Here is a 230,686-nt window from a genome sequence, read left to right as displayed (position 1 = left end):
ATATCCCCACCAACTGCAACAGCTCTTTTTACATAATGAATATCAGGATTATGTGGATATCTAAATACTACAATATCTCCTCTTTTTGGTCTTTCTCCTTCAATTAAATGCCCATTATTATTAAAATCAGGTAAAACTTTTACTTCAATCCATGGGATTGTTGGAGTTGGTATTCCATAAGAGAATTTTTTAACAAAAAGCATATCTCCAATTAAAAGTGTATTTTTCATACTTCCACTAGGAATTACAAAAGCTTGAGCTATGAAAAATATAATTCCTAAAACAATTACAATTGTCCCAGTCCATGATGATGACCAATTATAAATCTTTTTTAACATCTATTTTATTTCTCTTTTTTCTCTTAATTTTGCTGCTTTTATTGTATTTTTAAGTAACATTGCTATTGTCATTGGTCCAACTCCACCTGGAACAGGAGTTAAATATGAGCATCTATTTTTTAAACCTTCAAAATCTGCATCACCTACAAGTTTTCCAGTATCAAGTCTATTTATACCAACATCAATTACAATTGCACCATCTTTTACCATATCCTCTTTTAGTAAATATGGAACTCCAACAGCAATTACAACTATATCAGCTTTTAAAGTGTGAGATTTTAAATCTTTTGTTCTACTATTGCATACAGTAACTGTTGCTTTTTTATTGATAAGCAGTGAAGCCATAGGTTTTCCTACAATATCACTACTTCCAATAACTACAACATTTTTACCACTTACTTCAATATCGTGTTCTTCAAACATTCTCATAACACCAAAAGGAGTTGCTGGAATAAATGAATCAAGATTTGAAACTAATCTTCCTACATTATATGGATGAAAACCATCAACATCTTTTAGTGGATTTATTGCTTCTAAAACAGTTGTTGTATCTATATGTTTTGGTAGAGGAAGTTGTACTAAAATACCATCTAGTTTTGGATTGTTATTCATCAAATCAATAGTTTGCAATAACTCATCTTGAGTTATACTATCTGGCATTTCATGAACAACAGAGTAAATCCCAGCATCTTTACAAGCTTTTGCTTTACTTGCTACATAAGTTGCACTTGCTGCATCATTTCCTACAAGAATAACTGCAAGTCCAGGAGTTATATTTTTATCTTTTACGATTTGTTCAACTTCTACTTTTACCTCTTCTTTTATCTTAGCAGATAGTGCTTTTCCATCTAGTAATATCATGTTTTCGCCTTAATTTCATTTAAAATTTAGCTTAGATTTTATCTAAAATTGCATTAATTATCAAAAATATAAAATTATTTATGCTATTAACCTAATATTTAGTAAATTTTTCATATAATCCGCGTTCAATTTCAAATTAAAATAAAGGATTACAATGTTAGAGGGTATCGTAAGAGATAGTATAACTAAACCAGCTGTTAAAGCACTAAGAAAAGATGGATATTTAATTGCAAATATCTATGGAAAAGGGCTAGAGAATATCTCTGCTGCATTCAAAAGAAATGAGTTTATTAAATTTTTAAAAAATAAAACTACTGTTGCTTTTGATATTAGTGTTGCTGGAAAAACTTTAAAAGTAGTTGTTCAAGAGTACCAAAAATGTCCTATTACTTCAGATTTATTACATGTTGATTTAATGGTAGCACAAGCAGGTGTTAGAGCTTCTTATAAAATTCCAGTTGTTGCAACAGGAAGTGCAAAAGGTCTTAAAAATAAAGGTCTTTTAATGGTTCATACAAGAAGAATTCCAGTTAAATGTACAATTGAAAACTTACCAAATAATATTACAATTGATGTTACAGATTTAGATACTGGTGATAACGTTTTATTAAGAGATTTAACACTTCCAGAAGGTGTTGATTGTTATTTAGACCCAAGAGTACCAATTGTTGGTGTAATTAAAGCTAAATAATTAAAGCATATGTATTTAATTGTTGGTCTTGGAAATATTGGTGAAAAATATCAAAATACAAGACACAATATTGGATTTTTAGTTATAGATTATATAACTAAAAATCTAAACACTACAAATATAAATAATCCAAATTTCCAATCTACTCTTTTAAAATCAGGATATAATCTATTTTCTAAGCCAATTACATATATGAATAACTCTGGTATTGCAGTTTATAATGTTAAAGAGTATTACAAAATTGATTTAGAAAATATTATTATTATTCACGATGATTTAGATTTACCTTTTGGTGTTGTTAAGTTTAAAATTGGTGGAGGACATGGTGGACATAATGGTTTAAAATCATTAGACTCTCATATAACAAAGGAGTATATAAGAGTTCGTGTTGGGATTGGTAAGCCAAAGGATAAAGAAGATGTTGCAAATTATGTCTTGAGTAACTTTTCAAAAGAAGAACAAGATGAGTTATATGATAGAATTATTCCACATATTGCTAAATCAATTGAGGCTTTAAAAGAGTTGGATATTGATGAAGTGAAATCTAAATATACATTGAAGTAAATATGAGTACATTATCAAAATATCTATTGGAAAAATATCTTAAGAATTTTGTTATAGTTTTAATCTCTTTAGAGATTTTTTTTGTAGGAATAGATTATTTACAAAATTTTAAAAATATTCCAGAATCTGCAAATTTACAGCTTTTATATATTTTATACAATGCTTTTTTTACTCTAACTTTAGCTCTTCCACTATCTATTGTTTTTGCTTGGATTGTAACTTTAGTAGTTTTTATTAAAAATAATGAATTTGTAGCATTTAATGCTTTGGGTGCTTCAAGAAAAGATATCTTATCACCAATAGTTTTTAGTGCATTAACTTTAATTTTTACTTTAATTACACTTCAAACAACACCTTTAGCATACTCTTATGACCAAAAAAAGAAGATTTTGGATAATGAGTATTTCTCAAGTACAAAAAATGATATTTTCTTAAAATTTGATGACTATTTTGTATATTTTAAAAAACTTTTACCTCTTGAACAAAAAGCAGAAGATGTCCATGTTTTTAAGATAAAAGATAATGAGTTAGTTGAAACTATAATAGCAAAAACTGGAAAGTTCAAAGATGATAAGTGGGAAATAAATGATGTTAAAATCGTACAAAAACCTTCAATTATTGATATAAATAACTCGAAATTAGATATAGGTTATATTGATAGTTTAACTATTTTAGAAGGGTTTAAACCAAAGATTTTAAATAATGTTTATGAAAATAAATCTGAATACTCTTTATTTGATGCAATTTCTGCTTGGATGATATTAAGTAAGCAGGAGATAAATACGCAAAAGATAAGAAGTATAATTTATAATCAACTTTTTATTCCATTTTTTATTTTTCCTATACTTTTTTTAATTTATGCTTACTCTTCACTAAATAGTAGATTTTTTAATTTAGGAAAGTTTGTTTCATCTTCAGTTTTTGGAACTTTAGTAGTTTGGGGAGTCTTTTTTATGCTTTATAAACTTACAAATTCTGGAGCAATCATTCCTGAATTATCTATAATATTACCACTATTTATGTGGTTTTTATTTTCTACATACTTTTATTTTAAAAAATTAAGAGCATAAAATATGGTAAATGTTAAATCTTACGGAATTGTTTTATATAAGGTTTCTAAAAAAGATATTAAAATTCTACTTTGCTTAGGTGTTGCAAGTGGTGATAAATGGGGATGCCTAAAAGGTAGTAAAGATAAAGATGAGAGTGCATATATGTGTGCTAAAAGAGAGTTCTTTGAAGAATCTTCTATAAATGTTGATATTGCACTTTTTGAAGAGTATTTTGAACAAATAAATCTAGAAAAAAATGTAGGAATTTGGCTTGTAAATGCTTCAAATATAGATAATTTGGATAAATATTTTGAAAAAGATAGATTAAAACCAGAGTATTTATCTTGGGAAAATTGTGAAGTTAGATTTTTCTCTATAAATAAGCTTCCAAAAATAAAATCTAAACAAAAAGTTTTAATAAAAGATATTAAGGATTTTTTGAAAAGTAAGAGTCTCTATCATTGACAATTTTTGCTTAATTAAAAAGAAATAGGGCCGATATTTTTTTCTTATAGTTTAAGTAATGAACTTTTATCTTTATATTTTAAGAAAGCTTCAATATCTTTACAATCTTTTTTTAAAGTTTTATATTCTTCTTCCTATTGTTTTATTAAGGTATCAAGAGTATGTAATTGAGATAGTGTAGGATATTGATCTGTCAACCCTAAAACATACTCAGAAATAAATATTCCTAAGCAGCAATTTCTTTTTGTAACAATTTTTGTTTTTCTTCAAACTCTACTGGTGATAAATTATTATTTGCACTATGACTTCTCTCTCTATTATAAAATACTTCTATATATTCAAATATTGATCTTTTTGCTTGTTCTTTTGTATGATAAATTTCATGATGAATTAATTCAGTTTTTAATGTATGGAAAAAACTCTCTGCTACTGCATTATCATGACAATTTCCTTTTCGACTCATACTTTGAATTATTCCATGTCTTTTTAATAAATCTTTATGTTCATAAGAAGTATATTGACTCCCTCTATCTGTATGCCAAATTAATCCTTTATCAGGATTTCTTGAAATAAGAGCCATCTTTAAAGCATCATTTACAAGTGAAACTTTCATTGTTTCATCCATACTCCAACCAACAATTTTTCTTGAATATAAATCAATTACAGTTGCAAGATACAACCATCCTTCACTTGTTGGAATATAAGTTATATCACCTACATATTTTTCATCTACTTTTGAAGCATAAAAATCTCTATTTAAAATATTTGGAGCTATTGGTAAATTATGATTTGAATCTGTTGTCATTACTTTAAATCTTCGTTTCATTTTTACAAACAATCCCAATTGTTTTAAAATATCTCTAATTCGTCTTCTTGAAACTATTACACCATATCTTTCAAGAAGTTTATTTTTGATTCTTCTTGTGCCATATGTTTGCCTTGATTGAAGAAATATAATCTCTATTAGTTCATTGAGTTTCTCATCAACTTTTTGAATTAGACTGCCATTTTTGACCCAATTGTAATAGCTACTTTTATCAACTTTAAAAACTTTACACATAAGTTTTATATTGAAACTCTTTTTATGCTCCTTTATCCAAGCATACTTTATAGAGTTTCTTTTGCAAAGTATGCTGTTGCCTTTTTTAGAATATCTCTTTCTTGTTTGAGTAATTTATTCTCTGCTCGTAGTTGTTTGAGTTCTACAAGTAATTCTTGTTGTGAAGATTTAGATTGATTTTTAGTTTCATCAATAGGAGTTGTTATATTGTTCTCTTTTTTATAAACTTTAATCCAATTATAAATTGTTTTATCATTTATTCCAAGATCTTTCGCAATTTGCATTGCAGACTTTTCACTATTCAAAATTAATTGTACAGTTTCATCCCTAAACTCTTTAGTATATTTACTATTTCTCATTTTTTCTACTTCTTTCATACTTATTATTTTAACTTAGATGTTTTTAAATCTCTAAGTATGTCTTAGTGTAGCCGGATCAGTTTGTAGAGAAATCTTATTTTCAAAGATTAATACTTCATTTTAGCTTTCTCTTTCCAAAGTTCATCTGTCCAAGTAACATCTTTTTTCCACTTTACTTTTTGTATATACTCTTTTTGCTCTTGTGTTAAAGCTCCTGTATAATCATTTAAATGACAAACTAAAGAACCAATATTACAAACTTTTTCTAAATAATCAAATATATCTTTATTTATCTCTATACCATCTATTTGTATCCAATTTAATGGTTCTGAAACTCTAACATCTAGTAAAGCTTTATTTGGCTCTTCTTTTTTCCTATTTACTTCTGTATATAACTCTTCTCTTAGTGCATAATATATATTTTTATCTCCATTCGGCAAATCATAACAAGTATTATCTATTCCACCCCATTTATGGCATTTATGACTTCTTAGTTTATCAAGATTGTTTTTATATATTTCTGGTACAGATTTCAATTTTAAATCATTTACTCCACCAATATAAAAAGATAAATTCCACCTAAAATGTAGTTCACTTTTTTTTGGATAGTGTACTAGATGATTTTCTGGCATTTTTGCATAGTAATATTTATATGTTGTTTGTGAGTTGAATATTTCTGAAATATTATTTTCACAAGCTCTTTGTATTTTTCTTTTTTTATTATGTTCTTCACGCTCTATCTCTCGCAATCTTGCTTCCTCTTTTTTTACTTTTCTATACTCTGCATCTAATTTTTTATCATCTTTTATTCTATTATATGCCTCTATTTCCTCTTCTGTAACTGGATCAATTTTATATAATGGTATATATTCCCCACACTCACTATAATTAGGTTCCATACCTAAAGGATTCCTTCCTATTTTCCAGTAAGAAGTATATGGAAATTCAGGATAAGCTTCTTGTATCTCTTTATTTTTTTGATTATCTGTTGGTTCAAATTGAAAAACAGCATAATCTGTATGATTTTCACCTGCAATAACAACTAAATGTCCACCATTTTCTTTATTATATCTTAGTGGCTCAACATAAGTTGTATATGTATAATCATTACTCTTTGTTTTTAAATCAAAGCTTGAAGATGAACAAGCTGTAAATAAACCTAAAGTTAAAATTGCTAATATATATTTTTTCATTCTTTATCCTATATTTGAACTTTCGTTTTCTAAAACATCTGCATTTGAGTAAAATATCTCTGCATCTAGTTTATCTACAACATCTTTTTGAATTTCTGTTGTATAGTATATTCTATGATATCTCTTATTTTCAATTCTTGGACTCATTCCAAATGAACTATAGAAAGAACGATGTACATATTTATCTTGAAAATCATTACTTTGTTTTATAAACTCTTCTAATTCATATCTATCTTGAAATATCTCTAAAAGTTCATCCATCACTTCTTTATATATATCTTTATAATATAAATCACTATCTATTAAATTATAAAAATAGTACTTATCTTTTAAAAGCTGTTTTTTATTTTCAATATCTTTCTCTTTTTTTATTTTTTCAGAATAACTTAAATTATTAGAATTATCATTTATTGATAATAGAGATTTCTCTTGATTTAAATTACTTATTTGATAATCTATATATTTATGAGATAAATATGCTTGTATCTCTCTTAGTCTTTTATGGGCTACTTTTAGATTTGGATAGATTTTATATTGGTTATCAAAATAGTCTATGTATTCTGTAACTTCTTTATTCGCTTTTAAATTATCAGGTAAATCATTTAAAGGAACTTCTACTTTTTTGCACTTGCTATGCATTATCTCTAAATAATATTTAGAAAGTTCATTATTAGATACATTATGTTCAAATTTAGCTTCAGGATAACCACCTCCTATATCAGAGTGTGCTCCTAAAAATACAAGCTCTTCAAACTTATCTTTAATGAATTCTGTTGGGTAATCTTCTTTATTATTAGATATTAAATGTGCTGGAAAATTCTCTCTAAATTCATCATCTGCTAAAAAATGATTTACTTTATCTATTATGAAACTTGGTTTTATATGTAAATTAAATCCTATATTTATATCATTTCCTGGCTTTCCAAATGAAGCAACTGTATCAAAGATATTTAGAGTTTTTACTCTTATCTTTGCAGGATTATAATAAAACTCTTTATTATAATCTACACCATGCTCTTTTATAACATTTACAAAATGTCTTGTAAGTGCAGCTCCTCTTGAAAATCCAAATATATCAAACTCTAGGTTTATTGGATAGTATCCTATACCTTCTTTTTCTAAATATTTATTAAAGTAAACTTCTATTGCAATATTTATATAATAAAGCATCCCTTGTACTCTTTCAATTCCTCCACTTCCAAATGCTCCACCTGTAAACAAATCTTTAGACTCTGTACTTGATATTGAACCAACACCTCTTACATAAGCACACATTGTTTGTGGAAATTTTTCTTCATTTGTGATATTTACTTTTGGTCTATTAGCATTATCAATTCCATATCTTTTTCTATACTCTTCATCCTCTTTTTGTTGCTTTTTACTAGTTTCTATAAGCTGATTTGGGTATATTTCAAAAAGTTTTCTTACATTTGATAAAGAATTCTCTGTTAAGCTTTTATTACTTATATCATTTCCTGTTCCATCAAAAAATATTCCTATTCTTAGATTACCTTTTGCTAGGTTATGATTTATCTTCATTATTATTGCTTCATCATACTCTCTTATTCCATCTCCATCTAAATCTATCCAAGCTACAATATAGTTTACTTTTCTTATATTCTCTTGTTCTACTAATTCCTCTATCTTAAATTTATATTCCACTCTATCATTTTGTGCTTCTATATCTTCTTTTATAACCTTTTTATAACTACTATCTTCAGATATTGTTAGCTCTTTATTCTTATCTACATTCTTAGTAGCTTTTTTTAGTTCAATATCTTCAAAACTTTTATTTTCCAAATCTTCTATTTTAAGTTTAGTTCCGTGATATTCTTCAAGCATTATTAGTTCTAATTTTAGTTTTTCTCCATTTTTTATACCTAAAGTTTGTGCTTTTATAGTTAGATTTTCATTTACAAAATACTCTCTCATTATCACTCATCTCCTTGTGGTTCTAAACTAAATAAACTTTTTAATATTTCTGCATCATTAGCCACTACCCCACTATAAGGACTATTACTATTGTAGTTTGAAGTATGAAAATGTACTCCACTACTATTTATTGAAAGTGAATGGTTTCCACATCTTAATACCACTTCATTATAAGCATCTAGGTCTAGTTCTTCTTTTGCTTCGTATTTAACATGATTTGATGTTATATGAAGACTATTACTTATTTCCAATCCATAATCTTCTAATATCTCTAGGTATAGGTTTTGCAAAAACTTATCTTGTTTATTTTTTTCTACATAAGTATGTAGTATATTTTTTATTGTAGTTGTTATATTTTCTTCTACAAAGATATTTAGATTATCTTTTACTAAAATATTAAAATCTTTATTAGCATAGATATTATAATCTTTATTTACAGTTGTTATTTTCTCTTCTTCTACAGTTTGTATTAGGTTTTTATTTACATTTATTGTATAGTCTGATTTTACATTTAAGTTTGAGTTATTATTTACATCTTCTTTTTTATCATTCTCTATTAGATTACTTTGATTATGTTTAACTATTTTTGTCTCATCATTTAGTATTAGAGTATTCATATCTTTTTGAGCTTTTATATTTAACTCTTCATTTCCTTGTTTATCTTCAAAGAGTATTTCATTATATCCTTCCTCATTTTCATATTGAGGAGTTGTATATGTTCTTATATAGCTTTTTGTTTTATTAGCTGGGAGTGGGTAAGGTATTTTATTCTCACCATTATACAAAGTTCCTATTATTATTGGGCAATCTGGGTTACCATTTACAAAGCTTACTATTACTTCACTATTTACTCTTGGAATAAATTGTGAGCCATAATTATTTCCACTAGATAGATTTGATACTCTTAAGTAACAAGAGGTTGTTTTATTTCTTTCAAAATGAAACAGAACTCTTACTCTTCCTTCTTCATCTACATCTATACTATTTTGATTTTGGTTTATTGGTGAGTTATTTACATCTTGAGAGCTTACTATTGCTGTTTGTACTCCATATATCTTTGGTTTTTTTATTGTAACTTTGGGTTTATATATTATATCTTTTGGGATTGCTTTAAACTCTACACTATATTGCATATTTGAGTTTATATCTTTTATATCATTTAGTTTTGAATACTCTTCTAAGGCATTTGGAAAGTATGCTTTATAGTTTACTTCTATTATTATTACATCTTCTTCTTTATTCTCTTTTTCACTTACTATTAAGGCATTTAAACTATCTTTTACTATTAATTCATTTGAAACTGCTTCTATTATATTTGATTGACTATACTCTTTATTTGTATCTATATTTGTGTATCTATTTAAATCTTCATACAAGCTTTCATTTAACAAGTTTAGTTTATCTCTAAAGCTCTCTTTTTCTATATCATTTCTTAATTGTTTACTACTTGCATTATCTTTTATCTTACTACTAGTTACTACCTTTGTTTTCTCTATTTTATACTCTTGGCTTGGATTATTCTTATCATAGTAATCTTCTATATGTTTACTTGCTTTAAACTCTATTTTATGATTATATGTACACAATATCTTACTATCTATTTTCTCTACATAATCATTTAATTCACACAATACTATTTTAAAGCTACTATTATCATCTTCTTTAAATATTAAAGAGTATCCCTCTTCTTCACAAAGCATTAAGATAAACTCTAAATCACTTTGATTATATTGGGTTGTATAATCTTTTATTGGATATTTTATATTATCTACTCTTATCTCTAATGAAATATTTAATAAGGCTCTATATCTTGTTACTATTTTATTTATAATATCTGTTGCACTTAGACTATGATATATCTCATATTTATTATTTAATCCCAAATAGTATATTGGATGTACCACTTCTATTTTATACATATATTTATTTGATACTATACTATCTTCACTAGCTTTATAAATCTTTCCAAAGATTGTTTTACAAGATTTTAAATTTACTAAATCCTCTAAAACTATCTCTACATCTGTATCTACTATATCTTCTACTTCTATTCTTTCATTACTTATAAAGGTTATCTCATATTCATATACTTTATTTACTCCACTTTTCCCTTCTAAATTATAGATTGAATAATTCCCATCTGTATTCCCATATAAATCATTACTTTTATAGTTTAAAAGTTTTAACCTTCCTTTTATCTCTTGAATCTCTTTTTGATTATTCATTATCGTATCTTTGATATCTTTTATTTGATCTTTTAGAAAATTTAGATTTTGCATATGTTACTCTTAGTTTGGATTATGATTTAATGATTCAAATTAGAAAATTAAATAACTAAAAATATTAGTATAAGATAATTTATAAAGATATTAAAATTTGGGTTTTCTTTTATATTTTATTAAAAAATTAAGGATTTTTTGAAAAGTAAGAGTCTATACCATTAGCAATCCCATTTGCTAAAAGTTGTTGATACTCTTTTTCATATAGTCTACGGCTCTCTTCAGAATGGGATATAAATCCTAATTCTATTAATATTGATGGCATTTGAGCACCTACTAGAACCCAAAATGGACCCTCTTTTACTCCTGTATCTTTTACATCCTTATATTTTGTTCTAGCTGATTGTAAAAGTCCAGCTTGTACATCTATTGCAAATTTATGTGAGGCTGTTATTCTAGGACGATTAAGGCTTTCTAAAAATGCACTTTTGGAACTCTCATTCATCTCCCTAATATCATCTTTATTCTCTAAAGCAGCCACTTTTTTTGCTCTTTCACTTCTTGCTGGGCTTAGAAAAAATGTTTCAATACCACTTGTATTATTTGCTTTTTCTTTTGGCATAGAGTTTGTATGAATAGAGAGAAATAGGTCTGCATTTTTTTCATTTGCTAGAATTGTTCTATCCATAACTTTTATAAATACATCTGTTGATCTTGTAAGATATACAGTATATCCTCTTTGTTTTAGAATACCGTATAGATATTTTGCAACTTCAAGATTTATTACTTTTTCATATCTTTTATTTGGACCAACAGCTCCAACATCACTTCCTCCATGTCCAGCATCAATTACAATAGTTCTTTTTTTTGATATGGTAGTTGTATTTTTTAAAGCAGGCTCTTTTTCTACAACTTCTTTTATTTTTGTATCTGTTTTTTCTTTAACTTTCTCTACAGTTTTCTCTTTTTCTATAGGTTCTTTTTTTACTTCTTCTTTCTTTTGCTCTACATTATTTTGAGGAAGAGTTTCTTTTTTAGAAATAGAATCACTTTCAGCCATAATTATTAATTCATCAGTTTTTAACATAAATGATATTTTTGGTTTTGAACTATTTTCTATTTTTATTATTGTCTTATTATTTGTATCTAAAGTTGTAATTTTATCAATTCCATCAATATCTATTTTTGTTGGATTTGTATATTTATATTTTCCATTTATTTCAAAAGTATATTCATAGATATTCTCTTTTTTTACTCCTTTATGGTTTAAAAAGCTTTTATCTATATTTTGGTTGAACTTTACAATAATTTTATTATCATTTTTAGATATCTGTTTTATTAAATTTTCATTATCTATATTTGAGTTATTTTTTGTCTCTTCTATTTTTGAGGTTTGATTTGTAGCAATTTGTGGTTTTTTTGTTGGAGTATTTAATTTTTTTTCAGGCTCTTTTTTTGTTAAAACTTTTGAAGTAGTTACTTTTGTCTGTTTCTCTTCTAAAATTCTTAATTTTGCTTCATCAGGAGTTGTGTCTTTTTTGAGTTTTTTCCCTAAATCAATAACTTTTTTTAAATCAGAAATTTTTTGATTATCATCTTTTTTTAAAGATGATTTCAAAAACTCTATTTTTGCATCTCTATATTGCTCCTCTAAAGTTGCTGCAAAGCAGAGATTAAAAAAAAGGAAAACTCCTAAAAGAACTTTTAAAATAATTATTCTCCCTTAGTTAATTTTTCCATTAACTCTTTTACAGAGATTATTTTATCTATTTTATATCCATTTGAACCAGAGAAAAATAGTCCTGTTTCAACATCACCTTTGTATGCAGCACCCAATCTATCAGCTATACAATATCCTACAATTTTTGCTTCATGCCCACGATTACAAGGGGATACACAGTTTGAAATACATTGAACTTTTGGTGCAGTATGATTTTCTATCGCAAATTGAAGATTTGTTTTAACTCCTCTTGCAGGTAGTCCAACAGGAGATTTCATTAAAATAATATCTTCCTCTTTTGCATTTAATAAAACATCTTTGAAGTTTTTATCTGCATCACATTCAAATGTTCCAATAAATCTTGTAGCCATTTGAACTCCAGCACAACCAAGAGCTAAGAACTTATCTATATCTTTTTTATCCCAAATCCCACCAGCTGCAATAATTGGAATATCTCCCCAGTTTTTTGCCTCTTCAATTACAGGAGGAACGATATTTTCTAATTGAAACTCTTCTTTAAAACAGTCTTCATATTTGAAACCTTGATGACCACCACTTAATGGACCTTCAACAATTACTGCATCAGGAATTTTGTTATATCTTTGCCATTTTTTACAAATCAGTTTTAAAGCCCTTGCACTTGAAACAATAGGAACTAATGCAACATTGGGAAAATCTTTTGTAAACTCTGGCATATTTGTAGGGATTCCAGCTCCTGTAATAATTATATTTGCACCAGCTTCACAAGCATCTTTTACAACTCTTCCATAATCATTGATTGCATATAAAATATTACAAGCTAGAGGTAGTTTTCCACATATTTTTCTTGCATTTTCAAAAATTTCTTTTAAAGCACCTTTGCTATAAAAATTTAAAACTTCTTTAGGTTTGTCTTTTTTCATAATAATATTTGTTTTTGGGCTTAGTTTTTTATAATACCCTGTTCCAACAGCTGAAACTACTCCTAAACCACCTTCTAGACTAACATGCCCAGCTAATTGATCCCAGCTTATTCCAACACCCATACCACCTTGAATAATTGGGTGCTTTATCTCATATTTTCCTATTTTCACAACTAGCCCTTCTTATTTTATTACTATCTTAGCGAAACTTTTTTTACCTTTTTGTAAAATATATTCACCTTTTGTTAAATTTATCTTATCATCACTAATTTTTTCTTGATTTATTGATACTGCATTTGCTTTTATATCTCTTCTTGCTTGAGAAGTAGAATCAACAAGTTTTGAATCAACTAAAGCTTGACAAATCCAAATCTCATTTTCAAATATAAACTCTTCAATATCAGTTGGAATATCTTTTTTTGCGAAAACTCTTTCAAATTCAAGTTTTGCTTCACTTCCAGCTCCAATACCATGAAATCTATCAACTATTTCACTAGCTAATTCCTCTTTTATTTTTTTAGGGTGTAAACTACCATTATTTACACCAATTTTAATCTCTTCAATCTCTTTTAGTGATTTTGAAGATAGTAGTTCAAAATATCTCCACATAAGCTCATCACTAATTGAAAGAACTTTTCCAAACATATCAAAAGGCTCATCTGTAACTCCTATATAGTTACCTAAAGATTTTGACATTTTTTGAACTCCATCAAGACCTTCTAAAATTGGCATCATTAAAACTGCTTGTTGCTTCTTACAGTCATAAGCTTTTTGTAAAGTTCTTCCCATTAAAAGATTAAATTTCTGATCTGTTCCACCTAATTCAACATCACTTTTTAGAGCGATAGAATCATAACCTTGAAGTAGGGGATATAAAAATTCACTAACTGCAATTGGCGTATTTGAACTATATCTTTTTGAGAAATCATCACGCTCAAGCATTCTAGCAACTGTTAGGTTTGAAGCTAAGTTTATAAGTCCAGCTGTTCCTAACTCTTTTAACCATGTACTATTAAATACAACTTCTGTTTTACTAGGATCTAAAATTTTAAAAACTTGTTCTTTATAAGTTTCAGCATTTGCTAGAACTTGTTCTCTACTTAAAACTTTTCTTGTTTCACTTTTTCCTGTTGGATCTCCAATTGTTGCAGTAAAATCTCCAATTAAAAATTGAACAATTCCTCCAAATTTTTGGAAAGTTGCCAATTTTTGAATTAGAACAGTATGTCCCAAATGAATATCTGGAGCAGTTGGATCAAAACCAGCTTTTACATAGAAATTTTCACCTGTTTCAAAATATTTTTTTATTAATTTTTCTATTGCTTCAATATCAATAATTTCAGCTGTTCCTCTTTTTATCTCATTTATTGCTTCATTTATTTTATTTTCCATAATCTATTAAACCTTTATTTATTATATGCATCTTTTTTTGATAAAAATTCGATAACCTTTATCTCTTTTTCTACAATTTTTTTAACTTCATCTATATTTGATTTATTTGTTTCAAACTCTATATCACAATATTGATTATAAGTGTGTTTTTGTCTTCCAAAATTTACAACTAAAATATAGAAATCATTTTTTGATAAATAGTTAAATACTTTTGCTAATTCACCTTTTGTATTTGGAATGCTAATTAACATTTTATATCTAAATACACTACTATCTGTCCATGTACAAAATAGCATTTGGTGGTTTGCTCTAATCTTTGAATATGCTTTATCGCACATTTTATGGTGGATTATTGCATCATTTCCATTTCTAAAAGCAACAATATCATCACCAAATTTAGGATGGCAACAGTGGTCAAAAGAGATAGAATTTATATTGAAATTTGAGTAAATCATCATATTGTCAAACTTAAACTCTTTTATTTTACTAGTTAAAATTTTAAATCTAGCCATTAAACCTTTTTCTTTAGTAATGCGTTTTTCAAGAAGGAGTTTTGCATGTTTAAAATAGCTTAGAACCTGAGGAACTTTATAGATGTTATCAATATTATGAACTTCTAAAATATTTTCATAATATCTTGAAAAAACTGTATTTAATATATTTCTTCCTGATAATTTATCTATCTCTTTTTGTCTTTGAGTACATAAAATTTTTAGCTGTTTTTTTGCTCTAGGAGTTTTTAGCATATCTATCCAAGAACATCTAGCAATAGTCTCTTCTCCTACTTCAATAGATACAATATCTGTACTTTTTAAAACTGTTAAAAGAGGTTTTTTTATCTTATTTATATAACAAGAAACTGCTTTTTCTCCAACATTTGTATGAACTGCAAAGGCAAAATCATAAGCAGTTGAGCCAATTGGAAGGATAAAAACTTCACCTTTTGGTGAATAAACAATTATTTCATCATTAAATAGATTTTCTTTAGTTTCATTATAAAACTCTTCAATATTATCATTTGAAAACTCTAAAGATTTTAGCCAATTTAGATTAGCATTAGTGTTTGTAGTATTGTTTTTTTCCCCACTTTTATATGCCCAATGAGCAGCAATTCCATATTCTGCAATACTATGCATATCAAAAGAACGAATTTGAATTTCATAGATTTTTGAGTTATAAAAAACTGTTGTATGAATTGTCTGATAACCATTCTCTTTAGGAGTTGCTACATAATCTTTAAATCTAGAAACAAGAGGTTTAAATTCAAGATGAATATGACCTAAAGCTTTATAGCACTCAATATCTGTTGGAACTAAAATTCTAATTGCAAATAAATCAAGAACTTCTTCAATAGTTATCCCTTTTCTTTGCATTTTTAAATATATTGAGTAGTGGTGCTTTATTCTTGAATAGATTTTGATGTTTTTTTCTTCAAAACCATTTTTTTCTAAGAGATTTTTAGTAACAGATATAAAATTGTTGAAGCTTAATTGCATAGATTGTTCATTCTCTTTTAAGAACTCATCTATTTTTTTATACTCTTCTGGATAGATATAAAAAAATGCTAAGTCTTCTAGCTCATTTTTAAGTGTTGAAATACCCAATCTGTTTGCAATAGGAACATAAACAACTAAAGTCTCTTCAGCGATTCTTCTTTGTTTATGTGGTTGTAAAACACCAAGAGTAAGCATATTATGAAGTCTATCACAAAGTTTTACAATTAAAACTCGTGGGTCATCAACTGAAGCAATCAACATTTTTCTAAATGTTAAAGCTGCTTGAACAATTTTTGCATCAGTTGAATCTTTTGAAGTTATAAAGTTCTCTTCTCTAATATCTGAAACTTTTGTAAGCCCTTTAACCATATTTGCAACATTTTTACCCCATCTTTCTTGGATATATTCCAAAGTAAAAGGAGTGTCTTCAACAACATCATGTAGAAGAGCTGTAGCAATTACATCTTCATCTTGTGAAAATGTTGATGTTACTGTTGCAACTAAAATAGGGTGAACAGAGTATGGCTCACCACTTTTTCTAAATTGTCCTTCATGTGCTTCAATTATAAAATTGATAATTTCATAGAGTTTTTCTGAAATATCAATTCTAGTTTTAAGTTTGTTAATAGCACCATCAATAGTGTTAATAGTTTGTACTTCTTTAAAAAAATTATTCATATATTATAATTTAAAATAGGCAAAGGGCTATTTTTATTTATTTACCAGTCCCTCAATTTTTAATAGACCATTTGCAATCTCATCAATTGCAATATCTGTATATTTCATTTTTTGAGTATTTTGACTTAAAAGAGGTTTTGCCCCTTTACTTAATTCATCTGCTCTTTGACCAACTGCAACTGCAAGAATATATCTATCATTATCAACTTGTTTTAACGCTCTTGAAATTCTCTCTTCTAATCTTTCCATTGTTTTTCCTTTTTTAATCTATTTGTTTAATCTATTTTACTATTGAACACTTACTATAATCGCCTTGAACAATTCTTAAAAGGTTCCCTTTTTCATTCATATTTGTAACAGCTATTGGAAGTTTATTATCTTTTGCTAAAGCAATTGCTGTATCATCCATAACTTTTATTTGGTCTTCCAAAGCTCTATCATAACTTAAAAAATCAAGTTTTTGTGCATCAGCAAATTTCATTGGATCTTTATCATAAACTCCATTTACTTTAGTAGCTTTAATCAGCATACTAGCACCAATTTCAGTAGCTCTTAAAGTAGCTCCTGTATCAGTTGTAAAGTATGGATTTCCTGTACCTGCTCCAAAAATTACCACTCTTCCTTTTTCAAAGTGTCTCATTGCTTTTCTTACGATAAAAGGTTCAGCTATTTCTTCCATTTTTATTGCAGTTTGTAATCTTGCATTAAGACCTTTATGCTCTAATGCCTCTTGCATAGCAACACCATTTATTACAGTCCCTAGCATTCCCATATAATCAGCACTTGTTCTTTTTATAACACCATCAGCTGCAGCTGTAACACCACGAATAATATTTCCCCCACCAATAACAATAGCAACTTCTATACCATACTCAACTAAAGTTTTAATCTCTTCTGCAATATAATCTAAAATCTTAGTATCTATACCATAACCTTCAGCTCCAGCTAAAGCTTCTCCAGAAAATTTAACAAGTACTCTTTTGTTCATATGCTCTCTTTTTTTTTAATAATTTTTGCATTTTACCTAAAAAATCATTAACAAACTCTTAGCTTAAAGCCCATTCATAAAAAGATATAACATTAATTTGTATCTTGCTATTCGATAAATTTTCACTATTTGAAACTGTAATAATTTCTATTTTTTCTATTTTATTTTCTAAAGCAGTTTTTACTACTTTTTTAAGTAGGTTTGAATTTATTGTTTGATTAAAAAATGGGATACAAACTATTGCTAAATTTTCATCTTTTATATAAAAATCTATATTTTCAAGATAGAAAATTTTATTATTTTCCTTTTTTATTTCAAGAAAAACCATATTTGTAAACTCTTGCTTAAATTTTTTTGTAAAGCTTATAGCATTTAAAAAAGCATAATTATATGTATAAATCTTTTTTAAACTCATCTCTTGATTATATTTTTCTATAAAAAAGATATTATTTCTTTCTTCTAGTTCCTTACACTCTTCATAGAATCTATCTTTTGAGATTTTAATTCTAGCTTTTAGTTGATTGAATAGTTGAAAGATAGACTTCTTTTCATCTATATTTTCTATTAAAATTTTTAATATCTCATAGCTTGTTTCATCTTTAGAGTTTAATTTAAGTATCTCTTGAAGTCTTGGTATTTTTTTATGCTCTTCAATATTTATAGAAAGTGGTAGGTTTCCATATTTTAAAAAGCTATTAAAACTTTGAGTAATATTTTGATGTTTCGAGTCAAAAAGTAGATACTCTTCAAAATCTAAAGCATATAAATCTATTTTTTCAAAATTATTATAAGTTATATTTTTTTGAGAGCTTAAAATTATATTTTCACAATTTGGAATTTTGCAATCAAAATTAAAATTTTCTAAAACTAAAACTTTTATACTATTTTTAGAGATAAATTCTTCTAAAAAAGTTAACTCTTCTATAATATTTTTATTTCTTAAATCAGCTAAATCTATATATAAATACTCTTCACTTTTAAAGTTACTTAGAAAATCAAAAATTAAATAAGATTTTCCAACTTTTGAAGCTCCACAAATTAGAGTTTTTGAACTATTTATTTTTATTTTTCTCTCTAAAAAATTTATTTTAGAGAAGTTTATTTGATAGTTCTCTTCAAGTAGTTTCATTTTTTACTTAAATTTATAGCTTCTTTTATTGCATTTATATAACTTTTATTTGATGGTTTCTTATTTTTATAAGCTATATCAAAAGCAGTTCCATGATCAACACTTGTTCTTATAATTGGAAGATTTAGGCTTACATTTATACTCTCTTCAAAATAGAGAGCTTTTAGTGGAGTTAAACCTTGGTCATGATACATAGCTATATAATATTTGTAGTTTTTTCTTGAATTTGGGCTAAATGCTGTATCAGGAACTAAAGGCATAGAAAATATACTATTTCCTAAAGTTTTATTTACTTTTTTTATAGCTTTTTCTATTTTTTTCTCCTCTTTCCCTAAAACTCCACCATCTCCTGCATGAGGATTTAGAGCTAAAACAGCAACTTTTTTTGCATTTGTACAAGAGTAGAAATCTTGTAAAAAATTAATTATTTTTTTTGTCTTTATTTTTTTTGCTACATTCTTTAATGCAATATGTTCTGTAAAAAGTGCAACATACATCTCTTTGCAACCTAACATCATAATTGCATCTTTTTTAAAAATATCTCTTAAAACTTCTGTATGTCCTTTATAAGAGATTTTTGCTTTACTCCATGATTCTTTATTTATAGGAAGTGTACAAATAGCATCAACTTTTTTCTCTTTTGCTAAAACAATAGCATCTAAGAAAGAGTTAAAAGAGTATAGACCAGCATTTTTACAAACTTTAGAGGGCTTTAGTATAAACTTTCCTATAGTTTCAAATAGTTTAAAGTTTTCTGGTATTTTTATATCTAAAAATTTAGAAGCTTGATTTAAAAGCTCTTTATTTATACAGTAAATAGGAGTGCAAAATTCTGAAATCTCTTTATGAGAATTTAAAGCTATCTCTATACCAATTCCGTTTAAGTCTCCTATACTAATAGCAATTTTAGGTAAATTATTCATTTATTAGTTTTTTCATCTCTGTAATTGCACTAGCTAATCCTGTAAAAACAGACCTTGCAATAATACTTTGTCCAATATTTAACTCTACTATCTCTTTTATAGTGCAAATACTTTTAACATTTTGATAGTTTAAGCCATGTCCTGCAGCTACTTTTAACCCTAAATTTGAGGCAAAATTAGATGCAGTTTTAAGCTCTTCAAAACTTCTATTTAGTCTATTTTTAAGTTCAATTTGGTTTAATTCAAGCTCTTTTATTGAGTGTTGAGTATGTTTTAGATTTGTATAGAGCATAGCATAGATATTTGCATAACTTCCTGTATGAAGTTCAATCCAAGGAACTTCTAACATATTTGCTAACTCTATTGATTTATTATTAGGGTCAATAAAAAGTGAAACTTCAATATTATTCTCTTTTAATTTTTCAATAGCTGCATCTATTTTATTGAAATTCTTTTCTAAATCTAGTCCACCTTCAGTGGTAACTTCATCTCTATTTTCAGGAACTAATGTAGCACGATAAGGTTTTAATTTACAAACAATATCTATAATATCACTATTTATAGAACACTCCAAATTAATAGGAAGTGCTGATTGCTCAATTATAGCTTTTGCATCAAGGTCGTGAATATGTCGTCTATCTTCTCTTAGATGAATTGTTATTTGGTCTGCTCCACTAAATTTACAAATGCTAAGAGCATCTAGTGGATTTGGGTCATTTATTTTTCTGGCTTCTCTTAGAGTTGCTATATGATCAATATTTACACCTAAAAGCATATTTTCTCCTTATGATAAATCTTTTAATGTAGCAACATTTGCTGCAAGTTTATTATGAACTTCTAAATACTCATCTTCATTTTTAGAATCAGCAACAACTCCAGCACCAGCTTGAAAAATAATTTTATCTTGTGTAAGAAGACAAGTTCTAATAGTAATTGCACTATCCATATTACCATCAAAACCAAAATAAGCAATGCTTCCAGAGTAAAAATTTCGTTTAATCTTTTCAAATTGTGCTATTAATTCCATAGCTCTTATTTTTGGAGCTCCTGTCATAGTTCCAGCTGTAAAAGTTGCCATAAATAGGTCAAACATATCATATTTCTCATCTAGAATCGCTTCTACATCACTAACAATATGCATAACATGAGAGTATCTTTCAATTCTCATAAGTTCTGTTACTTTTACACTTCCAGCACGAGCTACGCGACCAACATCATTTCTTCCCAAGTCTACAAGCATTAAATGTTCAGCTCTCTCTTTTTTATCATTAATTAGTTCTTTTTCCATCTCTAAATCTTTTTCGAGAGTTGTACCTCTTTTTCTTGTTCCTGCTATTGGACGAAGAAGTAGATGACCATCTATAAGTCTAATCATAACTTCAGGGCTACTTCCAGCAATTGAAAAATCTTCAAATTCAAGTAGATATAAATAAGGGCTTGGATTTTTACTTCTTAAAGCTCTATAAAAACTAAGATGATCTACAATTGCACTTTGAATAAATCTATTTGACATCAAAATTTGAAAAATATCTCCACTTTTTATCATCTCTTTTGATTTTTCAACCATTTCAAAAAATTCATCTTTTGTATAGTTAAATTTCCCTTCATCTAAAATTTCTGCTTTTTTTAGAGGAGTATAAATATAAGGTTTTAAAAGCTCTTTTTCTATAATATCAAGTTCATTTTTAAGACTTTCAATAGAAGTAAGGATTGTTAATTTTGAAGTTTTATGTGAATATGCTAGAATTATTTTTGGACGAATTAAATCTAAATCAGGAATATTTAATTGATCCTCTAAATTATTCATAGAAGTTTTCAATTTTGGTTCGAACTCTTTTCCTATATCATAACCAACATTTCCAATAAACCCATCAATTAAACCAATTCCCAACTCTTTTGCTTTTTGTTTATAGATGTTTTTATCAAAATTTTTATAATATTTTTTTAAAAATATAAGAGGATTATTATCTACTTTTTCTATACTTCCTAATTCATTTTTAAAAAAACATTCACTATTTTTATACCAAATTCTCTCTCTTGCTCCAATAATTATATATGAGAAGTTCCCATCATTGTTTGAACTAATAGTACTTTCAAATAAAAAGCTAAGCTCATTTTTATAAAGAGCCTTTGCTTTTTCATAAATTGATACAGGTGTAAATTGGTCTAAAAATAGAGTTTTGTTATAAAAATTCATAAATTATCTTTCTTAAAATTTAACTACATGAGCATTTGCAATATCTAAAGTTGTTTTAATATTTCCTATATTCTGGCTAGCTGCTTCTTTTGAAGAGTATGGACCAATTAAAACTTTATTATATAAAACACCATTTACTTCATGTTGATAAATTTTGTATTTTAAATTACCACTTCTAATTTTATTTATAAAACTATCAGCAGGTTTTTTGCTAAATGCACCAACTTGAACAAAATAACCACTAGTAGGTGCAGATTCATTACTTATACTTTTATTAGTAGTAGTTTCATTTACCATTAAATCTTTTACAGATTTTTTAGGTTCTGTTTTTTGAATAGCTGGCTCTTTTTTTACTACTTCTGTTTTTGTTGTTTGTTGAACATTTTGTGTTTGTTTTGCTTTTTTCTCTTCAACTTTTCTCATCGCATCATCTATAGTTTCATTAGATATAGATTGGTTGTTTGTATTATCAGCTGTCTCTTCATGCTCTGTTTGTTGGCTATTGTCTTGAGTTGTTTGAATATTATTTAATCTCTCTTCTGCAGATAATCTACTAGGGTCAATCATCTGTTCATTATCTTTTTTTGCTCTTTCATTTATGATTTTTTGGAAATTTTCTTCAATGTTATTATTTGATAAACTTTTTGATTCAGAAGTTTTAGCACCATTTGAAGTAAATGAGTCCTCTTTTGTTGAATCACTTGTTAGTAATCTTATTATAATAATTGTTAGTAAAAATAAAACTACTAAAACAACTCCTAGCATAATATACTTTTTCTTATTGTCTTCATTGCTAAATGTTGATGCTCCAAGCATTATATTATCGAGCTCATGTTGTGAATTTAAGTTAGCATTATTTTGTATATTTTGTTCAAAACTAGTTTGATAAGGATTGATACTCTCTTGTTGTGTAAAAGAGGGTTGTTGTCTAATTGTTTGAGCTTCATCTTCAATATAACTATTGTCATTTGAAGATTTAAGCTCTTGTAATCTTTTTTCTAACTCTTCTCTCTCTTGCTTTTTTTGAACATTTTTTAAGAATTCATTACCTTTTATTTGCATAAATTATCCTTGATATCTTAATAAGTCGAACTACTATAAATAACAAAATTGCTAGCAAGTTCTTCTAATTCTTTATTAATTTTAGCATGAAGCTGTGTATCTTCAATATTATCTAATACATCACAAATTTTATTTGCAATAAACTCAAACTCTTTCTCTTTCATTCCTCTAGCAGTTAATGCAGGACTTCCTATTCTAATTCCTGATGTTACAAATGGACTTCTTGTCTCTCCTGGAACTGTATTTTTATTTACAGTTATCCCTGCATTTCCAAGTGCTGCATCTGCATCTTTTCCACTAAATGGTTTATTTAAAAAGCTTACTAATACTAAGTGATTATCTGTTCCACCACTTACTATATCATATCCTCGTTTGATTAATACTTCACCTAATACTCTAGCATTTGCTTTTACTTGTACAGCATAATTTTTCCATTTAGGATCTAAGATTTCTTTAAAAGCAACAGCTTTTGCAGCAATTACATGAACAAGTGGTCCACCTTGAAGACCAGGGAAAATAGCACTATTTACTTTTTTAGCAATCTCTTCATCATTAGTCATAATCATACCACCTCTAGGACCTCTTAAAGTCTTATGAGTAGTAGTAGTTACAACATGAGCATGAGGGAATGGACTAGGATGTTCATTAGCAGCAACAAGACCAGCAATATGAGCGATATCAGCAAATAAAATAGCACCAACACTATCAGCTATTTCTCTAAATCTTTTAAAATCAATCTCTCTAGCATAAGCGCTAGCTCCACAAACAATGATTTTTGGTTGAACAGTTTTTGCAATTTGCTCAACTTTATCATAATTAATTCTTCCATCAAGTTCAACACCATAATAAAAAGCAGAGTAGTTTTGACCAGAGAAACTTGGTTTACTTCCATGAGTTAAGTGTCCACCATGAGATAAATCCATACCTAAGATTTTATCACCAGCTTTAAGTAATGCTGCATAAACTGCACCATTAGCTTGACTACCACTATGTGGTTGAACATTTGCAAATTTGCAATTAAAAATTTGACAAGCTCTATCAATAGCTAATTGCTCAACTTTGTCAGCTTGCTCACAACCACCATAATATCTTTTATAAGGATAACCTTCAGCATATTTGTTTGTAAATACACTACCCATAGCTTGCATAACTGCAGGACTTGTAAAGTTTTCACTAGCAATCATTTCAAGATGATTTGTTTGTCTAGCTAATTCCACTTCTACAATATCAAATACCTCTTTGTCTGCTACTTCTAATCTTTCGTTTGTTATATAGTTCATTTACTTTTCCTTTGCTTTTTTATTTTGTCTCTTCTAAATCTTCGTATAAATCTATCTCTTGTTTTATTGGTTTCATTGCTGGAAATAGTAAAACATCTCTAATTGAGTGTTGATTTGTAAGCATCATTACAAGTCTATCTATTCCTATTCCTTGTCCTGCTGTTGGAGCCATACCATAAGATAGTGCATTAACAAAATCTTCATCCATTTCATGTGCTTCATCATCTCCACTATCTTTTGCTTCCATTTGACCTTCAAATCTTTTTAATTGGTCAAGAGGGTCATTTAACTCACTAAAAGCATTAGCAATTTCACGTCCTGCAATAAATAGTTCAAATCTATCTGTTAAATGAGGTTTATTATCACTTCTTCGTGCAAGTGGAGATATCTCAACAGGATATTCAGTTATAAATGTTGGATTTATTAGTTTACTTTCAACAAATTCATCAAAAAGTTCTCCTTGAAGTTGTCCTAAATTTAATTTAGAATTTGATTCAAGATTATTTGCTTTTAAAAACTCTAAAATTTTCTCTTTATCTTCAACAATATCTTTTGGAACTCCACCAATTTCATATAAAGATTGAATTAGTGGAATTTGTGTAAAATTAGTAAAATCTACTTCTAAATCTCCATAAGGTAAAGTTGTAGGGATATTTAAATTTTTAAATAGATATTCAAAATACTCTTTTGTAAGTTCTATTAAATCTTCATAAGTTTTATATGCCCAGTAAAATTCAATAGATGTAAATTCTGGATTATGAGTTGCATCCATTCCTTCATTTCTAAAGTTTCTATTTATCTCAAAAACTGCTTCAAATCCACCTACAATTAATCTTTTTAAATATAGTTCAGGAGCAATTCTTAAAAATCTATCAATTCCTAAAGCATTGTGATGTGTAACAAAAGGTTTTGCATTTGCTCCACCAGCTATTGGATGCATCATAGGAGTTTCAACTTCTAAAAAACCTTTATCTTCAAAAAATCTTCTAGTTAAGCTTATAACTTTACTTCTTGTATGAAAAGTATCTCTAACATCACTATTCATAATTAAATCTAAATATCTTTGTCTATATCTTAGCTCTTTATCTTGAATTCCATGATATTTTTCAGGAAGTGGAGAGATAGCTTTTGTAAGTATTTTTAAACTATCTACATGAAGAGAAAGCTCTCCTTGACCTGTTACAAATGGATAACCACTAACTTCAATAATATCTCCAACTTCTACATATTTTTTAAAAATATCATTATAAAAATTTTCTTCTAAATTATCTCTTGCTACATAAATTTGAAGCATTCCACTTTCATCTTCAAGTTTTAGAAAACTTGCTTTTCCCATAAGTCTAAAAAATTTAATTCTTCCAGCTATTGTAAAATTTCTATTTTCATCTCTTTTTGTTTCAAGATTAAAAATATCTTCATTTTTATTTAAGTAATCTTGAATACTCAACTCTCTTTTACTATCATTTGCATAAGGGTTAATTCCTATGTTTCTTAAACTTTCTGCTTTTTCAATTCTTTGTTGTATATATCTGTTTTCAAACAATTTTAAATCCTTTTATTCGTTCTCTTTTTTATCTTCTTCTTGTTTATTTGAAAGCTCTTGAGTTACATCTTTAAATTTTTCTTCTAAATTTTGTTTAACTTCTTCTTTTACACTCTCTTCTATCTCTTTTTTAGTATTTTCTATATTCTCTTCAATACTTTTTTTACTGTTTCCAATAACTTCACTACTTTTTACTGAATCAACAGCTTTATCCAAACTTTGAGTTAAAGTTGTAGTATCGAGTTTTATAATATATGAACCAACACTTAATAAATGTGGCATAACTATAGAATTTGCAAACTTTTCATCAATAACTTTTTTAAACGATTGTACTTGGTAAAGAGCATAGGCTATAACTGAAAAAATTAAAAATATTTTTAAAGCACCAAAGATAAATCCAAAAATTCTATCTACAGTTCCTAAACCACTAGCACTAAATATTTTACTAACAACCATTCCTGCACTATAGATAATTAACCAAACAACGACTAAAGCTACTATAAATCCAATTAATTTAATAGTTGCTTCATTTTCTAAAACTAAAATAGGAGCTATTAAATCTCCCAACTCTTTAGATATTCTTGAAGCTACAAATATAGCACCAACAATACCTAAAAGACCAAAAACTTCTTTAATAAATCCTCTAAAAAGACCTTTTAGTCCAAGTAATAATGTAATTGCAATAATTATTAAATCAAAAATTGAAAAGTCTTGCATTAAATTCCTTTTATTCTAAATCTGGGCAATTTTATCTAAAATTATCAAAATAAAAGTTTAATCAAAGTAAATTGTAAATTTTAAGCCTTTTAAGTTTTTATTCTCATAGATAAAATCTTCATTTTTTAACTCTATTTTAGTATTTAATGTTTTTGCAAAAAACTCTTCAACTAGATAAAGTCCAAGCCCAATTCCAAAAGCTTGATGTTTTGTTGTAAAGTATGGTTCACAAACCTTTGTAATAATCTCTTCATTTATCCCGTTTCCACTATCAATAATTGTTAAAATTTTATCTTCTAACTCTACTAAAATATATCTCTCATTAATATTTTTATTTTCAATTAAAGCTGAAATTGAGTTATCAAAAATATTTAAAATAGCTTCTGAAAAACTACTACTATCACACTCTAAAAGAATATCATTTGAGTGTTTAAAATGGCAAATAATTTGATTTCTTTCAAAAATAGAGTCTAAAAACTCTATTATTTGATTTATAGATTCAACAACAGAAAGTTTATTCTCTTTTTCATTTGTGAAGAAATTTGTAAAATTTTCAATAGTATTTGATAGTTTAGTAGTATTAAAAATTATTGTGTCACAAGATTTGTTAAACTCTTTATCACTTAATAGGTTTAACTCTTTTTTTAATTTCATTCCACTTGTAAGGGTGCTTATTACACTTAAAGGTTGTCTCCATTGATGAGCTATATTATTTAAGGTATTTGTTATAGCATTTAATTTTGCTTGTTGGAATATAATTCTTTGTTCATTTTTCTCTTTTTCTGCTTCAACAATATCTTGAGAAATATCTGTAAATGTTACAATTATTAAATTATCATTTTTTAATTTACTAACTTTTAGAGAAAAATGTTTTAAATTTTTTTCAATATCATAAATTGCAACTTTAAAATCAATATTTTGATTATCTAATGCATATTCAGCCCAGTTCTTACCATTATAATCAATATCTAAAAGATAGTTTTCACTATTTATATCTACAAAACTACTGCAAATACATTTATATTTCTTTTTAAAGTCGTTTAAATTTTTGCAATCTTTGAAAAATTCAATTAATTTTTTATTTGAATCAATTATCTCATTTCCATTTGTAATTATTACAATACTTGATTGGGAATCAAGTATTAATCTATTTTTTTGTTTCTGAGATTTTATTTTATTTGTGTATCTTGTGTAAAGATATAAAATAAATATAAAAAATAGAGTTATTAAAATTATTAAAATTGTTAATATAGTTTGTTTTTTTATAGAGCTTATGTAGTTAGAATCGATATTTTTTAAATCATAGAAATTTAAAATTTGACCAATTTTCTCTTTTTTTTCATTAAATAGATTATAATTTGCTATTAAATAATCATTTTCAATAATATAAGTTTCTATATTAATATATTTTTCAATGCCATTTTCTTCTATATAATTGCATAATTTTGTATTGGCATTTTCATTCGCAATATAATAATCATCTATAAAAATATTTGACAATAGAGGATATTTAAGGTTTTTTCTAAATTTTTTATCAGCAATTATGATAGAAGATATTCCATTTTTTTGTAAATCTTCTGTAATTGAATCGAAATGAGTAATAACTTCTAAGGCACCATAAAAATTATTTTCTTCATCAAGAATAGGTGTTCTTGCTTTTATTCCAATATTAAATAAACCTATACTAATTGAAGTTGAAATATTTTTTAGAGCAGCTTGATTTTCTAAATCTTCTCTAAATTGTACTCCATCTCTAATATTTGTCCAAGAGCGATATAAACTATTTTTATTTTTATCCAAAATTTGAATCCAGATATTTTTATATTTTGAATAGTTCTCTATTAATTTGGCAATTTTTTCATAATTAAGTTTGTCAAACTCTTTATTCTTAAGGTGATTATAAAGATTTTCATCTTTTGATAGAGAAATAGCAATAGCTAATGATGTATTTTGTTTATCACTTATTAAATTTTCTGTTTTTTCATAGATATTTTTATATGTAGTTTGATATATAGATTTTAAAAGATTATCTTGTTTTTTTGAAATAAAGTTATAAGTAATAAATAATATTAGTGAAAGTAGTGTTGTAAAAATAAAAATAACAAATAAAAAACTTTTTCTACTATCCAATATATACCTTTATGTATAAAAAAATTATTAGTTTAAATGTTAAAGATAATATCTTTTATAAAATTAATCTTCACTTTAATTTAAACAATTTTGGATAAAATCCCACTTATGATAAAAAGATATCCAACAAAACAGATAAAAGTAGGTAATGTCCTAATTGGTGGTGATGCACCAATAAGTGTTCAATCAATGACATATACAAAAACATCAGATGTAGAAGCTACAGTTGAGCAGATAAGAAAACTTCATTTTGCAGGAGCTGATATTGTAAGAGTTGCTGTTCCTCATATTGAAGATGCAAATGCTTTAAAAGAGATAAAAAAACAAGTTGATTTACCAATAGTTGCAGATATTCATTTTCACTATAAATTAGCACTTATTGCTGCTGAAGTAGTAGATTGTATAAGAATAAATCCTGGAAATATTGGAGATAAAAAAAGAGTTCAAGAAGTGGTAAAGGCTTGTCAAAATAGAAATATTCCAATAAGAGTTGGGGTAAATTGTGGAAGTTTGGAAAAAGAGTTTGAAAATAGATATGGACAAACTCCAAAAGGAATGGTTGCAAGTGCTGATTATAATATTAAATATTTAGAAGATTTAGGGTTTACAGATATTAAAATTTCACTAAAAGCAAGTGATGTTCAAAGAACAGTTGAAGCGTATAGAACTTTAAGACCTATAAATAATTATCCATTTCATCTAGGAGTTACTGAAGCTGGAACACAATTCCACTCTACAATCAAATCATCTATTGCTTTAGGGGCTCTTCTTCTTGATGGAATAGGAGATACTTTGAGAGTCTCTATGACTGGAGAGCTTGAAGAAGAGATAAAAGTTGGACGAGCTATCTTAAAAGATTTAGGTATCTCAAAAGAGGGTTTAAATATTATCTCTTGTCCAACTTGTGGAAGAATTGAAGCTGATTTAGTAAGTGCAGTTTCAGAGATTGAAAAAAGAACAGCACATATTAAAACTCCATTAGATGTTTCTGTTATGGGGTGTGTTGTAAATGCTATTGGTGAAGCAAAAGCTGCTGATGTTGCTATTGCATTTGGAAAAGGAAGTGGGCTTGTTATGAAAAAGGGTGAAATAATTGCAAAATTAAGTGGAGATGCTTTGATTAATAAATTTGTGGAAGAAGTAGAATTTGAAGCAAAAAGAAAAATATAATGGATAGTATTTATAGTATAAACATTGAAAGAGCAGTTTTAAGCTCAATATTTTTTAATCCTGAAGAACTTGAAGATATTTTAGGAGTTTTAAAACCTAAAGATTTTTATCTTCCAGCTCATAAATCTATTTTTGAAGCTATGATAAAACTTCATGAAGATGATATGCCAATAGATGAAGATTTTATTAGAAATAAAATAAATTCAAAAGATATTGATGACTCTGTTTTACTTGAAATTTTAAGTGCAAATCCAATTACAAATACAGTTGCTTATGTAAAAGAGATAAAAGATGCTTCAGTAAAAAGAGAGTTAGCAACTTTGGCAACAACTATAAAAAAAGTTGCAATAGAAGAGCAAATAAGTGCAAATGAAGCTCTTGATACTATCCAAGGGGAACTTTATAAAATCTCAACAAATAGTGCAACTAGTGAACTTAAAGATATGCAAACCGTTACAAGTGATACATTAGCATATATTGAGAAGATGAAAAAGCTTGGGAATAAGTATTTAATAGGGCAAACAACAGGTTTTGACTCTTTAGATAAAAGAACAACAGGTTTTAATGAAGGGGATTTAGTAATAATAGCTGCAAGACCAGCAATGGGTAAAACAGCAATAGTTTTAAATATGGCACTAAAAAATATAGAAAGAGATAAAGGTGTTATATTTTTCTCTTTAGAGATGCCAGCAGAACAACTAATGCTAAGAATGTTAGCAGCAAAAACTTCAATTCCATTACAAAATCTTAGAAAAGGTGATATGGATGATAATCAATGGTCAAAATTAACTGATGCTTTTAATCAATTAAATACAAAAAAACTTTTTGTTGATGATGGTGGAAGTATAAATATTAACCAACTTCGAGCAAGAGTAAGAAAATTGGCACAAAATGAGGATAATAAAGTAAGCTTAGTAATTATAGATTATCTTCAGTTAATGCAAGGAATAGGAAATAAAGATAGACATCAAGAGGTTTCAGATATTAGTAGGGGATTGAAGATGTTAGCAAGAGAGCTAAAAATACCAATAGTTGCACTATCTCAGCTTAATCGTGGGCTTGAAAATAGACCAGATAAAAGACCTATGTTAAGTGATTTAAGAGAGTCTGGTGCTATTGAACAAGATGCTGATATTATAATGTTTGTTTATAGAGATGATGTTTATAAACAAAGAGATGAAGCAAGAAAAGAGAAAGAGGCAAAGGATAAAGGTGAGGATTATAAATCAAAATTCCAAGATAAGCCTATAGAAGAAGCAGAGATAATTATTGGGAAGCAAAGAAATGGACCAATAGGTACAGTTAAACTTGATTTTCATAAAAATCTTACGAAGTTTGTTGATAAAGATAGTGATTTTAGTGGTTCAGCTCCAATTGAAGTTGTTTTCGAAACAGTTGTAGATGTGGAAAAAGAGACAAATATAGAGATACCAAATATTTTATAATAAATAATATTATTTTAAGAAACAAATATTTATAATCTTTTAAATTATTTAAAGGATTATTATGAAAAGTGCCTTTTCTCTTTTAGAGTTGATTTTTGCTATTGTTATTTTAGGGATAATTGTTGCCTTTGCAGTGCCAAGATTTATGGATACAAAGGATAGTGCTTTAGTCTCAACTATAAAAAGGGATATAAATACTGCTATTAATTCAATTCAAAGTTACTATTTATTAAATCAGAAAATAGATAAGATAAGTGATTCTATGAATATATCTGATGCAAATTGGAATATTGAAGATTTAAAAATAAGTGATAAAAATGGTTGTTTATCTTTGGAAGTAAATAAAACAAAAACACCAATTACTTTGGATTTAAAAGTTGATACAGCAAAAACTTCATCAATTTGTACAAAAATAAAAGATAGTGGATTAGTAACAAAAAGTTATGAGGTTTACTAAGTTATTCATTTTTCCTTTCTCTTAAAAATGAAGCAAATTTTGGTTTACCATTTTTTGTAAAACCATAATATTTAAATGTGACAATAGAGCCAATTTTAGGTGGATTTTCTCTATATTTAAACGAAAATCCACTACCTAATTTAAATATTGTTCCACTTTCGAGTTTTAAATTTAAACTTCTAAATGTTTTATCACTATTGTAATTATAAGAAATAACTTCTCCTTCATCATCAAAAAATGTTTTAACTTTTAAAATATTTAGACTTCTTCCATCTTCATATTCCAAAAAAGGGTTTCTTATTATTACACCTTCGCCATTTTTTCTTAATACTTCATCTAAAAAAATATTTAAATCTTCTTTTTTTATTATCTTTATTTGAGGAATAATTTTTATATATTTATTTGGATTTTTTTCTAAAAACTCTTCCAAAAATTTTAATCTATTATAAAAATCTCCTTTTTGATTTGGAATTTCAAATATATTATAAGTTATATTTTTCCAAAGAGAGTTACTATTTTGATTTAAAACTACGCTTTGAATATTTTCAAAATCAGCTCTTTTAGTCCACAACTCACCATCAAGGTAAAAAGGTGGAAAATCTTTTATAAAGAAATTTGGAGCAAATAGTTTATTTCCATTTTTACTTAAAAGTTCTTTCCCTGTCCAAATAGCTCTTATTCCATCTAGTTTTTCACTCATTAACCAATTTTGAATATTATGCTTTTTCTCATCATAAATTGATGGTTTTACAATTTCAATTGAAAAGCAAAAACAGATACTTAAAAAAAGTATAATAATTTTCATATAGTGTCTTTTAATAATTTTTTATATTATATATAAAATTTGGTTTTTTTCATAAAATCATAAAGAAATAATAATTATTTGGCTAAAATGTACAACTTTTCTTAATATAGTAGAGGTTATTTTGAATAATATTAAAAATTTGAATGATAAAGATAAAGAGTTTTTATTAAACTCAATAAGAGTAGTCGAAGATTTTCCAAAACCAGGAATTAGCTTTAAAGATATTACAACACTTTTAAATAATAAAGATGCTTTTGAACTTCTAATGAATCATTTAGAAGATAGATATAAATCATATAATTTAGATTTTATAGCAGGAATTGAATCAAGAGGATTTATTTTTGCTGCTGCTTTGGCAACTAGACTTAAAGTTGGTTTTGTTCCTGTACGAAAAAAAGGAAAATTACCAAGTACAACAGTTTGTGAAAAGTATGAACTAGAGTATGGCTTTGATGAAGTTGAGATACACTTAGATGCTTTCTTAAATCAAAAAGATAAAAGAGTTTTATTAATTGATGATTTAATTGTAAGTGGAGGAACAGCTTATGCTGCAGCTAATTTAATAAAAAAATTAAATGCTAATTTAGTAGAGAGCTGTTTTTTATTGAATTTTACAATATTAAATGGTAAAGATAGGCTAAGTGAACTTTCAGAAGTTTATTCTGTATTAGAGATTTAGAGGGAAATAGAAAATGAGTGATTATATTCCAAAAAAAAGTATTTTTGATCCAAATGAAAAGGGTCAATTTGGTGGAGTTTTTGGTGGTCAATATGTACCTGAAACATTAATGCCTGTTTTAAAAGAGTTAGAACTAGCTTATAGTAAGTATAGATTTGATAAAGAGTTTTGGAATGAGGTAAACTATTTCTTAAAAGATTATGTAGGAAGAGAAAATCCTCTTTATTTTGCAAAAAATATAAGTGATGAAATTGGTGCAAAAGTTTATTTGAAAAGAGAAGATTTAAATCATACAGGGGCTCATAAGGTAAACAATGTAATTGCTCAAGGCTTATTAGCTAAAAAAATGGGGAAAACAAAAGTAATAGCTGAGACAGGAGCAGGGCAACATGGAGTTGCAACTGCTACAATAGCAGCACTTATGGGACTTGAATGTACAGTTTTTATGGGTGCAAAAGATGTTGAAAGACAAGAGCTAAATGTATTTAGAATGAAACTTTTAGGTGCAAAAGTGGTTGCTGTTGAAAGTGGAAGCAAAACTTTAAAAGATGCTATGAATGAGGCAATTAGATATTGGGTTACAAATGCAAGAGATACTTTTTATATAATTGGAACAGTAGCAGGTCCTCATCCATATCCTATGATGGTAAGAGATTTTCAAGCAATTATTGGTTATGAATCAAGAAAACAGATTTTAGAAAAAGAGGGTAAATTACCAGATTATGTAGTTGCTTGTATAGGTGGTGGTTCAAATGCTATTGGAATGTTTTCACATTTTTTAGAAGATGATAGTGTTACTTGTGTTGGAATTGAAGCTGGTGGTTTAGGTCTTGATACACTAAAACATGGCTCTTGTCTAGCTCTTGGAAGCCCTGGAATTTTACATGGACAATGTTCATATTTACTTCAAGATGAAGATGGACAAGTTTTAGAAGCTCACTCAATTAGTGCTGGGCTTGATTACCCTGGTGTTGGACCTGAACACTCTTTTCATAAAGATAATAAAAGTATAATTTATGACAATATTACGGATAAAGAAGCTCTTGAAGCATTTGTATGGCTTAGTCAAAAAGAGGGAATAATACCAGCCTTTGAATCATCTCATGCAGTAGCATACTTAAAAAAAGCAGAAGAAAAATTAAAAGGAAAAATGGTGATTATATGTTTATCTGGTCGTGGAGATAAAGATATGATACAAGCAAAAAGTTTATTAAATTTTGAATAAGGATTAAAATTGAGAGAACTATTTAGAAAAATTCAGCCATATACAGGAAAGATTTTTGCTATATTTCTGGTGCTTTTTATATCATTTTTAGCTTACAGCTTATATCAAGCTCCAGTTATAGGAATTGATGAAAAGTTTGCATATTTATTAAGACAGTATGGATATATTATTCTTTTTGTTTGGGGAATGCTTGAAGGTGAAGCTGGTCTTATTATGGCAGGATTATTGGCTCATACAGGAGATATGAATTTATATTTAGCAATTTTTGTAGCTGGTCTTGGTGGATTTGCAGGGGATCAGGTATATTTTTATATAGGAAGATTTAATAAAGATAGTGTTTTGAAAAGATTAAGAGGGCAAAGAAGAAAGTTTGCTTTTGCACATTTATTATTGAAAAAACATGGTTGGCCAATTATTTTTACACAAAGATATATGTATGGAATGAGAACAATAATTCCAATTTCAATAGGAATTACGAGATATGATGCTAGAAAATTTGCAGTAATAAATCTAATTTCAGCGTGGTGTTGGGCCGCAATTACAATAGTTCCTGTTTGGTATTTTGGAGAGCAAATTATGATAGTTCTTCATTGGGCAAAAGCACATTGGTATTTAGCTATTCCTTTAGTAATAATTTTTGGTGGAGGAATAATTTATTATTTTAATAAAGCAACTAAAAAAATTGAAAAAAGGATGATGAATGAAAATTAAAATTTTAGAATTAACTAAATCAAAAGAGAGTGATTTAGAGATAATATTGGTAAATAATATTGAAGATTTAGGTAAAAATAGAGAACTTTTAGAGAGTTTAGAGTTTAAAATAAAAGATGAAGCAACAATTTTTTTACCAGAATCAAAAAAAATTTATTCAGCTTTTGAAGAGTTTACTTATGACTCAATAGCTATTGCTATTTCAAATGCAGTTAAGAAGGCAACTACAACTAAATTTAAAAGTGCAAAAGTGCAAATAAATAGTAAGTTAGAAGAGAATTTTAAAGCTTTAGTTGAAGGTGCAATTTTAGGAAGTTATAAGTTTGAAACTTATAAAAGTGAAAAGAGTAAAAGTGAGTTAGAATTAAATTTTATTGTTGAGCAGAAGAGTTCAAAACTAAAAGATATTTTAGATGAGTCAATAATTATCGCAAACTCTGTAAATAGTGCTAGAGATATGGTAAATACAACTCCTCAAGATTTTACTCCAAAAAGCTTTGCAAAAGAGGCTGAAAGTTTGGCAAAAGAGTTTGATTTAGAGTGTGAAGTTTTTGGAGAGAAATATCTTGAAAAACAAAAAATGATGTCAATGCATAGTGTTGGTCGTGCTTCAGTTCATGAATCACAATTAATTCACCTAAAATATAAACCAAAAAAAGCTAAAGCAAAAATTGTTCTTGTAGGAAAAGGGCTTACTTACGATAGTGGTGGATTATCGTTAAAACCAGCTGATTTTATGATAACTATGAAAGCAGATAAATCAGGAGGAGTTGCTGTTTTAAACACTATTAAAACTATTGCATCTCTTAAGCTTCCTGTTGAAGTTCATGCTATTATTGGAGCTGTTGAAAATATGATAGGTGGAAATGCTTATAAACCAGATGATGTTTTAAGAGCAAAAAATGGAAAAACTATTGAAGTACGAAATACTGATGCTGAAGGACGATTGGTACTAGCTGATTGTTTATGTTATGCTCAAGATGAGATAAAAGATTTTGATTATATCTTTGATTTTGCAACACTGACTGGTGCTTGTGTAGTTGGGCTTGGAGAGTACACAACTGGAATTATGGGAAATAGTGAAGAGTTAAAACAAAGGGCTTTGGAAGCTTGTCAAAATTCTGGAGAGTATGCAACAAAACTAGATTTTAATAGATATTTAAAAAAATGTATAAAATCTGAAATAGCAGATGTTTGTAATATCTCAAATACAAGATATGGAGGAGCAATAACTGCTGGAATGTTTTTAGATAATTTTATTTATGATGAGAATAAAAATAAATGGATACATTTTGATATAGCTGGTCCTGCATTTGTTGAAAAAGCTTGGGGATATAATCCTTATGGAGCTAGTGGAACTGGTGTGAGAATGGCAGTTGAATTTATAAAAACTCTTGCTTAAATGTTTAATATAGAATCTAATACACTTTATAAAGTGTATTAGAAATTTATTCTTAATTTATATCGTAAATAACTGGTATATTTATACTCAAAACATCTTTTTTTAGTTCATCAGGAATTTCATCAAAAGCACTTATTTTTAGTAAAAGTTCTAAAGTTGCTTCATCTAATCTTTCAAAAGCAGATTTTTTTGAAATTTTAAGATTCTCTATTTTTCCATTTTTTCTTATATCAAAGCTTACTTCAACTTTTCCTGTTTGGTTTAGTCTCTTTGCTGCTTTTGGGTACACTTTATTTTTTTCAACTTTTGCTTTAACTTTAGCTAAATATTTTGCTCTTAAATCATCTATTTCAGCTTGGTTATGATTTGTAGTTTGTACATCTTCTGTTGGTTTAGTATTAGGAGGTGTTATAGGAGCTGGTTGTACAACTTCAGCTACTTCTGTAACTTCTTGTTTTTGTTCTATAATTTTTTCAACAGGTTTTTTTTGAGGTTTTTTATGCTCTTTATGAACCTTTTTTATAGGAGTTGGTTTCTCAATTATTGGTTCAGGAATTGGCTCTGGTTCAGGTTCAGGAGGAGTAGGTTCTGGTTCTACTGGTTGAACTTGAGTAACTGCTACACTGTTTAATGATATTTTTGTAATAACTTCTTCCTTTTTAGGTTGAACAATAAATTCTTTAAAAGTAAAAAACATAATTGTTCCTGATACTGCATATAATAAGGAAGTTAAAAAAAATGAGTTTAAATATCTGTTCATAAATCTACTTCTTAGTTACGATAGAGACATTAGCAAATTGATTTTTCTTTAACATATCTAAAACATTTACAAAAGATTCAAATTTTGTATTTTTATCTGTATGGATATGAATTGGTGTCTCTTTTGTTTTTGTTAAAATTTGTACTTCAATATTTTCTAATAAAATAGGAGCATCTTCTAAAAAGAGTTCTCCATTTTCATTTATCACAATAACCATCTCTTTATCAGGTTTTAGATTATCAGAGCTACTAGAATTTGGTAGAGCAACTGGAATAATCCCTTTAGTAATAAATGTTGAAGTTAATAAAACTATTGCTAAAAGAACTAATAAAACATCAATAAATGGAATAACATTTATTGAATCATACTTCTGTAGCTTCATATTCGCTCTCCAAAACTTCAGCAGATCTACTTAAAATATTATATAAAACCATAGCAACAATAGCAACAACTAAACCAACAGCAGTTGCTTTAAGTGCTAATGCTAAACTTTCCATAATTTTAGCTGCATCAATATCTCCACTTCCCATTGTCATAAATGTAAGCATAATTGCCAAAACAGTTCCTAAAAGACCAATATATGGAGCATTTGAAGCAATTGTTCCAATTATTGTAAGATGTTTAGTAAGTGCTACATCTAAAGCCTTTTTTGTTTTATAAGAGTTTACAACTATTTTTCTATAGAAAATAACCCTCTCAATAAAGAAATATACTGCAACAAAGCTCATAACTATTAGTAGTGTGATTACTCCGTAATCAACTAAATGTTTTAAAGTCTCTATATCTTGCATAAAAAGCGTCCTTTTTTTAATTTGTTCGCAATTATATTTCAATAGTAATAACAATTATCTTAAATTTTACAAAAAATTTATATTTTGTTAAAATATCGTTAAAAAACTGAACATATAATTCCCACATTAAAAAATTAAGGACAAAAGTTGCGTAAAATATTTTTATTCTCAATAGTTTGTAGTTTTACATTAGCAAATACAAATAGTTTAGAGATTTTACAAAAAGATAAAAAAGAGACTAGAGAGCTTCAAAAACAATCTATAGAGTCAAGTTATGAGAGTTTGAAAAATGATTGGATAGGAACTATAGATTTTAGTTCAGGACTAACAAGAAATCACTCTTTTTCAGATGAACAAGATAGAAATAATAATAGATATGGAAAATCTGCACGAATAGGTTTTACCCAATCTATCTTTGAATCAGGTGGTATTGAACTTACAATTGCATATGCAAAAGATAAATTAAAATATGATTTATTATCTTGGGAAAATCAGAATCAACAGCTTTTACAAGCTATTTATAGCACTTTATTGGAAATTAAAAAGCTAAAATTGCAAATAGAGCAAGGTAAATATAGATTAGAGAATAAAGAGATAGAGTTAATTATCAAAAAAATACAATATGATGCTGGTAAAGGTGATATTATTGAGCTAAATAATGCTGTTATGTCAAAAAATAATCAATTCAAAGAAAATATTAGTTTAGAGAACTCTTTAAAAGAGAAAGAGTATGAACTTTCAAAATATACAGATTTAAAATATGACCAGATAGATATTATAGATTTTAAGATAGTTTCAAAAGATGATTTTGTAAAAAATAATTTAGATATTTTACAAGAGGATTCTAAAGTTGAGATGTTAAATACAAGTTATAAAAAAACAAAAACAAACTATTTACCAAAAGTTTCACTATCAACAAATGCTTCATATAGTTATTCTGATAGTGAATTTGATAGAATGATAAAAGATACAAATAAAGATGATGCTTCAGGAAGTGCAAGTTTAACTCTATCTATGCCTTTATATGATTATAATAAATCAAATAAACTTCAAGAGTCAAAATTGGAGTATCTAAAACAAAAAAGTCAAGTTAATGATTTAAGAAATGAAGTAGCTTATGATTATGAACAGATTTTAAGTCAAATTGATACTTATGAAAAACATATTAAAACTATAAAAGAGAATATTATATTGTATGATGATTTAATCTCTACAAATAAAATATCAAATGAAGCTGGAATGACATCAGAGTATGATTTAGACATTCTAAAGAATACGAAATTGATAAATGAGTATGATATTGTAATAAATGATATAAATATCAAACTTCAATATACAAAACTATATTTTAAAATAAAAGGTTAATAGAAGATGAGCAATGATAATTTAGTAAGTGAATTAAATAGTTATAAAACAAAGAGTTCAAAAAAAATATATGCTTGGATAAGTGTAGTAATAGTTGTAGCTGTTGTAGGAGTATATTTTTTTATGTTCAATTCAGCAAATAAAGTAACAAAAGTTGAATATATAACAAAAAAAGTTGAAAAAGGTGATTTAGAAGTTATTGTTAGTGCAACGGGGAATTTGAATCCAACAAATAGTGTAGAAATAGGAATAGAGGTTTCTGGAACAATAAAAGAGATTTATGTAGATTATAATGATGAGGTGAAAGTTGGGCAAGTTTTAGCAAAACTCGATACTGTAAAACTGCAATCTCAAGTTGATAGTTCAAGTGCAGCTTTAGCAATAGCAAGAGCAAATCAAAAAGAGAGTGAAGTAAATGTAAAAAATAAGAAAATTTTATATGATAGAACTTTAAAAATGTTTAATGAGTCAAATGGAAAATATCCATCAAAAAATGAACTTGATGATACAAGATTTTCATATGAAGCAGCTTTATCTTCACTTGAAGCAACAAAAGCAAAAGTTTTACAGTCTGAATCAAATGTAAAAACAGATAAACAAAATCTTGAAAAGGCTTCAGTTAAATCTTCTATTGATGGGATAGTTCTAAATAGAGAAGTTGAAGTTGGACAAACTTTAGCTGCAACTATGTCTGCTCCAAAGCTTTTTACTTTAGCAAAAGATTTAACAAATATGGATTTAATAGTGAGTATTGATGAGGCTGATGTTGCAGATATTAAAAAAGGTTTACCCGTAACATTTAGTGTTGATGCTTATCCTAATAGAACATTTCATGGAAAAATAAAACAAGTAAGGTTAAATCCAATTGATTCAAATGGAGTTGTAACTTATGAAACAGTTGTTGAAGTAAATAATGAAGATTTAGTTTTAAAACCAGGAATGACAGCAACAGCAAAAATTGTTACAAAAGATAGTAAGGATAAAGTTTTAATTCCAAATAGTGCTTTAAGATTTAAACCAAAAATTCAAGAACAATCTCAAAAAAGTGGTTCTGTTAATTTTGTTGGACCAAATAATAGACCACAAGGTGGAGTTACAAAAGATTTAGGGAAAAGAGAGTTCTCTTCTATCTATATTTTAGAAAATGGTGAACCAAAAAGAGTTATGGTAAAAGTTTTAGATACAGATGGAAAATCTTCAGCTATTGAATCAAAAGATTTAAAATTAGATGATGAGGTAATAATTTCACAAAAGAGTGATAATGCAAAATAAAAAAGCAATAATTGAGTTCAAAAATATTGTAAAAAGCTATGGAAGTGGACAAAATATAACTCATGCACTAAATGGAGTTGATTTAAAGATATATGAGGGCGAATTTGTTGCTATTATGGGAGCTAGTGGAAGTGGAAAATCTACATCTATGAATATGATAGGTTGTTTAGATAAACCTACAAGTGGAGAGTATCTTTTTAATGGTATAAATGTAGAAAAATTAAATAGAAATCAGATGGCACTTTTACGAAGAAACTATTTAGGTTTTGTTTTTCAAGGCTTCAATCTTTTAGGACGAACTTCAGCTTTAGAAAATGTTGAATTACCTTTGATTTATAGAAAAATTCCATCAAAACAAAGAGAAGAGATGGCTACAGAAGCTTTAAAAAAAGTTGGTTTAGGAAGTGTTATAAAGCATACTCCAGCAGAACTAAGTGGTGGACAACAACAAAGAGTTGCAATAGCAAGAGCAATAGTTACAAATCCTTTAGTTCTTCTTGCTGATGAGCCAACAGGAAATCTTGATAGTATAAAAAGTATAGAGATTATGAATTTATTAAAACAGCTAAATAAAGAGTCTAAGATTACAGTTATTATGGTAACTCATGAAGAAGATATGGCTGCTTATGCAGATAGAATAATCTATTTTAGAGATGGACATATTGAAGATAGTTTGAAAAAAGGATTTAAATAATGTTAGTAAATGCTTTTTTAATAGCTATAAAAGAGATAAAAAGAAATATCTTAAGGTCAGTTCTTACAATTTTAGGAATAGTTATTGGTGTTGCTTCTGTTATTGCTATGGTTATGATTGGAGATGGAACAACTCAAAATGTAAAAGATAGTATTACAAAACTTGGAAGTAATATGCTAACTCTTAGAGTAGGGCAAGAAAGAAGAGGAATACCAAGAGAGGATAATAGTTCAAAGCCATTTACAAATGAAGATATAGTTGCAATAAAAAGAGAAGTTACAAATATTAAAGCAGCTACTTCTGAAAGCTCTTCAAGAATGAATATTGTTTATGGAAACAAAAGTCATTCAGCTAGTGTAATTGGAACAGATAATGACTATTTTATTATTAAAGAGTGGGGTTTACAAGATGGAAGAATTTTTGATGATAGTGAATTAGCTAGTGGAAAATCATCTTGTATTATAGGAACAACTATTGTAACTCAACTTTTTGGTGATGAAAGTCCAATAGGTGCAAATATAAGGCTAAAAAATATAACTTGTAATGTAATAGGAGTTTTAACTTCTAAAGGAGCTGCTGCTTTTGGAAATGATCAAGATGAGATAGTAATAGTTCCTACAAATATGTTTCAGCGAAAAATTTTAGGGAAAAAAGATGTATCCTCTATAATAATTTCAATAACACAAGAGCAGTATATTGAAGATGCAAAAACAGATATTACATCTTTAATGCAAGAGCGACGAGCTATAAAAATTGGAGAGCCCGATAATTTTCATATTCGTGATATGAAAGATATTTTAGAGACTATGACATCAACAACAACTATGCTTACATATTTGTTGGGTTCTATTGCTGCTATTTCTTTACTTGTTGGTGGAATTGGTATTATGAATATTATGCTAGTTTCTGTAACTGAAAGAACAAGAGAAATAGGTACTAGACTTGCTATTGGAGCTATGGAAAATGAAGTTTTAATGCAGTTCTTAGTTGAAGCTATAGTTTTATCAACTTGGGGTGGAATTATTGGAATTTTCTTAGGTCTAGGAATTGGTTATGGAGTTGTAAATTTTTTACAGTTACCATTTATTATAAATGAACAAATTATCTTAATATCATTTATTTTTTCTACTTTAATAGGTATTGTTTTTGGATATTTCCCTGCACGAAAAGCTGCAAGATTAAATCCTATTGAAGCTTTAAGGTATGAGTAGGATTTTCTACTTCATATCGTCTTCATAAACTACAACACTCTTTTTTCATTTAAATTTAAGAGTTTTTATATCTATATTGAGTTTTTTTAGTAATTTCTTTTTATATTATTGAAGTTAAATTATAAAATAGCAGAGATTAAATCTCTGCTTTAAGTGGAGTTTTTGTTAAATTGTTTTTAGATTTAGTCTCTTTTGTAGTATTTTGTTTTTTTGGTTGATATAACATATGATGCCATAGAGCAAATCCACAAAATGCAACTCCAGCAACTATATGAGTATTTTTAGCAATCTTATTTTTCATAAACATAGAAGTAACAACAGTCGCACCTAAAGTTGCAGTCATTCCTATTTTTGCTACTTCTCTTTGAACTTCTAAATCAAATAATTTCTCTTCTTTCATTTCTTTTTTTTCTTCTTTCATAAGTTTTTATTGTCTTGTTTACTGTTTTAACTGTTAAAACTCCAGTAATTAGAGTTGCTAATGGTAATAAAAATGGCATAAAATAAATCCTTCTGATAATAATTATCGAAATAATAGTATTTAATTCCTTAAATAGAACTAATAACTATTATTATAATCTATTTTTTTGCTAAATTTACTCCTCTTATTGAGTTAAGTAATAATCCTATTGTTGTACCATTATGTAAAACTGCAGTTACAATTGGAGAAAAGAGTCCAAAAGTTGCCCCTGCAAGTATTCCAGAGTTTATTCCAACTGTTGCATTAAAGTTTGTATTTATTAAACTCATAGTTTTATTTGCATACTCTTTTGCTTCAACAACGGCAGCTATATCATCTTTTAAAAGGCTTATATCCGCTGTTGCTTTTGCTATATCAGCACCTTTACTCATAGATATTCCAACATGAGCTGAAATTAAAGCTGGAGCATCATTTATTCCATCTCCAACAAATGCAACTTTTTTACCTTGACTCATTAGCTCTTTTACAATATCTGCTTTTTCATGTGGTAAAAGTTCAGCTCTTACTTCATTAATACCTAAATCATCTGCTATTTTTAGTGCTTTTGACTTAATATCTCCTGTTAGCATAACTATATTCTTTACACCAAGAGCTTTTAATTTTTTTATTGACTCTTTAGAGTTTTTTCTTATCTCATCGGCTAAACCAATAGTTCCTAAAAGTTTTCCATTGTATCCTATATAAAGTAGGGTATCACTCTTTTTTAAAGAGTTTTCAATATCATTTTTGTGCATTGAGAAATCTATTTTTTCATCATCTTCTAAAAAGTGACGACTTCCAATAATTACAGATTTCCCATCTACTTCTGTTTTTACACCATGAGCTACAATAAATTGAACCTCTTCGTGGTGCATATGTACAAAACCTCTCTCTTTTGCTGCTTTTACAACAGCTTCAGCAACAGGGTGAAAATAGTGTTCTTCTGTTGAAGCAGTAAGGTTTAAAAGCTCATCTGCACTCCAATTTTTATCATAAGAATCAACACTAACAACTTCTAACTCTCCAGCTGTTAAAGTTCCAGTTTTATCAAATACAAAAGTATCTGCACTAGCTAGTGCTTCAATAGATTTTGCCCCTTTTATCATAATACCACTATGTCCAGCTTTTGAAATAGTAGATTTAAAAGCAACTGGAGTTGCTAATTTTAAAGCACATGAGTAATCTGCTTGTAAAACTGAAGCAACTCTTTCAAAATCTCTTGTAAAAATATACGCAGCTGTTGCAAGACCTAAAGTAACAGGTACAAGTTTATCTGCAAGTTTATTTGCTTTTAGTTGAGCAGATGATTTTTCATTTAAAGAGTTTTCTATATAGTGTTTTATCCTTTGAGTTGCTGTATTTGCGCCAACTTGTTCAGCCCAAATTCTAAATCTTCCCTCTTCAACAATAGTTCCAGAAAGAACTCTATCTCCTCTATATTTTGCAATAGGAGTAGCTTCTCCTGTCATTGAAACTTGATTTATAGTTCCTGCTCCATCAATAATATGCCCATCAATAGCAATAGTACTTCCAGCTCCAACAACTACAATATCACCAATATTTAAATCTTCAGTTTTTACTAGAATTTCAGTTACTTTTCCATCTATAATTTTTTCAACCCAAGCTTCTTCGATATTTGGTTTTGCTAACTCTTTTAATAAATCATCACTTTTATGAACAGTTGTTTCTTCTATATACTCTCCTAGTTCTAGCATAGCATTTGTAGAGTTTGCAGCTAAATAATCTTTTCGTAAAATAGAAATAGCAACAGCACCAGCTTCAAGCACATGAGAAGTTAGACCTTCACTAAAAAGCTCTTTTGTTCCATCTATTAAAAGTGGAGTACAAGCAAGAGTTGTAATTGCAGCTTTTGAAGTGTTATTTGTAATTAATCTTTCAGCTACTAATGCAGAACTAGCTAATAGTGTACCTTGCATAGAAGGTTCTTCACTACTTACACAAGTTACACAAACACTATTAGAGTTTTTTGAAGCAGTTTGTAAAAGATTTTCTAATGAGATATTTGTCAGTTTTTCTTCAATTTTTGAGAAAATATCACTATTTAATTCAAAAATGATAGAGTAAGCTTTTTTATTTACTCTTATATTTTTTATCTCATTTAAGTCATTGAAATAGCTTTTTAAAATATCTTCATCTATAAATTTATCTCTTAAAAGTTCTAATTTATATCTAGCTCTAAGTCCTGATTGATGAACTTTTATAAAATTTTTATCCATTTTTTATAACTCTTAATTTCTTGCTTGTGCTGCTGCTTTTGCATCTTCAATTCGCTCTTTCATTTCCTCAACACCAGCTGTTACAAGATTTTTTGCTTTATCAATAACAGAAAAAATATTTTCTTGAGCATTTTTATTTGTCAAAATATATGTTGCAACTGCTCCAATTAAAGCACCTTTGATAAAATCACTATTAAATAGTGAGTTTGTTTGGTTTTGTGTTTGGTTTTGAACTTGATTTACATTTTGATTTATATATGGATTTTGATTTATATTTAATCCTGTTTGATTTGTATTTCTAGTGCTATTTATATCGCTATTATAAGGGTTTCGATTTATACTATTTTGCCCTACAAACTCTTGTTTTTTGTTATTATTAGTCATCTGAATTTTCCTCTAATTTTAAATTTTGGTTTGTTAAATATTTTTGTTCTAATTTCTCTTCAATTACCTCTAAACCATAAATTCCAGCAGCTCCAATAGACATAGCTGTAAATGCTCTTAAATAATTTCCTTCACCAATATAGTTTGCTGTTGCAATAGCACTTCCTGTTGCAATAGCACTTTGTGAAGCTCTTTTTGTAGTATCTTTTATAGCTTCACATTTTTTAAGTTCACCATTTTGATATTTTTTATAGTTTATTGCACCACTTACAACTGCACCTGCAATTGCTCCACTTATTACATGTCCTAAAACATTTCTAGGAGTTCCTGTATCTATTGTTTTCATTCATTTACCTCTGTTTGCGTAGTTTTCTCTTTTCTTGTATATTTTCTTTTTGGTTTTAGAACTTCTGCTTTTTCTTTTGTAGTTCTTGGTTTTCTAGTTTTCTTGATCTCTTTATCTTCTACAATAGAATCTTTTTTTTCAAATTTCTCTTTTGTAGAAACAATTTTTTCTTCAATATCTTTTTTTAAAGTTTCACCTTTTTGTTTTGCTTGATTAAAAATATCTTGACCTCTTTGTTTTAAAGAGTCTCTATTTTTATAAGCGACAACACCCAAAGCTCCCAAAGCCAAACCTGCTATAAATGGTAGTGCCATTTTTTACTCCTTAGATGAATTTTGATTTTCTAAATACCAATTTAATAAAGCAATAAGTCCTGCTCCACTTGCTGCTCCACCTAAAAACTCAAATCCAATGTTTGGAAAAAACTTATTAGCTATAGTTGAAACTGTATTTTCATCTATATTTCCACTCATTAAACTATTTATTATCTCTTGATACTCTTGCATTTTTGCCATCATATCAACATTTTCTTGAGGAAGTCCATTATTATAGTGGTTTATTACACAAGACCTAAAAGCTGGTAAATGGTTGTTAAAAGATGCAGCTTGAAGTCTAAAAAGAACATCAATAATATCATTTTGTGTTGCAAAACTCAAAAGATTATTATACATCTCAATATTTTGAATTTCAGCAGCAACACCCAACTCACAACACTCAATAACACTATTTGGAATTTTTATTTTATCTGCCCAATCATTGATTGGAACTTCTACATTATATTTTTGTGCTAGATTTATAAGCACACTATAATGAACAGCTTCAGCCTCTTTTATATTTGAAAATGGATTTATATTTCCAAATTTTTCTATTACTTTGCTATAAGTTTCATAAGCTTTAAACTCATCATAAATAGCAATTTGTAAAATCTGTTCATCAACACCTATTTTTGAATCTATATCAACTCTTTTACTTTTTAAAATATTGTAGTCAATCGCCATTAAATCACCTCCTTTGCAAGATTATTTATTAAAACTGAGATTTCATCTATATTTTCATTTTTTACCAAATCTTCCCATAAATGTGGTTTGAAAATTTCTGGTTCATAAATGATTGTTACAGATGCTATTATTTTATTTATTTTTATCTCTTTTATTCCAGAGATTTTTTCACTTAGATTTTCAATATCTTTTAAAGAGATATTTCCCCCTTCTTTTACTATTTTTGGATTAACTCTTACTCGTAATCTTCCCGGAGAATGAGCTATAATAGAAAAGTAACTGGCTATTTTTATAATATCTTCAGTCTTTATCAAAATTTCTCTCTTTTTTATAAAATTTTTACATCAAAACTATATAAGAAAAAAGATTTAATTTAGCTAAAAGCCAATATATAGCGATATTTATTATCAATCCATAAGGTTTTAATAATTATTATTAATTTTATTTGATTTTAAGTTTATTTTATTAACATTCTATTAATTATTATCACTAATAGATAATGATTATTAAATATATTATCTCCTAAAAATATATTTAGAAATTTTAATCGAAATTAAAAATTAAAAAAGGATAGAGATGAAAATAAGACTCGCTATGTCTGTTGCCGCAATTTTAGTTGCGGGAGGGGGTACATTACTTAGTGCCAATGAAACAATAAAACTTGATGAAGTTCAAGTTGTAACTTCTGCTACTGGGTATGAGCAAAATGTTGCTGATGCTCCAGCAACAATTTCAGTTATAACAGCTGAAGAATTGGAAAAAAAATCTTATTCAAATATTACAGATGCACTTAAGAATGTCCCAGGTGTTTATGTAAATGGTGGTGGAACTAATCAAACAATTTCTATTAGAGGTATGAGTGCGGCATATACACTTTATTTAATTGATGGGAAACCAATGAATGATGGTCAATTACTTACAACTAATGGTGGAATTTCTGGGGCAAATATTAGCTTTTTGCCACCACTTGAAGCAATTGAAAGAATTGAGGTAATTAGAGGTCCTGCTTCTGCACTATATGGAAGTGATGCTATGGGTGGGGTTATAAATATAATTACAAAAAAACACTCTGATAAAGCAACTGCAAGTATTAAAACAGAATATATTAAAGCTGATTCATCAAATAAAGTAAACAATGATTCAACAAATACTAGTATTTATGCAAATGTTCCTTTAGTAGATAAATTATTATCTTTACAGATTACTGGAGGTTATCAGACAACAGATGAGAGTAGTTTTCAAAAAAATACTTCTGAATCAGGAGAAAGCGAACCAGATTATTCTGTAAAAAATATAGGAGGTAAATTAGTATTTACACCAGATGATAATAATACTATAACAACTGGATATGGTTATACTATACAAGAAAGAACACACAATCCAGGGAAAAGTTATACTCAATATACATCAGCAACAGGAAATCGTGTAGTAATAGCAGGGAAAGATTATATCAAAAGTGGAGATAACTACTATCCTGCATATGATAATGGAACATTAAATGCAATGGGACAACCAGTATATCAATCAGATATTATTCCTAATACTAGGTCTTATTCAAAGTTAGAAAAGACTAATCTTAACTTAAATCATGAAGCAAAATATGATAAACTTTTAGTTAATTCTTACATACAATATGATAAAGATAAAAATAGTTCAATTACTGGAAGAAAAGTGGGTAATATAACAAATCCAGGAGGTATAGAGTTTGAAACTACAACTTTAAATTCACAAGGGACTTACTTTTTTGATACTAACTCTTTAACTTTTGGAGCAAACTATAAAAAAGAGAATCTTGAAGATGGTTCAACTAATCAAAATGCTAGTATGGCTGGAAAAGTTACAAAAATGGAGAGATATCAATGGGCACTATTTGCTGAAGATACTTGGAGTGTAACTGATGATTTAGCTTTAACTTTAAGTGGAAGATTTGATAAAAATGAACAATATGGAAGTGAATTTTCTCCAAAAGCTTATGCAGTTTATAGTTTAACAGATAACTTAAATTTAAAAGGTGGAGTTATCAAAGGTTATAAAGCACCTAGTTTAAGAAACTCTGCACCAGAATATATGCTAAATTCGATGGGTGGAGCACTTATTCCAAATCCTGATTTAGAGCCCGAAAAAAGCTGGACTTATGAAGCTGGAGTTACTTATGATAATCCAGATATTGGACTTGGTGGAAGTTTGATGTTATTTCAAACTGATTTCAAAGATAAAATTACAAGAACATCTAACATTAATGGAAGTAAAGTGCAAAACAGTCAGTTTTATATAGACAATCCAAATCTTCCTTATAATAGTTATGGATATACTAGGCAATTTAATGTTGATAAAGCAGAAATTAAAGGTATTGAACTTACAACAGATTACTATATTTTAGAGAATTTAAAATATAGACACTCTTATACATTTACAGATAGTGAACAAAAATCTGGACAGTATGAAGGAAACCCTTTAAATGATATTTCTAAACATATGTTTAATGCGGGACTTGATTGGGATGTAACTTCTAAATGGTTGTTATGGACTCAAGCAAATTATAGAGGTAAAACAAGTGGAACATCTACAAATGAAGATGATAAAACTCCTTCATATACATTTGTTGATTTAGGTGGTGTTTATAAATATGATAAAAAACTACAGTTTTCAGCAGGTGTTTACAATATAGCAAATAAAAATGTTCTTGATGATGGAAACTCAAATGTTTTGGATGGAAGAAGATATAGCGTTGCTATGAATATGAAATTTTAGAAAAAGCTGAGACTTTAGTCTCAGTTTTTTTTAATTATAAGTTTAAATATAGATTTTATAAATTCTTTTATTTTCATATTTCAATTAAAATTAAATAGTTTTTTTAATATGAAATTTATATTTAAGTTTATATTTAAAAAAAGGTAATAGATGAAAAAAAAAGATGGTTATATTTTAGATGTTTCTTATCCAATATTTTTTTATAAAGAGATGCAAGCACTTTGGCTAAATAGTGTAACAAGTTTTTTAGGTTTTAAAACACCTGATATTACAAAATCTTTCTCCTATTTAGAATTAGCTTGTGCAACAGGAGTAAATCTAATAGTTTGTGCTATAAATAATCCAAATGCCAATTTTGTAGGAGTTGATTTTAATAAAGAGCATATTCAAAAAGCTAGAAAAGATGCTGAGTTTATAGGGCTAAAAAATATAGAGTTTAAACATTGTGATTTTGAAACTTTTTTAAAAGAAAATAAGCAAAATTTTGATTTTATAGTAAATCATGGTACTTTTTCGTGGATTTCTCCAGTTCAGCAAAAAACAATTTTACAAATAGTTTCAAAATTTTTAAATGATTTAGGGATATTTTATCTTCACTATATGTGCCATCCTGGTTCGGTTTCATTATTGCCTATTCAAAAACTATTAAGTGTGGTTGATTCTCATGTACAAGATTCATCAATTAAAAGTATTGAAGTAGGGAAAAAACTATTTAATGATTTAAATAGTGCAGGGGCTTTTGTGGATAATCCAAAAATTGATTCTATTATAAAAACTTTGGAAAATAATAGTAATTCCTATTTATCTCATGAGTTTTTAACAGATTATTGGAATCCTTTATATTCAATAGATGTTCACAAAATGGTTTTTGAAAATACAAAAGCTACATTTTTAGGTAGTGCAAACCCTTGTGATAATATTGATAATATTAGTATTCCTTCTAAGATGCAAGATATTTTAAGAAATATAAAATCACCAGTTTTAAAAGAGTATATAAAAGATTTAGCTAGGGATTCTAAACAAAGAGTTGATATTTTTCAAAAAAATCCACAAATATTTGAAAATGAAGAGCATATAAAAACAATAAATAAAATGAGTTTTAAGCTTCTTCCAAATGCTCCAAAAAGTGGAAGTATGAATTTTAAAACTCCTATAGGAGATATAGAAGCTCCAAAAGAGGTTATTTCACCACTATTAGAAAAATTAGCAAAAAAAGAGATTAGATTTGAAGAGTTAATAACTCTTACTAATTTTAAAAATAATCCTATTTTTTTGATAGAGACAATTTTTCTTTTGATGAATGCAAACTGTTTACATCCAATATCTAGTAGTGCAAAATTGGTAGATAAAATTTTTGTTAAAAAGTTTAATGAAAAAATGAAAGAGGATAATGTTAAATTGAAACTTTTGGCTGATTGTGGAACGGCTATATAATTGTAAGATATAATAGTAATTATCAGTTTTGTTAATATAGTGTTAAAATTGATTTAGTAACATTTTGCAAATAAAAAATAAGAGGAGCATATTTTGAAAAAATTAGTTTATGGTTTTGTAGCATCAACACTATTATTGGTAAGTGCAAATGCACATGAGATTTGGCTTAAATTAGATGATAAAAAGAGTGAGGCTAAACTTTTTTTTGGTCATTTTGAAGATGATGAAAAAGAGGGTGGAGAAGCATTTTCAAGAATCAAAGAGGGTGTTGTTTATCCAAATGATTTAGTAAAAGAGGTAAAAAGAAATAGTGATAATATCACATATACTCTTACTAAAAAAAGTGATATTGTAGTAGTTCAAGAGGGTGAGCCAAGAAAAGGTAAAGATTCAGAAATAGTTACGAAAAGAGTAAATTATGTAAAATCAGGAAGTACAATTAAAGAGCCTATAACTACTTTTGACATAGTACCTGTTGAAACATCTAAGAATCTTTTTAAGTTGGTTTATAATAATCAACCTTTAGTAAAACAAGAGGTAAATGTTATATCTCCAACAGGATGGGAAAAATCTTTTTCAACTAATGATAAAGGAGAGTTTACTATTCATACACCTTGGATAGGGACTTATTTATTACAAGCAAAATTTGAAGATAACACAAAAGGTGAAGTTGATGGTAAAGCTTTTGATAAAACAGTACATGCGATATCTTATACTATTGAAAATAGTCAAGGTTTGACTTGGAAAAAAAATAAGTAAAAAGGTATTAGATGCATAAAACATTATGGTTTAAAATTCATTGGATTTTAGGATTCTTTTTTGGTTTGACTTTAATTATTATTGGAGTAACTGGTTCTACTTTATCTTATCAAAAAGAGTTAACAAAATTTTTTAATAAAGATAGTTATATAGTAGAAGTTCCACAAGATCAAGCAAAACTTTCTGCAAAAGAGTTGTTAGAGAAATATCAAGAGTCTAATCCAAAAGCTAAGATAAATAGTATCTCTTTTTCAAGTAATTTAGAATCTTCTGTTGTATTAAATATAGCTTCAGAAGAGCCAAACGAAAGAAAGGGTAAAAATGTATATTTAAATCCATATACAGCTGAAGTTTTACCAGAGATTAAAGGAAATGATTTTTTCTCTTTGATGCTTAGATTACATAGATGGTTGGCTTTTGAAGGTGATTATAGAACGGTTGGAAAACAAGTTGTAGCTATTTCAACTATTGCTTGTATTATACTTACTATTAGTGGTTTGATTATTTATTGGCCAAGAGTTAAACATGCATTTTTCAAAAGTTTTACTTTTAGTTTCAAACATAAAAATAGAGCATTTTTATCAACTATGCATAGTGCTGTTGGTATGTGGGTAATACCGCTTTTTTTACTTATGACACTTACTGGGCTTTATTGGTCTTATGATTGGTATAGAGCTATGTTATATAATATAGCAGGAGTTGAACAACCTGTAAGAGCTCAACAACCTCAAGCAAAAGAGGGACAAGAAGCAGAAGGGCAAAAAGGACAAGCAGAACAAGGACAAAAGGATAAAAGACCTCAAGATGGGCAAAATGCTAGAATGCAGGGTGAAAAACCAGAAGGTGATATGCCAAGAAAAGAGGGTATGAAACCTGAAGGACAAAAACCACAACAGCAAAAAGCTAAATCAAACTTTAATGAACATCAAAAAGCAATTAATATGTTTGAGATTTTTGTTCAAAAGGATTATGAGAATGCAACTTTGAGATTTCCACAAAAAGGTACTATTTATTCAATTAGTTATTTAGATGTAGATGCAGCCCATTATAGAGCTAGAAATACTATTGAAGTAGATATTAATTCATGGCAACTTTTAAAACATGATAAATATGAAGATAAACCTTTAAATGAGAAGTTAATAGGTAGTATGTTACCTTTACATACAGGAGAATATTTTGGAGTTATAGGGCAAACTTTAGCATTTATAGCTTCTGGATTGATGGCACTATTTGTAATAACTGGTTATATGTTATATTATGATAGATGGAAGAAGAAAAAAGCAAAAGCTTTAAAAGAAAAAGCTAAAAGCTAAGGTTTAAAACCTTAGCTTTTTTTTTGTGAATCTTATTTATTCTTATTGAGTTAGTTTAGTATATTAAACTATAAATACAAAAAATTCTTATTTATCCAAAAAGATATTTTTTATTTAAACTTTTTTTATTATATATAATAAATTGTGATTCTACTGTTAAAATTGTGAAAATAAATAATAGTTTTGAAACTAAATTTTTTGAAAGAAAGTGTTGAGGTAAAAAAGATTAAAAATAGAACTTTTTAGTCCTATTTTTATTTGTTTGTGTTTAGTAGATACTCTACTCTAATAGTGTTTAACAACACTTTTTAAATCCACCACTATTATATTTTTTCTCTATACAGTCATTAAAAAATTCACCTCGTGTTAAAACCTTTTTATCAGGATGAGTTCTTTTCATGTGTTCAAGATATTTTTCATAGCTAGAAAGTCCCACAAGGGGATGAAAAAACTTTTCAGATTTTTCATATAAAGCTTTGATTTGTTTTATCATATCAAGCCTTTTGTAAACTATCAAGCCTTACGTAAGGAGTCTCTTTTAAAGGAATTTTTATTTTCCCAAAACAAATTCCTAAAGTTGCAATAATTACAAGAATTGTTGCAAACATAAAGAATATACATAAAATAGCATTTATTATATTTGAAAACTTAACTTGTTTTGCAATTCCTATATCTTTATTGATTTTAGCAATCTCTGCTTCATCTGTGATTGTAGGTAATTTTGCTTCTAAATCAGCAATCTTTTTAATCTGAATTTGAGCAGTTGCAACATGACTTACAGCATTGTGAACTCTATCTCCCTCTTTAAAAGGTAATACTTTTTGAATTCCACCATACATAGTTGCAGTTAATACAAAAATTGCAGGTATTACTGTAACCCAAGTATATTTTGCTTTACCCATTTTAAACAATATTGCAGTTGCAAGTAATAAAGCCATACCAGCTAACATTTGATTACTTACTCCAAATAGTGGCCATAATGAGTAAATTCCACCTCTAGGATCGATTGTTCCTTGATATAAGAAATATCCCCATCCAGCAACACTTAAGAAAGTTGCAATAATCCCAGATATGTAGTTACTTGTATTTCCTAAAGGCTTATAAACATTTCCTAAAATATCTTGAACCATAAATCTACAAGCACGAGTTCCTGCATCAACAGCAGTTAAAATAAATAGAGCTTCAAATAAAATTGCAAAGTGGTACCAAAATCCCATCATATCAATTCCACCAAATAGCTCATGAAGTACAAGAGCAACTCCAATAGCAAATGTTGGTGCTCCACCAGTTCTTGAAAGAATTGTTTGCTCTCCAATATTTGTTGTAAGTGTTTTTATCTCTTCAGCAGTTACAGTAAATCCCCAACCTGAAATAGTTTGAGCAACATTTACTATATCTGTTCCAATAAATGCAGCAGGTGAGTTAATTGCAAAATATAATCCAGGATGTAAAATAGTAGCACATATTAAAGCCATTATAGCAACAGCACTTTCCATTAACATTGAACCATATCCAACAGGTAAAGCATGAGTCTCATTTTCAAGCATTTTAGGGCTTGTTCCACTTGAAATTAGAGCATGGAATCCACTAATAGCTCCACAAGCAATCGTAATAAATAAAAATGGGAAAATAGCTCCTGCAAAAACTGGACCAGTTCCATCAAAATATTGAGAGTTAGTTTTTGGCATTTGAATATCTGGAGCAACAATAATTATTGCAATAGCCATAAGTAGAATTACACCAATTTTCAAAAAAGTTGATAGATAATCTCTAGGTGCTAATAAAAACCAAACAGGTAAAATAGCAGCTATAAAACCATAAGCCATCATAATAATTGCTAATGTTGGAGCATCAAAAGTAAATCTTGCAGCCCAAACTGGATCAGCAGCAATAACACTTCCATAATGAATTGCTAAAATTAGAAGAATAAATCCTATAACTGAAGCTTCTCCAACTTTTCCAGGTCTTAAGTATCTCATATAAATACCCATAAAAATAGCAATTGGAATTGTCATAGCAATAGTAAATAATCCCCAAGGAGATTCAGCAAGTGCTTTTACAACAACCATTGATAAAATAGCAATAATAATTAGCATAATACCAAATATTGCAATCATAGTAACAGCACCTGTAAATGTTCCTAACTCATCTTTTATAATTTCACCTAAAGATCTTCCATCTCTTCTTGAAGATATAAATAAAACCACAAAATCATGAACAGCACCAGCAAATACTCCACCTACAAGTATCCAAAGCATTGAAGGTAAATATCCCATTTGAGCAGCTAAAATTGGACCAACAAGTGGACCAGCACCAGCAATTGCAGCAAAGTGATGACCAAATAAAACAGATTTATTTGTAGGAACATAATCTCTTCCATCATCATGAATCATTGCTGGAGTTGCTCTATTCTTATCTAGTTCTAAAACTTTATAAGCAATAAATCTTCCATAAAATCTGTATGCAATCATATAAATACACACAGCAGCTACAACTAAGTACATAGCTGAAACTGTTTCACCATTTTGTAAAGCTAAATAGCCAAAACAAATAGCCCCGACAATGGCTATTAGAAGCCAAATAAGTTTGTTCATCGTAAACCTCTCTAAAAAAAATATAAATTCAATTCTATTATAACACAAAAGATTATAAGTAAAAGTTTAAAATATTCTTTATCTTGTTTTTTAGTAAATTTTGAATATAATAGAAAATAAAATAATTTTAAAGGTATGATATGGGATTAGGTGTAGGTATAGTAGGACTTCCAAATGTAGGGAAAAGCACAACTTTTAATGCTTTAACAAAGGCACAAAATGCAGAAGCTCAAAATTATCCCTTCTGTACAATTGAGCCAAATAAGGCGATAGTTCCAGTTCCTGATAAAAGATTAGATGAATTAGCAAAGATAGTAAATCCAGATAAAATTCAGCATTCAACTATCGATTTTGTTGATATTGCAGGGCTTGTAAGAGGTGCTAGTAAAGGTGAAGGATTAGGAAATCAGTTTTTATCAAATATTAGGGAAGTTGAAGTTATTTTACACATGGTAAGATGTTTTGAAGATGGAAATATTACTCATGTTGAAGGGGATGTTAATCCTTTAAGAGATATAGAAATAATTGAAACAGAGTTAATATATGCAGATATTACTCAGCTTGAAAAGAAAATTGATAGATTAAAAAAACAAGCAAAAGGTAGTAAAGAAGCAGCAACTCAATTAGTAATTGCTGAAGAGTTATATGCTCATATTGGTGAATTACAACCTGTTAAAACTTTTGAAAATAGAGATAACGAAGCATTTATAAGTTTGGATAAAGAGCTTAGATTTTTATCAAATAAAGATGTAATTTATGGAGTAAATGTAGATGAAGATACTCTATCTACTGGAACAAATAAATATGTAGAGATGGTAAAAGAGTATGCTTCTGGTGTGAATTCTGATGTTATAGTTCTTTGTGCAAAAATAGAAGAGGAACTTGTAGGTCTTGAAGATGATGAAGCAAAAGCATTTTTAGATGATTTAGGAGTTGCTGAGTCTGGATTAGAGCAAATTATTCAAAAAGCATTTGATAAATTGGGGCTTCAAAGTTACTTTACAGCTGGAAAAGTTGAAGTGAGAGCTTGGACTATAAGAAAAAATACAAAAGCACCACAAGCAGCAGCTGTTATTCATAATGATTTTGAAAAAGGTTTTATAAAAGCAGAAGTAATATCATATGAAGATTTTATAAAGTTTGGCGGCGAAACAAAATGTAAAGATGCTGGAAAACTAAGACTTGAAGGTAAAGATTATATCGTTCAAGATGGTGATGTAATGCACTTTAGGTTTAATGTATAAAATATAATATATTTGGGGAAAAATTATGAATGATAAAATAGTTCAAAAAATAGAATCTTTACCACCATTACCGAAAACTATTATTGAAATTGAAGAGTTTAGAAAAAAACCAGATAAAGAGTTAGGTGAGCTTTTAAGAATTATTGAAAAAGATGCTTTAATTGTTTCAACTTTACTTAAAATTGCTAATTCTGCAATGTTTGGATTTAGAACAAAAGTTGAAGCACCTAGTAGGGCTTTAAATCTTTTAGGAATTAATTTTACAGTTTCTATAGCAATTGGCGGAAGTATTCAAAATTTATTAAAAGCTAGTTTAAAACCTTATGGTATTACAAGTGATGATTTTATGAAAGGTTCAAATATTGCTTCTTCTTTAGCAAATATTTGGCTTTCAAGTTTTGAAATTGAACATCAAGATGATATTATTTTAGCTTCACTTTTGCAAGAAGTAGGAAAATTTGTTTTGGCTTCTATTATTGTTAGTGATGGAAAACAAGATGAATTTTTTGCCAAAGTTGAAGCTAGTTCAGTTAAAGATGCAGAGTATCAGTTTTTACAAACATCGACATCAAAAGTAACTGCTCAAATTTTTAGACATTGGAAGTTAAGTGATAATTTAATAAATCTAATAGAGTTTGTAGATGATATAGCAAATGTAGAAGAAGGGTTCAAACAAGGAGTTCAAATTTTAGATGTTATTAGAACAGCAGCAAGTGTAATTGAGCCTTTAAGTGATGAAAATGTTAATAAAGCTTTAAAAAAAGCACAAATTTATGGATTTGATATGGAGATTTTAAAAACTTCTATTGAGGATTTAAAAAATAAATTAGTAGAGAATGAAGAGATATAAAATTTATTAAAGCCCTAGAAGTAGAATTTCAAAAAGATTTTCTACTTCACTATCATTTAAATTTATAGTTTTTTTTGACAAAAAAAGCTCTTTTATTTTTTTATAATCAAAAACTTTTCCTTTTATACACTCTTTATGAACTGGTAAGAAACCTCTTAGAATTGATAAATTACTACTTATTTCTATTTCACAAATTAAACATTCAAAATCTATATGAAGTCTTCCTTCATGTTCTAAAAGTAATAAATATGACTCTAAAATAGCTCTATAAACATTTTGCTTCTCTATTTTTAAAACTAAATTATCTAGTAGAAAAAAATAAAAAGGCTCTAACTCTTCGAGCTCTTTTAAATGAGAATAGAAGAGTTTTAAATATCTTTGCCAAGCATACATTTTTTGGCTATTTAGAATCCAAGGAAAACCTAACTGAATTACATCTTTTAATCTTGCAATTGATGATTTTGTTTTTTCTAGTTCAAAATCTATTTTATAACCAATATTGATATTCGAGTGTCTTGCTCCATAAAATCTATATGAAGATATAAGCTCGTTTTCACATAAAAGAGTAACAATTAAATCATCATCTTTTACAGCTTTTATATCAATAATGTAACCTTGCATTTTTAATTTTCGTCTAAACCTTCAAGCATATCTTCTATCTCGTCAAAAATCTCTTGAGCTTCTTCATCATCAATTTCACCAGATTCTAAATCTTTTAAAATCTCTTCAAAATCTTTTTTCATATCTTGCATATTTTTTAGTTCTTCTTTTAATTCAGGAGTCTCTTTTTTTGCTGCAATTATTTCGAAAATTTCATCTATATACTCTTCTATTTCTATTAAAACTTCCTCTTTTATTAACTCTTCAAGCTCTTTTTGGATACTCATTTTTACACCTTTTTTTTAATTTCTGGATTATAACAAAAGATTTCTAGCCTTTTGCTTCAATAATATCGTATAATTTATTCGATATAATATTAGCGATAAATTTTAAGGAGACTATAATGTCATATTTTAACGGTGTTTCTATTGCAAAAGCTGCAAATATTTTATATGATGGAAATATTACAAGTAGAGCAATTACATTTGAAGATGGTTCTAAAAAGACTTTAGGAATTATGCTTGCTGGTGAGTATGAATTAAATACTGTAAATAAAGAAATTATCGATATTCAAAGAGGAAAAATCGATTTATTACTTCCTGCTTCTGATTGGCAAGAGTTTGAAGGTCCTGCTTCTTTTGAAATTCCTGCAAATACAAAATTTAAACTAAGAGTACACTCTTTAGTTGATTATTGTTGCTCTTTTATTAAAGAATAACTTCAATTAATTTTATTAAACAATGCGAAAAAAATCGCATTGTATTAATGATGCTTTTTAGGAATCATATCCAAAGTTATTTCATCAAATTTGAAAATATTTTTACCTTGATGATCTTTTAAAAACTCTTTAGCACTATTTTCATCTTTAAAAGGTATAAATTCATTTCCCATAGGTCCCATGACATTTGAACCTACTACAAAAAAAGCACTTTTTGCATTAATTTGCTCTAAAGTATAATAATCTGTTACATTAATTGAGATATCATTTAACGCTACATCTTTTGCATATTTTGCTGGTTCAAAGTAAAATTTAAACATATCTTTTGGTCCATCGAAATAGAAAGTCTCTTTGGGAGTTTTAATTGTACTTACCCAATTTGTATATTTAGATACAAACATACCACAAACTTGACATTTTGCATCTTTTGGAATATTTGAGTTTATATTTGTATCACTAGACATTTCATGATTGTGATGATTCATTTCTTGCATATTATGGTTTTTGTGTTCCATTGCAAATAAAGAAGTACTTAAAAGTAATATTGAAACTAAAATTGATTTTTTCATAATTTTCCCTTTTTTTGATATGAAAAAGTATATAAAATAAAGGTTAAGTTTTTGTTAAACTTTTTATTTTTAAATTTAAAAAATTAAAGATATTTTGCAAAACTTTGATACACTTCGCTTATGAATAAAGAAGATTTTTTTATAAAACAGATATCAAATAGTAAGTATAACGGTGATGATGGTGCATTTATAGATGGATATGTTTACTCTATGGATGCTTTTTTTGAAAATGTTCACTTTAAAAAAGAGTGGATGAGCTTAAAACAAATAGCTTATAAATCAATGTTAGTAAATATTTCAGATGCTATTGCTATGAATGCTAAACCAAAATATGCACTTATTTCAGTAGCAATTCCAAAAACCTATACAAATGAAGATTTAATACAACTTGCAAGTGGCTTTAAAAAAGCTGCAAAAGATTTTGGTTTTGAGATTATTGGTGGAGATACTATTGAAAATCATAAACTTGATATTAGTATTACAATTATTTCAAAAACAAAAGAGCCAATATTTAGAAATAGTGTTCAAGTAGGTGATTATATTTGTTATACAGGGAAATTAGGAAATTGTAAGAGAGATTTAGAATCTTTATTAGATGGGAAAAAAATCAAAAAAGATTCAAAATTCATAAAACCTCTTTTAAAAGCAGATTTTTTTTATGAAGCAGCAAAATATATAAATGCTTCAATGGATATAAGCGATGGACTTTTTTTAGATTTAGAGAAACTTTCAAAAGCTTCAAATGTTGGTTTTGAGTTTTTTAAAACTATAAAAGAGGAGATTGGAACATCAGGAGAGGAGTATGAGATACTTTTTTCATGTAATCAAAAGAGCTTAAAAAAGATAGAAGATATTGCAAGAAAATATACAGTAAAGATAAATATTTTTGCCAAAGCTGTAAAGGGAAGCTATAAAAGTAGTTTTCCAAACCACCATTTTAAAAATTAAGGAAATTAAAGTTGAAACTACAAAGATATTTAAACCACTCAAGCATTGATGTGGTTTTTAAACAAAGTAAAGATGATTTTGTGGTAAATGAAGTACCACTTTATGAGTTTAGTGGAGAGGGTGAACATCTTATTTTAAAACTTAGAAAAAAAGATTTGGCAACTTGGGATGCTATTGAAATTTTGGCAAATTATCTAAAATGTAGCACTAGAGAGTTTGGATATGCAGGATTAAAAGATAAAAATGCTATGACTGTTCAGCATATTTCAGTTCACAGAAAATATGAAGAGATTTTAAAAGAGTTTTCACATGAGAATATTAAGATTTTAGAGACAACTTATCATAATAATAAGATAAAAATAGGGCATTTAAAAGGGAATAACTTTTTTATAAGACTTAAAAGAGTTGGGCTTGTTGAAAAACGAAAAATTGAAGAAGCATTTTCTAAAATTGCTACTTTTGGAATGCCAAACTATTTTGGATTTCAACGATTTGGAATTGATGGAGAAAACTATAAAAAAGGAAAAGCTATAGTTGAAGGAACTTTAAAAGAGCGAAATCGAAATCTTAAACAGATGTTTATAAATGCTTATCAAAGCTATTTGTTTAACTCTTGGCTTTCAAAAAGAATAGAGATTTCAAAATTAATAGAGGCTTTTGAACCAAAAGAGATTTATACTAAATTAAATCTTCCACTTGAGGAGGTAAAAAGAGCAAAAAAACAACCCCATCCTTTTAAAATATTAACTGGAGATTTATTTAGTCATTATCCATTTGGAAAGATATTTATAATTGATGATTTAGAGGCTGAAAGCCAAAAATTCTTTGATAAGGATAGAGTTCCAACAGGGCTTTTATCTGGAAAAAGAGTAAAAAAATCTGAAAATTTTGCACAAGAGATAGAAAAAGAGTTTGAAGTAGATATGAATGAAGATGGTGCTAGAAGGTTTGCTTTTATTTTTCCTGAAAATTTAGAGAGTAATTATAAAGAGGATAAAAATCATATGGAACTTAGTTTTTATCTTCCAAAAGGCTCTTATGCAACAGAACTTATAGCTGAAATTTTACATAAAGAGTTAAGTTAAAAAAAGATAGACTAAAAAATAACATAATTAAAAAAGCAAAAAGGGGATAAAATGGCTTATGAAGATACTATTTTACAGCTTTGTGAAGTTATAAAAGAGTCTGAAAATAATGCACAAGATATTTTTAATAATACTGAGGCAATAGATAATTTTTTAGAAGAGTTATCTTTGCCACTTCATCAAAAAAATAAACTTTCAAATTTTATTTCTAATATTTATGGACTTTTACAAAATCAAGATTTACATAGACAAAAAATAGAAAAAGTTGTAAATTTTGTTTGTGATAATAATGGAATAGATAAAACAAAGTACAATTTAGCCCCTAGTGCCAAAAATATTGATGCAAGTGAAGATACATTAAGCCAAGAAGATTTAGAAGCTCTGATTAAGAGTATGTAATTTTAGTTTATTTTTTTAAGGGGATTAAAAATCCCCTTTTTTTATCTTTTTTATTTACAAGCAACTTTTTTTATCTCATTTAAATCTTCAAAAAGTTTTAAAGAGTTTTGTTCTATATCTTTTGCTTTTGCATTTAAAATATCATTAGTCGCTTTTTTAGAGTTTAATTTTACTAAATTTTGTAAATCACTAAAGAAAACTTTATTTTGCTGATTAATCTTTTCTATTAAATTTAAATCAACATTTTTACCTGAATTTTGTAGATTTTCTAACCATTCATTTATATTGCTACTTTGTGAAATTGCAAACTCTTCAAAGTTTGATAGTTTAGAATAAACATCATCTTTATCTTTTAAAAGTTTCACTTTTAATAAAGCTGTATCATAAACTAAATCAACATCACAAACTTTGTTTAAGCTATCTTCTAGAAATGAGGCTCTAGCTGCAGCTGTTACTAAAGAGCTTGACATAGAAGCTATCTCATTTGCCATAGCTGAAATCTCTTCAGCAACTTGTGCATTCTTTTGTGTTGATTGATCAAGTAAATTAACTGCATCATTTATCTGCATAATTCCTTTTTCTTGCTCTTTTGAAGCTTTTGCAACATGGTCTATTGTCATAATTGTATTTGAAATATTTTGATTTAATTCATTAAATCCTTCTATCATATTGTTAGAGATATCTTTTCCTGTTTTTGCTTTTTGTCCAGCTTTTTCAACTATTGCTTTTATCTCTTTTGCTGCTTCTGCACTTCTATTTGCTAAATTTCGTACTTCACCTGCAACAACGGCAAACCCTTTTCCAGCTTCTCCAGCAGTTGCTGCTTCAACAGCTGCATTAAGTGATAGAATATTTGTTTGGAAAGCAATTTGATCTATTACTTCAATTGCTTCATTTATAGAACTTACCTCTTTAAAAATATCATCCATAGATTTTGCAGTTTCATTTGCAAGATCTTCTCCATTTTTAGCTGAAACATTTAGTTTTTGTGCTAATGAAGCCATTTGAGTAGTTGCTTGTGTATTTGCTTGTATTGTACCTGTTATCTCTTCCAATGCTGCTGCTGTCTCTTCTAGTGAAGCTGCTTGAGAATTTGAAGAAGTAGAAAGATTATTAGATGCACTAGATAGTGTTTGAGTACTATTTTTTAAAGAGTTCCCTGTATTCATAATCATAGCTAAGATTTCAGAAGTATTATTCCCTACAAGTTTAATTCCAGCAACAAGTGAACCTAAATTTCCATGAATTCCTTTGTCATCCATAACATAATCATATTTTGATTCAGAATAGTTTCTAAGGGTTACATTTATTTTATCTAAAGTCTCTTTTGTTTTTTCTATCATTAGATTTAGTTTATTTTTTAAATCTTCAACATGAACATTTGAAGCTTTACTATTTACTTTATAAACAAAGAAACCATTTGAAGTTTTTTCTATAATATCATTTGCTTCTTCTATTACAATTGCATCTTGTTTTAAACCATCACGAACTTTATTCATATAAGAGTTAAATAGATTTGCAACTTCTCCTATTTCATCTTTTGATGTTACTTCTAACTTTATATTTGTATCATTTGAATGAAGTAGATTTTCAAATCCTTTTTTCAAATTTTCTATAGGATTTGTAGCTTTTCTTACAGCAATAAAGATTAAAGTAATAGTAATAAGTCCTAAAACAAGAGAGATAAAAGAGATTTCTTTTAATAAAGAAGAGATTCTTGCATCAGTTTCAGCTAAAGAGAAAGTTAGATCCATAACTCCTATTACATCACCTTCATTTTGATTTGCATGACATGCCATACATTCGGCTGTTGCAATCATTGGTTTTATCATTCTAATAGTATGCTCACCTTTTTCTTGTGTTTGAATAATTTGATTCTCTTTTGATTCAAAACTTTTTAAAACTTCTTTATCTGTTGTATAAGGAGTTTTAGATTCATAAAGCTCCATTAAAGGTTTCCCTTTTGCAACAGTTAGATTTTTTACACCTTTTATATTTCTTGCTTCTGCTTCAGCCTTTGCTATTAAATCTGGATCTCCAGTATTCATAGTATTTCTTAGAGTTTGAAAAATAGAAGCATTTAACATCTCCAAATTATCTTTTGCATTTGCAATAGAATCTTTTGTAACTTTTGTTGTTGTAGAATAAACTATAGTTATACTACTTATAAACATTAAAATAAATAGAGCAAAAATGATTTTGTTACTTATTTTTTTCGTTATTATTTCTAACATATCTCTCCTTTATAATGTTTAAGCGTAATTATTATATAATAAAGATTATTTATTAAATATTAACTTGTCCTAAAAAATTATTAAATTTATAAAAAAAATTAATTAAAGAGATTTAAAATATGATTATTGGCTTAATAGGAAAAATTTTAAAGAAAGAACCAACGATAATTCAGTTAAATGTGAATGGAGTTATTTATGAGGTTTTTGTTTCATTAAATTGTAGTTCAAAAATTATTTCTGATGATGTGAAATTAGAAATCACTGAAATTATAAGAGAAGATGCTCATAGTTTATATGGGTTTTTAGATAGCAATGAGAAAAAATTATTTGATACTGTTATTAAAATAAATGGAGTTGGTCCAAAAGTAGCACTTGCTATTTGTTCAACTTTTACACCTACTTCATTTTCACAAATTATTACAAATCATGATATAAATATGTTAAAAAGAGTTCCTGGTATTGGACCAAAAGGAGCTAGTAGAATTCTAGTAGAGCTTAGTGGATTTATTGTAGATGGTTCAAATCAAGATGAAGCAACAAATATAAATCTTGAAGCATCTATGGCTTTAGAGTCTTTAGGATTTAAAAAAGATTTAGTTACAACAGTTTTGAAAAGTTGTACAAGTGCAACTACAAGTGAGCTTGTGCGAGAAGCACTTAGAAAATTACAAAAATAAATTTTAAAAGGGAAAATTATAATGAAAATAGCAATACTTTTTGGTGGATTAAGTTTTGAACATGAAATTTCAATAGTAAGTTCAATTGCGATGAAAGACGTTTTGAAAAATGAGTTAATATATTTTTATATAGATTCTAAAAGAGAGATTTATGAAATTCCAACTTTTAAAATAAACTCAAAACTATTTAGTAGTGGAGAGTATAAAAAATGTCCAAAAGTTTATTTTAAAATGAATGGTTTTTATAAAGAGACAGGATTTTTAAAAACTAAACAAAATATAGATTTTAATGTAGTTTTAAATTTATCTCACGGTGGAGATGGTGAAGATGGAATTTTATCATCAGTTTTAGATTTTTATAATATCCCTTTTATTGCACCAAGAACTGAAGCTTGTGTAGTTAGTTCAAATAAATTTATCACAAAAGGTTATGCTCAAAGTGTAGGTGTAAATACATTAGATTATAGATATTTTACAAAAAATGATAGTGTAAAAGTTGATATGTTTCCAGTTATTTTAAAGCCAGTAAAATTAGGGAGCTCTATAGGAGTTGCTATTGTGAAAAATCAAGAAGAGTTAGATTATGCACTTGATGTTGCTTTTGAATTTGATGATGCAATTATTATTGAACCATTTATTAGTGGTGTAAAAGAGTATAACTTAGCAGGAACTAAAGTAAATGGAGAGTTTATTTTTTCTATTATTGAAGAGCCACAAAAAACTGAGTTTTTAGATTTTGATAAAAAATATTTGGATTTTTCGAGAACTTCAAAAGCAAAAGAGGTTGATTTAGGTGAGAAATTAAATAGTGAGATAAAAGAGTCATTTAAAAGATTGTATAACACACTTTTTGAAGGCTCAATCATTAGATGTGATTTTTTTGTTATAGAAGATAAAGTTTATTTAAATGAGATAAACTCTATTCCTGGATCAATGGCAAACTATTTATTTACTGATTTTCAAGATGTATTTAATAAAGTTGTTTTAAATCTTCCAAAGAAAAAACAAATTCCAGTTACATTTGAGTATGTAAATAAAATTCAAGTTGCAAAAGGAAAATAGATTTGGCAATAAAGCATCTTGTAATTGAGGGTAAAAGTTTTGAATTATCTTATGAATTAGTAAATCCTACAAAAACAAAGGATATTTTGTTTTTACATGGTTGGGGTTCAAATAAAGATATTATGAAAATGGCTTTTTCAAACTATTTTAAAGATTTTAGACATATTTATTTAGATATGCCAGGGTTTGGAAAAACTCAAAATTTATATGTTTTAAATACAAATGATTATTCAAAAATAGTAAAAGAGTTTTTGAAAAGTTTAAATTCAAATTGTGTAGCAATAGCGGGGCACTCTTTTGGTGGGAAAGTTGCAACACTATTAAATCCAGAAAATTTAATATTACTTAGTAGTGCAGGGATTTTGGAAGAGAAATCACTAAAGGTAAAAATAAAAATATTTTTTGCTAAACTTTTAAATAATTTAGGTTTAAAAAATTTTACAAAAGTTTTTAGAAGTAAAGATGTTGATAAAATGAGTGAAAATATGTATGCTACTTTTAAAAATGTGGTAGATGAAGATTTTAGCTCAAATTTCGAAGCTTTTTCAAATAAAGCTTTCATATTTTGGGGAGAAGAGGATAGTGCAACATCTTTGGAATCTGGAGAAAAGATAGCTAGTTTGATAAAAAATTCTAGTTTTACATCATATATAGGTGATCACTATTTTTTCCTAAAAAATGCAGAAAATATAAGTAAAAGAGTGGAAGATGGAATATCTTAGTATTATTACACATATTATTTTAATAATGAGTTTAGGTTGGTATTTAATTACAAACCTTCAATGGTATAACTATAAACTTGATAGAGTTATTTTTAAGCACCATAAATGGCAGTGGCATATAACATATTTCCTATCTCCTATAATTCTTTTTTACCTAATACCAGAACCATATTTTGCAGCATATTTTTTTATTGTATATTTTACAAGTTTTATTTTATGGAATAGAAAACTTACAAATCCACTTGTAATGACTGCTAGAGTAAAAAGATTTTTAGCGATACTTCTAATTTTAGCATTTATTGTAATTGCTTTGTGTTTGACTTTTGAAGATTGTGTTAAAAAAATTATTTTTATTCCTTTAATTTTAACTTATATTCTAAGTTCTATTTTAGAAAGATTATTTTTTATCTCATTTAAAAATAGAGCAAAACAAAGATATAAGAGTATAGTAGGGTTAAGAACTGTTGCAATTACAGCATCTTTTGGAAAAACTTCAATTAAAAACTTTTTATACCATGTTTTAAAATCAAGATTTAAAGTTTATAAGACTCCAAGAAGTGTAAATACAATTGCTGGATTAGTTCTTGATGTTAATAGAGATTTACCTCTTGATACACAAATTTATATAGCTGAAGCAGGGGCTAGAATAAAAGGTGATATTGAAGAGATAGCACTATTTTTAGAACCACAAATTTGTGTTATTGGGAGTGTTGGAGAACAACATATTGAGTATTTTAAAACTTTGAATAATATTATTCTTACAAAAATGGAACTTTTAAAATCTCCTAGAATGGAGATGGGTTTTGTTCATGAAAGTGTTCCTATAAAAGATTATCCCAAAATTACAAAATTTCCAAATAATTTAAATATTTTAAAAAGCACACTAGATGGTATTTGGTTTGAGGTTGAAGTTGGTGGAAGAGTTGAAGAGTTTTATGCACCAATTTTAGGAAGTTTTAATGCTATTAACCTAACGGCAGTTATTTTGGTAGCTTATAATTTAGGAATGAGTATTTTAGAGATAAAAGCAGCTCTTACAACTATTCCACAGGTTGAACATAGGCTTCAGAAAATAGAAGCAGGTGGAAAAATAATTTTAGATGACTCTTTTAATGGAAATCTTGAAGGTATGCTTGAAGCTATAAAAATATCTTCAACTTATGATGGAAGAAGAGTTATTATTACTCCTGGTCTTGTTGAAGCAACGGATACGGCAAATATTATGCTTGCAAAAGTTATAAATGAGACTTTTGATTTAGTAATAGTAACTGGAAGTTTAAATACTCATATTTTTACATCAAATATAGAAAGAGATAAAATAATGATTTTAAAAGATAAATCTCAAATGCAAACCGTTTTGGCAAGTAGTACAAGAGTTGGAGATTTGATTTTATTTGCAAATGATGCACCAAATTTTATATAAGGCTAAATAATGGAACATATTTATGCACCTTGGCGATACTCTTATGTAAGTGAGAAAAAATTAGATGAGTGTGTTTTTTGTCATATCTCAAAAAATAGAGATAATGAAAAATATCAAGTTTTGTTTAGTGATGAGTTTTGTTATGTAGTTATGAATAAATATCCATATAGCCCAGGTCATTTTATGGTGGTTCCACACTTTCATACTTCTAATATAGAAGATTTAGAAGAAGAGATTTGGCAAAGAGTATCAAAAAGAGTAAGACAAGCAGTTAAACTTTTAAAAGAGACTATGCCGTGTGAAGGTGTAAATATTGGAATGAATTTAGGAAAAGCTGCTGGTGCTGGAATAGAACAACATGTTCACTATCATTTAGTTCCAAGATGGATTGGAGATACAAATTTTATTACTACAATAGGAGAAACAAGAGTTTATCCTACTTCTTTTGAAGAGATCTTTTTAAAACTTAAAAATAATATAGAAAAATATTTCTTATAGTTTTTATGTTAATATTCTCCTAAATTAAATAATAAAGGGAGAAAATGAAAAGATTTATTCAAAAATTTTACAAAAATAACTTTGTCTATGGGACAAAAGAAAAACTTTCAAAGATTACAATATTAGCTATTTTAGTACTAAATATTATTGTCTATTATATACTTAGTGAAGGTTTGAGTTTTCAAACAAAATTTGTAAATAGTCCAAATCAAACTTTTTCTAGATCTTGTTCAACTGTTGTGCAAGGTAATTTAAAAGATTTTAATTCATATATATATGGAAAAAATTATAGTGTACAAGATGACTATTACTATGGAAAATATGATAAGTATGAGAGAAATTTTGAATTACTGGATAACAGATGTAAAAATATAGCAACTTTGCTACAAAATATAAAAGATGAGATTGATGTTCAAGATATCATAAAAAAAGATAGAGTTTTATTATCAAATGAGTATAAAATTGAAGATCAAATAAACTATCTAAGAAATAACTATAATACAGTTTTATTCGAGAAAATGGCTACTCAAGATAGTGATAAATCTATTATTGAAAACAATATAAATAGTGAAAATATAAAAGAGAATTATGATAAGAATATAAAAGAGTTAGATGAGATAAAAAAACAAAGAGCTGATTTATCAGACTCTTTCGAAAACTCAAAAAGTGTTCAATCACTAATTTCTTATGTGGATAGTATAAAAGATTCATATTTAGAAGATGAAAAATCTGCTTATAAAATTTATTATTATAAAGTTGATATTATAAGTTTACTATTCTTATTGCCAATGCTTTTAATATTTTTCTATTTAATGAAAAAATATATAAAAGATGAAAAATATATTTTATATGTAATATTTAAAAATCTTTTAGTTGTTACATTAATACCAATTTTATATACAATTTTTATAATAATTTATAAATTTTTACCAAAAGTTTTTATATCAAAATTAATAGAGTTTTTCTATAATCTTGAGATTCCTTTTGTAGTTTATTATCTTCTTATAATTATTTTTGTTATAATTTTTGCATTTATTATTATCAAAATACAAAAGAGATTTAAAGAAAATAATGAAAAATTAAAAAATAATAGAATCTCAAAAATTCAATCATTTAATCAAAATCTTTGTAATAGCTGTGGAAATAGAGTCTCATATATAACAATGAACTATTGCCCTTGTTGTAAAGATATTTTACAAATTGAGTGTAAATCTTGTGGAAAATTTACTATAAATGGTCTACATTTTTGCCAAAATTGTGGACATGAGTTAAAAGAGTAGGATAAATCCTATTCTTAAATTCCACTTACTAAGTATATAAAAACTATATTTTATTCCTTTTATTAAGGAAATAAAATTATATATTTTTCTTGCAAACACCCATAAATCTTGACATTTAACATATTTTAAGTTATAATCCGCGTCCACTTAATGTGGTTAGAGCCAATTTATTGGTGTCTAACGAGTTCTTTAAAGGAAAAAATATATGGAAAAAATCAGATTAAAGCTAAAAGCTTATGATCATAGAGTTTTAGACAGAAGTGTTGCTTCAATTGTTGAAGCTGTTAAAAGAACTGGTGCTGATTTAAGAGGTCCAATCCCTCTTCCTACGAAAATCAGAAGATATACAGTTATCAAAGGTCCTCACGTAAACAAAGATTCAAGAGAGCAATTTGAAATTAGAGTTCATTCAAGAATTATTGATATCATAGCAGCTACTGCTGATACAGTTGATTCATTAATGAAACTTGACCTTGCTCCTGAAGTTGATGTTGAAGTAAGATCAATGGGTCAAGAATAATAAGAAAGGGTAATACAAGATGGAATTCATAGTTCAAAAAATCGGTATGAGTAGAACAGTATCTGTTCCAAGTACAGCGGTTACACTTTTAAAAGTTCTTGATACAAAGGTATGTCAAGTTACTGATGGTGTAGCATTAGTTTCTTATAGCAATGGTAAAAAAATTAACAAAGCTATAGAAGGTCAACAAAAAAAATATAACCTATCTAAAGAGTTTAACAAATTTGCAACAATTACTGTAGCAAATAGTGAAGCTGGAGACTTAGATGTTTCAGGATTAGGTGAAGCAAAAGTAGTTAAAACAACTTTTAAAACAAAAGGTAGAGGTTTCTCTGGTGTTGTAAAAAGATGGAATTTTGCCGGTGGAAGAGGTTCACACGGACATAGAATGGGTAAAAGAACAGGTTCAATTGGTAACTGTGAATTTCCAGGAAGAGTTCAACCAGGTAAAAAGATGCCAGGGCAATACGGAAATACAAATGTAACTGTAAAAAATGAAATTCTATCATTTGATGCAGAAACTGGAATTTTAGTTCTTAAAGGTTCAGTATCTGGAGCTAATGGAAGACTAGGTAAAGTAAAGGTTGCTAAATGAGTAAAGCAATAGTATTAAATGCAAATTTTGAAAATAGTGGTGAAGTAGTTTTACCAGCAAGTTATGAAGAGATAAATAAACATAACTTATATTTATATGTTAAATCATATTTATCTTCTTTAAGAGCAAACACTGCAGCTGCTAAAACAAGAGCACAAGTAAGTGGTGGTGGTAAAAAACCTAAAGCTCAAAAAGGTAGTGGTGCTGCTAGATGGGGTTCTAAAAGATCTCCTTTATTCGTTGGTGGGGGAGTTGTTTTTGGTCCTACTAAAAGAAACTATGAGCAAAAAGTAAATAAAAAACAAAAAGCTTTAGCACTTAAATATGCTTTAAATGCACAAGCAAACAATGGTTCACTTTTTGTTGTTGATTCTATCAAATTAGAGTCAGGTAAAACAAAAGATGCGGTTGCAGTTTTAAGTAAAATAAATAAAAGAGATACATTAATTGTTGTTGATACAATTGATGAAAAAACTTATTTAGCATTTAGAAATATTAAAAACTGCTATGTGGTAGAAAAACAAGAAGTAAATGCTTATTTAATTGCAGTTTACCACTCTGTGCTAATTGAAAAATCAGTACTTGATTTATTAACAAAAGAGGCTTAAGATGGCAGATATTACAGATATTAAATCAATTTTATATACAGAAAAAACAATTGAGCTTCAAGAAAATGGTGTAATCGTTGTTCAGACTAGTCCTAGAATGACTAAAACAGGTTTAAAAGAGGTTTTTAAAGAGTATTTTGGAGTAACTCCAACAAAAATTAACTCTTTAAGACAAGATGGAAAAGTTAAAAGATTTAGAGGGAAACTTGGAAAAAGAGTTGATTTCAAAAAATTCTATGTAACATTACCAGAAGGCGCAGCAATTGCGAACCTTTCAGCATAAGGAGTAAAAAATGTCAATTAAAAAATTTAGACCAATAACTCCTGCTAGAAGATTTATGTCAGTTATCGATAGCTCTGATATTACTTCAAAACCAACAGTTAGATCTTTACTTGTAAGAGTAAAAGCTGCAGCTGGTAGAAATAATAACGGAAGAATTACTTCAAGACACAAAGAAGCAGGTGCTAAAAAATTATATAGAATTATCGATTTTAAAAGAGATAAATTTGGTATTGAAGGTACTATCGCAACTGTTGAATACGATCCATATAGAAATTGTAGAATCTCTTTAGTATCATATGTTGATGGAGATAAAAGATATATTATTCAACCTGCTGGTTTAAAAGTTGGTGATAAAGTACAATCTGCTATTTCAGGACTTGATATTTTACCAGGAAATGCAATGCAATTAGCAAATATTCCAGTTGGTACAATGGTTCATAATATTGAATTAAAACCAGGAAAAGGTGCACAATTTGCTAGATCTGCTGGTGGTTATGCTCAAATTATGGGTAGAGAAGATAAATATGTTATCTTAAGATTACCATCAGGTGAGATGAGAAAAATTCTTGGTGTTTGTATGGCTACTATTGGTGTAGTTGGAAACGGAGATTATATAAATATGGTAGTTGGAAAAGCTGGTAGAAGTAGACACCTAGGTATTAGACCTCAAACAAGAGGATCTGCTATGAACCCTATTGATCACCCACACGGTGGAGGGGAAGGTAAAACTAACTCTGGAAGACATCCTGTTACTCCATGGGGTATGCCAACTAAAGGTTATAAAACTAGAAAGAAAAAAGCTAGTGATAAACTAATCATTTCAAGAAGAAAGAAATAAGGGTATAAAATGGCAAGATCAATAAAAAAAGGTCCATTTATAGATGCACACTTATTAAAAAAAGTAGTAAGTGCAAATGCTGCAAAAGATAAAAAACCAATTAAAACTTGGTCAAGAAGATCTACAGTATTACCAGATATGATTGGATTAACATTTAATGTACATAATGGAAGAAACTTTGTTCCTGTATTAATTACAGAGAACCATGTTGGATATAAATTAGGTGAGTTTGCACCAACTAGAACATTTAAGGGCCACAAAGGTTCTGTTCAAAGAAAGGCGTAATGATGGCAAGAGCAATATTAAAATTTATTAGAGTTTCTCCAATTAAAGCAAGACTTATTGCTAGAGAAGTTCAAGGAATGAATGCAGAGTATGCAATTGCATCTTTACAATTTACTCCAAACAAAGCTGCTGGAATTATCTCAAAAGTTATAGCTTCAGCTGTTGCAAATTCTGGTTTAGATCCTGTTGATGCGGTTATTACATCAGCTAGAGTTGATAAAGGACCAGTTTTAAAAAGATTTACTCCAAGAGCAAGAGGTTCAGCGTCACCAAAGCATAAACCAACTGCACATATTATGATTGAAGTAGCTGCTTCTACAAAAGGAGACAAATAATGGGTCAAAAAGTTAATCCAATAGGTTTAAGATTAGGAATTAATAGAAACTGGGATTCAAGATGGTTCCCTAAATTTGAAACAATGCCTGCAAATGTAGCTGAAGATGACAAAATTAGAAAATTTGTTAAAAAAGAGTTATATTATGCTGGAATTGCTCAAACAGTTATCGAAAGAACTGCTAAAAAAGTAAGAGTTACAGTTGTTGCTGCAAGACCTGGAATTATCATTGGTAAAAAAGGTGCAGATGTTGAAAAACTAAAAGATTCTTTATCTAAACTTGTAGGTAAAGAGATAGCAGTTAATATTAAAGAAGAGAGAAAACCTCAAACTTCTGCTCAATTATCTGCTGAAAATGTTGCTCAACAATTAGAAAGAAGAGTTGCATTTAGAAGAGCAATGAAAAGAGTTATGCAAAATGCATTAAAAGGTGGAGCAAAAGGTATTAAAGTATCTGTTTCTGGAAGACTTGGTGGAGCTGAAATGGCTAGAACTGAGTGGTATTTAGAAGGAAGAGTTCCATTACATACATTAAGAGCAAGAATTGATTATGGTTTTGCTGAAGCTCACACAACTTATGGTTGTATTGGTATTAAAGTATGGATTTTCAAAGGCGAAGTATTAGCTAAAGGAATTCCAACTGAAAAAGCTGAAACAAGTGAAGCTAGACCAAAAAGAAGACCTGCTAAGAAAAGAGGTAAATAATCATGTTAATTCCTAAAAGAACAAAATTTAGAAAAATGATGAAAGGCCGAAATAGAGGTCAAGCTCATAGAGGTAACTCTTTAGCTTACGGAGATTTCGGAATTAAAGCTCTAGAGCATGGTAGAATTGATTCAAGACAAATTGAAGCATCAAGAATTGCAATGACTAGAAAAGTTAAAAGACAAGCGAAAGTTTGGATTATGGTATTCCCTGATAAACCACTTACTGCAAAACCATTAGAAACAAGAATGGGTAAAGGTAAAGGTTCAGTTGATAAATGGGTAATGAACATTAAGCCAGGAAGAATTTGTTTTGAAATGGCAGGTGTTGGTGAAGAGTTAGCAAGAGAAGCTTTAGCTTTAGCTATGCACAAATTACCTTTTAAAACTAAAATTGTAACAAGAGATAGCGAAAATGAACTATACTGATTTAAAAGATAAAAACTTGAATGAATTACAAGTACTATTAAAAGAGAAAAAGGTGCTTCTTTTTGAATTAAAAGCTAAGCTAAAAACTATGCAGTTGACTAATACTTCTGAACTAAGAACAGCAAAAAAAGATATTGCTAGAATTCAGACAGCTATTACAGCTTCAAAAGCTAACTAAGGATCTAGTATGACACATAAAAGAGAGATTCAAGGTGTAGTAGTAAAAAGATCAGGTGATAAAACAGCTTCTGTTTTAGTTACAAGATCAGTTTTACACCCAAAGTATCACAAAACTGTAAAAAGATTTAAAAAATATTTAATTCATGATGAAAAAAATGAATTAAATGTTGGAGACACTGTAGTTGCAGTTGAATGTAGACCATTGTCAAAAACTAAATCTTTTAGATTAAAGACAATCCTTGCTACAGGAGTTAAATAATGATTCAAAGTTTTACAAGATTAAATGTAGCAGATAACACAGGTGCTAAAGAGATTATGTGTATCAAAGTTTTAGGTGGTTCTAAAAGAAGATATGCAACTGTTGGTGATGTTATTGTTGCTTCTGTTAAAAAAGCTCTTCCAACTGGAAAAATTAAAAAAGGTCAAGTTGTTAAAGCTGTAATTGTAAGAACTCATAAAGAAGTTCAAAGAGAAAATGGTTCATTAATTAGATTTGATGACAATGCAGCTGTTATTTTAGATGCTAAAAGAGAGCCTGTTGGAACAAGAATTTTTGGACCAGTTGCCAGAGAAGTTAGATATTCAGGATTTATGAAAATCGTTTCACTTGCACCGGAGGTACTATAATGGCTATTAAATTAAAAATTAAAAAAGGTGATACAGTTAAAATTATCACTGGTGATGACAAAGGTAAAACTGGAGAAGTTCTAAAAGTATTACCAAAAGAGAACAAAGTAATCGTTAAAGATTGTAAAGTTGCTAAAAAAACTGTTAAGCCTGATCAAGAAAAAAATCCAGATGGTGGATTTATAAATAAAGAGATGCCAATTGATATTTCAAATGTGGCAAAAGTAGAAGGGTAAGAAATGGCATCAAGATTATTAGAAAAATATAAAGCTGAGATTAAACCTGTACTTGAGGCAGAGTTTGCAAAAAATAAAACTTTAACAGCTAAAATTGATAAAGTTGTTATCTCTGTTGGTGCTGGTGAAGCGATGAAAGACGCTAAATTAATCCAAAATATGCAAGATACAATCTCTTTAATAGCTGGTCAAAGAGCAGTTAAAGTTATTGCAAAAAAATCTGTTGCTGGATTTAAAGTAAGAGAAGGAATGCCTGTTGGTATTAAAGTTACATTAAGAGGTGAAAATATGTATCACTTCTTAGACAAATTATGTAATGTTGCATTACCAAGAGTAAAAGACTTTAGAGGTTTAAATAGAAATGGATTTGATGGTAGAGGAAACTTTAACTTTGGTCTTGATGAGCAATTAATGTTCCCAGAAGTAGTTTATGATAACATCATTAAAACACATGGAATGAATATTTCAATAGCAACTTCTGCAACAAGTGATGCAGAATCATATAGATTGTTAGAATTAATTGGAATTCCATTTACAAAAGGAAGAGCGTAATGGCAAAGAAATCTATGATCGCTAAACAACAAAGAACACCTAAATTTGCTGTAAGAGCATATACAAGATGTTCTGTTTGTGGAAGACCTCACTCTGTTTATAGAGATTTTGGTTTATGTAGAGTTTGTTTAAGAAAAATGGCTAACGAAGGTTTATTACCTGGTGTTAGAAAAGCTAGTTGGTAGGAGAAAAAAGCTATGATGAATGATTTAATCGCAGATGCTTTAACTAGAATTAGAAATGCTGCAATGAGAAGATTAGAAGTTGCAACATTATTACACTCAAATACTGTGGTAGGTGTTTTAAATGTTTTACTACAAAAAGAGTATATTGCTGGATTCAAAGTTATAGATGGACAAAATAATAAAAAAACAATTCAAGTTGAATTAAAATATGATGATAAAGAAAAATCAGCAATTAACGAAATTGTAAGAGTTTCTAAACCAGGAAGAAGAGTTTATAAACCAGCTTCTGAAATTAAAAACTTTAAAAATGGGTACGGTACTATTATTCTTTCAACTAACAAAGGTATTATCGCAAATGATGAAGCATTTGCTGCCAATGTTGGTGGAGAAGTACTTTGTACTGTATGGTAGGAGAGTGTAATGTCAAGAATTGGTAAAAAACCTATCACAATTCCTACTGGAATTGAAGTAACAGTAAATGGAACACTAATTAGTGTTAAAAAAGGAAACAATGTTTCTACTGTTGAAACTCATGGAAGAGTTGGTGTTGAAGTTGCAAATGGTCAAGTTGTTTTAACTAAAATTGGTGAAACAAAAGAATCAGCAGCCTTTTGGGGAACTTATAGAGCCTTAACAGCAAACGCTATTAATGGTTTACATGAAGGTTTTACAAAAACATTAGAAATCAATGGAGTTGGATATAAAGCAGCTGTAAAAGGTGATGTTTTAGAGTTAATCTTAGGTTACTCTCATCCAATTAACTTTGAAATTCAAAAAGGTTTAGAAATTTCAGTTGAGAAAAATATCATAACTGTTAAAGGTGCAGATAAACAACAAGTTGGGCAAGCTGCTGCAATTATTAGAGGCTTTAGAAAACCAGAACCATACAAAGGTAAAGGTGTTAAGTATACTGATGAGAAAATCATTAGAAAAGCCGGAAAAACTGCTAAGAAGTAAGGTGTAACTATGAGTAGAGTAAAAGATTTAGCAAAAAAAGTTGCTTTAAGAATTAAAAGAAAAAAAAGAGTTAGAGCTAGTATTTTTGGTACAAATGAAAAACCAAGAGTATCAATTTTTAAATCAAACAAATACATTAGTGCACAAGCTATCAATGATGTTGAAGGTAGAACTTTAGCAGCTGTTAGCTCTCAAGCTATGGGTTTAAGTGGTAATAAAGAGAACGCTGTAAAAGTTGCAGCTGAGTTTGCTAGTAAATTAAAAGCAGCTGGAATTGAGTCTGTTGTTTATGATAGAAACGGGTATCTTTATCATGGTGTTGTTGCAGCATTTGCTGACGCATTAAGAGAAAATGGTATTAAATTATAAGGATTAATGATGGCAGTAAATAGAGAAGATTTTCAAGAAGCAATCGTTAAAATCGGAAGAGTAACAAAAGTTGTAAAAGGTGGAAGAAGATTCAGATTTACAGCTTTGGTTGTTGTTGGAGATAAAAACGGAACAGTAGGATTTGGAACTGGTAAAGCAAAAGAGGTTCCTGATGCAATTAAAAAAGCATTAGATGATGCATTCAAAAGCTTAGTTACTATTTCTATTAAAGGTACTACTATAGCACATGATATTGAACATAAATATAATGCAAGTAAAATATTATTAAAACCAGCTTCGGAAGGAACTGGACTAATTGCAGGAGGAGCTGCAAGACCTGTTCTTGAGCTTTCAGGAGTTAAAGATATTATTGCAAAATCTTTAGGTTCAAATAATCCAAATAACCTTGTACAAGCTACAGTTGAAGCTCTTGCAAGAATAAAAGGATAATAAGATGATATTAGAAAATTTACAACCAGCTTGTGGTAGCACAAAAAATGCTAAAAGAAAAGGTAGAGGACAAGGAAGCGGTAACGGTAAAACTGCTGGAAAAGGTAATAAAGGTCAAAAAGCTAGATCTGGATATAATGTAAAAAGAGGTTTTGAAGGTGGTCAACAACCATTAGCTAGAAGACTTCCTAAAGTTGGATTTGTATCAAGAGTAGTTAAACCATATTCGATTAATGTTGAAAAAGTAACTGCAATTGCTGAATTACCAGAAATTACAGTTGAGACAATTAAATCTGTATATAAATTATCAAAATCTGTTGTAAAAGTAAAACTTATTGGTGCAACAGCTAAAAATTTAAACGCTAAGATTAAAGACGAAAACGTTACAACTACTGGAAATTAATTATGAGTAAAGATCTAGTAAATAAGATTCTTATTACATTAGGTTTTATTCTGCTTTACAGGTTATTGGCTTATGTGCCAGTGCCTGGAGTTAATATAAATGTAGTTAAGGAATTTTTTGATTCAAATGCAAATAATGCATTAGGTCTTGTAAATATGTTTAGTGGTAATGCAGTTGAAAGACTAAGTATTATCTCACTAGGAATTATGCCTTACATTACTGCTTCTATTATTATGGAACTTCTAGCAGCAACTTTCCCTGCACTTGGTAAAATGAAAAAAGAGAGAGATGGAATGCAAAAATATATGCAAATCATCAGATACTCAACAATTGTAATTACTCTTATTCAATCTATTGGTGTTTCAATTGGTTTAAACTCTTTAACAGGTCAAAATGGACAAAGTGCAATTTCTATTGATATGAATACATTCATTGCAGTTTCAGCTATTTCAATGCTTACTGGAACAATGCTTTTAATGTGGATAGGTGAACAAATAACTCAAAGAGGAATAGGAAATGGTATTTCTTTAATTATCTTTGCAGGAATCGTTTCAGCAATTCCAAGTGCTATTGGTGGAACTATTGATTTAGTAAATAATGGACAAATGCATTTCTTAACAGTAATAGGTATTTTAGTTGTTATTTTAGCAACAGTTGGAGCTATTATTTATGTTGAGTTAGGTGAAAGAAGAGTTCCTGTTTCATACTCAAGAAAAGTTATTATGCAAAATCAAAGTAAAAGAGTAATGAATTATATTCCTATTAAAGTAAATTTAAGTGGAGTTATTCCTGCTATTTTTGCTAGTGCAATTTTAATGTTTCCTTCAACAATTTTGCAAGGAAGTCAGAATAAATATTTAATGGTAATTGCAGATTATTTAAATCCTAGTTCATATACATTTAATATTTTTATGTTTTTATTTGTAGTGTTTTTTGCATTTTTTTATGCTTCAATTACATTTAATGCAAAAGATATTAGTGAAAACTTAAAAAAACAAGGTGGTTTTATTCCAGGTGTTAGACCAGGAGCAAGTACTGCTGAATTTTTAAATGGTGTAGCAGGAAGATTAACTTTCTGGGGAGCTATTTATATGGGATTAATTTCGACACTTCCTTGGTTAATTGTAAAAACTATGGGTGTACCATTTTATTTTGGTGGAGTATCTGTTTTAATTGTTGTTCAAGTTGCTATTGATACAATGAAAAAAATTGAGGCTCAACAGTATATGAATAAATATCAAACTCTAAGTGCGGTTGGACTATAAAATGTCTATTGCAATTAGAAAACCGCAAGAGATTGAAAAACTCAGAATTGCAAATGTTGCAGTTGCAAAAACTCTTAAATATCTAGAAGAGAATGTAAAAGCAGGAATGAGCTTAAAAGAAGTTGATGCTATGGGTGAAAAATATATTAGAAATTTAGGAGCAAGACCTGCTTTTAAAGGTTTATATGGATTCCCAAATGCTATTTGTACATCTTTAAATGAAGTAATAATTCATGGTATTCCTACGGACATTGTTTTAAAAGATGGAGATATTTTGGGACTTGATATTGGAACTGAAGTTGATGGTTGGTATGGTGATAGTGCTATTACTATGCCAATTGGACAAATCTCTAAAAAAGATGAAGATTTAATTGCTTGTGCTAAAGATTCATTATATTATGCAATTGATATAATTGAAGATGGTATGAGATTTAAAGAGTTATCAAAGGCTATTGAAGATTTTATTGTTGCTAGAGGATACCAGCCACTAGTTAGATTTTGTGGGCATGGTATAGGAAGAAAACCACATGAAGATCCTGAAATTCCAAATTACTTGGAACATGGAAATACAAAATCTGGACCAAAAATAAAAAATGGAATGGTTTTTTGTATAGAACCTATGATTTGTCAAAAAGATAGAAACCCTGTTATTCTTAAAAATGGTTGGGATGTTGTTTCAGCTGATGGATTAAGAGGGAGTCATTATGAGCATACAGTTGCTGTTGTTGATGGACGAGCAGTTATTTTAAGTAAAACGGAAAATTAAGGAACTAATGTGGCAAAAGATGATGTAATTGTTGTTGATGGAAAAGTTGTTGAAGCTTTGCCAAATGCAATGTTTAGAGTTCAATTGGATAATGGACATATAGTTTTATGTCATATCTCTGGAAAAATGAGAATGCACTATATTAAAATTTTACCAAACGATACTGTAAAAGTAGAAATTACACCTTATTCATTAGATAAGGGTAGAATTACTCACAGATACAAATAGTATCTTATTTAAATAAGGAATTCTCCTTATTTAATAATTTTTTTTTAAATCAATAATACTAAAGTATATTTTTTGTAAAATCTCGTATGACAATCAAAGTTAAGAATCAAATTTTAAAATATTTACATAATCTTAAAGTATTTGGATATAGCTATCATGAAGATTTTGATATTGGAAGTTTTGATATGAAAAATCAGAATTTACCAAATAGTTTACTTGAGCTAAATAATATAAGTGCAAACTGTTATTTATGTGAATTATCAAAATCGAGAAAAAATGTTTTATTTGGTTTTGGAAATTTAAAAAGCCAAATTATGTTTATTCAAGATGAACCAACTTCAAGTGAAGATGAATTAAAATCTTTTTATGTTGGAAATAGTGGTGAAATCTTATCTAAAATGATAGAAAATGTTTTAAATATAAAAAAAGAGGAAGTTTACATTACATCTTTAGTAAAATGTAAATCTTTAAATGGTGCAACAAATTCAAATTTTGACTCTTGCAATGACTATTTATTAAAACAAATTGAGTTAGTAAAACCTAAGCTAATTGTTGCTTTAGGGGAAAAAACTTACTCGTATTTATTAAAAAATAGTGATTTTATACAAAATAGAGGAAAAATTTTAAAGTTTAATGATATAGCTTTTATGGCTATTTATTCACCAACTTTTTTATTAAGAAACCCTTCATTTAAAAAAGAGACTTATTTTGATATGTTAAATATAAAAAGATTTTTAGAGGAGTTAAATTGAGACAGTTATTAGTTTTACTTTTTGTAGCATTTGCTTTTTTAGGTTGTAACCAAAAACAAGTTGTTCAGTTAAAAATGCCAGGACAAAAAGCCCCAGTTGTTCAGCAATCTACTCCAAAACAAGTGGATGAAGATAAAATTACAGTTGTAGAAGAGTTTACTCCTGTTGAAATTATGGAAACTGATATTAAAGAGCAAATTATTAATAATAGTGGAAGTAAAAATGAGGTTTTTGAATCAGATGAAAAATTTGCTGATATTGATATAACAAAGGCTAATGTAAATTTAGCTTTTGTTTATCCTACAAATTTATCTAAATATGCAAAAAGCTCTTTAAATACGGTTGCGGGATATTTGTCTTTTAAAAATGCTCAGTATAATTTAGTTGTAGTTGAAATAAGTGATGAAAATACAAATAATATAGAGAAAACTTTTTCAAAATTAAAAGATAGTGGAGTAACAAATGTAATAGCACTTTTTTCACCAAGAGCAATAAATAGTTTAAATAAATTTGTAAATTCTGATTTTAAAGTTTATCTTCCTTTAATAGAGAAAAAAGATAGCTTGGAAAATAATGATAATTTAATTTTTGGTTCAATCTCTTATGAAGAACAACTTAAAAAATTAAGTTATTACTCAAATGGAAATAATGTTCTTTTCTATCAAGATACCTTTTTAAGTAGAAATATAAAAAAAGCTTATGATAATGTAGTTTCTAGTGGTATTGAAAGAGAAGTTAAAAATAGTGAAAAGAATTTTAAAGGTCTTATTGGTGGGCTTAGTGGTTCAAGTCTGTATTTAAATTTAGATGTTGTAAAAAGTTCTTTAGTTTTATCTCAATTAAGAGCTAGTGATATTTATCCAGATTTTATTTTTGGTACACAAGCAAATTATGATTTAAATTTATTAACTTTAACTCAAGATGAGGATAGAAAAAAATTGATTATTGCAAACTCAATAGCAAATATAGATAAAAGATTAAAAGATGAGATTAATTCAATGGGAGCAGATTTAAATTTTTCATGGGTTGATTATTCAACTTTAGTTGGAGTAAACTATTTATTGAATGGAAATAACAGTTTAATTCCTACAAAAATAGAGAATAATGAAGCCATTTATACACCAAGACTTTTTAAAGCAACATCTTATGGATTTGTTGAGATTAAGTAAATTTTAGATAAAATCGCTAATTATTTAGGAAAAAGGATTAATTTTGAGAACACATTATTGTAGTAGTGTAAGAGAAAATTTAATAGGACAAAAAGTAACAGTAGCTGGTTGGGTTAATAGCAGACGAGACCACGGTGGGATTATTTTTATAGATTTAAGAGATAAAAGTGGTTTAGTTCAACTTGTTGCTGATCCACAAGATTGTAAAGATGCTTTGGTTATTGCTGAAACTGTAAGAGATGAATATGTTTTAATAGCAACTGGAACTGTAAGAGCAAGAGGAGAAGGATTAGAAAATCCAAATTTAGAAACTGGAAAAATAGAGATTATTTTAGAAAATCTTGTTATAGAAAATAGAAGTAAAGCTATACCTTTTGATATAAATGATGAGAAAGTAAATGATGAGATAAAATTAAGAAATAGATTTTTAGAGCTAAGAAGTAGAAAATCATTTGATATTTTTCAACTAAGAAGTAAAGCAACTATTCAAGCTAGAAACACTTTAGATGAGTTAGGATTTTTAGATGTTGAAACTCCAATTTTAACAAAATCAACTCCAGAAGGGGCAAGAGATTATTTAGTTCCAAGTAGAGTTCATGCTGGAGAGTTTTATGCACTTCCACAATCTCCACAACTATTTAAACAACTTTTAATGGTTGCAGGATTTGATAGATATTTTCAAATTGCAAAATGTTTTAGAGATGAAGATTTAAGAGCAGATAGACAACCAGAATTTACTCAAATAGATGTTGAGATGAGTTTTTGTACACAAGAAGATGTTATAGCTGTTGCTGAAAAATTAATTTATGATATATTTACAAAATGTGGAAAAGATATTCCAAAAACTTTTAGAAGAATGAGATATTCTGAGGCTATGGAAAGTTATGGTTCAGACAAACCAGATTTAAGATTTGATATGCCTTTAATTGATGTTATTGATATTTTTGCAAAATCTTCAAATGAGATTTTTGCTGATATTGCAAAAGATAAAAAAGCAAATAGAATTAAAGCTTTAAGATGTCCAAATGGAGATAATATCTTCTCAAAAAGACAGATGAAAGGTTTTGAAGATTATGTAAGAAAATTTGGAGCAAAAGGGCTTGGATATTTTCAAATGAAAGAAGATGGATTAAAAGGTCCATTAACTAAATTCTTTAGTGAAGAGGATTTAGAAGAGATAGTAAAAGTTACAAATCTTGAAGTTGGTGATGTAGTATTCTTTGGAGCAGGGGATAAAAAAACAGTTTGGGATTATATGGGAAGATTTAGACTATTTTTAGCTGCTGAGATGAATATAATACCAGTTGATGCTTATGAGTTCTTATGGGTTGTTGATTTCCCTATGTTTGAAGTTGAAGATGGAAGAACAAAAGCACTTCACCATCCATTTACAATGCCAAAAGATTTAAACAAAGATGATTTAGAAGATATTGAATCAATTGCTTACGATATTGTTTTAAATGGAACAGAATTAGGTGGTGGAAGCATAAGAATTCATAAAGAAGAAATTCAATCTAAAGTATTTAAACTTATGGGAATAGGGCAAGATGAAGCTAAAGAAAAATTTGGTTTCTTACTTGATGCTTTACAATATGGAGCACCAAGTCATGGTGGATTTGCTTTAGGACTTGATAGAATGATAATGCTTTTAGCTGGAACTGATTCTATAAGAGATGTTATAGCATTCCCTAAAACTCAAAAAGCTCAATGTCTATTAACTCAAGCTCCATCAAGTGTTGATGAAGCTCAACTAAAAGAGTTACATATAAGAGTAAGAAAAACAGAAATTTAAAATTAATAATAGTTACGAAATATTTTGAAGCATTTAATATTTATACTAATTTTTCCTGTTTTTCTATTTGCAAAAATTCAAGTAACTACATACTTTCCTCTTGAAACACAATTTGTTAAGAAAATTGCTAAACAAGAGGTTGAAGTAAGAGAGATAACTCATAGCTTTTCTCCTAATTATGTAGAAATCCCATCTTCTGAATTAAAAAGATTATCAACTTCAAAACTATTTTTTCATCTTGGTTTAGATATAGAAAATAGATATGCAAAAGTTTTAAAGCAAAAAAATAATAGTTTAGAAGTTGTTGATTTATCACTAAATATTGATAAAATAAGCTCAAATCCATATATTTGGACAGACCCATTTGCAATAAAAGATATAGCAAAAACTATTTTTGACTCTCTTGTACAAGTTGATAAAAGAAATATGAAATTTTATAAAAAAAATTATGAGGATTTTTTAAATGAAATTGATGAAGTTTTTTTGACAATTTTACAAAACTTAAATAAAAGTAAAATCAATAGTTTTTATGCCCTAGAAGATTATTGGGACTATTTTGCAAATAGATTTAGATTGGAAGTTATAAAACAAGATAAAAAAATGTTTACTACAAGTGAACTTAAAGATTTAAGTAAGTTTTGTGAGGCTAATGATACAGATAAACTTTTATATTGTTACTCTAAAGATGAAAAACTTGCAAATCTTTTAGCTACAAATTTAAAAGCTAAGGCAATAGAAAATAATATTTTTAGTGAAGATTGGCAAATGAATTTGATGAATCTTACAAATAGTATAATCAGATAATATAGATAATAAAAGATCTTTAAATAATAAAACGCGTAAAAATGAGCTTTGTAAAACAAAACTCTACTCTTGAAATATAGGTATAAAAACTATATAAAAGTTTTTTTTCGATAGAATTGCCAGATTTTTTAAATCATACACAAAATAGGAGAATAAAAGATTATTTTTTAATGAACTTTTTTGAACATAAAAGTTCAACACAACTCAAAATAGCCCTAATAGGAGATTGTTATGAAAGAGGAAACAATAAATTATAAGGGTATAAATATAAAAAATGAGTTATACCCAATTATAAAATATATTGAAGATGTTGATAGATATAAAGATGAATTAGGAACTTTAAATTCTTCTTGGGATATTTTATCACTTCTAGGACAACTTGGCGATATTAATATAGATATAGGAAAAACAAAAGATAATTTTCTAAATCTTACTTCAACACTACTAAATCATTTATCTATCCAACAAATTAAAAAAGTCACTCAAGAGATGAATTTTAAATCACAAGTATCTATTGATGTACTTATTAGAAACCTTTTTGAAAGAAGAGCTGATATTGGATTTTTAGCAACGGATGATGATATTAGATCTTTTTTAGAGAGTTTTGTTTCAAAATATGATGAAAACAGTTTAATTTTAAAACAAAATATTCAAAAAAGATTTAAAGAGTATATCTCTAAATACTCTGTATATTTTGATATTGTTCTATTTGATACAAAAGGAAGAGTTGTTGTAAGGTTAAATGAAGATACTGATATAGAAAAAGTTGATTTGTCTTTTATTCAAAAAGTTTTAAATACAAATGAAGATTATATTGAGAGCTATCAATACCACGATTTTATCCCAAAATATAAACAATCTTTAGTATATTCATATAAAGTTACAAAAGAAAATAGTATTGAGAATTTAGGAGTTTTAGCTCTTTGTTTTAGATTTAAAGATGAGATGAAAGTTATTTTTAATAACTTAGTAAATCCTAAAAATAAAGAGTGTCTAACTATACTTGATGAAAATGGTTATGTAATAGCAAGTAGTGATAAAGCACATATAAATTTAGATGTAAAATTACCAATTATTTTAAATGAGAAGTATAAAATTGTATCATTTGCTGGAAGAGACTATATTGCAAAGAGTTCACAAACAACTGGTTATCAAGGCTTTTATGGACCAAAATGGTATGCTCATATTATGATACCACTTGAGTATGCTTTTTTAAGTGATAAATATGATGGTTTTGGTATTGATGATAAAATTGTTAACTCTATGATTAAGAATGAACAACACTTTTCAAAAGAGTTAAAAGATGTTTTTGAAAATAGTAAAAAGATTCAAGATAATTTAATAAGGGTTATTTGGAATGGAAATATTATTCAAAGTAAATTTAACTCAACAAATAGGGCCTTTTCAAGAGCTTTATTAAATGAGATAGGAGTTACAGGAAATAAAGCAAGTTCATCTTTAGATAATTTAAATTTAACAATAATAGCTTCAATATTAAAAGATTGTGAGTTCTTATCTTCACTTGCTATTGATATTATGGATAGAAATCTTTATGAAAGAGCAAATGATTGTAGATGGTGGGCTTTAAACCCATATTTTAAAGAGGTTTTGGAAAATAAGCTTAATGACGGAAAAGTAACTGAAAGTTTAAATTATATAAATAGTTTATATACAGTTTATACAAATTTGATAATATTTGACAAAAATGGAATTGTTATTGCTGTTTCAAATGAGAAATATAACTCTTTTATAGGAAAGATTTTAACTCAAGATTGGGTAGAAAAAACTCTATTTTTAGATAATACTTCAAAATATTGCGTATCAAAGTTTGAGAAAACTAATCTTTATAACAACAACTCAACATATATTTATAGTAGTGCAATTTTTTCTTTAAAAAATAATAAGAGTGCTATTGGTGGAATTGCTACGGTTTTTGATGCTTCATCACAGTTTTATACAATGCTTGATGAAATTTTGCCAAAAGATAACAATGGAGTAAGGCAAAAAGGAGTTTATGCCTTTTTTACTGATAAAAATAAACAAATTATCTCTACAACAAGTACAAATTTTGAAGTAAACTCTTATTTAGAACTAGATGATGATTTTTTTAAATTAAATATTGGAGAAAAATTAAGCCGTATTGTTGAGTTTAGAGGGAGTTATTATGCTGTTGGAGTTAAATGTTCTAGTGGATATAGAGAGTATAAAAATGATGTTTTAGCTTTTGTTTTTATATTAATTGGAAAAGTTGAAGAGGAAACTATTTTAGTTCCACCTAAAACAAAATTTATAACTTCTCAAAAAAAGGATTTTATAGGAAACACTACAGAGTTAGCAACTTTTTATTTAGGTAAAAAACTTCTTGCAGTAAATTCAAAAAATGTAGTAGAGTCTATTGGAATTGAGGAGTTGGAAAAATCAATAGATATTGATAAGAAAAATCATTTTAAAGGTATGGTTTTATATAAAGAGAGGCTAATATCAGTCTTAGATATAAGAGATTTTATACATGAAGAGATAACAGATGAAGCTTTATCAAATATCATATTAGTTGAGTATGATAAGGATAATGTAGAACATTGTGTAGGTCTTTTAGTAACTTCTCTTGAAACTATTTGTACAGTAGAAGAAAAATCAATTCAGCATATACAAAATCACTTTTTAGGGAGTGGAACTTTGATAGAGAGTTTAGTTGAGATAAAAGATTCAGATGATATTAAAGAGTCAAAAGTTGCTATGCTTTTAGATATTAAGAAATTAGATGATAATTTTACAAAAAAAGTTTAAAATATAAAAAGTAGCCATAAAATGGTTACTTTTTAAAAATTTATAAAAGAGCTTTTATCATATCTTTTGTAACTTCATTTACCTCTTTTGTTCCATCAAGCTCTATAAATAGATTCATCTTAGTATAAAAGTTAATTAGTGGAGAAGTTTGTGTATGGTATGCTTCAAGCCTACTTTTTACTGTTTGCTCATTGTCATCTTTTCTTATAATTAATTCTGCTTCACAATAATCACATACATTTTCTTTTTTTGATGGATTAAACTCTACATGAAAAGAAGCTCCACATTTTGAACAAACTCTTCTTCCTGTTATTCTTCCAACTATTAATTCATCTGGAACATTTAAAGAGATTACTTTATCAAGTTTGATTTTCATATTTTCCATAAGTTCATTTAAAGCTTCTGCTTGTGCTAAAGTTCTTGGAAAACCATCAAGAATAAAACCATTTCTACAGTCAGATTCTGCAAGTCTATCTTTTATAATACCAATAATAGTAGAATCAGGAACTAGTTGCCCAGCATCCATAAATTTTTTTGCTTCCATTCCCATAGCTGTTTTATCTACAATAGCAGCTCTTAAAATATCTCCAGTTGAGATTTGTGGAATATTGTATTTTTCGATTAAGAACTTTGCTTGAGTTCCTTTTCCAGCTCCTGGTGCTCCAAATAGCATTAAATTCATATTTTATCCTTAATTTTTTTGGTTTATTGTATAAAAAAAGCTTTTAATAGTAGATAAGTTTTAAATTGTAGATTAAGAATTTAAAAGATTTTTGATACAATAAAACCTTAAATTTTAAAGCTTCATTCTTGAAGCCCTTTAGAGTTTTCGCAAAGAGAGTTCTAAAGAACAAGCTACTTTTAGGAATTTTGTACAAATTCCATTAAAAAGTAGTAATAAAAGAAACGGTTCCTTTTAAATAGGAACTATTTAAAAGGAAATTATATATGAAGAAACTATTTTTAATCATTGGTGCTCCTGGAAGTGGAAAAACAACAGATGCAGAGCTTATAGCAAAAAAACATGAAAATATTACACACTATTCAACTGGAGATATGTTTAGAGCTGAAGTTGCAAGTGGAAGCCAAAGAGGACAAATAATTGATACTTTTATAAAAGCTGGAAACATTGTTCCTATTGATATTGCTATTGAGACGATTTTAATTGCTATTAAAAATGCACCAACAAATACGATAATAATTGATGGTTATCCAAGAAGTATTGAACAAATGAGTGAACTTGATAAGTATTTAAAAAATGAGAAAGAAGTAGAACTTGTAAGTTGTATTGAAGTAGTTGTAAGTGAAGAAGTTGCAAGAGATAGAGTAATAGGACGTTCAAGAGGTGCAGATGATAATGTTGAAGTATTTAATAATAGAATGAAGGTTTATACTGAACCATTAAAGAATATCCAAGAGTTTTATGAAGAAAAAAATCTTCTTAAAAAAATAAATGGTGAAAGAGCTATCCAAGAGATTGTAGATGATATGGATAGTTTTATACAATCAAAAATTTAATATAGTAAATTAAAATATGAATAAAAAGATAAATTTTTATAGTGTTATTATTGGAACAGAGATTCTTAATGGGCGTAGAAAAGATGCTCACTTCTCTTTTTTAAATAAAGAACTTTTAAATCGTGGTTGGGAGCATAAAGCCTCTTTTATAATTGAAGATGATCCTGAACTTATATTAAATATTTTTAATCTTATAAAATCTGATGAAAACTCTGTAATGTTCTGTTTTGGTGGAATTGGTGCAACACCTGATGATTTTACAAGAGTTGTAGCAGCAAAAGCTTTTACAAATGGTAATATGGAGTTTCATGAAGATGCTAAACAAAGAATAATAGAAGAGTTTAAGAAAGAAGCTTATCCTCATAGAGTAAATATGGCATATTTACCTTTAGATGCAAAACTTCTTAAAAATATTGTAAATAATGTAGCAGGATTTTATTTAGAAGATAGATTTTTCTTTACTCCAGGATTTCCCTCTATGAGTCAAAGTATGGTAATAGAAGCTTTAGATAAACTCTATCCTAAAAATATCTCAAAATATAGAAAAACAATCACTATAAATAGTAGTGAAAATGATTTGATAGATAGTATGAAAAGAATTCCACATCATCTTGATTTTTCATCTTTACCAAAAATTATTGGAAATGAGAGAAAGGTTGTAATTTCACTTGCTGGGTATGATAAAGATGAAGTAGATTTTTATTTCCAAATCTTTATAGATTTTTGCTTAGAATTTAAAAAAGAGTATGAATTAAAAGATATTTTTGAAAAAAGTAGTTAGCTGATAAAAGATTTAGTAGTTTTTATACATTGAAAATTAATATTTCCTTAATAAAATAGGAGTAAGATTTTCTCAATACTAAAAAAAAGGTTATGCAATGGGTTACTTTAATAGTAAAAAAAGTTTGAATTTAAGAGTTTGGCATTGGTTTAATTTTATTGCAATTTTTGGACTTATGTTTACATATATTTTTAGGGAAACTTGGTTTGATAAGACAAATAATGCTCTTTTAATAAAAAATAAACTTTTAGAGTTTGGATTAGAAATAAGTAATGAAAAATCAGTTGTTTTAGCAAAAATGTTAAGAGAAACTATGTGGAATTGGCACTATATTTTTGGTTTCATGTTAGTTTTTTTATTGATTCTTAGATTTTATGCTTTTTTTATAAATATGGAAAATAATCCACTTTCTAAATTGAAAGAGAAAACTAATACTCATATAAAAATTGTTAATTTTACCCATTTTATTTTTTACATTATCACTTTTTATGTATGTATTAGTGGTGTTATTATGTTTTTTAAAGATGATTTGAATCTTACAAAAGAGAGTTTAAAACTGGTAAAAGAGCTTCATGCTTACTCTTTTTGGTTTTTTCTATTTTTTGTTTTTACTCATATTTTTGGAGTTATAAAAGCTGAAATAAGTAGTGATAAAGGTCTTATTAGTGAAATGTTTAGTGGAGGGCAAGATTCAAAATAATCTTTTTACTTATAGATTAGTTTTAGACAATTAATAAATTAATTGTCTAAAACTATCATTCTTTTATCTTATTAACTCCATCTTTCAATCTATTTAAACCATCTTTTAAAGTTTCAAAAGGACAAGCAATATTTATTCTTATAAAATTATCTGCATTTTCTCCAAAAGTAGCTCCTGCTATAACTCTTAATTTTCCTAACTCTTCTAATCTTTTTGTAAACTTTATAGAGTCAATATTTAGCTCTTTTATATCAATCCACAAAAGATAAGTGGCTTCAGCTTTTATAACTTTTAACTCAGGAATATTTTTTTCTATAAAGTCTGTTAAAAAATCTCTATTTCTTTCAAGATAGACTAAAAGTTCATCTAACCAATCTTCACAATTTTCATAAGCAGTAATAGTAGTGTCTATACCAAAAATGTTTAGGCTTTTTATCTCATTTTTAGTTAAAAAACTATTTAGTTTTACTCTTAAATCTTGATTTGCAACTATAATATTTGAAGCTTTTAAACCAGCAATATTAAAAGTTTTTGTAGCAGAAGTACAAGTAATAGAGTTTTGCAAAAACTCTTCAGAAATTGAAGCAAATGGAGTGTGGGAAAAACCTTTAAAAACTAAATCTCTATGTATCTCATCACTTACTATAAGTACTCCATTTTTTATACAAATCTCTCCCATTTTTTGTAGTTCATTTTTACCCCAAACTCTTCCTACTGGATTGTGAGGGTTACATAATATAAAAAGCTTTACTTTTTCATCTTTTACTTTTTTCTCAAAATCTTCAAAGTCTATTTTATAGGAGTTATTTTCATAGATTAAATTATTTGTTACAATTTCAATATCATTTCTTTCTATAGTGATATTAAAATAGTGATAAACAGGAGATTGTATTAAAACTTTATCATCTTTTTTACAAAAGGTTTGAATTATTGAACTTAAAGATGGTATTACCCCTATAGTTGGCTCAATCCACTCTTTTTTAATGATAAAGTCATACCTTTTTTTCCACCAGTTTATTTCGGCTTCATAATACTCTTTTGGAATTATGCTATATCCAAAAACTGAATGTTGGGCTTTTTTTATAATATTTTCAACTATTACTGGAGCTACTTCAAAATCCATATCTGCTACCCACATAGGTAAAACACCATCTTTTGTTGTATCCCATTTTGAGCTATTTGTATTTTTTCTATTTATAATTTTGTCAAAATTGTATTTCATAATATATTCCTTTTAAATAGTTTCTATTATACAAAATTATGATTTATATAAGGATTTCTAAATATATAAATATTTAGAATTTGGAGTATTTCACACTTTTTTTGTAGAATATTGCTTTTTAAAAAGATTAATTTATTGTAGAATCAAGCTATTTTTAAATAAAGGTTTAAAAGGCAAATTTATGAGTATGGAAAAACAAAGATTACAGATTTTAGAATTTGTATATAAAAAATATGGGCAAAAAAATGGCGAAATAAAGACACAAATTCCTAGTTTGACTTTTTATTTAGAAAAGAAAAAAACTCAAAATTCAAATATCCAGTATGAACCATCTTTTTGTTCAATTTTGCAAGGTAAAAAAGCAGTTGGATTTGGAAACAATCTTTATACTTATGAGCAAAATGAATACTTGCTTTCATCTACTCATCTTCCTGCAAAAGTGCAAATAATCGAAGCTAGTGAAGAAAAACCTTATCTTTCATACAAAATTGATTTTAAACTTGAAGATATTTATGAAGTTTTGAAAAACACAAATCCCACAAACTTTAAGCAAAATAAAAAAGTAGAAAAAGGGCTATTTTTTGATGAATTAAACGAAAGATTATTTGATGCAATTTATCGACTTATTATGCTTTTGGATAAACCAAAAGAAGAAATAGACTATCTTTCATCTTTGATTATAAAAGAGCTTTTATTTATTTTGATAAACGATAAAGCTGGAAATTTTTTAAGTAAATTTTCTATGCAAAGCACTATTTCAAACAAAATAGTGCAAGTAATTTCTAAAATAAAAGAGAATTTTACAGATAAATTAAATATAAAAGAACTAGCAGATGAAGTTGGAATAAGTGAGTCATCTTTGTACAATAATTTTAAAATTGTTACACAAATGACACCAATACAGTTTCAAAAAAACTTAAGACTTCAAGAAGCAAAAATGCTTTTGTCTTTGCAAAATATCGATGTTTTGACAACTTCTATTATGGTTGGATATGAAAGTGTTAGCCAATTTAGTAAGGATTATTCAAAAATGTATAAAATGAGTCCCAAAAAACATGCAAACTATCTAAAAACTCAAAATTTGTAGAATTTCACACTTTTTTTGCAGGATTGAATTGTCGTAAGATTTCTTTTTGGTCTATAATAAGTAAAAATTTAAAAAGGAAAAAAAATGCAAAAAAATATATTCAAATATTTACCAAAACTTTTTTTCATAGGTATAGCTTTTATATTTACAGCTTGTAGTTATCATCAAAAAAATGAAGATATTTTTGAAAAGGGGGAGTTGTTATCACAAGATATTATAACTGGAAAATCTTATCACAATAAGATAGTAGAAGAAGATGATATTTACACAACAGCAGTTGGAGTTGAAAAGTTTGAAGCAGGAGCAAGAAATGTTTGGCACTCTCATCCAAGTGGGCAGATTATTATCGTTTTAGACGGAGTTGGTTATCATCAAATAGAGGGTAAAAAAATCGAAATAATGAAAAAAGGTGATGTTGTAAAATGTCCACCAAATGTACTGCATTGGCATGGTGCTTCAAAACATAGCAGTGTAACACAGATGTATATCTTGCCAAATACTCAAAATGGTTTAGCAAATTTTACTACAAAAAAAGTAAGTGATGATGAGTACAATGGTGCAAAAGAATAAAATTTTAAAAGGAAAACTTTATGAAAAGAGCAATATTTATAGCAATTATTTTAGCTTTTTCAAATTTATATGGGAGTAATGATATGAAAATATATGTAAAAGCAAATAACAATACAGTAGTTTTTAAACTAAACAACTCAACAGCCTCAAAAGAGCTATATTCACAACTTCCACTAAAAATAAAAGTTGAAAATTATAGTACAAATGAGAAGATATTTTATCCACCAAATAAACTTTCAACATCAAATACACCTATGTCAAATGCTAAAAATGGAACTTTAGCATATTATGCTCCTTGGGGAAATGTTGTTATGTTTTATAAAGATTTTGGAACAGGAAGTGGACTTTTTGAGTTAGGAAGTGTAGAGAGTGGAAAAGAGGATATTCCAAATCTATTTGGAACTATTGAAATAACAAAAGATTAAATAAAGGATTAAAAATGAAACAAAATAATGAAAGAAGAGAATTTTTGAAAAAAAGTGCAGTAGCAACAACAATATTAGTAGGAGCAAGTACTATGGCTTTTTCAAATGATAGTAAAGCTGATAAAAAAATAAGTGATATTTGGGATAAAACTTTTCCTAAAAGCAACAATGTAGAGCATAAAAAAGTAAGTTTTACAAATAGATATGGTATCAAAATAGTAGCTGATTTATATGTACCTAAAAATATTGAAAATAAAAAGCTATCAGCTTTGGCTATTGGTGGTCCATTTGGTGCAGTAAAAGAGCAATCATCTGGTCTTTATGCACAAACTATGGCAGAAAGAGGATTTATAACTTTAGCTTTTGACCCATCTTATACAGGAGAAAGTTCTGGTGAATCTCGTAATCTTGCTTCACCTGAGATTAGCACAGAAGATTTTAGTGCAGCAGTTGATTTTCTTGGTTTACAAAAAAATGTAAATCGTGAAAAAATCGGAATTATTGGTATTTGTGGTTGGGGTGGATTTGCACTTAATGCAGCTTCTGTTGATAAAAGAATAAAAGCAGTTGCAACAACTGTAATGTATGATATGACAAGAGTGATGACAAAAGGTTATAATGACTCTACAACTTTTGAACAAAAAGAAGCATTTTTAAACCAATTAGCTGAACAAAGATGGAAAGATGTTGAAAATGGTAAACCAGCATATCAACTACCATATAATAAACTAGCAGGTGGAGAAGCACAGTTTTTAGTTGAATATGCCGATTATTATATGACACCAAGAGGTTATCATAAGCGTTCTGTAAATTCAGGTAATGCTTGGACGATGACAACTCCACTACCATTTTTAAATTCTAAAATCCTAACTTATATTGATGAAATTTCGCCAAGACCTATACTTATCATCGCAGGAGAAAAAGCACATTCAAGATATTTTAGCCAAACAGCTTTTGAAAATGCAAAAGAACCAAAAGAGCTTATCATCGTTGCAGATGCAGTTCATACAGATTTATATGACAAAATGGACAAAATTCCATTTGATAAAATAGTAGAGTTTTTTTCAAAAAATTTAAAGTAAAAGAGTAAAATGCAAACAAATATAAATAGTACAGATAAAAAATCTCTTTGGAGTGCAGTTTGGGGTATGGCTTTATGTGCTTTTGTTTTAATTGCTAGTGAGTTTATGCCAGTAGCTTTTTTAACTTTGATGAGTAATGATTTAAGTATCACAACAGGACAAGCAGGGCAAAGTATCTCAATATCAGGGATTTTTGCCTTTTTTACAAGTCTATTTTTAGGTTCAATAATAGGAAATATGAATAGGAAAAAAGCTATTTTACTTTTTGTATTTTTTATGCTTATTTCTGGGCTTATTGTAACTTTTGCTCCAAACCAAACTATTTTACTACTTGGAAGAGCTATTTTAGGTATAAGTGTTGGTGGATTTTGGAGTATGCAAACAGCAGTTATACTAAAAATTGTAAATGAAAAAGAAGTTCCAAAAGCTTTGGCTTTGATGAATGGTGGAAATGCACTAGCAACGATGTTAGCAGCTCCATTGGGAAGTTATTTAGGTGGAGTTATTGGCTGGAGAGGTGCATTTTTTATCATTGTTCCTTTTGCAATAATTACTTTTATTTGGCAATATAAAGCTCTACCAAATTTGCCAATACAAGAGAAAACAAGCCGTAAATCAAATGTTTTTAGTGCCTTTAAAGTTTTGAAAAAAAAGATAGTTTCTATGGGGATTTTAGCGATAATCTTTCTTTTTATGGGGCAATTTGCACTATTTTCATATATTCGTCCATATTTAGAAACAGTTATAAATGTAAACTACCAACAGCTTACAATACTACTTTTTACGATGGGAATAGCTGGGCTTATAGGTAATATGATAGTGGGAAATCTACTAAAAAGAACTCTATATTTGTTGCTGATACTTTTTCCATTTTTGATGATGGTTGTTGCACTTTTATTTATTTTTATTAATCACTCATTTTTAAATATGTTAGTTTTGATGTTTTTATGGGGATTTTTAGGAACTTCTTTGCCAACTGTTTGGTGGACTTGGTTGAGTAAGACTTTAATTGGTGATGAGGTTGAAGCTGGTGGTGGTTTGATGGTTGCAGTTATTCAACTTGCTATTACTATTGGAGCATTCTTTGGTGGGATTTTATATGATATTCTTGGATTTGTTGCGACATTTTTATTTAGTGCTTTGATACTTTTTTTATGTTCGCTTATGGCATATATTACAAGAGCAGAGTATAGAAGAAGTAGGCTTATTGAAGATTTGACTTTATAAAAAACTTCTAAATATGCTAAAACAAAACATTGTGAGTGTAGTATATTTTAAAGTTGTGTAAAGTTTAGGTAAAATTTAGAAATTTGAAGTATTAGGCAAACAAAATAAAGTATTTTGCAACTAAAAATAAAAATATTTGTTTATAATATTAGAGATAAAAAAAGGAGTATTTATGGAAAATTTTAGTTTTTATAATCCAACAAGAGTTGAGTTTGGAAAAGATAAAGAGAAAAATATAGGAAAATATATAAGTGAGTTTGGTGTAAAAAAAGTTTTGCTAGTTTATGGAAGTGAACGAATAAAAAAAGATGGGCTTTTTGATACAGTTGAGAAGAGTTTAAAAGAGAATAGTATAGAGTTTGTAAGCTTTGGTGGAGTTATAAGTAACCCAATTATAAAAACTGTAAGAGAAGCTATAAAAATGGCAAAAGAGCAAAAAGTTGAAGCTATTTTAAGTGTTGGTGGTGGTTCAGTGCTTGATAGTTCAAAGACAATCGCTGTTGGAAGTTTAAGTGAGTGTGAAATTTGGGATTTCTTTTTAGGTAAAGAGCAAATTACAAAGGCATTACCTATTTTTGATATTATAACTCTAGCAGCAACAGGAAGTGAGATGAATGGTTATGCTGTTATAACAAATGAGAAAACAAAACAAAAGTTTAATATTTGGTCACCACTTATTTATCCAAAAATATCAGTTATAAATCCAGAACTTCAAAAGAGTGTTTCAAAGGATTATTTAGTTTATTCAGCTTCAGATATTATAGCTCACTGTATTGAAGGATATTTTACTGCAAAAATTCAATCACAATATAATAGTGGTTATGTAGAAAATATTATAAAAACAGTTATAAGAACAACAGAGATTTTAATAGAAAATCCAGATGATTATAGTGCAAGAGGAGAGTTTGCTTGGGCTGCAACAAATGCACTAAATGGAACAACAACGGTTGGAACAGCTGGTTTTTCTTTTCCAAATCATATGATAGAACATTCACTTTCAGCACTTTATAATGTACCTCATGGTGCAGGATTATCTGTTGTAATGCCAGCTTGGATGAAGTGGTATTATAAAAATAATGAGGTACAATTTATAAGATTTGCAAAAGAGGTTTTTGGAAAAAATAGTGCAATTGAAGGCATAGTTGCTTTAGAAAATTGGTTTAATAAAATAGGAACTCCTACAAGATTAAAACAGTTTGATTTAGATGAAAAGAATATATCTGAAATTATTAAAAATTTATCATTTCAAGAAGAGATTTCAAAAGATGATTTAGAGAAGATTTTAAATAATGCTCTTTAAAATTAGGGGAAACCCTAATTTTAGCTTATCTATTATCAGCCTCTTTGGCATATTTATAACCTAAATCATAAGCTTTATTATTCATATCGTGAAGTTTTGCAGGGATTTTTGAAAGCATTGTACTTCTTAAAACCTCTTTTGGAATTGTTTCTCCTGTAAAATAGTTTGCTATTGCTAAAGCTAAAATAGATTGAGTAATTACATTTCCTACTTCCTCTTTTGCTATTGTAATAATAGGGATTTCAATAATATTCCATCTATTTTTATCTTCATTGCTTGGTCTTACTAAGTTTGGTTCAACTACTATTGTTGCACCATTTTTTACTCCATTTTTAAATAGATCAAAAGAGATTTGAGCAACAGAAAGCATAAAATCTATCTCACCATCATTTGCATAAGGGTAGATTATCTCTTCATCTTGTAAAGTTATATCAACAACAGTTGGACCACCACGAACTTGTGAAGTATAAGTTGCTGTTTTTAGACCAAATCCACCATTGTTAATCTTTGCAGCAGCAAAAATTTCACCAGCTAGAAGTACACCTTGACCACCAACCCCTGTAAATCTCATTAAAGTTCGATTTTGTGACATATTTGCTCCTTATAACTCAACCATAGTTTTATTTTTGTGAGCCTCTTTTACTTTTTCATAAGCTTCACAATATTCAAGTGCTTCTAAATCTTGTTTTAAAACTCCAGTTGGGAATTTTCCATCTTTCTCACTATCTTCAAGCATATCAAACTTAGTTTTTGCTAGAGAAATTGAGTCTATCCACTCTAAATTTGCTGTTGCACTTGCCATTTTGTTTTTTCTTCCTAAATTTACATGGCAATTAGAAAATACCTCTAAATATGAAAAACCTTTATGCTCAAGAGCTTTTACTAAAGTTTTTTCAAGCTTTTTTGGATCAATCATAGTCTCTCTTGCAACAAAAGAAGCACCAGCAGCTTCAACTAATTTACAAGAGTCAAATGTTGGGTCAATATTTCCTCTCTCCATTGTTGCTGTCCACATTCCCTTTGGAGTTGTTGGACTTGTTTGAGAGTTTGTAAGACCATAAATAAAGTTATTAATTAAAATATATGTTAAATCAATATTTCTTCTACTTGCATGAATTGTATGATTTCCACCAATAGCTAATCCATCTCCATCTCCACCAACAACTATTACTTTTTTGTTTGGATTTGCAAGTTTTATACCAGTTGCATAAGCCAAAGTTCTTCCATGTGTTGTGTGAACAGTATTACAATTTATATATGAACTAAATCTTCCAGAACACCCAATCCCAGAAACAACACAAACATCATCCATATTCCAACCAAGTTTATCAATAGCTCTAATTAATGCTTTTAATATAACTCCATCACCACATCCCCAACACCATAAAGTTGGCATTTTATCTGTTCTTAAATATTCATCATAGTTAAAAGCCATATTACATTCCTTTTACTTTTTCTATTATTTCAAGTGGTGAAAGTGGTCTTCCATTTGCTTTTAAAAGTGTATCAAAGTTTAATCTTCCACTAACTCTTTGTATCTCTTGAGTATATTGTCCCATATTAAGTTCAGCAACTAAAACTTTATCAAATCTGTTTACAAGCTCTTTTATTCTTTTTTCAGGGCTTGGCCAAATAGTTTTTGGTCTAAACATTCCAGCTTTTATTCCCTCTTTTCGAAGACGGTTTATAGCCTCTTTAGCACCTAGTGATACTGAACCATAAGCAATTATTAAAATATCTGCATCATCTAACATATACTCTTCATTTAATTCTAGTTCATCTGTATGAGCTTCAACTTTTTTAAATAATCTTTTCATTAAAGCATCACAAACAACTCCATCTTCTGTTGGATGACCAGTTGGTCCGTGATGAAGCCCTGTAAAGTGATATCTAAATCCCTCAAACATAGGATTTAAAACCGCTGGTTCATCATCTTTTACACCATAAGGGAGATAATCTTTTTTATCACCATTAAATCTTTTTCGCAAGATTATGTTTTCTTCTATCTCTTTTAAATCTGGAAGAGTAACTTTTCCAGCCATATGACCAATAGTTTCATCAAGTAAAACAAAAACTGGTTGCATAAATCTATCTGCTAGATTAAAAGCTCGTACAACTTCACTATAACACTCTGTTAAATTTCCAGGCATTAAAGTAATAGATTTTACATCTCCATGAGTTGGATTTTTTGCTTGTAAAATATCACCTTGTGCCACTCTTGTAGGAAGTCCAGTTGAAGGTCCTCCTCTCATTACATTTATAACAACTAAAGGGACTTCAGCAATATATCCAAGTCCTAAATTTTCAGATTTTAGTGAAATTCCAGGACCAGAAGATGCTGTCATTGATCTTTTACCACTCATAGCAGCTCCTAAAGCAGAACAAATTCCTGCTATTTCATCTTCCATTTGAATACAAACTCCACCAATTGCAGGTAGTTTTGATGATAATGAGTGCATTATTTCACTTGAAGGAGTAATAGGATATCCTCCAAAAAATTCACATTTTGAATCAACTGCTGCTAAAGCTGCTAATTCATTTCCTGTTGATATTAATTCTCTTGACATAATCAAACCTTCTTATCTTCATCTAATATTTTATAACTATTTTTTATAATTTTTTCTTGTCTTTGTTTTGCATCTTCACTTAATTTTGCGAACTTAAACTCTTTTTTATCTGCTACAAAAATTGCAAAATCAGGGCAAGATAGTTCACAGTCATTACACCCAATACAAGCATCAGGATGAACAACTGTAGCCATAGAACCTAAAGTTGAGTGAATATCTTGTCTCATCCCTAGTACTCCAGCAGGACAAACAGATACACATCTATCACATGCTTTACATCTACTTTCATCAACCCATACAGGTGTTTTTAAAGGAGCCTCAATATTTGACATAATTTACCTTCATTAAATATAATTAAAATTTATAAATTTTATAATTTATGCTAGTAATAGTACAATATCTTTGCTTATATTATTAAAAGAAAAATATAAATAATTTGGATATAATCAAGGGATTTTAAAAAAGGAAGCTTTTTGGTACTATATCAACCACAAAATGGTTATTGTTACAACAGTGATACACATTTTTTGTTTAATTTTATTTGTAAAAATTTAGAAAAGTATAAAAATATAAATGGCGAACTTTTGGATATTGGAAGTGGAAGTGGTATTTTAGGGCTATTATTAGCAAAAAAGTATCATAAAATAGTTTTAAATCAAGTAGAAATTCAAGAAATTTTTCAATTCCTTTCAATTAAGAATTCAGCTATAAATAATATTGTTTCAATAATGCACAAAGGTTCATTTTTGGATTTTAATTTTGATAAAAAGTTTGATTTTTGTGTTTCAAATCCTCCTTTTTATCACTGTAATGTTATAAAAAGTGAAAATGAGAATATAAAAATTGCAAGATATAATGACTCTCTGCCTTTAAGAGATTTTATAAAAAAAGCTTCAGATGTTTTGAAAAATGGTGGAAAGTTTTTTTTCTGTTATGATAGTAAACAGTTAAATGAAATTATTTTATATTTAAATGAGTTTAAATTAAACCTTGAATCTTTACAATTTGTTTATCCAAATATCTCAAAAGAGGCTAGTTTAGTTATGGTTTATACAAAAAAAGATTCAAAATCACTTGTTAGAATATTTGAGCCTTTAGTTGTTTTTGACGAAGTTAAAGAGTTTACACAAAATGTTCAAAATATTTACAAAGAAGCAGGAACACATAGTGTAAAGGTTGAATGTGAGTAGTTTAATAAAAAAAGATGGATATAATTTTGCATTTAATCCTAAAGCTTGTGAAAGTTGTGCAGGAAATTGTTGTATAGGTGATAGTGGTTATATTTGGATAAGTAAAAATGAGATAGATACTTTGGCAAAATATTTAAAAATCTCTATTGAAGACTTAATTGAAAAATGTCTTTATAAAGTAGGGTATAAATATAGTATAAAAGAGATAAAATTAGATAAAAATAATTTTGCTTGTTGTTTTTTTAATTTAGAAAAAAAACAGTGTATGATATATGAGGCAAGACCTATTCAATGTAGGACTTTTCCTTTTTGGGATTATTTTAAAAGAAATGAAAATGAGGTGTATAAAGAATGCCCTGGAATAATAAAAATTTAGCTATTGTTTTTTTAATAGCACTATTTTTTACAGCTTGTGTTACAAAAAAAATATCTTATGATACTAAAGTTAATAATAGAGTATTTGAAAAAGTGGAACCAAAACCATTTGAATTAGAAGATTTTTATATAATGTATGCTTTAGAGATGGAAAATGAAAGAGTATATTATGAAGCAAGAGATGTATATTTTAAGCTTTTTGAGCATACAAATAAATATGAATATTTAGTAAATTCTGTCTCTTTAGCAACTCAACTAAAAGATTTTGTTTTTGTTGAAGCTGCAATTGCAAAGTATTTAAGAGCTAATATAAAAGAAGAAGAGATTTTATTAAGACTTTATAGCTTTGCACAGTTAAAGCTTGATAAAGTAGAAGAAGCTTCTAAAAATGCAGAAAAATTGGTTGCTTTATATCCAAATGAATTAAATTATGATGTTTTAGCAACAATTTATTTAACACAAAAAGAGTATCAAAAAGCTCATGATATATTCTCTAAAGCTTTTGCCATATCTTCAAATGCTATTACTTTAAGTACTATTGCAAATTTAGAGTTTTTTCAACTAAATAGACAACAAGAAGCAGTCTCAAAACTTGAGGATAATTTGAAAAAATATGATTATGATTTTAATCTATCTTTACAACTAATAGCTTTTTATGAGATATTAAAAGATGAGAAAAAAATAGAATATATCTTAAAAGAGATGTTTTTTTATTATAGAAATAATGATTCACAGCTTCAATTAAATAATACAAAAACTCTGTTTTGGAAATATATAAAAAAAGATCATATTATAGATTTTTGGGAAGAAAATAGAGAGAAAGATGATATTTTAGTAGCTGCTTATAGAACTACAAATCAACCACAAAAGGCTAAAGATTTATTAAAAGAGCTTTATGAAGAGAGTCAAGATAAAGAGATTTTAGCAGAGCTTGCTATTGTTGAATTTGATATGGCACCAAATAAAAAAGATATTGTTCCTAGTGTTATAGAAAAACTAGAAATAGTTTTACAAAGTTCAAATAATCATATCTATCAAAACTTTTTAGCATATTTATTAATAGATTATGAGTTAGATATAAAAAAAGGTGTAGATTTAGTAAAAAAAGCACTTGAACAAGATGCTGAAAATATAGCATATTTAGATACTTTAGCGTGGGGTGAATATAAGCTTAAGAATTGTAAAACAGCTTATAGTATTATGAAAAAGATAATTGATGAAGTAGGGCTTGAAGATGAAGAATTAAAACAACATTGGGAAAAAATAAAGGAGTGTAAATGATACTTGATGAGATAAATAGAAGAACTTTAGAAGATTTAGAAAAAAGAAAAAAAGAGCTTCCTTTTGATATGTTGGGGAGAAGTTTATCTTCAAATCCATATATGCCAAGAGATGTAAAGAGCTATTTAAAAAGTACAAAAGATGAGCCTATAAGAATAATTGCTGAGGTTAAAAAAGCAAGTCCAAGTAAAGGTGTAATAAAAGCAGATTTTGATCCACTTTTTATTGCAAGTGAATATAGTAAAAATGGAGCAAATGCAATTTCTGTATTAACTGAACCTCACTATTTTCAAGGAAATTTAGAGTACTTAACACAAATAAGAAGATATGTTCCAACTCCACTTTTAAGAAAAGATTTTATACTTGATAAATATCAAATTTTAGAAGCTTTAGTTTATGGAGCGGATTTTATACTCTTAATTGCAAAATCTTTAAGTACTAAGGATTTAAAGGAGCTTTATACTTATGCTAGAACTTTAGGATTAGAAGTTTTAGTAGAAATTCATGATAAAGAAGATTTAGAAAAAGCAATTAAAAGTGGAGCAGATATTATAGGAATAAATCATAGAAATCTTGAAACTTTTGAGATGGATATGACTCTTTGTGAAAAACTAATTCCAATTATTCCAAATAATAAAATTATTGTTGCAGAATCTGGTGTTAGTGATGTTGAAGTTATCAAAAATTTACACTCTATTGGAGCAGATGCTTTTTTAATAGGAGAGCATTTTATGAGAGTTCCAAGTATTGAGAATGAGCTTAAAAAGTTTAAAAATGCTTTAAATTTTTAAACTTATCTTCTTAATCTTTTTTATAAAATGGTAGCTTTAGTAATTATTAAATCACTATTATTGCAAAGTTTTTTTATCTTAAAACTATTTATTGCAACTCCATCTTTGATATCTACAATCATCATTTGTAAAATAGAAAAACATGAATTTGGAACTTCAAAATGTGTTCCAAGACCTGTAGTTGCCCTTTGTATTGGAGCATAAGAGTCCATTCCAATAACATTATCATAGCAACCAGTTAAGCCAATGTCACTTAAATATGCCGTATTTTCATATATTTGTAAATCATCAGTTCCTACATGGGTATGAGTCCCACAAATTGCACTAACTTTTCCTTTAAACATCATAAGCATTACTCTTTTCTCACTTGTTGCTTCACCATGAAAATCTATAAAAATATTTTTTATATTTTTCTCTTTTAATTCTTGAATGACTTTTTTTGCTAGATTAAATGGATTATCAACGATTGGCATTGAATATTGTCCCATTAGATTTAAAACTGCTAATTTTTCTACCTTTTCACTATCTGAATCAACTTTTACATCACAAATTTTAAGCCCAGTTCCAATTACTCCATCAGGATAGTTATGCGGTCTTAAAACAGCTCCATTTTCAAGTAAAACACTCATATCTTTTTTCTTATCGAAACTATGATTTCCACCAGTTATTAAATCAATTCCACTTGAAAATAACTCTTTAGAACTTTCAATTGTAAGACCAAAACCATGACTTGCATTTTCACCATTTGCTATTACAAAATCAATATTAAACTCTTTTCTTATAGATTTTAAATTCTCTTTAATTATTTTTCTTCCAGGGCGACCTACAATATCACCTATAAATGCTATTCTCATCTATCTTCTTTATAAAAAATTTTCTTATTATATTAGATTAAACTAAATCTTCTTCATATTTTTTTAATCGTATTTCAAAAACAGCTCCATTATCTTCATTAAAAGCTATAATTTCTCCATTTTGTTCATCTACTATTTTTTTTGCAATATTCAATCCAACACCCATTCCACCTTGTTCTTTTGAAGATACAAAAGGATCAAATATATCATCTATAATATCTTCATCTATTCCACCTGCATTATCTTTAAATCTAATTACAATATTTTTATTTTCTTCAAAAATAGAGATATTTATAAATCTTTTTTCATAATCTTCAATTTTTATTAACTCATCTAAAGCATTATTTAAAATAATAACCCAAACTTGTTCAAGCCTTTGTTTTTGAACTTTACTATTAAATACATACTCATTTTTATCAATATTATCTATATTGAAAAGTTTATCATTTATATATATTTTAGAGATTTGTTTTGATTTATTATAAGCCATAGTAAGAACTGTAAGTAAAGTTGAGTAAAGATTTACCACCTCTTTTATCTCTTTAGTGCTTTCTGACATCTCTCTCATAGATTCAATAATATTTGCTAATCTAATAATTCCTTCTTTTATTTTATTGCTATCATAAAGCATTCTATCTTTTATCTCATCATTTGGCAAATTATTTATATCATACTGCATAAGTTCAAGATTTCCCTTTATATATGTAAGTGGAGTATTAATCTCATGCACAATTCCAGCTGCCATAGCTCCAATATAGCTTAGTTTTGCATTTTTTATCTGTTCTTGAAGATGTATTTTATCTTTTGCATTACTTTTTTCAAGCTCTTGTTTTATTCTTTGTTCTAATGAAATATTTAACTCTTGAAGTTTTATCTTATCTTCAAGTTGATTTAAAACAAAAACTATCTTATTTGTATATGAGATAAGAGTTAAAGATAGTTCTAAATGAATTGGTGTCTTATCTTTTTTTATAAATATTCTCTCTATTTTACTTATACTTCCTAAATCATCAAGAGTTGATAAAATTTTTAGAAAAACATTTTTAGACTCTTCACTTATAAGGTCAACACTATTTAAATTTAAAAGTTCTCTACTTTCATATCCCAAAATTTCACAAAGTTTTTTATTTAATTTTAAAAACTTTCCATCTTTATTTAAAAGAGCAACTCCACTATCAACATTTTGAAATATTGCATCATATTCATCTACTTGAATATTTAAATCTAAATAGAGATTTTCAACCCTTTTTTTATCACTTATATCTTCACATATCAAACTATAATAATCTAAATTTAAATCTTTGAAAATACCTTCAACATAAACTTTAAAGAAAAAATTCTCTCCACTTTTTTTTATCCCTTCAAACTCTTCAACTATATAAGTTTTACTATTTAATTCTATTTTTGATTTTACAAAATTTACAATTTGTCCCATATCTTTTTTAAATAATAGACTATAATCATGACCAACTAACTCATTTTTTGAAAAGCCCAAAAAATATGCTAAAGAGCTACTTAAATCTTTTATCTCTTTATTTGGATAGATATCCATAGACATTATATATCTATCTATAATCTTATCTCTTTCATTTAATTCTAAGATATTATTTTCATTTTTTATAAACTCTGCTTTATTAAAATTTAATCTTTTATTTAATAAATATGAAATGGTTAATGAAAAAAAGAATATTAAAAGAGATAAAAGTATAAAAGTTGAACTACTTATAATTTTAATATAATTATTTACAAAATCATTTCTGAACTCTTTATTTAATTCAACTAAAAATGTAAAATTACTATCTTTTTCTATATCTATTTTTTTTATAATATATTCATTTTTAGTGAAATCTTTTGGAATAATTGAATTTATATAATCATTATATGTATTTGCAATAAATATTTTTTTAGGATATTTATTTAAGATATTTTCAAAAATCTGATCTAAACTAATCTTTATTGAGTAAAAATTATCTTTTGACCTAATTATAAAATTCATACTATTTTTACCATCATTTAAACAATAGTGATAAAGCTCTTTATAATTTAAAGCCCTCATATATTTAAAATAGTTTGTTGCAAAGAGATTTCTGAGTTTACTATACTCTAAAACTTCACTTTGATGATATGAATTATTTAATATTTTTAAACTCTCTTTAGCATTTAAATCAACTATTTTAAAACTTAGAATAGTTTTATCTTCAAAAATTACATCTTTAATAAATCTTACAATTTCATCTTCACTTTTAAAATTTGAGATAATATTTTCTATTAAAACTATCTTTTCATCATATTTTTTTATAAAAGTTCTAAATAGTTTTTCTTGTTCATTAATTATAAATTCACTATTTTTTTTATCCTCATTTATATTATATGAATAGTAAAAATTGTAAAAAATGAAAAATAGAATAGATAATAAACCAAAAGTGAAAAGAGTAAAAACTAGAAATATTTTTGAAAAAACAGATATTTTCATATTAAATCTTTTCTTAACTTTATATAGTAAATAGTATTTGATATACTATTCTTATACCAAAATAGACCACTATTTTTCTCTATTAAAAGTTTTGCTAAGTGAATAGATGTATCAAAAAATTTATCATCTTTTGAATTTAAAAGTTCTTCAAAAGAACTATTTACTTTATCTTTTTTGATATTATCCTCTATCTTTATAATTATCTCATTATCTGAAGACTCACTCAAAACTGAGATAAAAATATTAACATCAAAAAATGATGATAATTTTAAACACTCTAATTGGGTTTTTAAAATATTTATTAATATATTTTTTAACTCATTTTTTGGAATATTTAAATTTATATCTAAATTTTTATCAATCTTTATATTTAGAATTTTTCCATCTATTTCATCAGTAAAACTCTTTTTAACACTATCTAAAACTGTTAAAAGATTCGTTTTTTCTGCTGTGTGCTTAAATATAGATTTAAAATCATTTAACATATTTGAAAGAGAAAAAAGCTCTTTTGAAACAAAATCTTTTATCTCTTGATTATCTATTTTTTGAAGTTCTAAAGATATTTTTGATATTGGTTCTTTCCATAAATGAGACATAGAATCAACAATTTTTGACATCAAATCAATTTTTATCACATCAATATCTGTCTTTTCTTTAAGTTTTAGTTCATTTAACTTATTTGATAAATCCTCTTTTAAAAGCCTATTTATCTTCTCTAGTTGCTTAATAGATGTTATATCAAATCGTATTGATCTAAATCCAATTAGCTCATTTTTTAAATTATATTTTGGAAAAATTACACTTTTTATCCAATATGTATTTCCAAATTTATCTTTATTTTTTACTTCACCTTGCCAAAAATTTGTCTCTCTAAGTTCACTCCAAAGATTTCTATAAAAAGTATTTGACATATCAGGATGTCTTAAAATAGAGACATTTTTCCCAATAATCTCCTCTTCTGTATATCCTGAGATTTTACAAAAAGCTTTTGAAATATAAACTATATTACCATTTATATCAGTATCTAGTCTTAAAATATGTTTATCTATATGAGTAAAAAACTCTTCATTATCTTTTTTTTCAATATACATTTTTGTTTTATAATCAAATATTTTAAATATTGCAAAAATTAAAATAGATAAAAAAAGTATTGCTAAACAAAAAATTTCTAAAAATAGTTTATTTATTGCCTCTATTCCTGAATTATTATTTTGTACTAATAAAAATAGATTTGATTTATCTTTTAGAGTGAAAATATTTATATAAATTTTATCTTTTTTTACTTTTTCCTCTAAGATTTTAGAAATCTCATAAGAGATAGTAAGATTTAACTCTTTTTGAAGTTTTTGTATAAAATCATCAAATAAAAATTCTAAACTTAAAATTCCTAAAAAATTTAGTTTTTCATCAAATATTGGTTTTAAAAATGCTAAATAAAGCTTTTCATCATTTTTTACAAAACAGAAATCATCATTTTTTGATAAATTCTCTTTTTTTATACTACTTTTTTCATTGAAACTTAGAATTAAATCTTTATTAGAATTATAAAAACTGAAATTTGATAGACCCAAATTTGAGTAAAAAGCAAAGCTATCTACACTACTTTCATATATATATTTCTTTTGATTTAAAGAGCTATTTTTTAAAATATTTAAAATTTTTTTATCTTTTATAAATTCATTAAAATATATGAGTTCACCAAACTCAAAATAGTTTCTAAAAATTTCACTATATTTATGTAGAATCTCTTTTTTATTATTTTCTAATGATAATTTTATCTCTTTTTCTTTATAAAAATCAAAGATAAAAAAAAGCCCAAAAGATAATATTATAAATATAAATAAAAAAATAAATTTTGGGCTTTTATAGCTCATTACTGTTCTAAAACTTCAATAACTTTTTTTTCTAAAGCTTCAAGAGAAGAAAATGGTTTCATAACATAGTTTGTAGCACCCTCTTTGTGTGATTTTAAAACTTTATCTAAAGTTGAATATGCTGTCATCATAACAACTTTTTGATCCTCTTTTTTTGCTTTTAATTTTTCTAAAACTTCTAAACCATTCATTTGAGGCATCATAATATCAAGAAGAACTAAATCATAATTAGTTCTTTCAAAATCTGAAATTGCACTAACAGGATTTGCATATGTTGTTATAGAAAAGTTTGGATTTCTACTTAAGAATCTACTTAAAAGATTTAAAATTTCTGATTCATCATCTATTATTAAAATTGATTTTTTACTCATTTTACTACCTCTTTATCTGTTTGATTAAATAGTTTATTTGCAGCATCTTTCATAACTTGGTCATTCTTCTCGTCTAAAATCTTATCCAAATAGATAAATACTTGCTGACTAGCTTCTTCAACTAAAGAGATTTTATCTTCAATTAATTGTTTAGAACAAGAAACACTATTTCCTGAACACTCTTTTGCTAAAATATTTGCTTCATGGTGAACTGTATGATGATATTTATCTAAACCTTTATATGAAGGAACAAAACTAAACTCTTGTTTTCCTAGCCCAACATTGTACCATTGACCAAGCCTACAATTTGTATGATCAACTGGTTTAAAGTTATGATTTCCACCAAAAATTAGTTGATATAGATTGTTTTTATAAATAACATGGTCTAATTTTGCAAGGTTTATAAAAATTTTATTTGAGATACTTTCAACTTCATAAACTGCTCTATTCTTAGTTTTGTCTCATTTACAACTGTAGTAACAGAGTCTGAACTCTCTTTTATCTTTTCAGTCTCTTTTTGAATTGTTGTAACTACATCTTTTATCTGTTTTGCTGCATCAGCACTTCTACTTGCCAAATTTCTAACCTCTTGAGCAACAACGGCAAAACCTTTTCCTGCTTCTCCTGCTGTTGCTGCTTCTACTGCCGCATTTAATGAAAGAATATTTGTTTGAAAAGCTATCTCTTGAATAATATTAATAACTTGTGCAATATCTTTACTTTTTGATACTAAAGATTCAACAATAATATTTTCAATTGCTATTTCTTTATGTAAATTATCTGTATCAACAACTATCTCATTTATTAGATTTAATCCTTTTGTAGAACCAAGTGCTGTCTCTTTTGACTCTGTTTGCATCTCTTGAAGTTCATCTAAAAGACTTAAATAAGTGCTTTGTGTATCACTTAGAGATTTCGTCATATTATTATTATGTCTTGAAAGAAGTCCACCATCTTTATTATCATGAATAGAAGTTCTTTTTAAACTTACAATTTTATAGTTCTCAAAATTCTTAACTTCTAAATTCGCTTCACACTCATCTAAAATAATTCTATTTTGTCCATTTAAAACACTATTTAAAACTGGAGTAAAATCTTTTATATTTGATTTGGACAAAGAGTTTGCAAAAAAGAGTTTGTTGTTTTCATCAAAAACAACTAAGCCTTCTTCTTGTGAAAAACTTGCAATTTGTTTATAAATTTCACAAGATTTTTCACTATTTTTCGAGATATTTTCCAACTCATTTGAATATTTTTTTGAAAGATTCTCTAAATCTTTATTTTTTTGTTCAATTTCGTATCTTAACTTTTTTATCTCATCTTCGAGTAATACAACTTTGTTTTCAAGTTCTTTTTTTCCAAAAAACATAAATAACTCCAATTTATACTAAATATTAAAATATCCTATCTAAAAATAACTTGTTATTTATTTAAAGCTAAACTACATAAAAAAGCTTGAGCAAAGATAATTTGAAAATTGAATCCGCCAAGTTCACCTGTCAAATCCAAGCATTCACCAATAAAATATAAATCTTTTTGCTTTAAACTTTCAAATGAACTATGATTTATCTCGTTTGTATCTATACCACCTTTTGTAACTTCTGCTTTTGTAAAACCAAAATTTCCAGCTGGAGCAAAACTGTAATTTTTTAAAATTTTTAGTTTTTCTATCTCTTGTAGAGTTAGTTTTGAACAAGCTTTATCCTCTAATTCAATAGATTTCAAAAACTCTTGCGTAAATCTTTTTGGTAGAAGTAAAGCTGTTGAGATATTTTTGTTGCCACTTAAAAGTTTTTCTAAATTATTGTTTGTAAGAAAATCTATTTTTATTTTACCTTTTGTCCAATATAGTGAAGCCGTTAAAACAGCTGGTCCACTAAAACCTTTATGTGCAAAAAGTAGATTTCCCACAATTTTTTTATCTTCCACAAAGATATTTACTGGCATTGAAAGACCTGAAAGCTCTTTAAACCAAAATTGTTCTTTTTGAACTGTAAATCCTACAAGAGCTGGTTCAACTCTTGAAACTGTATGATTAAACTTTTTTGCAATATCAAAAGCAATACTTGAAGCTCCTAAAGTTGAAAAAGATAATCCACCACTTGCAACTACAACTTTTTTTGCTTTTATTTGCTCTTTATTTGTAAATATTGTAAAAAAATCACTATATGAAATATCTAAAACTTTTGTATCTAAAAACTTTTTTATGTGTGTTGTAAGAAGTAAAAACATATCTATAACATCTTGGCTAGAGTCACAAAAATAAGCTCCTTTTACCAAATTTTCTTTTAGCTTTGGATAGATTTTTTGTTTATTTAAAAACTTTAATAAATCATCTTTTGAAAAATTATCTAAAATAAATTTAGCAAAATCTTTATCTCCTAAATAGTTTTTAAAAGTCACAAATTCATTTGTAATATTGCATTTTGCTCCACCTGAAACTTTTATTTTTTGACCTATTTTACTATTTGTCTCTATTAAACAGATATTTTTATACTTTCTTTTATCTAAATTTGAAGCTAGCATAAGACCACTAGCCCCAGCTCCAATTATTGCTATATCAAAGATTTTTTATCCTTTTTTGATAACAAAAATGTTTTTGTCATCTTCATATTTATATTGCAGATTATATCCATTTGCTTTTAAAATATTAAATACAATATAAAGTCCTAAACCAAAAGATTCATTTGAATTTTTACCATAAAAAGGTTCTAAATACTTTTCAAAATCACCTTCAAGCTTTTTTCCACGATTTATAAATAAAATATCTTCATTTACAGTTTTAATCTCTACTTTTTTATCATCTGAGTATTTTATTGCATTATCTATTAGGTTTTTTATAGCTATTGAAAATAGTTTAAAGTTTACTTTTAATTTAATATTAGAGTAATAATTTTCTACAAAAGCATCATCTAGCATCAAAATATCTTTTGCTTCATCAAGTAAATCTTCTAAAAAATAGCTTTTCTTATCTAAAATTTTACTTTGAGAAATAAGCTCTTCAATAGTTGCAAACTCATTTATTAAACTTTCTAAACGATTAAAAACCATCTTTAACTTTTCGATATTTTCAGGACTATTTTCTAATTGTAAAAGAAATTTTCCTTTTGTAATTGGAGTTTTTAATTCATGCATAATATTTCGTATAAAAATATTTCTTGACTCTTTTGTATTTTTAAGTTTTTGAGCACTTTTTCTAAACTCATCAGTTAATATGGCAATTTCATCTTTTTTTCCACTATTTTTTATCTCAAAATCAAACTTTTCATCTCCTAAATTTATAACTTTATCTTTTAAAACTTTCAAAGGGAGTAATTTTCTTAAAGTTCTTATATATAAAAATGTAACTACAAAAAATAGAAAAACAAATACTAATCCTAGATAAAGATTATTTGAAAAATCTAAACTTTCATTATCTTTTATCAAAATTCTATCTCTATTATTTTCAAATAAAATATAGTTTTTTCTATCTAATTCAAAAATCTCAAAAATATCTTTTCCTTTATTTCTTGAAAAAAATATTTTTCTATCTCTATTTTTGAGAATTTTATCAATATCATCTCTTAAAAATATCTCATAATTCATCTCTTGTAAAATATTTTTAAAATCTACATTTAATTCACCTCTTTGTTTATGAACTATTTTTGTAAGATGTTTATACCTATCAAAAAGTTGTTCTTCTTGTGTAAATTTCTCATTTGTAAACAAAAAAGCAAATGAAAATATAAGTAAAACTATTGTGATTATATAGTTTAAAGTTATTGAAAATATTATAGAATCTTTATTCATTGTATAAATTTATATCCCATTCCTCTTATAGTTTGAAGATATTTGGGCTCTCTTGGATTATCTTCAATTTTATGCCGTATTCTATTTATAATAACAGCTAAAGAACCACTACTATCATAATCGCTATTTAAAATATCAGAATTTTCAAAAATATCTTCTCTACTTACTACAAACCCCTCTCTTTTTATAAAAAGGCTTAATATCTCAAATTCAGCAGCAGTCAATTTTAAAAAATTTCCATCTTTTTTAATCTCTTTTTTCTCTTCATCTAAAATAAATATTTTTTTATCATTTGTCTCATCATTTTTTATTGATTTATTAAATCTTCGCAAAATAGTTGTAATTCTTACTTCAAGCTCTCTTGGGTCGTAAGGCTTTGGCAAATAATCATCAGCTCCTAGCTTTAAAGCACTTACTTTATCTGTAATATCACTTCTAGCACTAGAGATTATAATTGGAATACTAAACTCTTTTACTAACTCTTTGCAAACATCTAATCCATCCATTCCAGGTAGTGTTAAATCTAAAATTATTAAATCATATTTTTGTAATCTTAAAGCAGAAAGAGCCAAAAATGGCTCTTCAAAATTTGTAACTTCAATATTAAATTGTTTTAAATACAAAGATAAAACCTCTGCTAACTCCAAATCATCCTCTATCATTGCAATTTTTATCAAAGTTACTCCTTTTATAATTCTTTAGTTTTTATTTTTCAAATCTTTGTTTCATTTTCTCTTTTTGTAAATCAAGTAAAACTCTTAATTGCTCTTTTTGTTTTACATCTAAAACTTTATAAACTTTATCTAAAACTTCTGCTTGTTGCTCAAATTTTTTATCTTGTTTATCCTTCATGATTTTTGCAAATTTTGCCTTGTCAAAACTATCTTTTGAAAAAGCATCAGTAGGAAATTCTTGATTTTTTCTACTATCTTTTAAAATCTCATCAATTTTTGTTTTTTGATCAGCATTTAAATTTAATTCATTAAATACACCTAAAATCCCACCTCTAAATTCTGGATGTTTTTTTGAATGTTTTTTATCCATAGATGATCTTTCACCATCTTTTTTAATATCACAATGTTGTGCATATAATCCACTTACTAAAACTGATGCTAATGCTAAACTTGAAACAATTTTTTTCATTTTTTATCCTTTGTTTTGATATATGAAATTATTGCATTTACATTTTAATCAAATTTTAATTTAATATTAATATAAACTTAACGAATATATCAAATCATAATATCTATTTTGATAAACTAAAATAATAAAACAAGTTAAGGAAAAAAAGATTGGAATTATCAAAGTCTATCAAAAAATTTATATTTATAACTGCTTTTTCCTCTATTTTATTAGCATTTTTTACCTCTATCTTATTCCAATATAATAGTTTTAATAGTGATTTAAATCATCTAAAGAAGGAGTTTACTGAACAGAAAAAAAGAGAAGCAAAAAATGAAGTGATGATGATAACAAGTCTAATTGAATATAAAGAGAAATTATTAGTAAAAAATTTAAATGATAAACTAAAAGCTAGAGTAAATCAAGCATATACTATTGCTATGAATATTTATAATGAGAATATAAGTATAAAAAGTGAAGATGAAATAAAATTTTTAATTGCAAAAGCTCTAAAAGATTTAAGATTTAAAGATGATAATAACTACTTTTTTATAAATAGTAATAAGGGACAAGCTATATTATTTAATAAAGAGCTTTTTTTTGATAGCTATTTTGATATTTGGAATTTAAAAGATATAAAAAATCGTCCTGTAATTCAAGATCAATCAAAAATTGCATTAGAACAGAATGAAGGTTTTACAATACATAGTTTTATAAAGCCTGATGTAAAAGATAAAACACAATATTCAAAACTATCATATATAAAACTTTTTGAGCCTTTTGATTGGCATATTGGAATGGGAGAATATCTTGATGAATTAAGAAAAAAAAATAAAGAGGAGTTACTAAACTGGATAAGCACTTTAAAATATGAAAATAGTGGCTACACTTTTGTAAATTCTATAGATGGAAATAGTTTAATTTTTGAAGGTAAAAAATTAGACAAGCCTAAAACACATCCTTATCCTATAATTCTTCAACAACAATTAGAGACTTCAAAAAATTTAGATGGAGATTTTTTTGAATATAAATTTAAAAAACCAAATAGTATAGAAGAGTTTGAAAAAATATCTTTTGTAAAACGATATGGCGAATATGGTTGGATTATTGGTTGTGGAGTATATTTAGATGAAATTAATGCTGAGATAAAGAAAAAAGAGCTAATTTTTAAACAAAATATACAAAAACAATTAACTTCAATATTTGGAATATTTTTACTCATATTAATAGCTATATATTTTATATCAAAAAAGATGTCTAATTTTATAAATACGAATATAGAAAATCTAATTCAAGCTTTTACAAAGGCATCTTTAGAAAATAAGAATATAGATACAGAAAAATTAACTTATAAAGAGTTTGTTACTCTTGGAAATAGCTTAAATAAAACACTTGAAGTTAAAAACTGTCTTGAAAAAGAGCTTAAAAAGTTATCAATTACTGATGAACTAACTCAACTTTTTAATAGAAGATTTTTTAATTTGAAAATTGAAGAAGAGATAAATAGAGCAAAAAGAGAGAATAAATATCTTTGTTTAATAATTTTGGATATAGATTACTTTAAACAATATAATGATACTTATGGTCATCAAAAAGGTGATATTGTACTACAAGAGGTTACAAAAGTCTTAAAAAGTAGAACAAATAGAGCTAGTGATTTTGCTTTTAGAATTGGAGGAGAAGAGTTTGCAATTATTACAAATTTAGAAAAAGAGAAAATAGAGCAATTTATATATTCAATAAAAAATGATATTGAAAATCTAAAAATAGAACACAAATCTAGCAAAGTTTCAAGCTATATAACTTCTTCCTTTGGGGCTTTATGTAAACTAGGTGAAAATATAAAGAATAGTGATGAATTTTATAAAGAAGCTGATGACAATCTTTATGAAGCAAAAAAACTTGGAAGGAATACAATATGTATAAAATAAACTTAAAAATAGCAACTTTTAATCTTTTTCAATTTTGCTCTTCAGAGTTCTCTTTTTATACAAAAAAAGAGAGATTCTCAGCACAAGATTGGCAAGAGAAAAAAGCTTGGATAAAAGAGCAATTATTAAAAATGGATTGTCAAATTGTAGGGTTTCAAGAGGTCTTTTCACAAGATGAGTTAAAAGAGCTCTGTTTTGAGTGTGGATTTAAAGATTTTATAGTTGTAGATAAACCAATATTAGAAGAAAAGACAAAAACTTACAAAAGTACAACTGTTGCACTTGCAAGTAAATTTCCTATAAAATCTATTGAAAAAGTATCAAGAAAAGATGATTTCACTTTTGCAAGAGAGCCTATAAAAGCTACTATTTGCTTAAAAGAGAGTTTGGAAATAGTAGTTTATATAGCTCATTTAAAATCAAATAGATTAAATGAGTTTGAGTATAAATTCACTACAAACTCCACTTTAGAAGAGAAAAAAGAGAAATTAGAAACAGCATTGAAAAACAACTACTCTCTTTCATTAAAGCAGAGAATAAATGAGGCAAAAACTCTACATTTTGATATAAAAAAGCAGAAAAATCCTACTATTTTACTTTGTGATTTGAATGATAGAGAGTTCTCAGTAACTATTGAAGCTTTGACAAACAGAAGATTTTATATAAAAGAGTTAAAAAAAGATGATTTTATTTTATATGATAGCTATGATTTAGCTCCTAAAAAAGTCTATAATCCTCATCCAGAGTTTAAAGGTATACAAAGAATACCTACAAGCTATTTTGTAGGCAAAGGAAATACTCTTGATTTTATCTTTGTATCAAATGAGCTAAAAAATAGTGTGAAAAGTCATAAAGTTTTTGATGAGCATTTACAAAAAAATCAAAATGGAAGCTTAAAACAAAGTGACCATGCACAAGTTGTTTGTGAATTAGAGGTTTAATTTTATTTAAATTATTTTATTTATTATCGAAAATATAATACTTATTAATATAATTGTAAAACCTATTTTGTTGAAAATTTTTATTCCTTTTCCATCTTCTACCCATAATGCTACTCTCTGATTAAATGTTAATTTTTCATTTAATGCTTTTTTTCACTAATTTTTCTACTGGTTTCCTCAACTAAAGGACTAGCTCTATTAAAATTATATACCTTTGCTTTACTCCAATATCCAAAAATTATTATTCCTATTCCAATTAAAATAAATATAATAATACTTTCAGGTATATTTAAAAAATTTCCAATAGGTTCCATTAGATACTTATTTAAATAGATACCTATTAAATCTGGTAATTGCATTTCTTTCCTTTTAAATTAATCTATTTTGTCTTTTATTTCTAATTTCTCAAAACTAAATTAAACTATTTTTTATTATATAAATAGATTGTTTTAAGTAAATATTTACTTAGAATTTAAAGTTTTCTAAATAATCTTTAATTCTAGGAATATAATCTTTTCTGCAAACTAAAAAAGTTGGTATATCTACAATTTTTTTGGATATTTTTGTAATTTTTAAATCTTTTTTATAATTTAATTTTTCTACTATACTAAGTGGTAAAATACTTTTTCCCATACCAGCTTTTATACAGCCTAAAATTGTCTCATAATTTCCAAATTCAAGATGTTTAAAATCCTCATTTAAAATCTCTTTTAAGTAGTTTTGTCCAAATTCATTGTAAGAGCAACCATTTTTAAAAGATAAAAAGGTATTAACAGATACTTTATTTTTTGGTTCAACTAAAACTATATTTTCATCTATTTTATTTAAAACAATCAAATTATCATTTTTTGGTTCTCCACTTATAAATGCAATATCAACTGTATAATCTAATAAATTTTTAATAGTATCTTTTGTTGTATTTGTAATTAATTCTAAACTCATATTTGGGAAATCACTGTTTAATTGAAGTAAAAAAGGGATTAATCTTGTACTTGCATTTGATTCAGTTGAACCAATTATTAAATGAGTTTGTTGGTTTATATTTTGCATTTCATAATTTGCTAGTTCAAGTTTTTTTACAATTTCTATAGCATAAGAGTAGAGTTTTTCTCCTTCTTTTGTTAATATTACACCTTTGGGAACTCTATGAAAGAGTGAAACTCCAATAGAGTTTTCTAATTGCTTTACTCTTGAAGTTACATTTGATTGGGCAAAATCTAGATTTACAGCTGCTTTTGAGATACTTTTTTCATTTGCAACTTCAACAAAAATTTTTAATAAATTTGAATCCATATCACTTTTCCTTATATCATCAATACTAATTTTATATTTGACAGATTATCACTTTTAATGATAATATAAAAAAATTAAAAAGGAGTATAAATGCCAGTTATAAATATAAAAATGACAAAAGAAGATGGTGGAGCAACAGTTGAACAAAAAGAGGAGTTAGCAAAAGGGATAACAGAACTTTTTAGTAAGATTTTTAATAGATCATCGTCAAATGCAGTTGTTTTGGTGGAAGAATTTAGTACAGATAATTACTATATAGGTGGAAAATCAGTTACAAAAATACGAAAAGAGCAAAAATAGATATTTGCTCTTAGTTTTTAAATAGTGTTGAACCAACTCTTATTAAGTTTGAACCACAGGCAATTGCTAATTCAAAATCTCCACTCATTCCCATTGAGCAATATCTTGCTCCAAAAGGAATAAGAGTATTAAAAATCTCTTTTGTAATAGTGAAGCTTTTTTTGATTAATTCTTCATCTTCACTATTTGCTCCAATAGTCATAACACCTTTTAGAGTAATATTTGAGCAAAGTTCTAAGATTTTTTTATAAATATCTATTGCTTCTTTAGGATCAACTCCAGATTTTGTATTTTCATAACTTGAGTTAATTTGAAGAAGACAAGATAATTTTTTATCTCTTTCAACTAATTTTTTGTTTAATTCAAGTGCTAAAGGCAAAGAGTCTAAAGAGTGAACTAAAGTAGGATTTAAATCAATAAGGTTATTTATCTTATTCTTTTGTAAAGTTCCGACAAAATGCCATTCAATAGGCAGATTCTCTAAAGTTTGACTTTTCTCTTTTAAATCTTGAACTTTATTTTCTCCAAAAGCTCTTTGTCCTACTTCATAAAGAGTTTTTATATCTTCACTTGAAGCATATTTTGAGATACCAATAATCTTTACTATATGATGCTCACTAACTCTTAATCTTGCAGCTTCAACTTTTGTTATTAAGTTATCTAAATTTTTTGTTGCTATAATTTTATCCATAAAAAACCTTTAATTATTTAGAAATATATATTATAAACAAACCCTACTAAATTGAATATTTTAAATAAAAAGTAGGGATAATAATTATACGTTCTGAAATATTATCTAACATCGAATTAAATGTACATAATTATATAAAAATGACTAAAAAAGAGAAACTTTTAATAATATAGTAAGTAAGCTCAATAAAAATTTTAATAAAATATAAAAGAAAACCCAAATTTTAATATCTTTATAAATTATCTTATACTAATATTTTTAGTTATTTAATTTTCTAATTTGAATCATTAAATCATAATCCAAACTAAGAGTAACATATGCAAAATCTAAATTTTCTAAAAGATCAAATAAAAGATATCAAAGATACGATAATGAATAATCAAAAAGAAGTTCAAGAGATAAAAGCAAGGTTAAAACTTTTAAACTATAAAAGTAATGATTTATATGGGAATACAGATGGGAATTATTCAATCTATAATTTAGAAGGGAAAAGTGGAGTAAATAAAGTATATGAATATGAGATAACCTTTATAAGTAATGAAAGAATAGAAGTAGAAGATATAGTAGATACAGATGTAGAGATAGTTTTAGAGGATTTAGTAAATTTAAAATCTTGTAAAACAATCTTTGGAAAGATTTATAAAGCTAGTGAAGATAGTATAGTATCAAATAAATATATGTATAAAATAGAAGTGGTACATCCAATATACTATTTGGGATTAAATAATAAATATGAGATATATCATAGTCTAAGTGCAACAGATATTATAAATAAAATAGTAACAAGATATAGAGCCTTATTAAATATTTCATTAGAGATAAGAGTAGATAATATAAAATATCCAATAAAAGATTATACAACCCAATATAATCAAAGTGATTTAGAGTTTATCTTAATGCTTTGTGAAGAAGAGGGATACTCTTTAATATTTAAAGAAGATGATAATAGTAGCTTTAAAATAGTATTGTGTGAATTAAATGATTATGTAGAGAAAATAGATAGTAAGATATTGTGTACATATAATCATAAAATAGAGTTTAAAGCAAGTAAACATATAGAAGATTACTATGATAAGAATAATCCAAGCCAAGAGTATAAAATAGAGAAAACAAAGGTAGTAACTAGTAGTAAGATAAAAGATAATGCAAGTAGTAAACAATTAAGAAATGATATAGAAAAAGAGAGCTTTAGAGATAAACTAAACTTGTTAAATGAAAGCTTGTATGAAGATTTAAATAGATACACAAATATAGATACAAATAAAGAGTATAGTCAATCAAATATAATAGAAGCAGTTTCAAATGAATTAATAGTAAAAGATAGTTTAAATGCCTTAATAGTAAGTGAAAAAGAGAATAAAGAAGAAGATGTAATAATAATAGAAGTAAACTATAAAGCATACTTTCCAAATGCCTTAGAAGAGTATTCAAAACTAAATGATATAAAAGATATAAACTCAAATATGCAATATAGTGTAGAGTTTAAAGCAATCCCAAAAGATATAATATATAAACCCAAAGTTACAATAAAAAAACCAAAGATATATGGAGTACAAACAGCAATAGTAAGCTCTCAAGATGTAAATAACTCACCAATAAACCAAAATCAAAATAGTATAGATGTAGATGAAGAAGGAAGAGTAAGAGTTCTGTTTCATTTTGAAAGAAATAAAACAACCTCTTGTTACTTAAGAGTATCAAATCTATCTAGTGGAAATAATTATGGCTCACAATTTATTCCAAGAGTAAATAGTGAAGTAATAGTAAGCTTTGTAAATGGTAACCCAGATTGCCCAATAATAATAGGAACTTTGTATAATGGTGAGAATAAAATACCTTACCCACTCCCAGCTAATAAAACAAAAAGCTATATAAGAACATATACAACTCCTCAATATGAAAATGAGGAAGGATATAATGAAATACTCTTTGAAGATAAACAAGGAAATGAAGAGTTAAATATAAAAGCTCAAAAAGATATGAATACTCTAATACTAAATGATGAGACAAAAATAGTTAAACATAATCAAAGTAATCTAATAGAGAATGATAAAAAAGAAGATGTAAATAATAACTCAAACTTAAATGTAAAATCAGACTATACAATAAATGTAAAAAAGAACCTAACACAAACTGTAGATGAAGAGAAAATAACAACTGTAAATAAAGATTATAATATCTATGCTAATGAAAATTTAAATATAAGAGTAAAAAATACAATAAAACAACTAATAGAAAAGGATTTTATACAAAAAGTAAAAGGTAATAAGATTACTTATGTAGAAAAAGATGTAAAACTAAAATACCTTCAAAATCTCTTTAAACAAATAGATAAAGATTTTAGAATTGATGTAAAAGAGAATTTTCATATAAACTCAAAGTCAATAAAACAAGAAGCAAAGATAATAGAATTAGTTGGAACACAAGGAGTGTCAATAAGAAGTAAAGGGAATGTAATAACAGTAAATCAAAGTGGTATTTACCTAAACTCAAAATCAGTAAACCCAAATATATCTTATGGTGGATTAAAAGCAAATAGTGTAACTATACCAATAATAGAAAAACCACTATATGAAAAAATAAAAGTAAAATCATTGAGTGCTAATATAGTAAAACAATCTTCTATAACTGATACTGTAATTGTAGAAGCAAATACTCTTATATATAAAAATGATACTTGGATAGAAGATATTAACTTAAATCAATCTCAATTAAATCAACTTCAATTTGTAGTAGTAAAGAATAATGATAAAAATGATAATAATATAGTAATAGATGAGATAGATAATGGTGATGATATAGTTATAAATAAAACCCAATTATCCCTAAATATTTCAAAAACAAATAGATATAAATATGCACATATATTTGCCTTTGCAAATAACTCAAAAGAAGAAGGTTATGTATTAGTAGAATTAAAAAGAGATGTAAGAGTTGTAGATATAGCCTTAAAATATATTACAAATGAAGAAGTAGAACTAAAAGCAATATTAAATGTAGAAGAAGCAACAGAAGATGAATTAAAACAAATAAGATGGAAGATAGAAAATAAAATAAATTCAAAATATAATGGACAAGAGAGAATAAGACATAATATAAAAGAAGAGAAGGTATATGAGATAAATTTTAACTCATATATTGAAAATAATCAAAGTGTAGAAAATAGTGCTAATGCTATGGCTGTGTTTGATGAAGATTTACAAATAATTACAAATCTTAGAATAGAAAAAGATAATCCAAATAGTGAAGATGATTTATATACTTTAAAAGCTGATACTATTAATTTGGAAGATAGTCGAGAATTAAAAATAAAATTAACTCTACTCGATAAAACTCAAAAAGAACTAGCAATAAAAGAAGATAATTCAAAAGTTAATAATAATCAAATAGAGTATAAATTTAAAATAGAAGATTTACAAAAAGAATTTAATCTTGAAGATAATCAAATAAACGATATAAAAGGTTGGATTTATGAAAAATAATGAAATTTTAAATTGTTGTAGAGAAGTTACTATTAAAGTTGGGAATTGTTCTTTAAATGTAAAAACATTTATTGAATTGATATATTTTTTAAGGGATAAACAAAATCTTAAGACCTATAAAGAAAGTTTTTTTGATTTAAAGAGAGAAGAACAAATTACAGATATTATTATAAATAAAAATGATATTTTAAAAGATAATGAAAAAAAGATTGAATTATTTGTTAATGAAATGAATAAGATGTTTAAAAAATATCAAATAACTACTTGTTATAGAAGAATACATTTTTTAGCACAAATGTATTTAGAAACTATGAGTTTCAGGGCTTTACAAGAAGCATCTGGAAAATGTAATGGTTATGATGGAGGTTGTGATTTTAGAGGAAGAGGAATGAAACAACTAACTCACGATTATAACTATCTAGGGTATTATGATTATATCTATAATACAAATTATTATGATATTTTTAATAAATTAAGAAAAGGTAAATATACTTCAGTAAAAGCTGTACTTAATAATAACACTATCCTTAATGAAGAATTTTATATTAATAAACTTATTCCTTTTACAAAAAAACTATCAACAGATTTATTTTATGCTTTTGACTCAGCAGGTTGGTTTTCAACAATAGGATTAAAAGGAGAAACAAATAAAATAAAATTAATGGAATATATGGATAAGGGATTATCAAATAATGATATTATGGAAGTTACAAAAATTATTAATGGGGGAATAAATAATTTAAAAGAGAGGCAGGAATATACAAAATGGATAAAAGAATTTTTTGGAGTAAATTAAAATGAAATTAAAACTAATCTTAATATTATTATTTATATTTAATTTATATGGAGAAGATGTAAAGATAAATACTATATATAATAATGAAAAAGTTTTTAATAATAAAGAAGAGATAGAAAAAACTTGTATTGAATATGGTACTTGTTATATTTATGAGAATTTAGAAATATTTAATAAAGAACTTAAAATAAAATTACCACTTCGTAGTTTTATATTTACAGATGATTATTATTCAGTATTCCCATATCATTCAATAAATGAAATAAAACAAATAGATGATGATACTATAATGCTTAAATTTATTAATACTTCTATGGGGTCTTATACTGATTTGGAAATAAAAGAATGTAAAGAAAATATAAAAGTCATATCAATGAAACAGGTTGGAAGGAGTTTTCAAGAAGATTATGCTGTTGAGATATATTATAAAGAGTTTAAAGATAAATATATATATATAATCTTAGACTTTATCGAATTACAAAATTTACTTTATGAAAATACTCCATTAACTTGTATATATAGTGAAGATGATAATACAGAAGATATAAAAATTAAAATACAAAAATGCCTAAATAAGAAAAAAGATTAAGAATGTTAGAAAAACTATTTATTCTATTATTAATATTTATAAAAATATTAAGTGCAGATGAAGTAGATTTAAAAATGCAAAAAGAGTGTAATCAAGACTCTATAGAAAGTTATTTGGGTATTTATATTGTAGATTTTTTTGGGAAAAGTTCTTCTTTTTATGATAAAAATCTTGAAGAGATGATAGTTTCAAAAAACATTGGAAGTGAGTATATAATCACAAAAGAGGAATATAAAGAGCCTTCTTGGCAAGATAAGGAAGCTATAAAAAATCCTATATATAAAATAGAGTGTATAAAACGATATAAAGAAGAAGGTAATGTTCCAGATAGAAACTATAGTGATTTTTCAGGTTTTGGTATGAATAGAGATTTTATAAAATTATTAAAAGTTTATGAAAATAAAGATGATTTAGAACAATCTTACCATTCAGGTATTTTTGAAATAGATAATAATGATTTATGGTATTTCTATAGACAAACTGATGTAATTTTAGTTTTAAAAAAAGTTGGAAATTAGATTTATAATGAAAAAATAGATATTAATATTCTCGTTGCTAATGAAGATTTAAATATAAGAGTAAAAAACACAATAAAAGAACTAATAGAAAAGGATTTTATACAAAGAGTAAAAGGTAATAAGATTACTTATGTAGAAAAAGATGTAAAACTAAAATACCTTCAAAATCTCTTTAAACAAATAGATAAAGATTTTAGAATTGATGTAAAAGAGAATTTTCATATAAACTCAAAGTCAATAAAACAAGAAGCAAAGATAATAGAATTAGTTGGAACACAAGGAGTGTCAATAAGAAGTAAAGGGAATGTAATAACAGTAAATCAAAGTGGTATATACCTAAACTCAAAATCAGTAAACCCAAATATATCTTATGGTGGATTAAAAACAAATAGTGTAACTATTCCAATAATAGAAAAACCACTCTATGAAAAAGTAAAAGTAAAATCATTGAGTGCTAATATAGTAAAACAATCTTCTATAAATGATATGGATTATGTAGAAAAAGATAGTAATCTAACTATATTATAAAAACAGATAAAAAACTCAATTATGCAAAAGGCTTAATATTAAAAGTTTCTATAGTTAAAGAGATATAAAGAAGAGCTTATTTTCTACTATACTAAAGATTTGTTTCTAAAATACACAAAAAATAATTATAATAAAATACCTTAGTACTGTAATGGAAAGATTAGAGATAATTATTTCTATTATATAGGATTTAATATGTAGGAGTATTACAATGAATATAAATTCATTAAAAGTTAAGATTTTTGGAATAACAATGATACCTTTTATAATTGGTATTTTTATACTTTCTAGTGTCAATTTTTCCAGAACTCAAAATACTTTAAATGAGACTTTAAAGAAATTTGAAGTTGCAATTACTAAAGAGAAAGAGGCTTTAATAAAACATGAATTTGAAGTCGCTAAAAGTATGATTGACACTATAATTGCAAAAGAGCAAGATATAGAGGTTGCAAAATTAAAAGTTATAGAACTTTTAAATGGAATAAGATATTTAGATGATAAAAGTGGGTATTTTTTTGCTTATGAAAAAAGAGAAGATGGGTACTATTTTGGATTTCATCCAAATCAAAAGTTAAATAATCAAAAAACAGATATAAAAGCACCTGATGCAAAGGGTTATCCTTTTAGAGAAGATTTAATTAAATATGCAAAAGAACAAAAATATATAACATATTATTATGAAAATCCAACTACAAAAGAAATTACATTAAAAATGGCATCATCTATTTATATTGCTGAGTTTAATTGGGTTTTAGTTACTGGAATTTATGCAGATGATATTAAAAAAGGGATAGATGTATTAAGAGAAGATGTAAATAATGATATTAATAAGTTATTATTTATAGCAGTTGTAATAACAATTATTATATCAATTGGGTTAATTTTAATAATTGTTCCATCTTTAAATAAAATTATTATTAAACCTTTAAATATATTCCAAAATACTTTAGATGAATTTTTTAGATATTTAAATGCAGAAACACAAGAAATTCATAAAATAGAGAATTACTCAAAAGATGAATTTGGTCAAATGGCAAAAGTCTTAAATACAAATATAGATAAAGCAAAAATGGGAATAGAAGAAGATAGAAGATTAATAGATGAGACAATAGCAGTATTAAGCGAGTTCGAACAAGGAGATTTATGTCAAAGATTAAACTTAAATGTTAATAATCCAGCATTAATGGAGTTAAAATCAGTTTTAAATAAGATGGCAAATAATTTAGAAAATAATATAGATAATGTATTAAAAATATTAGAGCAATATGCAAGTTATAATTATTTAAATAAAATAGATCAGAAAGGCTTAAAAGAGCATCTATTAAAATTAGCAAATGGTGTAAATAGTCTAGGTGATTCAATAACAACTATGCTAAAAGAGAATAAAGCTAATGGATTGACTTTAGAAAATAGTTCAAATATCTTACTTTCAAATGTAGATAAATTGAACCTAAGTTCAAATGAAGCAGCAGCAAGTTTGGAAGAGACAGCAGCAGCATTAGAAGAGATAACAAGTAATATAAGAAATAATACAGAAAATATTGCAAAAATGGCTCAATATTCAGATGAAATAACAAAAGCATCAAGTCAAGGTGAAAAGTTAGCAAGTCAAACAACAATAGCAATGGATGAAATAAATAAACAAGTAAATCTAATTAATGAATCAATAAGTGTAATAGATCAAATAGCATTCCAAACAAATATTTTATCTTTAAATGCAGCGGTAGAAGCAGCAACAGCAGGGGAAGCTGGAAAAGGGTTTGCAGTTGTTGCTGGAGAAGTAAGGAATTTGGCAAGTAGAAGTGCAGAAGCAGCAAGAGAGATAAAAAATATTGTTGAAAATGCAACTTTGAAAGCAAATGAAGGTAAAGATATAGCTAATAATATGATAAAAGGTTATGAAGGATTAAATAACTCTATTGACCAAACTATAAATTTGATTAAAGATGTTGAAATGGCAAGTAAAGAGCAACTTATGGGGATTGAACAAATTAATGATGCAGTAAATCAATTAGATCAGCAAACACAACAAAATGCTATGATAGCAAGTCAAACACAAGATGTAGCAGTAGTAACAGATGATATAGCAAAATTGGTTGTAAGTAATGCTAATTCTAAAGAGTTTATAGGAAAAGATGAAGTAAAGGCTAAAGAGATAAATATAGTTGGTAGTAGAAGTATTAAAAAATCTGTAAGTAGTAATAATGCTAATGATAAACTCGTAAAATCTATTCAAAAAGATACAAAAGTTACTTCAATAAAATCTAATACTTCAAATGATGAATGGGAAAGTTTTTAATTGAAAATGAATTGTAAAAATATAGTAACCCCTAAATTATTAAAAGATATAGGTTGTATGAAATTAATAAATAAGAAGATCTAATAAGAGTAATTTATACAATAAATATTATTGAATTAGTGCATACAATTTAGAAAATCAACTAAGAATAAAAGGGGGATAAAAGTCTTTTAAAATTGCTATTTATAGGTATAGAAAATGCCGAACAAAAATGGATTATACTAATTAAAAATTTGAGTTTAACTATTTCTCAATTAGGTATCTAATTTGAAGGAGGGCTTGATAAATTATCTGAGGCTGACACAGATACTATCCTAGAAAATGTAAAAATCTCTTTAAAAGAGACCGTTAAATATTTCGTGTCAAAGTAATTCTGATAGGAGAAATCCTATCACACCCAAACTTAAATTTTAAGTTCACTATCCAATCTACCTTCCTTGTGCTTGCACTCTCTGTGAGAAAAAATATTGCTAATTGTGAAAGTGTTAAGTTCCAGTTCCACATTGGCATATTCCACTTTTTTGTAGCATTTTTCATTCCCATATAAAGCAATTTTAATAAGCTGTTCTCATTTGGAAATGCACCTTTAGTCTTAGTAAGTTTCCTAAATTGTCTATGTACTGATTCAATAATATTTGTTGTATAAATTACTTTTCTAATCTCTGGTGGGTATTTGAAATAAACAGATAAATTCTCCCATTTATTATTCCAAGATTGAAGCACTATTGGATAAAGTTTTCCCCACTTTTCATCTAAGGCTAAAAGTGCTTCTTCTGCTACTTCTTTTGAAACTGCTTGATAAACTGGTTTTCTCAAAGAAAGTGCAAGCACAAGAAATCTTTCATGAACTCTTTATGATTCTTGGCAGCAACATAACGAATAGAATTTCTTATTTGATGAATAATACAAAGTTGCACTTCTGTTTTAGGAAAAATAGTTTTTATTGCTTCTGGAAATCCTTTTAATCCATCAACAGATGCAATTAAAATATCTTGTAAGCCTCTATTGTTTAAATCTGTAAGAACTGAAAGCCAGAAGTTAGCTCCTTCAGACTCTGAAAGGTAAAGTCCTAATATATCTTTTTTGCCTTCCATATTTACACCTAAAACTGTGTAAACAGCTTTTGAAACATATTTCCCACCATCTTTGATTTTCTCGAAGAGAGTGCAAGCACAAGATAATGTATTGCATCTAACCAAACAAATGGATATATAGAATCTAATGGTCTACTTTGCCAAGCTTTTACTCTATCTATAATTTTATCAGTAATAGTACTTATTGTTGCAGTTGAAATAGATACTTGATATATCTATTCAATATGTGAAGATATATCTGTATAACTCATTCCAAGTCCATACATTGAAAGTATTTTTTCTTCTATTTCATTTGAGATTGTAGTCTGATGTTTTTTTACTATTTGAGGTTCGAATGTTCCATTCCTATCTCTTGGTGTTTCAAGTTCAAAAGAACCATCAGATAGACCTTTAATAGTTTTTTTATTTACACCATTTTTTCTATTTCTTGTTCCAGAAAGGATATCATTAGCAATATGTGATTCTACTTCTGCTTCTAAAGTAGCTTCTGTTAGTTGTTTGATAAGTGGAGCTAAAAGTCCATCTTTACCTGTAAAATTTTTACCATTTTTAAATTGTTCTAAAACTTCATTAAAGTCAAAGTTTATTCTCTCTTCCATTGTCGTGTAACCCCGCAGGAACGAGGACCATCCTTGATATTATTTTATCAGATTGACACGGAATTTCTAACAGCGATATTTTATAAGCTCTACATCATCTATCCTTTTGCCATTACTTATTTTATGAAGTCTTTTTTATACTATTTTTTCCTATAAACTCTTTATTATTTGTATCTTCAACAATTATTTTTGCTATTTTATCTGTACTTTGTGCTATTTCTTTAGTTAAAGATGCAACATTTGCATTATCTTGAGTTTGTTTATCTAGAGAGTTGATAGCATTATTTATCTGTTCAATTCCTAAAAGTTGTTCTTTACTTGCACCTTGAACACTACTTATTAAGTCAATAGTTAAATTTATATCACTGTTTAATTTTGAGTAACCATCTATCATATTATTTGCAATATCTCTTCCATTACTTGTAATCTCTTTTGCTTTCTCAACCAAATTTTTTATCTCTTTTGCAGCTTCAGCACTTCTTGTTGCTAGATTTCTTACTTCTTGTGCAACCACAGCAAAACCTTTTCCAGCTTCTCCTGCTGTTGCTGCTTCTACTGCTGCATTTAAAGATAAAATATTTGTTTGGAATGCAATATTATCAATAACTGTAATAGCTTCATTTATCATTTCAACTTGATTATTTATATTTTGCATAGCATTTGTAGTTTTATGTGCTAGTTGCTCTCCATCTTTTGAAGACTTATTTAAGTTATTTGCTAAAGATGTCATAGAAGAGATATTTTGATTTGATTGTCTTATATTTCCTGTTATCTCTTCTATTGCAGCAGCTGTTTCTTCAAGAGCAACAGCTGCTTTATTTGAAGCGCTATTTAAAATATTTACATTATTTAATAGTTGAGTTGAACTATTCTGTAAAATAACTCCATTTTTCATATTTTCAACTAATAAATTTGTTATTTCACTTCCTAGATTATTTACATCTAAAACCAATTTTCCCAGTTCTCCTTGTAAATCTTTATTCTCAATTTTTTTAGTAAAATCATATAGTGAGTATTTTTCTAAAACTTCTAAAATCAGTTTTACATTAGAATTTAGCATTAAAACCATACTATTAAATACATTTTTTAGCTCAAGAAGTTGTGGATTTGATGGGTTTAGTTCAATTTTTCCATTTAAATTACCAACTTGAATCTGATTTGAGATATTTACAAATTCGTTAACTGTTTGATTATCTGCAATAACACCTTTTTGTATAATATCTATATTTTCATTTATAGTTTTTGCCATAATTCCAAACTCATCTAATTCTTTTACTTCAAGATGACTTACACTAGATTTTTTTCTTGATAAAAAATCGAAGAAGTCTAAAATTCCAGTTTGTGTAGATTTGATTTTCTTACCAATAGAAGAGCTTATGAGATATGCAAAAACTATTGCTAGTACTTGAATTAAAAGAGTTATTAAAATTGTCTTAATTAAAATATTATTTAAAGAGCTATGTACTTCTGCTATATCAATATCAGCACCAATTAAATATAATTTCTTTTCTGGAGATTCAAATGCTTTAATTAAAGAATAGAAATGCCCATATTTATCAATAGTGTTTTCAAAAAATTCATTATTTTTAAAAAATCCATTTTGTACTAATTGACTTGCTTCATACTCAACTAAGAACTCATCATATTCACCTTTTTCTAACTCTTCTTTTGTTGCACTTGATAGTGATGTACGAACGATATCTTTATCTTTTATCATTACATAGATATATTCAAGATTAGTTTCTTGTGCAAATTTACTCAATTTCTCTACAAAAGAGAAGTGTAAATCTCTATCAATAGGATTTTCTTGAGTATATTTATCTACAAAATCCTCACCTAAATATAAGATAGTGGCATTTATAGCTGCTCTTAACTGCTTTTCTAGTGATTCATAAAAAGTATTTTTTTGGCTAATATATATAAAAAAACCAAATGAAATACTAGCGAATAGTGAAATTGAAATCAAAGATATAAATATCTTTTGTTTTACCCCTATAACCATAAATTATTTTTCCTTTTATTTTAAGATAAGATATTTATTTTAAAAGATTTATATCTTTTATTTTTATATAATTTAATTTATATATATTTACAATTAGTGATTTGTTTTTTTATATTTTAATTTAATAAGTTTAAAATGTTTTTTGTATATTCTATTTGATAATCTTCTCTAGAATGGTTATTTTTGCAATTTTCTAAATTATATTCACTAATTTCATCTAAAAGTATTTTTAAGTTTATATATTAATACTTTTTAGATTTAACAATTTTTTTATCCACTCTACTTTAAATATTGCTGATTATAACTAAAAAAAAATATTATTTTTATAAATCTACATATATAGTTTCTATAGAATTTAGATTATTTACTTTTTTTTGTTTTCTGAATTTTCAGCAAGTATCGTAAAAGTATTATCTTTGTAGCTAATATGTTTGTGCTTTAGTTGTAGAATTTCATTAACTCTTCTTTTTGTGAGCAGAAATACAAATATTCCTCTAATTATTGGATGTTTATATGTTAATAAAAATTAGATAAATAGTTTTTATAATGTACTTCATAAAATTTTATATATAGTGTTGACTCTTTTATCAATTTTTTTAGTATTTATCCAAGCCTTTGGAGTTTAATCCCTACTTTTTTATAAAAAATTATAAAAAAGTAGGGATAATTGTAAGAAATTGTATTAGTTATTCAAAAATATTCTATTAATATCGTTATAAATTCCAAGAAGCATTAAACTAGCTAGTATAATCCACCCCATAATTGTCAAAAACATAAAAACCCGTTCACTAGGTTTTCTTTTTACAATCATCTCATATAAATTAAACATAATATGACCACCATCGAGTGCTGGAATAGGAAGAAGATTTAAAACTCCAAGATTAACTGAAATTAAAGCTGTAATTGTTAAAAGTGCTATGAATGAGCTTTCACTAGCATCAGAGATAACTTTTCCTATACTTATAACTCCACCAATTTCACTAGATGGAATTATTCCTTGAATTAGTTTTTGAACACCTTGAAAAATCATAGTTGAAGCAAGAATAGTTTTTTCATAAGCAAAAATTAAAGAGTCATAAAAACCTAACTCTAAAGTTATAACTTCACCTTTTGGAGCTATTCCTATCATTCTTTTTTTAATTCTTTCATTAAACATATTTTGACTATCAGAGACTTGAGGGTTTATCATTTTTACTAATAATTTATTATCTCTTTGAATATAAAATTGTAATGTACCTTGTGTAGTTGTGATAACTTTTCCTATTTCATCCCAAGATTTTATGTTGATATCATTTATTTTTATTATTTTGTCATCTGTTTGTAAACCAGCTTCAAAAGCTACAGAGTTTGGGCTTACATTTCCAATAACTGGAGCTAAAGTATTTGCACCCATAAGTGCTATTGAAAAATAGATAATTGCTGCAAGTAAAAAGTTTGCAAAAGGACCAGCAAATAGTATAATAATTCTTTGCCATGGTTTTTTTGTATTATATGAGTCATTTCCATCTTCAATCAAAGCTGGATTTGAATCATCTTGACCTTTCATTTTTACATATCCACCAAGTGGTATCATAGCTATTTGCCAAGTTGTTCCAGCCCAATATTTTGAGTATATCTGTTTTCCAAAACCAATAGAGAAAACATGAACTTTAACTCCAAAATAACGAGCAGCTAAAAAGTGTCCAAGCTCATGAAAAAATACTAAAAATGATAAAACAAGTAAGAAAGTAATAGTACCCAAAAAAAATCCTTAAGCTTTGAAATAGTCTCTTGTATATTCAAATCCAGAGTATAAAGTTAAAGCTACAGCAAACCAAAGTATAGTTGTAGCATATGGCCAATTCATAATTAAAAATCCAATAGCAAACATTTGAGCTACTGTTTTTACTTTTCCAGCCATTGTACTAGCTACATCTTTTCCTTCACTTACAGCTACTACTCGTAGTCCTGTTATAAAAAACTCTCTTGAAAGTATTAAAAAAACAGCCCATACACTAGCTCTATCTATTGCCATAAGTCCTAAAAAACCTGCAAGAACTAACATCTTGTCTGCAAGTGGGTCAAGTATTCCACCAAGTTTTGTCATTTGATCCCAAGCTCTTGCAATAAACCCATCAAAAAAATCTGTAACTGAAGCAATTACAAAAATAAGTCCAGCAAAATAGTCAAACCATGAGATATGCCAAGATGAAAATATAGGGTTTGCTCTATCTATAAAAAACCATAGCATTAAAGGAGCTAAGGCTATTCTAAATAGAGCTAAAATATTTGGTAGATTTAAGTTCTTTGACATTATCTAAAAGTTGTCCCACCATCAACTATTAATGTATGCCCTGTAATCCAAGATGCATCATTTGTACATAAAAAATAACAAGATTGTGCTAAATCTTCAGGTTGTCCAATTCTATTTAGAGGAGAGTACTCAGCAGTTTTTGCTTTAACTTCCTCATAATTTGTAAATGCTTTTAGTGCATCAGTATCAATTGGACCACCAGAAACTGCATTTACTCTAATGCCAAACTCACCTAACTCATTTGCAGCATATCTTACCATTGCTTCAACAGCAGCTTTATTTGTTCCATGTCCTGCATAATTTTCAATATATACTAAATTTCCAGTTGAACTTAAGCTAACTATTGCACCACCACCAATTTTTTGCATTCTTTTTGCTGCTTGTTGTGCTCCACATACAAAAGCATTAACTGTTGCAGTATAAATATTGTTTAATCCCCTAGGTTTAAGTTTCATAAATTTTCCATATCCACCAACAACTGCTCTTCCATAAATCATAGCATTTGAGATAAAGAAATCAACTCTATCAAAATCTTTATCTATCTCTTCAAAAAGCTCTACATATTTTTCTGGCTCTAGTACATTAAAAGGGTATGCTTTACATTTTACACCAAATTTAGTTTCAACATCATTACAAATCTCTTGAGCAATTTCTCCATTTGAATTATATGTAAATGCTACATTTACACCATTACTCGCAAATTTATAAACACACTCTTTTCCAATACCTTTTGTACCACCAGAAATTACTAAAGTTTTTTCCTTCATAGAACTATTCATTATTTAACTACCTCATATTTTTTTAATATATTTTCTAATTTATTTATTGTTTCAGAACTTGGTTGTGTTAATGGTAACCTAAATTCAAGAGTATCTAATAATCCTGCTAGATACATAGCTGCTTTTATTGGAATAGGGTTGCTTTCACAAAACAGTACTTTATTTAATTCAAATAAATCATTGTGAATTTTTAAAGCTGTTGTAAAATCTCCATTCATTGCAGATTTTACAAGTTTTGATTTTAGATTTGGAACTAAATTCCCTGTAACTGAGATGATACCTTTTGCACCACTTGCTAACATTGGAAAATCAACACTATCATCTCCAGAAACCACTATAAAATCTTCTCTTTGTGACATTATTGCAGTTGCACGCTCAAGTGAACCAGTTGCCTCTTTTATACCATAAATATTTTTTACATCATCAAAAAGTCTAATAGCAGTCTCTGGTAGTAAATCAACTCCAGTTCTTCCAGGAACATTATAAAGCATAAAAGGAATTTCAACACTTTGAGCTATTGTTTTATAGTGTTCATAAAGCCCTTCTTGAGTTGGTCTATTATAGTATGGAGCTATAGATAAAATTCCATTTGCTCCTACTTCTTGAGCAAATTTAGCGATATCACAGGCTTCATGAGTTGCATTTGAACCAGCTCCAGCAAGGACTTTTACATCTGTATTTTTACAAGTTGCAACAGCTACTTCAATACACTCTTTATGCTCTTTATGTGATAATGTAGCACTTTCTCCTGTTGTTCCAACTGGAGAAACAGCATCTACACCATTTGCTATTTGTCTTTTGATAAGCATTTCATATTTTTGTAAATCAACTTTTCCATTTTTAAATGGTGTGATTAAAGCGGTCATAGAGCCAATAATGGTATCCATCTTTTTCCTTTTTTTAATTTTTTTCTTTTAAAATAAGAGTTGTTGAGTTCTCTTTTATTAAATATTTTTTTGCAACATTTACAATATCTTCAACTTTTAGCTTATCTAAATTTGCTTCATATTCTAAAAGAGGTTTAATATTGTCTCGTACTAAATATGTTCCAAAGAGTGAAGCAACATCACTTGAACTTTCTAAAGAGTAGATAAAATCTGCTTTTGTATTTATTTTAAGCCGAGATATATCTTTTTCTTTAACTTCACCTTTTTGAATTTTTGATATTATATCTAAAATCTCTTTTTCTATTTTTAAAGCATCAATATTTTCATTTGCAACAGCCATAAACATAAAAACTCCAGGGTCTTTTAGTTCCATATTATAGGCATATATTGAGTTTGCTAATCTTTTTTCATCTACTAAAACTTTTTGTAGAACAGAACTTTTCCCACTACTTAAAAGTTGTCCTAAAGCACTAAGAGCTACTTGGTCTTCGTGTTCAAAATTTGGAATATGATAAGTCATAGCAAGCATTTGTACATTTGACTCTTTATTTATAATTGCTCTTCTTTCTCCATCTTGAATAGGTTCTTTTGTATGAATAGAAGTTGGAATATCTTTTGTATTTTTTATATCTTTAAAGTGTTTTTCAGCTAAAGAGAAAACTTCTTCTTTTGTAATATCTCCAGCAACTAAAACTATTGCATTTTTTGGTTGATAATATGTAGAGTGAAAATCTTTAATATCTTCAATTGTCCAGTTTTTTATATCATCCATAAAACCAATTGGAGTCCAGTGATAAGGATGATATACATAAGCATTATTAAACATTCTAAATTGTAGATAACCCATTGGATTATTGTCTGTTCTCCAACGTCTCTCTTCTGCTACAACATCTCGTTCTGGTTGAAACTCTTCATCTTTTAGAGTTAAATTCTGCATTAGATCAGAAAATAACTCTAGTGATTTATCCGTATTCTTTGAAGCAGTTTTTATAAAGTAGTGTGTGTAATCAAAGCTAGTTCCAGCATTGTTTATTCCACCAAAACCTTTTACAATTTCATCAAACTCTCCAGCTTTTAGATTTTTTGTTGATTTAAAGTTTAAATGCTCTAACATATGAGCAATTCCACTTTTCCCCATAACTTCATTTCTACTTCCAACTTTATAAAAAACATCAACAGATACTACATTTGTGTTGTTATCCATAGGAATTGCAACAATTTGTAAACCATTTTCTAGGTTTTTTGTATAATAATTTGGCAAACTATTTGCACTCATAAACTCTCCCATAAAAATAAAAAATATAAAAATTTTTAAGAATTTTTCCATTATCTTAAATTTGCTCCAATAGCTTCAGTTATATTATCATAGCCATCAACTTTTAATAACTCTAATAACTCTTCATTTATTTTTCGCACCATAGATGGACCTTCAAAAACTAAACTTGAATATACTTGTACCAAAGAAGCTCCATTTTTAATTCTCTCATAAGCTTGTTTCCCTGTAAAAATTCCACCAACACTTATCAAAATAGCTTTTCCATATAGCTCTTTTGCAATCTCTTTAAATAAAAGAGCCGATTTTTCACTCAGACAAGCTCCACTTAGTCCACCAAAATCTTTACAATTTGGAACTAAACTATAATCAATAGTTGTATTTGTTGCAATTATTCCAATAGCTCCTGCATTTACTGCTGATTTACAAAGCTCTATAGCTTGATTTGCTTCCATATCAGGTGCAATTTTCAAAAAAATTGGTTTAGAAGTAAGTGTTTTTGCCATAGTAAAAAGTTCATTTATAAACTTCTCATTTTGTAAATCTCTTAAGTTTGGAGTATTTGGACTTGAGATATTTATAACTAGATAATCTGCTAAGTTTTCAAATTTTTTAATTAAAGTTTTGTAATCACTTAGAGCAAATCTTTCTGGAGTATTTTTATTTTTCCCAATATTCACTCCTAAGGGAAGTGGAAATGGCTGAGCTTTTTTTAGATTTTTTAAAACAGTATGAGCTCCTAGATTATTAAATCCCATAGCATTTTGAACACTTTTTTGTTCAGGATATCTAAACATTCTAGGTTTTGGATTTCCATCTTGTGGCATTGGTGTCATTGTTCCAATTTCTGTAAAACCAAATCCCATACTCTTCATAGCATTTATCATAGTTGCATTTTTATCAAATCCAGCAGCAAGTCCTACAGGATTTTCAAACTTTATACCAAAAAGTTCTTGATTTAGTTTTTGGTCACTTATATAGTTTCTTTTCTCATAATAGTTTTTTAAAAGTTTACATTTTCCAACTATCTTTAAACCACATTCAGCAATATGATGTGCTTTTTCTGGATTAAATAAAAATAGTACTTTTTTAATAGTTTCATAACTAAACAAGATTTTTCCTTTTTTTAGAATTAAAATATATTATCAAAAACAAATCAAAAATTTGCTGAATTATATAATCTTTGATACTCAGAACTTGAAGATAAAAGCTCTTCTTGTGTTCCAATATCAACAATCTCTCCACTTTTAAACACTGCAATTTTAGAGGCATTTTTAATAGTACTTAATCTGTGTGCTATTACAAAAGTTATTCTATTACGGCTAACTTCTTCTATAACTTCACTAATAATTCCTTCACTTTTATTATCTAATGCTGATGTAGCTTCATCTAGGATTAAAATTTTTGGATTTTTATATAGAGCCCTTGCTATTGCTATTCTTTGTCTTTGACCTCCACTTAAGTTTGTACCAAATTCATCAAGAGTAGTGTTTATTCCTAGTTTCATTTTTGATACAAATTCATAAGCATGAGCTTGTTTTAAAGCTTCTATAACTCTTAGTTCATCTAACTCTTCACCATAAGATACATTTGCTGCTACTGTATCATTGAAAATATATACTCTTTGAGTAACTATTGAGATTTGTTCTCTAAGTTCATCTAGTGAGATATCTTTTATATTTGTATTATCAAATTTTATCTCTCCACTATTTACATCATAAAATCTTACAAGTAAGTTTATCAAAGATGATTTCCCACCACCACTATCTCCCACAAGTGCTACAATTTCACCTTTTTTTGCTTCTAAATTTATATTTCTTAAAGCTTCAAGTTCATCATATTTTAATCCTACATTAATAAAAGAGATAGTTTTTATATCATCGAGTTTATCTATATTTCCTGATTTTATTTGAGGAGTTTTTGCAAAAATATCATTTATTCTCTCATTTGCAGCAACAGCATCTTGCATTTTATTATATAGTGAAGATATTCTTTTTATTGGTGTATAAAGCATAAAAAGTGCAGCTATAAATGAACTAAACTCCCCAGTTGTAAGCTCACCACTTACAACTTTACTTCCTCCAACTAATATAACAGCTCCAAAAGCAATTGCACCTAAAGTCTCCATTATAGGAGAAGTTAATTCATTTGTTTTAACTGCTTTCATATTATATTTGAAGAAAATCATATTTAAAGTACTAAATTTTTTTGTCTCAATATTTTCTGTACCATTTGCCTTAATTATCTCAATATTATTAAATGATTCACTTAAACTTGAAGTAATATCAGAGTTACTCTCTTGAGATTTAAAAGATAGTTTTTTCATTCTTTTTGCTAATCTTGTAAGAGGATAAATTGCAAGTGGAAGTACAACTAAACCATAAAAAGCTAATTCAGGAGAACGATAAATAACTAAAGATACTAAAGCTATGATAGTTAAACTCTCTCTTATTAATTCAGCTAAAGAGTTTGAAACAGCAGTTTGAATTCTATTTATATCATTTATTATTCTACTAACCAATTCTCCACTATGAATCTTTTGAAAAAAAGCAAGATCTAATTTTAGGACATGAGCAAAAAGCTTATCTCTTACTATTCTTGTAATATCTTGACCTATATATGAGATAAAATAGGCTTGAATATATCCACCAAAACCTTTTGCAGCATATAAAATAATTACAATAATTGGCATAATATAAAGCATATTTACATTTTTATTTATAAAAATATCATCTAAAAGAGGTTGAATTGCATAAGCTGTTCCAGCTGTTGCTAAAGCTACAAGTGATATTCCAATAAGAGCATAGAAAATCTCTAATTTGTAGTTTTTATAATATGCTTTATATTGTCCAAAAAATTTTCTCATTAAAGTCCTAGGTTTTAAAAAAGTCTTAGATTTTATCGAAATTTAACTAAAACTAAGAGTTTTTGAACATTTCAATAAATTTTTTAAGTCCAAAGGCTCTAATAGTTAAGAAAAATAGTACAAATCCACTAAGTGTACTTGAAAATGCTAAACCAGCAGCTTCAAATGGTTTGATTAAGATAAGTGAAAAAATGATATTTGCTAATAGACTTTGTGCTGATATTTTGGCAGTTAATATTTGTTGCTCTTTTGCATATAACCAAAGTGAAAATATTTTTGCTAATCCAAAAGGTAAAAGACCAATTAGATACATACTTAAAATAAGTGCAGTATTTTTTGTATCATCACTTGTAAATGCACCTCTTTCAAATAGAAGTTCTATAATAAAATTATCAAAAAGTATTCCTATAATCATCGAAATAGTTAAAACTCCAAATAAAATAATAGAAGATTTTTTCATAAGTTTTAGTGCTTGTTGTTCATCTTGATTTTTTATAGATTTTGCTACCATAGGAAATAGGGCAATTGATGTTGCTATTGCAAAAATTGCTAGTGGAAGTTGAAAAACTCTATTTGCATAATATAGATATGAAATTGAACCACTTATTAAAAAAGATGCCAACCAAGTATCAATAAATGCTGAAATATGCATTGTTGAAGAGCCCAATGTTGCTGCAAAGAAGTTTTTATAAAATCTATTTTCCTCTTTTTGTTTATGTTTTCTAAAAGTAAAGATTTTGCCTAAATTAGCTCTTTTTATTGCAATTATATGCACAATTACTTGTAAAATCCCACCAAATATAACTCCAAATGATAGATAAAAAGTGATTGTATATTGTTCAAGCCCTCTTGCAATAATTAAACTGGCAATCATAGATAGATTTAATAGTGCTGTTGAGTAAGCAGTTGTTGCAAAATGGTGTTTATATTGAAGTAAAGCTCCCATAAAGGTAACTATGAATATAAGTGGTAAATAGTAGAAATTTATTGCAAAAAGAGGACTAGCTAAGTCAATAGTCTCTTTTGAGAAACCAATAGCAAAAGCTTTTGCAAAAAGGTGTGAAAATAGAGTTACTATTAAAGATAAAACAAGTAAAAAGGCTAAAATTTGTAAAAAAACAATAGAAGAGAATCTTATTTTATGTTTAGATTTTGCATATGATGGGATAAAGGCTTGTGTAAAAGCACCATCAGCAAAGATACTACGAAATAGATTTGGAAATTTAAATGCTATAAAAAATATATCAGAATATATATTTGCTCCAAGAATTGAAGCTGTCATTAAATCTCTTACAAAACCTGTTAGTCTAGAGACTAAAATTCCACTGCTATTTGTAAATATTGATTTTACTAATCTGTTTTTATAGTTCATTTTATCTCTTTATAATCATTTTGTAAATGGAAAATTATCTGCATATTTCCTTTGTAAGAACCAAGTTGTGCATTTAGTATCTCTATAGTTGTTCCATCTTTTGGTAAAATATTTTTATCTTTTGCAAATAGTTTTATAGTTTTCCCACCATTTATTTGTAAATTTCCTTTTGAAATAAAACCTTTTAGGTTTGTAATAACTTCATTTTCATATTTAAAATCAAAAATATCAATTTTTGAAGCATCTAAAAATAGCTCTTTATAATTCTTAAACTCTTCATTCTCTTTTAAAATATTGAACTCTTTTACCTCTTTTAATCCATAAAAATCATATATTTCTTTTATTTGAAGATTATAAGAATATCCCAGTTTTAACTTATTTGCACCTTTAAATATATAAATTGCTTTATCGTCTTTTTGTTTTATAATTGCCTTATCTTCACTTTTGTATAAAACAATAACATCTTCTAAAATCTCATCTTTTAAAAGTTTCTCTTTTTTATATAAAGATGATATTAAAGTTTTTTGATTTTCATTCTCTTTTATATTTTTAAGTGGATTTGTATCATCTTTTTTTATTGAAAAAATTGCAAATATTGGAAGATGGTCAGAAAAACCTTCTCCTTTATGAATCTTATTTTTAACTTCATTTGAAATCTCCCATCTATTTATATCTTTTCCATTAAATAAATAGTTTGGCTTAAAAACTTCAAAAGAGTTTACAATATATGATAACTTTTTACCATCAAATAGTGCTGAATTAATAATCATATTATCAGGTGTATTATTTTGATTTTTATATTTTGTAGAAAATCTCTCATTAGTTGGAAGCTCTAGCCAAAGATTATAGTGAACTTTTTTCTCTTGTTTCAAAATATCATCAATTGTTACAAATTTATCATTTATTGTTGTATTTAAAATATTATTTATTCCTGTAATTCCATTTGTAAGATTTAATTTAGGATTGTTTTTGAAAGTTTCAAACTCATTATAATCAGAGTTAAAATCACCAACTAAAATATAATCATAATCTTTTTCTAGTTCTTTTAATCTATTATTTAAAGTTTGTGCATATTTTACTCTAAGAACTTCACTAGCTTTTTTTGATGGCCAATGGTTATTAAATATTTTAAAATCAATATTTTCAAAATTAAAAGTTGCTTCTAAAATTGGTCTATAACTATTTGAACTTAATTTTACATCTAAATTTTTATAGTTTTTTATAGGAATTTTTGATAAAAATCCTAATCCAACAGCAGAGTTTGGGTATTTTGAAAAAGCATAATAGCTATATTGAGGAAGTTTTTGTTTTAATAATTTTATCAAATTCTCATTTTCTATCTCTTGTAAAGCTATAATATCTGCATCTAAGTCATTTAATACTTTTAAGGTATTTTTTAATTTTATATCAAAATTTCTTTGGTTCCATAAAGAGTTACTATTTGGAACATACTCTTCATATTCTGTTTTATTATTTATCAAATCAAAAAAGTTTTCTACATTATAAGAGGCGATTTTTAGGTTTTGTGCAAAGAGATTTAGGGTAAAAATAAGAATTATAAGAAATTTTGGCATATATATTTTTCCATAGACAAAGTTTTTGAAATGGTAGCTAATTTATAATTAAAAGGAAAAAAGGTGAAAATCTGAAATAAAATTTATTAATTTATAAAAATTATGATATGATACGGAAAATAATAAACAGATAATTTTATATTTATAGTAATTTAAAGGAAAATTTATGACAAATTATGCAAATTTATTAAAAGAATATGATTTAAAAGTTACTCCACAAAGAGTTGCTATTGTTGATGAACTTTATATGAATGGACATATGAATATTGATGAGTTATATAAAAAACTTTTAGATAGATTCCCTTCTGTATCGTTAGCAACAATTTATAAGAATGTAAACTCTATGTTAGAGAAAACTTTTTTATCAGAAGTAAAAATTCCAAATGCAAAATCAGTTTATGAGTTAGTAAAAACTGAGCATGCACATTTGGTTTGTAAAGAGTGCGGTTTCATTGAAGATATTATGCTTGATTCAAGTGATATTATAGAACAAGTTTCAAAAATAAACAATTTTAAGATAGATAGTACTGATATTGTTTTAAGTGGAACTTGTAAAAAGTGTTGTAAATAATTGGCTTTTTGCCAACTATTTTAAGAGTTTCTCACAATTAAACTTGAAGGAAGATTGAATTTTTTTATAAGTTCTTCTTCCTTTTTTCTATGCTCACCCATATCAACTTCATGATCAAATCCAAGTAGATGTAAAATTCCATGAATAAAAAGTAGTTTTAACTCATCGGCATTGCTATGATTATACTCTTTTGCTTTCTCTTGTATAAAATCTTTTGAAATGATTACTGTTCCTAAAGGAAGATGAGAAAATTCTTGTTCAAAAGGGAAACTTAAAACATCTGTTGCTTCATCTTTTTGTCGATACTCTTTATTTAACTTTTTTATTGTTGGATTATCTACAATAATTAATTCAATATCTTTTGTTGTAATACTACTTAGTATGCTTTCAAGTTCATTTATATCTACATTTAAGTCTGTTTGGTTTTCAAAATCAATCATTTTTAGCCTATATTAATAATTTTTGAATAGTATATTATTTTTAAAATAAATCTAAGGAGAAGAGATGAATTTAATTGTAGGAAAAAAAGCATCTATTGATTATAAAGTTGAAAAAAAAGATTTAGCTTCAAATTTAAATATTTCAGTTGATGATAATTTCCCAGATGTTTTTGCAACAGCTAGAATGATAGCTTTAATGGAGTGTAGTGCAGCAAAACTTATGATGCCACTATTAAAAGATGATGAACAAAGTGTTGGAGTAAATGTAAATATTACACATATGGCAGCAACATTAGAAGATGATGTAGCTATTTCAACTGCAACTTTTGTTGGTATGGAAGGGAAACTTTATAAATTTGAAATAGAAGTTGTTGATAGTGGAGGAGTTTGTGGAAGAGGAACTCACACTAGAGCTATTATTTCGACTTCAAGACTTCTTGAAGGGGCAAAAAAAAGAGCTGAGAAAGGTTCTTTATAAGTAATAGAGCTTAAAAAAGCTCTATTACTTTTGATACTTCATCTACTGCAAAAGTTTTAATATCTAGTTTTAAATTTGTTTTTTGTGCAATTATTGCTTTTTTTATTCCTTGAGCTTGGGCTTCTTTTAATCTTAAATCTATTGAGTAAACATCTTTTATTTCACCAGTTAAACTAACTTCACCAATAAATACAGACTCTTTAGAAATGGGTCTATTTCTAAATGAGCTAATAATTGCAGCAATTACAGCTAAATCAGCACTACTCTCTTTTATCTTTATTCCTCCACTAATATTTACAAAAACATCATAATGATTAAAAGGTAAATCTAATTTTTTCTCTAATAGTGCTAAAAGCATTGTAAGTCTATTTGTATCAAAGCCTGTAGCACTTCTTTTTGGGTTTGGAAAAGTTGTTTCACAAACTAGTGCTTGAACTTCTAAAATTATTGCTCGGCTTCCTTCCATAGATACAGTTAAACTAGAACCACTTTGTGCTTTATTTTTATCAAAAAATTTTGAAGCTATATCTTTTGCACTTATAAGTCCTTCTTGAGTCATTTCAAAAATTCCAATTTCAGAAGTTGAACCAAAACGATTTTTAAAACCTCTTAGCATTCGTAATTCTCTACTAGCTTCTCCTTCAAAATATAAAACTGTATCAACCATATGTTCTAAAACTCTTGGACCTGCGATACTTCCATCTTTTGTGATATGTCCAATTATAAACATAGCAATATTTGACTCTTTTGCTTTTCTCATAAGCTCAAATGTTATCTCTCTCACTTGAGATACACTTCCAGGTGCAGAGTTTAAATGGCTAGAATAAATAGTTTGAATAGAGTCAATAATACAAACTTCATAATCAATTCTAAGAAGCTCATCTAAAATCTCTTCTAGTTTTATTTCACTTAGTAAAAAAAGTTCATTATGGTTTGCATCAAGACGGTTTGCTCTTAATTTTATTTGACCAGCACTCTCTTCTCCTGATACATATAAAACTTTTTTCCCACTCTTTGCAATACTTCCAGCAACTTTTAATAAAAGTGTAGATTTTCCAACTCCAGGGCTTCCCCCAATAAGTGTAAGGCTTCCAGGGACTATTCCACCACCTAAAACCAAATCAAATTCATCATTGAAAGATGAAAATCTTACAACATCATCTTGTAAAATTTCTGTAATTGGTCTTGCTTTTGAAGATGAACTTGAAGCTAAAACACTCTGTTTTAAAACCTCTTGTTGTTCAATACTTAGTTCTAAAAAACTATCCCAAGAGTCACAATTTGGACATTTTCCTAGCCATTTACTTGATTGTTCTCCACAATGTTGGCACTCAAAAAGAGTATTTTTTTTCTTTGCCATTTTTTGCCTTTTGTAAATTATGATAAGATTTTAGCAAAATAAAATTTATATATATAAAAATATTGCAATTTGCAATATTTTAAAAGGATTTTTAAATGATTATTTATATTCATGGTTTTGCTAGTAGTGGTTTTGGTCATAAACCACAAGAGTTTAAAAAATATTTTAAAGATGAAATTATAACTCCAAGCCTTCCAAATATTCCCATCTTAGCTATTCATACTTTGGAAGGTTTGATAGAAGTTTTATTAAAAAAAGGAGAAAAAGTATCTTTGATTGGTTCATCTTTGGGTGGTTTTTATAGTCTATATTTAGCAAATAAATATAATTTAAAAGCAGTTTTGATAAATCCTGCACTAAATCCTAAAAAAACTCTAAATAGATTTTACAGTTTTGGTTTAATAAAAAACTATTTTGATGGTTCAAAATTTGAGATTACAAAAGAGCAATTACAAAGTTTAGAAAATTTTGAAGTAATGCTTATACAAAATCCAAAAAATATTATTGCCTTAATTCAAAAAGGAGATGAAATAATAGATTATAAAGAGAGCATTGAAATTTTGAAAGATTGTGAAATTTTATTAGAAGAGAGTGGAAATCATACATTTATTGATATAAATAAACATTTCTTAAAAATAGATGATTTTTTTTCAAATTAATAGCTTTATTTATATAACATTTTGTTTAATTATGGTAAAATATATAAGATTTTAAGCTTATTTTTATAATTGGAGAAAAGAGTATGAGTAGATTTAGAGTAGAAAATGCTAGATTTCGTATCTTAAAGGGTGGAAAAATTGGACTTAGCCTTAGTATTGCTCTACTTGGAATGGTTGTTTTTTCTCCTATAAATTTATATTCACAAACTTTTTTTGATACAGCTCCAATAAGTTCAACTTTAACTGCACCAAATAGTTCTAATCCAAGTAAAGATATATCAGTAGAAAAATTAGAAGATCAAAATTTAAGTAGTACAGCAACATATACAGAAAATGTAAATCCTGAAGATATAATTTTTAAACCAAATAAAGTAGAATCATCTTTTATTGGAGTTAGAAATAAAGAATTTAGTGGTACGAGTTCAGTAACTATTTCAACAGATGGAACAGTTATTGGAAATTCATTTGATGTATTAGATGGTACAATAACTGATTCAGATGGACATATAATAAAGAATAATGATAGTTATTACTATGAAAATTACTCACCAAGTAAAAATTTTACAGTTATTTTAGCTACAGATGCAGTGGTAAATGATATTAAAAAAGAATCGTCAATATATCATAAAGTAAGTTCACCAAATTCTTATACAACTTCAAGTGAAAACTATACAGCAAATATTATTATGAGTGGAAACAATACAATTGCTGGAATAACTAATCTTGGAAGTGATGGAAATATAAATATTCAAGGTGATGTAGAGTTTCAAGATAGTGTAACAGCTGGAAGTATAGATATGGATACTACACAAACAGCTACTTTTAAAAAAGATGTTAATTTAAGTGATAAATTAACTTTTAAACAAGATGGGATAGTAAATTTAAAAGATAATTTTACAGGAAATATTACAACTGATAGTGGAAATAAAGGTACAATAAATATAAATGGCTCTCAAAACCAAACAATAACTGGAGATATCTCAAATTTAAAAAATTTAAATGTTACAAATGCAAATAATACAACAGTAAGCGGAAATATAAGTGCAACAAATACAGATATTTTAAATAATTCTACATTAAATATTTCAAATGGAAAAACAATAACTTCAATAATAACAAGTAGTGATAAAAGTGGGAATTTAACACTTTTAGGAAGTGGAACAGTAAATGGAACAGTTGGAGATAGTACAAATAGTTTAAATAGTGTAAATGCAGGTACAAATGGTTCAAGTTCAACTTTTAATAATAATATTTTTGCAACAAATACAAATATAACAGGGACTGGAACAGTAAATTTAAATGGAAATTTAAGTGGAACAAATCTTAATTTTCAAGCAAATGGAGTTGTAAATTCAAAAGGTAATATCACAGCAGATGTTACTGGAACTACTGGAACATTAACTATGAATGGAGTAACTCAAACAGTTACTGGAAATATTGGGAATATTACAAACTTGAATATATCTAATGGAAGTAATACAACAATAAATGGAAATATAAATGCTATAAATACAAATATAAATAATAATTCAACTTTAGTTTTATCAGATAACTCAAATATAAACTCAACAATTACAACAAATGCTAATAATACAGGAACTATAACTTTTAGTGGAGATTCTTTTATAAATGGCATAATAGGAACAAATTCAAATAAATTAGCAAATATAAATGCAGGAGAAACTGGTTCAATTGTAGATTTTAATAATGATATTTTTGTGACAAACACAAATGTAACAGGAACTGGAACAGTAAATTTAAATGGAAATTTAAGTGGAACAAATCTTGATTTCCAAACAAATGGAACTGTAAACTCAAAAGGAAATATTACGGCAAATATAATAGGGGCTACTGGAACATTAAAGATGAATGGAGCAACAGACCAAACAATAACAGGAAATATTGGAAATATTGCGAACTTTAATATAGATAATGCAGGAAATAAAGTAACAGTAACACAAAATATAAATGCAACAAATACAAATATTTCGAGTAGTTCAACTTTAAATTCAAAAGGAAATATAACTTCAAATATTAATGGAGCAACAGCAAATAGCGGAACATTAACAATGAGTGGAACAAATCAAACAATAACAGGAAATATAGGAAATACAAACTCATTAAATAGCTTTAATATAAATAGTGGAACAACAATAGTAAGTGGAAATGTAAATGCAACAAATACAGCAATTTCAAGTGGAGCTACTTTAAACTCAAAAGGAAATATAACTTCAAATATTAATGGAGCAACAGCAAATAGTGGAATATTAACAATGAGTGGAACAAATCAAACAATAACAGGAAATATAGGAAATACAAACTCATTAAATCAATTTAATATAAATAGTGGAACAACAACAGTAAGTGGAAATGTAAATGCAACAAATACAAATATTTCAACTAGTTCAACTTTAAATTCAAAAGGAAATATTGTAGGGAATGTTAATGGAGCAGCAACAAATAGCGGAACATTAACAATGAGTGGAACAAATCAAACAATAACAGGAAATATAGGAAATACAAACTCATTAAATCAATTTAATATAAATAGTGGAACAACAACAGTAAGTGGAAATGTAAATGCAACAAATACAAATATTTTAAATAATTCTACATTAAATATTTCAAATGGAAAAACAATAACTTCAACAATAACAAGTAGTGATAAAACAGGGAATTTAAGAATTTTAGGAAGTGGAATAGTAGATGGAACAGTTGGAGATAGCACAAATAGTTTAAATAGTATAAATGCAGGAGTGAATGGTTCAACTGTAGATTTCAATAATAATATTTTTGCGACAAACACAAATGTAACAGGGACTGGAACAATAAATTTAAATGGGAATTTAAGTGGAACAAATCTTAATTTTCAAGCAAATGGAGTTGTAAATTCAATAGCAGATATTAGAGTAAATGTTGTGGGAAATAGTGGAACATTAAATATGAATGGAGCTAATAACCAAAATATTATAGGAAATGTAGGAAATATAGATAATTTAAATTTAAATGGTGGGAAAACAGTAGTAGTAAATGGAGATATAAATTCTAAAAATACAAATATTAACTCTAATTCAACTTTAGATTTAGTAGATGGTAAAAATATAAATTCAACAATAAATGGAAATAGTGGAACTTTAAATCTTCTAGGAAGCTCAACTATAAATAAAGAGATACAAAGTTTAAAAAATTTAAATGTAAATGCAGATAGTTCAAACTCTACATTTAAAGATTTAGTAAACTCTACAAATATAAGTTCAAGCGGAACTGGAAGTTCAACTTTTGAGAAAGATACAACAACTACAAACTTAAATGTAAATAATGGAACTATGACTTTTAATGAAAATTTAAATGCTACAAATACAACAATAGGAGCTGGAAAATTAAATTTAGATGCAAATTTAACTGGAACAAATATCAATTTTACAGCAACTAATGGAGAGTTAAATTTAAGTGATGATTCAAATGTAACAGCAACTATTACGGCAAATTCTAATAACAAAGGTAATATAAAGATTGCAGGAGATTCTATAATTAGTGGAAATATCGGAACTTCTGCAAATAAAATAAAAGATATAAATATAGATGGGGCAAATAATAAAACTGTAAATTTGAAAGATGATGTAAATGCTATAAAAACGACAGTAAAAGATTCAACTGTAAATTTTAATCAAAATAGTGGAAATACAAATACAAATTTGGTTTTTTCTGGAAGTGGAACAGCAAATTTATATGAAGGTATTACAGGAGATATTAATTTTGCAGGAAATAATGCGATAGTAAATGTAAAAGATAGCAAAAATATAGCTGGAAATATAGAAACTTCTACAACAAATAATAGTGGAATTGTAAATTTTGAAGGAGATGGAGAAGTTACTGGAACTATTGGAAATATAGCATTTGGAATAAAAGAGTTAAATGTAAATACAAAAAATGAGCAAGATAAAGATTCAAATGGAAATATCTTGCCTAATCATGGACTATTTTTGCATAGAGATATTTATGCCGATAGGATAAATTTACAAAATAATGCAACTTTGATAATGGATGATGGTGCAAATATTACAAATACAAATTTACCTGATTTAATAGTTTTAACAACAGATAAAAATAATACAGGAAATATTATTTTTAAAGGAACTTCAACTATTAGTGGAGAAATAGGAGAAGATAGTAAAAAATTAGAGAGTATTACTGCTGGGGCAAATAATTCAACTGTTACATTTAATGATAAAGTTTATGTAAAAGATTTAAATTATAGTGGAAATGGAGAAGTTATTCTTGGTGGAAAAGATGCTTCTAATGAAGCTATAAAAGGAAATATAGATTTTAATAATAATGTTTCAACTCTTACTTTAAATGATGGTGTAAATTTAGATACAGCAAATACAACTTTTAAAAATGCTTCTAATGCAACACTAAAATTTGATGGAGATTCAACTATCTCTGGAGTTTTAGGTGGAAATAGTTCTGGAAAATCTACTTTTGATACTATTGAAGCTGGAAAAACAGGAAAAACTGTAACTTTCCAAAAAGATTTATATGCAAATAATTTAGAGATAAGTGAAGATGGGATAGTTAATTTAGGAGGAAATTTTACAGGAACAAATCTTAATTACAAAGATGATGGAGTTGTAACTTTAGCCGATAAAAAAGCTATAAATTCAAATATAACAACAAATGATGCTAAAGGAACTTTAAATCTTCTAGGGGATTCTAGTGTAAATGGAACAGTAGGGACAAAAGATGATAAATTAAAAGAGGTAAATAGTTCAACTACAAATAAAACTTCAACTTTGAATGGTGATACTTTTGCATATGATTTAAATGTAGGAGCTGGAACTTTAAATCTAAATGCAAATTTTACAGGAGATAATTTAAATTTTAAAGATAATGGAGTTGTAAATTTAGCAGATAATAAAAAAGTTGATTCAAAAATAGTAAATGCAACAGCAAATGATAATCAAGGAACTCTAAATATAATAAAAAATGCAGAGTTTACTCAAGAAATAGGGCAAATAGGACATAGCTTAAAAGAGATAAATGGTGCTAATGGAAACTCTATAACTACATTTAAAGCGGATGTTTTTGCTCAAAATCTAAATTTAAATGAGACTGGAACTATAAATTTAGGTGGAAATTTTACAGGTGAAACAATAGATTTTAAAGATGATGCTATTTTAAATATAGCAAATAATAAAAATATAACTTCAAGTATAGTTGCTCAAGATGAAGATATTGGAGAGATAAATCTAGCAGGAAGTACAATAATAAGTGGAGATATAGCTGATAGCTTAAATAAAATAAGAGCTGTAAAGTTAAATGGTAAAAACTCTAACTCTACATTTGAAGGTAATGCTTATGTAAAAGATTTAGACCTTAATGAAAAACTAGCTTTAAATTTAAATGGAAATTTGCAAGGTCAAAATTTAAATTATAATGCAAATGCAACAGTTAATTTAGCAGATGATAAAAATATTGATTCAAAAATAAATACAAAAAATAATGGTGAAGGAACTTTAAATCTTCTTGGAAGTTCAACTATAAATAAAGAAGTTGGTAGTGATACAAATAGATTAAAAGAGATAAGTGCTGGGCAAAATGGTTCAAATTCAACATTTAAAGATAATGTCTATGCCGAAAAAACAACTATAAAAGATAATGGAGTTGTAAATTTTGAAGAGGATTTATACTCAACTGTTTATTTTGCAGGTGATGGAGTTGTAAATATTGATGATGAGAAAGCAATTATTTCTAAAACTCAACCTTTTGTAACAACAATTGCTGATGGAGTTGGAAGCTTAAACTATAAAGGTGCTACAACTTTAACAAATGATATTGGTTCAAAAGATAAAAGATTAAATAGTGTAAATTTTGCAAGTGATACTAATAAAGAGCTAACTCAAGAACTAGGATATAATGTCTATGCTAAAAATACAATTATAGGAAATGGAAATAACAAAGTTACTTTAGATTTTATAGATGATATAACTTTTGCAGGGAATTTAACTATCACAAAAGATGCAACTTTAAATATTAAAGATAAAAAAGTAGATGTAAAAGATAATATAAAATTATCAGAGAACTCTATTTTAAACTTTGATGTGCAAACTACTGATTTAAGTTCTGGAAGTGCAGTTGTTGGTGGAAAATCTGGACAAATAAGAGCTGATAGTTTAACTATGGAAGATGATGCTAGATTTAATATAGCTTATGATGGAACTTGGGAAGGAGCAGGGCAATATAATTTAGTAGTTACACAAAATGATATAACAACACCATATAGAGCAACTGAAAAAGATGGAAGGGTAAAAGATAATAGTATTATTGACTCTACTGTTGAGGTTGTAGGAAAGAATTTAGTATTAAAAGCAGATAGAACAACAGATGGAGAACATAAAGTTGAAGATTTATATATTGTAAAATCACAAATTGGAGAAGATTATTCAAATGGAGCTTCACAATCTTTAGCTAAATTGGCAAATGAAAAACCAAGAGAGGGGGCTTTAGCTCAGATTATTAGAGATATGGAGTATTTAGAAGATGGGCAAACAATAACTCCTGCTAAAAAACAAGAGATGATAGAAATGCAAAGAAAATTAGCCCCAAATCCAAGTGGTGTTGTAACACAAAATATTAAAACAGCAACAGATGTGAATAAAGCTTCTATAAAAGGAAGATTAAATGAACTTAGAACTTCAAATATTGAAGACTCTATTCAAGCTTATGAAAATAGAGGTATCTCTTCAGGAGACTCATATAGTGTAGGGGATTCAACTTTATGGTTAAAAACAACAGCTTCAAAAACAAAACAAGATACTATTGGTCTATATGAAGGTTTTGATACAAAATCTTATGGTTTTGTTGCAGGGCTTGATAAAAATATAGCAGATAGCTCAATTATAGGACTTAGTGCATCTTATATAGATACAAATGCTTCACAAAATCTACATGATACAGATACTACAACAGTTGGTTTAACTCTTTATGGTTCAAAAGAGTTTGAATTAGGATATATAGAAGCTCAAACAAGTTATATGCAACACTCAAGTGATACAAGTAGAACAGCAAACTCTGGAAATTTAACTTCAAAAGTAAAAGCAGACGAATTAAATGCAAGAGTTGAATCAGGGGTTCATATTCCTGTTGATAATGGAGCTTATATTACACCTTTTGCAGCAGTTGAGTATAGTAATTTAAAACAAAAAGGGTATACTGAAAAAGGGACTCCTTACCAAAACGATGCTTTAAAAGTTGATAAATTTAAACAAGATAGAACAACAGCAGAAGTTGGGATAAAAGCAACAAGTAGAATAGAACTTGATAATGCTTTAATTCTTCCTCAAGTTAGCTTCTCAGTTGCAAAAGATTTTGGTTCAAGTAATAGGGATATTAAAGCACAATTTGTTGGTGGTGGAGATAAATTTGTAACTCCAGCAAGAGAGTTAGATGATATGATGTACAAAGTTGGAGCTGGAGTGGAAACTAGAATTTCAAACAATACAAAATTAAGATTAGATTTGAATTATGATAGAAGTAAAGATGGTAAGTTTGAAGGTTATAGTGGAAATGTTACACTTGGTGTTAGTTTTTAATAAAGGATAAGAATGTTTAAAAAATTAATATTTAGTTTTTCTATTTTAATAAGTCAATTAGTAGCAGATGAAATAGGTTCATTTACAGCTATGAAATATAAAGCAGATTTTAAAAAGCAAGAACATCAAACTCAACAATCAATAGTAAATGAGTATTCAAGATTGAAAAAACTTGCAAAAACAGTTGAAGCTACAAGTTTAAAAGATGATCCAGATTTTGAAGTTTCAAAAAATATGCTTTTAATAGATATTTGGTCAAAAAAATTTTTACAAAGTTATAATCCTACAGAAGAAGAGTTAAAGAAACTTTATATAGAACAAAAACCAACTGTTGTAGCAAAATATGAGCTTAGAAATATTTTAGTAAATTATGAAAAAAATGCAGATATGATAGTTGAAAAACTAAATCAAATAGAAAATCCTAAAGAGAGAAAAGAGAGTTTTATAAAATATGTAAAATCTGTTTCTAATGATAATGTATCAAAAAACAATCAAGGACTTTCTCCTCTTACTGATGAAAATAGATTAAATCCCCAAATAAAAGAGGCATTAATTGATAAAAAAGAGGGGGATATAATAAAGGTTAATATAAAAGATTTAGGAACACAAATAATTTTTATAGAAAAATATATCCCACAAAAAGAGGCTAGTTTTGAAGAGTCAAAAGATGCTTTAATAGAATTAGCAAAAAAGATTGCTTTAAATAAACAAATAGAGCTTTTATCAAAATGATAAGAGCTTTTTTTATACTCTTTTGTAGTTTAATATTTAGTTCTTGCTCTTCAAAAGTTCCTACTTTAGAATCTAGGATAGAAACAGTTTTTTCATATGCAAAAAAAGAAAATTTAATAGATGAAATTGTAAATACTACTAATTTTGATCTTTTTTCTCTACAGAATAAAAATAGTTCTTGTAAAAATTTAAATATTTATCTTGAAGGTGATGGTTTATCTTTTTTAAATAAAAATAGTATCTCTTCAAATCCAACACCTGTAAACTCTACTATTTTAAAATTAATGAGTATTGATAAAAGCTCTTGTAAAGTCTATATTGCAAGACCTTGCCAATATTATATGAGTTCTTCTTGTAATAGTTCTTTTTGGACAAATAGAAGATTTTCAAATGAAGTTATAGATAGTTTTAATGAAGCTTTAGAGCATTTAAAACTAAAATATAAAAATAGTACTTTTAATTTGATTGGTCATTCAGGTGGTGGGGCAGTTGCTACGATTTTAGCTTCAAAAAGAGATGATATTAATTATTTAGTAACAGTTGCAGGAAATTTGGATATAAAAAAATGGGTAGAGTTAAAAAATTTAAGTCCACTTTTGGGTTCATTAAATCCAAAAGATTTTACTAGTAAATTAGAAAATCAAAAACAGTATCACTTAATAGGAACTAATGATGAAGTTTTACCAAAAGAGCTTTTTTTTTCATATCTAAATAGTTTTAAAAATAAAGAGTTTATAGAATATAAAATTATTGAAGCAAATCATAATTGTTGTTATGAAAGTGAATTTAAGAAAATAAATAATTTAGAGAAATAATGATAGTATAAAATAAATTAATTAAATAAAATATAATATTTGAAAGGGGAAAATATATTTTATGAAAAGAATAATATTTTTGTTTTCATTTATTTTGGGTTTTTTAAATGCTATAGAAGTAATCACACCCATACCTTTAAATGTAAATATTGATGTAAAAAAAGCAGATTTAGGGAAAGAGTTATTCTTTGATGTAAGACTTTCTAAAGATGATACAATCTCTTGCCACTCTTGCCATTTATTAAATCAAGGTGGAGTTGATAATAAAAAATTATCAGTTGGAGTTGAAGGGAAATTAAGTATTATAAATACTCCAACTGTTTTTAATTCTAGTTTTAGTTTTACACAATTTTGGAATGGTAGATCAAAAACCTTGCATGAACAAGTTTTTGGACCAATTAGTGATCCAAATGAGATGGCAATGAGTTTTGAAGAGTTAGAAATTAAACTTAGAAAAACAGATTATTTAAAGAAATTTTTCTCTATTTATAAAGATGGGATTACAATTAATAATATTGCTGATGCAATAGTAGAGTATGAGAAAACTCTTATAACTCCAAACTCACCTTTTGATAAATATTTAAGAGGTGATGAAACTGCTATTTCAGATAAAGCAAAGAGAGGTTATCAAATATTTAAGGAGCAAGGTTGCATTGCATGTCATCATGGAAGAAATGTAGGTGGAAATTTGTATGCAAAATTTGGAGTTGTAAGTGAAGTTGAAACAAAATCTAAAGGAAGATTTGAAGTTACAAAAAATGAAGAAGATTTGTACTATTTTAAAGTTCCAAGTCTTAGAAATATAGAATTAACATATCCATATTTGCATGATGGAAGATTTGAGACTTTGGAAGATACTGTTAAATTTATGGCTAATTATCAGTTAGGAAAATCATTAAATAAAGAACAAATAAGTGATATTATAAGTTTTCTAGTGAGTTTAACAGGAGAGTTATATAATTATGAACAAAAAAAACAGTAACTATTTTCTAAAATATTTTGATCCTATAAATATAATTTTACTTTTATTCATAATAGTAACTGCTCTTTTTATGTACAATATAAATCAAATAAATAAAAAGATAAAGAATTTTAATCTTTACTACAACAATATAATAAAGTTAAAAATCCTAAATAATGAATTTAATAGCTTTATAACTACAAAAGCAACTCTTACAAATTATGATTCTCTTATTTCTAAAATGGAAGCTACTCAAGAGCTAATAGAGATTATAAATAAAGAGGAGTTCTATAGAAACTTTGGAGAAAGTTTAAAAATATCTATTGAAACTTTAAATGGACAATGGGAAAAGAAGGTTGAAAATATAGAGAGATTTAAATCTGTAAATGCATCTATTGTTGGTTCTATTAATTATATTTTATCATTAAGTTCAAATGTAAAAAAAGATTATATGCTTTATAATGTAGATGATATCTTAACTATTGATGATGCTATTAATTCTATATTTAAACTTTTTGTAAATGATAAAAATATTGATGAAAAATCTATAAAAGATGAAATTACAGAATTAGAGAATTTATCTTTAAAATATGGTGTAAAAGATATAGATTTTTTAACAAAAAGAGTAAACTCTTTATTAAGAGATTTGAAAAAAATAAATAAAATTGAAGAGGATTATCTTAGTTTTGACCTTAAGATTGTTTTAGATTCACTTGAGAAAGAATTAGATGAAACAAATCAAAAAAATATCAAAAATCAGCAGAGTTTAACATTTTTATTATTCTCATCTTCAACAATTTTACTTTTAATATTTATATATGTGTATGTGAAATCTTTAAGAACAAAAGATGAGCTAATAGCATTTAGATATGCGGTTGAAAATAGTTATAATGCAATAGTTTTAACAGATAAAAATAGATTAATAAAGTATGTAAATGAAGCTTTTGAAAAATCTACAGGATACACAAAAAAAGAGGCAATTGGACAAAATCCAAGAATCTTAAAATCTGGAAAACTTCCAAGAGAGTTTTATGATAATATGAATGAAATTTTAAATAGAAAAGAGAAGTGGACGGGAGATTTTATAAATAAAAATAAAGATGGTGAGATATATTATGAAAATGCCTCAATAACACCGATTATTATTGATAATGATTTGAAGGGCTACTTAGCAATAAAACTTAATATTTCTGATTATGTAAAAGAGAAGCAAAAAGTTGAATTTCTTGCATACCATGATAGTTTAACTCTCTTACTAAATAGAAGAGCTCTTCAAAGAGATATAGTGGAAATTTTAAAAGAGAGTAACAAATATAATAAAAAATTTGCAATATTATTTATAGATTTAGATGGATTCAAATTTATAAATGATGGATTAGGGCATGATATAGGAGATATTATATTAAAAGAGATTGCATATAGATTTTCAAATACTTTATCGCAAGAGGATAAAGCCTATAGATTAGGTGGTGATGAGTTTGCAATTATTATTAAATATAATGATGAAAAAAAGATAGAAGAGAGCGCAAAAAATCTAATTGATAAAGTAAATGAAAAAATAGTTATAAATAAACACTCTTTACATTTGGGATGTAGTATTGGAATTTCAAAATATCCTGCTGATGGAGAAGATTACTCAACTTTAATGAAACATTCTGATACAGCTATGTATAAAGCAAAACAAAATGGTAAAAATAGGTATGAATTTTATACAAAAGATTTGTCAAATATTGTTAGTAAAAGATTTGAGATAGAACAAGCTTTAAGTATTGGTTTAAATAATGATGAATTTTATGTAGTTTATTAACCAAAATACTCTTTAAAAACTAAAGAGGTATATAGTGTAGAAGCTCTTTTAAGATGGGAAAGTTCAATTTTAGGAAGTATAAGCCCTGATAAATTTATTCCAATAGCTGAAGAGATAGGATTTATCTATGAATTAGGCTTTTTTGTATTTAAAAAATCTTGCGAGGATTTTTTAATTTTAAAAGAGAAAATAGGTATAAAAATGATAAGTATAAATGTATCTGTTGTTCAGTTAATGCAAGAAGATTTTTTAGAGAAAATTGAAGATATTTTAAATCAAACAAATGTAAATCCAAATGAGATAGGAATAGAAATAACAGAGACATATTTAATCAAAAATATACAAGATATATCAGAGATTTTGATAGCTATGAGAAAACTAGGATTTAAAATTTTAATAGATGATTTTGGAACAGGTTATTCATCTTTAAAATATCTTCAACAACTTCCTATTGATATTTTAAAAATTGATAAATCTTTTATTGATAAGTTAAGTGAAAATAATTGTGATATTATCAAAGCAATAGTTGCTATTTCAAAAAGTTTTGGTTTTTCAACTATTGCTGAAGGTGTTGAAACAAAAGCACAAGAAGAGCTTTTGACTAAACTTGATGTAGATGTAGCTCAAGGTTTTCTATTTTCTAAACCAAAGAGATTAATAGAGTTTAATTAAACTCTATTTTTAATCTATAATATCTAGGGAAAATATTTTTTAAATTAGGATTTATCTCTATAGGAAAAGAGTTAGCAATAGAGCTTTTAATTGCATTAAAAAACTCCATATTTCCATTTGATAAAATCAATTGTTCATATCTTCCATCTTTTAAAATAGTTACTCTAATCTCAGCAAAAACAGGTTCATTAAAAATTGATTCATTAAGATTTGAATCTATATTTGTATAGATTTTGTCTTTCAAATTTTTATAAAACTTCTCTTTTTCTATTTGTTCTTCTTGTGAAGCAGATTTTTCTAATTTAGAGTTCTCTATAAGATTTAATTTTTTAGAAAAGATATCTTGTTTTGTAGCTATTTTCTCAATCTCTTTTCTCTCGATTATATGTTCTTCTTTTAATTGTTTATCTATTTTGTTTGAATTTTCATCTATGCTATTTTGAATAAATTCAGGTGGAACTCTATGCTCTTTTTCATTATCAGGATTTTCATCTGTAATAACATCTTTAATAGCTTCATCTTGTGTAAGCTCTTTTATCTCTTGTTTTGGCTCTTCCGAAGTTTGAACTATAATTGAATTAGATTCAAAATTATCTATTGAATCATCAAAAATATAGCTATAACTTCCATAAATAATGGAAATTAAAACTACAACAATAATAAAATCTTCAAAAAACTTTTTAATCTTTCTTTTCAAAACTCTATCCTTTTAAGAAAATTATTCAGAGATAAAAATCTCATCTAGTAAACTATCAACAAAACTATCAGGGCTAAATTCTATTAAATCATCTTGTTTTTCACCAATTCCTACATAAAAAATTGGTAATTCAAGCTGATTTGAGATAGAAAATAGAGCTCCCCCTTTTGCAGTTCCATCAAGTTTTGTAACAATTATACCATCAACTCCAACAATTTCATTAAATGCTTTTGCTTGAGCAATAGCACTATTTCCTTGAGTTCCATCTAAAATCATAAGTTTTTGGTGAGGTGCATCACTCATAGCTTTATTACAAACTTTTACTATTTTTTTAAGTTCATTATTTAAGTTTGTTTGAGTTTGTAATCTTCCTGCTGTATCAATAATAACATTATCTATATTTCTAGCAATTGCAGAGCTAATAGTATCAAAAGCAACAGCACTTGCATCATGCCCTTGTTTTGTTTTTATTATTGGAATATCAAGTTTTGTTGCCCAACTACTTAGTTGTTCAATTGCAGCTGCTCTAAATGTATCACCAGCTCCTAAAATTACACTTTTCCCCTCTTTTTTTAACTTATTAGCTAATTTTGCAATAGTTGTAGTTTTTCCAGCTCCATTTACTCCAATAATTAGCCTTACATAAGGCTTAGGAAGATTAGAAAAATCAACTTTTGGTGCATGTTCAAAAAGCATTACAAGTCTATGTCTTAACTGTTTTCTTGTAATCATCTCTGGTAATCCATTCATAGCTTTTTCTATGATTTCATACTCAACATCAGCTTCAATTAAAAGTTCTTCAATCTCATCAAAAGATATTTTCTCTTTTTTTTGAGGAACTACACTTTTTATACTTGCAAAAGTTTTTTCTAAAGCTCTTGAAAAAAAGTTTTTTTTCTCTTCGTCTTGATTTACTTCATCTTTTTTTTCAATTTTCTCTTCTTGAATCTCTTCAAGTCTTCCTTGATTTATCTCTTTTTGCTCTTCTTTTGAAGATTCTTCTAAAAGAGCTTCTTCTAATTGAGGCTCTTTTTTCTTTTTAAAAAAACTAAACATATTTCCCCTATTATTTTTCTAAAACTTTTTTAATATCAATTTCCATCATCTCAAAAGGTGCTAATCCTTGAATTTTTTGATAAACTTTTCCTTGTTTATCGATAATAAATGTTGTTGGAATTGATTTTATACCACCAAGACTTTTTGCTAAATCAAAATTTTCACTTCCTATTGTAATTTTATAATTAATTCCAAACTCTTTAGCAAAATTTTTGATCTCTTGATCACTTTTAAACTCTTCAAGAAGCATAGAAATCACAACTAAATCATTTTTGTACTCATTTTGTAATCTTATAAGTGCTGGAATTTCAACTTTACAGGCTGGACACCAAGTTGTAAAAAAGTTTAAAACCACTATTTTGTCTTCATAATTTTTTATATGTATCTTATTTTCTTCTGATTTTATCTCTAAAATATCTCCGTCAAGAGAGTTTAAAATAAAATCATTTTTTGTGATATTTTGTTCAACTTTAGCTTGTTCATTGCTTTGTTTATTCTCTTTTGAATCACATCCAGCAAAAAATAAAATTGAAAAAATAGAAAAAATTGCTAAAGTTTTAATCTTCATTTTAATTCCTTTAGATAAAATTGTTCATTAGGTAGTGATTTTACCTAAGTGAGGCTTAAATATGAACACAAATCACAAAAGTGATTTCAGAATATCAAGTTTAAAAAGATTGAAATTTTATTCATCTTTCAAGAAGTATTCAAAAAGTAAAAAAATTGTAGAAAAATTAAAATATATTATAAAAAAAGAGGGTGCAAAAAATATATTATTATTTGTACCTTTAGATCTAGAAGTTAATATTAAGCCATTAATTTTAGAATTAAGAAGAGCAAAAAAAGGAGTCTTTGTACCTTTTATGCAAGATGATAGCTTTAAAATGGTGAGATATAGATTACCTTTAAATAAGAAGAGATTTGGAATTTATGAACCCCAAAACTCTTTTTTTAAACCAAAAAAGATAGATTTGGCAATAGTTCCTATTGTTGGAGTTGATAGTTTGAATAAGCGAATTGGTTTTGGAAAAGGTATGTATGATAGATTTTTTTATAGATTAGGATATAAACCTACAATAGTTTTTACTCAATTGGTACTTTGCAAAAGTAAAGAGATTTTAAGTGATAATTACGATATAAAAGCAGATTACATAATTACGGGATAGGTTTTAAATGGAAAATATGATAGTAGCTGTAATTGCAGGATTTTTTAGTTCGGCAGTTACAATTTTTGTTCTAAAAAAGATAAATAAAGCAAAGTTTGAAGTTTTTATCGAACAAGCAAAAGCAAAAGCAAAAATAATAGAACATGAAGCTGAAGTTGCACTTAAAGATGCTCAATTAAAGGCGAAATTTGAGTGTGATAGAGAGTTTAAAAGTGCTAGAAAAGAGTATGAAAATATGCTTTTCAAAATAGAAAAAAAAGAGAAAGAGTTAAATGAACATCTTGAAAGTGAGTTAAGACTTATAAAAAGACAAAAAGATGAAATATCTGAAAATAATAGAAAAATTGCTATTTTAAGAGAGGGAATAGAAGAGCAAAAAAGAACTTATGAGCAAAAAACTTTTGAAGCTATAAAAATACTTGAAAATGCTAGTGGACTTACAAAGAGTGAAGCTACAGAACTTATGCTTGAAAAGGTAAAAGAGGATTCAAGAGCCACAATTGCATCAATTTTTAGAAAAAAATATAAACTTGCTGAACAAAACTCAAAACAAGAGGTAAATAATATTTTATCTCAAGCAGTTACAAGATATGCAGGAGAGTTTGCAGCTGAAAGACTTATAAATAATATTCCTTTAAATGATGAAGAGACAAAAGGAAAAATTATAGGAAAAGAGGGAAGAAATATAAAAGCCCTTGAGATGTTACTAGGAGTTGATATTATTATTGATGATACTCCAAATACTATTACTGTTTCATCTTTTAATCTTTATAGAAGAGCAATTGCTACAAAAACTATTCAAGAACTTCTTGAAGATGGAAGAATCCAACCAGCAAGAATAGAAGAAATATATAAAAAAGTAAAAGCAGAGTTTGATAAAAATATTCAAAAAGAGGGTGAAGATGTTGTTCTGGAACTTGGAATAAAATCTATGCATCCTGAACTTATAAAACTTGTCGGAAGACTTAGATATAGAGCTTCTTATGGACAAAATGCATTAGCTCACACTCTTGAAGTTGCTCATTTGGCTGGATTAATTGCTGTTCAAATGGGTGGAGATGCCATATTAGCTAGACGAGCTGGAATTATGCATGATATTGGAAAGGCTTTAACACATGAAGCTCCTGGAAGCCATGTGGATTTAGGAGCAGAAATCTGTAAAAGATATGGGGAGTGTGAAACTGTTATAAATGCGATTTATGCTCACCATGGACATGAAGAACCAATAAATGTGGAAAGTGCTGCTGTTTGTGCTGCTGATGCTTTAAGTGCTGCAAGACCAGGAGCTAGAAGAGAAGTTCTTGAAAGCTTTCTAAAAAGAGTTGAAGAGATTGAAAATATTACTACAAGTAAAGTTGGAGTTACAAATGCTTATGCTATAAATGCAGGAAGAGAAGTAAGAGTAATAGTAAATGCAGAACTTGTAAATGATGATGAAGCTATACTTTTAGCAACTGAAATAGCAAAAGAGATTGAACAAAAGGTTCAATATCCTGGTGAAATTAAAATAAATGTAATAAGAGAATTACGAGCTGAAAGCTATGCAAGATAATCATAAAAAAAGGCAAAAAGATGAAAGAGAGTAAACCAACGACAAAAATTATAGCTGGAGCTTATAAAGGTAAGGTTTTAGAACTTCCTAGTTTAGATGTTACAAGAAGTTCAAAAGCTATGCTAAAAGAGTCTGTTTTTAATGTTTTACAGTTTGATATAATTGATAAAATTTTTATTGAATCATTTGCAGGAAGTGGTTCTATTGGACTTGAAGCAATTAGTAGAGGAGCAAAAAGAGCTTATTTTATTGAACTTGATAAAAGCTCTTATTCTATTTTGTTAAAAAATTGTAAAACTGTAAATATAGAAAAATGCCAAACAATTCAAGGAAATGCTTTTGTTCAAACTCCTCTTATTTTAGATTTTTTAAGAAATTCTAAAGATGAGATTGTTTTATATATTGACCCACCTTTTGATTATAGAGATGGAATGGAAGATATCTATGATAAATCTTTTAGAATGATTGCAAATCTTGAGTCAAATAATATTTTTAAAATTATTATAGAACATGAATCAAAACTTGAAGTTCCACAAATTTTAGGTAAGTTTAGCTTAGAAAAAACTAGAAAATTTGGAAAAAGTTCCCTATCTTATTATAGTTACACAGTTTAATGTTTAGATTTGCTTTAGGTTTATTAGTAGTTATTAGTTTGGCAATGTTTATTTTGCCAATTTTTTATACTGTTTCTCCATATTTTTTAGATCCAAATAAAATTTTATTAGCTCCCTCATTTGAACATATTATGGGTACAGATAGATTGGGACGAGATATTTTTGCAAGAGTTTTACAAGGTGGACAAACTTCACTTATAATTGGATTTTTAGCAGCCTCTTTTTCATCTTTTTTAGGATTAATTATTGGAATTACAGCAGGTTTTTTTAAGGGTTATGTTGATAAAACTATTACAATAATTATTGATCTATTTTTGACTTTTCCTACATTTTTTTTACTTTTAGCTTTAGTTTCTTATATTGAAGCAAATGCTCTTATTTTAATAGTAGTTATTTCAATAACTGGTTGGATGGGAATGTCAAGAATGATAAGAAGTGAGAGCTTTGCACTAGGAAATAAGCCTTTTATAAAGATTTTAAAACTGGCAAATGTAAGTAAAATAAAAATTATTTTAAAGTATTTTGCTCCACTTTTAGCTCCAATTTTTCTAATCTCTTTCTCTTTTGGTGTTGCTGGAGCAATTTTAGCTGAATCAGGATTATCTTTTTTAGGATTAGGAGTAAATCCCCCAAATATGAGTTGGGGGAGTTTACTAAGTGATGGGAAAGCCGTTATTGATATTGCTTGGTGGCTTAGTTTTTTCCCAGGTCTTATGATATTTATAATAACTTTTTGTCTAATTCAAATAAGTGACTATTTACAAAATATAGCAAATAAAAAAGAGTTGATAAAATAAGTACTCTATTTTTAGTAATTTATTTAATTAAAACTTTATTTACTAAAGTATATAATGAAAAAAAATTATTTTAAGGAATTGTTTTGACAAAAGAGAAAATAATGCTAGAACTTTTTGAGTTTTCAGCCCCAACATATTATAAGTGGAAAAAACAAGATAAAAGAAAAATTTTAGATTTACTAGAGTACGCTTTTAGTGATGATGATTTAATAGAATTCCTAAAAACAAAAAAAATAACAAAAATTGAAGAGTCAGTAAATGGTCAATATTTACTTGATTTATCACTAAAGTTTTACAAATTTTTAAGACATATAACAAACTATAAAGTTGCAAAAATAGTTTTATCTCTTCTTGAAAATAGTTATTTAGAAAATAATGAAAAAGTTATAATTGAGAAGATTGCAGAAAATATCTATGTTGAAGAGGAGTTTTATACTTCTATGAAATTGGCTATTTTAAATCTAGTTCAAAAGCAAGAACCATTAGTTTTAGAGTATCTTTGTAAAAATAGAATAAAAATTGAGAATGAATTTAATAAAAAAAGTTCAACTCTTAAAAAAATAGATTTTTTATCTTCAAATATTGCCTAAATTATGATACATTTTAGTGATAATGAGCTAATAGAGCTTTTAAATGATGATTTACCATATTTAGATTTGACTACCTTTTTACAAGAAAAAGCCAAAATAAAAGTAAAATTAGAGATTTTTACAAGAGATGATATTGTTATATCTGGTGTGGAAGAATCTAGTAGGATTGCAAAACTTTTAGATTGTGATATTTTAGAGATGAAAATCTCAAAAACAAAAGTAAAAAAAGGTGAAACTATTTTAGCTTTTAGCGGAGCTTATGAAAATATTCATAAAGTTTGGAGAACAACTCAACTAATTTTAGAATATAGTTCTCAAATCGCGACAACTACAGCCTTAATGCTTGAAAAAATAAAAGAGGTAAATGATAATTGCCAACTTTTGACAACTAGAAAAACATACCCTTTTTCAAAAAAGTTTTGTATAAAATCTGTTTTAAATGGAGGAGGATTAATCCATAGATTAAACCTTAGTGAAACTATACTATTTTTCCCACACCATAGAAAAGTTTACAAAGATAATTTAGAATTTTATGAACAAATTTTAAAATTTAAAGCAAAAATGCCAGAAAAAAAAGTAGTTGTTGAGAGTTCAAGTTTTGAAGATTGTAAAAATCTATTTGAAAATGGAGTTGATGTTGTACAGCTTGATAAAGTAAGCCTTGATGAGTTAAAAAAAGTTGTTGAATTAAGAGATAAAAGCTTTAAAAATATAAAAATCATTTGTAGTGGGGGAATAAATTTACAAAATGTTCAAGATTTTGCAAAATTAAAAATTGATGGAGTTGTTACAAGCTTTGTTTACTCTTGTGGAATGGCAAATTTAGGTAGTAGATTAGAGATTATAGATTAATTTTAATAGAATTTTTTTACTTAGTTAATAAAATATCAAAAAAATTAAAATAGAAATGGATTAAAACTCCATCCCATTTTCTAAAATGATTTTATTTCTTCCTGAATTTTTTGCTTCATAAAGCAGTTTATCTGCTTTTGTAATAGCTTCATCATAGTTTTTATAAGAATTTCTAATAGTAACTCCAGCAGAAAAAGTAACTTTTAGTTGTTTATCTTTATATACAAAGCTATTTTCTGTAACTATTGATTTTATTCTTTTTAGAAATAATAAAAGCTCTTTTGTCTCTTTAAAATGTACAATAGCAATAAACTCTTCCCCACCATATCTGCCAACAATATCTAAATCTCTAATACTTTTATTTAAAATTTTTCCAAAAGTTGAAAGAACTACATCTCCACCTTCATGTCCAAAAGTATCATTAATCTTTTTAAAATGGTCAATATCAAAGAAAATAATTGCATATTGTGTACCTATTCTTGTAAATGAACTATCTATTCTTTTTAGCTCATCATAGAAAGTTTTTCTTGTAAGAAGTCCAGTTAAATGGTCTCTCATACTCTCATTTTTTGTTTTATTTAGTTCATCTTCAAGATTTTTTATCTTATCTTCAAGCTCCTGAACTTTTGTTTTCCCAGATTGTAATTTACTTGAAACACTATTCATCTCTTCTTCAATTGAAGTTGCTGCATTTATAAGCTCTTCTTGAATTTTTGAAAGAGTATTTAAATTTGCATTGTTTATATCTATTGATTTTAATTTCTCTTTTATATTTAATACATTTTTAGAACCATTTCCACTACTAGATATTGCTTCATTTAAAAACTCCTCCATTATTACGACGAGTTTTGATATATCAGAAGTTTTTTCAATAATTACTTTTTTATCTTTTTCAAATCTTTGTGCAATGAACTGCTCAATTTTTTCTTGAATATCTTTTTCAAAAATTAGCTTTTCATTCTTCTCAATAGATGAAAAAAGCTCTTCAAGTTCTTCATTTTCATCTTGACTAATTGAAGGAATTAAAGATTGTTTCAAAATATTTACTAAAACTTTTACATTTTTTGTTGGAACTCTTTTTAATAAAAGAGTAATTAGCTCTTCATTTGAATTGATTTTATTTTTTTCAATCTCTAATTTTTCTAATTTACAAAGCTTATCAAAGAATTCTTGCATTTTTTATCCTAAAAGTTTTTTTACCATTTCATTTATTCTTTTTCCATCAGCAATACCTGCAAATTTCTTTGAAGCAGCTCCCATAACTTTACCCATATCTTTTAAGCTTGTTGCACCAACTTCGCTAATTATCTCTTTCATACCAGATTCTAGCTCTTCATCACTTAGTTGTTTTGGTAGATATTGCATAAAAATATCAACTTGACTTTGCTCTTTTTCTACTAAATCAGCTCTTGAAGCTGCACTATACTGAGCTATTGCCTCTTCTCTTTGTTTTATTCCTTTTTGAATAAGTTTAATAACTTCAGCATCATCTAAAACTCTTCTCTCATCAACTTCAATTTGTTTAATCATAGTATTTATAGCTCTTATTGAGTCTCTTTTTACTACTTCTTTATCTCTCATCGCTTGTTTTAAATCTTCGTTTAATTGCTCTTTTAATGACATTTTATCTCCTTTTTAGCTTATTTTAGTTTGGATTATATTATTTTATGAATTAAAACTTTCAACCAACTCTTCAAGTTCTAAAAATCTTTCAACTTTCTCTTCATAGATAGTTTTTGTCTCTTCTAACTCTTTTGAAAGTGATACAATTCCTATTTTTTCATAACATTTTGGATCAGCTAAACAGCTATTTAACTCTTCCATTTTCTCTTCCAATTTCTCTAGTTCTAAAGGTAAATTATCATACTCTCTTTGGTCTTTATAAGATAGTTTTGTCTGTTTTTTAGGAAGATTTTCTACTTTTGGGCTATTTTTCTCTTTCTCTATCTCAAACTCTAAAGAGTCAAGCTCTTTTAACTCTTTTTCTATTTGTAAATATTCGCTATATGGTTGAAAACTTTCCATAATATGACCATTCCCAGTAAATACAAATAGTTTTTTAGCAATTTTATCTACAAAATATCTATCATGAGATACAAAGATTAAAGCACCTTGAAAGTTTTGTAGATACTCTTCTAAAATATTTATTGTTGGAATATCTAAATCATTTGTAGGCTCATCAAGTATCATACAATCAACTCTTTTTGTAAATAGAAGAGCTAAAGCAACTCTATTTTTTTCTCCACCACTTAAAACTCCAACTTTTTTATCTAAATACTCTTTTGGAAATAGAAAGTTTTTTAGATATCCAAAAACATGCATATTTCTTCCATCATCTAAAACTACTCTATCGCCACCATTTGGACAGAAGATTTCCATAATAGTTTTATCATCATCTAACATCTCTCGTTGTTGGTCAAAATATCCTATCTCAAAATCACCTTTTTTGAAAGTTCCACTATCAATTTTTAGTTTTTCCATAAAGATTTTAAGAAGGGTAGATTTTCCACTTCCATTTGGACCAACTATGGCAATAGTATCCTTTTGCAAAATTCTAGTTGTGAAATCTTTGATCAACTCTTTTTGCCCTAAAGATTTATATACATTGTCAAGTTCATAGAGCATTTTTTTTCTATTTTGTTGTTTCTCATCACTATTAAAAGATTTTTGCTCCCTTTGAAGCTCTATACTCATCTTTTTAATAGCAGCTGGATTTGTTTTAGCTTTTTGTTTTAAATCAAAATATTCAGCTTTTCTTCTCTCATTTCTTTTTCTTCTTGCAGTAACTCCGTGTTGCATCCAGTGAGCTTCTTGTTTTACAAGCCTTAAAAGATTTTCGTGTTCCTTTTGCATATTTGATAAAATTTGTGCTTTTTGTTCAAGATATGAAGAGTATCCACCATTGAATTTTCTGAGTTCTCCACCTTCAACTTCAACAACATTTGTAGCAATATTATCTATAAAATATCTATCGTGAGAAATAAAAAGTAGGGTGAAGTTATTTTTTAAAAGTAACTCTTCTAAGAATTCAACCATATAAACATCAAGATGGTTTGTAGGCTCATCAAGAAGTAAAATATCTGGTTTTTTAAGTATTAATCCAGCTAAGCTAACTCGTCTTTGTTCACCACCACTTAACATATTTACATCTTTATCTTCATACTGTTTTAATTGAAATTCAACTAAAACTCTCTCTATCATATTTTCTAAATCCCAAGCGTTGTGAAAGTCTATAAAAGTTGCTAATTCACTCTGTTTTCTTAAAAGTTCCATATCTTCATAATTAATTGTTAGTTCATTTGTAACTTTTTCATACTCATTTTTTGCATTTTTGAGTTCAACTAACTGATTTTCAATAGCATTTCGTACAGATAAATTTGCTTCAAATTTTGGTTGTTGGTCAAGCATCTCTATTTTTACTGATCTATCAATAGCCATTTCACCGCTATCTGGTTCAACAGTTTTCATAATAATTTTAAAAAGAGTTGATTTTCCTTGACCATTTTGTCCAATAACAGCAACTCTTTGCCCTTGTTGAAGAGTAAAGTTTGCATCTTTTAAAATAACTTTTATGTCGTATTGTTTTGAGATGTTTTGAAGGTCTATTAGTGCCATATATTATATTTTCCTGTAAAATTAAAGTAAATATAATATCTAAAAAATTGTTATGATTCTCTTTTTGATTAAATTTAGTTTGAATATCTATAAAATAAATTATTTCGAGTAGTTTTATTTTTAAGTTACTTTTAGAAAAAGAAACTTTTTTAATCATTCTCTTTTTTGAGAATGATTAATTTTATAATTTAAGCTTTTACATCATGTACAATAGCAACTTTTCCACACCAGCTTTTTAAAATATCGCAAGCAACTTTTGTTCCATCTCCGCTAGCACAAGCAAACATAGAAGGAACACCACTTGCAAGTCCAGCAACATAAACTTCATTTGAAATTTTATTATTTTCATTTGCTAAAAGTATTTTATTTGGTTTTGGAGCAAAGATATTATCTTTTACTTCAACTTCATCAAATTCTATATCAAAACTATGCATTCCTGTTGCTAAAATCAAAGTTTTTGCTTCATAAACACTATTTTCACAAATTATAGAAAAAATATCTCCTACTCTTTTTATACTTAAAACTTTTTCATCTTTTAGTTCACAAGCAGGATAAATTTTTAGTTGAGTTTTAAGATTATTTAGTAAATCAACACCATTTATAGCTTCAATTCCAGCAACATTTATATATCTTCCTGCATTTAAATCACTTTTATTGTTATCTAGCATTAAATATTTTTTATTTTTTGCCCAATCAAACTTATCATTTGCACTTGCTAATGTTAAAGCAGACCCAAAGCCAGCTGCTCCAGCTCCAATAATAACTACATCATAAATCATAAATATTCCTTATAAAATTTTTTTACAATTATAATTAAAAAAATTAATAAATCTCTTAATCGAACTTTTAAAGAAAATAAGTTTAAATTAATTTTAAGAAATGTATAATGTGTTAATAAAACTATAAAAGGAGTTTAGATGCAAATAAAAGGACAAATGAGTCAAGCTCTAAATATGTATAAACAAAATACAAATTTGAATACAAATATAAAAAATGATACGACAAAAAATGATTCTGTTGAAGAAATTGTAAATAATTCAGCAGCAAGAGTAACTCTATCTATGAATGCACAATATATCTTATTTGAGATAAATGCACATAATATGGCAAAAGGAGGGGCTTTTGCTCAAGGTGGTTTAAATTCTAATGAAACTGAAGTTTTAGATTTTCTTGCAGGTAAAGAGACAGAAGGAGGAATGAGTCTAAAAAATATTGGATATACAGGAAAACCTATTTTAGATTTAACTCAAGATGAGGCAAAAGAGCTTGTAGGTGAAAATGGATTTTTTGGTATAACTCAAACTTCTGATAGAGTTGCAAATTTTGTATTTAATTTTGCTGGTGACGATTTAGATAAACTTCAAAAAGGAAGAGATGGGATAGTTCAAGGTTTTGAAGAGGCGAATAAACTTTTTGGTGGAAATCTACCTGAAATCTCATATAAAACTCAAGAGAGAACTTTAGCTTTAATAGATGAAAGAATGAATGAATTAAAAGGGAATAAGAATTAAATTTCTTTTCCCTTTTTTTATATAGTTTTATAAATCATAATTCCTAAAACAAGAAGGTTTAAAAGTAGTACAAAATTTTTGTATTGAGTTGTTTTTGTTTTCTCTTTTATTTTTATTCCAAAATATACTCCAATTAGTGAACCAATTCCTATTATAGCTCCTTCATAATATAACATATTTCCATATATTGAAGTAGATATAAAACCACCAATAGAGGAGAATATTACAAAAAATAGTCCTAAAGCAGTTGCAATTTTTAAATCATATTTTAAAAAACCAACTAAAATAGGAAGTAGTACTAAAGAGCCACCAATTCCTATACTCATAGCTAAAATTCCAACAAAAAAACCAATAGCTAATAGTACATATATCCCTTTTGTCTCTTTTTCTCCACTATTTGAAGCTGGGGCATTAAAAAGAGTGTATATTGTATAACAAAGAGCAGTTATAAAAATATATTGAAGATATATATCAGGAACTTTAGGTAAAAAATAACCACTTGTAGCTCCCCCTAAACTAGCTCCAATACCTAAAATTACACCATCTCTTACTAAGCCTTTTATTTTTTTTGCATTTAAAAAAGAGCCATAAATAGATGAAAAAACCATCTGCATAATTGATATAGCAACTGCTTCTTTCATAACAAAGCCTGTAAGTAAAAGCATAGGTATTAATATACTTCCACCTCCTATTCCAAAAAAACCTGAGGCAAATCCAGTAATTAGTCCAAATGCTATTAATTCAAGTTCCAAAATTATCCTTTTTTATTTGAATTTAATGCTTCAATAAAAGCATTATACTCTTTTTCTAAAGCTTCATTTTTTTTATCTAAGGTACAATTTTTATCTTTTTTTATAGAGTGTTCAAGGTTTGCAATTCGTTCAATTAAGTATTTAAACATCTCTTTATTGAGATCTGGTAATTCATTATGTGCTAGTTTATCTTTCTTCTCATCTTTTTTAATTATTCTAGCAGGTACTCCAACAGCAGTTGAATTCTCTGGAACATCAACAACAACAACAGAGTTTGCTCCAATTTTTGAGTTTGCTCCAATAGTTATATTCCCTAAAATTTTTGCTCCACTTCCAAGAACTACATTTGATTTTATTGTAGGGTGTCTTTTCCCTTTATTAAGGCTAACTCCACCTAAAGTTACACCTTGGTAAATTAAAACATCATCTTCAACTATTGCAGTTGCTCCAATTACAACTCCAATTGCATGGTCAATAAAAACTCTTCTTCCAATAGTTGCAGCTGGATGAATATCTGTTTTTGTAAAAAAAGATGAAATCCCAGCAATTGCCCTTGAAAGTTTTTTAAAACCTTTGTTGTAAAGTTTATTTGCAACTCTATGGTTTATTATTGCCCAAACTCCTGGATAGTTAAAAAATAGCTCAAAGTTTGAATCAAGTACTGGGTCATTTAGTTTAGGAACAGAGAAGTCTTCTTTAATTATTTGCCATAAACTAAGAGTCTCCTTCTGTTCTTCTATTTTTTGTTCATCACTCATCATCGTAGTAACTCCAGATAGTCTTTAAATAGCTATTATCATTTAGATATTTTTTGAGAACTTCATAAGTCTCTAAAGGTAAACTTCTACTTAAAATAGTTTGTATCTCTTCTGTGTCATAATCAATATCATCTAAAATGTCAATTATTTTTTGAGATTCTAAAAGTTTTTCTAAAACTACTTCATCATCTTTAAAAGTAATATTTACCTCTGTTGGATGTGAAAATAGATTATGTTTCATTCCAAGAGTATCTTGATATGCTCCAACATTGAAAAATCCTAAAAAATAGTCCTCTTTGTTTAAGTTTACATCATGAAGATATAATGGTTTTTTCATATCAAAAGGAATCTCTCCATCACTATCACAAGTAATATCCCAAAGACTTGCACTTCTTGTTGGTTTTTTATCTAAATGTGTTATTGGCATAATTGGGAACTCTTGATCTATTCCCCAATAATCAGGTAATGATTGGAAAAGTGAGAAGTTAAGAAGGTATTTTTCTTGAATATTCTTATCAAATTTTCTAAGCTCTTCATAATCATCAACTTGTAAAAGTGAAATAGCTTTTTTTATAATTTGGTGAGTTAATATCTCTGCATTTGATCTATCTTGTAAATCAATATATCCTAAATCAAATAGAGTTAATAAAGACTCTAAATGATCCATACTATCGTGCATAAACTCGTAAGCTTTTTTCTTTGTCATATCTTTAAAAAGTTCTCTTAACTCTTCAATTAAAGGTGGATTTACCTCTTTTAATCTTAAGTGGTCTAGTTCATATTCAGCTGAAAATAGCTCTAAAACAGGAGTTATTAAAACTGTAGAAGCAGCACTTATAAATCTTCCTGATTCAGTGAAAATATTTGGTTCTTCAACACCTTTTTGTTTTGCTATATCTTTTAATGTAAAGACAACATCACTTGCAAACTCACTTAAAGAGTAAAATCTCGATTGTTCATAAGCACTATATTCAACACTTAATCCACCACCAATATTTATAGAACTCAATTTTTTTGCACCTAAATTTTTAAGTTCAGCATATATATGACCAGACTCTCTTAAAGCTTTTTTTAATGGCTTAATAGTATTCATAGCTGAACCTATATGAAAATGAATCATTGTTAATAAATCTTGAAGATTATTATCTTGCATAAGTTCAAAAGCTTCTAAAATCTCTGTTGAAGTAAGCCCAAATTTTGAATCAATTCCACCACTTTTTGCCCAAACACCACTTCCTCCACTATGAAGTCGTACTCTTAAACCAATATTTGGAGCTTCGAGTTTTGTCTCGTTTAAAACTTCCAAAATCATCTCTAATTCATTTAAACCTTCAATAATTACAGTTATATCGTGCCCCATACTTTTAGCAATAAAACATAGATGAATCATCTCTTTATCTTTAAAACCATTGATAGTTATTGGACTTCCCATATTATTATATGTCATAGCTATTATTAGCTCTGCTTTACTTCCAGCTTCAAGTCCATAGCTATATTTTTTTCCAGCACTAACAAGGGGATGAATAAAGTTTGGTAGTTGATTTACTTTTAGTGGAAAAACAGCATTAAATTTTCCTTTATAATCATACTCTTTCATACTTGCATTAAAAGTGTTAAAAAGTGTTTTTATCTGTTTTTTTGTGATATGAGGGAATCTTAAAAGTAAAGGTCCTTTGAAGCCTTTTTTTCTTATATCCTTTACTATTGAGATAAGTGAAGGTTTGATATCATAATTTACTTTTACCATTCCATCATCAATAATAAAATTATCATCTCCCCAAATATCTATTCCATACTTATTTTTCATTTAAAAAATCCTCTATATTAATATTCTTTTCTTCTTTTGTATCTATATTTTTTACAAAAATTGTTTTATTTTTTAACTCATTTTCTCCTAAAAGGGCAACAATATTACAACCTAATTTTTCAGCTATACCAAAATGTTTTGCAAAACCTCTAGGATTATATTCAAAGTGGGTTTTTGTAGTTTTTCTTTTTTTAATGCTTAGTTCAAAGGCTTTATTTAAACTAGATTCATCTAAAACTCCAATATATACAAAATCTTCTTTAGACTCTTTCATAACTACTAATTCAAGTAATCTTTCAATTCCTATTGCAAAACCAATTCCAGGGCTATTTTTCCCACCTAAAAACTCTACAAGTCTATCATATCTTCCACCACCAGCAATCGCACTTTGTGAACCTATTTCATTGCTTACAAATTCAAATGCAGTTTTATTGTAGTAATCAAGCCCACGAACTAAATTACTATCAACTTCATAAGAGATATTGTTAAAATCTAAAATCTCTTTTAGTTTTGTAAAATCACTATTACAAGAGATACATAAACTATTTGTTATTTTTGGAGAGTTAATTAATAATTTTTGACAAGCTTCAACTTTACAATCAAGTACTCTTATAGGGTTTGTAATTAATCTTTTATTACAATCCTCACATAATTTTTCTTTAAAACTAGAGATGTTTTTTACTAAATTCTCTTTATATTGAGGCATACAATTTGGGCAACCAAGAGAGTTTAGTTTAAGTGTAAACCCAATACCAAAAAAGTCTAAAATCTCCTTAATAAGCATAATAATATTTGCATCTTCATAAACGCTAGAGATTCCAAAAACTTCACAACCAAATTGGTGAAACTCTCTTAATCTTCCTTTTTGAGGTCTTTCATATCTAAACATAGCTCCATAATAGTACCATTTATAAACTCCACCAGCACGGTCTAGTTTTTTTTCTACAAAGTATCTTACAACTCCAGCTGTTCCCTCAGGTCTAAGACATACATCATTCTGCCCTTTATCAATAAATTGATACATCTCTTTATTTACAATATCACTACTTTCACCAACACTTCTTTTAAATAGTGCAGTCTCTTCAAGAAGTGGTGTCTCAATATATGAAAAACCATACTTTTGTGCAATTCTTGAAGCATTTTCTATAAAATATATAAAAAGTTTGCTATCGTTTCCAACAATATCTTTCATTCCTCTTAGGCTTTGAATAGTACTACTCATTTATAAAATCCTCTATTTTTTCTGCAATTTCTTCAATATTCAAACTAGCATCAATAAAAATATGCTTTATATTTAGTTTTAAAATTATCTCTTTTAATCTACTTTGAATTGTTAAAAGATAATCAACTCCTCTTTTTTCAATGCTATCATTTTGTTTTTGAGAAAGTCTAAAAACTAACTCATCTTTGCTAAGTTCTAATAAAATTATTTTTTGTGGAAAAATATTTTTTGTAGCAATTTTATTTAAGGCTATTAATTCATCAATATCTTTATTTAGTGCATAGGCTATACCAGAAATAAGTGATCTATCAGAGATTATTAATTTATTTAGATTTGGGATAATTATATCTTTTGTATGTTCAGCTCTATCAGCTAAAAACATAAACATTTCAGCTGTTTTACTTCTAGCTTCACCTTCTAAAATAAGCTCTCTAAGTTTAGCTCCTAGTTTTGTACCACCTGGCTCTTTTGTAAAAACTGCATTTTCAAATCTTTTTTGTAAGATTTCTAATTGTGTTGATTTCCCAGCTGTATCAATACCTTCAATTACTACATACATTCTATTACCTCTTTTGGAACTAAATGTGCAAAAGTACCTTCAAATCTAATAATTTCTCTTACTATTGTAGAACTTACAAAAGCATGTTCAAGTGTTGGCATTAGATAAACTGTTTCTAAATTCTTATTTATTGAAGAGTTTGCATATCCCATTTGAAGTTCAAATTCAAAATCACTAACTGCTCTAAGCCCTCTAATTATTGTATTTATTTTTAAATCTCTTGCTAAATCAACTAATAAAGTATCAAATCCTACAACTTTTACATTTTTTATATTTTTTGTTGCAGCTTTTACAAACTCTACTCTTTTTTCATGAGAAAACATAGGTTTTTTTAGTTCACTTTTTGCAACACTAATAATTACCTCTTCAAAAATATTACTAGCTCTTTTAATAATATCTAAATGCCCAATAGTTATTGGGTCAAAAGTTCCACTATAAATTGCTTTTTTATATGAACCTGTATAATTATAATTACTATTTTCCATATCTATTTCCATCTTTTGTATAAGTTATTATCTATTTTTAATAGATCGAACCATTTACCAATAATAAAGTTTTCCATATCTTCTAAACTTTGTTGAGAACTATAATACCCTAAAATTGGTGGTGCAATAGTAACTCCTAAATTTGATAATTTTAGCATGTTTTCAAGCATAATAGTGTTTAAAGGTAGCTCTCTAGGAGCTATAATAATCTCTCTTTTTTCTTTTAGCATTACACTAAAAGCTCTAGTAATAAGAGTATCAGCAATTCCAGAAGCACACTTTGCTAATGTATTTGAACTACAAGGTAAGATTATCATTTTATCAACTTTAAAAGAACCAGAAGCAATACTTGCTCCTATACTTTTGTCTTTAAAAATTGATATATTTGAAAAATCTTTGAAAATATCTTTTATTTTTATGTTATTTTCGAGTTTTAAAGCTTTTTTTGAACTTTTAGAAAATACAACAAAGAGTTCTATATCTTTAGGTATTAGTTTTATAAATTTTATAGCTAAATTTACTCCACTAGCTCCACTAATTGCGACAGTTAATCTCAAATCCTAACCTTACTATTTATATAAAAAAATCGATATTAGCTAAAATAAACTTTGAATTCAATCATAAATTATTATATATATAATGTATTTTATTGCTGTAAGCTTTTATTAATATTTTACTAGATAACATTTTGTATAAATTTTTGTATAAGCATTAAACAAAATGTTTAATCAAAAGTATATTAATTTTTTAAATAAAGGAAAAAAATGTCAAAAGTTTTTACTTATATTAGAAAAAATCTAAACAATGAAAAATATACACAAGAGCAAAAAGAGGCTATTTCAAGCTATATCTTAAAGAAAAACCTTCAAATATATAAGAATATTGAGATAGTTATAAATACTCCGAAAGATGAGAAAAATATTTTACAACTATTAGAAAATTGTGAAAAAAACTCTACAATAATTGTTACAAATTTAAATGTATTTGGACGAACAATAGATACAATTTTAGAAATTGTAAAATTTTTACTGCAAAATAAGATAAGAATTATTGTAATTGAACAAAATCTTGATTTAATAGATGATAAAGATATGTTAAGTCAAATGATTTTAAGTGTGATTTCAATGACTATAAATTTAGAAAAAGAGCTTATGAGTCTTAGGACAAAAGAGGCATTAACAGCTAAAAAGCTTGATGGTATAGCCTTAGGAAAACCAAAAGGAACTATTCAAAAATCAAAATTTGATGAGCAACGAGAGAAAATTGAAGAGCTTTTAAGTGTTGGTTTAAGTGTTAGAAAAATTGCAAAACTGTTGGGATATAACAATCATATAGGTTTAAATAACTATGTAAGAAAAAGAAATATCAAAGAGCAAGTTATTGAATCTTTGAATAATTAAGCTTTATTTGGCTTTAACTAAAATATTGTAAAATAAAAACATTAAAAAAAAAGGATGAATTAAAATGAAAGTATTATTAATAAAAGATGTAAAAACTTTAGGGAAAGCTGGAGAAATTAAAGAAGTTGCAGATGGATATGGAAAAAACTTTTTAATAGGAAAAGGTTTAGCTCTACAAGCTACAAATGAAGTAATAGCAAAACATAATGCTGAACAAAAAAAATTAGCATTAAAAGAGGAAGAAGATATAAAAGTAGCAAAAGAGTTAGCAGAAAAATTGAACTCTACAAAACTTACAATAAAACATAAAGTTGGTGCAAATGGGCATTTAATTGGAAGTGTTACAAATAAAGAGATAAGTGAAGAGTTGGAAAAACAGTTCTCTATTATGATTGATAAAAAGAGTATTTTAGTTGATAATAAATTAAAAACTATTGGTATTTATGAAGTTGTTTGTAAATTAGGACACTCAATAAATGCAACATTAAAAATTGATATTATTGCAGGTTAATTATGTTTCATGCGACAACAATACTTGCCTATAAAGGGGCTAAAAAAGCTGTAATTGGTGGAGATGGACAGGTCTCTTTTGGAAATACAGTTTTAAAAGGAAATGCTACAAAAATAAGAACTTTATATCAAGGAAAAATTTTAGCAGGGTTTGCAGGAAGTACAGCTGACGCTTTTAATCTTTTTGACATGTTTGAGGCTCACTTAGAAGCTTGTAAAGGGGATTTATTAAAATCTGTAATTGCATTTTCAAAAGAGTGGAGAAAAGATAAATATTTAAGAAGACTTGAAGCTATGATGATAGTTTTAAACAAAGAAAAAATTTTTATTTTAAGTGGAAATGGGGATGTTGTTGAGCCTGAAGATGGAGAGATTGCAAGTATTGGAAGTGGTGGAAATTTTGCCATTAGTGCAGCTAGAGCTTTAGCAAAACACTCAAATTTAGATGAAGAAGATTTGGTAAAAGAGTCTTTAATGATAGCTGGAGAGCTTTGTATATATACAAATCAAAATATAAAAATATTAAAACTAGAGGATTAAAAATATTATGGATATGACACCTAGGCAAATTGTTGCTTATTTAGATGATTATATTATTGGTCAAAATGATGCAAAAAAAACTATAGCATTGGCTTTGAGAAATAGATATAGAAGAATGAGAGTTGAACCAAAACTTCAAGAAGAGATTATGCCAAAAAATATTCTTATGATAGGAAGTACAGGAGTTGGTAAAACTGAAATAGCAAGAAGAATGGCAAAAATGATGGGGCTTCCTTTTGTAAAAGTTGAAGCTAGTAAATATACTGAAGTTGGATTTGTAGGACGAGATGTTGAGTCAATGGTTCGAGATTTAGTATATGAAGGAATAAATTTAGTAACTAAAGAGTATGAAGAAAAAATTAAAGATAAAATTGATGAAGAGGTTATAAGAAAGATAATTGAAAAACTTGTACCACCACTTCCTGAAGCTGCTAGTGATAGTGCAAAAGAGTCTTTTATAAAAACTTATAACTTAATGGAAAAAAAGCTTTTAAGTGGGGATTTAGATGATAAAAAAATAGAGATAGAAGTTCCAAAAAAAGCACATGTTGAGATAATTGATTCTAGTTTACCTTTTGATATGAGTTCTATGCAAGAGAGTCTTAATAAAATGTTAGGAAGCATAAATAAAGAGAAAATAAAAAAAGAGGTAAGCATAAAAGATGCGAAAATTCTTCTAAGAGGAGTTGCGAGTGAGGGCTTACTTGATACTGAAGCTATAAAAATAGAGGCGCTAAAAAGATGTGAAAATGGTGGAATAATTTTTATAGATGAGATAGATAAAATTGCAACAAGCAAGAAAAATCAAGGACAAGACCCATCAAAAGAGGGTGTTCAAAGAGATTTACTTCCAATAGTTGAAGGTAGTTCCGTTCAAACAAAATTTGGACAAATAAAAACAGACCATATTTTATTTATAGCAGCTGGTGCTTTCCATGTATCAAAACCAAGTGATTTAATTCCAGAATTACAAGGAAGATTTCCTTTAAGAGTTGAGTTAGAATCTTTAGATGAAGAGGCTTTATATAAGATTTTAACAAATACAAAGAATTCACTTTTAAGACAGTATAAAGCACTTTTATCAGTTGAAGAAGTTGAATTAGAGTTTGAAGATGAAGCTATAAGAGCTTTTGCTAAATATAGTGTTGCTGCAAATGAAAAAACGGAAGATATAGGTGCAAGAAGACTTCATACTGTTATTGAAAAAGTTATTGAAGATATCTCTTTTGATGCAGATATAAATAAAGGTTCAAAAGTTATTGTAACTTCTGAATTAGTATCTTCTAAGTTAGAAAAAATTGTTGATAGTGTTGATACAACTAGATATATTTTGTAATTTAAAGTTATTTAGATAAAATTATTTTTATTTAAAATTTAGCCAAGGAATAAGTATGAAAATTGTTACTTTTTATGATTTAGATAGCTCTTTATTTAATGAAGAGTTTGAGGTTGAATCTTTTTCAAACTCTTCAGTTGATGCTGATGTTGTTATTTTAGGTATTGATTCAATTTTTGATTTTGAAGAGAATAAATCAAAAGTTTGTAAAGATAAATTTGCTTCTATTGCAATTATTGATGACGAGAGTGATTATGATGCGTTTAAAAATTTTGGAATAGATGCTTGGATAAAAGCAAAAGATATTTCACAAATTAATAATATTATTAATTTAGTAAATAAAAGATTATTATCATAAGGATAAACTATAATTATTGATACACATTGTCATTTAGACAACGAAGCTTATTTTAGTGATATAGAAGGTGTTATAGTAAATGCAAAAGAGGCTGGAATTAGTGGTTTTTTAATTCCTGGAGCAGATTTTGATACATTAAATAGAGCAGTTACCCTTAGTGAAAAATATGAAGAAGTTTTTTTTGCAGTTGGAACTCACCCTTATGACATTGAAAAATATGACGAAGCTATTATTGAAAAATATGTAAATCATCCAAAATGTGTAGCTATTGGTGAATGTGGATTGGATTATTATAGGCTTCCAGAAGATGAAGAGGAAAAAGAAGAGAATATAAAAAGACAAAAAGAGGTTTTTATTTCTCAAATATCTTTGGCTAAAAAGTATAAAAAACCACTTATTATTCATATTAGAGAAGCTTCAAATGACTCAAGAGAGATTTTAATTTCACAAAATGCAAAAGAAGTAGGTGGAGTTTTACACTGCTTTAATGCAAGTGAACATCTATTACCTTTAGTAAATCATAATTTCTATTTTGGAATAGGTGGAGTTCTTACTTTTAAAAATGCAAAGAAGTTAGTTGAAATTTTGCCAAAAATTCCAAAAGATAGACTTCTAATTGAAACAGATGCACCATATCTAACTCCACATCCATATAGAGGAGTTAGGAATGAGCCATATTATACTATTTATGTAGCACAAAAAATGGCTGAACTTTTAGATATGAGTGAAGAAGAGATTAAAAATTTAACAACAAATAATGCAAAAAAATTATTTAAAGAGTTTACAAATATTTCTTAGTTATAATAAAATAAATTATAAAGAGGCTCTTTTGATTAAAATATTAATAATAATCTTCATCTTTTTTTCACAAACTTTTGCTGACGAGATAAAATTAAAAGTTTTAAATGATTTGGGAGTTAATAACTCCTTTTTGGATACAGAAATTTTTAACTCTACATATAGTGAATATAGTTCTAGCTCAAAAATTATCTACTATAATAATATTTTAAGAAAATCAGCATTAAATATGGAAATTGTAAAAGAGGAGATAGAAAATAGAAATTTACCAGAAGCTATGTTTTTTATCCCTTTATTTGAATCTAGTTATGTAAATCAAGGTAAAGGAAAAGGTCCAGGTGGACTTTGGCAAATAATTCCCCAAACAGCAAGTAACTTGAAATTAAGAATTGATGATAGTATTGATGAGAGACTTGATTTACTAAAATCAACAAATGCAGCAGCTACATATTTAAAAAAATATTATAAGACTTTTAAGAAATGGTATTTAGCAATAGCCGCATATAATAGTGGAGAAGGCAGAATAATTAGTGGAATTGCAAGGGCTAGCTTAGATAAATATTTAGAAGAAAATCCAACTGAGCATAGTAATCCAACTATAAAGGTTTATAAAAAATATATAGATGATTATCTTAAAAATAAAAAAGGTATGGGTAATTTATATATAATTTATGAAAGATATAAAGATTACTTTGATTTTACATATTTAGTAAAAAATAATCATAAAGACTATTTTCCAAAGCATACAATTACCTATATAGCAAAAATAATAACATTTACTATTTTAAAAGAGAAAGACTCTTTTAGTGCAATAGATAAAAAGGCAAAATATAATTTAGAAATTGTAAATCCACCAAAAGGTGTTCAATTAAAGTCTATTGCTACTATGTTAAATATGAATTATGAAGAGTTTAAGAGTTTAAATAAACATATTAAAAAAGATACTTTACCATCAAACATAAAGTCATATAATATTTATATCCCTCATACTAAATTAGATGTTTATAATCAAAAAGTGGGTAATATAAAGCCAACTATTATAAAAAATAATAATAAAGAACAGATTGATAATAAAAAAGCAACAAAAAATGAAGCCAAAAAAACTAGTAATATAAAACAAAATAGTCTTATATATACTGTAAAATCTGGTGATACTTTGGAAATGATTGCTAAAAAAAATAAAACTACTACTAAAAAATTAAAATTTATTAGTAGAAAAAATCCAAAAGTGTTAAGTATAGGAGATAAAATTGAGATTGTTCAATAGTGCTAATTTAGGAATTTTTATGGGGGCTGTTAGCATTTTCTTATTTACAGGGTGTTCAAGTAAAAGTGTAGATAATGACTATCACAAATTTTATAAAAACACAAATAACTTAAATATAAATAATTCTCCAGAGATGCATAGAGCTACAATGAGACCTTATAGTGTTTTTGGCATAAAATATTATCCAGAGATAGCAAAAATAGGTGATAAGTTTGATGGAGTTGCATCTTGGTATGGACCAGATTTTCACTCTAAAAAGACATCAAATGGTGAAATTTACAATATGTATGATATGACAGCGGCTCATAAAACTCTACCTATGAATACTGTTGTAAAAGTTGATAATCTTGAAAATGGTAAAAGTACGATAGTAAGAATAAATGATAGAGGACCTTTTGTAGCTGGAAGAATTATTGATTTATCAAATAAAGCAGCACATGCTATAAATATGGTTGGAGCAGGAACAGCAAAGGTTAGAGTTACAGTTTTGGGATATAATGGGGAAGTTGAAAATAATAAAGCTCCAGTTGTAGAAACAGTACAAGCACCTAAAGAAGAAAAGATAGAGGCTTTTGAAGCAACTGAAATTAAAGAGGATAATATTGTTGTTACAACACCAACAAATAGTCAAATTGGAGTAAAAGTAACAAATAATACAAATACAAAAACTTCTACTAAAAATACAAATTCTAGTTCAAAAATTGCTATTCAAGTAGGAGCTTTTAGTAAAATTGAGGGTGCAAATAAAATAAAAACAGAGTATCAAAAGAAATACCCTTCAAAAATAGTAGAGTATATAAACCAAAATGGTTTATATAAGGTTTTAATAAAAGGGTTTTCAAGTGAGCAAGAAGCACAAAGTTTTAGATCAGTAAATGGTTTAAATAATGCAGTTATAATTAAATAGGATTTAAAAATGGTAGAGATAATTAGAGATACAAAAGAGACACAAATTAAATGTAGTTTAGAGTTAAATGGTTGTGGAAAATTTTCTATAAATACAGGAGTTGGTTTTTTTGACCATATGCTTGAAGCCCTATCAAAACATAGTGGAATTGATATAAATTTAGAGTGTAAAGGAGATTTACATATAGATTATCATCATACAGTTGAAGATTGCGGAATAGTTTTGGGACAAGCTTTAAAAAAGGCAATTTTTCCAATACAAGCAGTTGAAAGATATGGAAATGCAACAGTTGTTATGGATGAAGCAGCAGTTTCTTGTGCTTTAGATTTATCAAATAGACCATTTTTAGTTTATGAGATAAATGTAAGTGAAAAAGTAGGGCTTTTTGATGTTGAATTAGTAGAAGAGTTTTTTCATGCCTTAAGTGGGAATGCTGGAATTACTTTGCATTTAATTCAAGATAGAGGAAAAAATAAGCACCATATTATTGAAGCTACATTTAAATCTTTTGCTGTTGCCCTAAGAAGAGCTTTAGTAAAAAATGAGAGATTAGGAATTCCAAGTACAAAAGGTGTTCTATGATAGAACTTCTTGTTTTTGATGTAGATGGAACTCTTACAAATGGTGATATTATCTACTCTAGTAGCTTTGAAGAGTTTAAAACTTTTAATGTAAATGATGGTTTTGCTATAGTTTTTTGGACAAAACATTTAGGGAAAAAAGCAGCAATTATAACTGGTCGAGAGTCAAAAATTGTTGAATATAGAGCAAATGAACTAAAAATAGAGTATCTATATCAAAATGTAAAAGATAAAAAAGCAGTTCTTGATGAGATTTTAGAAAAAGAGGGGTTAAATTATAATCAAGTTGCTGCAATTGGAGATGATTTAAATGACCTTAAAATGCTAAAAAGTGTAGGATTATCTTTCTCTCCACAAAATGCAGTAGAATTAGTAAAAAATAGTGTAGATGTTGTTTGCCAAAAAGAGGGTGGTAAAGGAGCTGCACGTGAGATGATAGAGTATGTTTTAAAAAAGAGTAATTTAGAAGAGGAGTTTCTAAAAATATGGCTTTAAAAATATTTATCTTCTCTATTCTTATTATAAGTACAATTTTTTATTTTGTTCCAATTGAAAATTCAAAATATAGTAAGAATAAAGAAGATATCCCTCAAGTAATATTTGAAAACCCTACAATGTATACTCTAAATGATATTGGTGTATCAAAAGTTGTAATTGCCTCAAATGTTTTAAGATATAAAACTAAAGATGAAATGTATTTAGCTAATATTACTTTGAAAAACCAAGATAAAACAAAGGATTTTATTTCTGAAAATATAAAGGCTGATAAAATAGAGAAAAGAGGAAGTATTTTTGATTTTATAGATAATGTTAAATATGTAAGAGATGATTTTGTAAAAGTTGATACAGATTTTTTAAAATATGATGAGATTAAAAAAATAGCTACAAATTCACACCCTTTTAAAGCTAGCTATAAAACACACAATTATAAAGGTACAAATTTATATTTAGATGCTACAAATGATTTTATAAAATCAAAAAATACACATTTTGAAATTGATCTTAAAGAAAATAAAGGAAAATAGATGAGATATTTAGTTATAACGCTACTACTTACAAAATTACTATTTGCACAAAATGATATATTAGAAATTGATGCAATAGATTTTCAAGCTGATGATAAAAAGGGAATTTCTATATTTACTGGAAATGTAAAAGTTAGAATGAATCAAGATAAATTAAATGCAAAAAAAGTTGAAGTTTATTTTGAAACAGATAAAAAAACGAATAATAAAACTCCTCTTAGATATGAAGCTATTGGTGATGCTGATTTTGAAATAGTAACTGCTGATAAACACTATGTTGGAAAAGGAGATAAGATAATTTATAACCCTAAAAAAGAGGAGTATAATATTATAGGAAATGGTTTTGTTCATGAAAAAAATGATGATAGAAAAGTTTATGGAGATAATATTTTTATAAATCAATTAAGTGGTGAAGCTAAGGTTAAAGGAAGTGAAAACAATCCTGTAAAGTTTATCATAAATGTTGAACGAGGCGAAAAAAAATAGTATGAATTTAATAGATGCCAAATTTTTACAATCAGCTCAAAGCCTGAATGATTCTCCACCACCTTCAATGGCTGAAGTTGCATTTTTAGGAAGATCTAATGTTGGAAAATCTTCAATTTTAAACTCTTTAACAAAGCAAAAAGGATTAGCAAAATCTTCTTCAACACCTGGTAAAACTCAGCTTATAAACTATTTTGAGATTAAATTTAAGACAAATGATGAGCAAACTCCTTATGTTTATGCAAGATTTGTTGATTTACCAGGTTTTGGATATGCAAAAGTTGCAAAAAGTTTAAAAGCTTCTTGGAATAGAAATCTTACTAATTATTTGGAAGAGAGACCAAATTTACAAGTTTTTGTCCATTTAATAGATTCAAGACATCCAGAGCTAGAGATTGACAAAAATGTTGATGAATTTGTAAAACATATAAAAAGAGGGGACCAGATAATTATAAATGCTTTTACAAAAATAGATAAATTAAATAGTAGTGAGTTATCAAAATTGAAACGAGATTATCCAGATGGAATTTTTGTTTCAAACTTAAAGAAAAAAGGTATAATTGATTTACAAAATAAAATTACGGAGCATCTATTTGGAAATTGAATTTTATAAGCCCACTGTTCTTGATATACCAAAAATGCAAGAATTAGTTCGTCCTGAAGTTGATAAGGGAATAATACTTTTAAGAACTCAAGATGAGATGGCTACGACAATTAGATCTTATATAATTGTAAAAGTAGATGGTGAGATGGCTGGGTTTACAGCAACTCATATCCACTCTTCTAGAATGGCAGAAGTACGAAGTTTAATAGTAAATGAGAAATTTAGAGGTTTAGGTTTAGGAAAAAAACTTGTAAATGAGTGTGTAAAAGAGGCTAAATTTTATGGAATAAAACAGGTTTTATCTTTGACTTATGAAAAAGATTTCTTCTTAAGTTGTGGTTTTAGAGAGATTCCAAAAGAGGAGATTCCAGAACAAAAAATTTGGGCGGATTGTATTCGCTGTAAACTTTTTCCAATTTGTAATGAAATTGCAATGGTAAAAGATATAGAAGATTAAAGATAAACTTTAATCTTCTATTTAGCATGTCTTGAAGACATTCTAAACTCTCTTCTATTTATTGCATCATTATATCTTCTTTTATCATCTTCAGTTATAAGCTCTAGTTTTGGAACAGGTGTTGGTTTTCCCTCTTCATCAACAGCAATCATTGTGAAATAACATACATTTGTATTTTTTATACTATGGTCTTTTATATCTTCTGAAACTACTTTTATTCCTATTTCCATAGATGTTCTTCCTGTATAATTTACAGAAGCATGGAAAGTTACAAGTGAGCCAATTTTTATAGGATCTTTAAATAAAACCATATCAACAGAGAGTGTAACTGCATAAGTTCCTGCATATCTAGCTGCACAAGCATAAGCTACATGGTCTAGCATTTTTAGAATCTCTCCACCATGAACATGTTTTCCTGAAAAGTTTGCTTTATCTGGTGTCATAAGCATAGTCATAGTTAGAGATTTTTCTCTTTTAATATTTTCATTCATAATTTATACCTTAATTAAATATTGTAAAATTATAGTCAAAATTGAAATATATTAAAAAAAAAATGATTATATTTATATTTAAAGTTAAATAAGGTTTAAAAAGGTAACAAGTGAAGAAGCTTAAAAGCTTTCCCACTCATCATTAGATGTATTAGAAGTGATAGATTTACTCTTTTTTGGAGCTTCTACTATTTTTTGTTTTTCTACTTTTTTTGTAATAATCTGAGATGCTTGTTTATTTAAAGTTTCTAAATTTTTTGCTTTAACTTCATTTTTACCAATAAACTCTTTTTCATTTGCATTTTTTACTATTAGTTTAGCAATATTATCTGTTAAACTTGCAACATCATGAGCTTGAGTTGCTATACTAGCATTTTGTTGAGTTTGTTGGTCTAGTTGATTTACAGCATCATTTATCTGCTCAATTCCACTTAGTTGCTCTTTACTTGACATCTCTACATCTGAAATTATATTTATTGTTTGGTTAATTGAATCATTTAATCCTTTATAACCTTTAATCATCTCATTTGCGATATCTTTACCTTCATTTGCTTTTTGTGTTGCCTCTTCGACTATATTTTTAATATCTTTTGCTGCTTCTGCACTTCTACTTGCTAAGTTTCTTACTTCTTGAGCAACAACTGCAAAGCCTTTTCCAGCTTCTCCAGCTGTTGCTGCTTCTACCGCTGCATTAAGCGAAAGAATATTTGTTTGGAATGCGATTTGGTCAATTACACTTATAGCTTCATTTACTAAATTTACTTGGACATTTATCTCATCCATTGCTAAAGTTGTTTTGTTTGCTAATTTCTCACCTTCAGATGAAGCTTTTGTTATTTCATTAGAGTATTTAGCCATTTTTGCAATATTTTCTGTATTATTTCTTATATTACTTGTTATCTCTTCTAGTGCTGCTGCTGTCTCTTCTAGGCTTGCTGCTGCTTCATTTGAACTTAGGTTTAATTTATGTACATTATCAAGTAAGATAGTTGAACTATTCTCTAAAGTTAAACCATTTGATTTATTTTCAGCTAATATATTACAGATTACATCACCTAGTTCATTTATAGTAACAGCAACAGAAGCATAAGGATTTGGAAATCTCGCTGTATAATCTTTATTTTTGAATTTTTCAAGAACATTTAATAAAACATTTGTATCTCTTGCTATTGTATGTTCAAGATAGTATTGTAACTCTTCTAAAGATTTTTTTAACTCTTTAAAGATAGGAGTATTAACCTCTAAATTAAATTTTGCAATATTATTCCCTGATTTTAACTCTTGAACAAATACAGAAACAGCATTTATAAACTTATTGTCTTCTATAATTGTATCTTTTGTTTTTTCAATATTACTATTTACTAAACTTGCCATTTTCCCAAATTCATCTTTAGAGTTTATATCTAATAGGGTAATAGTAGAAGTTTCTCTATTTAAAAAGTTAAAAAAACTTTGTAAACCTATTTGAATTTTATTTACCATATCTACAAGTTGTTTAGATATAAAATAAGCTATTACAATAGCTAGAACTATAGCTATAAGTAAAAAGATTATCATAGTGTATGAAAAGTCACTAGCAACATCTTTTACTTTTGATATAAAAGTACTATTTTTTGCTTCTTGATAATCAATAAACTCATTAATTACTTTTAGCCAATTTGAAAAAGAAGGGTTTGCTTGATTTAAAAGTATGCTTAGAGCTTTTTCATTATTTTGTGCTAATTTTAGTTTTATAATCTCTTCTACTAAAGGAAAAGTATTATTTTCTACATCTTTAATTTTTTTAAGAATAACTAACTCTTCTTCAACAAAGTTATCTTTATTTGTAAAAATCTTATCCATAGATTTAGAAGATTGTTCATAAAACTCTGCCAATCTTTTAATATTCTCAATAGAACTTTTAAATAAAGCAGAATCTTTATCCTCTGATAAAACAACATCTCTTATAGAGATTGCTCTATCATGAACACTTCCACGAAAATTTATGGCATATCTTTGTTTAGTAGATGTTAATTCTACATTATTTTTTAAAGTATTATCGATAACTGAAACTCTATTAATCCCAATGACTGTTAATATTATGATTAATAAAATCATTAAACTAAAACTTAAGTACAACTTTTGAGAAATTTTCATTTGACCTAATCCCTTTTTTATTGAATATGAATATGGTTATCTTATCTTATCTTATCTTTCTATTATAAAACCAATCTGCTTTTAGGTTATTTTTTAATTATTTATGAGTATTTTAGAAACTTTTGTGATACTATTACCTGATTTTCATAAAATTATTTCATCATTTTTATTATTTCTTACTCTATCTAAGATAAAACACTCATTTGCAAGATTTCTTACACTAGTATCTTTATATAAAGATACTATTTTATGAATAGTTGTTATCTCATCTTTTGAGAATAATGACTCATCAAACTCTTCCTCTAATTTATAAAATTTTAACTCTTTAAAAGTAGATTTCTCAACTATATCTATCTCTAAAAAATCCATTAACTCTTGAATAAAAAAAACTCTATCATCATCTTCATCTTCAAACTCTATTTCTTCTAAAATAATAGAGAAAAGTTCATCTAAAACTAAAGCTTTAACTCCTCTTTGAGTTTTTATAAAAGTTTCATTAGTAATCTTTTTCCCGCAAAATTTCAGATGATTTAGTTCCATAAAAAAGAGCATTAACTCAATTTTTTTGTGATTTAGTGCTTTTACTTGTTTGTGTAACATATATAAAATAATATTTGCTACTTTTGTCATATCTATCATAAAACTCCTTATTGCGCGTAAGCTTGCATTAAAATATCTCTATACTCATTTAATTTTTTCATTTTTTCTTCATCTCCTCCATTTAAATCAGGATGATAAACTCTTGCTAGCTCTTTATATCTTTTTTTTATATCATCTTTTGATGGAGTAAAAGAGAAACCAAAAAACTCTTTTGCCTCTTCTAGTTTTGAAGTTTGATTATAAAAGTTTCCTTTAAAATCACTATTATTAAAATTTTGGTTGAAATTATTGAAATCAAAACTTTGGTACTTGTATTGAAATCTTGAAGCATTTTTAAGAAAAGATTTTCTAATAAAATATGTAAGAATTGCAAAAAAAAGTATTATTCCCCCAATTATCATTAAAAAAGTTCCAAAATTTGTAAATATTAGATATAAAATTAAAATAGTAATTGCTAAATTTATAATTTGTCCCATAAAATACCTTAAAAAAAATTGGGTGTATTATACAATAAGTAGATTAATCATAATGTTTTTGTATAATCTTTACTTTAAAGGATTTTGAAATGAACTATGAAGATTTTATAAAAGCAGTTGAACTGTTTGGAATTATCTCTAAAATGAGTAAAAAAGATATAAAAAAGAGATATTTGAAATTATCAAAAAAGTATCATCCAGATATGCAAAGTGGAAGTAATGAGAAGTTTATAGAACTTAAACAAGCTTATGAAATTTTGCAAGAGTATATGGAAAATTATAGTTTCTCTTTTGAAAAAGATGAGTTTAAAAAGCAGTTTCCAGCTTTTACAAATTACAAAAATTGGGTTAAATAGGAGTAAGAATGATTAAAAAATTACTATTTTTAGGTTTATTTGCAGTTTATAGCTTTGGACAAACTTATACAAAACAAGAAGTGGAAAAAATGATTGCAAAAATGGTTATTTTAGGATTCTCTGAAACAACTATAGATAAAAATAAACAGATATATAAAGATGTAGAGTTTGGTTTAGGTGGAGTTATCTTATTTGATAAAGATCCAAATGATAAGACAAAAGTGAAGAATATAGAAAATTTAGAACAACTTAAAAAATTAAATAGTGATTTGCAAAATATCTCTAAGCAAAAACTTTTAATCTCTATTGACCAAGAAGGAGGAGTAGTTCAAAGATTAAAAAGTGATATAGGATTTGTAAATACTTTAAAAGCTAGTGAAATAGCACAAAAAGGTGAAGATTTTGCAAAAATAAGTTATTCAAATATGGCAAAAGATTTAAAGAATGTTGGAATAAATTTAAACTTTGCACCATCAGTTGATTTGGCAATAAATAAAAATAATAAAGTAATAGTAACAAGAGGAAGAAGTTTTGGAGAAAATCCTCAAATTGTTACAAAATATGCTTCTATTTTTGTAGATGAAATGAAAAAAGAGAAAGTTTTATCAACTTTAAAACATTTCCCTGGACATGGTTCTTCTTTAGCTGATTCTCATTTGGGATTTGTAGATATTTCTAAAACTTGGAGTGAAAAAGAGTTAGAACCTTATAAATATTTTATTAAAAATGGTAAAGCAGATTTGATAATGACAGCTCATGTATATAATGAAAATTTAGATAAAAACTATCCTGCAACTTTATCATACAATGTAAATACAAAGCTTTTAAGAGAAAAATTAAAATTTGATGGAGTTTTGATAACTGATGATTTACAAATGAGTGCAATAAGTAATCATTATGATTTAAAAACTACTTTAACTTTAGCAATAAATAGTGGTGTAAATCTTTTACTTTTTGCAAATCAATTAGCAAAACCAATTAGCTTAAAAGAGATTGTAAATACTGTTTACACTCAAGTTAAAACCGGAGAAATTCCACTTGAAAATATAATAGAGTCAAATAAAAAAATAGATGAGCTTTTAAAGAAGATTTAGTTTTAAAGAGATTTCTTAAAACAGTTTAATCTATAATAAAGAGAGAAAAATCTCTTTATATTTTATATTAAAACTCCATTTTCATAGAAAATGCAATATTTCTTGGAATTCCAAGTTGATTAGTTGTCGCCCAGTAATCTTCGCCTGTAAGATTAGTAACATTAAAATTGAATGTTGTAAGGTATTTGTCTAATTTTGTTTTATATCTAAATCCTGCATCATAAATAGTATAACTATCGATTTTATTTTTATTTAAAGAATCTTGATATTTACCACCTGTATAATATGCTCCACCAGTTAAAGTTAAACCACTAAAATAAGGGAGATTATATTCTGCATAAAGTTTAGCTAATTTTGAAGCTACACCTGTTGGTTTTTTATCTTTTAAGGCTGGGTTTGTAGCTTTATCTACTTTTAAATCCATAATTGTTCCACCTGTTATAACTGTTAAGTTATTTGTTATTTTTCCAGTTGCTGTTAGCTCTAAACCTTGATGTATTTCTAAACCATCTTGATTTAAAGTTATTTTACCATTTGATGTTGTCTCTTCATAAGAATTTGCTTTTTCTATTCTAAATAAAGCTGAACTTAAAAGTAAACTCTCACTAACTGCATATTTTGCTCCAACTTCATATTGTTTACTTACATAAGGGTCTAATATTTCCCCTGGATTGTTATATTTGTTTGGTTCATTTGGAACTGTACTTCCAGATTCCAATCCTTCAATATAACTAGCATAAGTTGTTAAATTTTCAATAGGTTTATAGATTAAAGATAAAGTTGGAGTTGTTGCTGTTTCTTCATAACTAGTTATTTCCCATTCAAAAGTATCAGCACTTACTTTTGTATAGTTAAATCCAACTAAAGCACTCCAATTATCATTAAAAACTATATCATCTCCAATAATAATATTTTTATTTGTTGTTTCACTTGCTATAAATTTCTCATTTCCATAATTTGACGAGAAATTAGGTGAACTTAAATTCATTAACTGATTAATTGTTAAACCACTTGGTATTCCATATGAACTATCAAAAATTAATCCATTATTTTCCTTATATTTCCTTTCTTTATATGTTTCTCCTGAAATACCAAAAGTTAATTTATGAGAAATAGTTCCCGTATCAAACTTACTATCTAAATAAGCATAAGCACTATGTGAAATAGTATCATATGGTGCATTTTTAAATGGAGAAAGAGCGGTCCAGCCTTCAGGTGAATATTGTGGATATATTAAGCTAAATTCTCTATTATCTTTTTTATACATATATGCTGTTCTTAGTGTAAAAATATCATTTATATCCCAAGTTGCATTTAGTCCGACTCTATCAGTTTTAGTCTGATTATAAGTCCAATCAGGAGAATAAGTTTTTTCATTATCAAAAGCTTTTGGCCAATAATTTAATCCTCTTGTATAAAATCTATTATCAGGTCTATCTATTTTATAAAATTTATGTGCTGCTTCTAATTGAAGTTGAAAATTATCTGTTGCATTCCAATCTAATGCACCACTTATAAGTTTTTTTTCTATATTTTGATCATCTTTTGAAGTTTCACCATCTTGATATACAGCATTTAATCTATATGCAAATTTACCTTTTTCATCTATCTTATTACCTAAATCAATATGAGCATAGTATTGTTCTCCACCATAATTCCCAAGTGTTAAATTTGTAAGCCTTTCATAAGTCGGTCTTTTAAGTACATAGTTTGTTATTCCTCCAACATTTCCAGCTCCATACATAAAACCAGATAAGCCATTCATAATTTCTAGTCTATCTATTTCTTCTGTACTTGTACCATAAGTATATGAAGACATTTTCATACCATCTACTGCACTAGTACTTGAGCCAAATCCTCTTATTACTGCAGATGGATAAGTATAAACAGTTGTAGGAGTAGATTGTTGAATAACAGGGTTCATTTTATAAAGTTGGTCAATATCTCCTGCAATTACATTTTCTATTAAATCACTAGACATTACGCTCATTGAATAAGGTGTATCTTGAAGTGATTTTTCTCCCCAAAATCCAACTTGTTTTAGTTCTTTTGCTACATAGCCATTTTCAGCACTTCCATTTTTACTATTTGAACTATTTACAGAAACATCGTCTAAAACATAATTCCCATTTATGATTTTGTATGAAGATATCTCTTTTATAATAATAGTATTATTTTCAATAGTTGCATTAAGCCCAGAGCCTTGTAAGACCTTATCAAGAGCTTCTTTTAGATTATTGATATTTTCAATATTTGTTGCTTTTTTACCATCAATTAGACTTTCATCAGCAATAAACGATAGCTTAGACTCTTTAGAGATTTTTTCTAAAGCTTGTTTTAGACTCATATTTTTTATAGTATAAGTTTCTTGTGCCAATAAAGCACTGCAAAGTAAGATTGCACTAGCAGAAGTTATAAACTTTGCTTTTAACTGTTTCATTTCTCCATCCTTTTGTTTAATTATAATAATCATTCTTAGTACATTAAAACGAAATAGGAATTAAAAATCGGACATATTTTTTTACAAATTTTGAAATTTGTTAGAATTTTATGAGTTAAGCAGATAAAATAGAAATTATTTTTATATAAAAATTAATTTATTTCTACTTTATTTCCATTTTTTATAACTTTTATAGGATATATTTTTTGAATAGCAAAAATAAACCTATCAACTTCTAAAGTATTAAACTTCCCACTAAAAAGTTTATCTTCAAATGTTTTATTTTTAAACTCTATTTCTAGGTCTTGATATCTTGAAAAAGTTTTAAATGCTTCTTTTAAAGTAGTTTTACTAAAAATTATTTCATCTTGTTTCCAAGGAGCAATCTCTTCAAGAGGTGTTTTACCTATATATTGCAAAATACCTATATCATTTATGATTACTTTATCACCTTGCTTTAAAATAGAGATATCTTTATTTACTAAGATAGGATTTGTATTAAAACTTACTTTTACTACACCTTCTTTTACATTTACAGTTGTTATATTATCCAAGTTTTTAACTTCAAATTTTGTACCTACTACTTCTATCTTAGTTTTTCCAGAATCAATTATAAATGGTTTATTTTCATCTTTTGCAACTTCAAAAAAAGCTTGTCCATTTTCTAAAATAACTTTTCTTCTATTGTTAAAATAACTTACACTTAGCTTTGTATTCGTATCTACTGATATTTTCGTACCATCTGGAAGTAAATCATTTTTTACTGTATTGAAAAGAGTATGATAACTTTGAGTGTAGTTTGGTATAAAAAACTTATATCCTATAAATAAACAGGCTAAAACAGCAGCAAAACCTATAAAAGGTTTTATAGTTCTATCTATAAATTTCATTTTTCTAATACTTTTATGTGCTTGTTTACTTAAAAGTTCAGATTGCTCTTTTGGAATATTTTTAAATATACTATAAATAGCATTTGCTTCATTGAAAGCTTTTTTATGTAAATCACTTTTTTGTAGCCATAATTCAAACTCTTTTTTTTGACTTTGAGAAAAACCTTCTTTTTTTAAAGTTGCCCAATGTATAGCTTCATCTTTTATTTGTTCTTTCAAATTTATTCCTGATCTATTATTAAATGTTCTTGTAATTTTTTTATAGCTCTATTGATATGCTTTTCAACAGCATTTTGAGTAATTTCCATAATTTCAGCTATCTCTTTTCTTGTATATCCATCTATTGAGTGTAAAAGAAAAGCTTCTTTACTTCTTTTTGGTAAAGTATCTACGATTTTTAAAAGATTTTTATATTGATTATCTGATATTGTAACTTCATCAGGTTGCTCATATTTTGGACTTACAAAGCTTTCTTCTTGAAATTCTATTTGAATTTTTTGTTTATTTTTTCTTGCATAATCAATTACAATATTTTTTGCAATTTTATATAAGAAAGAGCGATTTATCTCTTTATTTTCTTCGAGGCTAATAGCTCGTAGATATGTTTCTTGAGTAACATCCTTGGCTCTTTCTTTATCTCCAATTAGTTTTGAAACATAATTTAATATTTCTTTATAGTGTTCTAACATGTTTTTTTTATATATTAATTTTGAGTTATATTATTAAATAAATACTTAAAATTATCTTTCAATATAATTCATTTAAAAAGTTATAAGAGAGTAGGAGGGGAGAGTGGGGAGAGCTTAAAAGCTCTCCCACTCATCATTATTATTTTTCATCACTATTGGTTTTGAAGATTGTAAAGTTGATACTTTTTTACTATTTATTATTGCTTTATCTTCTCTTCCTTGAGTTTGATTTACTATATTTTTTGCTTTTACTTCATTCTTACCTATAAACTCTTTTGCATTTGCATTACTTACTACTAATTTTGCTATTTTATCTGTACTTAATGCAATATCATGAGATTGAGTTGCTACCATAGCATTTTGTTGAGTTTGTTGGTCTAGTTGATTTACTGCATCATTTATCTGCTCTATCCCCATCAATTGCTCTTTACTTGCCATCTCTATATCTGAAATCAATGTTACTGTTTGTGATATATTTAAATTTAACTCTCCATACCCTTTTATCATATTTGAAGCTATATTTTTCCCTTCATTTGCCTTTTGAGTCGCATTCTCTACTATATTTTTTATCTCTTTTGCTGCTTCTGCACTTCTACTTGCCAAATTCCTTACTTCTTGTGCTACAACTGCAAACCCTTTTCCTGCTTCTCCTGCTGTTGCTGCTTCTACTGCTGCATTTAATGATAAAATATTTGTTTGGAATGCTATATTATCAATAACTCCTATTGCTTCATTTACTAAATTTACCTGAGTATTTATCTCTTCCATTGCTGTTGTTGTTTGATTTGCTAACTCTTCTCCCTCTTTTACTGATTTTGTTACATTATTTGACAAGTTAGACATCTTTGCTATACTTTGTGTATTATTTCTTATATTACTTGTTATCTCTTCTAATGCTGCTGCTGTCTCTTCTAAACTTGCTGCTGCCTCATTTGAACTTATATTCAATTTATCTACATTCTCTAAAAGAAGTTTTGAACTATTCTCTAAAGTTAATCCATTTGATTTATTCTCTTTTAACATAGAAGTTATAGAATCTCCTAAGCTATTTACACCTTCTGCTAATCTTTGTAAATGCTCTTTTAATCCTTTTTGATCTATCTTATTTAAATAATTATAGTTACTATATTGTTCTAAAACTTTTAATACATTATCTATATTTGTTTCAAGATTTTCAGCCATATTATTTAATACATTTTTTAGTTGCATTAATGCTGGATTTGATACTTGAGTATTTAATCTTTGACATAAATCCCCTTGTTCAAACTCTCCTAATACTGCTATTGTTTCATCTATTAATTTTCTATCTTCTTCAATTCCTTTTTGTGTTTTTAAAATATTCTCATTTACTACTTTTGACATCTCTCCAAACTCATCTTTTGCACTATCATCAAGTGTTTTTACATTAGCTTGTTCTCTATTTAAATATCCAAAAAAGTTTAACAATCCCTCTTTGAAATTTTTAGTAGAACCAACTATATTAGAAGTAATTTTTATATATAAAAATATTGTAGAAATAAGAATAATTAATCCAATAATACAAGAGAATAAAATATAGTTAATCATAGTTGAAATTTTATTATTCATCTCTTTTTCTATAAAATTAATACTAAAAGTTTCAACATCTTTTAAAATATCAATAACTGTCGTAATTTTTGTAAACCATTCTTGCGAAGAGATATTAAAATTTCCCTCTTTATTTTTTGTAAATGCAATATCTATCATATTTTTTACAGCTAAAACATCTACTCCTTGATATTTATTTTTAAAATAATTTACAATCTCTTTATTAGCATCTGCTTCAAAGTTTCTAAATGCTGTTTCAAAAATAGTTTTATTTGCACCAACCTTTGCAAAACTATCATCTTTAAACTCATTTAAGGTAAATGTTGCATTTAAATTTGCTCTTAACTGCCCTAAATTCTCTTTTCCAAAAATAAGCCAATAGTGAGCCAATAACTGATTTTTAATACTAGTTACTTCAGATTTTAATAGTATATTTCTATAATATTCAAAAAAATCATAAATTGTACCTGTAAAATAAGAACTACTTTGGGTTATATTTAAAGAGATAGAATCTATACTTTCTCTTTTACTCTTCAAATCATTAAGTATTTTATTAGCAATATTTATATTTAATTTTTTTTGATATTGTAATAAATCATCAAAAGAGATATCAACTCTTTTTCTTTGATTACTTAAAGCCTCTTTGTTATTTTTTCCATTTGAAGCTACATATCCAGCTGATAAACCTCTTTCTATTTGTAGTTCATGGATTAAATTACCAACTCTTTTTATTTCATCAATAGAAGCAGCTTTAGTTGCATTTTGATACTCATAAAATAGCATAGTAATACCTAATCCAAGTAAACAGATAACTACAAATAGTGGCATAATAAATAAAGAGAATAACTTTCTCTTTATTAACATATTTTTAAACATATATTTCCCTTTTTATTTAAATTATTTAATACTCAAAAGTCATTATCTTATCTTATCTTATCTTTCTATTATAAAACCAAGTTATTTTAAATTATTATTTTTATTTAATAAAGGAATATTTTTAAAAGGCTTAAAAGAGATAAATGGAGTCGATTTTAAGAAAATTGCTTTAGAAATAGAGAGTGAATTTGGAAGTAATGGGCAAACTCAAACTACTATGGATTTTGATTAATTATAAAAGAGAGCTTAAAAGCTCTCCCACTGATCGTTATTAGAATTAGATTTAATAGTTTTATTTTTTGTTATAGGCTTTTTTATTTGAGTTTGAACTACTTTTTGTTTTGATTGCTCACTATTTTTAGCTTTTACATTATTTTTACCTTCAAACTCTTTTGCATTAGCATTTTTTACAATTAATTTTGAAATAGCATCTGTTGTAATTGCTACATCATGTGACTGTGAAGCTATCATAGCATTTTGTTGAGTTTGTTGGTCTAGCTGATTTACTGCATCATTTATCTGCTCTATCCCCATTAATTGCTCTTTACTTGCCATCTCTATATCTGAAATCAATGTTACTGTTTGTGATATATTTAAATTTAACTCTCCATACCCTTTTATCATATTTGAAGCTATATTTTTACCTTCATTTGCTTTTTGTGTTGCATTCTCTACTATATTTTTTATCTCTTTTGCTGCTTCTGCACTTCGTGAAGCCAAATTCCTTACTTCTTGTGCAACTACAGCAAACCCTTTTCCTGCCTCTCCTGCTGTTGCTGCTTCTACGGCTGCATTTAATGATAAAATATTTGTTTGGAATGCTATATTATCAATAACCCCTATTGCTTCATTTACTAAATTTACCTGAGTATTTATCTCATCCATTGCAGTTGTTGTTTGATTTGCTAACTCTTCTCCTTCTTTTACGGATTTTGTTACATTATTTGACAAGTTAGACATCTTTGCTATACTTTGTGTATTATTTCTTATGTTACTTGTTATCTCTTCCAATGCTGCTGCTGTCTCTTCTAAACTTGCTGCTGCCTCATTTGAACTTATATTCAATCTATCTACATTTTCTAAAAGTATTCTTGAACTATTCTCTAATGTTAATCCATTTGATTTATTTTCAATAAGCATATTTGTAATAGTATCTCTTAAAGTATTTATCTCTTGAAATAAAACTCTAAAATCATTTCTTACTAAAGATTCATCTAATTTATTTAAATAGTTATATTGTCCATAAAGTAAAAGTGTATCTTTTATTAAGCTAATAGTTTTTTTCAAATCACTAGCTAGATTATTTATAGTTTTTGCTATATAGTTTAATTTAAAATTTGAACTATTTGTGAAACTTATTCTATCACTTACAATTCCACTAGCTAACTTTTCTGAAACTAACATTATCTCTCCAAAGATTTGTAACTCTTCATCACTATTTTTCATTAAAATTTTGCAAAGTGAATCTATTCTAGTTTTAAGCTCTTTTTCAAAACCTGTACAAGAAAACTCTTCTATTTCTAAACTACTTATCTCGTCTTTTAAGTATTTTTCCATATTCTCTAAAATATTTAAAATCTGTCTTCTATTATTTGATTTAAAAAGCATTTTTACCCACTATATTTTGATATGCTAAAATTGCTTTATTAATCTCATCTCTTGTTGGTTTTACCCTAGCAGATATATACCTAAGAGAACCATCACTATTTTTTGAAGAATATACATTCGCTTTTACCCAATAATATCCACCATTTTTAGTTCTATTTTTTACTATTCCTTTCCACATTTTTCCAGATTTTATAGTTTTCCATAAATCTTCAAAAGCCCACTTTGGCATATCTTTATGCCTAATCATATTATGTGGATTTCCAACAAGTTCATTTAATGTATAACCTGAAATCTTACAAAAATCCTCATTGGCAAATTCTATTATTCCTTTTTCATTGGTTTGTGTTACTATAATTGTATCTTTTGATAACTCTATTTCTATTTCCATGTCTATTGTATCCTTAATATTTAATTTTTATAAGGTGATTATCTTATCTTATCTTATCTTTCTATTATAAAACCAATTCTATTTTATTATTTTTATAATTTATATCCATTTTTATAATTTATATCCATTTTTACAATATATATTTAATTATTTTTTATTAAATTGGTTTGAAGAGTTTATAAGTTAAATAGAAAAAGAGAGGGGAAGCTTAAAAGCTCTCCCACTGATCATCACTATTATTCATAACTATTGGTTTTGAAGATTGAGAAGTTGATACTTTTTTACTACTTATTATTGGTTTATCTTCTTTTCCTTGAGTTTTATTTACTATATTTTTAGCTTTTACTTCATTCTTACCTATAAACTCTTTTGCATTTGCATTACTTACTACTAATTTTGAAATACTATCTGTTACTATTGCAATATCATGAGTTTGTGAAGCTATCATAGCGTTTTGTTGTGTTTGTTGGTCTAGCTGATTTACTGCATCATTTATCTGCTCTATCCCCATTAATTGCTCTTTTGATGCATTTTGTATATCTGATATTAAATCCATTGTTTGTGAGATATTTAAATTTAACTCTTTATACCCTTCTATCATACTATTTGCTATCTCTTTCCCTTCGTTTGCCTTTTGTGTAGCATTCTCTACTATATTTTTTATCTCTCTTGCTGCTTCTGCACTTCTACTTGCCAGATTCCTTACTTCTTGAGCAACAACTGCGAACCCTTTTCCTGCCTCTCCTGCTGTTGCTGCTTCTACTGCTGCATTTAAGCTTAATATATTTGTTTGGAATGCTATTTGGTCTATTACTCCTATTGCTTCATTTATTGCTGTTACTTGTGCATTTATCTCATCCATTGATACATTTGTTTGATTCGCTAATCTCTCTCCATTTGTTGCTGATGTTGTAACACTTTTTGAGTATGATGCCATCTTTGCTATACTCTCTGTATTATTTCTTATATTACTTGTTATCTCTTCTAATGCTGCTGCTGTCTCTTCTAAACTTGATGCTGCTTCGTTTGAACTTAAATTTAATTTATCTACATTCTCTAAAAGTATTTTTGAGCTACTATCTAATGTCATCCCATTTGATTTATTCTCTACTAGCATTGATGTTATTGAGTCTCCTAAATGATTTACTCCTCTTGCTAGTTTTAATAGATGCTCTTTTAAACCTTTTTGATCTATCTTATTTAAATAGTTATAGTTACTATATTGTTCTAATATTTTTAATACATTATCTATATTATTCTCTAAATTATCTGCCATCTTATTTAAAACTGATTTTAATTCCATTAGTGCTGGATTATTAACACTCAAATTTAGTCTTTGACACAAATCACCTTGTTCAAATTCACTTAAAACTGTTATTGTCTCATCTATTAATCTTCTATCTTCTTCTATTGCTTTTTGTGTTTTTATTATATTCTCATTTACTACTTTTGACATCTGTGCAAACTCATCTTTCCCACTATCATCTAGAGTTCTTACATTATCTTGCTCTCTATTTAAATATCCGAAAAAGTTTAACAATCCCTCTTTAAACCTATTTAGGCTATTTATTATATCTTTTGAGATTAGTAGTATTATAGAAGCTATAATAGCTAATATCACTAAAATTATAATAGCTGCTTCTATTACATTTGTATAAAATTGCTCATTTATATCATCAATATATATTCCTGTACCAAGTATAAATCCCCACTCTTTAAACTCTTTAATATGAGATATTTTTTCATCAAGTTTTTGTGATTTACTATCTTTATTCCAGAAATAAGTTACAAATCCTGTATTTTCTTTTTTTGTAATATCTAACATTATTTTAAAAAGATTTTCTTTTGAAGTTAGTATTATTTCATCTTCATTATTACCATAGATAAATTTTGTAGCTAAATTATATTTTTCAGAATCTAATACTGTATTATTTAAAGCTGGATTAATTGGATGTTGGACCATCTTTGGATAGGGATTTGTATTATCTATTATAAAAATATACTCTTGATATCCTCCTGAATTATATCTTAGTTTATTTATAGCACTTAAAGCATTTTTCTTTGCAGTATTCTCATCTATAGAACCCGATTTAAAAGCTTTATATTCTGATTCAACTAGACTATATCCTAACTCTATTAAATTACTTAACTTAAGTTTTTTCTCCTTTAACATTATATTTTTTTCACTAATCAAAAATATAATACTTAATAAAATAAACCCTCCTGTTGTTAAGAATAACATTAACAATAACTTACTCTTTATACTAATATTTCTCATATTTCTCCCTTTTGTGTATTAAAGGCAATTATCTTATCTTATCTTATCTTTCTATTATAAAACCAAGTTATTTTAAATTATATATTTATTATTCAGTGAGAATTGAAAGAGGAGAATTTTTTATAGAGGAAATTTATAAGATAAAGTAGGAGAGCTTAAAAGCTTTCCCACTCATCATTATTAGAACTATCTTTAATAGTTTTATCTTTTGTTAAAGGCTTTTTTATTTTAATCTGCGTTTGTGTTTGAACTATTTTTCTTTTTGATTGTTCATTATTTTTAGCTTTTACTTCATCTTTTCCTATAAACTCTTTCTCATTCGCATCTTTTACTATTACTTTTGCTATTTCATCTGCATTTAATGCTATCTCATTTGTTTGTGTTGCTATACTTGCATTTTGTTGAGTTTGTTGATCTAGCTGATTTACTGCATCATTTATCTGCTCGATACCATTTAGTTGTTCTTTACTTGACATCTCTACATCTTGAATAAGATTAATTGTTTGAGAAATATTTGTATTTAACTCTTTATAGCCTTCTATCATATTTGAAGCTATCATTTTTCCTTCATTTGCTTTTTGTGTTGCATTCTCTACTATATTTTTTATCTCTTTTGCTGCTTCTGCACTTCGTGAAGCTAAGTTTCTTACTTCTTGTGCAACTACTGCAAACCCTTTTCCAGCTTCTCCTGCTGTTGCTGCTTCTACTGCTGCATTTAAAGATAAAATATTTGTTTGGAATGCTATATTATCTATTACACTTATAGCCTCATTTACTAAATTTACCTGAGTATTTATCTCATCCATTGCAGTTGTTGTTTGATTTGCTAACTCTTCTCCTTCTTTTACGGATTTTGTTACATTATTTGACAAGTTAGACATCTTTGCTATACTTTGTGTATTATTTCTTATGTTACTTGTTATCTCTTCCAATGCTGCTGCTGTCTCTTCTAAACTTGCTGCTGCCTCATTTGAACTTATATTCAATCTATCTACATTTTCTAAAAGTATTCTTGAACTATTCTCTAATGTTAATCCATTTGATTTATTTTCAATAAGCATATTTGTAATAGTATCTCTTAAAGTATTTATCTCTTGAAATAAAACTCTAAAATCATTTCTTACTAAAGATTCATCTAATTTATTTAAATAGTTATATTGTCCATAAAGTAAAAGTGTATCTTTTATTAAGCTAATAGTTTTTTTCAAATCACTAGCTAGATTATTTATAGTTTTTGCTATATAGTTTAATTTAAAATTTGAACTATTTGTGAAACTTATTCTATCACTTACAATTCCACTAGCTAACTTTTCTGAAACTAACATTATCTCTCCAAAGATTTGTAACTCTTCATCACTATTTTTCATTAAAATTTTGCAAAGTGAATCTATTCTAGTTTTAAGCTCTTTTTCAAAACCTGTACAAGAAAACTCTTCTATTTCTAAACTACTTATCTCGTCTTTTAAGTATTTTTCCATATTCTCTAAAATATTTAAAATCTGTCTTCTATTATTTGATTTAAAAAGCATTTTTACCCACTATATTTTGATATGCTAAAATTGCTTTATTAATCTCATCTCTTGTTGGTTTTACCCTAGCAGATATATACCTAAGAGAACCATCACTATTTTTTGAAGAATATACATTCGCTTTTACCCAATAATATCCACCATTTTTAGTTCTATTTTTTACTATTCCTTTCCACATTTTTCCAGATTTTATAGTTTTCCATAAATCTTCAAAAGCCCACTTTGGCATATCTTTATGCCTAATCATATTATGTGGATTTCCAACAAGTTCATTTAATGTATAACCTGAAATCTTACAAAAATCCTCATTGGCAAATTCTATTATTCCTTTTTCATTGGTTTGTGTTACTATAATTGTATCTTTTGATAACTCTATTTCTATTTCCATGTCTATTGTATCCTTAATATTTAATTTTTATAAGGTGATTATCTTATCTTATCTTATCTTTCTATTATAAAACCAATTCTATTTTATTATTTTTATAATTTATATCCATTTTTATAATTTATATCCATTTTTACAATATATATTTAATTATTTTTTATTAAATTGGTTTGAAGAGTTTATAAGTTAAATAGAAAAAGAGAGGGGAAGCTTAAAAGCTCTCCCACTGATCATCACTATTATTCATAACTATTGGTTTTGAAGATTGAGAAGTTGATACTTTTTTACTACTTATTATTGGTTTATCTTCTTTTCCTTGAGTTTTATTTACTATATTTTTAGCTTTTACTTCATTCTTACCTATAAACTCTTTTGCATTTGCATTACTTACTACTAATTTTGAAATACTATCTGTTACTATTGCAATATCATGAGTTTGTGAAGCTATCATAGCGTTTTGTTGTGTTTGTTGGTCTAGCTGATTTACTGCATCATTTATCTGCTCTATCCCCATTAATTGCTCTTTTGATGCATTTTGTATATCTGATATTAAATCCATTGTTTGTGAGATATTTAAATTTAACTCTTTATACCCTTCTATCATACTATTTGCTATCTCTTTCCCTTCGTTTGCCTTTTGTGTAGCATTCTCTACTATATTTTTTATCTCTCTTGCTGCTTCTGCACTTCTACTTGCCAGATTCCTTACTTCTTGAGCAACAACTGCGAACCCTTTTCCTGCCTCTCCTGCTGTTGCTGCTTCTACTGCTGCATTTAAGCTTAATATATTTGTTTGGAATGCTATTTGGTCTATTACTCCTATTGCTTCATTTATTGCTGTTACTTGTGCATTTATCTCATCCATTGATACATTTGTTTGATTCGCTAATCTCTCTCCATTTGTTGCTGATGTTGTAACACTTTTTGAGTATGATGCCATCTTTGCTATACTCTCTGTATTATTTCTTATATTACTTGTTATCTCTTCTAATGCTGCTGCTGTCTCTTCTAAACTTGATGCTGCTTCGTTTGAACTTAAATTTAATTTATCTACATTCTCTAAAAGTATTTTTGAGCTACTATCTAATGTCATCCCATTTGATTTATTCTCTACTAGCATTGATGTTATTGAGTCTCCTAAATGATTTACTCCTCTTGCTAGTTTTAATAGATGCTCTTTTAAACCTTTTTGATCTATCTTATTTAAATAGTTATAGTTACTATATTGTTCTAATATTTTTAATACATTATCTATATTATTCTCTAAATTATCTGCCATCTTATTTAAAACTGATTTTAATTCCATTAGTGCTGGATTATTAACACTCAAATTTAGTCTTTGACACAAATCACCTTGTTCAAATTCACTTAAAACTGTTATTGTCTCATCTATTAATCTTCTATCTTCTTCTATTGCTTTTTGTGTTTTTATTATATTCTCATTTACTACTTTTGACATCTGTGCAAACTCATCTTTCCCACTATCATCTAGAGTTCTTACATTATCTTGCTCTCTATTTAAATATCCGAAAAAGTTTAACAATCCCTCTTTAAACCTATTTAGGCTATTTATTATATCTTTTGAGATTAGTAGTATTATAGAAGCTATAATAGCTAATATCACTAAAATTATAATAGCTGCTTCTATTACATTTGTATAAAATTGCTCATTTATATCATCAATATATATTCCTGTACCAAGTATAAATCCCCACTCTTTAAACTCTTTAATATGAGATATTTTTTCATCAAGTTTTTGTGATTTACTATCTTTATTCCAGAAATAAGTTACAAATCCTGTATTTTCTTTTTTTGTAATATCTAACATTATTTTAAAAAGATTTTCTTTTGAAGTTAGTATTATTTCATCTTCATTATTACCATAGATAAATTTTGTAGCTAAATTATATTTTTCAGAATCTAATACTGTATTATTTAAAGCTGGATTAATTGGATGTTGGACCATCTTTGGATAGGGATTTGTATTATCTATTATAAAAATATACTCTTGATATCCTCCTGAATTATATCTTAGTTTATTTATAGCACTTAAAGCATTTTTCTTTGCAGTATTCTCATCTATAGAACCCGATTTAAAAGCTTTATATTCTGATTCAACTAGACTATATCCTAACTCTATTAAATTACTTAACTTAAGTTTTTTCTCCTTTAACATTATATTTTTTTCACTAATCAAAAATATAATACTTAATAAAATAAACCCTCCTGTTGTTAAGAATAACATTAACAATAACTTACTCTTTATACTAATATTTCTCATATTTCTCCCTTTTGTGTATTAAAGGCAATTATCTTATCTTATCTTATCTTTCTATTATAAAACCAAGTTATTTTAAATTATATATTTATTATTCAGTGAGAATTGAAAGAGGAGAATTTTTTATAGAGGAAATTTATAAGATAAAGTAGGAGAGCTTAAAAGCTTTCCCACTCATCATTATTAGAACTATCTTTAATAGTTTTATCTTTTGTTAAAGGCTTTTTTATTTTAATCTGCGTTTGTGTTTGAACTATTTTTCTTTTTGATTGTTCATTATTTTTAGCTTTTACTTCATCTTTTCCTATAAACTCTTTCTCATTCGCATCTTTTACTATTACTTTTGCTATTTCATCTGCATTTAATGCTATCTCATTTGTTTGTGTTGCTATACTTGCATTTTGTTGAGTTTGTTGATCTAGCTGATTTACTGCATCATTTATCTGCTCGATACCATTTAGTTGTTCTTTACTTGACATCTCTACATCTTGAATAAGATTAATTGTTTGAGAAATATTTGTATTTAACTCTTTATAGCCTTCTATCATATTTGAAGCTATCATTTTTCCTTCATTTGCTTTTTGTGTTGCATTCTCTACTATATTTTTTATCTCTTTTGCTGCTTCTGCACTTCGTGAAGCTAAGTTTCTTACTTCTTGTGCAACTACTGCAAACCCTTTTCCAGCTTCTCCTGCTGTTGCTGCTTCTACTGCTGCATTTAAAGATAAAATATTTGTTTGGAATGCTATATTATCTATTACACTTATAGCCTCATTTACTAAATTTACCTGAGTATTTATCTCTTCCATTGCAATTGTTGTTTGATTTGCTAACTTTTCACCTTGTATAGATGATTTTGTTATTTCACTAGAATATTTAGACATTTTTGCAATATTTTCTGTATTATTTCTTATATTACTTGTTATCTCTTCCAATGCTGCTGCTGTCTCTTCTAAAGAAGATGCTGCTTCATTTGAACTTAAATTTAATTTATCTACATTCTCTAAAAGAAGTTTTGAACTTTGTTCAAGAGTTAAACCATTTGATTTATTCTCTTTTAACATTGAAGTTATAGAATCTCCTAAGCTATTTACACCTTCTGCTAATCTTTGTAAATGCTCTTTTAACCCTTTTTGGTCTATCTTATTTAAATAGTTGTAGTGGCTATATTGTTCTAAAACTTTTAATACATTATCTATATTTGTTTCAAGATTTTCAGCCATATTATTTAATACATTTTTTAGTTGCATTAATGCTGGATTTGATACTTGAGTATTTAATCTTTGACATAAATCCCCTTGTTCAAACTCACTTAATACTGCTATTGTTTCATCTATTAATTTTCTATCTTCTTCTATTCCTTTTTGTGTTTTTAAAATATTCTCATTTACTACTTTTGACATCTCTCCAAACTCATCTTTTGCACTATCATCAAGTGTTTTTACATTAGCTTGTTCTCTATTTAGATATGCAAAGAATGATAATAAACCATCTTTAAATAGATTTAATTTTTTAATTATATCTGTAATTATTAGATATGATAAAATAGAGATAATAAAAAATGCTATTAAAATTGTAGAAACTATTATAGTTACACTAGTAGAATAGACATTATTAGCAACATCCATCTCTTCTTTAGCAACTTCTAATTGAAGATTTATTAAATTTGATATTATTTCAGTTATTGGATCAATTTTTGGATATAACTCATTTATTGATATACTTATAATTGAATCTACATCTTGGTTTTTACAGTTTTGTTCAATTTTATCTATAAGAGTATCACCAACTTTCATAAATTTATTGGCTTTTTTAGCTAAGATATCCTCTTTTTCTGTAAGTTTAGTTGCTAAATATTTATCCCAATTATTTTTTATTAGAGTTTTTGCTGTATTAACATTTGAAAGACATTTATCAAATTTAATATTTCCATTTCTTAGTTGATGAGTTGTATCAACAACATTTATTGCATACTCATCTGAAATAACTTTAAGTAACTCTAAAGGGACTACATTGTTATTATATACTCTTATTAAACCATCATTTACAGATTTTAATTTAACTATACCAAGAACACCTAATATAATAATTATTATTAAAGCAACAAATGAAAGCACCAATAGTTTAGATTTTGTTTTCAAATTTTGTAACATATTGTAATCTCCTAATATTTTTTATTTTGTAACTATAATGCACATTAACTTAATTTTTTTAATATTAAAAAATTAATTTATTAATAGTTTAATTAGAAATTAATGATAAGGTATTTTTTGTTTATTTATTGCTATAGCTAAATAATGATACAATACAGCACAAAATTTTATATAAGTTGAAGAAATGACAAAAGAAGAGTATGAAAAAAATATAGAGAAATTGATATCTTGGGCAAAGGCATATTATGTTTATGATGAACCACTTGCAAGTGATGAAGAGTATGATAAATTAGCTAGACTCTGTTTAGAATTTGAGAAAAATAATGAAAATTTAGTTCACCCAAACTCTCCAAATAAGAGAGTTGGAGGATATGTTTTAGATAGTTTTTCAAAAGCTTCACATCTTAGTCGTATGTGGAGTCAAGAAGATGTTTTTAATACAAAAGAGCTTGAAGATTGGATAAAAAGAGTTTCAAAAGTAGAGAGTGATTTAGAGTTTTTTATTCAACCAAAATTTGATGGGGCTAGTTTAAATCTAATCTATGAAAATGGTATTTTAAAACAGGCTATTACAAGAGGAGATGGAATTATTGGGGAAGATGTTACACATAATGTTCTTACAATTCATTCAATCCCGCTAAAAATTTCTGAAAAATCTCTTATTGAAATAAGAGGAGAAGTTGTAATAAGAAAAGATGACTTTGAAAAAATAAATATAGAACGATTAAAAAATGGAGAAGCTCCTTTTGCAAATCCAAGAAATGCTGCTGCTGGAAGTTTAAGACAATTGGATTCAAAAATAACAGCAAAAAGAAAATTATATTTTACAGCTTGGGGAGTAGGTCAAAACTCTTTGGAATTTTCAAAAACAAGTGAGCTTATGAACTATATTTTTTCATTAGGATTTGAAAGAACTCCAATGCAAAAGCTTTGTAAAGATATTTTAGAAATTGAAGATATTTATAAAGAAATGGTAGAAAAAAGAGATGAATTTTCTATGTTACTTGATGGAATGGTGATAAAAATCAATAGTATAAATACTCAAAATAGTTTAGGATATACTCAAAAATTCCCACGATGGTCTTGTGCTTATAAATTCCCAGCTATTGAAAAAACAACAAAACTAAATGATATTATTCTACAAGTTGGAAGAACTGGTGTTGTGACTCCAGTTGCAGTTGTTCAAGCTGTTGAAATAGATGGAGCAATTGTTGAAAGAGCGACTTTACACAACTTTGATGAGATTCAAAGACTTGATTTAAAAATAAACGATGAGATTATAATAATAAGAAGTGGAGATGTAATTCCAAAAATAACAAAAGTTTTAAAAGATAGAAGAGATGGAAGTGAAAAAGAGATTTTAAAACCAACAAACTGTCCTGATTGTAAAAGTGAACTTTTGATTGAAGATATTATTATAAAGTGTCAAAATCTTGATTGTCCATCAAGAGTTGTAAACTCTATAATCTATTTTGCTAGTAAAAATTGTTTAAATATAGATGGTTTAGGAGATAAAATAGTAGAACTTTTAGTAAAAGAGAAAAAGATTTATGATATTTTAGATTTATACTCTTTAAAATATGAAGATTTACAAGATTTAGAAGGATTTAAAGAAAAAAAGATAAATAATCTTTTAAATGCAATAGAAAACTCAAAAAATAGTGAACTTTATAGAGTTTTAACAGCTTTAGGAATTGAGCATATTGGAGAAGTAGCCTCAAAAGCTATTTGTAATAAATTTGGTTTAAATTTAGTAGATGTAACATTTGAAGATTTAGTAAGTATTGATGGCATTGGTGAGCAAATGGCAAACTCTTTTTTAGAGTTTTTTAGAGTAAATAAAGAGATAGTTTTAAAACTTTTTGATATTTTAAAGCCAAAATTCATAATAAAAGAGGAAGCAAAAGATAATCTATTTAAAAATAAAACGGTTGTAATAACTGGAACTATGAGTAAGAGTAGAGATGAAATGAAAGCATTTTTAGAAAATCTTGGAGCAAAAGTATCTTCAAGTGTATCCAAAAAAACAGATTTTGTAATATATGGAGAAGATGCTGGAAGTAAATATGATAAAGCTCTTGAACTGGGAGTTCAAGTTTTAAATGAGCAAGAGATGTTAGAAAGAGTTGAGTAAGAAAATTTTATAATAAAAGGACCCTTTGAGTATTTAATTTTGGAAGAGAACCATGTAAATAGATAAAATTATCAATGATTTTTCTTTCAAATAGTCTATATTCTAAACTTTTAGCTACTCTAAAGTAGATATTATCTCCATTTTTAATAAAGTTTTGAATCTCTTTTGTATGAGCATATTTTTCTGTATAGGTTTTTAATCTTTTTTTTATATTTTTTGAAGAGCCTATATAGACAATTTTAGTTGTTAAAAATGGATAGGTCTCTATTTTATTAGATGATAACTCATAAACTCCTTCTAAGTTATTTGGTAATAAAGATATATTTTTTTTATTTAATACTCTTTTATTTGAAAAAGAGTCTATACATTCTATATCTTCATTAAATTTTGTTATTCTAATTTTGGGAATTAAATAGCTATTTCTAATACTACAAATAACTCTTCGAGAGAGTTTAATTTGGTATTTTTTATATAATAAATCAGATATATCTTCATCTCCTTTTAAACTATTTGAATTTGTATTTATAATATCTTTTATATATATTGAATAAATAAATCTCTTTTGTGGAACTAAATAGCTTAAGTTATAAATAGATTTATTAAATAAAAAATATGTATTATTTAATACCTTAGATAAAATAGATTTATCCAAATAGCTATTATATTTTTTTATATAGATATTTATAAAATCTTCTCTATCTATAATTTTCATATTAAAAAAATAATTTGTATCTAAAAACTTTTTTTGTAAAAAAATCAAAAGTTTGACTATTTTAAATCTAGTTTCATTTACTATATTTATATTTAAAAGCTTTAAATGATTATTTTTTTCTAGGCTCTCTTTGTAATCAAACTTAATTAATAGTAGCTTATAAAAACAATATTTTGTATTTTCATATTTGAAATGATTATTAGAGAATATAGTTTTAAAATAGTTATTTGATAGATATTTAATACTTACTTTTTTCTCTTTATAAGCTTTCTTAAACCATTGTGTATCTAAAACTTGTTCCTTTATATACTTTACATATTTATAAAAAGTCATAACATATAATTTATTTATAATTAAATAAAAAGAGATATTTTTCATAGTGATAATTCTACCCAATATTAAGATAGTTTCTGATTTAACGAAATAGTAAGAATAGATAATATAATATTTCAATTTTCATAATTGATATTAATGATTTAAATTAATAATATTTTTTTTAGTAGTTTGGTTTTTTAATAGAAAGATAAGATAAGATAAGATAAATTTTATTTTAAGGACTGAACAATGGGGCATAATAGAAATTTAGAGCTTTATGATTTAACTAAAAAATTGTTAGATTATGTTGAAAAAGAATACAACTCAAATAAGTATGAATTTGATGATATAAGTAATAAAATATTTTTAAAAGATATTTTATATAAGTTACACGACATAAGAGTAAGTATTCAAAAACAAATAAATAAGGACAAAACAAATGTTAAAAAATTTTAGTACAAGTGTGAAACTATTTTTATTTACTATTTTATTTATTTTAATAGTATTGGGATCGGGAATAGTTTATAAATATTTTAGTAATGTTGCTAATGAAAGGAATAATATAGCAATTTTAACTGAAGAGCTTATCCAACAAAATTTAAAAGGAAGAATATCTGTTTATCAATTTTTAAGAAATTTAACTCAAGAGAGTAAAGAGAATGTTTTAAATCATTTTAAAGAGTTAGATGAAGGAGTTAATGAAATAAAACTTAAACTAACTTTACAAGAAAATATAGATTTAACAAATGAAGTTTTAAACTTTCTGAAAACTTATATTTTTGAGTTTAACTTACTTGCTGAAGAAAAACTTTCTAATTCTGCAAAAGGTATTTCTATTGAATCCGATGAAATGAAAAGTAAAATTGCAAAAATGGCTAATGTAGGTTTAGAATTAGAAAAAAGATTAAATGAGGTAAATAAAAATGCAGTAGTTTTGAGAGATGAAGCTTTTAAAACATTGGATATGGATCTTATTCTTTTAGCTATTGGAGCTACTATAATATTTATTTTAATTTCAATAATTATTTCAAAAGATATAATAAATAGCGTAAATAGGTTTAAAGAGGGATTGTTAAACTTTTTTGGATACTTAAATAGAGAGCAAGATAATGTAAGAACTCTAGATGATAGTGGGAAAGATGAGTTTGCACAGATGTCAAAAGTAGTAAATGAGAATATAATAAAAACACAAAAAGCAATAGAAGAAGATAGAAGATTAATAGATGAGACAATAACAGTCTTAAGTGAATTTGAACAAGGGGATTTGTGTCAAAGATTAAACTTAAGTGTTAATAATCCAGCACTAATGGAATTAAAATCAGTTTTAAATAAGATGGCAGATAATTTAGAGAATAATATAGATAATGTATTAAAAATATTAGAACAATATAGTAACTATAACTACTTAAATAAAATAGACCAAAAAGGTTTAAAAGAGCATCTATTAAAACTAGCAAGAGGAGTAAATCATTTAGGAGACTCAATAACATCAATGCTAGTAGAGAATAAATCAAATGGGATGACATTAGATAGTAGCTCAAAAATACTTTTAGAGAATGTAGATAAATTAAATTTAAGTTCAAACGAAGCAGCATCAAGTTTAGAAGAGACAGCAGCAGCATTAGAAGAGATAACAAGTAATATAAGAAATAATACAGAGAGTATAGCAAAGATGGCATCATACTCAAAAAGTGTTACAACATCAGCAACAAATGGAGAGAGATTAGCGAATCAAACAAATGTATCAATGGATGAGATAAATGCACAAGTAACAGCAATAAATGAAGCAATAGGAGTAATAGACCAAATAGCATTCCAAACAAATATATTAAGCTTAAATGCAGCAGTAGAAGCAGCAACAGCAGGAGAGGCAGGAAAAGGGTTCGCAGTTGTTGCTCAAGAAGTAAGGAATCTGGCAAGTAGAAGTGCAGAAGCAGCAAGAGAGATAAAAAATATAGTAGAGAATGCTACACAAAAGGCAAACGAAGGGAAAGAGATAGCAAATAGTATGATAGAAGGGTATAAAGAGTTAAATTTAAATATCTCACAAACAATGGATTTAATATCAGATATACAAAATGCATCAAAAGAGCAATTAATGGGGATAGAGCAGATAAATGATGCAGTAAATCAGCTAGACCAACAAACACAACAAAACGCTATGATAGCTTCACAAGCTCATGATATAGCAGTAGTAACAGATGAAGTTGCAAAAGTAATAGTAAAAGATGCAGATGAAAAAGAGTTTATTGGTAAAAATGATGTAAAAGCTAAAAATAGTGAGCAATCAAAACCAAAAGTAGTTCAAACTCAAATAAAAAAGCCTATAACAAAAGATAAAACTATTAAATCTAGTTCTAATAATGATCAGTGGGAAAGCTTTTAAGCTTCCCCTCTCTTTTTTTCTATTTAATAATATGTCCTACAAATTTTGACATATTATTCAAAATTTTTCCACCTCTTCTAAATCCTAAAGCACAAGCTTCATAAGCATAAAAAACTCCAGCTTGATAAAAATTTCCTTTTTCATCTTTTGGAAACTCTACATACTCTTGATATATTGCTTTATGCCCTTCATAATCTCCACTTGTTTGCTCATTGATTGAACCATCAGCATTTACTATTTTTGTATTTGCTCCTTCTCTTCCAAAAGCTCTTTTTTCTACATATTTTTTACCTTTTAGTGGCTCAAATGATGTTTCAAGTAAAAGAGGGTGATTTGGGTATAAATCCCATAAAATTTTCATAAATGCTTTTGATTGAAAAATTAAAGTATATGCAGGATTGAAAATAATAGCTTTTTTCTCTTTTATAATCTCAGTTAAAAGTAGGGCTAAACCACTCTCTTCAATAGCAATATTTTCCCAAGGAATAAGTTTAAACCAAAACTCAAAAAGTTCATCATCTTTAAAAATTCCATCATCACTAAATTGTACATTTTCAATAAATTCAAAATCTGTATTAAATCCAGCTTCAGAAGCAATATGTTGTAGAAGTTTTGTAGTATTTATATCTTCACTTGAGCTTGAAATACTTGAAAATAGTATCTTCCAACCAAGTTTTGAGTAATATTCGTCAAATTTTTCTATATCACTATCAAGTGTAATTACTCTTTTAAAGTTATCTTTTAGTGCTTCATAAAGATTATTAAATTGACTACTTTCATCTAAGCCATTTTTCTTTAACATTGCCCATTGGATAATTGCTGTTTCAAAAACTGAAGTTGGAGTATCTGCATTAAACTCTATTAGTTTTATAGGTTTTCCATCAATTCCACCAGCTAAATCAAATCTTGAATATAAATGCCAATGAACATCATTTTCCCAAGATTCTTTGATAATTTCTACTAAATTAAAAGGGATATTTAGTTCATGAAATAGGTCATTATCAATTACATATTGTCCAGCCTCAGCAAACATATCATAAAGCTCATTTGTTGCTTCATAGTAGTTTTCTGCTTCTTCTTCGCTAATTACTACTAATTCATCACTAATATATGAACTATCATCACTATCTGTATGCCATACAAAGCCAATAGATTCTAAATAATCATTTGTTAAAGGATTTATTTTTTCTAATTTCATAATCATCCTCCTGTTGATGTTGAGTTATTTGTTGAACCAGTAGTTGAAGATTTATTTCCAAAAAAACCACTTTGTTTTCCTGCTCCTGTACTAGAACCTGTACTTCCTGCTGGTTTATTAAATGAGCTTTGAGATTTACTATAAGTTTGTGGAGATTTGTATTGAGCTGCTTTTTGGTTTTGGAAATTTTGATTATTAAATAGTTTATTTCCAAGCCAAGAACCAATCATCGCTCCTGCAATTGAAGATAGTAAAACACCACCAAGTCCCATTCCTCCATCACTCAATTGAGGATTTGTAAGAGGTGAAGTTCCTGCATCTATTTTTGCTTCTTCCTCTTTAACTAATTTATCGATTTCTTCTTGAGATAAAATTCTTTCTGTTCCATCTGGACTTCTTAAAACTATTGTAGTTTTTGCTGCTGGAAACTCATCTGCTATTTTATAGCTTCCATCTTTTGCTTGCTCAACTACTACAAATGCACCTTGTTGTTGAGCTGCATTTGTTATTGTTCCACCAGATTGATTTTGTTGTTGGTTTGTATCATTACACCCAACTAATCCAAGCACTAAAACAGCACCTAAACCACCAACCATTGAGTAGTCTGAAATTTTTTTAATATAATTTCTCTTTTTCAATTTTAATTCCTTTAGGTTAAATAAGTTAGATTATACCTTTAAATATATCAAAATTAAATAATATGATAAATTTTAAATAATCTCTTCTATAAAGTATCTTTTATTTTTCTCTTTTACTTTTAATTGTGTATCAAAAATTTGACTAAGATTTTCACTTGTTAAAATATCCTCTTTTTTTCCAACTTTATAAATTGTATTATTATGGATTAAAGCTACATTTTTTATCTCTTCAAAAATCTCTTCAAGATGATGAGTTACAAGAATAATTGTAGCTTTAAGAGATAGTTTTCTTAATATCTTTATAAAATTTATTTGTGCTTTTATATCAAGACCAACTGTTGGCTCATCCAAAACAAAAGCTTTTGGATCATGAATTAGAGCTCTTGCAACTATACATTTTCTAAGTTGTCCTGTACTCATAGCTGATACTTTTTTATCTTTTAAATCATTTATTTCTAAATAATCTATAACTTCAAGAGCCTTAATTATTTGCTCTTTTGTAAAATCTTGATGGGTAAAAATTCCAATAGAGCTATAAAATCCACTTAAAACTACTTCAAAACCACTCATATAATCAGCCTCTTTTTCAAAGTAGTTATGTAAGTCATTTGTTATAATTCCTAAATTACATCTCAATTCAAATATTGAATATCTACTTTTACCAAAAATCTCTTTTTTAAACTCTTTTGTATGTCTTGGATGGATTTGTGATTGGATTAGCTTCATCAAAGTTGATTTTCCACTTCCATTTGCACCCAAAATTGCAAAATGTTCTTTATCTTTTATTTTTAGATTTATATCTTTTAAGATAATTCTTTCATCATATCCAACATCAATATTTTCAAAATCAATAATATACATATTTTTCCTAATTTGTAGTAATTTTAAGTCCAATAATCCCTAATAGTATTAGTATAATACTAATTAATCTAATCAAATTTATAGACTCATTAAAAAGAAATATTCCTGCAATTACAGTTCCTATTGTTCCAATTCCAACCCAAACAGCGTAAGCAGTACCTAAAGGGAGAGATTTTAAAGATAAGCTTAACAGATAAAAACTAATTGACATAGTTACAATAGTAACAATACTTGGCGTCAGTTTTGTAAAACCTTCACTGTACTTTAAACCAGTAGCCCAAAAAATTTCAAAAATTCCAGCTAAAATTAATATTCCCCAACTCATAAAAAATCCTTTATTTTAAAATTGAGGCCGTCCTCTATGAGTAAAGAGGCTGGGTCGTCCCAGCTTTATTGGAAATATTTTAACAATAAAAAGATAAAAAAGCAAAATTGAATAAAGTATGTTAAAATGGAATAAAAATAGATTAACTAAAAAGATAGTTTAATTATGGAAAAAATAGAATTATTCACAGATTCAAGTGTAAACCCTCAAAATAAGATAGGTTTTGCTACTTTTTTACAAAAAAATGATAAAAAAATATCTTTAGATATTTTAAAAAGTAGTATAAAAATTAAAAAATTTGAGAATACTAGTTCAACTAAATTAGAACTTCAATCTTTTCTTTGGGCTTTAGAGGAGCTAGAAAAAGAGAAAAAAGATATTTCTAATTTTTTAATTGAAGTTTATACAGATTGTCAAAATATAATCTCTTTACAAAATAGAAAAGAGAGATTAGAAAATAATAATTATCATTCAAAAAATGGGAAATTAATAAATAATTATGATTTGTATAAAGAGTTTTTTGATAAAACAGATAAACTAAATATAACTTTTATAAAAGTAAAGGGACATAAAAAAACAGCTCTTAAAAATGAGATAGATAATATTTTCAATCTTGTAGATAAAGCTTCAAGAAGTGCACTAAGAGTTTATTTCAAATTTGATAAAATCAAAGATACAAATGAATATTAAAAGGATTTTTTTTGAATGAAAATATAAAAGCTCATATTATGATATTAGTTGCAACTATATTAATCGCAGGTTCGTTTTTGGCTTCTCAAAAATTATCAAGTATAATTGATCCAATATCTTTAACTTTGTATAGATTTGTATTATCTTTACTTTTTCTATCTCCAGTTATTATTTTTAATAAAACTAGATTACAACAACTATTTAAAATAGTTCCAAAAGCTATGATTGTAAGTCTTGTTTATACTTTATATTTTATTGGTATGCTAAAAGCCTTGGAATATACTACTGTTTTAAATACAGGTGCAATATATACTTTGGTTCCTTTGATGACTGCAATTTTATGTATATTTTTCTTTAAAGAGAAAATTGCTTTAAAACAGATATTTATCTATATTTTAGGGATAATTTCAACTTGTATAGTTGTATTTCAGGCTGATTTTAATCTATTTTTAACTCTAAGCTTAAATAGAGGTGATATTATATTTTTAATAGCTTCTTTATCTATGGCTTTATATCCAATATTTATAAAGCTTTTATATAGTAAAAAAGATGAATTATTAGTTTTGGTTTTTGCTACACTTTTGGGTGGGATTATTTGGATGAGCTTAACTATGCAGATCTTAAATATACCATATAATTGGGATAAAATAGAGCTAAACTATTTCTATTATTTACTTTATTTAGTAATTGGAACAACTATAATAACTCTTTTCTTATATCAAAAAGCAACACATATTTTAGGACCTAAGAAAGTTATGGCATATATATATCTTAGCCCAGCAATAGTTGTGATAATAATGTTTTTATTTGAAGGGCAAACTGTCTCTTTTGGAGTTTTTATAGGAATTTTATTATCAGCAATTGCAACAATTATTATTTTAAGGCAAAAATCTTGATATAAAGATTTTATGTTTTGTATGATTTTTGTTACATTCGAGTTATCTACAATAGGTATAGTTTTCTAATATAAATAGTAGGAGGAATTATTTATGAAAAAGATTGTAACTGTTGTGGCATTGTCTACATTGGCTATTGGTTCACTATTTGCTTCTGAAGTTGTTAAGTTTGATAAAAAACTTATCAAAGAGAGAAATGATATAGGATATAAATATGAAGGTGCTAAAGTAGAGTACAAAGTTCCAGATGAAAGCACTATTCCAAATAACCAATTTGGAGATTTAATTAAATATGGAAAAGAGTTAGTAGTTCATACTTACAAATATATTGGTCCTGAAGTAGCAGATGAAAAGATGAGATATGCTGGGAATAACCTTTCATGTCAAAGTTGTCACTTAGATGCTGCAACAAAAACTTATGCAGCACCATTTGTTGGACTTCATTCTACATTTCCTCAGTATAGACCAAGAGAGAATAGTATTGGAACTTTAGCTGATAGAGTAAATGGTTGTATGGAAAGAAGTATGAATGGAAAAGCACTTCCACTTGATAGTAAAGAGATGAAAGCTATGGAAGCTTATATCTATTGGTTAAGTCAAGGTGTTCCTGTAGGTGCAAAAGTGGAAGGAACAAGTTTATTTGAAGTTAATAGAAAAATGATACAAACAACGAAAGCAGATCCAGTTAAAGGGAAAGTTGTGTATGATACTCAATGTGCTTCTTGTCATGGAGCAAATGGAGAAGGTGTTAAAAATGAAGGTCTTGCTAATGGCTATTTATATCCACCATTATGGGGGAAAGATAGTTATAATAAAGGTGCAGGAATGTATAGAACTTTAAAAGCAATGGATTTTATTAAAGCAAATATGCCTTTAGGTGCGACACACGAAAATCCAATTTTAACAGATGAAGAAGCTTACAATGTTGCTGTTTATATGAACTTAGATGAGCATAATAGACCTGAAAAAGCAAATAGAGATAAAGATTTTCCAGATGAAGCTGTAAAAGCTCCTGATGTTTATATAGAAGGGAAAGATTCAATTGAAAGAAGAACTGGACCATTTGGACAATTTATCAAAACTAACAAATAAAATAGGAGTATCTTTATGATACTCCCTTTTATAAAAACTTACAAAAAGATATTTACTCTATTTATTATTCTAATAACTATTATTTTATATTTTTTATATAAATATAACAATATTTTAGACAAAAAGTATCTTGATATTTTTGTATCAAATCAAGTGCAAATTGTACAAAATGAGTTAGAAAATCAGAAAAATCAAGCTTTATCTTTAGCTTTAATGTTCTCAAAAAATCAAGATATTATCAAAAACTTAGAAGAGAATAACCATATAGAGCTAAAAAAAGAGCTTTTAAAACTTTTAAATATTATAAAAACATATACAAAAAATAGTATTGATATACAAATTCATACAAAAGATTTAGAAGTTTTTACAAGAAGTTGGGAAGATAAAGATTTTGGGTTAAAACTTGAAAGTTTTAGAGAAGGGCTTGTAAAAGTAAAAAATACAAATAAACCTTATGTTTCAAGTGAGTTAGGAAAAAGATTTAATATAAAAGCTATTGCACCAGTTTATAATAGTAAAAACTCTTTTATAGGTTCTATTGAAGTAATAGTTGATTTTAACCCTCTTGTAAGTAGGTTAAAAGTTTTGGGAATTGACTCCATAGTTTTACTTGAGAAAAACTATTTGAATATAGCAACATACCACAAAAATAGTATGGAGTTAGAAAATTATGTGATTTTAGAAAATAGTTTTAGTAAAAATTTATTTGATATTTTATTAAAAAATCCAAACTATCTTAAAAAAGAGAGTTTTTATTATGAAACAAAAGATAGAGTATTTACTCAACTTCCTTTAGGAAGATTTGAAAATGGTAGTGTTGGAATTTTACTTATCTGTTTTGATAAAAATATAAATAATTTTAGATATTTACCAAATTATGACTATTTTGGACAGATAAATATCAAAAGTGAAAAGAGAAATGATAAAGATATTTCAAAAAAAGAGATAATAATTAGATGATAAAGATATTGTTACTGGAAGATGACTATTTATATAAAATTTCTATAAAAGAGTTTTTAGAGGAGTTAGATTTTATAGTTGATGATTTTGATAATGGTGAAGATGCTTTAAATGCAATCTTTGATAAAAAATATGATTTACTTTTACTTGATATTAGAGTTCCTAAAATGGATGGTTTTGAACTTGTAAAATATGTTAGAGAGGCTTCTATTGATACTCCAATTATTATTTTAACTTCACTTACAGATATAAAAAATTTAAGTCGAGGATATGAGTTAGGGTGTAATGATTATATAAGAAAGCCATTTGATATGATAGAGTTAAAACATAGAATAGAGCAACAAATAAAAAATTGTTTTCAAACAAGTGATGATGCAATTGTGCTTGATTTTGGTTTTAAATATAGTATAAAAAAATCTCTTTTGTATAAGGATAATATTATTATAGAACTTAGTTCAAAAGAGCTTGAACTTGTAGCTTTTTTAGTACAAAATCGTGGTTTTTTTGTATCTATTGAGAGTTTACATGAAAATGTTTGGGAAAACAAAGATATTTCATATGCAGATATAAGAATGTGTATTAAGAGAGTTCGAGAAAAGACAAATAAAGATTTTATAAAAACTAAGAGATTTTTAGGATATAAGATTGATAAACAATAAACTTGAGTTAAAGTATGTTGTAATACAAGTTACAATTAGTCTTCTTATAGCTTTTATTCCTATATATTTTTATATAGATGCAACAATAAAAAATCAAAATATAAAAGATAAACTTGATTTACAAAATTATGCAAATCAAGTTGCTTCAATAATAGAAAATTTTGAAAAACAAAATAAGGATATCTTTTATTATCCACGCTCAAATATCTTTTTTTCTAGTATTTTTGATGAAAATAAAAAAGAGATTTTTCACTCAAATACTCCTTTAGAACTTTTTGATGAAGATTTTCAAAGTTTTAATGATAAGTTTTGTTATAAAGAGTATCTATCTTCAAATATTTTGGGTGCTTCTTTTTTGATTGTTTGCAAAAATATTGATTATAGTGAAGTTATTTATAATGCTTTAATTCTTCTTTTAATCGTAAGTTTTTTCATCTTTTTACTCTCATTTTTTGTAATAAAACAAAGCATTGAACCATATAAAAAGTTAAATATCTATTTAGATGAATTTTTAAAAGATGCTATGCATGAACTAAAAACTCCTATTGGAGTTGCAAGAATAAATATTGATATTTTATCAATGAGACTAAAAAATGATAAAAATATTTTAAGAGTAAAATCAGCACTAAAGAATATGACAATTATCTATGAAGATTTAGAGTATTATATGCAACAACATGAGGTAAAAGAGATAAAAGCAGTTATTGATTTTTCACTATTCTTGGAAAAAAGGGTAGAGTTTTTCAATGATTTAGCTATGAGCAGGAATATTCTTTTTCATAAAAATATTGAAAGTAATATAGAGATAAATTTTAATGAAATAGAGCTTTATAGATTAGTTGATAATAACTTGTCAAATGCCATAAAATACTCAAAAAATGACTCAAATATATATGTGAGTTTACAAAAAGAGCAGAATGAGTTTAAACTATCTTTTAAAGATGAAGGAGTTGGAATAAAGGATACAAGCACTATTTTTGAGAGATATTATAGAGGAGATAATATAACTGGTGGTTTTGGAATAGGGCTTAGTATTGTAAAAAATATTTGTAAAAAGAATAAAATTAAAATAGAAGTTGAATCTAAAGAGAATGTTGGTTCAACTTTTAGATATATATTTAGAAATAATTAAAATATATTTATTATTAACTTTTGCTACAATTATTACTTTATAGTGAAATAAGGCAAAAGGAAGAGCGATTTGGTAGAAAATTTTTTAGAAACTTTATCAATTTATCAATATAGACAATATAATAAACAGCCTAAAAGAGAAGTTTTTATATCTACAAATATTTTAATCTTTGTTGTAAAAGGCAATAAAGTTTTACATTTAAAAGATGAAAAAATTGTTGTAAATTCTAGTGATGTACTTTTTTTAAAAAGTGGAAACTATGTTATGAGTGAAATGTTAGATGAATATTTTGAATCTATACTTTTTATGTATGATGATACTATTCTTTTAGATTTTATTAAAAAATATAATTTAGATTTTGATGAAATATCTTCGTTTGATAATAACTATTTTAAGATTAAAAAAACATCTATTTTTGAAATATTTCAATCTTCGATTTTATCTTATTTAGAAGTAGACTCATCAAATAAAGAGTCTATGATAAAGTTAAAATTAGAAGAGCTCTTTTTTAATATATTAGAATCTGATTCAAAAGAGTATTTTAAAATATTTTTATCTTCAATTTGTAATCAATATTTTTTTAAAATTAAGATAGAAAAAGAGTTTATGTATGATAAAAATATTCTATTATTTGCAAAAGAGTTTAATATGACAGATTTAGCTTTTAGAAATAGATTTAAAACTATTTTTGGAATAACACCAAAAAAGTGGCAAAATGAAAAAAGATTTGAAAGAGCAAAGCTATTATTGGAAACAACAAATTATAATGTAACAGAAGTTTGCTATATGAGTGGATTTGAAAATATATCATGGTTTATACAAACTTTTAAAAATAGATATAACTTTACTCCTAAACAGTTAAAAAATAAAAAACAATAAAATATGAACATTTTCTAATAGAATTAATTTTTAAGATTTAATATAATATTACAAATAAAAGGAGTTAAAATGATAAAACAAAATAAAATCCCATTTTCAGGTAAAAAAATATTATTAAGTTTGGTTTGTTGTGCAAGTTTTATGTTTGCAGATAATTTTACTTTAAAAAGTTCTACTTTAAAAGGGCAATTAACAAGTAAAGAGGTTTTTAATGGTTTTGGATGTACTGGAGAAAATATTTCACCACAACTCTCTTGGGAAAATGCTCCAAAAGAGACTAAATCATTTGCAATTACAGTTTATGACCCAGATGCACCAACAGGTTCTGGATGGTGGCATTGGCTTATTTTTGATATTTCAAAAGATAAAACTTCAATTCCAGCTGGATTTGGAAATAGTGAAGCAAAAGATGTTATTCAAAGTATGACAGATTTTGGGAAAACTGGTTTTGGTGGAGCTTGTCCTCCTATTGGAGATAAAGCTCATAGATATATTTTTACAGTTCATGCTCTTGATGTTGAAACTTTAGGTTTAGATAAAAATGCAAATCCTGCACTTGTAGGATATATGTTAAATTCTCATACAATCTCTAAAGCTTCTTTAATTTCGTATTACGGAAGATAGAACTATTAAAATCTACTTTTTAGAAGCTCTATAAAAGTTTTTAAAAGTAGATTTAATTTTGAATTACTCTACATTTATTCCATATTTTTCAAGCATATCAACCCAAATAATACTATTTCCCTCTTTGTCAAAAAGTGCAGGAGTGCTTTGAACATTTAAAGTTTGAGCTAAATCTATATGTTCATCTAGTTGTTTTTCCAGTTTATTTAATTCAGCTTTTGAGTATTTTATATTTTTAATTTTACTTAAATCATCTCCAATATTAAACTCAAACATAGCATCAATTTTTTGATTATTTGTTTTTTGTCCCATTATATATAGAGTTAAATTCTTTGCATTTTCATGAAAATCTAAAGGAAAATAAAATACTCTTATCTTCACTTTATCTTTAATTTGTGCAAAATATGACTCAAATTTTTTACAGTATGTACACTCAGGATCTGTAAAAAGTACATATTCATCTTTTCCATTTCCATAAGTAAATGACTCTTTATTTTTTAAAATAGATAAATCAACAGGAACAGAGATTTGGAAGCCAGTTTTTGAATTTACAACAACACCAGAAATTAGATAGTTTTTATCTTTTGTTAAGAAAACTTCATCTTTATTTCCTTTTACAATAATATCCAACATATACAAACTTCCAATATCAAAAGCTTTGTTGATTTTTATACTATTCTTTTTAAGAAGTTCTAGTTGTTCAAGTTTTAAGGCTTCATTTTTATTGAGCTCTTTTAAAGCTGCAAAACTAGAATTTGTAAATAAAAAAGTAAGAAATAGTAGTTTTAAAATATAAGACATAATTCTCCTTAATTGAATTTTTGGCGTATTGTATCTATTTATTATTTAGAGTATGTAAATTAGTTAAAAGTAAATTTATCTTTTAAAAATTTTATAAAAGTTTCAAAAAGTAGGTTCTTATTTTTTTCTATATGATAGATTAAATAAAACTCTCTTTTTAGTTCCAAATTTTTAAGTTCTATTTGAAATAGCTTTTTTTCATCTAACTCTTTTTTTACAATTACTTTTGATAAACTAGTTACTGTATCTTTATTATTTAAAACAATAGTTTTTATCTCTTCAAAATCTTGCAGTTGCATAAAAATATCTAATTCTTTTGCTATATTGCCAATTTTATTCATAAAAATTTCTCTCGTTCCACTTCCTGTTTCTCTTAGTATCCATCTTTTTTTTATAGTATCAATAAAGGCACTTTTAGGCTGATTTTCATCGCTTGATACGACAATTAACTCATCATCTGCTAATTTCTCCTTTACTAAACTACTATTTTGTGTATCTACTTCAATAAGACCAATATCAAGCTCACCTTTTAATATTTCATCTATAATTTTGCTTGAATTAATAGTTGAAATATCAAGTTTTACATCTTTATATTTTGATAGAAAATCATAATAGATATTTGGCATTATATAGTTTGAAATAGTTTTACTAGCAGCTATTTTTATATTCCCAGCTAGTTTATTCTCTTTAAAAATTGTTGTTGCATCTATAAGTGCTAGATAATAAGGAAGAGTTTTCTCTTTAAAATATTTTCCTCTTTCATTTAATATTAGCTTTTTACCTATTCTATCAAAGAGTTGCTCATTTAGACTATTTTCAAGTGATTTTATAGCAAGTGAGATTGCTGATTGACTTATATTTAGTTCATTAGCAATTTGTGTAACCTGTGAGTTTTCACTTAATTTATAAAAAAAGTGTAGTTCTTTTAGAGTCATATGTTTCCTTATTAAAAATATATATTATTATATTTTAAATAATATATTTTACAAATTAAAGAATTGGAGTTATACTTGTAAAATAAAAGGAGTTATATTATGAAAACTAATAATAAAAGAATAATAAATACTTTTTATGGAGTAATATTTGTATCTTTTTTTGCATTAATTGCAACAATTATATCAGAAGTTGAACTTTTCAAAAAACTAGCAATTAGCCCACTTATTATTGGAATAGTTTTAGGTATTATTTATGCAAATAGTTTGAAAAAAAGATTTGATATTTTTCAATATGGAATAATCTTTTCTACAAAATATATTTTAAGATTAGGAATTATCTTATATGGTTTTAGGCTTACTTTTCAAAATCTTCAAGATGTAGGTTTTAATGGTATTTTAATAGCCTTTTTTATAGTTTTTCTCACTTTTATTTTTGGTTATCTAATTGGAACAAAAGTTTTAAAAATGGATAAAGAGTTAGCTATTTTATGTAGTGCAGGAAGTTCTATTTGTGGAGCTGCTGCTGTTATGGCAACAAGTGGTGTTCTTAGAAATGAAGTATATAAAAGTGCAGTTGCAGTATCTTTTGTTATAATTTTTGGAACAATTGGAATGTTTTTATATCCTTTTTTAGTTACATTAGGACTATTTCCTTTTACAAATTCACAAATTGGTATTTATATAGGAGCAACACTTCATGAAGTAGCTCATGTTGTTGGTGCAAGTAATGCTTTAGGTGAAGTAGTATCAACAAATGCAATTATTGAAAAAATGATTAGAGTTATTTTTTTAGTTCCATTTTTGATTTTATTACCATTTTTCTTGATTAAGACAAATTCTAATATAAAAAAAGATAGAGCAAAAATAGTAGTTCCTTGGTTTGCAATATTTTTTATAGTTGTAGTTGGATTTAATTCTTTTGGATTATTAGAAAAGAATATTGTAGAAAATATTAACTTCTTAGATACTTTTGCTTTAACTATGGCTATGTGTGCTTTGGGAATGGAAACTAGCATAGATAAATTTAAAAATAGTGGAATAAAGCCATTTTATCTATCTTTTATTTTATTTGTTTGGTTAATTATTATTGGGTATTTTTTAGTTTGGTTTTTTGTGTAAAGTAGCTAAAAATAGCTACTTTTTATGAAGTGATTTTTTATATTAAAAAATATGAAAAAAGATATGTTGTCACAAAAGATATGAGTATTCCATATCCCACAATTGCAGAACTAAGTCTTGGAGCTAGTCCTGCCATAGCAGCTATTGCACCTGCTGTTATCATTGGAGCCATAGCAGCTTCAAGTATTGATACATTAGCCACTAATCCTTCCCAAGCAAAAATTTTACAAATAATAAGTGCAACTATTGGAGCAAATATAAGTTTTACAAAAAGTGCTACACTAAATGGTTTTATATCTTCTTTTGGAAGTTTTAGTTGAAGTCCTAGACCAGCAGCTACAAGTGCAACTGGAACTGTTGTAAGAGCAAAAGCTTCTAAAACTTTTGTAATTGTTGGATGAAATTCAACTCCCACTAAAAATAAAGAGATAATTAAACATAAAAACGGAGGGAAAGTTAAAACTTTTATTGTAATTAATTTAAAAGTAACTTTTGTTTTACTTGTATATAAAGATACTATAAAAGTTCCATATATTGCAAAAGCTAAGAAAGTTCCTAATTGGTCATAAACAAGTAAATAAGGCATAAAATCTTCATTTGGAAAGTATGTATCAAGAAGAGGAATTCCCAAGAATGAACTATTTGTTAAAATAGCAACAAGCATTAATGAACCAGTAACTTCTTTAGTAAAATTAAATATTTTTGATAAAAGAAGTATTAATAAAGCACTTGTTGTCATTACAATCCAAGCAATAATACCTGGAATCATAAGTTCAAGTGAAAAGTTAATTTTTGGAGTTTGTAAAAGTACAATTGCTGGATATGATACATAAAGTACAAATTTATTTAGAGCAATAGAATTCTCTCTTTGTAGAATTCCTAAACGATTTAAAATATATCCTAAAAAAAGTGCTGATAAAATTAAGATTATATTTTCCATGTTTTACTCACAAAAATTATTTTTACATTGATTTTTAGAAGTTATTTCCCCAAACTCTTCTACATAATCTATTCCCCATTTATGCATATTTTCTAATACAGCTCTTAACTTTTCTCCACAAGGAGTTAGGCTATATACAACTTTTGGTGGAATTTGTGCAAAAACTTCCCTATGTATAATATTTTTTTCTTCGAGCTCTTTTAATTTTATAGTTAGAGTTTTTTGAGTTATTTCATTTATTATCTCATGTAACTCTTTAAATCTTTTTTCTCCATCAAGTAAGTGCCAGATAATTGCTAATTTCCATCTATCATTAAAAATATCAAGTGTTACAGCAACGCTGCATTTATACTCTTTATCATTTATATAATACATAATTAAATCCTTAAAATTTAAAAAAAGATTATATCATAAAGATAATTAAGCTCTTTTACTTACCTAAAGTAAAGTAAGAGAAATTTAAGTTTTTGATGTATATAATTTTCAGATATTTTACTAAGGAGAAAGAGATGAAAAAGATTTTAATTATAAATGGTCATCAATATTATGATGTAGTAGCAAAAGGTGAATTAACAAAAAATTATATAGATAAAGCAACAGAGTTTTTTCTTAAAAATGGTTTTGAAGTAAAACATACAGAGATCGAAAAAGGTTATAGTATAGAAGATGAGTGTCAAAAGTTTGAGTGGGCTGATGCAGTTTTATTTCAGTATCCAGTTTATTGGATGGGTGTTCCTTGGATTACAAAAAAATATTTTGATGAAACTTTTACTCAAAATAGACACTATGAAAGTGATGGAAGAAGTAGAAGTGATGAGAGTAAAAAATATGGAAGTGGTGGTTTATTAAAAGGTAAAAAATATATGTTAAGTATAACTTACAATTGCCCAATAACAGAGTTTAGTAATACTGAAGGTTTTTTTGATGGGTTATCTTTAGATGAAGCTCATATTGCTACTCATAAAACTTTCCAATTTGTTGGTCTTGAACCACTAAAAACTTACTCTGTTCATGATATATTTAAAGGTAATTTAGATTTAAACAAAGAACTAATAAAATTTGAAGAAGTTTTAAAAAGTAATTTTTTAAGTAAATAATTAAATAAAAGGAGAATATTATGGAAAAAACATTTGCAGAAGCTATGGATTTTAGACATGCTTGTAAAATATTTGATGAGACAAAAAAAGTTAGCAATGAAGATATAAATTATATCTTGGAAGCAGGGAGAAAATCTCCTAGTTCATTTGGACAAGAGCCATGGAAGTTTTTAGTTATTACAAATGATGAGTTAAAAGCAAAATTAAGACCATATTGTTGGGATCAAGTACAAATTACATCTTGTTCACATTTAGTTGTACTTTTGGCTGCAATTAGTAGTGTAAAAGCAGATTCTAGTGAAGTTTTAAGAAAATTTAATAGAAGAGGATTACCACAAGATATGGTTGATGCTTATATTAAGAAATATACAAATCATTTAAATG

General features: G+C 26.9%; 228 protein-coding genes and 11 pseudogenes (2 of these 239 only partly in view). 128 read left to right on the top strand and 111 right to left on the bottom strand.

Translation table 11 applies throughout. The features are described from left to right. A protein-coding gene (gene lepB, locus AFAEC_RS07870; RefSeq protein WP_026805295.1) for a signal peptidase I crosses the window boundary here: on the bottom strand, nt 1-338 show its 5' portion. It extends 445 nt beyond the left edge of the window; the window shows 338 of its 783 coding nt (coding positions 1-338); it begins with the start codon at nt 336-338; its stop codon lies beyond the left edge, outside the window. Next, nucleotides 339-1,199 (bottom strand): bifunctional methylenetetrahydrofolate dehydrogenase/methenyltetrahydrofolate cyclohydrolase FolD, encoded by an 861-nt coding sequence (gene folD, locus AFAEC_RS07865; RefSeq protein WP_026805296.1) that lies wholly within the window; start codon nt 1,197-1,199, stop codon nt 339-341. Between the two features lie 154 nt (nt 1,200-1,353). On the opposite strand from folD, the gene AFAEC_RS07860 reads away from it, so the two are divergent. Genes AFAEC_RS07860 through AFAEC_RS07845 form a run of 4 tightly spaced genes read left to right on the top strand, consistent with a single transcriptional unit; the run spans nt 1,354 to nt 3,971 of the window. After that, nucleotides 1,354-1,890, top strand: a complete 537-nt coding sequence (locus AFAEC_RS07860; RefSeq protein ID WP_026805297.1) for a 50S ribosomal protein L25/general stress protein Ctc — start codon at nt 1,354-1,356, stop codon at nt 1,888-1,890. Nucleotides 1,891-1,899: 9 nt separating this feature from the next. Beyond that, complete coding sequence (gene pth / locus AFAEC_RS07855; RefSeq protein WP_026805298.1) at nt 1,900-2,454, top strand: aminoacyl-tRNA hydrolase; 555 nt, start codon at nt 1,900-1,902, stop codon at nt 2,452-2,454. 2 nt (nt 2,455-2,456) lie between these two features. Beyond that, the gene (locus AFAEC_RS07850; RefSeq protein ID WP_026805299.1) at nt 2,457-3,524 is read left to right on the top strand and encodes an LptF/LptG family permease; all 1,068 of its coding nucleotides are present in this window, start codon (nt 2,457-2,459) and stop codon (nt 3,522-3,524) included. Between the two features lie 3 nt (nt 3,525-3,527). Further along, on the top strand, nt 3,528-3,971 hold the full coding sequence (locus AFAEC_RS07845) for an NUDIX domain-containing protein (RefSeq protein ID WP_026805300.1): 444 nt from the start codon (nt 3,528-3,530) through the stop codon (nt 3,969-3,971). Nucleotides 3,972-4,197: 226 nt separating this feature from the next. Here the strand turns inward: AFAEC_RS07845 and AFAEC_RS07840 are convergent. From AFAEC_RS07840 to AFAEC_RS07750, 19 genes are all read right to left on the bottom strand, one after another. Beyond that, a protein-coding gene (locus AFAEC_RS07840) for an IS3 family transposase (protein ID WP_119173158.1) occupies nt 4,198-5,390 on the bottom strand; the annotation gives its coding sequence in 2 pieces (ribosomal slippage) (nt 4,198-5,105 and nt 5,105-5,390; 1,194 coding nt in all). Nucleotides 5,391-5,497: 107 nt separating this feature from the next. Further along, on the bottom strand, nt 5,498-6,583 hold the full coding sequence (locus tag AFAEC_RS07835; protein WP_026805303.1) for a hypothetical protein: 1,086 nt from the start codon (nt 6,581-6,583) through the stop codon (nt 5,498-5,500). 3 nt (nt 6,584-6,586) lie between these two features. Further along, on the bottom strand, nt 6,587-8,515 hold the full coding sequence (locus tag AFAEC_RS07830) for a T6SS phospholipase effector Tle1-like catalytic domain-containing protein (protein ID WP_026805304.1): 1,929 nt from the start codon (nt 8,513-8,515) through the stop codon (nt 6,587-6,589). A gap of 2 nt (nt 8,516-8,517) precedes the next feature. After that, complete coding sequence (locus AFAEC_RS07825) at nt 8,518-10,794, bottom strand: type VI secretion system Vgr family protein (RefSeq protein WP_172658639.1); 2,277 nt, start codon at nt 10,792-10,794, stop codon at nt 8,518-8,520. A 127-nt stretch (nt 10,795-10,921) separates the two neighbouring features. After that, nucleotides 10,922-12,352, bottom strand: coding sequence for an N-acetylmuramoyl-L-alanine amidase family protein (locus AFAEC_RS12240; RefSeq protein WP_225442368.1), 1,431 nt, complete (start codon nt 12,350-12,352; stop codon nt 10,922-10,924). A 95-nt stretch (nt 12,353-12,447) separates the two neighbouring features. Beyond that, nucleotides 12,448-13,527 (bottom strand): nitronate monooxygenase, encoded by a 1,080-nt coding sequence (locus tag AFAEC_RS07815; RefSeq protein ID WP_026805306.1) that lies wholly within the window; start codon nt 13,525-13,527, stop codon nt 12,448-12,450. Nucleotides 13,528-13,539: 12 nt separating this feature from the next. Further along, complete coding sequence (gene tyrS, locus AFAEC_RS07810) at nt 13,540-14,748, bottom strand: tyrosine--tRNA ligase (RefSeq protein ID WP_026805307.1); 1,209 nt, start codon at nt 14,746-14,748, stop codon at nt 13,540-13,542. 14 nt (nt 14,749-14,762) lie between these two features. Then, nucleotides 14,763-16,922, bottom strand: coding sequence for a RelA/SpoT family protein (locus tag AFAEC_RS07805; protein ID WP_026805308.1), 2,160 nt, complete (start codon nt 16,920-16,922; stop codon nt 14,763-14,765). Nucleotides 16,923-16,955: 33 nt separating this feature from the next. Further along, nucleotides 16,956-17,171, bottom strand: coding sequence for a DNA-directed RNA polymerase subunit omega (locus tag AFAEC_RS07800; protein WP_026805309.1), 216 nt, complete (start codon nt 17,169-17,171; stop codon nt 16,956-16,958). Nucleotides 17,172-17,202: 31 nt separating this feature from the next. After that, entirely contained in the window at nt 17,203-17,910 is a 708-nt protein-coding gene (pyrH, locus tag AFAEC_RS07795; RefSeq protein ID WP_026805310.1) for a UMP kinase, read from the bottom strand. Between the two features lie 58 nt (nt 17,911-17,968). After that, a complete protein-coding gene (locus AFAEC_RS07790) occupies nt 17,969-19,039 on the bottom strand; it encodes an ATP-binding protein (protein ID WP_026805311.1) in 1,071 nt (356 codons plus the stop codon). Beyond that, nucleotides 19,036-19,962, bottom strand: a complete 927-nt coding sequence (pdxA, locus tag AFAEC_RS07785) for a 4-hydroxythreonine-4-phosphate dehydrogenase (protein ID WP_026805312.1) — start codon at nt 19,960-19,962, stop codon at nt 19,036-19,038. Before pdxA ends, AFAEC_RS07790 begins: the two co-directional genes overlap by 4 nt. Continuing rightward, on the bottom strand, nt 19,955-20,737 hold the full coding sequence (locus AFAEC_RS07780) for a pyridoxine 5'-phosphate synthase (RefSeq protein WP_026805313.1): 783 nt from the start codon (nt 20,735-20,737) through the stop codon (nt 19,955-19,957). The genes pdxA and AFAEC_RS07780 overlap by 8 nt, the downstream gene beginning before the upstream one ends. A gap of 9 nt (nt 20,738-20,746) precedes the next feature. Beyond that, entirely contained in the window at nt 20,747-22,159 is a 1,413-nt protein-coding gene (locus tag AFAEC_RS07775) for an anthranilate synthase component I family protein (protein WP_026805314.1), read from the bottom strand. Between the two features lie 12 nt (nt 22,160-22,171). Continuing rightward, on the bottom strand, nt 22,172-23,221 hold the full coding sequence (locus AFAEC_RS07770; RefSeq protein WP_026805315.1) for an SPOR domain-containing protein: 1,050 nt from the start codon (nt 23,219-23,221) through the stop codon (nt 22,172-22,174). Between the two features lie 17 nt (nt 23,222-23,238). Further along, complete coding sequence (locus AFAEC_RS07765) at nt 23,239-24,501, bottom strand: serine hydroxymethyltransferase (RefSeq protein WP_027390928.1); 1,263 nt, start codon at nt 24,499-24,501, stop codon at nt 23,239-23,241. Nucleotides 24,502-24,520: 19 nt separating this feature from the next. Further along, on the bottom strand, nt 24,521-26,044 hold the full coding sequence (lysS, locus tag AFAEC_RS07760) for a lysine--tRNA ligase (protein ID WP_026805318.1): 1,524 nt from the start codon (nt 26,042-26,044) through the stop codon (nt 24,521-24,523). A gap of 12 nt (nt 26,045-26,056) precedes the next feature. Continuing rightward, nucleotides 26,057-26,761 carry a CvpA family protein gene (locus AFAEC_RS07755; RefSeq protein ID WP_026805319.1) on the bottom strand — a complete coding sequence of 235 codons (705 nt, stop codon included), beginning with the start codon at nt 26,759-26,761 and terminating at the stop codon, nt 26,057-26,059. A 57-nt stretch (nt 26,762-26,818) separates the two neighbouring features. After that, entirely contained in the window at nt 26,819-28,891 is a 2,073-nt protein-coding gene (locus AFAEC_RS07750) for a sensor histidine kinase (protein ID WP_026805320.1), read from the bottom strand. Between the two features lie 108 nt (nt 28,892-28,999). On the opposite strand from AFAEC_RS07750, the gene ispG reads away from it, so the two are divergent. The 3 genes from ispG (at nt 29,000) to AFAEC_RS07735 (ending at nt 31,963) form a co-directional block, all read left to right on the top strand. Then, nucleotides 29,000-30,061, top strand: coding sequence for a flavodoxin-dependent (E)-4-hydroxy-3-methylbut-2-enyl-diphosphate synthase (gene ispG / locus AFAEC_RS07745; RefSeq protein ID WP_026805321.1), 1,062 nt, complete (start codon nt 29,000-29,002; stop codon nt 30,059-30,061). Beyond that, the gene (locus tag AFAEC_RS07740; RefSeq protein ID WP_026805322.1) at nt 30,061-31,506 is read left to right on the top strand and encodes a replicative DNA helicase; all 1,446 of its coding nucleotides are present in this window, start codon (nt 30,061-30,063) and stop codon (nt 31,504-31,506) included. Before ispG ends, AFAEC_RS07740 begins: the two co-directional genes overlap by 1 nt. 61 nt (nt 31,507-31,567) lie before the next feature. Next, the gene (locus AFAEC_RS07735) at nt 31,568-31,963 is read left to right on the top strand and encodes a type II secretion system protein (RefSeq protein WP_026805323.1); all 396 of its coding nucleotides are present in this window, start codon (nt 31,568-31,570) and stop codon (nt 31,961-31,963) included. A gap of 1 nt (nt 31,964) precedes the next feature. Here the strand turns inward: AFAEC_RS07735 and AFAEC_RS07730 are convergent, their stop codons facing one another. Then, nucleotides 31,965-32,768: a DNA ligase gene (locus AFAEC_RS07730; RefSeq protein WP_026805324.1), complete on the bottom strand. Its 804-nt coding sequence runs from the start codon at nt 32,766-32,768 to the stop codon at nt 31,965-31,967. Between the two features lie 121 nt (nt 32,769-32,889). On the opposite strand from AFAEC_RS07730, the gene AFAEC_RS07725 reads away from it, so the two are divergent. The 4 genes from AFAEC_RS07725 to AFAEC_RS07710 are packed head-to-tail and all read left to right on the top strand — an operon-like array spanning nt 32,890 to nt 36,785. After that, the gene (locus AFAEC_RS07725; protein WP_034216196.1) at nt 32,890-33,447 is read left to right on the top strand and encodes an adenine phosphoribosyltransferase; all 558 of its coding nucleotides are present in this window, start codon (nt 32,890-32,892) and stop codon (nt 33,445-33,447) included. Nucleotides 33,448-33,460: 13 nt separating this feature from the next. Further along, on the top strand, nt 33,461-34,672 hold the full coding sequence (gene trpB, locus AFAEC_RS07720; RefSeq protein ID WP_026805326.1) for a tryptophan synthase subunit beta: 1,212 nt from the start codon (nt 33,461-33,463) through the stop codon (nt 34,670-34,672). A 9-nt stretch (nt 34,673-34,681) separates the two neighbouring features. Beyond that, on the top strand, nt 34,682-35,383 hold the full coding sequence (locus AFAEC_RS07715; protein WP_026805327.1) for a DedA family protein: 702 nt from the start codon (nt 34,682-34,684) through the stop codon (nt 35,381-35,383). Continuing rightward, nucleotides 35,373-36,785: a leucyl aminopeptidase gene (locus tag AFAEC_RS07710; protein ID WP_026805328.1), complete on the top strand. Its 1,413-nt coding sequence runs from the start codon at nt 35,373-35,375 to the stop codon at nt 36,783-36,785. The genes AFAEC_RS07715 and AFAEC_RS07710 overlap by 11 nt, the downstream gene beginning before the upstream one ends. A 52-nt stretch (nt 36,786-36,837) precedes the next feature. Here AFAEC_RS07710 and AFAEC_RS07705 read toward each other — a convergent pair whose 3' ends face one another. The 3 genes from AFAEC_RS07705 to exbB are packed head-to-tail and all read right to left on the bottom strand — an operon-like array spanning nt 36,838 to nt 38,336. Further along, nucleotides 36,838-37,545 carry an energy transducer TonB gene (locus tag AFAEC_RS07705; protein ID WP_026805329.1) on the bottom strand — a complete coding sequence of 236 codons (708 nt, stop codon included), beginning with the start codon at nt 37,543-37,545 and terminating at the stop codon, nt 36,838-36,840. 4 nt (nt 37,546-37,549) lie between these two features. Next, a complete protein-coding gene (gene exbD, locus AFAEC_RS07700) occupies nt 37,550-37,927 on the bottom strand; it encodes a TonB system transport protein ExbD (RefSeq protein WP_026805330.1) in 378 nt (125 codons plus the stop codon). After that, nucleotides 37,908-38,336: a TonB-system energizer ExbB gene (gene exbB, locus AFAEC_RS07695; RefSeq protein ID WP_026805331.1), complete on the bottom strand. Its 429-nt coding sequence runs from the start codon at nt 38,334-38,336 to the stop codon at nt 37,908-37,910. The genes exbD and exbB overlap by 20 nt, the downstream gene beginning before the upstream one ends. Before the next feature lie 147 nt (nt 38,337-38,483). Here exbB and AFAEC_RS07690 point away from each other — a divergent pair, with 147 nt between their 5' ends. From AFAEC_RS07690 to AFAEC_RS07675, 4 genes are read left to right on the top strand one after another with little or no spacing between them, the layout of a single operon-like run. Further along, a complete protein-coding gene (locus AFAEC_RS07690; protein WP_026805332.1) occupies nt 38,484-39,701 on the top strand; it encodes a TolC family protein in 1,218 nt (405 codons plus the stop codon). 6 nt (nt 39,702-39,707) lie between these two features. Continuing rightward, nucleotides 39,708-40,973: an efflux RND transporter periplasmic adaptor subunit gene (locus AFAEC_RS07685; RefSeq protein ID WP_026805333.1), complete on the top strand. Its 1,266-nt coding sequence runs from the start codon at nt 39,708-39,710 to the stop codon at nt 40,971-40,973. Beyond that, nucleotides 40,963-41,667, top strand: a complete 705-nt coding sequence (locus AFAEC_RS07680) for an ABC transporter ATP-binding protein (protein ID WP_306459114.1) — start codon at nt 40,963-40,965, stop codon at nt 41,665-41,667. The genes AFAEC_RS07685 and AFAEC_RS07680 overlap by 11 nt, the downstream gene beginning before the upstream one ends. Further along, entirely contained in the window at nt 41,667-42,878 is a 1,212-nt protein-coding gene (locus tag AFAEC_RS07675) for an ABC transporter permease (RefSeq protein ID WP_026805335.1), read from the top strand. The genes AFAEC_RS07680 and AFAEC_RS07675 overlap by 1 nt, the downstream gene beginning before the upstream one ends. A gap of 136 nt (nt 42,879-43,014) precedes the next feature. Here AFAEC_RS07675 and AFAEC_RS07670 read toward each other — a convergent pair whose 3' ends face one another. From AFAEC_RS07670 to AFAEC_RS07640, 8 genes are all read right to left on the bottom strand, one after another. Further along, nucleotides 43,015-43,278: a hypothetical protein gene (locus AFAEC_RS07670; protein WP_051487467.1), complete on the bottom strand. Its 264-nt coding sequence runs from the start codon at nt 43,276-43,278 to the stop codon at nt 43,015-43,017. After that, nucleotides 43,256-43,378, bottom strand: coding sequence for a hypothetical protein (locus AFAEC_RS12315; RefSeq protein ID WP_257119353.1), 123 nt, complete (start codon nt 43,376-43,378; stop codon nt 43,256-43,258). The genes AFAEC_RS07670 and AFAEC_RS12315 overlap by 23 nt, the downstream gene beginning before the upstream one ends. A 79-nt stretch (nt 43,379-43,457) precedes the next feature. Then, complete coding sequence (locus AFAEC_RS07665; protein ID WP_026805336.1) at nt 43,458-45,575, bottom strand: heavy metal translocating P-type ATPase; 2,118 nt, start codon at nt 45,573-45,575, stop codon at nt 43,458-43,460. A gap of 12 nt (nt 45,576-45,587) precedes the next feature. After that, the gene (locus tag AFAEC_RS07660) at nt 45,588-45,959 is read right to left on the bottom strand and encodes a hypothetical protein (RefSeq protein ID WP_051487468.1); all 372 of its coding nucleotides are present in this window, start codon (nt 45,957-45,959) and stop codon (nt 45,588-45,590) included. Further along, nucleotides 45,952-46,305 (bottom strand): hypothetical protein, encoded by a 354-nt coding sequence (locus AFAEC_RS07655; RefSeq protein WP_026805338.1) that lies wholly within the window; start codon nt 46,303-46,305, stop codon nt 45,952-45,954. Before AFAEC_RS07655 ends, AFAEC_RS07660 begins: the two co-directional genes overlap by 8 nt. Then, a complete protein-coding gene (locus AFAEC_RS07650) occupies nt 46,302-46,619 on the bottom strand; it encodes a hypothetical protein (RefSeq protein ID WP_026805339.1) in 318 nt (105 codons plus the stop codon). Before AFAEC_RS07650 ends, AFAEC_RS07655 begins: the two co-directional genes overlap by 4 nt. 3 nt (nt 46,620-46,622) lie before the next feature. Further along, complete coding sequence (locus tag AFAEC_RS07645) at nt 46,623-47,303, bottom strand: ferritin-like domain-containing protein (RefSeq protein WP_026805340.1); 681 nt, start codon at nt 47,301-47,303, stop codon at nt 46,623-46,625. Further along, a complete protein-coding gene (locus tag AFAEC_RS07640) occupies nt 47,303-47,617 on the bottom strand; it encodes a hypothetical protein (protein WP_051487470.1) in 315 nt (104 codons plus the stop codon). Before AFAEC_RS07640 ends, AFAEC_RS07645 begins: the two co-directional genes overlap by 1 nt. Nucleotides 47,618-47,879: 262 nt before the next feature. Between AFAEC_RS07640 and AFAEC_RS07635 the strand changes: the two genes are divergently transcribed. From AFAEC_RS07635 to AFAEC_RS07620, 4 genes are all read left to right on the top strand, one after another. Further along, a complete protein-coding gene (locus AFAEC_RS07635; protein ID WP_034216202.1) occupies nt 47,880-50,054 on the top strand; it encodes a TonB-dependent receptor domain-containing protein in 2,175 nt (724 codons plus the stop codon). 150 nt (nt 50,055-50,204) lie between these two features. Continuing rightward, complete coding sequence (locus tag AFAEC_RS07630) at nt 50,205-51,488, top strand: class I SAM-dependent methyltransferase (RefSeq protein WP_026805343.1); 1,284 nt, start codon at nt 50,205-50,207, stop codon at nt 51,486-51,488. Nucleotides 51,489-51,581: 93 nt separating this feature from the next. After that, nucleotides 51,582-52,247, top strand: a complete 666-nt coding sequence (locus AFAEC_RS07625) for a DUF4198 domain-containing protein (protein ID WP_026805344.1) — start codon at nt 51,582-51,584, stop codon at nt 52,245-52,247. 11 nt (nt 52,248-52,258) lie between these two features. After that, nucleotides 52,259-53,560, top strand: a complete 1,302-nt coding sequence (locus AFAEC_RS07620) for a PepSY-associated TM helix domain-containing protein (RefSeq protein ID WP_026805345.1) — start codon at nt 52,259-52,261, stop codon at nt 53,558-53,560. Between the two features lie 295 nt (nt 53,561-53,855). On the opposite strand, the gene kcuS is transcribed toward AFAEC_RS07620, so the two are convergent. Then, entirely contained in the window at nt 53,856-54,053 is a 198-nt protein-coding gene (kcuS, locus tag AFAEC_RS07615; RefSeq protein WP_026805346.1) for a KCU-star family selenoprotein, read from the bottom strand. A 1-nt stretch (nt 54,054) separates the two neighbouring features. Next, nucleotides 54,055-56,154, bottom strand: a complete 2,100-nt coding sequence (locus tag AFAEC_RS07610; RefSeq protein ID WP_026805347.1) for a carbon starvation CstA family protein — start codon at nt 56,152-56,154, stop codon at nt 54,055-54,057. A 140-nt stretch (nt 56,155-56,294) separates the two neighbouring features. Between AFAEC_RS07610 and ychF the strand changes: the two genes are divergently transcribed. Next, complete coding sequence (ychF, locus tag AFAEC_RS07605) at nt 56,295-57,398, top strand: redox-regulated ATPase YchF (RefSeq protein ID WP_026805348.1); 1,104 nt, start codon at nt 56,295-56,297, stop codon at nt 57,396-57,398. A 25-nt stretch (nt 57,399-57,423) separates the two neighbouring features. Continuing rightward, the gene (locus AFAEC_RS07600) at nt 57,424-58,248 is read left to right on the top strand and encodes an HDOD domain-containing protein (protein WP_225442367.1); all 825 of its coding nucleotides are present in this window, start codon (nt 57,424-57,426) and stop codon (nt 58,246-58,248) included. Nucleotides 58,249-58,254: 6 nt separating this feature from the next. Here AFAEC_RS07600 and recO read toward each other — a convergent pair whose 3' ends face one another. Together recO and AFAEC_RS07590 are read right to left on the bottom strand one after the other, a co-directional pair. Further along, complete coding sequence (recO, locus tag AFAEC_RS07595) at nt 58,255-58,869, bottom strand: recombination protein RecO (protein ID WP_026805350.1); 615 nt, start codon at nt 58,867-58,869, stop codon at nt 58,255-58,257. Between the two features lie 2 nt (nt 58,870-58,871). Then, entirely contained in the window at nt 58,872-59,135 is a 264-nt protein-coding gene (locus AFAEC_RS07590; protein WP_026805351.1) for a hypothetical protein, read from the bottom strand. A 116-nt stretch (nt 59,136-59,251) separates the two neighbouring features. Between AFAEC_RS07590 and ppnP the strand changes: the two genes are divergently transcribed. Then, nucleotides 59,252-59,566, top strand: coding sequence for a pyrimidine/purine nucleoside phosphorylase (ppnP, locus tag AFAEC_RS07585; RefSeq protein WP_026805352.1), 315 nt, complete (start codon nt 59,252-59,254; stop codon nt 59,564-59,566). Nucleotides 59,567-59,610: 44 nt separating this feature from the next. Here ppnP and AFAEC_RS07580 read toward each other — a convergent pair whose 3' ends face one another. Next, nucleotides 59,611-60,135 carry a nitrous oxide reductase accessory protein NosL gene (locus AFAEC_RS07580; protein WP_026805353.1) on the bottom strand — a complete coding sequence of 175 codons (525 nt, stop codon included), beginning with the start codon at nt 60,133-60,135 and terminating at the stop codon, nt 59,611-59,613. Nucleotides 60,136-60,255: 120 nt separating this feature from the next. Here AFAEC_RS07580 and AFAEC_RS07575 point away from each other — a divergent pair, with 120 nt between their 5' ends. The 3 genes from AFAEC_RS07575 to AFAEC_RS07565 are packed head-to-tail and all read left to right on the top strand — an operon-like array spanning nt 60,256 to nt 62,567. Further along, nucleotides 60,256-61,083: a thiamine-phosphate kinase gene (locus AFAEC_RS07575; protein WP_026805354.1), complete on the top strand. Its 828-nt coding sequence runs from the start codon at nt 60,256-60,258 to the stop codon at nt 61,081-61,083. An 11-nt stretch (nt 61,084-61,094) separates the two neighbouring features. Next, nucleotides 61,095-62,168: a tRNA pseudouridine(13) synthase TruD gene (gene truD, locus AFAEC_RS07570; protein ID WP_026805355.1), complete on the top strand. Its 1,074-nt coding sequence runs from the start codon at nt 61,095-61,097 to the stop codon at nt 62,166-62,168. A gap of 51 nt (nt 62,169-62,219) precedes the next feature. Then, on the top strand, nt 62,220-62,567 hold the full coding sequence (locus tag AFAEC_RS07565) for a hypothetical protein (RefSeq protein ID WP_026805356.1): 348 nt from the start codon (nt 62,220-62,222) through the stop codon (nt 62,565-62,567). 50 nt (nt 62,568-62,617) lie between these two features. On the opposite strand, the gene AFAEC_RS07560 is transcribed toward AFAEC_RS07565, so the two are convergent. After that, a complete protein-coding gene (locus AFAEC_RS07560) occupies nt 62,618-64,801 on the bottom strand; it encodes a methyl-accepting chemotaxis protein (RefSeq protein WP_026805357.1) in 2,184 nt (727 codons plus the stop codon). A gap of 119 nt (nt 64,802-64,920) precedes the next feature. Between AFAEC_RS07560 and ruvA the strand changes: the two genes are divergently transcribed. The 34 genes from ruvA to AFAEC_RS07390 all read left to right on the top strand — a co-directional run bounded on the left by ruvA (nt 64,921) and on the right by AFAEC_RS07390 (nt 88,581). Next, nucleotides 64,921-65,478, top strand: a complete 558-nt coding sequence (gene ruvA / locus AFAEC_RS07555) for a Holliday junction branch migration protein RuvA (RefSeq protein WP_026805358.1) — start codon at nt 64,921-64,923, stop codon at nt 65,476-65,478. A 21-nt stretch (nt 65,479-65,499) separates the two neighbouring features. Continuing rightward, nucleotides 65,500-66,540 (top strand): D-alanine--D-alanine ligase, encoded by a 1,041-nt coding sequence (locus tag AFAEC_RS07550; RefSeq protein ID WP_026805359.1) that lies wholly within the window; start codon nt 65,500-65,502, stop codon nt 66,538-66,540. 2 nt (nt 66,541-66,542) lie between these two features. Further along, nucleotides 66,543-67,262, top strand: a complete 720-nt coding sequence (locus AFAEC_RS07545; RefSeq protein ID WP_026805360.1) for an alpha/beta fold hydrolase — start codon at nt 66,543-66,545, stop codon at nt 67,260-67,262. After that, nucleotides 67,249-68,685, top strand: coding sequence for a Mur ligase family protein (locus tag AFAEC_RS07540; protein WP_026805361.1), 1,437 nt, complete (start codon nt 67,249-67,251; stop codon nt 68,683-68,685). The genes AFAEC_RS07545 and AFAEC_RS07540 overlap by 14 nt, the downstream gene beginning before the upstream one ends. Before the next feature lie 9 nt (nt 68,686-68,694). Beyond that, a complete protein-coding gene (locus AFAEC_RS07535; RefSeq protein ID WP_026805362.1) occupies nt 68,695-69,183 on the top strand; it encodes an HIT family protein in 489 nt (162 codons plus the stop codon). Nucleotides 69,184-69,227: 44 nt separating this feature from the next. Next, entirely contained in the window at nt 69,228-70,463 is a 1,236-nt protein-coding gene (locus AFAEC_RS07530) for a hypothetical protein (RefSeq protein ID WP_026805363.1), read from the top strand. Between the two features lie 205 nt (nt 70,464-70,668). After that, nucleotides 70,669-70,983, top strand: a complete 315-nt coding sequence (rpsJ, locus tag AFAEC_RS07525) for a 30S ribosomal protein S10 (protein ID WP_024776077.1) — start codon at nt 70,669-70,671, stop codon at nt 70,981-70,983. Between the two features lie 19 nt (nt 70,984-71,002). Further along, nucleotides 71,003-71,578 carry a 50S ribosomal protein L3 gene (rplC, locus tag AFAEC_RS07520; protein ID WP_026805364.1) on the top strand — a complete coding sequence of 192 codons (576 nt, stop codon included), beginning with the start codon at nt 71,003-71,005 and terminating at the stop codon, nt 71,576-71,578. Further along, complete coding sequence (rplD, locus tag AFAEC_RS07515; RefSeq protein WP_026805365.1) at nt 71,575-72,186, top strand: 50S ribosomal protein L4; 612 nt, start codon at nt 71,575-71,577, stop codon at nt 72,184-72,186. The genes rplC and rplD overlap by 4 nt, the downstream gene beginning before the upstream one ends. A gap of 1 nt (nt 72,187) precedes the next feature. Further along, complete coding sequence (locus AFAEC_RS07510; protein ID WP_024776080.1) at nt 72,188-72,469, top strand: 50S ribosomal protein L23; 282 nt, start codon at nt 72,188-72,190, stop codon at nt 72,467-72,469. A gap of 10 nt (nt 72,470-72,479) precedes the next feature. Further along, the gene (gene rplB, locus AFAEC_RS07505) at nt 72,480-73,307 is read left to right on the top strand and encodes a 50S ribosomal protein L2 (protein ID WP_026805366.1); all 828 of its coding nucleotides are present in this window, start codon (nt 72,480-72,482) and stop codon (nt 73,305-73,307) included. A 9-nt stretch (nt 73,308-73,316) separates the two neighbouring features. After that, a complete protein-coding gene (rpsS, locus tag AFAEC_RS07500; RefSeq protein ID WP_024776082.1) occupies nt 73,317-73,592 on the top strand; it encodes a 30S ribosomal protein S19 in 276 nt (91 codons plus the stop codon). Nucleotides 73,593-73,594: 2 nt separating this feature from the next. Continuing rightward, nucleotides 73,595-73,927: a 50S ribosomal protein L22 gene (gene rplV, locus AFAEC_RS07495; RefSeq protein ID WP_034216216.1), complete on the top strand. Its 333-nt coding sequence runs from the start codon at nt 73,595-73,597 to the stop codon at nt 73,925-73,927. Next, entirely contained in the window at nt 73,927-74,631 is a 705-nt protein-coding gene (gene rpsC, locus AFAEC_RS07490; RefSeq protein ID WP_026805367.1) for a 30S ribosomal protein S3, read from the top strand. The genes rplV and rpsC overlap by 1 nt, the downstream gene beginning before the upstream one ends. A 2-nt stretch (nt 74,632-74,633) precedes the next feature. After that, entirely contained in the window at nt 74,634-75,059 is a 426-nt protein-coding gene (gene rplP, locus AFAEC_RS07485; RefSeq protein ID WP_024776085.1) for a 50S ribosomal protein L16, read from the top strand. Next, complete coding sequence (gene rpmC / locus AFAEC_RS07480; protein WP_026805368.1) at nt 75,046-75,237, top strand: 50S ribosomal protein L29; 192 nt, start codon at nt 75,046-75,048, stop codon at nt 75,235-75,237. The genes rplP and rpmC overlap by 14 nt, the downstream gene beginning before the upstream one ends. A gap of 9 nt (nt 75,238-75,246) precedes the next feature. Continuing rightward, nucleotides 75,247-75,498 carry a 30S ribosomal protein S17 gene (gene rpsQ, locus AFAEC_RS07475; protein WP_026805369.1) on the top strand — a complete coding sequence of 84 codons (252 nt, stop codon included), beginning with the start codon at nt 75,247-75,249 and terminating at the stop codon, nt 75,496-75,498. After that, nucleotides 75,498-75,866: a 50S ribosomal protein L14 gene (gene rplN, locus AFAEC_RS07470; protein WP_024776088.1), complete on the top strand. Its 369-nt coding sequence runs from the start codon at nt 75,498-75,500 to the stop codon at nt 75,864-75,866. The genes rpsQ and rplN overlap by 1 nt, the downstream gene beginning before the upstream one ends. Further along, nucleotides 75,866-76,102 (top strand): 50S ribosomal protein L24, encoded by a 237-nt coding sequence (rplX, locus tag AFAEC_RS07465; RefSeq protein WP_026805370.1) that lies wholly within the window; start codon nt 75,866-75,868, stop codon nt 76,100-76,102. Before rplN ends, rplX begins: the two co-directional genes overlap by 1 nt. Before the next feature lie 3 nt (nt 76,103-76,105). Beyond that, complete coding sequence (gene rplE, locus AFAEC_RS07460) at nt 76,106-76,654, top strand: 50S ribosomal protein L5 (protein ID WP_026805371.1); 549 nt, start codon at nt 76,106-76,108, stop codon at nt 76,652-76,654. Then, on the top strand, nt 76,654-76,839 hold the full coding sequence (locus AFAEC_RS07455; RefSeq protein WP_004510833.1) for a type Z 30S ribosomal protein S14: 186 nt from the start codon (nt 76,654-76,656) through the stop codon (nt 76,837-76,839). The genes rplE and AFAEC_RS07455 overlap by 1 nt, the downstream gene beginning before the upstream one ends. Nucleotides 76,840-76,851: 12 nt before the next feature. Then, a complete protein-coding gene (rpsH, locus tag AFAEC_RS07450; protein WP_024776092.1) occupies nt 76,852-77,250 on the top strand; it encodes a 30S ribosomal protein S8 in 399 nt (132 codons plus the stop codon). A gap of 9 nt (nt 77,251-77,259) precedes the next feature. Further along, on the top strand, nt 77,260-77,796 hold the full coding sequence (gene rplF, locus AFAEC_RS07445) for a 50S ribosomal protein L6 (RefSeq protein ID WP_026805372.1): 537 nt from the start codon (nt 77,260-77,262) through the stop codon (nt 77,794-77,796). Between the two features lie 9 nt (nt 77,797-77,805). Then, nucleotides 77,806-78,165 (top strand): 50S ribosomal protein L18, encoded by a 360-nt coding sequence (gene rplR / locus AFAEC_RS07440; RefSeq protein ID WP_026805373.1) that lies wholly within the window; start codon nt 77,806-77,808, stop codon nt 78,163-78,165. 9 nt (nt 78,166-78,174) lie between these two features. Continuing rightward, the gene (rpsE, locus tag AFAEC_RS07435) at nt 78,175-78,615 is read left to right on the top strand and encodes a 30S ribosomal protein S5 (RefSeq protein WP_081754494.1); all 441 of its coding nucleotides are present in this window, start codon (nt 78,175-78,177) and stop codon (nt 78,613-78,615) included. Nucleotides 78,616-78,619: 4 nt separating this feature from the next. Then, on the top strand, nt 78,620-79,018 hold the full coding sequence (gene rplO / locus AFAEC_RS07430) for a 50S ribosomal protein L15 (protein ID WP_026805374.1): 399 nt from the start codon (nt 78,620-78,622) through the stop codon (nt 79,016-79,018). A gap of 2 nt (nt 79,019-79,020) precedes the next feature. Continuing rightward, nucleotides 79,021-80,283, top strand: coding sequence for a preprotein translocase subunit SecY (gene secY / locus AFAEC_RS07425; RefSeq protein ID WP_026805375.1), 1,263 nt, complete (start codon nt 79,021-79,023; stop codon nt 80,281-80,283). A gap of 1 nt (nt 80,284) precedes the next feature. Then, complete coding sequence (gene map, locus AFAEC_RS07420) at nt 80,285-81,049, top strand: type I methionyl aminopeptidase (RefSeq protein ID WP_026805376.1); 765 nt, start codon at nt 80,285-80,287, stop codon at nt 81,047-81,049. 9 nt (nt 81,050-81,058) lie between these two features. Beyond that, nucleotides 81,059-81,277: a translation initiation factor IF-1 gene (infA, locus tag AFAEC_RS07415; protein WP_026805377.1), complete on the top strand. Its 219-nt coding sequence runs from the start codon at nt 81,059-81,061 to the stop codon at nt 81,275-81,277. 86 nt (nt 81,278-81,363) lie between these two features. Beyond that, nucleotides 81,364-82,029: a uracil-DNA glycosylase gene (locus AFAEC_RS07410; RefSeq protein ID WP_026805378.1), complete on the top strand. Its 666-nt coding sequence runs from the start codon at nt 81,364-81,366 to the stop codon at nt 82,027-82,029. Further along, a complete protein-coding gene (locus AFAEC_RS07405; protein ID WP_026805379.1) occupies nt 82,026-83,198 on the top strand; it encodes a hypothetical protein in 1,173 nt (390 codons plus the stop codon). Before AFAEC_RS07410 ends, AFAEC_RS07405 begins: the two co-directional genes overlap by 4 nt. A 43-nt stretch (nt 83,199-83,241) precedes the next feature. Beyond that, entirely contained in the window at nt 83,242-84,990 is a 1,749-nt protein-coding gene (gene aspS / locus AFAEC_RS07400) for an aspartate--tRNA ligase (RefSeq protein ID WP_026805380.1), read from the top strand. 24 nt (nt 84,991-85,014) lie between these two features. Beyond that, on the top strand, nt 85,015-85,794 hold the full coding sequence (locus AFAEC_RS07395) for a metal ABC transporter solute-binding protein, Zn/Mn family (RefSeq protein ID WP_026805381.1): 780 nt from the start codon (nt 85,015-85,017) through the stop codon (nt 85,792-85,794). A 231-nt stretch (nt 85,795-86,025) separates the two neighbouring features. Beyond that, nucleotides 86,026-88,581, top strand: coding sequence for a chemotaxis protein CheW (locus AFAEC_RS07390; protein WP_026805382.1), 2,556 nt, complete (start codon nt 86,026-86,028; stop codon nt 88,579-88,581). Between the two features lie 40 nt (nt 88,582-88,621). Here AFAEC_RS07390 and AFAEC_RS07385 read toward each other — a convergent pair whose 3' ends face one another. Beyond that, a complete protein-coding gene (locus AFAEC_RS07385) occupies nt 88,622-89,263 on the bottom strand; it encodes an adenylate kinase (RefSeq protein ID WP_026805383.1) in 642 nt (213 codons plus the stop codon). A 266-nt stretch (nt 89,264-89,529) separates the two neighbouring features. On the opposite strand from AFAEC_RS07385, the gene AFAEC_RS07380 reads away from it, so the two are divergent. The 3 genes from AFAEC_RS07380 to AFAEC_RS07370 all read left to right on the top strand — a co-directional run bounded on the left by AFAEC_RS07380 (nt 89,530) and on the right by AFAEC_RS07370 (nt 91,580). Then, nucleotides 89,530-90,099 carry an adenylate kinase gene (locus AFAEC_RS07380; protein ID WP_026805384.1) on the top strand — a complete coding sequence of 190 codons (570 nt, stop codon included), beginning with the start codon at nt 89,530-89,532 and terminating at the stop codon, nt 90,097-90,099. Nucleotides 90,100-90,115: 16 nt separating this feature from the next. Continuing rightward, nucleotides 90,116-90,880 carry a competence/damage-inducible protein A gene (locus tag AFAEC_RS07375; RefSeq protein WP_026805385.1) on the top strand — a complete coding sequence of 255 codons (765 nt, stop codon included), beginning with the start codon at nt 90,116-90,118 and terminating at the stop codon, nt 90,878-90,880. Nucleotides 90,881-90,977: 97 nt separating this feature from the next. Then, nucleotides 90,978-91,580 (top strand): cytochrome b/b6 domain-containing protein, encoded by a 603-nt coding sequence (locus AFAEC_RS07370; protein ID WP_026805386.1) that lies wholly within the window; start codon nt 90,978-90,980, stop codon nt 91,578-91,580. A 55-nt stretch (nt 91,581-91,635) separates the two neighbouring features. Here the strand turns inward: AFAEC_RS07370 and AFAEC_RS07365 are convergent, their stop codons facing one another. Then, a complete protein-coding gene (locus tag AFAEC_RS07365) occupies nt 91,636-92,802 on the bottom strand; it encodes a MalY/PatB family protein (protein WP_026805387.1) in 1,167 nt (388 codons plus the stop codon). A gap of 181 nt (nt 92,803-92,983) precedes the next feature. Here AFAEC_RS07365 and AFAEC_RS07360 point away from each other — a divergent pair, with 181 nt between their 5' ends. From AFAEC_RS07360 to AFAEC_RS07335, 6 genes are all read left to right on the top strand, one after another. Next, nucleotides 92,984-93,889 carry an AraC family transcriptional regulator gene (locus AFAEC_RS07360; protein ID WP_034216228.1) on the top strand — a complete coding sequence of 302 codons (906 nt, stop codon included), beginning with the start codon at nt 92,984-92,986 and terminating at the stop codon, nt 93,887-93,889. Between the two features lie 84 nt (nt 93,890-93,973). Beyond that, complete coding sequence (locus AFAEC_RS07355) at nt 93,974-94,459, top strand: cupin domain-containing protein (protein ID WP_051487472.1); 486 nt, start codon at nt 93,974-93,976, stop codon at nt 94,457-94,459. Between the two features lie 20 nt (nt 94,460-94,479). Continuing rightward, nucleotides 94,480-94,884 (top strand): cyclophilin-like fold protein, encoded by a 405-nt coding sequence (locus tag AFAEC_RS07350; RefSeq protein WP_026805390.1) that lies wholly within the window; start codon nt 94,480-94,482, stop codon nt 94,882-94,884. 14 nt (nt 94,885-94,898) lie between these two features. After that, nucleotides 94,899-95,966, top strand: coding sequence for an alpha/beta hydrolase (locus tag AFAEC_RS07345; protein ID WP_026805391.1), 1,068 nt, complete (start codon nt 94,899-94,901; stop codon nt 95,964-95,966). Nucleotides 95,967-95,975: 9 nt separating this feature from the next. After that, nucleotides 95,976-97,193 carry an MFS transporter gene (locus tag AFAEC_RS07340; protein WP_034216230.1) on the top strand — a complete coding sequence of 406 codons (1,218 nt, stop codon included), beginning with the start codon at nt 95,976-95,978 and terminating at the stop codon, nt 97,191-97,193. A gap of 172 nt (nt 97,194-97,365) precedes the next feature. Continuing rightward, the gene (locus AFAEC_RS07335; RefSeq protein WP_026805393.1) at nt 97,366-98,493 is read left to right on the top strand and encodes an iron-containing alcohol dehydrogenase; all 1,128 of its coding nucleotides are present in this window, start codon (nt 97,366-97,368) and stop codon (nt 98,491-98,493) included. Between the two features lie 25 nt (nt 98,494-98,518). On the opposite strand, the gene AFAEC_RS07330 is transcribed toward AFAEC_RS07335, so the two are convergent. Genes AFAEC_RS07330 through AFAEC_RS07315 form a run of 4 tightly spaced genes read right to left on the bottom strand, consistent with a single transcriptional unit; the run spans nt 98,519 to nt 101,392 of the window. After that, nucleotides 98,519-99,085 (bottom strand): 2-oxoacid:acceptor oxidoreductase family protein, encoded by a 567-nt coding sequence (locus AFAEC_RS07330; protein ID WP_026805394.1) that lies wholly within the window; start codon nt 99,083-99,085, stop codon nt 98,519-98,521. 9 nt (nt 99,086-99,094) lie between these two features. Next, nucleotides 99,095-99,928: a 2-oxoglutarate ferredoxin oxidoreductase subunit beta gene (locus AFAEC_RS07325; protein ID WP_026805395.1), complete on the bottom strand. Its 834-nt coding sequence runs from the start codon at nt 99,926-99,928 to the stop codon at nt 99,095-99,097. Between the two features lies 1 nt (nt 99,929). After that, entirely contained in the window at nt 99,930-101,060 is a 1,131-nt protein-coding gene (locus AFAEC_RS07320) for a 2-oxoglutarate synthase subunit alpha (protein ID WP_026805396.1), read from the bottom strand. Between the two features lie 2 nt (nt 101,061-101,062). Then, on the bottom strand, nt 101,063-101,392 hold the full coding sequence (locus AFAEC_RS07315; protein ID WP_026805397.1) for a 4Fe-4S binding protein: 330 nt from the start codon (nt 101,390-101,392) through the stop codon (nt 101,063-101,065). A 141-nt stretch (nt 101,393-101,533) separates the two neighbouring features. Here AFAEC_RS07315 and AFAEC_RS07310 point away from each other — a divergent pair, with 141 nt between their 5' ends. Genes AFAEC_RS07310 through trpC form a run of 4 tightly spaced genes read left to right on the top strand, consistent with a single transcriptional unit; the run spans nt 101,534 to nt 104,697 of the window. Further along, nucleotides 101,534-102,250, top strand: coding sequence for a tRNA1(Val) (adenine(37)-N6)-methyltransferase (locus AFAEC_RS07310; RefSeq protein WP_026805398.1), 717 nt, complete (start codon nt 101,534-101,536; stop codon nt 102,248-102,250). After that, nucleotides 102,243-102,626: a YkgJ family cysteine cluster protein gene (locus tag AFAEC_RS07305; protein WP_026805415.1), complete on the top strand. Its 384-nt coding sequence runs from the start codon at nt 102,243-102,245 to the stop codon at nt 102,624-102,626. The genes AFAEC_RS07310 and AFAEC_RS07305 overlap by 8 nt, the downstream gene beginning before the upstream one ends. Next, nucleotides 102,602-103,906, top strand: coding sequence for a tetratricopeptide repeat protein (locus AFAEC_RS07300; protein WP_026805399.1), 1,305 nt, complete (start codon nt 102,602-102,604; stop codon nt 103,904-103,906). Before AFAEC_RS07305 ends, AFAEC_RS07300 begins: the two co-directional genes overlap by 25 nt. Continuing rightward, nucleotides 103,903-104,697: an indole-3-glycerol phosphate synthase TrpC gene (trpC, locus tag AFAEC_RS07295; RefSeq protein WP_026805400.1), complete on the top strand. Its 795-nt coding sequence runs from the start codon at nt 103,903-103,905 to the stop codon at nt 104,695-104,697. The genes AFAEC_RS07300 and trpC overlap by 4 nt, the downstream gene beginning before the upstream one ends. Nucleotides 104,698-104,717: 20 nt before the next feature. On the opposite strand, the gene AFAEC_RS07290 is transcribed toward trpC, so the two are convergent. The 10 genes and pseudogenes from AFAEC_RS07290 to AFAEC_RS07250 form a co-directional block, all read right to left on the bottom strand. Further along, nucleotides 104,718-105,551 carry a TIGR00282 family metallophosphoesterase gene (locus tag AFAEC_RS07290; protein ID WP_026805401.1) on the bottom strand — a complete coding sequence of 278 codons (834 nt, stop codon included), beginning with the start codon at nt 105,549-105,551 and terminating at the stop codon, nt 104,718-104,720. Nucleotides 105,552-105,588: 37 nt separating this feature from the next. Beyond that, nucleotides 105,589-108,024: a PAS domain-containing sensor histidine kinase gene (locus tag AFAEC_RS07285; protein ID WP_026805402.1), complete on the bottom strand. Its 2,436-nt coding sequence runs from the start codon at nt 108,022-108,024 to the stop codon at nt 105,589-105,591. Next, nucleotides 108,021-109,898, bottom strand: coding sequence for a PAS domain S-box protein (locus AFAEC_RS07280; RefSeq protein WP_026805403.1), 1,878 nt, complete (start codon nt 109,896-109,898; stop codon nt 108,021-108,023). The genes AFAEC_RS07285 and AFAEC_RS07280 overlap by 4 nt, the downstream gene beginning before the upstream one ends. Beyond that, nucleotides 109,898-110,269 (bottom strand): response regulator, encoded by a 372-nt coding sequence (locus tag AFAEC_RS07275; protein ID WP_026805404.1) that lies wholly within the window; start codon nt 110,267-110,269, stop codon nt 109,898-109,900. Before AFAEC_RS07275 ends, AFAEC_RS07280 begins: the two co-directional genes overlap by 1 nt. Before the next feature lie 254 nt (nt 110,270-110,523). After that, a pseudogene (locus AFAEC_RS12310) lies at nt 110,524-110,619 on the bottom strand (hypothetical protein); the annotation flags it as partial. 50 nt (nt 110,620-110,669) lie between these two features. Next, on the bottom strand, nt 110,670-111,128 hold the full coding sequence (locus AFAEC_RS12415) for a methyl-accepting chemotaxis protein (RefSeq protein WP_407649294.1): 459 nt from the start codon (nt 111,126-111,128) through the stop codon (nt 110,670-110,672). 563 nt (nt 111,129-111,691) lie between these two features. After that, complete coding sequence (locus tag AFAEC_RS07265) at nt 111,692-112,819, bottom strand: BaiN/RdsA family NAD(P)/FAD-dependent oxidoreductase (protein ID WP_225442415.1); 1,128 nt, start codon at nt 112,817-112,819, stop codon at nt 111,692-111,694. A 21-nt stretch (nt 112,820-112,840) separates the two neighbouring features. After that, nucleotides 112,841-114,058, bottom strand: coding sequence for an ArsS family sensor histidine kinase (locus tag AFAEC_RS07260; RefSeq protein WP_026805406.1), 1,218 nt, complete (start codon nt 114,056-114,058; stop codon nt 112,841-112,843). Next, on the bottom strand, nt 114,055-114,735 hold the full coding sequence (locus AFAEC_RS07255; protein WP_026805407.1) for a response regulator transcription factor: 681 nt from the start codon (nt 114,733-114,735) through the stop codon (nt 114,055-114,057). Before AFAEC_RS07255 ends, AFAEC_RS07260 begins: the two co-directional genes overlap by 4 nt. Before the next feature lie 28 nt (nt 114,736-114,763). Beyond that, a complete protein-coding gene (locus AFAEC_RS07250) occupies nt 114,764-115,201 on the bottom strand; it encodes a hypothetical protein (RefSeq protein ID WP_026805408.1) in 438 nt (145 codons plus the stop codon). 149 nt (nt 115,202-115,350) lie between these two features. Between AFAEC_RS07250 and AFAEC_RS07245 the strand changes: the two genes are divergently transcribed. Next, nucleotides 115,351-117,111 (top strand): sensor domain-containing diguanylate cyclase, encoded by a 1,761-nt coding sequence (locus AFAEC_RS07245; protein WP_026805409.1) that lies wholly within the window; start codon nt 115,351-115,353, stop codon nt 117,109-117,111. After that, nucleotides 117,099-118,052 (top strand): endonuclease/exonuclease/phosphatase family protein, encoded by a 954-nt coding sequence (locus AFAEC_RS07240; protein ID WP_225442366.1) that lies wholly within the window; start codon nt 117,099-117,101, stop codon nt 118,050-118,052. The genes AFAEC_RS07245 and AFAEC_RS07240 overlap by 13 nt, the downstream gene beginning before the upstream one ends. Before the next feature lie 140 nt (nt 118,053-118,192). On the opposite strand, the gene AFAEC_RS07235 is transcribed toward AFAEC_RS07240, so the two are convergent. Beyond that, nucleotides 118,193-118,411: a hypothetical protein gene (locus AFAEC_RS07235; RefSeq protein ID WP_026805411.1), complete on the bottom strand. Its 219-nt coding sequence runs from the start codon at nt 118,409-118,411 to the stop codon at nt 118,193-118,195. A 106-nt stretch (nt 118,412-118,517) separates the two neighbouring features. Further along, nucleotides 118,518-119,345, bottom strand: a complete 828-nt coding sequence (locus tag AFAEC_RS07230) for a LysR family transcriptional regulator (RefSeq protein WP_026805412.1) — start codon at nt 119,343-119,345, stop codon at nt 118,518-118,520. 90 nt (nt 119,346-119,435) lie between these two features. Between AFAEC_RS07230 and AFAEC_RS07225 the strand changes: the two genes are divergently transcribed. Then, complete coding sequence (locus tag AFAEC_RS07225; protein WP_026805413.1) at nt 119,436-119,645, top strand: tautomerase family protein; 210 nt, start codon at nt 119,436-119,438, stop codon at nt 119,643-119,645. 10 nt (nt 119,646-119,655) lie between these two features. On the opposite strand, the gene AFAEC_RS07220 is transcribed toward AFAEC_RS07225, so the two are convergent. Then, a complete protein-coding gene (locus tag AFAEC_RS07220; protein ID WP_026805414.1) occupies nt 119,656-120,336 on the bottom strand; it encodes a YggS family pyridoxal phosphate-dependent enzyme in 681 nt (226 codons plus the stop codon). A gap of 317 nt (nt 120,337-120,653) precedes the next feature. On the opposite strand from AFAEC_RS07220, the gene AFAEC_RS07215 reads away from it, so the two are divergent. The 7 genes and pseudogenes from AFAEC_RS07215 to AFAEC_RS12490 form a co-directional block, all read left to right on the top strand. Beyond that, the gene (locus AFAEC_RS07215) at nt 120,654-123,818 is read left to right on the top strand and encodes a type VI secretion system Vgr family protein (protein WP_225442365.1); all 3,165 of its coding nucleotides are present in this window, start codon (nt 120,654-120,656) and stop codon (nt 123,816-123,818) included. Then, nucleotides 123,808-124,614 (top strand): hypothetical protein, encoded by an 807-nt coding sequence (locus AFAEC_RS07210; protein WP_026806889.1) that lies wholly within the window; start codon nt 123,808-123,810, stop codon nt 124,612-124,614. The genes AFAEC_RS07215 and AFAEC_RS07210 overlap by 11 nt, the downstream gene beginning before the upstream one ends. A gap of 1 nt (nt 124,615) precedes the next feature. After that, complete coding sequence (locus AFAEC_RS07205; protein WP_026806888.1) at nt 124,616-125,203, top strand: hypothetical protein; 588 nt, start codon at nt 124,616-124,618, stop codon at nt 125,201-125,203. Between the two features lie 2 nt (nt 125,204-125,205). Continuing rightward, complete coding sequence (locus AFAEC_RS07200) at nt 125,206-125,721, top strand: hypothetical protein (RefSeq protein ID WP_026806887.1); 516 nt, start codon at nt 125,206-125,208, stop codon at nt 125,719-125,721. A 282-nt stretch (nt 125,722-126,003) separates the two neighbouring features. After that, nucleotides 126,004-126,249 carry a hypothetical protein gene (locus AFAEC_RS07195; RefSeq protein WP_026806886.1) on the top strand — a complete coding sequence of 82 codons (246 nt, stop codon included), beginning with the start codon at nt 126,004-126,006 and terminating at the stop codon, nt 126,247-126,249. Between the two features lie 211 nt (nt 126,250-126,460). Beyond that, nucleotides 126,461-128,548, top strand: coding sequence for a methyl-accepting chemotaxis protein (locus AFAEC_RS07190; RefSeq protein WP_026806885.1), 2,088 nt, complete (start codon nt 126,461-126,463; stop codon nt 128,546-128,548). A 74-nt stretch (nt 128,549-128,622) separates the two neighbouring features. Next, nucleotides 128,623-128,814, top strand: a pseudogene (locus AFAEC_RS12490) (IS256 family transposase); the annotation flags it as partial. A gap of 193 nt (nt 128,815-129,007) precedes the next feature. Here AFAEC_RS12490 and AFAEC_RS07185 read toward each other — a convergent pair. The 11 genes and pseudogenes from AFAEC_RS07185 to AFAEC_RS07135 form a co-directional block, all read right to left on the bottom strand. Next, nucleotides 129,008-130,241: pseudogene (locus AFAEC_RS07185) on the bottom strand (IS256 family transposase); the annotation flags it as partial. A gap of 121 nt (nt 130,242-130,362) precedes the next feature. Then, a pseudogene (locus AFAEC_RS12485) lies at nt 130,363-131,142 on the bottom strand (methyl-accepting chemotaxis protein); the annotation flags it as partial. 1,783 nt (nt 131,143-132,925) lie between these two features. Next, complete coding sequence (rseP, locus tag AFAEC_RS07175; RefSeq protein ID WP_026806913.1) at nt 132,926-133,984, bottom strand: RIP metalloprotease RseP; 1,059 nt, start codon at nt 133,982-133,984, stop codon at nt 132,926-132,928. Nucleotides 133,985-133,993: 9 nt separating this feature from the next. Beyond that, nucleotides 133,994-134,536, bottom strand: a complete 543-nt coding sequence (gene pgsA / locus AFAEC_RS07170) for a CDP-diacylglycerol--glycerol-3-phosphate 3-phosphatidyltransferase (protein WP_026806914.1) — start codon at nt 134,534-134,536, stop codon at nt 133,994-133,996. Beyond that, a complete protein-coding gene (locus AFAEC_RS07165) occupies nt 134,536-135,315 on the bottom strand; it encodes an enoyl-ACP reductase (protein ID WP_026806915.1) in 780 nt (259 codons plus the stop codon). The genes pgsA and AFAEC_RS07165 overlap by 1 nt, the downstream gene beginning before the upstream one ends. Next, nucleotides 135,315-136,202, bottom strand: coding sequence for a 4-hydroxy-tetrahydrodipicolinate synthase (gene dapA / locus AFAEC_RS07160; RefSeq protein ID WP_026806916.1), 888 nt, complete (start codon nt 136,200-136,202; stop codon nt 135,315-135,317). Before dapA ends, AFAEC_RS07165 begins: the two co-directional genes overlap by 1 nt. A 13-nt stretch (nt 136,203-136,215) precedes the next feature. Next, nucleotides 136,216-137,529: a M16 family metallopeptidase gene (locus tag AFAEC_RS07155; protein ID WP_026806917.1), complete on the bottom strand. Its 1,314-nt coding sequence runs from the start codon at nt 137,527-137,529 to the stop codon at nt 136,216-136,218. Further along, a complete protein-coding gene (locus AFAEC_RS07150) occupies nt 137,529-138,587 on the bottom strand; it encodes a quinone-dependent dihydroorotate dehydrogenase (RefSeq protein WP_026806918.1) in 1,059 nt (352 codons plus the stop codon). Before AFAEC_RS07150 ends, AFAEC_RS07155 begins: the two co-directional genes overlap by 1 nt. Nucleotides 138,588-138,631: 44 nt before the next feature. Next, the gene (locus tag AFAEC_RS07145) at nt 138,632-140,341 is read right to left on the bottom strand and encodes an ABC transporter ATP-binding protein (RefSeq protein WP_026806919.1); all 1,710 of its coding nucleotides are present in this window, start codon (nt 140,339-140,341) and stop codon (nt 138,632-138,634) included. A 52-nt stretch (nt 140,342-140,393) separates the two neighbouring features. Then, nucleotides 140,394-141,713, bottom strand: a complete 1,320-nt coding sequence (gene murJ / locus AFAEC_RS07140) for a murein biosynthesis integral membrane protein MurJ (protein ID WP_026806920.1) — start codon at nt 141,711-141,713, stop codon at nt 140,394-140,396. Then, nucleotides 141,710-143,287: an endonuclease/exonuclease/phosphatase family protein gene (locus AFAEC_RS07135; protein ID WP_026806921.1), complete on the bottom strand. Its 1,578-nt coding sequence runs from the start codon at nt 143,285-143,287 to the stop codon at nt 141,710-141,712. The genes murJ and AFAEC_RS07135 overlap by 4 nt, the downstream gene beginning before the upstream one ends. Before the next feature lie 166 nt (nt 143,288-143,453). Here AFAEC_RS07135 and AFAEC_RS07130 point away from each other — a divergent pair, with 166 nt between their 5' ends. After that, nucleotides 143,454-143,858 (top strand): Fur family transcriptional regulator, encoded by a 405-nt coding sequence (locus tag AFAEC_RS07130; protein WP_026806922.1) that lies wholly within the window; start codon nt 143,454-143,456, stop codon nt 143,856-143,858. Between the two features lie 20 nt (nt 143,859-143,878). On the opposite strand, the gene ybeY is transcribed toward AFAEC_RS07130, so the two are convergent. Further along, a complete protein-coding gene (gene ybeY, locus AFAEC_RS07125; protein ID WP_026806923.1) occupies nt 143,879-144,298 on the bottom strand; it encodes an rRNA maturation RNase YbeY in 420 nt (139 codons plus the stop codon). Nucleotides 144,299-144,362: 64 nt separating this feature from the next. Here ybeY and AFAEC_RS07120 point away from each other — a divergent pair, with 64 nt between their 5' ends. Beyond that, nucleotides 144,363-144,776, top strand: coding sequence for a thioesterase family protein (locus AFAEC_RS07120; RefSeq protein WP_026806924.1), 414 nt, complete (start codon nt 144,363-144,365; stop codon nt 144,774-144,776). A 10-nt stretch (nt 144,777-144,786) separates the two neighbouring features. Here AFAEC_RS07120 and radA read toward each other — a convergent pair whose 3' ends face one another. Then, complete coding sequence (radA, locus tag AFAEC_RS07115) at nt 144,787-146,136, bottom strand: DNA repair protein RadA (protein ID WP_026806925.1); 1,350 nt, start codon at nt 146,134-146,136, stop codon at nt 144,787-144,789. A 95-nt stretch (nt 146,137-146,231) separates the two neighbouring features. Between radA and AFAEC_RS07110 the strand changes: the two genes are divergently transcribed. From AFAEC_RS07110 to AFAEC_RS12225, 7 genes and pseudogenes are all read left to right on the top strand, one after another. Next, nucleotides 146,232-146,795, top strand: coding sequence for a YqiA/YcfP family alpha/beta fold hydrolase (locus tag AFAEC_RS07110; RefSeq protein ID WP_026806926.1), 564 nt, complete (start codon nt 146,232-146,234; stop codon nt 146,793-146,795). An 83-nt stretch (nt 146,796-146,878) separates the two neighbouring features. Then, a complete protein-coding gene (locus AFAEC_RS07105; RefSeq protein ID WP_026806927.1) occupies nt 146,879-154,387 on the top strand; it encodes an autotransporter domain-containing protein in 7,509 nt (2,502 codons plus the stop codon). 12 nt (nt 154,388-154,399) lie between these two features. Next, the gene (locus tag AFAEC_RS07100) at nt 154,400-155,119 is read left to right on the top strand and encodes a peptidylprolyl isomerase (RefSeq protein ID WP_026806928.1); all 720 of its coding nucleotides are present in this window, start codon (nt 154,400-154,402) and stop codon (nt 155,117-155,119) included. After that, the gene (locus AFAEC_RS07095; RefSeq protein WP_034216867.1) at nt 155,116-155,934 is read left to right on the top strand and encodes an alpha/beta fold hydrolase; all 819 of its coding nucleotides are present in this window, start codon (nt 155,116-155,118) and stop codon (nt 155,932-155,934) included. The genes AFAEC_RS07100 and AFAEC_RS07095 overlap by 4 nt, the downstream gene beginning before the upstream one ends. Before the next feature lie 61 nt (nt 155,935-155,995). Beyond that, nucleotides 155,996-156,916 (top strand): cytochrome-c peroxidase, encoded by a 921-nt coding sequence (locus AFAEC_RS07090; RefSeq protein WP_026806930.1) that lies wholly within the window; start codon nt 155,996-155,998, stop codon nt 156,914-156,916. Further along, entirely contained in the window at nt 156,897-158,702 is a 1,806-nt protein-coding gene (locus tag AFAEC_RS07085) for a diguanylate cyclase domain-containing protein (RefSeq protein WP_225442364.1), read from the top strand. The genes AFAEC_RS07090 and AFAEC_RS07085 overlap by 20 nt, the downstream gene beginning before the upstream one ends. A gap of 12 nt (nt 158,703-158,714) precedes the next feature. Next, nucleotides 158,715-159,374 (top strand): annotated as a pseudogene (locus AFAEC_RS12225) (EAL domain-containing protein); the annotation flags it as partial. Here the strand turns inward: AFAEC_RS12225 and AFAEC_RS07080 are convergent. From AFAEC_RS07080 to AFAEC_RS07070, 3 genes are read right to left on the bottom strand one after another with little or no spacing between them, the layout of a single operon-like run. Further along, nucleotides 159,367-160,071: a hypothetical protein gene (locus tag AFAEC_RS07080; protein WP_051487497.1), complete on the bottom strand. Its 705-nt coding sequence runs from the start codon at nt 160,069-160,071 to the stop codon at nt 159,367-159,369. The pseudogene AFAEC_RS12225 and the gene AFAEC_RS07080 overlap by 8 nt on opposite strands. 21 nt (nt 160,072-160,092) lie before the next feature. Next, nucleotides 160,093-161,127, bottom strand: coding sequence for a signal recognition particle-docking protein FtsY (gene ftsY, locus AFAEC_RS07075; RefSeq protein WP_081754551.1), 1,035 nt, complete (start codon nt 161,125-161,127; stop codon nt 160,093-160,095). A 10-nt stretch (nt 161,128-161,137) separates the two neighbouring features. Beyond that, the gene (locus tag AFAEC_RS07070; protein WP_026806932.1) at nt 161,138-161,695 is read right to left on the bottom strand and encodes a TlpA family protein disulfide reductase; all 558 of its coding nucleotides are present in this window, start codon (nt 161,693-161,695) and stop codon (nt 161,138-161,140) included. A gap of 61 nt (nt 161,696-161,756) precedes the next feature. Between AFAEC_RS07070 and AFAEC_RS07065 the strand changes: the two genes are divergently transcribed. The 6 genes from AFAEC_RS07065 to modD all read left to right on the top strand — a co-directional run bounded on the left by AFAEC_RS07065 (nt 161,757) and on the right by modD (nt 166,698). Continuing rightward, entirely contained in the window at nt 161,757-162,293 is a 537-nt protein-coding gene (locus AFAEC_RS07065) for a 5-formyltetrahydrofolate cyclo-ligase (RefSeq protein ID WP_026806933.1), read from the top strand. A 7-nt stretch (nt 162,294-162,300) separates the two neighbouring features. Further along, complete coding sequence (gene rny, locus AFAEC_RS07060) at nt 162,301-163,845, top strand: ribonuclease Y (RefSeq protein ID WP_026806934.1); 1,545 nt, start codon at nt 162,301-162,303, stop codon at nt 163,843-163,845. 20 nt (nt 163,846-163,865) lie between these two features. Next, on the top strand, nt 163,866-164,459 hold the full coding sequence (rsmD, locus tag AFAEC_RS07055; protein ID WP_026806935.1) for a 16S rRNA (guanine(966)-N(2))-methyltransferase RsmD: 594 nt from the start codon (nt 163,866-163,868) through the stop codon (nt 164,457-164,459). After that, nucleotides 164,459-165,256, top strand: coding sequence for an ABC transporter permease (locus AFAEC_RS07050; RefSeq protein ID WP_026806936.1), 798 nt, complete (start codon nt 164,459-164,461; stop codon nt 165,254-165,256). Before rsmD ends, AFAEC_RS07050 begins: the two co-directional genes overlap by 1 nt. Before the next feature lie 83 nt (nt 165,257-165,339). After that, nucleotides 165,340-165,846: a hypothetical protein gene (locus AFAEC_RS07045; RefSeq protein WP_026806937.1), complete on the top strand. Its 507-nt coding sequence runs from the start codon at nt 165,340-165,342 to the stop codon at nt 165,844-165,846. Between the two features lie 3 nt (nt 165,847-165,849). Next, a complete protein-coding gene (gene modD / locus AFAEC_RS07040; protein ID WP_026806938.1) occupies nt 165,850-166,698 on the top strand; it encodes a ModD protein in 849 nt (282 codons plus the stop codon). A gap of 60 nt (nt 166,699-166,758) precedes the next feature. On the opposite strand, the gene AFAEC_RS07035 is transcribed toward modD, so the two are convergent. The 4 genes from AFAEC_RS07035 to AFAEC_RS07020 all read right to left on the bottom strand — a co-directional run bounded on the left by AFAEC_RS07035 (nt 166,759) and on the right by AFAEC_RS07020 (nt 171,092). Beyond that, nucleotides 166,759-167,874, bottom strand: a complete 1,116-nt coding sequence (locus tag AFAEC_RS07035) for a GGDEF domain-containing protein (RefSeq protein WP_026806939.1) — start codon at nt 167,872-167,874, stop codon at nt 166,759-166,761. Nucleotides 167,875-167,877: 3 nt separating this feature from the next. After that, nucleotides 167,878-168,321, bottom strand: a complete 444-nt coding sequence (locus tag AFAEC_RS07030) for a GatB/YqeY domain-containing protein (protein WP_026806940.1) — start codon at nt 168,319-168,321, stop codon at nt 167,878-167,880. Between the two features lie 42 nt (nt 168,322-168,363). Further along, the gene (abc-f, locus tag AFAEC_RS07025; protein WP_026806941.1) at nt 168,364-170,313 is read right to left on the bottom strand and encodes a ribosomal protection-like ABC-F family protein; all 1,950 of its coding nucleotides are present in this window, start codon (nt 170,311-170,313) and stop codon (nt 168,364-168,366) included. Between the two features lie 188 nt (nt 170,314-170,501). Beyond that, nucleotides 170,502-171,092 (bottom strand): FAD-dependent oxidoreductase, encoded by a 591-nt coding sequence (locus AFAEC_RS07020; protein WP_026806942.1) that lies wholly within the window; start codon nt 171,090-171,092, stop codon nt 170,502-170,504. Nucleotides 171,093-171,230: 138 nt separating this feature from the next. On the opposite strand from AFAEC_RS07020, the gene AFAEC_RS07015 reads away from it, so the two are divergent. Then, complete coding sequence (locus AFAEC_RS07015; RefSeq protein ID WP_026806943.1) at nt 171,231-171,824, top strand: hypothetical protein; 594 nt, start codon at nt 171,231-171,233, stop codon at nt 171,822-171,824. 17 nt (nt 171,825-171,841) lie between these two features. Here the strand turns inward: AFAEC_RS07015 and AFAEC_RS07010 are convergent, their stop codons facing one another. From AFAEC_RS07010 to AFAEC_RS06980, 7 genes are read right to left on the bottom strand one after another with little or no spacing between them, the layout of a single operon-like run. Further along, on the bottom strand, nt 171,842-172,576 hold the full coding sequence (locus AFAEC_RS07010) for a sulfite exporter TauE/SafE family protein (protein WP_026806944.1): 735 nt from the start codon (nt 172,574-172,576) through the stop codon (nt 171,842-171,844). 2 nt (nt 172,577-172,578) lie between these two features. Beyond that, nucleotides 172,579-173,337, bottom strand: a complete 759-nt coding sequence (gene cysE / locus AFAEC_RS07005) for a serine O-acetyltransferase (RefSeq protein WP_081754552.1) — start codon at nt 173,335-173,337, stop codon at nt 172,579-172,581. Continuing rightward, nucleotides 173,327-175,141 carry a biosynthetic arginine decarboxylase gene (speA, locus tag AFAEC_RS07000; protein ID WP_026806946.1) on the bottom strand — a complete coding sequence of 605 codons (1,815 nt, stop codon included), beginning with the start codon at nt 175,139-175,141 and terminating at the stop codon, nt 173,327-173,329. Before speA ends, cysE begins: the two co-directional genes overlap by 11 nt. Beyond that, nucleotides 175,131-176,363, bottom strand: coding sequence for a histidine--tRNA ligase (gene hisS / locus AFAEC_RS06995; RefSeq protein WP_026806947.1), 1,233 nt, complete (start codon nt 176,361-176,363; stop codon nt 175,131-175,133). Before hisS ends, speA begins: the two co-directional genes overlap by 11 nt. Further along, nucleotides 176,356-176,922, bottom strand: coding sequence for a dTMP kinase (gene tmk, locus AFAEC_RS06990; protein ID WP_026806948.1), 567 nt, complete (start codon nt 176,920-176,922; stop codon nt 176,356-176,358). Before tmk ends, hisS begins: the two co-directional genes overlap by 8 nt. After that, nucleotides 176,913-177,407 carry a pantetheine-phosphate adenylyltransferase gene (gene coaD, locus AFAEC_RS06985; protein ID WP_051487499.1) on the bottom strand — a complete coding sequence of 165 codons (495 nt, stop codon included), beginning with the start codon at nt 177,405-177,407 and terminating at the stop codon, nt 176,913-176,915. The genes tmk and coaD overlap by 10 nt, the downstream gene beginning before the upstream one ends. A gap of 2 nt (nt 177,408-177,409) precedes the next feature. Further along, nucleotides 177,410-177,964 (bottom strand): UbiX family flavin prenyltransferase, encoded by a 555-nt coding sequence (locus AFAEC_RS06980; RefSeq protein WP_026806950.1) that lies wholly within the window; start codon nt 177,962-177,964, stop codon nt 177,410-177,412. A gap of 207 nt (nt 177,965-178,171) precedes the next feature. Here AFAEC_RS06980 and AFAEC_RS06975 point away from each other — a divergent pair, with 207 nt between their 5' ends. From AFAEC_RS06975 to AFAEC_RS06910, 14 genes are all read left to right on the top strand, one after another. After that, nucleotides 178,172-178,807 (top strand): recombinase family protein, encoded by a 636-nt coding sequence (locus tag AFAEC_RS06975; protein ID WP_026806951.1) that lies wholly within the window; start codon nt 178,172-178,174, stop codon nt 178,805-178,807. Nucleotides 178,808-178,871: 64 nt separating this feature from the next. Further along, complete coding sequence (gene rplI / locus AFAEC_RS06970; protein WP_026806952.1) at nt 178,872-179,318, top strand: 50S ribosomal protein L9; 447 nt, start codon at nt 178,872-178,874, stop codon at nt 179,316-179,318. 2 nt (nt 179,319-179,320) lie between these two features. Beyond that, entirely contained in the window at nt 179,321-179,857 is a 537-nt protein-coding gene (gene hslV, locus AFAEC_RS06965; RefSeq protein ID WP_026806953.1) for an ATP-dependent protease subunit HslV, read from the top strand. 7 nt (nt 179,858-179,864) lie between these two features. Next, complete coding sequence (gene hslU / locus AFAEC_RS06960; RefSeq protein ID WP_026806954.1) at nt 179,865-181,193, top strand: ATP-dependent protease ATPase subunit HslU; 1,329 nt, start codon at nt 179,865-179,867, stop codon at nt 181,191-181,193. 55 nt (nt 181,194-181,248) lie between these two features. Next, a complete protein-coding gene (locus AFAEC_RS06955) occupies nt 181,249-181,551 on the top strand; it encodes a hypothetical protein (protein ID WP_026806955.1) in 303 nt (100 codons plus the stop codon). Between the two features lie 9 nt (nt 181,552-181,560). Then, nucleotides 181,561-182,349 (top strand): TatD family hydrolase, encoded by a 789-nt coding sequence (locus AFAEC_RS06950; RefSeq protein ID WP_026806956.1) that lies wholly within the window; start codon nt 181,561-181,563, stop codon nt 182,347-182,349. 31 nt (nt 182,350-182,380) lie between these two features. Further along, on the top strand, nt 182,381-183,616 hold the full coding sequence (locus AFAEC_RS06945; protein WP_026806957.1) for a lytic transglycosylase domain-containing protein: 1,236 nt from the start codon (nt 182,381-182,383) through the stop codon (nt 183,614-183,616). Between the two features lie 19 nt (nt 183,617-183,635). Then, complete coding sequence (locus AFAEC_RS06940; RefSeq protein WP_051487504.1) at nt 183,636-184,523, top strand: septal ring lytic transglycosylase RlpA family protein; 888 nt, start codon at nt 183,636-183,638, stop codon at nt 184,521-184,523. A gap of 9 nt (nt 184,524-184,532) precedes the next feature. Beyond that, entirely contained in the window at nt 184,533-185,105 is a 573-nt protein-coding gene (gene hisB / locus AFAEC_RS06935) for an imidazoleglycerol-phosphate dehydratase HisB (RefSeq protein ID WP_026806959.1), read from the top strand. Beyond that, nucleotides 185,102-185,599, top strand: a complete 498-nt coding sequence (locus AFAEC_RS06930) for a KdsC family phosphatase (RefSeq protein ID WP_026806960.1) — start codon at nt 185,102-185,104, stop codon at nt 185,597-185,599. Before hisB ends, AFAEC_RS06930 begins: the two co-directional genes overlap by 4 nt. Then, nucleotides 185,590-186,129, top strand: coding sequence for an LPS export ABC transporter periplasmic protein LptC (gene lptC / locus AFAEC_RS06925; protein WP_026806961.1), 540 nt, complete (start codon nt 185,590-185,592; stop codon nt 186,127-186,129). The genes AFAEC_RS06930 and lptC overlap by 10 nt, the downstream gene beginning before the upstream one ends. Next, entirely contained in the window at nt 186,130-186,615 is a 486-nt protein-coding gene (locus tag AFAEC_RS06920; protein WP_026806962.1) for an LptA/OstA family protein, read from the top strand. Nucleotide 186,616: 1 nt separating this feature from the next. Beyond that, nucleotides 186,617-187,219: a ribosome biogenesis GTP-binding protein YihA/YsxC gene (gene yihA / locus AFAEC_RS06915; protein ID WP_026806963.1), complete on the top strand. Its 603-nt coding sequence runs from the start codon at nt 186,617-186,619 to the stop codon at nt 187,217-187,219. Beyond that, the gene (locus AFAEC_RS06910; protein ID WP_026806964.1) at nt 187,209-187,676 is read left to right on the top strand and encodes an N-acetyltransferase; all 468 of its coding nucleotides are present in this window, start codon (nt 187,209-187,211) and stop codon (nt 187,674-187,676) included. The genes yihA and AFAEC_RS06910 overlap by 11 nt, the downstream gene beginning before the upstream one ends. A gap of 17 nt (nt 187,677-187,693) precedes the next feature. Here the strand turns inward: AFAEC_RS06910 and AFAEC_RS06905 are convergent, their stop codons facing one another. The 4 genes from AFAEC_RS06905 to AFAEC_RS06890 all read right to left on the bottom strand — a co-directional run bounded on the left by AFAEC_RS06905 (nt 187,694) and on the right by AFAEC_RS06890 (nt 191,379). Beyond that, nucleotides 187,694-188,167, bottom strand: coding sequence for an acyl-CoA thioesterase (locus AFAEC_RS06905; protein ID WP_026806965.1), 474 nt, complete (start codon nt 188,165-188,167; stop codon nt 187,694-187,696). 120 nt (nt 188,168-188,287) lie between these two features. Next, on the bottom strand, nt 188,288-190,303 hold the full coding sequence (locus tag AFAEC_RS06900) for a methyl-accepting chemotaxis protein (RefSeq protein ID WP_026806966.1): 2,016 nt from the start codon (nt 190,301-190,303) through the stop codon (nt 188,288-188,290). 144 nt (nt 190,304-190,447) lie between these two features. Next, nucleotides 190,448-190,942 carry a type II toxin-antitoxin system antitoxin SocA domain-containing protein gene (locus AFAEC_RS06895; protein WP_034216872.1) on the bottom strand — a complete coding sequence of 165 codons (495 nt, stop codon included), beginning with the start codon at nt 190,940-190,942 and terminating at the stop codon, nt 190,448-190,450. 8 nt (nt 190,943-190,950) lie between these two features. After that, on the bottom strand, nt 190,951-191,379 hold the full coding sequence (locus tag AFAEC_RS06890) for a J domain-containing protein (protein WP_026806968.1): 429 nt from the start codon (nt 191,377-191,379) through the stop codon (nt 190,951-190,953). A gap of 89 nt (nt 191,380-191,468) precedes the next feature. Here AFAEC_RS06890 and AFAEC_RS06885 point away from each other — a divergent pair, with 89 nt between their 5' ends. Both AFAEC_RS06885 and AFAEC_RS06880 read left to right on the top strand, forming a co-directional pair. Next, nucleotides 191,469-191,735, top strand: a complete 267-nt coding sequence (locus AFAEC_RS06885) for a DnaJ domain-containing protein (protein WP_026806969.1) — start codon at nt 191,469-191,471, stop codon at nt 191,733-191,735. A gap of 8 nt (nt 191,736-191,743) precedes the next feature. Beyond that, on the top strand, nt 191,744-192,829 hold the full coding sequence (locus AFAEC_RS06880) for a glycoside hydrolase family 3 N-terminal domain-containing protein (RefSeq protein WP_026806970.1): 1,086 nt from the start codon (nt 191,744-191,746) through the stop codon (nt 192,827-192,829). A 67-nt stretch (nt 192,830-192,896) separates the two neighbouring features. On the opposite strand, the gene AFAEC_RS06875 is transcribed toward AFAEC_RS06880, so the two are convergent. The 13 genes and pseudogenes from AFAEC_RS06875 to AFAEC_RS12390 form a co-directional block, all read right to left on the bottom strand. After that, complete coding sequence (locus tag AFAEC_RS06875) at nt 192,897-195,269, bottom strand: TonB-dependent siderophore receptor (RefSeq protein ID WP_026806971.1); 2,373 nt, start codon at nt 195,267-195,269, stop codon at nt 192,897-192,899. A gap of 152 nt (nt 195,270-195,421) precedes the next feature. Next, nucleotides 195,422-196,378 (bottom strand): FecR family protein, encoded by a 957-nt coding sequence (locus AFAEC_RS06870; protein WP_026806972.1) that lies wholly within the window; start codon nt 196,376-196,378, stop codon nt 195,422-195,424. A gap of 2 nt (nt 196,379-196,380) precedes the next feature. Continuing rightward, entirely contained in the window at nt 196,381-196,848 is a 468-nt protein-coding gene (locus AFAEC_RS06865; RefSeq protein ID WP_026806973.1) for an RNA polymerase sigma factor, read from the bottom strand. Nucleotides 196,849-196,962: 114 nt separating this feature from the next. Then, nucleotides 196,963-198,297 (bottom strand): annotated as a pseudogene (locus AFAEC_RS12410) (methyl-accepting chemotaxis protein); the annotation flags it as partial. Between the two features lie 177 nt (nt 198,298-198,474). Then, nucleotides 198,475-199,197: pseudogene (locus AFAEC_RS12405) on the bottom strand (nitrate- and nitrite sensing domain-containing protein); the annotation flags it as partial. 339 nt (nt 199,198-199,536) lie between these two features. After that, nucleotides 199,537-200,439: pseudogene (locus AFAEC_RS06855) on the bottom strand (methyl-accepting chemotaxis protein); the annotation flags it as partial. Nucleotides 200,440-200,887: 448 nt separating this feature from the next. Beyond that, complete coding sequence (locus tag AFAEC_RS06850) at nt 200,888-201,286, bottom strand: PAS domain-containing protein (RefSeq protein WP_051487581.1); 399 nt, start codon at nt 201,284-201,286, stop codon at nt 200,888-200,890. Nucleotides 201,287-201,494: 208 nt separating this feature from the next. Further along, nucleotides 201,495-203,564, bottom strand: coding sequence for a methyl-accepting chemotaxis protein (locus tag AFAEC_RS12480; RefSeq protein WP_225442362.1), 2,070 nt, complete (start codon nt 203,562-203,564; stop codon nt 201,495-201,497). A 155-nt stretch (nt 203,565-203,719) separates the two neighbouring features. Next, nucleotides 203,720-204,634, bottom strand: a pseudogene (locus AFAEC_RS06840) (methyl-accepting chemotaxis protein); the annotation flags it as partial. 448 nt (nt 204,635-205,082) lie between these two features. Beyond that, nucleotides 205,083-205,481: a PAS domain-containing protein gene (locus AFAEC_RS06835; protein WP_051487581.1), complete on the bottom strand. Its 399-nt coding sequence runs from the start codon at nt 205,479-205,481 to the stop codon at nt 205,083-205,085. Nucleotides 205,482-205,689: 208 nt separating this feature from the next. Further along, nucleotides 205,690-207,759 carry a methyl-accepting chemotaxis protein gene (locus AFAEC_RS06830; RefSeq protein ID WP_225442362.1) on the bottom strand — a complete coding sequence of 690 codons (2,070 nt, stop codon included), beginning with the start codon at nt 207,757-207,759 and terminating at the stop codon, nt 205,690-205,692. A 155-nt stretch (nt 207,760-207,914) separates the two neighbouring features. Next, nucleotides 207,915-209,246: pseudogene (locus AFAEC_RS06825) on the bottom strand (methyl-accepting chemotaxis protein); the annotation flags it as partial. A gap of 126 nt (nt 209,247-209,372) precedes the next feature. Further along, nucleotides 209,373-209,909, bottom strand: a pseudogene (locus AFAEC_RS12390) (MCP four helix bundle domain-containing protein); the annotation flags it as partial. 184 nt (nt 209,910-210,093) lie between these two features. Here AFAEC_RS12390 and ligA point away from each other — a divergent pair. After that, complete coding sequence (gene ligA, locus AFAEC_RS06820) at nt 210,094-212,043, top strand: NAD-dependent DNA ligase LigA (protein ID WP_026805491.1); 1,950 nt, start codon at nt 210,094-210,096, stop codon at nt 212,041-212,043. 7 nt (nt 212,044-212,050) lie between these two features. On the opposite strand, the gene AFAEC_RS06815 is transcribed toward ligA, so the two are convergent. Beyond that, nucleotides 212,051-213,133: a GIY-YIG nuclease family protein gene (locus AFAEC_RS06815; RefSeq protein ID WP_026805490.1), complete on the bottom strand. Its 1,083-nt coding sequence runs from the start codon at nt 213,131-213,133 to the stop codon at nt 212,051-212,053. Between the two features lie 186 nt (nt 213,134-213,319). Between AFAEC_RS06815 and AFAEC_RS06810 the strand changes: the two genes are divergently transcribed. Both AFAEC_RS06810 and AFAEC_RS06805 read left to right on the top strand, forming a co-directional pair. Next, nucleotides 213,320-213,526, top strand: a complete 207-nt coding sequence (locus tag AFAEC_RS06810) for a hypothetical protein (RefSeq protein ID WP_026805489.1) — start codon at nt 213,320-213,322, stop codon at nt 213,524-213,526. After that, nucleotides 213,510-215,456 (top strand): methyl-accepting chemotaxis protein, encoded by a 1,947-nt coding sequence (locus AFAEC_RS06805; protein WP_172658637.1) that lies wholly within the window; start codon nt 213,510-213,512, stop codon nt 215,454-215,456. The genes AFAEC_RS06810 and AFAEC_RS06805 overlap by 17 nt, the downstream gene beginning before the upstream one ends. Before the next feature lie 19 nt (nt 215,457-215,475). Here the strand turns inward: AFAEC_RS06805 and AFAEC_RS06800 are convergent, their stop codons facing one another. From AFAEC_RS06800 to sugE, 4 genes are all read right to left on the bottom strand, one after another. Continuing rightward, nucleotides 215,476-216,654, bottom strand: a complete 1,179-nt coding sequence (locus AFAEC_RS06800) for a glutathionylspermidine synthase family protein (protein ID WP_034216301.1) — start codon at nt 216,652-216,654, stop codon at nt 215,476-215,478. A gap of 2 nt (nt 216,655-216,656) precedes the next feature. Then, entirely contained in the window at nt 216,657-217,292 is a 636-nt protein-coding gene (locus AFAEC_RS06795; RefSeq protein ID WP_026805495.1) for a UPF0323 family lipoprotein, read from the bottom strand. Nucleotides 217,293-217,364: 72 nt separating this feature from the next. Beyond that, nucleotides 217,365-218,153 carry an ABC transporter ATP-binding protein gene (locus AFAEC_RS06790; protein ID WP_026805496.1) on the bottom strand — a complete coding sequence of 263 codons (789 nt, stop codon included), beginning with the start codon at nt 218,151-218,153 and terminating at the stop codon, nt 217,365-217,367. 7 nt (nt 218,154-218,160) lie between these two features. Beyond that, nucleotides 218,161-218,478: a quaternary ammonium compound efflux SMR transporter SugE gene (sugE, locus tag AFAEC_RS06785; protein WP_026805497.1), complete on the bottom strand. Its 318-nt coding sequence runs from the start codon at nt 218,476-218,478 to the stop codon at nt 218,161-218,163. Nucleotides 218,479-218,643: 165 nt separating this feature from the next. Here sugE and AFAEC_RS06780 point away from each other — a divergent pair, with 165 nt between their 5' ends. The 8 genes from AFAEC_RS06780 (at nt 218,644) to AFAEC_RS06745 (ending at nt 225,410) form a co-directional block, all read left to right on the top strand. Continuing rightward, nucleotides 218,644-219,168 carry a ribonuclease HI gene (locus AFAEC_RS06780; protein WP_026805498.1) on the top strand — a complete coding sequence of 175 codons (525 nt, stop codon included), beginning with the start codon at nt 218,644-218,646 and terminating at the stop codon, nt 219,166-219,168. Between the two features lie 11 nt (nt 219,169-219,179). Beyond that, entirely contained in the window at nt 219,180-220,064 is an 885-nt protein-coding gene (locus tag AFAEC_RS06775; protein WP_026805499.1) for a DMT family transporter, read from the top strand. Nucleotides 220,065-220,157: 93 nt separating this feature from the next. Beyond that, nucleotides 220,158-221,156 carry a c-type cytochrome gene (locus tag AFAEC_RS06770; protein ID WP_026805500.1) on the top strand — a complete coding sequence of 333 codons (999 nt, stop codon included), beginning with the start codon at nt 220,158-220,160 and terminating at the stop codon, nt 221,154-221,156. A gap of 15 nt (nt 221,157-221,171) precedes the next feature. Further along, on the top strand, nt 221,172-222,116 hold the full coding sequence (locus tag AFAEC_RS06765; RefSeq protein ID WP_026805501.1) for a cache domain-containing protein: 945 nt from the start codon (nt 221,172-221,174) through the stop codon (nt 222,114-222,116). After that, entirely contained in the window at nt 222,113-222,775 is a 663-nt protein-coding gene (locus AFAEC_RS06760; RefSeq protein ID WP_051487509.1) for a response regulator transcription factor, read from the top strand. The genes AFAEC_RS06765 and AFAEC_RS06760 overlap by 4 nt, the downstream gene beginning before the upstream one ends. After that, entirely contained in the window at nt 222,762-223,907 is a 1,146-nt protein-coding gene (locus AFAEC_RS06755) for a sensor histidine kinase (RefSeq protein WP_026805503.1), read from the top strand. Before AFAEC_RS06760 ends, AFAEC_RS06755 begins: the two co-directional genes overlap by 14 nt. 69 nt (nt 223,908-223,976) lie before the next feature. Next, entirely contained in the window at nt 223,977-224,786 is an 810-nt protein-coding gene (locus AFAEC_RS06750) for a response regulator transcription factor (RefSeq protein ID WP_026805504.1), read from the top strand. A 69-nt stretch (nt 224,787-224,855) separates the two neighbouring features. After that, nucleotides 224,856-225,410, top strand: a complete 555-nt coding sequence (locus AFAEC_RS06745) for a YbhB/YbcL family Raf kinase inhibitor-like protein (RefSeq protein ID WP_034216306.1) — start codon at nt 224,856-224,858, stop codon at nt 225,408-225,410. A gap of 63 nt (nt 225,411-225,473) precedes the next feature. Here the strand turns inward: AFAEC_RS06745 and AFAEC_RS06740 are convergent, their stop codons facing one another. Both AFAEC_RS06740 and AFAEC_RS06735 read right to left on the bottom strand, forming a co-directional pair. Beyond that, a complete protein-coding gene (locus AFAEC_RS06740) occupies nt 225,474-226,211 on the bottom strand; it encodes a thioredoxin fold domain-containing protein (RefSeq protein WP_026805506.1) in 738 nt (245 codons plus the stop codon). A gap of 59 nt (nt 226,212-226,270) precedes the next feature. Then, nucleotides 226,271-227,146 carry a LysR substrate-binding domain-containing protein gene (locus tag AFAEC_RS06735; protein ID WP_026805507.1) on the bottom strand — a complete coding sequence of 292 codons (876 nt, stop codon included), beginning with the start codon at nt 227,144-227,146 and terminating at the stop codon, nt 226,271-226,273. Nucleotides 227,147-227,245: 99 nt separating this feature from the next. Here AFAEC_RS06735 and AFAEC_RS06730 point away from each other — a divergent pair, with 99 nt between their 5' ends. Beyond that, on the top strand, nt 227,246-228,265 hold the full coding sequence (locus AFAEC_RS06730) for a YeiH family protein (protein ID WP_026805508.1): 1,020 nt from the start codon (nt 227,246-227,248) through the stop codon (nt 228,263-228,265). A 37-nt stretch (nt 228,266-228,302) separates the two neighbouring features. On the opposite strand, the gene AFAEC_RS06725 is transcribed toward AFAEC_RS06730, so the two are convergent. Further along, nucleotides 228,303-229,205 (bottom strand): AEC family transporter, encoded by a 903-nt coding sequence (locus AFAEC_RS06725; protein ID WP_026805509.1) that lies wholly within the window; start codon nt 229,203-229,205, stop codon nt 228,303-228,305. 3 nt (nt 229,206-229,208) lie between these two features. Beyond that, nucleotides 229,209-229,580, bottom strand: coding sequence for a winged helix-turn-helix transcriptional regulator (locus AFAEC_RS06720; protein WP_026805510.1), 372 nt, complete (start codon nt 229,578-229,580; stop codon nt 229,209-229,211). A gap of 134 nt (nt 229,581-229,714) precedes the next feature. Between AFAEC_RS06720 and AFAEC_RS06715 the strand changes: the two genes are divergently transcribed. Together AFAEC_RS06715 and AFAEC_RS06710 are read left to right on the top strand one after the other, a co-directional pair. Beyond that, nucleotides 229,715-230,302 carry an NAD(P)H-dependent oxidoreductase gene (locus tag AFAEC_RS06715; RefSeq protein WP_026805511.1) on the top strand — a complete coding sequence of 196 codons (588 nt, stop codon included), beginning with the start codon at nt 229,715-229,717 and terminating at the stop codon, nt 230,300-230,302. Nucleotides 230,303-230,322: 20 nt separating this feature from the next. Further along, nucleotides 230,323-230,686 carry the 5' portion of an NAD(P)H-dependent oxidoreductase gene (locus tag AFAEC_RS06710; RefSeq protein WP_026805512.1) on the top strand. It continues 266 nt past the right edge of the window, so the window shows 364 of its 630 coding nt (coding positions 1-364); it begins with the start codon at nt 230,323-230,325; the stop codon falls past the right edge of the window.

Origin of the sequence: Aliarcobacter faecis (genome assembly GCF_013201705.1) — a bacterium.
Lineage (GTDB): Bacteria > Campylobacterota > Campylobacteria > Campylobacterales > Arcobacteraceae > Aliarcobacter > Aliarcobacter faecis.
This window is presented reverse-complemented; position numbering and strand designations above follow the sequence as displayed.

Coding starts and splice junctions, on each gene's coding strand:
- folD (WP_026805296.1), bottom strand. CDS start 1,199: ATGATATTACTAGATGGAAAAGCACTATCTGCTAAGATAAAAGAAGAG.
- AFAEC_RS07860 (WP_026805297.1), top strand. CDS start 1,354: ATGTTAGAGGGTATCGTAAGAGATAGTATAACTAAACCAGCTGTTAAA.
- pth (WP_026805298.1), top strand. CDS start 1,900: ATGTATTTAATTGTTGGTCTTGGAAATATTGGTGAAAAATATCAAAAT.
- AFAEC_RS07850 (WP_026805299.1), top strand. CDS start 2,457: ATGAGTACATTATCAAAATATCTATTGGAAAAATATCTTAAGAATTTT.
- AFAEC_RS07845 (WP_026805300.1), top strand. CDS start 3,528: ATGGTAAATGTTAAATCTTACGGAATTGTTTTATATAAGGTTTCTAAA.
- AFAEC_RS07835 (WP_026805303.1), bottom strand. CDS start 6,583: ATGAAAAAATATATATTAGCAATTTTAACTTTAGGTTTATTTACAGCT.
- AFAEC_RS07830 (WP_026805304.1), bottom strand. CDS start 8,515: ATGAGAGAGTATTTTGTAAATGAAAATCTAACTATAAAAGCACAAACT.
- AFAEC_RS07825 (WP_172658639.1), bottom strand. CDS start 10,794: ATGCAAAATCTAAATTTTCTAAAAGATCAAATAAAAGATATCAAAGAT.
- tyrS (WP_026805307.1), bottom strand. CDS start 14,748: ATGGAAAATAAAATAAATGAAGCAATAAATGAGATAAAAAGAGGAACA.
- AFAEC_RS07805 (WP_026805308.1), bottom strand. CDS start 16,922: ATGAATAATTTTTTTAAAGAAGTACAAACTATTAACACTATTGATGGT.
- AFAEC_RS07800 (WP_026805309.1), bottom strand. CDS start 17,171: ATGGAAAGATTAGAAGAGAGAATTTCAAGAGCGTTAAAACAAGTTGAT.
- pyrH (WP_026805310.1), bottom strand. CDS start 17,910: ATGAACAAAAGAGTACTTGTTAAATTTTCTGGAGAAGCTTTAGCTGGA.
- AFAEC_RS07790 (WP_026805311.1), bottom strand. CDS start 19,039: ATGAAACTACTTGAAGAGAACTATCAAATAAACTTCTCTAAAATAAAT.
- pdxA (WP_026805312.1), bottom strand. CDS start 19,962: ATGAATAATTTACCTAAAATTGCTATTAGTATAGGAGACTTAAACGGA.
- AFAEC_RS07780 (WP_026805313.1), bottom strand. CDS start 20,737: ATGCTTTTAGGTGTAAATATTGATCATATAGCAACTCTAAGAGAAGCC.
- AFAEC_RS07775 (WP_026805314.1), bottom strand. CDS start 22,159: ATGAATTTTTATAACAAAACTCTATTTTTAGACCAATTTACACCTGTA.
- AFAEC_RS07770 (WP_026805315.1), bottom strand. CDS start 23,221: ATGCAAATAAAAGGTAATGAATTCTTAAAAAATGTTCAAAAAAAGCAA.
- AFAEC_RS07765 (WP_027390928.1), bottom strand. CDS start 24,501: ATGAACTATATAACAAACGAAAGATTAGAAGTAGCAGACAAAGAGGTA.
- AFAEC_RS07755 (WP_026805319.1), bottom strand. CDS start 26,761: ATGCAAGACTTTTCAATTTTTGATTTAATAATTATTGCAATTACATTA.
- ispG (WP_026805321.1), top strand. CDS start 29,000: ATGATAAAAAGATATCCAACAAAACAGATAAAAGTAGGTAATGTCCTA.
- AFAEC_RS07740 (WP_026805322.1), top strand. CDS start 30,061: ATGGATAGTATTTATAGTATAAACATTGAAAGAGCAGTTTTAAGCTCA.
- AFAEC_RS07735 (WP_026805323.1), top strand. CDS start 31,568: ATGAAAAGTGCCTTTTCTCTTTTAGAGTTGATTTTTGCTATTGTTATT.
- AFAEC_RS07730 (WP_026805324.1), bottom strand. CDS start 32,768: ATGAAAATTATTATACTTTTTTTAAGTATCTGTTTTTGCTTTTCAATT.
- trpB (WP_026805326.1), top strand. CDS start 33,461: ATGAGTGATTATATTCCAAAAAAAAGTATTTTTGATCCAAATGAAAAG.
- AFAEC_RS07710 (WP_026805328.1), top strand. CDS start 35,373: ATGAAAATTAAAATTTTAGAATTAACTAAATCAAAAGAGAGTGATTTA.
- AFAEC_RS07705 (WP_026805329.1), bottom strand. CDS start 37,545: ATGAACAGATATTTAAACTCATTTTTTTTAACTTCCTTATTATATGCA.
- exbD (WP_026805330.1), bottom strand. CDS start 37,927: ATGAAGCTACAGAAGTATGATTCAATAAATGTTATTCCATTTATTGAT.
- exbB (WP_026805331.1), bottom strand. CDS start 38,336: ATGCAAGATATAGAGACTTTAAAACATTTAGTTGATTACGGAGTAATC.
- AFAEC_RS07685 (WP_026805333.1), top strand. CDS start 39,708: ATGAGCAATGATAATTTAGTAAGTGAATTAAATAGTTATAAAACAAAG.
- AFAEC_RS07680 (WP_306459114.1), top strand. CDS start 40,963: ATGCAAAATAAAAAAGCAATAATTGAGTTCAAAAATATTGTAAAAAGC.
- AFAEC_RS07675 (WP_026805335.1), top strand. CDS start 41,667: ATGTTAGTAAATGCTTTTTTAATAGCTATAAAAGAGATAAAAAGAAAT.
- AFAEC_RS07670 (WP_051487467.1), bottom strand. CDS start 43,278: ATGAAAGAAGAGAAATTATTTGATTTAGAAGTTCAAAGAGAAGTAGCA.
- AFAEC_RS12315 (WP_257119353.1), bottom strand. CDS start 43,378: ATGCCATTTTTATTACCATTAGCAACTCTAATTACTGGAGTTTTAACA.
- AFAEC_RS07665 (WP_026805336.1), bottom strand. CDS start 45,575: ATGGATAAAAATTTTATAAAAGTTCATCAATCAGGACTTAGAGCTAGA.
- AFAEC_RS07660 (WP_051487468.1), bottom strand. CDS start 45,959: ATGACTAATAATAACAAAAAACAAGAGTTTGTAGGGCAAAATAGTATA.
- AFAEC_RS07655 (WP_026805338.1), bottom strand. CDS start 46,305: ATGAAAACAATAGATACAGGAACTCCTAGAAATGTTTTAGGACATGTA.
- AFAEC_RS07650 (WP_026805339.1), bottom strand. CDS start 46,619: ATGGCACTACCATTTATAGCAGGTTTGGCTTTGGGAGCTTTGGGTGTT.
- AFAEC_RS07645 (WP_026805340.1), bottom strand. CDS start 47,303: ATGGCGATTGACTACAATATTTTAAAAAGTAAAAGAGTTGATATAGAT.
- AFAEC_RS07635 (WP_034216202.1), top strand. CDS start 47,880: ATGAAAATAAGACTCGCTATGTCTGTTGCCGCAATTTTAGTTGCGGGA.
- AFAEC_RS07630 (WP_026805343.1), top strand. CDS start 50,205: ATGAAAAAAAAAGATGGTTATATTTTAGATGTTTCTTATCCAATATTT.
- AFAEC_RS07620 (WP_026805345.1), top strand. CDS start 52,259: ATGCATAAAACATTATGGTTTAAAATTCATTGGATTTTAGGATTCTTT.
- kcuS (WP_026805346.1), bottom strand. CDS start 54,053: ATGATAAAACAAATCAAAGCTTTATATGAAAAATCTGAAAAGTTTTTT.
- AFAEC_RS07610 (WP_026805347.1), bottom strand. CDS start 56,154: ATGAACAAACTTATTTGGCTTCTAATAGCCATTGTCGGGGCTATTTGT.
- ychF (WP_026805348.1), top strand. CDS start 56,295: ATGGGATTAGGTGTAGGTATAGTAGGACTTCCAAATGTAGGGAAAAGC.
- AFAEC_RS07600 (WP_225442367.1), top strand. CDS start 57,424: ATGAATGATAAAATAGTTCAAAAAATAGAATCTTTACCACCATTACCG.
- recO (WP_026805350.1), bottom strand. CDS start 58,869: ATGCAAGGTTACATTATTGATATAAAAGCTGTAAAAGATGATGATTTA.
- AFAEC_RS07590 (WP_026805351.1), bottom strand. CDS start 59,135: ATGAGTATCCAAAAAGAGCTTGAAGAGTTAATAAAAGAGGAAGTTTTA.
- ppnP (WP_026805352.1), top strand. CDS start 59,252: ATGTCATATTTTAACGGTGTTTCTATTGCAAAAGCTGCAAATATTTTA.
- AFAEC_RS07580 (WP_026805353.1), bottom strand. CDS start 60,135: ATGAAAAAATCAATTTTAGTTTCAATATTACTTTTAAGTACTTCTTTA.
- AFAEC_RS07575 (WP_026805354.1), top strand. CDS start 60,256: ATGAATAAAGAAGATTTTTTTATAAAACAGATATCAAATAGTAAGTAT.
- AFAEC_RS07565 (WP_026805356.1), top strand. CDS start 62,220: ATGGCTTATGAAGATACTATTTTACAGCTTTGTGAAGTTATAAAAGAG.
- AFAEC_RS07560 (WP_026805357.1), bottom strand. CDS start 64,801: ATGTTAGAAATAATAACGAAAAAAATAAGTAACAAAATCATTTTTGCT.
- ruvA (WP_026805358.1), top strand. CDS start 64,921: ATGATTATTGGCTTAATAGGAAAAATTTTAAAGAAAGAACCAACGATA.
- AFAEC_RS07550 (WP_026805359.1), top strand. CDS start 65,500: ATGAAAATAGCAATACTTTTTGGTGGATTAAGTTTTGAACATGAAATT.
- AFAEC_RS07540 (WP_026805361.1), top strand. CDS start 67,249: ATGGAATATCTTAGTATTATTACACATATTATTTTAATAATGAGTTTA.
- AFAEC_RS07535 (WP_026805362.1), top strand. CDS start 68,695: ATGGAACATATTTATGCACCTTGGCGATACTCTTATGTAAGTGAGAAA.
- AFAEC_RS07530 (WP_026805363.1), top strand. CDS start 69,228: ATGAAAAGATTTATTCAAAAATTTTACAAAAATAACTTTGTCTATGGG.
- rpsJ (WP_024776077.1), top strand. CDS start 70,669: ATGGAAAAAATCAGATTAAAGCTAAAAGCTTATGATCATAGAGTTTTA.
- rplC (WP_026805364.1), top strand. CDS start 71,003: ATGGAATTCATAGTTCAAAAAATCGGTATGAGTAGAACAGTATCTGTT.
- rplD (WP_026805365.1), top strand. CDS start 71,575: ATGAGTAAAGCAATAGTATTAAATGCAAATTTTGAAAATAGTGGTGAA.
- AFAEC_RS07510 (WP_024776080.1), top strand. CDS start 72,188: ATGGCAGATATTACAGATATTAAATCAATTTTATATACAGAAAAAACA.
- rplB (WP_026805366.1), top strand. CDS start 72,480: ATGTCAATTAAAAAATTTAGACCAATAACTCCTGCTAGAAGATTTATG.
- rpsS (WP_024776082.1), top strand. CDS start 73,317: ATGGCAAGATCAATAAAAAAAGGTCCATTTATAGATGCACACTTATTA.
- rplV (WP_034216216.1), top strand. CDS start 73,595: ATGGCAAGAGCAATATTAAAATTTATTAGAGTTTCTCCAATTAAAGCA.
- rpsC (WP_026805367.1), top strand. CDS start 73,927: ATGGGTCAAAAAGTTAATCCAATAGGTTTAAGATTAGGAATTAATAGA.
- rplP (WP_024776085.1), top strand. CDS start 74,634: ATGTTAATTCCTAAAAGAACAAAATTTAGAAAAATGATGAAAGGCCGA.
- rpmC (WP_026805368.1), top strand. CDS start 75,046: ATGAACTATACTGATTTAAAAGATAAAAACTTGAATGAATTACAAGTA.
- rpsQ (WP_026805369.1), top strand. CDS start 75,247: ATGACACATAAAAGAGAGATTCAAGGTGTAGTAGTAAAAAGATCAGGT.
- rplN (WP_024776088.1), top strand. CDS start 75,498: ATGATTCAAAGTTTTACAAGATTAAATGTAGCAGATAACACAGGTGCT.
- rplX (WP_026805370.1), top strand. CDS start 75,866: ATGGCTATTAAATTAAAAATTAAAAAAGGTGATACAGTTAAAATTATC.
- rplE (WP_026805371.1), top strand. CDS start 76,106: ATGGCATCAAGATTATTAGAAAAATATAAAGCTGAGATTAAACCTGTA.
- AFAEC_RS07455 (WP_004510833.1), top strand. CDS start 76,654: ATGGCAAAGAAATCTATGATCGCTAAACAACAAAGAACACCTAAATTT.
- rpsH (WP_024776092.1), top strand. CDS start 76,852: ATGATGAATGATTTAATCGCAGATGCTTTAACTAGAATTAGAAATGCT.
- rplF (WP_026805372.1), top strand. CDS start 77,260: ATGTCAAGAATTGGTAAAAAACCTATCACAATTCCTACTGGAATTGAA.
- rplR (WP_026805373.1), top strand. CDS start 77,806: ATGAGTAGAGTAAAAGATTTAGCAAAAAAAGTTGCTTTAAGAATTAAA.
- rpsE (WP_081754494.1), top strand. CDS start 78,175: ATGGCAGTAAATAGAGAAGATTTTCAAGAAGCAATCGTTAAAATCGGA.
- rplO (WP_026805374.1), top strand. CDS start 78,620: ATGATATTAGAAAATTTACAACCAGCTTGTGGTAGCACAAAAAATGCT.
- secY (WP_026805375.1), top strand. CDS start 79,021: ATGAGTAAAGATCTAGTAAATAAGATTCTTATTACATTAGGTTTTATT.
- map (WP_026805376.1), top strand. CDS start 80,285: ATGTCTATTGCAATTAGAAAACCGCAAGAGATTGAAAAACTCAGAATT.
- AFAEC_RS07410 (WP_026805378.1), top strand. CDS start 81,364: ATGACAATCAAAGTTAAGAATCAAATTTTAAAATATTTACATAATCTT.
- AFAEC_RS07390 (WP_026805382.1), top strand. CDS start 86,026: ATGAAAGAGGAAACAATAAATTATAAGGGTATAAATATAAAAAATGAG.
- AFAEC_RS07385 (WP_026805383.1), bottom strand. CDS start 89,263: ATGAATTTAATGCTATTTGGAGCACCAGGAGCTGGAAAAGGAACTCAA.
- AFAEC_RS07380 (WP_026805384.1), top strand. CDS start 89,530: ATGAAGAAACTATTTTTAATCATTGGTGCTCCTGGAAGTGGAAAAACA.
- AFAEC_RS07375 (WP_026805385.1), top strand. CDS start 90,116: ATGAATAAAAAGATAAATTTTTATAGTGTTATTATTGGAACAGAGATT.
- AFAEC_RS07370 (WP_026805386.1), top strand. CDS start 90,978: ATGGGTTACTTTAATAGTAAAAAAAGTTTGAATTTAAGAGTTTGGCAT.
- AFAEC_RS07365 (WP_026805387.1), bottom strand. CDS start 92,802: ATGAAATACAATTTTGACAAAATTATAAATAGAAAAAATACAAATAGC.
- AFAEC_RS07360 (WP_034216228.1), top strand. CDS start 92,984: ATGAGTATGGAAAAACAAAGATTACAGATTTTAGAATTTGTATATAAA.
- AFAEC_RS07355 (WP_051487472.1), top strand. CDS start 93,974: ATGCAAAAAAATATATTCAAATATTTACCAAAACTTTTTTTCATAGGT.
- AFAEC_RS07350 (WP_026805390.1), top strand. CDS start 94,480: ATGAAAAGAGCAATATTTATAGCAATTATTTTAGCTTTTTCAAATTTA.
- AFAEC_RS07345 (WP_026805391.1), top strand. CDS start 94,899: ATGAAACAAAATAATGAAAGAAGAGAATTTTTGAAAAAAAGTGCAGTA.
- AFAEC_RS07340 (WP_034216230.1), top strand. CDS start 95,976: ATGCAAACAAATATAAATAGTACAGATAAAAAATCTCTTTGGAGTGCA.
- AFAEC_RS07335 (WP_026805393.1), top strand. CDS start 97,366: ATGGAAAATTTTAGTTTTTATAATCCAACAAGAGTTGAGTTTGGAAAA.
- AFAEC_RS07330 (WP_026805394.1), bottom strand. CDS start 99,085: ATGTCACAAAATCGAACTTTAATGAGATTTACAGGGGTTGGTGGTCAA.
- AFAEC_RS07325 (WP_026805395.1), bottom strand. CDS start 99,928: ATGGCTTTTAACTATGATGAATATTTAAGAACAGATAAAATGCCAACT.
- AFAEC_RS07320 (WP_026805396.1), bottom strand. CDS start 101,060: ATGTCAAGAGAATTAATATCAACAGGAAATGAATTAGCAGCTTTAGCA.
- AFAEC_RS07315 (WP_026805397.1), bottom strand. CDS start 101,392: ATGTCAAATATTGAGGCTCCTTTAAAAACACCTGTATGGGTTGATGAA.
- AFAEC_RS07300 (WP_026805399.1), top strand. CDS start 102,602: ATGCCCTGGAATAATAAAAATTTAGCTATTGTTTTTTTAATAGCACTA.
- trpC (WP_026805400.1), top strand. CDS start 103,903: ATGATACTTGATGAGATAAATAGAAGAACTTTAGAAGATTTAGAAAAA.
- AFAEC_RS07290 (WP_026805401.1), bottom strand. CDS start 105,551: ATGAGAATAGCATTTATAGGTGATATTGTAGGTCGCCCTGGAAGAAAA.
- AFAEC_RS07285 (WP_026805402.1), bottom strand. CDS start 108,024: ATGAAAATATCTGTTTTTTCAAAAATATTTCTAGTTTTTACTCTTTTC.
- AFAEC_RS07280 (WP_026805403.1), bottom strand. CDS start 109,898: ATGAGCTATAAAAGCCCAAAATTTATTTTTTTATTTATATTTATAATA.
- AFAEC_RS07275 (WP_026805404.1), bottom strand. CDS start 110,269: ATGAGTAAAAAATCAATTTTAATAATAGATGATGAATCAGAAATTTTA.
- AFAEC_RS12415 (WP_407649294.1), bottom strand. CDS start 111,128: ATGCAAACAGAGTCAAAAGAGACAGCACTTGGTTCTACAAAAGGATTA.
- AFAEC_RS07260 (WP_026805406.1), bottom strand. CDS start 114,058: ATGAATAAAGATTCTATAATATTTTCAATAACTTTAAACTATATAATC.
- AFAEC_RS07250 (WP_026805408.1), bottom strand. CDS start 115,201: ATGAAAAAAATTGTTTCAAGTTTAGCATTAGCATCAGTTTTAGTAAGT.
- AFAEC_RS07240 (WP_225442366.1), top strand. CDS start 117,099: ATGTATAAAATAAACTTAAAAATAGCAACTTTTAATCTTTTTCAATTT.
- AFAEC_RS07235 (WP_026805411.1), bottom strand. CDS start 118,411: ATGCAATTACCAGATTTAATAGGTATCTATTTAAATAAGTATCTAATG.
- AFAEC_RS07230 (WP_026805412.1), bottom strand. CDS start 119,345: ATGGATTCAAATTTATTAAAAATTTTTGTTGAAGTTGCAAATGAAAAA.
- AFAEC_RS07225 (WP_026805413.1), top strand. CDS start 119,436: ATGCCAGTTATAAATATAAAAATGACAAAAGAAGATGGTGGAGCAACA.
- AFAEC_RS07220 (WP_026805414.1), bottom strand. CDS start 120,336: ATGGATAAAATTATAGCAACAAAAAATTTAGATAACTTAATAACAAAA.
- AFAEC_RS07215 (WP_225442365.1), top strand. CDS start 120,654: ATGCAAAATCTAAATTTTCTAAAAGATCAAATAAAAGATATCAAAGAT.
- AFAEC_RS07210 (WP_026806889.1), top strand. CDS start 123,808: ATGAAAAATAATGAAATTTTAAATTGTTGTAGAGAAGTTACTATTAAA.
- AFAEC_RS07205 (WP_026806888.1), top strand. CDS start 124,616: ATGAAATTAAAACTAATCTTAATATTATTATTTATATTTAATTTATAT.
- AFAEC_RS07200 (WP_026806887.1), top strand. CDS start 125,206: ATGTTAGAAAAACTATTTATTCTATTATTAATATTTATAAAAATATTA.
- AFAEC_RS07190 (WP_026806885.1), top strand. CDS start 126,461: ATGAATATAAATTCATTAAAAGTTAAGATTTTTGGAATAACAATGATA.
- pgsA (WP_026806914.1), bottom strand. CDS start 134,536: ATGTCAAAGAACTTAAATCTACCAAATATTTTAGCTCTATTTAGAATA.
- AFAEC_RS07165 (WP_026806915.1), bottom strand. CDS start 135,315: ATGAATAGTTCTATGAAGGAAAAAACTTTAGTAATTTCTGGTGGTACA.
- dapA (WP_026806916.1), bottom strand. CDS start 136,202: ATGGATACCATTATTGGCTCTATGACCGCTTTAATCACACCATTTAAA.
- AFAEC_RS07155 (WP_026806917.1), bottom strand. CDS start 137,529: ATGGAAAAATTCTTAAAAATTTTTATATTTTTTATTTTTATGGGAGAG.
- AFAEC_RS07145 (WP_026806919.1), bottom strand. CDS start 140,341: ATGAGAAAATTTTTTGGACAATATAAAGCATATTATAAAAACTACAAA.
- murJ (WP_026806920.1), bottom strand. CDS start 141,713: ATGAACTATAAAAACAGATTAGTAAAATCAATATTTACAAATAGCAGT.
- AFAEC_RS07135 (WP_026806921.1), bottom strand. CDS start 143,287: ATGCCAAAATTTCTTATAATTCTTATTTTTACCCTAAATCTCTTTGCA.
- AFAEC_RS07130 (WP_026806922.1), top strand. CDS start 143,454: ATGACAAATTATGCAAATTTATTAAAAGAATATGATTTAAAAGTTACT.
- ybeY (WP_026806923.1), bottom strand. CDS start 144,298: ATGATTGATTTTGAAAACCAAACAGACTTAAATGTAGATATAAATGAA.
- AFAEC_RS07120 (WP_026806924.1), top strand. CDS start 144,363: ATGAATTTAATTGTAGGAAAAAAAGCATCTATTGATTATAAAGTTGAA.
- radA (WP_026806925.1), bottom strand. CDS start 146,136: ATGGCAAAGAAAAAAAATACTCTTTTTGAGTGCCAACATTGTGGAGAA.
- AFAEC_RS07110 (WP_026806926.1), top strand. CDS start 146,232: ATGATTATTTATATTCATGGTTTTGCTAGTAGTGGTTTTGGTCATAAA.
- AFAEC_RS07105 (WP_026806927.1), top strand. CDS start 146,879: ATGAGTAGATTTAGAGTAGAAAATGCTAGATTTCGTATCTTAAAGGGT.
- AFAEC_RS07100 (WP_026806928.1), top strand. CDS start 154,400: ATGTTTAAAAAATTAATATTTAGTTTTTCTATTTTAATAAGTCAATTA.
- AFAEC_RS07095 (WP_034216867.1), top strand. CDS start 155,116: ATGATAAGAGCTTTTTTTATACTCTTTTGTAGTTTAATATTTAGTTCT.
- AFAEC_RS07090 (WP_026806930.1), top strand. CDS start 155,996: ATGAAAAGAATAATATTTTTGTTTTCATTTATTTTGGGTTTTTTAAAT.
- AFAEC_RS07085 (WP_225442364.1), top strand. CDS start 156,897: ATGAACAAAAAAAACAGTAACTATTTTCTAAAATATTTTGATCCTATA.
- ftsY (WP_081754551.1), bottom strand. CDS start 161,127: ATGTTTAGTTTTTTTAAAAAGAAAAAAGAGCCTCAATTAGAAGAAGCT.
- AFAEC_RS07070 (WP_026806932.1), bottom strand. CDS start 161,695: ATGAAGATTAAAACTTTAGCAATTTTTTCTATTTTTTCAATTTTATTT.
- AFAEC_RS07065 (WP_026806933.1), top strand. CDS start 161,757: ATGAACACAAATCACAAAAGTGATTTCAGAATATCAAGTTTAAAAAGA.
- rny (WP_026806934.1), top strand. CDS start 162,301: ATGGAAAATATGATAGTAGCTGTAATTGCAGGATTTTTTAGTTCGGCA.
- rsmD (WP_026806935.1), top strand. CDS start 163,866: ATGAAAGAGAGTAAACCAACGACAAAAATTATAGCTGGAGCTTATAAA.
- AFAEC_RS07050 (WP_026806936.1), top strand. CDS start 164,459: ATGTTTAGATTTGCTTTAGGTTTATTAGTAGTTATTAGTTTGGCAATG.
- modD (WP_026806938.1), top strand. CDS start 165,850: ATGATACATTTTAGTGATAATGAGCTAATAGAGCTTTTAAATGATGAT.
- AFAEC_RS07035 (WP_026806939.1), bottom strand. CDS start 167,874: ATGCAAGAATTCTTTGATAAGCTTTGTAAATTAGAAAAATTAGAGATT.
- AFAEC_RS07030 (WP_026806940.1), bottom strand. CDS start 168,321: ATGTCATTAAAAGAGCAATTAAACGAAGATTTAAAACAAGCGATGAGA.
- abc-f (WP_026806941.1), bottom strand. CDS start 170,313: ATGGCACTAATAGACCTTCAAAACATCTCAAAACAATACGACATAAAA.
- AFAEC_RS07020 (WP_026806942.1), bottom strand. CDS start 171,092: ATGATTTATGATGTAGTTATTATTGGAGCTGGAGCAGCTGGCTTTGGG.
- AFAEC_RS07015 (WP_026806943.1), top strand. CDS start 171,231: ATGCAAATAAAAGGACAAATGAGTCAAGCTCTAAATATGTATAAACAA.
- cysE (WP_081754552.1), bottom strand. CDS start 173,337: ATGATGAGTGATGAACAAAAAATAGAAGAACAGAAGGAGACTCTTAGT.
- speA (WP_026806946.1), bottom strand. CDS start 175,141: ATGAAAAATAAGTATGGAATAGATATTTGGGGAGATGATAATTTTATT.
- hisS (WP_026806947.1), bottom strand. CDS start 176,363: ATGAGTAGTACTATTCAAAGCCTAAGAGGAATGAAAGATATTGTTGGA.
- tmk (WP_026806948.1), bottom strand. CDS start 176,922: ATGTATGTAGTAATTGAAGGTATTGATACAGCTGGGAAATCAACACAA.
- coaD (WP_051487499.1), bottom strand. CDS start 177,407: ATGGAAAATAGTAATTATAATTATACAGGTTCATATAAAAAAGCAATT.
- AFAEC_RS06975 (WP_026806951.1), top strand. CDS start 178,172: ATGTCAAAAGTTTTTACTTATATTAGAAAAAATCTAAACAATGAAAAA.
- rplI (WP_026806952.1), top strand. CDS start 178,872: ATGAAAGTATTATTAATAAAAGATGTAAAAACTTTAGGGAAAGCTGGA.
- hslV (WP_026806953.1), top strand. CDS start 179,321: ATGTTTCATGCGACAACAATACTTGCCTATAAAGGGGCTAAAAAAGCT.
- hslU (WP_026806954.1), top strand. CDS start 179,865: ATGGATATGACACCTAGGCAAATTGTTGCTTATTTAGATGATTATATT.
- AFAEC_RS06955 (WP_026806955.1), top strand. CDS start 181,249: ATGAAAATTGTTACTTTTTATGATTTAGATAGCTCTTTATTTAATGAA.
- AFAEC_RS06940 (WP_051487504.1), top strand. CDS start 183,636: ATGGGGGCTGTTAGCATTTTCTTATTTACAGGGTGTTCAAGTAAAAGT.
- hisB (WP_026806959.1), top strand. CDS start 184,533: ATGGTAGAGATAATTAGAGATACAAAAGAGACACAAATTAAATGTAGT.
- AFAEC_RS06930 (WP_026806960.1), top strand. CDS start 185,102: ATGATAGAACTTCTTGTTTTTGATGTAGATGGAACTCTTACAAATGGT.
- lptC (WP_026806961.1), top strand. CDS start 185,590: ATGGCTTTAAAAATATTTATCTTCTCTATTCTTATTATAAGTACAATT.
- AFAEC_RS06920 (WP_026806962.1), top strand. CDS start 186,130: ATGAGATATTTAGTTATAACGCTACTACTTACAAAATTACTATTTGCA.
- yihA (WP_026806963.1), top strand. CDS start 186,617: ATGAATTTAATAGATGCCAAATTTTTACAATCAGCTCAAAGCCTGAAT.
- AFAEC_RS06905 (WP_026806965.1), bottom strand. CDS start 188,167: ATGAATGAAAATATTAAAAGAGAAAAATCTCTAACTATGACTATGCTT.
- AFAEC_RS06900 (WP_026806966.1), bottom strand. CDS start 190,303: ATGAAAATTTCTCAAAAGTTGTACTTAAGTTTTAGTTTAATGATTTTA.
- AFAEC_RS06895 (WP_034216872.1), bottom strand. CDS start 190,942: ATGATAGATATGACAAAAGTAGCAAATATTATTTTATATATGTTACAC.
- AFAEC_RS06890 (WP_026806968.1), bottom strand. CDS start 191,379: ATGGGACAAATTATAAATTTAGCAATTACTATTTTAATTTTATATCTA.
- AFAEC_RS06885 (WP_026806969.1), top strand. CDS start 191,469: ATGAACTATGAAGATTTTATAAAAGCAGTTGAACTGTTTGGAATTATC.
- AFAEC_RS06880 (WP_026806970.1), top strand. CDS start 191,744: ATGATTAAAAAATTACTATTTTTAGGTTTATTTGCAGTTTATAGCTTT.
- AFAEC_RS06875 (WP_026806971.1), bottom strand. CDS start 195,269: ATGAAACAGTTAAAAGCAAAGTTTATAACTTCTGCTAGTGCAATCTTA.
- AFAEC_RS06865 (WP_026806973.1), bottom strand. CDS start 196,848: ATGTTAGAACACTATAAAGAAATATTAAATTATGTTTCAAAACTAATT.
- AFAEC_RS06850 (WP_051487581.1), bottom strand. CDS start 201,286: ATGGAAATAGAAATAGAGTTATCAAAAGATACAATTATAGTAACACAA.
- AFAEC_RS12480 (WP_225442362.1), bottom strand. CDS start 203,564: ATGAGAAATATTAGTATAAAGAGTAAGTTATTGTTAATGTTATTCTTA.
- AFAEC_RS06835 (WP_051487581.1), bottom strand. CDS start 205,481: ATGGAAATAGAAATAGAGTTATCAAAAGATACAATTATAGTAACACAA.
- AFAEC_RS06830 (WP_225442362.1), bottom strand. CDS start 207,759: ATGAGAAATATTAGTATAAAGAGTAAGTTATTGTTAATGTTATTCTTA.
- ligA (WP_026805491.1), top strand. CDS start 210,094: ATGACAAAAGAAGAGTATGAAAAAAATATAGAGAAATTGATATCTTGG.
- AFAEC_RS06815 (WP_026805490.1), bottom strand. CDS start 213,133: ATGAAAAATATCTCTTTTTATTTAATTATAAATAAATTATATGTTATG.
- AFAEC_RS06810 (WP_026805489.1), top strand. CDS start 213,320: ATGGGGCATAATAGAAATTTAGAGCTTTATGATTTAACTAAAAAATTG.
- AFAEC_RS06805 (WP_172658637.1), top strand. CDS start 213,510: ATGTTAAAAAATTTTAGTACAAGTGTGAAACTATTTTTATTTACTATT.
- AFAEC_RS06800 (WP_034216301.1), bottom strand. CDS start 216,654: ATGAAATTAGAAAAAATAAATCCTTTAACAAATGATTATTTAGAATCT.
- AFAEC_RS06790 (WP_026805496.1), bottom strand. CDS start 218,153: ATGTATATTATTGATTTTGAAAATATTGATGTTGGATATGATGAAAGA.
- sugE (WP_026805497.1), bottom strand. CDS start 218,478: ATGAGTTGGGGAATATTAATTTTAGCTGGAATTTTTGAAATTTTTTGG.
- AFAEC_RS06780 (WP_026805498.1), top strand. CDS start 218,644: ATGGAAAAAATAGAATTATTCACAGATTCAAGTGTAAACCCTCAAAAT.
- AFAEC_RS06770 (WP_026805500.1), top strand. CDS start 220,158: ATGAAAAAGATTGTAACTGTTGTGGCATTGTCTACATTGGCTATTGGT.
- AFAEC_RS06765 (WP_026805501.1), top strand. CDS start 221,172: ATGATACTCCCTTTTATAAAAACTTACAAAAAGATATTTACTCTATTT.
- AFAEC_RS06760 (WP_051487509.1), top strand. CDS start 222,113: ATGATAAAGATATTGTTACTGGAAGATGACTATTTATATAAAATTTCT.
- AFAEC_RS06745 (WP_034216306.1), top strand. CDS start 224,856: ATGATAAAACAAAATAAAATCCCATTTTCAGGTAAAAAAATATTATTA.
- AFAEC_RS06740 (WP_026805506.1), bottom strand. CDS start 226,211: ATGTCTTATATTTTAAAACTACTATTTCTTACTTTTTTATTTACAAAT.
- AFAEC_RS06735 (WP_026805507.1), bottom strand. CDS start 227,146: ATGACTCTAAAAGAACTACACTTTTTTTATAAATTAAGTGAAAACTCA.
- AFAEC_RS06730 (WP_026805508.1), top strand. CDS start 227,246: ATGAAAACTAATAATAAAAGAATAATAAATACTTTTTATGGAGTAATA.
- AFAEC_RS06725 (WP_026805509.1), bottom strand. CDS start 229,205: ATGGAAAATATAATCTTAATTTTATCAGCACTTTTTTTAGGATATATT.
- AFAEC_RS06720 (WP_026805510.1), bottom strand. CDS start 229,580: ATGTATTATATAAATGATAAAGAGTATAAATGCAGCGTTGCTGTAACA.
- AFAEC_RS06715 (WP_026805511.1), top strand. CDS start 229,715: ATGAAAAAGATTTTAATTATAAATGGTCATCAATATTATGATGTAGTA.